The sequence below is a fragment of the Gordonia sp. NPDC003504 genome (assembly GCF_053587995.1).
The window spans coordinates 57,396-263,700 of record NZ_JBSFPC010000008.1 but is presented as its reverse complement, the minus strand read 5'-3'; the positions used below and the strand labels follow the sequence as shown (position 1 = coordinate 263,700).

General features: G+C 67.3%; 183 protein-coding genes, 5 tRNA genes, 1 other RNA gene and 2 pseudogenes. 115 read left to right on the top strand and 76 right to left on the bottom strand.

From position 1 onward, the window contains the following. Nucleotides 1-225 precede the first annotated feature (225 nt). Together ACWDPV_RS16585 and ACWDPV_RS16580 are read right to left on the bottom strand one after the other, a co-directional pair. The gene (locus ACWDPV_RS16585) at nucleotides 226-1,914 is read right to left on the bottom strand and encodes a serine/threonine protein kinase (protein WP_449743879.1); all 1,689 of its coding nucleotides are present in this window, start codon (nucleotides 1,912-1,914) and stop codon (nucleotides 226-228) included. Nucleotides 1,915-2,055: 141 nt separating this feature from the next. Beyond that, on the bottom strand, nucleotides 2,056-3,243 hold the full coding sequence (locus tag ACWDPV_RS16580) for a PQQ-dependent sugar dehydrogenase (RefSeq protein ID WP_449743878.1): 1,188 nt from the start codon (nucleotides 3,241-3,243) through the stop codon (nucleotides 2,056-2,058). A gap of 88 nt (nucleotides 3,244-3,331) precedes the next feature. Here ACWDPV_RS16580 and ACWDPV_RS16575 point away from each other — a divergent pair, with 88 nt between their 5' ends. Beyond that, complete coding sequence (locus ACWDPV_RS16575) at nucleotides 3,332-4,696, top strand: DoxX family membrane protein (RefSeq protein ID WP_449743877.1); 1,365 nt, start codon at nucleotides 3,332-3,334, stop codon at nucleotides 4,694-4,696. A gap of 131 nt (nucleotides 4,697-4,827) precedes the next feature. Here the strand turns inward: ACWDPV_RS16575 and ilvD are convergent, their stop codons facing one another. The 3 genes from ilvD to ACWDPV_RS16560 form a co-directional block, all read right to left on the bottom strand. Then, nucleotides 4,828-6,672 carry a dihydroxy-acid dehydratase gene (gene ilvD, locus ACWDPV_RS16570; protein ID WP_449743876.1) on the bottom strand — a complete coding sequence of 615 codons (1,845 nt, stop codon included), beginning with the start codon at nucleotides 6,670-6,672 and terminating at the stop codon, nucleotides 4,828-4,830. 252 nt (nucleotides 6,673-6,924) lie between these two features. Then, nucleotides 6,925-8,268 carry a magnesium transporter gene (mgtE, locus tag ACWDPV_RS16565; RefSeq protein ID WP_449743875.1) on the bottom strand — a complete coding sequence of 448 codons (1,344 nt, stop codon included), beginning with the start codon at nucleotides 8,266-8,268 and terminating at the stop codon, nucleotides 6,925-6,927. A 107-nt stretch (nucleotides 8,269-8,375) separates the two neighbouring features. Then, the gene (locus ACWDPV_RS16560; RefSeq protein ID WP_449743874.1) at nucleotides 8,376-8,870 is read right to left on the bottom strand and encodes a PH domain-containing protein; all 495 of its coding nucleotides are present in this window, start codon (nucleotides 8,868-8,870) and stop codon (nucleotides 8,376-8,378) included. A 295-nt stretch (nucleotides 8,871-9,165) separates the two neighbouring features. Here ACWDPV_RS16560 and ACWDPV_RS16555 point away from each other — a divergent pair, with 295 nt between their 5' ends. The 7 genes from ACWDPV_RS16555 to ACWDPV_RS16525 all read left to right on the top strand — a co-directional run bounded on the left by ACWDPV_RS16555 (nucleotide 9,166) and on the right by ACWDPV_RS16525 (nucleotide 15,718). Further along, nucleotides 9,166-11,097 carry an acetolactate synthase large subunit gene (locus ACWDPV_RS16555; RefSeq protein WP_449743873.1) on the top strand — a complete coding sequence of 644 codons (1,932 nt, stop codon included), beginning with the start codon at nucleotides 9,166-9,168 and terminating at the stop codon, nucleotides 11,095-11,097. Beyond that, nucleotides 11,094-11,594 (top strand): acetolactate synthase small subunit, encoded by a 501-nt coding sequence (gene ilvN / locus ACWDPV_RS16550; RefSeq protein WP_348806679.1) that lies wholly within the window; start codon nucleotides 11,094-11,096, stop codon nucleotides 11,592-11,594. Before ACWDPV_RS16555 ends, ilvN begins: the two co-directional genes overlap by 4 nt. A 78-nt stretch (nucleotides 11,595-11,672) precedes the next feature. Further along, entirely contained in the window at nucleotides 11,673-12,686 is a 1,014-nt protein-coding gene (ilvC, locus tag ACWDPV_RS16545; protein WP_449743872.1) for a ketol-acid reductoisomerase, read from the top strand. Nucleotides 12,687-12,873: 187 nt separating this feature from the next. Beyond that, nucleotides 12,874-13,170 carry a type VII secretion target gene (locus ACWDPV_RS16540; protein ID WP_449743871.1) on the top strand — a complete coding sequence of 99 codons (297 nt, stop codon included), beginning with the start codon at nucleotides 12,874-12,876 and terminating at the stop codon, nucleotides 13,168-13,170. Beyond that, entirely contained in the window at nucleotides 13,167-14,453 is a 1,287-nt protein-coding gene (locus ACWDPV_RS16535; protein WP_449743870.1) for a hypothetical protein, read from the top strand. The genes ACWDPV_RS16540 and ACWDPV_RS16535 overlap by 4 nt, the downstream gene beginning before the upstream one ends. Before the next feature lie 10 nt (nucleotides 14,454-14,463). Continuing rightward, the gene (locus tag ACWDPV_RS16530; RefSeq protein WP_449743869.1) at nucleotides 14,464-15,309 is read left to right on the top strand and encodes a PH domain-containing protein; all 846 of its coding nucleotides are present in this window, start codon (nucleotides 14,464-14,466) and stop codon (nucleotides 15,307-15,309) included. Further along, the gene (locus ACWDPV_RS16525) at nucleotides 15,299-15,718 is read left to right on the top strand and encodes a hypothetical protein (protein WP_449743868.1); all 420 of its coding nucleotides are present in this window, start codon (nucleotides 15,299-15,301) and stop codon (nucleotides 15,716-15,718) included. The genes ACWDPV_RS16530 and ACWDPV_RS16525 overlap by 11 nt, the downstream gene beginning before the upstream one ends. Nucleotides 15,719-15,797: 79 nt before the next feature. Here ACWDPV_RS16525 and ACWDPV_RS16520 read toward each other — a convergent pair whose 3' ends face one another. Continuing rightward, nucleotides 15,798-16,460, bottom strand: a complete 663-nt coding sequence (locus tag ACWDPV_RS16520) for a trypsin-like serine protease (protein WP_348806685.1) — start codon at nucleotides 16,458-16,460, stop codon at nucleotides 15,798-15,800. A gap of 328 nt (nucleotides 16,461-16,788) precedes the next feature. Between ACWDPV_RS16520 and serA the strand changes: the two genes are divergently transcribed. The 4 genes from serA to ACWDPV_RS16500 all read left to right on the top strand — a co-directional run bounded on the left by serA (nucleotide 16,789) and on the right by ACWDPV_RS16500 (nucleotide 20,864). Next, nucleotides 16,789-18,384, top strand: a complete 1,596-nt coding sequence (serA, locus tag ACWDPV_RS16515) for a phosphoglycerate dehydrogenase (RefSeq protein ID WP_348806686.1) — start codon at nucleotides 16,789-16,791, stop codon at nucleotides 18,382-18,384. Next, on the top strand, nucleotides 18,381-19,391 hold the full coding sequence (locus ACWDPV_RS16510) for a 3-isopropylmalate dehydrogenase (protein ID WP_348806687.1): 1,011 nt from the start codon (nucleotides 18,381-18,383) through the stop codon (nucleotides 19,389-19,391). The genes serA and ACWDPV_RS16510 overlap by 4 nt, the downstream gene beginning before the upstream one ends. 124 nt (nucleotides 19,392-19,515) lie before the next feature. After that, nucleotides 19,516-19,866, top strand: coding sequence for a GntR family transcriptional regulator (locus ACWDPV_RS16505; protein ID WP_348807903.1), 351 nt, complete (start codon nucleotides 19,516-19,518; stop codon nucleotides 19,864-19,866). After that, nucleotides 19,863-20,864 carry a DUF1648 domain-containing protein gene (locus ACWDPV_RS16500; RefSeq protein WP_449743867.1) on the top strand — a complete coding sequence of 334 codons (1,002 nt, stop codon included), beginning with the start codon at nucleotides 19,863-19,865 and terminating at the stop codon, nucleotides 20,862-20,864. Before ACWDPV_RS16505 ends, ACWDPV_RS16500 begins: the two co-directional genes overlap by 4 nt. A 10-nt stretch (nucleotides 20,865-20,874) precedes the next feature. On the opposite strand, the gene ACWDPV_RS16495 is transcribed toward ACWDPV_RS16500, so the two are convergent. Next, on the bottom strand, nucleotides 20,875-22,101 hold the full coding sequence (locus ACWDPV_RS16495) for an MFS transporter (RefSeq protein WP_449743866.1): 1,227 nt from the start codon (nucleotides 22,099-22,101) through the stop codon (nucleotides 20,875-20,877). A 128-nt stretch (nucleotides 22,102-22,229) separates the two neighbouring features. Between ACWDPV_RS16495 and ACWDPV_RS16490 the strand changes: the two genes are divergently transcribed. The 6 genes from ACWDPV_RS16490 to ACWDPV_RS16465 all read left to right on the top strand — a co-directional run bounded on the left by ACWDPV_RS16490 (nucleotide 22,230) and on the right by ACWDPV_RS16465 (nucleotide 26,055). Then, entirely contained in the window at nucleotides 22,230-23,003 is a 774-nt protein-coding gene (locus ACWDPV_RS16490) for a fumarylacetoacetate hydrolase family protein (RefSeq protein WP_449743865.1), read from the top strand. After that, nucleotides 23,000-23,824: an alpha/beta fold hydrolase gene (locus ACWDPV_RS16485; protein WP_449743864.1), complete on the top strand. Its 825-nt coding sequence runs from the start codon at nucleotides 23,000-23,002 to the stop codon at nucleotides 23,822-23,824. Before ACWDPV_RS16490 ends, ACWDPV_RS16485 begins: the two co-directional genes overlap by 4 nt. A gap of 34 nt (nucleotides 23,825-23,858) precedes the next feature. Then, the gene (gltX, locus tag ACWDPV_RS16480; protein ID WP_449743863.1) at nucleotides 23,859-25,352 is read left to right on the top strand and encodes a glutamate--tRNA ligase; all 1,494 of its coding nucleotides are present in this window, start codon (nucleotides 23,859-23,861) and stop codon (nucleotides 25,350-25,352) included. Between the two features lie 84 nt (nucleotides 25,353-25,436). Beyond that, nucleotides 25,437-25,508: transfer RNA gene (locus ACWDPV_RS16475), tRNA-Gln, on the top strand. 18 nt (nucleotides 25,509-25,526) lie between these two features. After that, nucleotides 25,527-25,599 (top strand) — tRNA-Glu (locus ACWDPV_RS16470). 321 nt (nucleotides 25,600-25,920) lie between these two features. Continuing rightward, nucleotides 25,921-26,055: a hypothetical protein gene (locus tag ACWDPV_RS16465; RefSeq protein WP_449743862.1), complete on the top strand. Its 135-nt coding sequence runs from the start codon at nucleotides 25,921-25,923 to the stop codon at nucleotides 26,053-26,055. A 143-nt stretch (nucleotides 26,056-26,198) separates the two neighbouring features. Here ACWDPV_RS16465 and ACWDPV_RS16460 read toward each other — a convergent pair whose 3' ends face one another. After that, entirely contained in the window at nucleotides 26,199-26,696 is a 498-nt protein-coding gene (locus tag ACWDPV_RS16460; RefSeq protein WP_449743861.1) for a PPOX class F420-dependent oxidoreductase, read from the bottom strand. A 63-nt stretch (nucleotides 26,697-26,759) separates the two neighbouring features. Continuing rightward, complete coding sequence (locus ACWDPV_RS16455) at nucleotides 26,760-27,491, bottom strand: IclR family transcriptional regulator (RefSeq protein ID WP_449743860.1); 732 nt, start codon at nucleotides 27,489-27,491, stop codon at nucleotides 26,760-26,762. A gap of 102 nt (nucleotides 27,492-27,593) precedes the next feature. On the opposite strand from ACWDPV_RS16455, the gene leuC reads away from it, so the two are divergent. From leuC to ACWDPV_RS16440, 3 genes are all read left to right on the top strand, one after another. Then, a complete protein-coding gene (gene leuC / locus ACWDPV_RS16450; RefSeq protein ID WP_449743889.1) occupies nucleotides 27,594-29,027 on the top strand; it encodes a 3-isopropylmalate dehydratase large subunit in 1,434 nt (477 codons plus the stop codon). 92 nt (nucleotides 29,028-29,119) lie between these two features. Further along, on the top strand, nucleotides 29,120-29,707 hold the full coding sequence (gene leuD, locus ACWDPV_RS16445) for a 3-isopropylmalate dehydratase small subunit (protein WP_449743859.1): 588 nt from the start codon (nucleotides 29,120-29,122) through the stop codon (nucleotides 29,705-29,707). 185 nt (nucleotides 29,708-29,892) lie between these two features. Continuing rightward, nucleotides 29,893-30,495, top strand: a complete 603-nt coding sequence (locus ACWDPV_RS16440) for an HU family DNA-binding protein (RefSeq protein WP_449743858.1) — start codon at nucleotides 29,893-29,895, stop codon at nucleotides 30,493-30,495. A 142-nt stretch (nucleotides 30,496-30,637) separates the two neighbouring features. Here ACWDPV_RS16440 and ACWDPV_RS16435 read toward each other — a convergent pair whose 3' ends face one another. The 3 genes from ACWDPV_RS16435 to cofC all read right to left on the bottom strand — a co-directional run bounded on the left by ACWDPV_RS16435 (nucleotide 30,638) and on the right by cofC (nucleotide 34,653). Next, nucleotides 30,638-31,597 carry an NUDIX domain-containing protein gene (locus ACWDPV_RS16435; protein WP_449743857.1) on the bottom strand — a complete coding sequence of 320 codons (960 nt, stop codon included), beginning with the start codon at nucleotides 31,595-31,597 and terminating at the stop codon, nucleotides 30,638-30,640. Nucleotides 31,598-31,672: 75 nt separating this feature from the next. Further along, nucleotides 31,673-33,856, bottom strand: a complete 2,184-nt coding sequence (locus ACWDPV_RS16430; RefSeq protein ID WP_449743856.1) for an RNA degradosome polyphosphate kinase — start codon at nucleotides 33,854-33,856, stop codon at nucleotides 31,673-31,675. A gap of 59 nt (nucleotides 33,857-33,915) precedes the next feature. Further along, nucleotides 33,916-34,653 carry a 2-phospho-L-lactate guanylyltransferase gene (cofC, locus tag ACWDPV_RS16425; RefSeq protein ID WP_449743855.1) on the bottom strand — a complete coding sequence of 246 codons (738 nt, stop codon included), beginning with the start codon at nucleotides 34,651-34,653 and terminating at the stop codon, nucleotides 33,916-33,918. A 155-nt stretch (nucleotides 34,654-34,808) separates the two neighbouring features. Between cofC and ACWDPV_RS16420 the strand changes: the two genes are divergently transcribed. Next, on the top strand, nucleotides 34,809-35,816 hold the full coding sequence (locus ACWDPV_RS16420; RefSeq protein ID WP_449743854.1) for an NAD(P)H-dependent glycerol-3-phosphate dehydrogenase: 1,008 nt from the start codon (nucleotides 34,809-34,811) through the stop codon (nucleotides 35,814-35,816). Between the two features lie 65 nt (nucleotides 35,817-35,881). Here the strand turns inward: ACWDPV_RS16420 and ACWDPV_RS16415 are convergent, their stop codons facing one another. Both ACWDPV_RS16415 and ACWDPV_RS16410 read right to left on the bottom strand, forming a co-directional pair. Beyond that, on the bottom strand, nucleotides 35,882-36,412 hold the full coding sequence (locus ACWDPV_RS16415; protein WP_449743853.1) for a DUF3515 domain-containing protein: 531 nt from the start codon (nucleotides 36,410-36,412) through the stop codon (nucleotides 35,882-35,884). Nucleotides 36,413-36,506: 94 nt separating this feature from the next. After that, nucleotides 36,507-36,752: an Lrp/AsnC ligand binding domain-containing protein gene (locus tag ACWDPV_RS16410; protein WP_348806738.1), complete on the bottom strand. Its 246-nt coding sequence runs from the start codon at nucleotides 36,750-36,752 to the stop codon at nucleotides 36,507-36,509. 161 nt (nucleotides 36,753-36,913) lie between these two features. Here ACWDPV_RS16410 and ACWDPV_RS16405 point away from each other — a divergent pair, with 161 nt between their 5' ends. The 3 genes from ACWDPV_RS16405 to ACWDPV_RS16395 are packed head-to-tail and all read left to right on the top strand — an operon-like array spanning nucleotide 36,914 to nucleotide 39,190. After that, nucleotides 36,914-37,933 (top strand): thiamine-phosphate kinase, encoded by a 1,020-nt coding sequence (locus tag ACWDPV_RS16405; RefSeq protein ID WP_449743852.1) that lies wholly within the window; start codon nucleotides 36,914-36,916, stop codon nucleotides 37,931-37,933. Nucleotides 37,934-37,988: 55 nt separating this feature from the next. Then, entirely contained in the window at nucleotides 37,989-38,510 is a 522-nt protein-coding gene (locus tag ACWDPV_RS16400; protein ID WP_449743851.1) for a gamma carbonic anhydrase family protein, read from the top strand. 2 nt (nucleotides 38,511-38,512) lie between these two features. Continuing rightward, nucleotides 38,513-39,190 (top strand): uracil-DNA glycosylase, encoded by a 678-nt coding sequence (locus tag ACWDPV_RS16395; protein ID WP_449743850.1) that lies wholly within the window; start codon nucleotides 38,513-38,515, stop codon nucleotides 39,188-39,190. A gap of 28 nt (nucleotides 39,191-39,218) precedes the next feature. Here ACWDPV_RS16395 and bluB read toward each other — a convergent pair whose 3' ends face one another. The 3 genes from bluB to rpmB form a co-directional block, all read right to left on the bottom strand. Continuing rightward, nucleotides 39,219-39,908, bottom strand: coding sequence for a 5,6-dimethylbenzimidazole synthase (bluB, locus tag ACWDPV_RS16390; RefSeq protein ID WP_449743849.1), 690 nt, complete (start codon nucleotides 39,906-39,908; stop codon nucleotides 39,219-39,221). Continuing rightward, nucleotides 39,856-40,716, bottom strand: coding sequence for an enoyl-CoA hydratase/isomerase family protein (locus tag ACWDPV_RS16385; RefSeq protein ID WP_449743848.1), 861 nt, complete (start codon nucleotides 40,714-40,716; stop codon nucleotides 39,856-39,858). The genes bluB and ACWDPV_RS16385 overlap by 53 nt, the downstream gene beginning before the upstream one ends. 107 nt (nucleotides 40,717-40,823) lie before the next feature. Further along, nucleotides 40,824-41,015 (bottom strand): 50S ribosomal protein L28, encoded by a 192-nt coding sequence (gene rpmB, locus ACWDPV_RS16380; protein ID WP_020792652.1) that lies wholly within the window; start codon nucleotides 41,013-41,015, stop codon nucleotides 40,824-40,826. A gap of 332 nt (nucleotides 41,016-41,347) precedes the next feature. Between rpmB and ACWDPV_RS16375 the strand changes: the two genes are divergently transcribed. From ACWDPV_RS16375 to ACWDPV_RS16360, 4 genes are all read left to right on the top strand, one after another. Next, on the top strand, nucleotides 41,348-42,979 hold the full coding sequence (locus ACWDPV_RS16375; protein ID WP_449743888.1) for a DAK2 domain-containing protein: 1,632 nt from the start codon (nucleotides 41,348-41,350) through the stop codon (nucleotides 42,977-42,979). Further along, entirely contained in the window at nucleotides 42,979-45,234 is a 2,256-nt protein-coding gene (recG, locus tag ACWDPV_RS16370; RefSeq protein WP_449743847.1) for an ATP-dependent DNA helicase RecG, read from the top strand. Before ACWDPV_RS16375 ends, recG begins: the two co-directional genes overlap by 1 nt. Nucleotides 45,235-45,238: 4 nt before the next feature. Further along, nucleotides 45,239-45,943 (top strand): HNH endonuclease family protein, encoded by a 705-nt coding sequence (locus ACWDPV_RS16365; protein ID WP_449743887.1) that lies wholly within the window; start codon nucleotides 45,239-45,241, stop codon nucleotides 45,941-45,943. Between the two features lie 72 nt (nucleotides 45,944-46,015). After that, entirely contained in the window at nucleotides 46,016-46,627 is a 612-nt protein-coding gene (locus ACWDPV_RS16360; RefSeq protein ID WP_449743846.1) for a GNAT family N-acetyltransferase, read from the top strand. A 54-nt stretch (nucleotides 46,628-46,681) separates the two neighbouring features. Here the strand turns inward: ACWDPV_RS16360 and ACWDPV_RS16355 are convergent, their stop codons facing one another. Beyond that, on the bottom strand, nucleotides 46,682-47,374 hold the full coding sequence (locus ACWDPV_RS16355) for a fasciclin domain-containing protein (protein ID WP_449743845.1): 693 nt from the start codon (nucleotides 47,372-47,374) through the stop codon (nucleotides 46,682-46,684). A 174-nt stretch (nucleotides 47,375-47,548) separates the two neighbouring features. Here ACWDPV_RS16355 and ACWDPV_RS16350 point away from each other — a divergent pair, with 174 nt between their 5' ends. The 12 genes from ACWDPV_RS16350 to holA all read left to right on the top strand — a co-directional run bounded on the left by ACWDPV_RS16350 (nucleotide 47,549) and on the right by holA (nucleotide 60,592). After that, entirely contained in the window at nucleotides 47,549-49,168 is a 1,620-nt protein-coding gene (locus tag ACWDPV_RS16350; protein ID WP_449743844.1) for a molybdopterin-dependent oxidoreductase, read from the top strand. A 129-nt stretch (nucleotides 49,169-49,297) separates the two neighbouring features. Further along, nucleotides 49,298-50,569 (top strand): glutamate-5-semialdehyde dehydrogenase, encoded by a 1,272-nt coding sequence (locus ACWDPV_RS16345; protein WP_449743843.1) that lies wholly within the window; start codon nucleotides 49,298-49,300, stop codon nucleotides 50,567-50,569. A 14-nt stretch (nucleotides 50,570-50,583) separates the two neighbouring features. Further along, a complete protein-coding gene (locus tag ACWDPV_RS16340) occupies nucleotides 50,584-51,495 on the top strand; it encodes an AAA family ATPase (protein WP_449743842.1) in 912 nt (303 codons plus the stop codon). Between the two features lie 22 nt (nucleotides 51,496-51,517). After that, the gene (locus ACWDPV_RS16335; protein ID WP_348806716.1) at nucleotides 51,518-52,945 is read left to right on the top strand and encodes a vWA domain-containing protein; all 1,428 of its coding nucleotides are present in this window, start codon (nucleotides 51,518-51,520) and stop codon (nucleotides 52,943-52,945) included. A gap of 49 nt (nucleotides 52,946-52,994) precedes the next feature. Continuing rightward, entirely contained in the window at nucleotides 52,995-53,801 is an 807-nt protein-coding gene (gene nadD, locus ACWDPV_RS16330; RefSeq protein WP_449743841.1) for a nicotinate-nucleotide adenylyltransferase, read from the top strand. Between the two features lie 67 nt (nucleotides 53,802-53,868). Further along, the gene (gene rsfS / locus ACWDPV_RS16325; RefSeq protein ID WP_449743840.1) at nucleotides 53,869-54,315 is read left to right on the top strand and encodes a ribosome silencing factor; all 447 of its coding nucleotides are present in this window, start codon (nucleotides 53,869-53,871) and stop codon (nucleotides 54,313-54,315) included. Further along, complete coding sequence (locus ACWDPV_RS16320; protein WP_449743839.1) at nucleotides 54,312-55,025, top strand: histidine phosphatase family protein; 714 nt, start codon at nucleotides 54,312-54,314, stop codon at nucleotides 55,023-55,025. Before rsfS ends, ACWDPV_RS16320 begins: the two co-directional genes overlap by 4 nt. Before the next feature lie 10 nt (nucleotides 55,026-55,035). Continuing rightward, nucleotides 55,036-55,794, top strand: a complete 759-nt coding sequence (gene octT, locus ACWDPV_RS16315; protein WP_449743838.1) for a diglucosylglycerate octanoyltransferase — start codon at nucleotides 55,036-55,038, stop codon at nucleotides 55,792-55,794. An 84-nt stretch (nucleotides 55,795-55,878) separates the two neighbouring features. Next, nucleotides 55,879-56,742 (top strand): DegV family protein, encoded by an 864-nt coding sequence (locus ACWDPV_RS16310; protein WP_449743837.1) that lies wholly within the window; start codon nucleotides 55,879-55,881, stop codon nucleotides 56,740-56,742. Nucleotides 56,743-57,203: 461 nt separating this feature from the next. After that, the gene (locus ACWDPV_RS16305) at nucleotides 57,204-58,088 is read left to right on the top strand and encodes a ComEA family DNA-binding protein (RefSeq protein WP_449743836.1); all 885 of its coding nucleotides are present in this window, start codon (nucleotides 57,204-57,206) and stop codon (nucleotides 58,086-58,088) included. Next, a complete protein-coding gene (locus tag ACWDPV_RS16300; protein WP_449743835.1) occupies nucleotides 58,089-59,627 on the top strand; it encodes a ComEC/Rec2 family competence protein in 1,539 nt (512 codons plus the stop codon). Beyond that, nucleotides 59,615-60,592: a DNA polymerase III subunit delta gene (gene holA, locus ACWDPV_RS16295; RefSeq protein ID WP_449743834.1), complete on the top strand. Its 978-nt coding sequence runs from the start codon at nucleotides 59,615-59,617 to the stop codon at nucleotides 60,590-60,592. The genes ACWDPV_RS16300 and holA overlap by 13 nt, the downstream gene beginning before the upstream one ends. A 192-nt stretch (nucleotides 60,593-60,784) precedes the next feature. On the opposite strand, the gene rpsT is transcribed toward holA, so the two are convergent. Next, entirely contained in the window at nucleotides 60,785-61,045 is a 261-nt protein-coding gene (gene rpsT, locus ACWDPV_RS16290) for a 30S ribosomal protein S20 (protein ID WP_348806724.1), read from the bottom strand. A gap of 264 nt (nucleotides 61,046-61,309) precedes the next feature. Between rpsT and ACWDPV_RS16285 the strand changes: the two genes are divergently transcribed. From ACWDPV_RS16285 to ACWDPV_RS16270, 4 genes are all read left to right on the top strand, one after another. Beyond that, nucleotides 61,310-62,473 (top strand): sulfotransferase family protein, encoded by a 1,164-nt coding sequence (locus ACWDPV_RS16285; RefSeq protein ID WP_348806725.1) that lies wholly within the window; start codon nucleotides 61,310-61,312, stop codon nucleotides 62,471-62,473. A gap of 71 nt (nucleotides 62,474-62,544) precedes the next feature. Next, nucleotides 62,545-64,350, top strand: a complete 1,806-nt coding sequence (locus ACWDPV_RS16280; protein ID WP_449743833.1) for a circularly permuted type 2 ATP-grasp protein — start codon at nucleotides 62,545-62,547, stop codon at nucleotides 64,348-64,350. After that, on the top strand, nucleotides 64,347-65,330 hold the full coding sequence (locus ACWDPV_RS16275) for an alpha-E domain-containing protein (RefSeq protein ID WP_449743832.1): 984 nt from the start codon (nucleotides 64,347-64,349) through the stop codon (nucleotides 65,328-65,330). The genes ACWDPV_RS16280 and ACWDPV_RS16275 overlap by 4 nt, the downstream gene beginning before the upstream one ends. After that, complete coding sequence (locus ACWDPV_RS16270) at nucleotides 65,327-66,175, top strand: transglutaminase family protein (RefSeq protein ID WP_348806728.1); 849 nt, start codon at nucleotides 65,327-65,329, stop codon at nucleotides 66,173-66,175. The genes ACWDPV_RS16275 and ACWDPV_RS16270 overlap by 4 nt, the downstream gene beginning before the upstream one ends. A gap of 27 nt (nucleotides 66,176-66,202) precedes the next feature. Here the strand turns inward: ACWDPV_RS16270 and ACWDPV_RS16265 are convergent, their stop codons facing one another. Both ACWDPV_RS16265 and ACWDPV_RS16260 read right to left on the bottom strand, forming a co-directional pair. Then, nucleotides 66,203-66,628, bottom strand: a complete 426-nt coding sequence (locus ACWDPV_RS16265; RefSeq protein WP_348807921.1) for a type II toxin-antitoxin system PemK/MazF family toxin — start codon at nucleotides 66,626-66,628, stop codon at nucleotides 66,203-66,205. Then, nucleotides 66,625-67,272, bottom strand: coding sequence for an alpha/beta hydrolase family protein (locus tag ACWDPV_RS16260; protein WP_449743831.1), 648 nt, complete (start codon nucleotides 67,270-67,272; stop codon nucleotides 66,625-66,627). The genes ACWDPV_RS16265 and ACWDPV_RS16260 overlap by 4 nt, the downstream gene beginning before the upstream one ends. Before the next feature lie 245 nt (nucleotides 67,273-67,517). Here ACWDPV_RS16260 and lepA point away from each other — a divergent pair, with 245 nt between their 5' ends. From lepA to ACWDPV_RS16245, 3 genes are all read left to right on the top strand, one after another. Further along, a complete protein-coding gene (gene lepA, locus ACWDPV_RS16255) occupies nucleotides 67,518-69,371 on the top strand; it encodes a translation elongation factor 4 (protein ID WP_348807923.1) in 1,854 nt (617 codons plus the stop codon). Continuing rightward, the gene (locus tag ACWDPV_RS16250; RefSeq protein WP_449743830.1) at nucleotides 69,371-71,458 is read left to right on the top strand and encodes a M3 family metallopeptidase; all 2,088 of its coding nucleotides are present in this window, start codon (nucleotides 69,371-69,373) and stop codon (nucleotides 71,456-71,458) included. The genes lepA and ACWDPV_RS16250 overlap by 1 nt, the downstream gene beginning before the upstream one ends. A gap of 650 nt (nucleotides 71,459-72,108) precedes the next feature. Beyond that, the gene (locus ACWDPV_RS16245) at nucleotides 72,109-73,725 is read left to right on the top strand and encodes an HNH endonuclease (RefSeq protein ID WP_449743829.1); all 1,617 of its coding nucleotides are present in this window, start codon (nucleotides 72,109-72,111) and stop codon (nucleotides 73,723-73,725) included. A 161-nt stretch (nucleotides 73,726-73,886) separates the two neighbouring features. On the opposite strand, the gene ACWDPV_RS16240 is transcribed toward ACWDPV_RS16245, so the two are convergent. Continuing rightward, nucleotides 73,887-75,827, bottom strand: coding sequence for a glycoside hydrolase family 15 protein (locus tag ACWDPV_RS16240; RefSeq protein WP_348808095.1), 1,941 nt, complete (start codon nucleotides 75,825-75,827; stop codon nucleotides 73,887-73,889). Between the two features lie 195 nt (nucleotides 75,828-76,022). Here ACWDPV_RS16240 and ACWDPV_RS16235 point away from each other — a divergent pair, with 195 nt between their 5' ends. The 5 genes from ACWDPV_RS16235 (at nucleotide 76,023) to ACWDPV_RS16215 (ending at nucleotide 80,367) form a co-directional block, all read left to right on the top strand. Then, complete coding sequence (locus tag ACWDPV_RS16235; protein ID WP_348807926.1) at nucleotides 76,023-76,223, top strand: hypothetical protein; 201 nt, start codon at nucleotides 76,023-76,025, stop codon at nucleotides 76,221-76,223. Nucleotides 76,224-76,396: 173 nt separating this feature from the next. Further along, nucleotides 76,397-77,554: a sulfate ABC transporter substrate-binding protein gene (locus tag ACWDPV_RS16230; RefSeq protein WP_449743828.1), complete on the top strand. Its 1,158-nt coding sequence runs from the start codon at nucleotides 76,397-76,399 to the stop codon at nucleotides 77,552-77,554. Next, nucleotides 77,551-78,426, top strand: a complete 876-nt coding sequence (cysT, locus tag ACWDPV_RS16225; RefSeq protein ID WP_348804246.1) for a sulfate ABC transporter permease subunit CysT — start codon at nucleotides 77,551-77,553, stop codon at nucleotides 78,424-78,426. Before ACWDPV_RS16230 ends, cysT begins: the two co-directional genes overlap by 4 nt. Continuing rightward, on the top strand, nucleotides 78,423-79,370 hold the full coding sequence (gene cysW, locus ACWDPV_RS16220; RefSeq protein ID WP_449743827.1) for a sulfate ABC transporter permease subunit CysW: 948 nt from the start codon (nucleotides 78,423-78,425) through the stop codon (nucleotides 79,368-79,370). The genes cysT and cysW overlap by 4 nt, the downstream gene beginning before the upstream one ends. A 1-nt stretch (nucleotide 79,371) precedes the next feature. Beyond that, nucleotides 79,372-80,367 (top strand): sulfate/molybdate ABC transporter ATP-binding protein, encoded by a 996-nt coding sequence (locus ACWDPV_RS16215; RefSeq protein ID WP_348804244.1) that lies wholly within the window; start codon nucleotides 79,372-79,374, stop codon nucleotides 80,365-80,367. A gap of 53 nt (nucleotides 80,368-80,420) precedes the next feature. Here the strand turns inward: ACWDPV_RS16215 and ACWDPV_RS16210 are convergent, their stop codons facing one another. From ACWDPV_RS16210 to ACWDPV_RS16190, 5 genes are read right to left on the bottom strand one after another with little or no spacing between them, the layout of a single operon-like run. Further along, a complete protein-coding gene (locus ACWDPV_RS16210; protein WP_449743826.1) occupies nucleotides 80,421-81,146 on the bottom strand; it encodes a sirohydrochlorin chelatase in 726 nt (241 codons plus the stop codon). Further along, entirely contained in the window at nucleotides 81,143-82,474 is a 1,332-nt protein-coding gene (locus tag ACWDPV_RS16205) for a sulfate adenylyltransferase subunit 1 (protein WP_449743825.1), read from the bottom strand. Before ACWDPV_RS16205 ends, ACWDPV_RS16210 begins: the two co-directional genes overlap by 4 nt. Beyond that, nucleotides 82,474-83,427 carry a sulfate adenylyltransferase subunit CysD gene (cysD, locus tag ACWDPV_RS16200; RefSeq protein ID WP_449743824.1) on the bottom strand — a complete coding sequence of 318 codons (954 nt, stop codon included), beginning with the start codon at nucleotides 83,425-83,427 and terminating at the stop codon, nucleotides 82,474-82,476. The genes ACWDPV_RS16205 and cysD overlap by 1 nt, the downstream gene beginning before the upstream one ends. Then, a complete protein-coding gene (locus tag ACWDPV_RS16195; RefSeq protein ID WP_449743823.1) occupies nucleotides 83,406-84,164 on the bottom strand; it encodes a phosphoadenylyl-sulfate reductase in 759 nt (252 codons plus the stop codon). The genes cysD and ACWDPV_RS16195 overlap by 22 nt, the downstream gene beginning before the upstream one ends. Further along, nucleotides 84,161-85,963, bottom strand: coding sequence for a nitrite/sulfite reductase (locus ACWDPV_RS16190; RefSeq protein WP_449743822.1), 1,803 nt, complete (start codon nucleotides 85,961-85,963; stop codon nucleotides 84,161-84,163). Before ACWDPV_RS16190 ends, ACWDPV_RS16195 begins: the two co-directional genes overlap by 4 nt. Nucleotides 85,964-86,372: 409 nt before the next feature. Here ACWDPV_RS16190 and hemW point away from each other — a divergent pair, with 409 nt between their 5' ends. After that, complete coding sequence (gene hemW / locus ACWDPV_RS16185; RefSeq protein WP_425476119.1) at nucleotides 86,373-87,575, top strand: radical SAM family heme chaperone HemW; 1,203 nt, start codon at nucleotides 86,373-86,375, stop codon at nucleotides 87,573-87,575. 19 nt (nucleotides 87,576-87,594) lie between these two features. Here the strand turns inward: hemW and ACWDPV_RS16180 are convergent, their stop codons facing one another. Next, entirely contained in the window at nucleotides 87,595-88,053 is a 459-nt protein-coding gene (locus tag ACWDPV_RS16180; RefSeq protein ID WP_348807932.1) for a type II toxin-antitoxin system VapB family antitoxin, read from the bottom strand. Nucleotides 88,054-88,199: 146 nt separating this feature from the next. On the opposite strand from ACWDPV_RS16180, the gene hrcA reads away from it, so the two are divergent. The 13 genes from hrcA to ACWDPV_RS16115 all read left to right on the top strand — a co-directional run bounded on the left by hrcA (nucleotide 88,200) and on the right by ACWDPV_RS16115 (nucleotide 101,100). Further along, nucleotides 88,200-89,234 (top strand): heat-inducible transcriptional repressor HrcA, encoded by a 1,035-nt coding sequence (gene hrcA, locus ACWDPV_RS16175; RefSeq protein WP_348807933.1) that lies wholly within the window; start codon nucleotides 88,200-88,202, stop codon nucleotides 89,232-89,234. A gap of 146 nt (nucleotides 89,235-89,380) precedes the next feature. Continuing rightward, on the top strand, nucleotides 89,381-90,538 hold the full coding sequence (gene dnaJ / locus ACWDPV_RS16170) for a molecular chaperone DnaJ (protein WP_348807934.1): 1,158 nt from the start codon (nucleotides 89,381-89,383) through the stop codon (nucleotides 90,536-90,538). A gap of 10 nt (nucleotides 90,539-90,548) precedes the next feature. Continuing rightward, the gene (locus tag ACWDPV_RS16165) at nucleotides 90,549-91,298 is read left to right on the top strand and encodes a 16S rRNA (uracil(1498)-N(3))-methyltransferase (RefSeq protein ID WP_449743821.1); all 750 of its coding nucleotides are present in this window, start codon (nucleotides 90,549-90,551) and stop codon (nucleotides 91,296-91,298) included. 17 nt (nucleotides 91,299-91,315) lie between these two features. Further along, nucleotides 91,316-92,086, top strand: a complete 771-nt coding sequence (locus tag ACWDPV_RS16160; protein ID WP_348808097.1) for an alpha/beta hydrolase family protein — start codon at nucleotides 91,316-91,318, stop codon at nucleotides 92,084-92,086. Between the two features lie 209 nt (nucleotides 92,087-92,295). Continuing rightward, nucleotides 92,296-94,203, top strand: a complete 1,908-nt coding sequence (locus tag ACWDPV_RS16155) for a PhoH family protein (protein WP_449743820.1) — start codon at nucleotides 92,296-92,298, stop codon at nucleotides 94,201-94,203. Next, nucleotides 94,200-94,784 (top strand): rRNA maturation RNase YbeY, encoded by a 585-nt coding sequence (gene ybeY / locus ACWDPV_RS16150; RefSeq protein WP_449743819.1) that lies wholly within the window; start codon nucleotides 94,200-94,202, stop codon nucleotides 94,782-94,784. The genes ACWDPV_RS16155 and ybeY overlap by 4 nt, the downstream gene beginning before the upstream one ends. Next, nucleotides 94,781-96,208, top strand: coding sequence for a hemolysin family protein (locus tag ACWDPV_RS16145; protein ID WP_449743818.1), 1,428 nt, complete (start codon nucleotides 94,781-94,783; stop codon nucleotides 96,206-96,208). Before ybeY ends, ACWDPV_RS16145 begins: the two co-directional genes overlap by 4 nt. After that, nucleotides 96,205-96,561, top strand: a complete 357-nt coding sequence (locus tag ACWDPV_RS16140; RefSeq protein WP_449743817.1) for a cytidine deaminase — start codon at nucleotides 96,205-96,207, stop codon at nucleotides 96,559-96,561. The genes ACWDPV_RS16145 and ACWDPV_RS16140 overlap by 4 nt, the downstream gene beginning before the upstream one ends. Beyond that, entirely contained in the window at nucleotides 96,558-97,469 is a 912-nt protein-coding gene (gene era / locus ACWDPV_RS16135; protein WP_449743816.1) for a GTPase Era, read from the top strand. Before ACWDPV_RS16140 ends, era begins: the two co-directional genes overlap by 4 nt. A gap of 62 nt (nucleotides 97,470-97,531) precedes the next feature. Next, entirely contained in the window at nucleotides 97,532-98,995 is a 1,464-nt protein-coding gene (locus tag ACWDPV_RS16130) for a DUF3533 domain-containing protein (RefSeq protein ID WP_449743815.1), read from the top strand. An 89-nt stretch (nucleotides 98,996-99,084) separates the two neighbouring features. Next, entirely contained in the window at nucleotides 99,085-99,876 is a 792-nt protein-coding gene (recO, locus tag ACWDPV_RS16125; RefSeq protein WP_449743814.1) for a DNA repair protein RecO, read from the top strand. Continuing rightward, nucleotides 99,857-100,675, top strand: a complete 819-nt coding sequence (locus ACWDPV_RS16120) for an isoprenyl transferase (protein WP_449743813.1) — start codon at nucleotides 99,857-99,859, stop codon at nucleotides 100,673-100,675. Before recO ends, ACWDPV_RS16120 begins: the two co-directional genes overlap by 20 nt. Beyond that, nucleotides 100,672-101,100, top strand: a complete 429-nt coding sequence (locus ACWDPV_RS16115; RefSeq protein ID WP_449743812.1) for a hypothetical protein — start codon at nucleotides 100,672-100,674, stop codon at nucleotides 101,098-101,100. The genes ACWDPV_RS16120 and ACWDPV_RS16115 overlap by 4 nt, the downstream gene beginning before the upstream one ends. Nucleotides 101,101-101,137: 37 nt before the next feature. Here the strand turns inward: ACWDPV_RS16115 and ACWDPV_RS16110 are convergent, their stop codons facing one another. From ACWDPV_RS16110 to ACWDPV_RS16095, 4 genes are all read right to left on the bottom strand, one after another. Beyond that, nucleotides 101,138-101,575 carry a Fur family transcriptional regulator gene (locus tag ACWDPV_RS16110; RefSeq protein WP_449743811.1) on the bottom strand — a complete coding sequence of 146 codons (438 nt, stop codon included), beginning with the start codon at nucleotides 101,573-101,575 and terminating at the stop codon, nucleotides 101,138-101,140. Then, nucleotides 101,572-101,937, bottom strand: coding sequence for an ArsR/SmtB family transcription factor (locus ACWDPV_RS16105; RefSeq protein WP_449743810.1), 366 nt, complete (start codon nucleotides 101,935-101,937; stop codon nucleotides 101,572-101,574). The genes ACWDPV_RS16110 and ACWDPV_RS16105 overlap by 4 nt, the downstream gene beginning before the upstream one ends. Nucleotides 101,938-101,979: 42 nt before the next feature. After that, on the bottom strand, nucleotides 101,980-102,321 hold the full coding sequence (locus ACWDPV_RS16100; RefSeq protein ID WP_449743809.1) for a hypothetical protein: 342 nt from the start codon (nucleotides 102,319-102,321) through the stop codon (nucleotides 101,980-101,982). Between the two features lie 107 nt (nucleotides 102,322-102,428). Continuing rightward, complete coding sequence (locus ACWDPV_RS16095; protein WP_449743808.1) at nucleotides 102,429-102,728, bottom strand: hypothetical protein; 300 nt, start codon at nucleotides 102,726-102,728, stop codon at nucleotides 102,429-102,431. A 5-nt stretch (nucleotides 102,729-102,733) separates the two neighbouring features. Between ACWDPV_RS16095 and ACWDPV_RS16090 the strand changes: the two genes are divergently transcribed. From ACWDPV_RS16090 to ACWDPV_RS16080, 3 genes are all read left to right on the top strand, one after another. Continuing rightward, on the top strand, nucleotides 102,734-104,134 hold the full coding sequence (locus ACWDPV_RS16090; protein WP_449743807.1) for a glycine--tRNA ligase: 1,401 nt from the start codon (nucleotides 102,734-102,736) through the stop codon (nucleotides 104,132-104,134). 130 nt (nucleotides 104,135-104,264) lie between these two features. Continuing rightward, nucleotides 104,265-104,750 carry a cold-shock protein gene (locus tag ACWDPV_RS16085; protein ID WP_449743806.1) on the top strand — a complete coding sequence of 162 codons (486 nt, stop codon included), beginning with the start codon at nucleotides 104,265-104,267 and terminating at the stop codon, nucleotides 104,748-104,750. Beyond that, the gene (locus ACWDPV_RS16080; protein WP_449743805.1) at nucleotides 104,743-106,050 is read left to right on the top strand and encodes a deoxyguanosinetriphosphate triphosphohydrolase; all 1,308 of its coding nucleotides are present in this window, start codon (nucleotides 104,743-104,745) and stop codon (nucleotides 106,048-106,050) included. The genes ACWDPV_RS16085 and ACWDPV_RS16080 overlap by 8 nt, the downstream gene beginning before the upstream one ends. Nucleotides 106,051-106,074: 24 nt before the next feature. Here the strand turns inward: ACWDPV_RS16080 and ACWDPV_RS16075 are convergent, their stop codons facing one another. Together ACWDPV_RS16075 and ACWDPV_RS16070 are read right to left on the bottom strand one after the other, a co-directional pair. Further along, nucleotides 106,075-107,361: a glycoside hydrolase family 3 C-terminal domain-containing protein gene (locus tag ACWDPV_RS16075; RefSeq protein ID WP_449743804.1), complete on the bottom strand. Its 1,287-nt coding sequence runs from the start codon at nucleotides 107,359-107,361 to the stop codon at nucleotides 106,075-106,077. A 163-nt stretch (nucleotides 107,362-107,524) separates the two neighbouring features. Further along, nucleotides 107,525-108,193, bottom strand: a pseudogene (locus tag ACWDPV_RS16070) (glycoside hydrolase family 3 N-terminal domain-containing protein); the annotation flags it as partial. Nucleotides 108,194-108,444: 251 nt separating this feature from the next. Here ACWDPV_RS16070 and dnaG point away from each other — a divergent pair. Beyond that, a complete protein-coding gene (gene dnaG / locus ACWDPV_RS16065) occupies nucleotides 108,445-110,364 on the top strand; it encodes a DNA primase (RefSeq protein ID WP_449743803.1) in 1,920 nt (639 codons plus the stop codon). 47 nt (nucleotides 110,365-110,411) lie between these two features. Here the strand turns inward: dnaG and ACWDPV_RS16060 are convergent, their stop codons facing one another. From ACWDPV_RS16060 to ACWDPV_RS16045, 4 genes are all read right to left on the bottom strand, one after another. Continuing rightward, nucleotides 110,412-110,576 (bottom strand): hypothetical protein, encoded by a 165-nt coding sequence (locus ACWDPV_RS16060; protein WP_449743802.1) that lies wholly within the window; start codon nucleotides 110,574-110,576, stop codon nucleotides 110,412-110,414. A 127-nt stretch (nucleotides 110,577-110,703) separates the two neighbouring features. After that, nucleotides 110,704-111,285 carry a zeta toxin family protein gene (locus ACWDPV_RS16055; protein ID WP_449743801.1) on the bottom strand — a complete coding sequence of 194 codons (582 nt, stop codon included), beginning with the start codon at nucleotides 111,283-111,285 and terminating at the stop codon, nucleotides 110,704-110,706. Then, nucleotides 111,282-111,662, bottom strand: coding sequence for a TA system antitoxin ParD family protein (locus tag ACWDPV_RS16050; RefSeq protein ID WP_449743800.1), 381 nt, complete (start codon nucleotides 111,660-111,662; stop codon nucleotides 111,282-111,284). Before ACWDPV_RS16050 ends, ACWDPV_RS16055 begins: the two co-directional genes overlap by 4 nt. Before the next feature lie 512 nt (nucleotides 111,663-112,174). Further along, nucleotides 112,175-112,251: transfer RNA gene (locus ACWDPV_RS16045), tRNA-Ile, on the bottom strand. Nucleotides 112,252-112,425: 174 nt separating this feature from the next. Here ACWDPV_RS16045 and ACWDPV_RS16040 point away from each other — a divergent pair. From ACWDPV_RS16040 to ACWDPV_RS16015, 6 genes are all read left to right on the top strand, one after another. Beyond that, nucleotides 112,426-113,121, top strand: coding sequence for a GntR family transcriptional regulator (locus ACWDPV_RS16040; RefSeq protein WP_449743799.1), 696 nt, complete (start codon nucleotides 112,426-112,428; stop codon nucleotides 113,119-113,121). A 97-nt stretch (nucleotides 113,122-113,218) separates the two neighbouring features. Then, on the top strand, nucleotides 113,219-114,646 hold the full coding sequence (locus ACWDPV_RS16035) for an allophanate hydrolase (protein ID WP_449743798.1): 1,428 nt from the start codon (nucleotides 113,219-113,221) through the stop codon (nucleotides 114,644-114,646). Between the two features lie 52 nt (nucleotides 114,647-114,698). Then, nucleotides 114,699-115,394, top strand: coding sequence for a cysteine hydrolase family protein (locus ACWDPV_RS16030; RefSeq protein WP_449743797.1), 696 nt, complete (start codon nucleotides 114,699-114,701; stop codon nucleotides 115,392-115,394). 102 nt (nucleotides 115,395-115,496) lie between these two features. Continuing rightward, nucleotides 115,497-117,089, top strand: a complete 1,593-nt coding sequence (locus ACWDPV_RS16025) for a regulator (RefSeq protein ID WP_449743796.1) — start codon at nucleotides 115,497-115,499, stop codon at nucleotides 117,087-117,089. Nucleotides 117,090-117,246: 157 nt separating this feature from the next. Continuing rightward, nucleotides 117,247-117,319, top strand: a tRNA-Asn gene (locus ACWDPV_RS16020). Between the two features lie 500 nt (nucleotides 117,320-117,819). Continuing rightward, nucleotides 117,820-117,969 (top strand): hypothetical protein, encoded by a 150-nt coding sequence (locus ACWDPV_RS16015; RefSeq protein WP_449743795.1) that lies wholly within the window; start codon nucleotides 117,820-117,822, stop codon nucleotides 117,967-117,969. A gap of 181 nt (nucleotides 117,970-118,150) precedes the next feature. Here the strand turns inward: ACWDPV_RS16015 and ACWDPV_RS16010 are convergent, their stop codons facing one another. Beyond that, complete coding sequence (locus ACWDPV_RS16010; protein WP_449743794.1) at nucleotides 118,151-118,495, bottom strand: rhodanese-like domain-containing protein; 345 nt, start codon at nucleotides 118,493-118,495, stop codon at nucleotides 118,151-118,153. Between the two features lie 520 nt (nucleotides 118,496-119,015). Here ACWDPV_RS16010 and ACWDPV_RS16005 point away from each other — a divergent pair. The 4 genes from ACWDPV_RS16005 (at nucleotide 119,016) to ACWDPV_RS15990 (ending at nucleotide 125,256) form a co-directional block, all read left to right on the top strand. After that, complete coding sequence (locus ACWDPV_RS16005; protein WP_449743793.1) at nucleotides 119,016-119,801, top strand: SDR family oxidoreductase; 786 nt, start codon at nucleotides 119,016-119,018, stop codon at nucleotides 119,799-119,801. A 1-nt stretch (nucleotide 119,802) separates the two neighbouring features. Continuing rightward, nucleotides 119,803-121,296 carry a flavin-containing monooxygenase gene (locus ACWDPV_RS16000; RefSeq protein WP_449743792.1) on the top strand — a complete coding sequence of 498 codons (1,494 nt, stop codon included), beginning with the start codon at nucleotides 119,803-119,805 and terminating at the stop codon, nucleotides 121,294-121,296. Nucleotides 121,297-121,327: 31 nt separating this feature from the next. Then, nucleotides 121,328-123,088, top strand: a complete 1,761-nt coding sequence (locus tag ACWDPV_RS15995; RefSeq protein WP_449743791.1) for a hydantoinase B/oxoprolinase family protein — start codon at nucleotides 121,328-121,330, stop codon at nucleotides 123,086-123,088. A gap of 68 nt (nucleotides 123,089-123,156) precedes the next feature. Continuing rightward, nucleotides 123,157-125,256 (top strand): hydantoinase/oxoprolinase family protein, encoded by a 2,100-nt coding sequence (locus tag ACWDPV_RS15990; protein WP_449743790.1) that lies wholly within the window; start codon nucleotides 123,157-123,159, stop codon nucleotides 125,254-125,256. A 190-nt stretch (nucleotides 125,257-125,446) separates the two neighbouring features. On the opposite strand, the gene ACWDPV_RS15985 is transcribed toward ACWDPV_RS15990, so the two are convergent. Continuing rightward, the gene (locus ACWDPV_RS15985; RefSeq protein ID WP_449743886.1) at nucleotides 125,447-126,355 is read right to left on the bottom strand and encodes an AraC family transcriptional regulator; all 909 of its coding nucleotides are present in this window, start codon (nucleotides 126,353-126,355) and stop codon (nucleotides 125,447-125,449) included. Between the two features lie 119 nt (nucleotides 126,356-126,474). Continuing rightward, nucleotides 126,475-127,659, bottom strand: a complete 1,185-nt coding sequence (locus ACWDPV_RS15980) for a M24 family metallopeptidase (RefSeq protein ID WP_449743789.1) — start codon at nucleotides 127,657-127,659, stop codon at nucleotides 126,475-126,477. Between the two features lie 211 nt (nucleotides 127,660-127,870). Here ACWDPV_RS15980 and ACWDPV_RS15975 point away from each other — a divergent pair, with 211 nt between their 5' ends. Beyond that, nucleotides 127,871-128,659 (top strand): IclR family transcriptional regulator, encoded by a 789-nt coding sequence (locus ACWDPV_RS15975; RefSeq protein WP_449743788.1) that lies wholly within the window; start codon nucleotides 127,871-127,873, stop codon nucleotides 128,657-128,659. 169 nt (nucleotides 128,660-128,828) lie between these two features. On the opposite strand, the gene ACWDPV_RS15970 is transcribed toward ACWDPV_RS15975, so the two are convergent. Next, nucleotides 128,829-129,722, bottom strand: a complete 894-nt coding sequence (locus ACWDPV_RS15970; protein ID WP_449743787.1) for a MurR/RpiR family transcriptional regulator — start codon at nucleotides 129,720-129,722, stop codon at nucleotides 128,829-128,831. Nucleotides 129,723-129,887: 165 nt separating this feature from the next. Between ACWDPV_RS15970 and ACWDPV_RS15965 the strand changes: the two genes are divergently transcribed. From ACWDPV_RS15965 to ACWDPV_RS15935, 7 genes are all read left to right on the top strand, one after another. Next, nucleotides 129,888-131,234: an aromatic ring-hydroxylating oxygenase subunit alpha gene (locus ACWDPV_RS15965; protein WP_449743786.1), complete on the top strand. Its 1,347-nt coding sequence runs from the start codon at nucleotides 129,888-129,890 to the stop codon at nucleotides 131,232-131,234. Next, nucleotides 131,234-131,833, top strand: a complete 600-nt coding sequence (locus ACWDPV_RS15960; RefSeq protein WP_449743785.1) for an aromatic-ring-hydroxylating dioxygenase subunit beta — start codon at nucleotides 131,234-131,236, stop codon at nucleotides 131,831-131,833. Before ACWDPV_RS15965 ends, ACWDPV_RS15960 begins: the two co-directional genes overlap by 1 nt. A 1-nt stretch (nucleotide 131,834) precedes the next feature. Beyond that, nucleotides 131,835-132,167, top strand: coding sequence for a hypothetical protein (locus ACWDPV_RS15955; RefSeq protein WP_449743784.1), 333 nt, complete (start codon nucleotides 131,835-131,837; stop codon nucleotides 132,165-132,167). Then, nucleotides 132,164-132,859 carry a type 1 glutamine amidotransferase gene (locus tag ACWDPV_RS15950; RefSeq protein ID WP_449743783.1) on the top strand — a complete coding sequence of 232 codons (696 nt, stop codon included), beginning with the start codon at nucleotides 132,164-132,166 and terminating at the stop codon, nucleotides 132,857-132,859. The genes ACWDPV_RS15955 and ACWDPV_RS15950 overlap by 4 nt, the downstream gene beginning before the upstream one ends. Nucleotides 132,860-132,930: 71 nt before the next feature. Beyond that, the gene (locus ACWDPV_RS15945; RefSeq protein ID WP_449743782.1) at nucleotides 132,931-134,421 is read left to right on the top strand and encodes a glutamine synthetase family protein; all 1,491 of its coding nucleotides are present in this window, start codon (nucleotides 132,931-132,933) and stop codon (nucleotides 134,419-134,421) included. A 33-nt stretch (nucleotides 134,422-134,454) separates the two neighbouring features. Next, a complete protein-coding gene (locus ACWDPV_RS15940) occupies nucleotides 134,455-134,775 on the top strand; it encodes a 2Fe-2S iron-sulfur cluster-binding protein (RefSeq protein WP_449743781.1) in 321 nt (106 codons plus the stop codon). Further along, nucleotides 134,772-136,007, top strand: coding sequence for an NAD(P)/FAD-dependent oxidoreductase (locus tag ACWDPV_RS15935; RefSeq protein WP_449743780.1), 1,236 nt, complete (start codon nucleotides 134,772-134,774; stop codon nucleotides 136,005-136,007). The genes ACWDPV_RS15940 and ACWDPV_RS15935 overlap by 4 nt, the downstream gene beginning before the upstream one ends. 138 nt (nucleotides 136,008-136,145) lie before the next feature. Here ACWDPV_RS15935 and ACWDPV_RS15930 read toward each other — a convergent pair whose 3' ends face one another. Together ACWDPV_RS15930 and ACWDPV_RS15925 are read right to left on the bottom strand one after the other, a co-directional pair. Continuing rightward, nucleotides 136,146-136,883 carry a GntR family transcriptional regulator gene (locus tag ACWDPV_RS15930; RefSeq protein ID WP_449743779.1) on the bottom strand — a complete coding sequence of 246 codons (738 nt, stop codon included), beginning with the start codon at nucleotides 136,881-136,883 and terminating at the stop codon, nucleotides 136,146-136,148. Continuing rightward, nucleotides 136,840-137,272 (bottom strand): annotated as a pseudogene (locus ACWDPV_RS15925) (acyl-CoA dehydrogenase family protein); the annotation flags it as partial. The pseudogene ACWDPV_RS15925 and the gene ACWDPV_RS15930, both read right to left, overlap by 44 nt. Before the next feature lie 105 nt (nucleotides 137,273-137,377). On the opposite strand from ACWDPV_RS15925, the gene ACWDPV_RS15920 reads away from it, so the two are divergent. Then, complete coding sequence (locus tag ACWDPV_RS15920) at nucleotides 137,378-138,382, top strand: hypothetical protein (protein WP_449743778.1); 1,005 nt, start codon at nucleotides 137,378-137,380, stop codon at nucleotides 138,380-138,382. Nucleotides 138,383-138,395: 13 nt separating this feature from the next. Here ACWDPV_RS15920 and ACWDPV_RS15915 read toward each other — a convergent pair whose 3' ends face one another. Next, entirely contained in the window at nucleotides 138,396-139,619 is a 1,224-nt protein-coding gene (locus tag ACWDPV_RS15915; protein WP_449743777.1) for a TetR/AcrR family transcriptional regulator, read from the bottom strand. A gap of 187 nt (nucleotides 139,620-139,806) precedes the next feature. Here ACWDPV_RS15915 and ACWDPV_RS15910 point away from each other — a divergent pair, with 187 nt between their 5' ends. The 5 genes from ACWDPV_RS15910 (at nucleotide 139,807) to ACWDPV_RS15890 (ending at nucleotide 145,217) form a co-directional block, all read left to right on the top strand. Continuing rightward, the gene (locus tag ACWDPV_RS15910) at nucleotides 139,807-140,616 is read left to right on the top strand and encodes an enoyl-CoA hydratase-related protein (RefSeq protein ID WP_449743885.1); all 810 of its coding nucleotides are present in this window, start codon (nucleotides 139,807-139,809) and stop codon (nucleotides 140,614-140,616) included. 96 nt (nucleotides 140,617-140,712) lie between these two features. Further along, nucleotides 140,713-142,317 (top strand): fatty-acid--CoA ligase FadD5, encoded by a 1,605-nt coding sequence (gene fadD5, locus ACWDPV_RS15905; protein ID WP_449743776.1) that lies wholly within the window; start codon nucleotides 140,713-140,715, stop codon nucleotides 142,315-142,317. A gap of 266 nt (nucleotides 142,318-142,583) precedes the next feature. Beyond that, on the top strand, nucleotides 142,584-143,714 hold the full coding sequence (locus ACWDPV_RS15900; RefSeq protein WP_449743775.1) for an NDMA-dependent alcohol dehydrogenase: 1,131 nt from the start codon (nucleotides 142,584-142,586) through the stop codon (nucleotides 143,712-143,714). 24 nt (nucleotides 143,715-143,738) lie between these two features. Then, the gene (locus tag ACWDPV_RS15895) at nucleotides 143,739-144,557 is read left to right on the top strand and encodes a serine hydrolase domain-containing protein (protein ID WP_449743774.1); all 819 of its coding nucleotides are present in this window, start codon (nucleotides 143,739-143,741) and stop codon (nucleotides 144,555-144,557) included. A 141-nt stretch (nucleotides 144,558-144,698) separates the two neighbouring features. Then, on the top strand, nucleotides 144,699-145,217 hold the full coding sequence (locus ACWDPV_RS15890; protein WP_348804196.1) for a DUF3145 domain-containing protein: 519 nt from the start codon (nucleotides 144,699-144,701) through the stop codon (nucleotides 145,215-145,217). A 96-nt stretch (nucleotides 145,218-145,313) separates the two neighbouring features. Here the strand turns inward: ACWDPV_RS15890 and ACWDPV_RS15885 are convergent, their stop codons facing one another. The 7 genes from ACWDPV_RS15885 to aceE form a co-directional block, all read right to left on the bottom strand. Further along, on the bottom strand, nucleotides 145,314-146,060 hold the full coding sequence (locus tag ACWDPV_RS15885; RefSeq protein ID WP_348808008.1) for a chymotrypsin family serine protease: 747 nt from the start codon (nucleotides 146,058-146,060) through the stop codon (nucleotides 145,314-145,316). A gap of 108 nt (nucleotides 146,061-146,168) precedes the next feature. Beyond that, on the bottom strand, nucleotides 146,169-147,620 hold the full coding sequence (locus ACWDPV_RS15880; protein ID WP_348808009.1) for an acyl-CoA carboxylase subunit beta: 1,452 nt from the start codon (nucleotides 147,618-147,620) through the stop codon (nucleotides 146,169-146,171). 31 nt (nucleotides 147,621-147,651) lie between these two features. After that, nucleotides 147,652-148,923: a KasA/KasB family beta-ketoacyl-ACP synthase gene (locus tag ACWDPV_RS15875; RefSeq protein ID WP_348804193.1), complete on the bottom strand. Its 1,272-nt coding sequence runs from the start codon at nucleotides 148,921-148,923 to the stop codon at nucleotides 147,652-147,654. Continuing rightward, nucleotides 148,920-149,225 carry a meromycolate extension acyl carrier protein AcpM gene (acpM, locus tag ACWDPV_RS15870; protein ID WP_348804192.1) on the bottom strand — a complete coding sequence of 102 codons (306 nt, stop codon included), beginning with the start codon at nucleotides 149,223-149,225 and terminating at the stop codon, nucleotides 148,920-148,922. Before acpM ends, ACWDPV_RS15875 begins: the two co-directional genes overlap by 4 nt. Nucleotides 149,226-149,356: 131 nt before the next feature. Continuing rightward, nucleotides 149,357-150,265 (bottom strand): ACP S-malonyltransferase, encoded by a 909-nt coding sequence (locus tag ACWDPV_RS15865; protein ID WP_449743773.1) that lies wholly within the window; start codon nucleotides 150,263-150,265, stop codon nucleotides 149,357-149,359. 195 nt (nucleotides 150,266-150,460) lie between these two features. Next, nucleotides 150,461-151,732 (bottom strand): PucR family transcriptional regulator, encoded by a 1,272-nt coding sequence (locus tag ACWDPV_RS15860; RefSeq protein WP_348804190.1) that lies wholly within the window; start codon nucleotides 151,730-151,732, stop codon nucleotides 150,461-150,463. Nucleotides 151,733-152,058: 326 nt separating this feature from the next. Further along, the gene (gene aceE / locus ACWDPV_RS15855; RefSeq protein ID WP_449743772.1) at nucleotides 152,059-155,010 is read right to left on the bottom strand and encodes a pyruvate dehydrogenase (acetyl-transferring), homodimeric type; all 2,952 of its coding nucleotides are present in this window, start codon (nucleotides 155,008-155,010) and stop codon (nucleotides 152,059-152,061) included. Nucleotides 155,011-155,115: 105 nt separating this feature from the next. Here aceE and ACWDPV_RS15850 point away from each other — a divergent pair, with 105 nt between their 5' ends. The 4 genes from ACWDPV_RS15850 to ACWDPV_RS15835 all read left to right on the top strand — a co-directional run bounded on the left by ACWDPV_RS15850 (nucleotide 155,116) and on the right by ACWDPV_RS15835 (nucleotide 157,817). Continuing rightward, nucleotides 155,116-155,712, top strand: a complete 597-nt coding sequence (locus tag ACWDPV_RS15850; protein ID WP_449743771.1) for a hypothetical protein — start codon at nucleotides 155,116-155,118, stop codon at nucleotides 155,710-155,712. A gap of 129 nt (nucleotides 155,713-155,841) precedes the next feature. Continuing rightward, entirely contained in the window at nucleotides 155,842-156,279 is a 438-nt protein-coding gene (locus ACWDPV_RS15845; RefSeq protein ID WP_348804187.1) for a DUF3052 domain-containing protein, read from the top strand. Next, on the top strand, nucleotides 156,276-156,806 hold the full coding sequence (locus ACWDPV_RS15840; RefSeq protein ID WP_449743770.1) for a peroxiredoxin: 531 nt from the start codon (nucleotides 156,276-156,278) through the stop codon (nucleotides 156,804-156,806). Before ACWDPV_RS15845 ends, ACWDPV_RS15840 begins: the two co-directional genes overlap by 4 nt. Nucleotides 156,807-156,926: 120 nt before the next feature. After that, nucleotides 156,927-157,817, top strand: a complete 891-nt coding sequence (locus ACWDPV_RS15835) for an SGNH/GDSL hydrolase family protein (RefSeq protein ID WP_449743884.1) — start codon at nucleotides 156,927-156,929, stop codon at nucleotides 157,815-157,817. A 30-nt stretch (nucleotides 157,818-157,847) separates the two neighbouring features. Here ACWDPV_RS15835 and ACWDPV_RS15830 read toward each other — a convergent pair whose 3' ends face one another. The 12 genes from ACWDPV_RS15830 to ACWDPV_RS15775 form a co-directional block, all read right to left on the bottom strand. Continuing rightward, nucleotides 157,848-160,757: an acyltransferase family protein gene (locus ACWDPV_RS15830; protein ID WP_449743769.1), complete on the bottom strand. Its 2,910-nt coding sequence runs from the start codon at nucleotides 160,755-160,757 to the stop codon at nucleotides 157,848-157,850. 182 nt (nucleotides 160,758-160,939) lie between these two features. After that, a complete protein-coding gene (locus ACWDPV_RS15825; RefSeq protein WP_449743768.1) occupies nucleotides 160,940-163,915 on the bottom strand; it encodes an acyltransferase family protein in 2,976 nt (991 codons plus the stop codon). 230 nt (nucleotides 163,916-164,145) lie between these two features. Next, the gene (locus ACWDPV_RS15820) at nucleotides 164,146-165,036 is read right to left on the bottom strand and encodes an SGNH/GDSL hydrolase family protein (RefSeq protein ID WP_449743767.1); all 891 of its coding nucleotides are present in this window, start codon (nucleotides 165,034-165,036) and stop codon (nucleotides 164,146-164,148) included. Nucleotides 165,037-165,117: 81 nt separating this feature from the next. After that, nucleotides 165,118-167,214, bottom strand: a complete 2,097-nt coding sequence (locus ACWDPV_RS15815; RefSeq protein WP_449743766.1) for a protein kinase domain-containing protein — start codon at nucleotides 167,212-167,214, stop codon at nucleotides 165,118-165,120. Between the two features lie 52 nt (nucleotides 167,215-167,266). Beyond that, the gene (locus ACWDPV_RS15810; protein WP_449743765.1) at nucleotides 167,267-169,786 is read right to left on the bottom strand and encodes a protein kinase domain-containing protein; all 2,520 of its coding nucleotides are present in this window, start codon (nucleotides 169,784-169,786) and stop codon (nucleotides 167,267-167,269) included. 142 nt (nucleotides 169,787-169,928) lie between these two features. Further along, the gene (locus ACWDPV_RS15805; protein WP_449743764.1) at nucleotides 169,929-170,843 is read right to left on the bottom strand and encodes a YfaP family protein; all 915 of its coding nucleotides are present in this window, start codon (nucleotides 170,841-170,843) and stop codon (nucleotides 169,929-169,931) included. 348 nt (nucleotides 170,844-171,191) lie between these two features. Further along, nucleotides 171,192-171,266, bottom strand: a tRNA-Val gene (locus ACWDPV_RS15800). Between the two features lie 93 nt (nucleotides 171,267-171,359). Then, nucleotides 171,360-172,061, bottom strand: a complete 702-nt coding sequence (locus tag ACWDPV_RS15795; protein ID WP_449743763.1) for a CPBP family glutamic-type intramembrane protease — start codon at nucleotides 172,059-172,061, stop codon at nucleotides 171,360-171,362. A gap of 4 nt (nucleotides 172,062-172,065) precedes the next feature. Beyond that, nucleotides 172,066-173,136, bottom strand: coding sequence for an NAD(P)H-binding protein (locus ACWDPV_RS15790; RefSeq protein WP_449743762.1), 1,071 nt, complete (start codon nucleotides 173,134-173,136; stop codon nucleotides 172,066-172,068). 95 nt (nucleotides 173,137-173,231) lie between these two features. After that, nucleotides 173,232-174,215, bottom strand: coding sequence for a helix-turn-helix transcriptional regulator (locus ACWDPV_RS15785; RefSeq protein ID WP_449743761.1), 984 nt, complete (start codon nucleotides 174,213-174,215; stop codon nucleotides 173,232-173,234). Between the two features lie 77 nt (nucleotides 174,216-174,292). Continuing rightward, a complete protein-coding gene (locus ACWDPV_RS15780) occupies nucleotides 174,293-176,146 on the bottom strand; it encodes a protein kinase domain-containing protein (protein WP_449743760.1) in 1,854 nt (617 codons plus the stop codon). A gap of 4 nt (nucleotides 176,147-176,150) precedes the next feature. After that, nucleotides 176,151-177,092, bottom strand: a complete 942-nt coding sequence (locus tag ACWDPV_RS15775) for an alpha/beta hydrolase family esterase (protein ID WP_449743759.1) — start codon at nucleotides 177,090-177,092, stop codon at nucleotides 176,151-176,153. A gap of 212 nt (nucleotides 177,093-177,304) precedes the next feature. On the opposite strand from ACWDPV_RS15775, the gene ACWDPV_RS15770 reads away from it, so the two are divergent. Then, nucleotides 177,305-178,126, top strand: coding sequence for a maleylpyruvate isomerase family mycothiol-dependent enzyme (locus ACWDPV_RS15770; RefSeq protein ID WP_449743883.1), 822 nt, complete (start codon nucleotides 177,305-177,307; stop codon nucleotides 178,124-178,126). 118 nt (nucleotides 178,127-178,244) lie between these two features. On the opposite strand, the gene ACWDPV_RS15765 is transcribed toward ACWDPV_RS15770, so the two are convergent. Next, complete coding sequence (locus tag ACWDPV_RS15765) at nucleotides 178,245-179,048, bottom strand: spermidine synthase (RefSeq protein ID WP_449743758.1); 804 nt, start codon at nucleotides 179,046-179,048, stop codon at nucleotides 178,245-178,247. A 42-nt stretch (nucleotides 179,049-179,090) separates the two neighbouring features. On the opposite strand from ACWDPV_RS15765, the gene ACWDPV_RS15760 reads away from it, so the two are divergent. Together ACWDPV_RS15760 and ACWDPV_RS15755 are read left to right on the top strand one after the other, a co-directional pair. After that, nucleotides 179,091-179,723 carry a Type 1 glutamine amidotransferase-like domain-containing protein gene (locus tag ACWDPV_RS15760; protein ID WP_449743757.1) on the top strand — a complete coding sequence of 211 codons (633 nt, stop codon included), beginning with the start codon at nucleotides 179,091-179,093 and terminating at the stop codon, nucleotides 179,721-179,723. Next, entirely contained in the window at nucleotides 179,723-180,685 is a 963-nt protein-coding gene (locus ACWDPV_RS15755; protein ID WP_449743756.1) for a cobalamin biosynthesis protein, read from the top strand. The genes ACWDPV_RS15760 and ACWDPV_RS15755 overlap by 1 nt, the downstream gene beginning before the upstream one ends. Here the strand turns inward: ACWDPV_RS15755 and ACWDPV_RS15750 are convergent. After that, nucleotides 180,663-181,700: an SURF1 family cytochrome oxidase biogenesis protein gene (locus tag ACWDPV_RS15750; RefSeq protein WP_449743755.1), complete on the bottom strand. Its 1,038-nt coding sequence runs from the start codon at nucleotides 181,698-181,700 to the stop codon at nucleotides 180,663-180,665. The genes ACWDPV_RS15755 and ACWDPV_RS15750 overlap by 23 nt on opposite strands. A gap of 72 nt (nucleotides 181,701-181,772) precedes the next feature. On the opposite strand from ACWDPV_RS15750, the gene ACWDPV_RS15745 reads away from it, so the two are divergent. After that, nucleotides 181,773-182,813, top strand: coding sequence for a zinc-binding metallopeptidase family protein (locus ACWDPV_RS15745; RefSeq protein ID WP_449743754.1), 1,041 nt, complete (start codon nucleotides 181,773-181,775; stop codon nucleotides 182,811-182,813). A 12-nt stretch (nucleotides 182,814-182,825) separates the two neighbouring features. On the opposite strand, the gene ACWDPV_RS15740 is transcribed toward ACWDPV_RS15745, so the two are convergent. After that, nucleotides 182,826-183,302, bottom strand: coding sequence for a low molecular weight protein-tyrosine-phosphatase (locus ACWDPV_RS15740; protein WP_449743753.1), 477 nt, complete (start codon nucleotides 183,300-183,302; stop codon nucleotides 182,826-182,828). Further along, nucleotides 183,295-184,080, bottom strand: coding sequence for an HAD hydrolase-like protein (locus ACWDPV_RS15735; RefSeq protein ID WP_348804162.1), 786 nt, complete (start codon nucleotides 184,078-184,080; stop codon nucleotides 183,295-183,297). Before ACWDPV_RS15735 ends, ACWDPV_RS15740 begins: the two co-directional genes overlap by 8 nt. A gap of 9 nt (nucleotides 184,081-184,089) precedes the next feature. On the opposite strand from ACWDPV_RS15735, the gene cobC reads away from it, so the two are divergent. The 4 genes from cobC (at nucleotide 184,090) to ACWDPV_RS15715 (ending at nucleotide 187,847) form a co-directional block, all read left to right on the top strand. Then, on the top strand, nucleotides 184,090-185,187 hold the full coding sequence (gene cobC, locus ACWDPV_RS15730) for an Rv2231c family pyridoxal phosphate-dependent protein CobC (protein ID WP_449743752.1): 1,098 nt from the start codon (nucleotides 184,090-184,092) through the stop codon (nucleotides 185,185-185,187). Continuing rightward, nucleotides 185,174-186,307: a Nif3-like dinuclear metal center hexameric protein gene (locus ACWDPV_RS15725; protein ID WP_449743751.1), complete on the top strand. Its 1,134-nt coding sequence runs from the start codon at nucleotides 185,174-185,176 to the stop codon at nucleotides 186,305-186,307. Before cobC ends, ACWDPV_RS15725 begins: the two co-directional genes overlap by 14 nt. Nucleotides 186,308-186,453: 146 nt before the next feature. Beyond that, on the top strand, nucleotides 186,454-187,191 hold the full coding sequence (locus ACWDPV_RS15720) for a zinc ribbon domain-containing protein (protein WP_449743750.1): 738 nt from the start codon (nucleotides 186,454-186,456) through the stop codon (nucleotides 187,189-187,191). A 38-nt stretch (nucleotides 187,192-187,229) separates the two neighbouring features. Further along, complete coding sequence (locus tag ACWDPV_RS15715) at nucleotides 187,230-187,847, top strand: histidine phosphatase family protein (RefSeq protein ID WP_449743882.1); 618 nt, start codon at nucleotides 187,230-187,232, stop codon at nucleotides 187,845-187,847. A gap of 123 nt (nucleotides 187,848-187,970) precedes the next feature. Here the strand turns inward: ACWDPV_RS15715 and rnpB are convergent. Further along, nucleotides 187,971-188,374, bottom strand: an RNA gene (rnpB, locus tag ACWDPV_RS15710) — RNase P RNA component class A. Nucleotides 188,375-188,528: 154 nt separating this feature from the next. Here rnpB and ACWDPV_RS15705 point away from each other — a divergent pair. Then, nucleotides 188,529-189,947, top strand: coding sequence for an RNB domain-containing ribonuclease (locus ACWDPV_RS15705; RefSeq protein ID WP_348804158.1), 1,419 nt, complete (start codon nucleotides 188,529-188,531; stop codon nucleotides 189,945-189,947). Nucleotides 189,948-189,962: 15 nt separating this feature from the next. On the opposite strand, the gene ACWDPV_RS15700 is transcribed toward ACWDPV_RS15705, so the two are convergent. Next, nucleotides 189,963-191,456, bottom strand: a complete 1,494-nt coding sequence (locus ACWDPV_RS15700) for a CYTH and CHAD domain-containing protein (protein ID WP_449743749.1) — start codon at nucleotides 191,454-191,456, stop codon at nucleotides 189,963-189,965. A gap of 68 nt (nucleotides 191,457-191,524) precedes the next feature. Beyond that, nucleotides 191,525-192,493, bottom strand: a complete 969-nt coding sequence (pip, locus tag ACWDPV_RS15695; protein WP_449743748.1) for a prolyl aminopeptidase — start codon at nucleotides 192,491-192,493, stop codon at nucleotides 191,525-191,527. 189 nt (nucleotides 192,494-192,682) lie between these two features. Between pip and ACWDPV_RS15690 the strand changes: the two genes are divergently transcribed. After that, nucleotides 192,683-193,300 carry a variant leucine-rich repeat-containing protein gene (locus ACWDPV_RS15690; protein WP_449743747.1) on the top strand — a complete coding sequence of 206 codons (618 nt, stop codon included), beginning with the start codon at nucleotides 192,683-192,685 and terminating at the stop codon, nucleotides 193,298-193,300. Between the two features lie 80 nt (nucleotides 193,301-193,380). On the opposite strand, the gene panB is transcribed toward ACWDPV_RS15690, so the two are convergent. Further along, nucleotides 193,381-194,247 carry a 3-methyl-2-oxobutanoate hydroxymethyltransferase gene (panB, locus tag ACWDPV_RS15685; RefSeq protein ID WP_449743746.1) on the bottom strand — a complete coding sequence of 289 codons (867 nt, stop codon included), beginning with the start codon at nucleotides 194,245-194,247 and terminating at the stop codon, nucleotides 193,381-193,383. Nucleotides 194,248-194,568: 321 nt separating this feature from the next. Between panB and glnA (ACWDPV_RS15680) the strand changes: the two genes are divergently transcribed. The 4 genes from glnA (ACWDPV_RS15680) (at nucleotide 194,569) to ACWDPV_RS15665 (ending at nucleotide 200,708) form a co-directional block, all read left to right on the top strand. Then, complete coding sequence (gene glnA / locus ACWDPV_RS15680) at nucleotides 194,569-195,909, top strand: type I glutamate--ammonia ligase (RefSeq protein WP_449743745.1); 1,341 nt, start codon at nucleotides 194,569-194,571, stop codon at nucleotides 195,907-195,909. Nucleotides 195,910-196,012: 103 nt separating this feature from the next. Continuing rightward, nucleotides 196,013-199,024, top strand: coding sequence for a bifunctional [glutamine synthetase] adenylyltransferase/[glutamine synthetase]-adenylyl-L-tyrosine phosphorylase (locus ACWDPV_RS15675; protein ID WP_449743744.1), 3,012 nt, complete (start codon nucleotides 196,013-196,015; stop codon nucleotides 199,022-199,024). 2 nt (nucleotides 199,025-199,026) lie between these two features. Next, a complete protein-coding gene (locus ACWDPV_RS15670; RefSeq protein ID WP_449743743.1) occupies nucleotides 199,027-199,968 on the top strand; it encodes an endonuclease/exonuclease/phosphatase family protein in 942 nt (313 codons plus the stop codon). Nucleotides 199,969-200,051: 83 nt separating this feature from the next. Next, a complete protein-coding gene (locus ACWDPV_RS15665) occupies nucleotides 200,052-200,708 on the top strand; it encodes a biliverdin-producing heme oxygenase (protein WP_449743742.1) in 657 nt (218 codons plus the stop codon). 16 nt (nucleotides 200,709-200,724) lie between these two features. Here ACWDPV_RS15665 and ACWDPV_RS15660 read toward each other — a convergent pair whose 3' ends face one another. Next, nucleotides 200,725-201,486, bottom strand: a complete 762-nt coding sequence (locus ACWDPV_RS15660) for a TetR/AcrR family transcriptional regulator (protein ID WP_449743741.1) — start codon at nucleotides 201,484-201,486, stop codon at nucleotides 200,725-200,727. A 99-nt stretch (nucleotides 201,487-201,585) separates the two neighbouring features. On the opposite strand from ACWDPV_RS15660, the gene ACWDPV_RS15655 reads away from it, so the two are divergent. Continuing rightward, complete coding sequence (locus ACWDPV_RS15655; RefSeq protein ID WP_449743740.1) at nucleotides 201,586-203,112, top strand: MFS transporter; 1,527 nt, start codon at nucleotides 201,586-201,588, stop codon at nucleotides 203,110-203,112. A gap of 7 nt (nucleotides 203,113-203,119) precedes the next feature. Here ACWDPV_RS15655 and ACWDPV_RS15650 read toward each other — a convergent pair whose 3' ends face one another. The 3 genes from ACWDPV_RS15650 to glnA (ACWDPV_RS15640) all read right to left on the bottom strand — a co-directional run bounded on the left by ACWDPV_RS15650 (nucleotide 203,120) and on the right by glnA (ACWDPV_RS15640) (nucleotide 205,421). Then, nucleotides 203,120-203,533: a hypothetical protein gene (locus ACWDPV_RS15650; protein ID WP_449743739.1), complete on the bottom strand. Its 414-nt coding sequence runs from the start codon at nucleotides 203,531-203,533 to the stop codon at nucleotides 203,120-203,122. A 79-nt stretch (nucleotides 203,534-203,612) separates the two neighbouring features. Then, nucleotides 203,613-203,798 (bottom strand): hypothetical protein, encoded by a 186-nt coding sequence (locus ACWDPV_RS15645; protein ID WP_348804146.1) that lies wholly within the window; start codon nucleotides 203,796-203,798, stop codon nucleotides 203,613-203,615. Between the two features lie 189 nt (nucleotides 203,799-203,987). Further along, entirely contained in the window at nucleotides 203,988-205,421 is a 1,434-nt protein-coding gene (gene glnA, locus ACWDPV_RS15640) for a type I glutamate--ammonia ligase (protein WP_348804145.1), read from the bottom strand. A gap of 374 nt (nucleotides 205,422-205,795) precedes the next feature. On the opposite strand from glnA (ACWDPV_RS15640), the gene ACWDPV_RS15635 reads away from it, so the two are divergent. Continuing rightward, nucleotides 205,796-206,293, top strand: coding sequence for an RDD family protein (locus ACWDPV_RS15635; protein WP_449743738.1), 498 nt, complete (start codon nucleotides 205,796-205,798; stop codon nucleotides 206,291-206,293). Nucleotides 206,294-206,305 lie beyond the last annotated feature (12 nt).

The window sequence follows — 206,305 nt, the reverse complement described above, 5'->3', positions numbered from 1 at the left end:
CCCGCTCCTTCAGCTCAACGCTGTACTTCCGTGGTGCTGCCATACTCTCCATCCTTCACAGATTCGAGAGCCTCCGACAAACCCGGGGCGATTCACACCCCGGTCGAAGCAGAGCAAGCGCACTACGCTCATCACCAGACCCCAGCACCCGCGGGAGTCTCACACTAGAAAGTCTCCGGACTCGCCGGGGCGATTCAGTGCCAGCTGTTGGGGGTGTTGGCTACGTTACCGGCGCCGGGCCACAATGTTGAATGTGATTGGCTCGGATTCGTTTTCGCCGACTTTGCCGATTGCCTGATACGACCCTGGTCCCACTGTGGTCCGTGGCCGCGTGCAACCCGGGCTGCTCGTGAACCCAGACCAGGTGATGGTGTCTTTGAATTGCTGTTGTGGTTGCAGCCTTTGGATGTTATGACTGCGGACCGGCGAGCAATCCTGTGCACTCCACAGTGTTCGGGAACCGTCGAGCGTTTTCACGGAGACGTTCTGTGCCGCCTTGCCGACATCCTGCCTACAGGCGGCTAGCCCGGCGTTCGTCGCGACGAGAGTGAAGATTGGTTGGCTGTTTGTCGTGTAAGTCGACTTGTCGGTGTACAGCACGACCGCGAGCGATTGACTTGGGCAGTTCCCATCGCCCTCGACAGACTCCATCGAAGTGGTTCTGTCGGTGGTTGATTCAGCGCCGGCAGTGCCCGCCGCGGGCGGCTGGACAACGACCTCACTACTCGCGGCCTCGGGTGAGGCATCCGTGCGGTCTCCTAGTATGGTCGCTGCGACGGCTGCCATGGAGATAGTCGCCGCGAGAACTGCTGCACTGACGAACCACCCTTTCCGACTTCCTCTCGTCTTCGGCTTCTGGGTGGTCGGTGGTGCTGACACCGGTGGGATAGCCGTTGGAGCCTGTGGATCCAGGCTGCGCGGAGGGGTCGGTTTTGCTGTGGGAGTGACTTCCGCCGGGGGGCGACGCATCGGCGACGAAATGTGGGTAGGCGTGGATGTGGAAGCGGTGGGAGTCGTATCCGAACCACGAATGCTTGTGTTGTCGATGGGAGTTCCGGCATATATCGGCAGATTGACGGAGGCCTGTGCGGCTTGCTCTGCACAACCATGGGACAGTGTCGTGACGAACTGTCGACAGTTGGCGAAACGTTGATGGGGATTCTTGGAGAGTGCTCGAGCCAGCGGGTCATCGAACTCTGCCAGTCGTGGTTCTTGTTCCGAGAGTGGCCTCACTGCCCGTGAGATATGCGCCATCATCAACGCCGAAGGCGTTGAATCGGTGAAAGGCATTGTGCCGCAGAATAGTTCGTAGATGGTGCAGCCGAGCGCATACTGATCCGACGCCGGCGATGCCGGATGGCCGTCGATGATCTCCGGCGCAGTGTAGGCGAGCGTTCCGATGAACGCGCTGCTCGCGGTCAAACCCGTGGCGTCGAGGAGTTTGGCGATACCGAAGTCGAGGACGACGGCGCGTTCGATGGCGCCATCGTCGTCGCGGAGCACAACGATGTTGGCGGGCTTGATGTCTCGGTGGACGACGTGGCGGCGGTGGGCGTAGTCGAGGGCTGCGGCGACGTGTCCGGCGACCTCGACGACCTCTTCTGTGGTCAGTGATTGGTGGGTGGGGTTGGCGCCGTCGAGATGCTCCATGGTGAACCACGGGGTCTCGTCCTCGACGCCGTAGTGATAGATGGTGACGATCGCGGGATGGCTCAGGGCGGCCGCGGTTTGGGCCTCCTGGGTGAAACGGCGTTGGAAGTCGGAGTCATGAGCGCCCGCCGCGGAGATGACCTTCAACGCCTCGCGGCGGCGCAGGTGCGGATTCTCGACGAGGTACACCTGACCCATGCCGCCGCGACCGAGGAGAGAGATGATCCGGTATCCCGCGAACTCGTCGCCCGGTTGGAGCGCCACCCATCACCTCCGCATTGATTGTGCATCGGCACATTACCGGCAAACCGGTGGTCGGGCCGCGAATGTAGTCCGGACGGATGGCTGACATCAGGCGTGTGACGAAGCTGTCTGCCGACCATCGAGCTGTGACGCGGCTCTGGACTACGTCCGACTCTCACCCGCCGGCGGAGCGATGAACCTTACGACACGATCATCGGTGCTGACCGGCTGGCCGTAGGCGCGGTTGACCGTCGCGAACTGGATGACGCCGTTCTCCAGCGCGGTCATTCTGCCGAGAGCCCCATACCGCTTGTCCAACACGACGGTCGGCGGATTGACGGTGGGGTTGTCACGTGTCGGGGCGGTGATCGCCTCAATCCGCTGCCCCCGTGTCTCACTGACGAAGACCTGACCGGTGGTGGCCGCGCATCCGGCGATCTGTGGCTTGTCCGGCCAGGTCCACAGCACGGTCGCGGTGCCCGACTCGTCGACCGACTGCAGGCGGTCCTCGGTCTGGCCCTGGTCGGCGATGTACAACGTGCCGGAACTGTTGGGGCACAGCGACACATTGGAGCCGAGCCCGGAGGTGAGAACCTTCGGGCGAGCATTGCCGCCGGAGGACAGATCGGTGATCGAGAGCAGCTTTCCGGCCAAGGAGGCCGGGTCGTTGGCCGCCGCCGGGTTACCCGCGTTTCCGGTCGCCACCACCAGTTCGGTGGGTGAGGCGAACAGCATGGCGCCCATGTTTCCGGTGGCGCCCTTCGGGATTCCTGTCAGGATCGGTTTGGGGACGTCGCCCGGCGCCAACCGCACCACCCGGTTGTCGCTGGGGGTGGTGATCAACGCATAGATCAGCTGATCCTGGTCGTAGGTGGGGGAGAATGCGAAGTCGATGAGACCACCGTCGCCGGAACCGTCGACCGGAAAGGTCGCGACGGTCCGCGGCGGTCCGTAGCGCTTGGTGGTGATGATCTTGCCGGTGGTGCGTTCGGCGACGATCGTCACCTCACCCTGGTCGTCGCCGGCACGCAGGCCGCCGGTGGAGGCGAGGCAGGTGGCGATGACCGCCGGGTCCGGGTCAACGCACGGCCCCGGCGGCGGAGGCGACGGACTGGTCCCCTCCTGCGGAGTCGACTGCGGCGGAGTCGATGGGAGATTGAAGTTCTCATCGTTCTCACTGAATTGTCCGGCTGCCTGATCGCGGTCCTGCTGGGAGAAATCACAGCCGGCCAGCGCGACGACGAGTCCAAAGATTCCCAAGAGGACCGCAACACGATTACGGACAGCGGCGATGCTCCGCCGGGACCGTGAATCCCGGCCTCGTCGGTGAATATGCCGCCCCTGTCGCATGCCCACCACAGTAGCGATCACCAATCGTTGCCCTCCGACCGCGCGGCGGTCGACCGCCTCCACCGTCGAAACCTCTAGCATCGGCCATGTGAGCGAGCGTGGACAGTCCGACGCCGGCGACGATAACTTTCAGCCGCCGAGCCCGTACGACGAACCGACGGGCTCGTTCCGGGTACCCGAGATCAGTGAAGCCGACCGCGACGCCTTCTACGAACGTCACCGCCGTCGCCCCGGCCAGGTCTCAAGGGTGGAATCCCTCGACGACATCGGGCCCGACGAAGTCGAGACCAGGCCGCTGCAGGTCCCGCCTTCGGCCAAACGGCGCAACCCGGTGCCCATGCCGCCGGTGACCCCGGTCGACCCGCCCACGTCGCGCACCGGCGATGGCCCCTCGGCGGCAGATACCGCGCCCACCGCCAAGATCGGCACTGCGCCGAAGTCGGCGACCCCGACCGGACGGCCGCAGGCGCCGTCAGCGGAGGATCGGGCGCCGTCAGCGGAAGAGGGGGCCGGCGCGTCGTCGGCACAAGGCGTGCCTGCGGCGGCCGCCGCGACGGAAAACACCACGACCGCGAAGACCGCCGCGCAGGAGACCGAGAAGATCGACGCCGGGGCAACCACACGGCAGCCTCCCACACCGATCCCGTCGGTCGAGGAAACCTTCCCGGAGCTTGCGAAGACGCGGCGCGAGGACGCCCAGTCCGACGGTCCTGCGCCCACCCGGGTACTGACCGATGAGGACTTCGACACCTCCGACGACGGGGATAGCCGAACCGCGGCCATGCCGGCCCCGGCGGCCCTCGCCGCCTACGACAGTGACGAACCGCACGAGCAGTCCGATCAGCCGGACCACGACGGCGACCGCGAACCCGTGACGGTGGCCGCGGTTCGGGAACCGCGCGGCACCCTCGATCTGGGCCTGCTGGTTCTGCGGCTCGGTCTCGGCGTCGCAGCGGTGGCGCACGGCCTGCAGCATCTGTTCGGGTGGTGGGGTGGACCCGGGATCTCGGGGTATCAGGACTTCCTCGCCAACGACGCCGATCCCGCGCTCGGGTTCCATCCCGACGCGGTGCACATCCTGGCGATTGCCGGCGGCGTGACCGAGGTCGTCGGTGGCGCACTCATCATCCTCGGACTGTTCACGCCGATCGGTGCCTGCGCGATCCTGTCCGTGATGCTGTTGGCCACGACGTTCCGGGTCACCCTTGCCGGCGGGTTCTCCTACTTCGCCTCTGCCGGTGGCGTCGAGTACGAGATCCTGCTGGCCGTCGCGGCCGCTGCGTTGATCCTCACCGGGCCCGGGCTGTATTCCCTGGACCGACCACGTAAGTGGGCGCGACGGCCGTTCATCGGGTCGGTGGTGTGGCTCGCGCTGGCGATCGCTGCGGCTGTCGTCGTGTGGATTTTCCTGAACGGCGCCAATCCGCTTGAGTCGCCCGGCAATTCGGGCTGAGTGGTTCCGGCCTCGGCATGCGAAGGTGACCTCGATACGCCCGCTCCTTCGTCGCGGGCTACTCGGCCGGCAGGCAAGTACCCACTCGGGCCCGGCGTGGTGCGGGCTACGCGGTCGACGGGGGAGCCGACTCAGTCGACCTTGCGGACGGCTCCCTTGTCGGCCGAGGTCGCCAGTTTCGCGTAGGCACGCAGCGCGGTGGTGACCGGACGCTGACGATCCTTGGGCTGCCACGGACGCTCCGAGGCCTCCATCTTGGCGCGACGTTCGGCGAGCACCTCGTCGTCGACGAGGACCTCGAGGCGTCGGGTCTTCACGTCGATCAGGATCGGGTCGCCGTCCTCGATGAGGCCGATGACGCCGCCTGCGGCGGCCTCGGGCGAGATGTGGCCGACCGACAGACCCGACGAACCGCCGGAGAACCGGCCGTCGGTGATCAGTCCGCACTTCTTGCCCATGCCGGTGCCTTTCATGAAGGCGGTCGGATGCAGCATCTCCTGCATGCCCGGACCGCCGGACGGGCCCTCGTAACGGACCACGAGGACCTCGCCGGCCTGGATGGTCTTGCTCAGGATGACCTGGACGGCCTCCTCCTGGCTTTCCACCACGCGGGCCGGGCCCTCGAAGTGCCACAGGTCCTCGCTGATGCCGGCGGTCTTGAGCACGGCACCGTCGTCAGCAAGGTTGCCCTTGAGGACGCACAGTCCGCCCTCGACGGTGTAGGCGTGATCGAAGTCGCGGATGCAGCCACCCTCGGCGTCGGTGTCCAGGGAACTCCAGCGGTTGGCCGTGGAGAACGGGGTGGTGGTGCGCACGCCTCCGGGTGCGGCGTGGAACAGCTCGAACGCCTCGTCGGTGGCGGTGCCGCTGCGGATGTCCCAGTCGTCGAGGGCCTTCGCGAGGGTCGGCGAATGGACGGTCGATGTGGTGTCGTCGATCAGGCCGGCGCGGCGCAACTCGCCGAGGATGGCCGGGATTCCGCCGGCTCGGTGCACGTCCTCCATGTGGTAGTCGGAGTTCGGCGAGACCTTCGACAGGCAGGGAACGTTGCGGCTGATCTGATCGATCACCGACAGGTCGAAGTCGGCGACCTCGCCCTCCTGCGCGGCGGCCAGAATGTGCAGCACGGTGTTGGTGGATCCGCCCATCGCGACGTCGAGGGCCATCGCGTTGCGAAACGCCGTGGCCGAGGCGATGCTGCGCGGCAGGACCGACGCGTCGTCGTCGCGGTACCAGCGGGTGGCGGCCTCCACGACCACCTGACCGGCACGTGAGAACAGGGCGCGGCGGGCCTCGTGGGTGGCCAGCGTCGAACCGTTGCCGGGCAACGCAAGTCCGAGGGCCTCGGTCAGGCAGTTCATCGAATTGGCGGTGAACATGCCCGAGCACGATCCACACGTCGGGCACGCGGAGCGCTCGACCTCGGTGAGGCCGTCGTCGTCGACACCGGAGTTGGCCGATGCGGAGATGGTGGTGATCAGGTCGGTCGGCGCCTGCGCGACACCCTCGACGACGACCGCCTTGCCGGCCTCCATCGGTCCGCCGGACACGAACACGGTGGGGATGTTCAGGCGCATCGCGGCATTGAGCATGCCCGGGGTGATCTTGTCGCAGTTGGAGATACACACCAACGCATCCGCGGTGTGCGCATTGACCATGTATTCGACGGAGTCGGCGATGATCTCGCGGCTCGGCAACGAGTAGAGCATCCCGCCGTGACCCATCGCGATGCCGTCGTCGACGGCGATCGTGTGGAATTCGCGGGGCACGCCACCGGCCGCACGCACCGCCTCCGCCACGATCTCACCGACGTCCTTGAGGTGCACATGCCCGGGCACGAACTGCGTGTAGGAGTTCGCGATCGCCACGATCGGCTTGCCGAAATCGTCGTCGGTCATTCCGGTGGCACGCCACAGGGAACGGGCTCCGGCGGCTTCACGTCCGACGGTGGTGGTGCGTGACCTCAAGGCTGGCATGGCTTTTCCTCGATCGGGTGGTTCTTCGCGCGTACGTGGGACGTGCGCGTGGACTGATGCGGGTCAACGCGTGTACCGCCGCGGATATTCGCGGGCGGAACCGATCGGGACGGGGTTGGGCGTGTCACCATCCGACCGGCGCTGACCACGATCGTCGGCGTTGTGCGTCGACGATCTCACCGAGCGTCCACGGTACTCCTGCCTGACGTGGGCAAACAAAACCGGCAGTCCACTCGTGACGGCACTGCCGTCTCAGATTCCGAGAACCACCTTGGCGATGGAGAAGTAGATGATCAACCCCGTCGCGTCGCAGAACGTCGAGATGAACGGTGTCGAGAACACCGCCGGGTCGACTCCGATGGACTGCGCGATCAGCGGCATCACCCCACCGACGGTGGCCGCCATCGTGCAGATGCACAGGATGGTCAGACCGATCACCGTGCCGATGTCCATGTCGTAGGCGAGTGACGCGACGCCGAATCCGACGAGGCCGAGCAGCACACCCAGCGTGAGGCCCACGCGCAGTTCCTTGCCGACCACGAGCGCCACCTCCCGCGGGGACACCTCGTCGACGGCCAGCGCGCGGGTGACGGTGACCGCGGCCTGCGAACCGGTGTTGCCGCCGATCCCCGTGAGCAGAGGGATGAACAGGGCCAACGCCACCATCTCGTCGAGTGTGGCCTCGAAGATCTCGAGCACGTTGACCGTCAGGATGGCCGACACGGCCAGCACGAACAACCAGACGATGCGCGAGCGGGTGATCGAGAGCACCGACGCCACCAGATACGGCTCGTCGAGGGGTTCGCTGGCACCGGCACGCGCCTGGTCCTCGTCGCGGGCCTGGTTCATCACCTCGACCGCATCATCGAGGGTGAACACGCCGATGACGTGGCGCTCGCTGTCGAGGACGGGGATCGCAAGGATGCCGCGCTCCACGCAGAGCAACGCCGTCTGCTCGGCATCGTCGCTCGCAGCGGCCGAGATCGGGGTGCGCATCAGGCTCGACAACAGGGTGTCGGGATCGGCGAGCAGCAGATTGCGCAGGCTCACCACCCCGGCCAGGACGTGGTCGCGATCGACGACGGGGACCATGTAGATGGTCTCCACCTGGTGGCCGACCTCGGTCACCCGGTCCAGCGCTGCCGCGGCCGAATCGTCGGTGTAGGCGTGCACGATCTCCGGACTCATCCGACGTCCCACCGAGCCCGCCGGAAACCCGAGAACCAGCCCGGTCGCCTCACGCTCGCTGCGTTCCAGGGATGCGACGAGGTCGTGTGCGACGGGTGCGGGCAGCTCGTCGAGGAGTTCCGCGCGATCGTCGGGATCGAGACTCCCGAAGAACTCGCCCACCTCGCTGGTACCCAGCTGTTCGATCAGCCGATACTGCACCTTGGGGCTGAGGTCCTCGAAGACCTGGAGCGCGACGTCCTTCGGGAGGAGCCGGAACGCGATGCTCGCCTGTCGACGCGGAAGCCGGTTGCCCACCGCCGCGATCTCGCCGGGCGGCATCGTGGCGATCAGATCCGTGAGTTCGGCGAGCTCGCCCCTGGCGATGAGCTCTTTGACCTGGTGCGGGCGGACCGCGTGTGTGACCACCCGAGAACGTTAACCAGCGGTGGCCGGAATCTGCATGCGGTGAAACCGATCGTTAAGGTGCCGGTAAACCCACGGTCGACGGGCGGCGCAATGTGGTCGCCGGCATGTCACGAATCGGCGATTGCCGCCGCCGCGAACGGGTCCGGGATGCGGCCCCGGCTGGCGGCCGACAGGCGTGGCAGGTCCTGGAAGGTGATCGCGGGCAACCGCACCGACGTCTCGTCGACGAGCACTGCGCGCACCGGCCCCCATCGGGTGAATCGGAGTCCGTCGATCTCGGCCCACGTCACGTCCCGGGCGCCAAACGTGCCCACCACATGCAGACCGTCCTCGGTCACCACCGTTCTGATCCGCCCGATCCACACCGCGAGCAGCACCGGCAGAACGAATGTCCAGCCGAGCCACGCCAGGCTCGTGCCGGCCAGGATCAGGGCGACCAGCAACGCCGCCGGAACGGCGAAGTAGGCGAGTTTGCTCAGCCGGAACACCTGCGGCAACGCCAGCTCGTCGGAGGCGGGTTCGGCATCGCCGGCCGCCGATGCCGAGCGACGGGACGCAGAACCCGAGGAGGACGATTGCGGTTCCGGGGCTGAAGCAGACACGCCACCATTCTGGCACTCTCGCGGGACCGCCCCTGCGTGAGGTGCCGCAGACCAGTGCATTCCCAGATCGTGGGATGACGACGACCGTGGTTTGACTCTTCAGTATCTGCAGTCCTACCGTGAGTGACGTGATGCATGACGAACTTCTCGTAGTAATCGGCCGGCGCGTCGTCGCCTGACCGGTCACTCACGAGACCCCAGCATCGACGCGCCACCCTCGAACAGCCTCGCTGTCGGGGGTTTTTTGTTGCCAGGATCCACCCACCCAATGATCACCAAGATGAAGGACCGTGCAGTGAGCGCACCAACAGCACGTACGGACACCAGCGGAAAAGCGTCCGCCCCACGCCAGGATTCCCCGGCGGGCGGCAGCCTCCGCGCGGTGCGGCAGAACACCGTCGCCCCCGAACGCGTCAGTGGCGCGAAGTCGGTGGTTCGATCGCTCGAGGAGCTCGGTGTCGAGGTCGTATTCGGTATCCCCGGCGGTGCGGTGCTCCCCGTCTACGATCCGCTGCTCGACTCCAAGAAGGTCCGGCACGTCCTGGTGCGCCACGAGCAGGGCGCCGGTCACGCGGCCACCGGCTACGCGCAGGTCACCGGCCGCGCCGGCGTCATGATGGCGACGTCGGGTCCCGGTGCCACCAACCTCGTCACGCCCCTGGCCGACGCGCAGATGGATTCGGTCCCGGTTGTCGCGATCACCGGGCAGGTCGGTCGCGCACTCATCGGCACCGACGCATTCCAGGAGGCCGACATCTCCGGCATCACCATGCCGGTCACCAAGCACAACTTCTTGGTGAGCAACGCCGCCGACATCCCGCAGGTCATCGCCGAGGCATTCCACATCGCCGAAAGTGGCCGTCCCGGAGCGGTTCTCGTCGACATCCCGAAGGACATCCTGCAGGCCCAGACCACCTTCTCGTGGCCGCCGCAGATCGATCTGCCGGGCTACCGTCCGGTGACCAAGCCCCACGGCAAGCAGGTCCGTGAGGCCGCCCGCCTGATCAACGCCGCCAAGAATCCCGTCCTCTACGTCGGTGGCGGCGTCATCAAGGCCAACGCGTCGGCCGAACTGCTCGAACTGGCCGAACTGACCGGTATCCCGGTGGTCACGACGCTGATGGCGCGGGGCGCGTTCCCCGATTCGCATCAGCAGCACCTCGGCATGCCGGGTATGCACGGCACCGTCGCCGCGGTGGCCGCACTGCAGCGCAGCGACCTGCTGATCACCCTCGGTGCCCGCTTCGACGACCGCGTCACCGGCCAGCTCGACTCGTTTGCGCCGGACGCCAAGGTCATCCACGCCGACATCGATCCCGCCGAGATCGGCAAGAATCGGCACGCCGACGTGCCGATCGTGGGCGACTGCAAGGCCGTCATCGTCGACCTGATCGAGACGCTGCGCGCCGAGCGGGCGACCACCGACGAGACCCCCGACCTGACCGCGTGGTGGCGGTATCTGGACGGCATCCGTCGCACCTACCCGCTGAGCTACGACCGGCCCGCCGACGGCTCGATGTCGCCGGAGTTCGTCATCTCCCAGGTCGGCAAGTTCGCCGGACCGGATGCGGTCTACTGCGCCGGCGTCGGCCAGCACCAGATGTGGGCGGCACAGTTCGTCTCCTACGAGAAGCCGCGCACCTGGCTCAACTCGGGCGGACTCGGCACGATGGGCTACGCGGTTCCGGCCGCGATGGGCGCCAAGATGGCCGCACCCGAGAAAGAGGTGTGGGCCATCGACGGTGACGGCTGCTTCCAGATGACCAATCAGGAGTTGGCGACCTGCGCCATCGAGGGCATCCCGATCAAGGTCGCGCTGATCAACAACGGCAACCTGGGCATGGTGCGTCAGTGGCAGACGCTGTTCTACGAGGAGCGGTACTCCAACACCGACCTCGCGACGCATTCGATGCGCATCCCGGACTTCGTGAAGCTCGCAGAAGCGTTGGGCTGCGCGGCCTTCCGCGTCGAGAACGAATCAGAGGTGGACGAGGTCATCGCCCAGGCACGCGCGATCAACGACCGCCCGGTCGTCATCGACTTCATCGTCGGCGCCGACGCCCAGGTGTGGCCGATGGTCGCCGCGGGCACCGGCAACGACCAGATCATGGCCGCGCGTGACATCCGGCCGCTGTTCGACGACGACGCGTCGGCGTCGGATCCGGCCGACATCCACGAGGTCGTCAACCAGAACACCAATCTCGGCCAGGAGGGTGAGAAGAAATGAGTACCCATACCCTCAGCGTCCTCGTCGAGGACCGTCCGGGCGTCCTCGCCCGCGTGTCCGGTTTGTTCTCCCGGCGCGGATTCAACATCGAATCCCTCGCCGTCGGACCGACCGAGCTCAAGGGCATCTCGCGGATGACCATCATGGTCTCGGTCGAGGACTTCCCGCTCGAACAGGTGACCAAGCAGCTCAACAAGCTGATCAACGTCATCAAGATCGTCGAGCAGGATCCGTCCAACTCGGTGTCCCGAGAGCTGATGATGGTCAAGGTCCGCGCCGACTCCACGGTGCGCACCGAGGTCATCGAGGTCGTGAACCTGTTCCGCGCCAAGGTCATCGACGTCTCGCCGGAGTCGCTGACCGTCGAGGCCACCGGCACCTCGGAGAAACTCGAGGCGCTGCTGCGGATGCTCGATCCGTACGGCATCCGTGAGATCGCCCAGTCGGGGGCGGTCACCCTGGGACGCGGACCCAAGAGCATGTCGGCCAACCGCTGACGTACGCACCACCAACGCGCCCCTCGCGTGCAGAACTGATTCGCCTGGGGCACACCACATATCGAAGGGAATCCAACTGTGGCGATCGAATTGTTCTACGACGACGATGCGGATCTGTCGATCATCCAGGGCCGCAAGGTCGCGGTCATCGGCTACGGCAGCCAGGGACATGCGCACTCGCTGAGTCTGCGTGACTCGGGCGTCGACGTGGCGATCGGTCTGCGCGAGGGCAGCAAGTCGCGGGAGAAGGCCGCCGAGCAGGGCCTGAAGGTGATGAGCAACGCCGAGGCGGCAGCCTGGGCCGACGTCATCATGATCCTGGCGCCCGACACCAGCCAGGCGAAGATCTTCACCGAAGACATCGAGCCGAACCTGAAGGACGGCGACGCCATCTTCTTCGGACACGGCCTCAACATCCACTTCGGTCTCATCAAGGCTCCGGCCAACGTGACCGTCGGAATGGTCGCCCCGAAGGGCCCCGGTCACCTGGTGCGTCGTCAGTTCGTCGACGGCAAGGGCGTGCCCTGCCTGATCGCCGTCGACCAGGATCCCAAGGGTGAAGGCCAAGCCCTGGCCCTGAGCTACGCGTCGGCCATCGGTGGTGGCCGCGCCGGCATCATCAAGACGACCTTCAAGGAAGAGACCGAGACCGACCTCTTCGGCGAGCAGGCCGTGCTCTGCGGTGGCACCGAGGAACTGGTCAAGACCGGCTTCGAGGTCATGGTCGAGGCCGGTTACGCCCCGGAGATGGCCTACTTCGAGGTGCTGCACGAGCTCAAGCTGATCGTCGACCTCATGTACGAGGGTGGCATCGCCCGGATGAACTACTCGGTGAGCGACACCGCGGAGTTCGGTGGCTACCTGTCGGGGCCGCGCGTCATCGACGCCGACACCAAGGAGCGCATGCGCGGCATCCTCAAGGACATCCAGGACGGCACCTTCGTCAAGCGACTCGTCGCCAACGTCGAGGGCGGGAACAAGGAACTCGAGGCGCTGCGCAAGAAGAATGCCGAGCACCCCATCGAGGTCACCGGCAAGAAGCTGCGCGACCTGATGAGCTGGGTGGATCGCCCTATCACCGAGACCGCCTGATCTCGTAGTTTTTTCGTGGCCCCGGCTCCTTTCGGAGTCGGGGCCACGGTCGTTGTTGGGTTCGTCTCCCGGTCGTCGGTGGGGAGGACTCGTGAGTGGGCTGCAGCGGCCTGTGGATGGTTGACCGCCGATTCGGCCCTGATGACCTATCGTGTCTGATCAGGCGACAATCACGAGGGGGTGTGGGGTGGACGTCAATCCCGAAGCGCTGCGACAGTTTTCGGTATCGGTGACCGGCCTGGCGGGCCGGATCCCGACGGCGCCGATGCCCGCCGATCTGGCGGCCGTGGCCGCCTGCCTCCCCGGATCGTCGACGCAGTATTCCGCCGCCACCGCCGCCGAGGCGATCGGTGGACCGTTGCGGGCGGTGGCGCGGTACTTCCAGGGCGTCGCGGACGCGGTGTACACCGCAGCGGGCGCCTACGAGGTGGCCGATGACGCCCTCGCCGCTCGATTCCGTTCTCTTGCAGGCGCATCCGAATGATCCCGAGCCGCACGGTCTTCGATGGATGGCGGCCCGAGGCGCTCCTCGCGGCGGGACAGACGCTGCGGGCCGACGCCGAGGGATTCGCCGACACCGTCGCCGATTCCTGGTACGGGGTGCTCGGACTCGCCCACGACGGGTTGTGGACCGGTCCGGCGCAGGTCGCCGCCGAAGGTGCCGTCGAGGTCGGTCGCGAAAGGGTGAACCAGATCGTCGCGATCGCCACCGGATCGGCCGTCGGGATCGGGCGCTTCGGGCCGCAGCTGGTGGAGGCCGCCACCGGCATCCGGCACCTGCTGGGTGTGATCGAGTCGGGTGATCTGTTCGTCGCCGACGACTGGGTGGTGCTGCCGCGGGTGAAACGCTATGCGCCGCAGGTGATCAAGGCACTCGCCCTGGCCGCCGCCGGTTTTCAGGATCAGATCGATCCGAAGCTGACCGCGCTGGGCTACGCCGACTACGACCTGGGCAACTTCATCCGCCACCAAGTGACCCGCAATGACCTCGGGATCGAGCTTCCCGAACTCCATCTGGACCCACGCGCACCCCAGGACTTCACCAAGGATCCCTACGCCGACACCACACGCGGGGAGAATCCCGAACTGGGACGCACCCATCAAACCCGTCGCCTGACCGAGCACCTGCTGGGCAGCGTGGTCGAATCGTCGACCACCACCCACGACGGCATCACCGAAACCACCGTCTCGATGCTCGACGGGAGTTCGCAGGTCTACATCTCGGGACCCGGTGGTGAACGCACCGAGTTCTTCGATCCCTCCGGCCGCCGAACTGCCATCCGCACACCCAATGCCGACGGTACGACGCGGATCGAATTGATGCGTGAGGGACGGTCCCCGGTGATCGTCACCGAACGCGCCGACGGCACCGCGGTCGCCGACATCGACGGATTCCAGGCGCCGATTCCCGGTTCCCAGGACATCACCGTGGCGTTGGCCGCCGGTGGGATGGCGGCAACGGAATCCCAGGTGACCCGAGGGCTGCCGTATCTGTCGGCGGTGCAGGCCCAGCAGCTGCAGGCCGGCGCCAAGGTGGCCGGTCCGGGCCTGACGATCCTGTCCACCGCGCTGAGCGTTGCCACCGCCGAGAACCAGTACGAGGTCTGCAAGGCGGGGGTCGCGGGCGGGGTATCGCTCGGCGTCGACTTGGTGGCGCTGGCCACGATGCCGGAGATGACGGCGGGCAAGGCATTTCTGGTCGGCACCGGCACCAGTCTCGGTGCGTCGACCCTGGGCAACGTGATCGGACAGCTGGTGTGCAAGTGAGGATTCCGGTGTGAACAAACAGATCTCGGCCGAATCGGCTGGCGTATACCCGGTCCCGTCGGCGTGGTTGGGCCGCTCGTGGCGCCTGAGCCTGTTCGGATACCTGCTGGCCGGTGCAGCCGTGCTGCTCGGCTGGGCGGCCGTGCACACCCTGGCCGGCGGCCATCCACTGACTGCGGCTGCCGCGGCATCCGGCAGTGCCGGGGTGGCGTTGTGGGCGTGGTCGTGGCGTCGCACCGGGCGGCGGCAGCGCAGCGGACGAATTGCCGTGGCGGGCGTTCGGACCCACCGGTATGCGCTGTGTCTCGGGGTCGACCCGGCGGCGCTGTGCTGCGACATCGCGTCGGCGTTGGGCATGGGTGCGGCGGGTGTCCTCGCGTTCGTGGCGGTGTGGCGCGGTGACCTCGACATGTCATGGATGCAGGACTCGCCGCGGCATCCGACCGCCTACACCTTTCTCGCCGTCGGTGTGGTCGGCGCCGCCGAGGGGCTGCTGGTGATTCGTCGTGGCACATCGGCGGTCACCGTGTCCCCGGACGGTGTCGACGTCGGTGCCCTCGCGGGCCGGCGTCGATTCCTCCCCTGGGGCGAGGTGGTCGCGGTGCGGGCGGTACCGACGTCGGCAAGCCGACGCGAGGGCGCCCGGATGACCACCACCGCGGACAAGGACGCGACGGCGATCCGCGCCCGCGAGATCCGGCTGGACCCGCTGCATCTGGGGGCGTCCGGGGCATTCTGGCTCATCGACTTCTATGCCCGCCATCCCGAGCTGCGCGACGAACTCGGCGACACCCGCGCGACGCGGCGTCTGCGCACGGGCTCGGTCGTCGAGGACGCCGGTCGCCATGTCCGATGATCCGGCCGACCGGGGAGCCGACTGCCCGATTCCCGCGGAATATCTTGCGGTGCTTCGTGATCTCGGAGCCGATCCACGGAACCGGGCGAAGATCGGCGATGTCGTCGGCGCACTGGGCGACCAGACGATCACCGACACCGTCTTCCCGATGCCCGCCCAATGGCGGTCCGACGACTACGCGCTGTTCCGCGCCGACGAGCGGGTGTGCGAGGCGGAGTACCGGCGTCGCCTCGCGGTCGCGATCGACGAGTGGATCGACACCGGCGGATGGTCGTGGCGCAGCGGGGGACTGGCGCCGGCGGATCTGAACCGGATCGGTGCGTGGGTACGCGCCCAGCTCGACGATGAGATCAACAACTGGGAGATCAACAACTGGGAGATCAACAGCGGGCGCAGTTCCCGTCTGTGACGGCGCCGGGGATGAGACGACGAGACCCGGGACGCACGCGCGCGTCCCGGGTCTCGTCGTCGACGGTGATCCGTCCCGATCAGATCGGTGTGAAGCCCTTGTAGTTGGTGGACTTCACGTAGTTGAGAATCGCGGCGGCGTTGGTGCCCTTCTCCGGTCCGACGCAGCCGAGCAGGTAGTACGCGTTGACCATGCCGACGAGGCGATTGCCGACGACCACCGGGCTGCCGGAGTCGCCTTCGATGACGCACATCTGGGTGAGGTGGACGTCGCCGTCGGAGAACCACGCCACGCCGCAGGTGTTGCCGGTGGTGCGTCCCTGTTTGCAGGCGATGGTCGGGAAGCCGATCGGTCGCGTGTCGATGCCGCTGATGGTGACACCCTGTACCGTGCGCAACGGAACGACGTTGCTGTTGAACTTGATGATCGCGATGTCTTCCTTGGGATCGGAATGCGTGATGACCCCTGCCACGCCGCGATCGGAGAAGCTCTCGGAGAGCACCTGCTGATTGGGCTGGCCGCAGTGTCCGGCGGTGATGCCGATCAACTCACCGGTCTTGGCGTGGCCAATGGTGGTCAGTGTGCACGCGGCCGCCGAGTTGCCGCCCTCGAGGACCAGGATTCCCGAGCCGCCACCGAGGTAGATCTTCGGTTGCGCAGCCGTGGCCGTGCCCGGAGCCCCCCAGCCGGCCAGTACCGTTGCCGCCAGAACAGCCAACAGTACTGTCAGCTTCTTCTTCATCCACACACTCCACTCTTGTTCTTGATCCACGGCGACCGGCGCGGGTGGTGGACCAATTCATAGCGATCGACACACGTGATCGACTGGGCGACGTCACCCCCCGAACAGCCACCGTACCGGCGCTGGAGAGGCATCGATCTCACGCAAGGATTCCGCTACCGCATTGGAATGCTTCCGTAATGCCGCTCACAATGTACACGTCGAACCTGAGCGTCGAGACCGAGTTGGCCGCCCGGTTGTCCGACGTCGATGCGGCGGCCTCTAAGCTGTGGGGCGGATGTCCCTACGACATCGCACCCGATCTCGCAACCGATTCTGGAGAACAAACGTGACCTCAGCAGGCCTGCCGGTCGTCCTCATCGCCGACAAATTGGCCCCATCCACCGTGGAAGCCCTCGGCGACGGCGTAGAGGTGCGCTGGGTGGACGGTCCGGACCGTCCCAAACTTCTCGAGGCCGTCGTCGACGCCGACGCGATCCTGGTTCGATCCGCCACCACCGTCGACGCCGAGGTGCTCGACGCCGGTAAGAAGCTGAAGATCATCGCACGTGCCGGCGTCGGACTCGACAACGTCGACGTGCCCGCCGCCACCGAACGTGGCGTGATGGTGGTCAACGCGCCCACCTCCAACATCCACACCGCGGCCGAGCATGCGATCGCCCTGCTGATGTCGGCGGCGCGACAGATCCCGGCCGCCGATGCGACGCTGCGCGAGCACACCTGGAAGCGCTCCTCGTTCAACGGTGTGGAGATCTTCGACAAGACCGTCGGCGTCGTCGGACTCGGCCGCATCGGGCAGCTCGTCGCCGCCCGGCTGGGGGCCTTCGAGACCCACGTGATCGCCTACGACCCGTACGTGTCGCCGGCGCGTGCCGCCCAACTCGGCATCGAACTGGTCTCCCTCGACGAACTCCTCGAGCGCGCCGACTTCGTCACCGTGCACCTGCCCAAGACGCCGGAGACCCTGGGACTCATCGGGGCCGAGCAGCTCGCCCGCACCAAGAAGGGGGTCGTCATCGTCAACGCCGCCCGCGGTGGCCTCGTCGACGAGCAGGCCCTGGCCGACGCGATCACCTCGGGACAGGTGCGCGCCGCCGGCCTGGACGTCTATGCCACCGAGCCGTGCACCGACTCCCCGCTGTTCGAGCTCCCGCAGGTCGTCGTGACTCCGCACCTGGGAGCCTCGACCAGTGAGGCACAGGACCGCGCCGGCACCGACGTCGCCAAGAGCGTGCGGCTGGCCCTGGCCGGACACTTCGTGCCCGACGCGGTCAACATCGTCGGCGGTGCCGTCGACGAAGAGGTCGCCCCGTGGCTGGAGATGGCCCGCAAGCTCGGTGTGCTCGTCGGCGCGATCAGCTCCGAACTGCCGAGCTCGATCGTCGTCGATGTCCGCGGTGAGTTGGCGTCGAGCAAGGTCGACGTGCTCGGTCTGTCGGCCCTGCGCGGTCTGTTCGAGGCGGCCCTCGAGGAGCCGGTGACCTTTGTCAACGCCCCCAAGGTGGCCGAGGATCGCGGTGTGACCAGCGAGGTCACCGTCGCCACCGAGAGCCCCAACCATCGCAGCGTGGTCGACGTCAAGGCGGTCTTCGCCGACGGTTCGGTGCACAACGTGGCCGGTTCACTCACCGAACCGCATCAGGTGGAGAAGATCGTCAACATCAACGGGCGCAATTTCGATCTGCGTGCCGAAGGCCTGAACCTGCTGGTCAGCTACGCCGATCAGCCGGGTTCGCTCGGCAAGATCGGCACCCTGCTCGGTGATGCCGGGGTCGACATCCTGGCCGCCGGCCTGTCGCAGGATGCCGAGGGCGGCGGCGCCACCATGGTGCTGCGCATCAGCCGCAAACTCGACGACTCGCTGGTCGACGCGATCTCGGCGGCGGTCGGCGCAACCCTCATCGAACAGGTGGATCTGTCATGAAACTCGCAGTAATAGCCGGCGACGGCATCGGACCCGAGGTCATCGGCGAGGCACTCGAGGTGCTGCGCGCGGTGGTTCCCGACGTCGACACCACCGACTACGACCTCGGTGCGCGTCGTTACCACCGCAACGGTGAACTGCTGACCGACGCCGACCTCGATTCGCTGCGTGAGCACGACGCGATCCTGCTGGGCGCGATCGGTGATCCGTCGGTGCCCTCGGGCATCCTCGAACGCGGTCTGCTTCTGAAGATGCGGTTCGCGCTCGATCATCACGTCAATCTGCGTCCGTCGCGGCGTCTGCCGGGGGTGACCTCACCGCTGGCCGGTGATCCCGACATCGACTTCATCGTGGTCCGGGAGGGCACCGAGGGTCCCTACACCGGCAACGGCGGTGCGATCCGGGTCGACACCCCGCACGAGGTGGCCACCGAGGTCAGCGTCAACACCCGATTCGGGGTGGAGCGTGTGGTGCGCGACGCCTTCGAACGGGCCACCCGCCGCCGTAAGCACCTCACCCTGGTCCACAAGACGAACGTGCTGACGTTCGCGGGATCGCTGTGGAGTCGCACGGTCGCCGAGGTGGGCAAGGAGTTCCCCGACGTCACCACCGATTACTGCCATGTGGACGCGGCCACCATCTACCTGGTGACCGATCCGGGGCGGTTCGACGTCATCGTCACCGACAACCTGTTCGGCGACATCATCACCGACATCGCGGCCGCGGTGTCCGGCGGTATCGGCCTGGCGGCGTCGGGCAACATCGACGCCACCCGCACCAACCCGTCGATGTTCGAGCCGGTGCACGGCAGCGCGCCCGACATCGCCGGGCAGGGCAAGGCCGATCCCACGGCGGCGATCCTGTCGGTGGCGTTGCTCCTCGACCACGTCGGCCGGTCCGATGACGCGCGCCGCGTCGAGAAGGCGGTCGCGGACGATCTCCTCGAGCGCGACGGCGCGCAGCTGTCGACGTCCGAGATCGGCAAGCGCATCCGAGAGCGGCTGTAGCGCAACCGCTTCGGCGTAGCTTTCGTTCATCAGACACCGATGGCCGGTCCCGAACAGGGGACCGGCCATCGGTGTTCGGTCGGCTCCACTTGTTCTAGTTGCACTAGAACTATAGGATCAGGGTGTGTTGATTCGCATCGATCCGACCGATCGGACGCCGATCTTCGCCCAGATCGCGTCATCGGTCCGCCGGTCGATCGCGGACGGAGAGGTGCATCCCGGAGAGCGACTGCCGGCGGCACGCGAGTTGGCCGCGTCCCTGGACGTCAACATGCACACGGTGTTGCGCGGCTACCAGATTCTGCGCGACGACGGACTGGTCGAGTTGCGACGGGGCCGCGGCGCGGTGGTCTCCGCGCACGCACCGGTTCGCGCCGAGATGGGTGATGCGCTCGACCGTCTGGTGGAGGTGGCGCGGCGGTTCGGCGTGAGCGCACCCGAACTGGCTGCGGAGATCACGAGGAGGATGACATGAACGACGTTCGACCGGCCCCGACGTCACGGTCGCTGTGCATTGTGGTGGCGATCGTGACCGTTCCGGCGGTGACGATGGCCCTCACCGGTGCCCTCGCCCTGACATCGTGGTGGCCCGACCTGCCCGATCCCGTTGCCTCCCATTGGGGTTCAAGTGGAGTCGACGGCACCAGCAGCCTGTTCGGCGTATGCGTCACCCTCGCCGCGGTAATCGTCGTCGGAGCCGTCGTCGGCGGCCTCGCGGTGGTCGGTGCGGCCACCGGCCGAGTGGCCGACTCGCGCGCACTGCGATGGATCCTGGCCCTGGCCAACGGTTTGTCCGTCTTCGTGACCGTGCTGCTGCTCGGTGCGATCGAGGCGCAGCGCGGCGTCACCGACATCCACCGGGTGTCGCCACCGGCCCTCGCGATCGTCGTCGCGGCGGTGTGTGGGCTGAGCGTCGCGGCACTGTCAGCGATCGCGGTACCGTCGTGGCCGTCGCCCCGACGTGATCCCGTCGGTGTGGTGCCCACCGCGCAACTCGGTGCGGCAGAACGCTTTCTGTGGCAGCGCCGGGTGGCGATGTCGACGATCCCGACGATCGTCGTGATCGCGTCACTCGGGACGGTGATCATCGTCGCGGCCGTGACCGGGCTGTGGTGGTTGCTCATTCTGGCGGCGGTACTCGCCACGCTGATGGCGGCATTCTGGTCGGTCCGGGTGACCGTCGACCGCAACCACCTCGCCGTGCAGAGCATGATCGGATGGCCGCGAATCCGCGTCCCGATGACCGACATCGTCCGCGCCGAGGTGGTGAGGGTGCACGCGCTGCGTGACTTCGGCGGCTACGGTCAGCGGATCGCCATACGCGGACCCCTCGCCGGCGCACAGGGATTCGTGATCCGGTCCGGAGACGCGTTGCTGGTCACCCGATCCGACGGGCGGCGTGACCTCGTCGTCGACGACGCCGCGGTGGCCGCGGGGCTCATCAATGCGACTGTGGCGCAGGAGAAGACGTAGAGGCGCTGTTTCATTGGCTGCCCTGCCTCACCGACTCCGGCCGGGGCGCCGGGTCATCGGGGACCAACGGTGCGGCGATGGCCGGGGCGATCGCCCCCGCGGCGAACGCGAGGGGAAATCCGACGGCGGTGATGACAGCCCCGAAGATCGGCGTCGTGACCGCGGTCGCGAGGTACTGGGCCGTGTTTTGCACGGCCAGACCGCGTCCACTCCAGCGCGGGCCGGCGAACTCGGCGATCGCGGTGAACGCCAGGCCGTTGTCGGCCACCGACGCGATCGACGCGATCACCATGAGCACCACCGACATCGAACTGTCGCGCCAATCGGTGAATGCCAACACGCCCATCGACAACCCGGCCGCCACCGCGATCACCCGGATCGGACGCATTCTCGACAACCACGCATCCGACCAGCGGCCGGCCGCGATCCGGCCGAATGCCCCGATGGTCTGGGTGATGGTGACCAGGATGCCCGCCGTGGCCGGCGACCAGTGCCGCGCCACGATCAGCCAGGTCGGCACGAACGTCCAGAGCATCGACTGCGGGATCACCAGCAGCACACTGACCGCGTGCACCCGGGCCAGGAACCAGCCCTGCCGGTAGGGGTTTCGGGTGGATTCCGGTGCGGTGCCGTCGGCTCGGCGGAGCGGTGGTGGATCGGCGATTCCCAGCAGGCATGCGAGCAGCCCGATGAGCGTGACGGCGACCGGAACCACCAGGGCCGCAGCGATTCCGTGCCGTTCGGCGAGTACCGGCATGGTCAGCGCACATACGGCGATGCCCAACGGCTGGGCCATCTGCCGCACGCCCATCGCCGTGCCGCGTTGCTGCGGTGGGAACCACCCGACCACGATCCGCCCGGATGCCCCGTTGGCCGCGCCCGACCCGAGTCCGCCCAGGAACAGGCAGGCCGCCAGTACCGAGAACGGTGCCGAGGTGGCGGCGGCGATCGCGGTGGCCACCGCGGCGAGAAGGGTGATCGACAGGGACACCGTCAGGATCAGCCGCTCGCCGTGGCGGTCCAGCAGCGCACCCCAGCCGAGGATCGCCAGCATCAGACCGACGGTCGGAATCGCCGCGAGGACCGATGCCTGCGAGACGGTCATACCCGACGCATGCAGTGCGGGAATGAGATAGGCGACGCCACTGACCACGCAGGTGGTCGTCATCGCGGCGACCAGCGAGCAGACGAGCATCACCCACCTCCGGGTGGTGCCGACGTTCTCGACAGTGCGCATCACACCTCCGCAGGATCGGCGAATCTCAAATATTGAGAATCAGTTTCCACATTCTAGAACCGGATCGTGTCGCGGGACCAACCGACGTCTCGAAGTGTGGACATCTGCGGTGCGATACCCTCGCATCTATGCGCCTAGGTCGAATCGCCAGTCCGGACGGTGTCGCGTTTGTCTCGCTCGACGATTCCCCGGAGGGGATCGTCGCCAAGGAGATCGCCGAGCATCCGTTCGGCACACCGACGTTCACCGGACGTTCGTGGCCGCTGGCCGACGTCCGACTGCTCGCGCCCATCCTGGCCACCAAGGTCATCTGCATCGGCAAGAATTACGCGGCACATGTGGCGGAGATGGGTGGGCAGGCACCCGCATCGCCGGTGATCTTCCTCAAGCCGAACACCTCCATCGTCGGTCCCGAGGTGCCGATCGTGCGGCCGCCGTCGTCGGAGCGGGTCGACTTCGAGGGGGAGTTGGCCGTCGTGATCGGACGGCCCTGCAAGGACGTCAAGGCCGCCGACGCCAAGAGTGCGATCCTGGGATACACGATCGCCAACGATGTCACCGCGCGTGATCAGCAGTCGATCGACGGTCAGTGGACCCGGGCCAAGGGTTATGACACCTTCTGCCCGCTCGGCCCGTGGATCGACACCGACTTCGATCCCGCCGACGCCCAGATCACCACCGAACTCGACGGTGAGGTCCGTCAGCGCAGCCGCACCTCACTGATGTTGCACGACGTGGGGGCGATCATCGAGTGGATCTCCCGGGTGATGACGCTGCTGCCCGGCGACGTCATCCTGACCGGCACACCCGACGGGGTCGGCCCGATGGTGGCCGGACAACGGGTGTCGGTCAGCGTCGAAGGCCTGGGCACCCTGACCAATCCGGTGGTGGACAAGCCGTGACCGCGCCCGCGCAGACCGTGCGCGTCAACGGGATCGACATCGCCTACGAGGTCGCGGGAACCGGTCCACTGGTCGTGATGGTGATGGGCACCGGAAGTCCGGGCCGGGTGTGGAAGGCCAATCAGGAACCGGCGCTGCGCAAGGCCGGCTATCGCGTGGCGCTCTTCGACAACCGGGGTATCGCGCCGTCGTCGGAGTGCGCCGACGGCTTCACCCTCGACGACATGGTCGCCGACACCGCGGCACTGATCGAGCATCTCGGCGGACCGGCGTTCGTCGTCGGGACGTCACTGGGTGCCCGGATCGCCCAGGAACTGGCCCTGGCTCGCCCCGACCTCGTCCGCGGTGCGGTCATGCTCGCCACCTACGGGCGCAATACTCCACTGCAGGAAGCGATTTCGGCGGGGGAGCGCGCGCTCTACGACCGGGGCATCACCCTGCCGCCGGACTACGCGGCCGCGATCACCGCGCACCTCAACCTCTCACCGCACACCCTCGACGACGACCGCGCCGCACGCGACTGGCTCGACATCATCGGGTTCTCCCCGCAGACGGTGACGCCGGGGGTGCGGGCGCAGCTCGAGTTGCACCACGGCGAGCTCAACCGGCTGGCCGCCTACCGCCAGATCTCCCGGCCTGCGCTGGTGGTCGGTTTCGCCGACGACCGCACCCTGCCGGCGAAACTGGCCCGCGAGGTCGCTGAGGCGATCCCCGGCGCCGAGTACGCCGAGGTCGCCCGGGCCGGCCACTTCGGCTATCTCGAGCAACCCACCGAGGTGAACAAGCTCATCGTCGACTTCTGCGACCGCCACCGGGACTGACCTCGGCATCGGCGCATTCGATACGCTGAGCGCCATGGCCAGTACCGATCCAGTCAGCACCGACGCCTTCCGGGTTCGTTTCTGCCCGTCGCCCACGGGTACGCCCCACGTCGGCATGGTGCGCACCGCGTTGTTCAACTTCGCCGCGGCGCGTCACCACAAGGGCACCTTCGTCTTTCGTATCGAGGACACCGACGCCGCACGTGACTCCCAGGAGTCTTACGACGCCATTCTGGAGTCGCTGCGGTGGCTCGGTCTGGACTGGGACGAGGGCCCCGAGGTCGGCGGCCCCTACGGTCCGTACCGCCAATCGCAGCGACGCGACATCCACCTCGACGTGGTGCGTCGCCTCCTGGAATCCGGTGCGGCCTACGAGGCGTACTCCAGCCCCGAGGAGGTCGAGGCCCGCCACCGTGCCGCCGGCCGTGACCCCAAGCTCGGCTACGACAACTTCGATCGGGAACTGACCGACGAGCAGCGCGCCGCCTACCGCGTCGAGGGCCGTAATCCCGTTGTGCGACTTCGCATGCCGGATCGCGACATCGCGTGGGACGATCTGGTGCGCGGCACCACCACCATCAAGGCCGGCACGGTGCCCGACTTCGCGCTCACCCGCGCCAACGGGGATCCGCTCTATACCCTGGTCAATCCCGTCGACGATGCGATGATGAAGATCACCCACGTCCTGCGCGGTGAGGATCTGCTCAGTTCCACGCCGCGTCAGATCGCGCTCTACGAGGCGTTGATGGGTATCGGTGTCGCCGAGCGTGTTCCCGAGTTCGGGCACCTGCCGTTCGTGATGGGGGAGGGCAACAAGAAGCTCTCCAAGCGGGATCCGCAATCCAGCCTGTTCCACCATCGCGATCGCGGCTTCCTGCCCGAGGGCCTGCTCAACTACCTGGCGCTGCTCGGCTGGGGATACTCGCACGAGACCGACGTCTTCACCCTTGAGCAGATGATCGGCGCGTTCGAGGTCGGCGACGTCAACTCCAACCCGGCCCGCTTCGACCAGAAGAAGGCCGACGCGATCAACGCCGAACACATCCGGATGCTCGAACTCGGCGACTTCACCGCACGCCTCAAGAGCTACCTGACCGAGCACGGGCACCTGCCGGCCCGCGTCGATGACGCGGCGTTCGCCGTCGCCGCGGAGCTGGTGCAGACCCGCATCCAGGTCCTCGGCGATGCGTGGGGACTGATCTCGTTCCTCTACGTCGACGAGGCGGACTTCACCATCGACGAGAAGGCCGCGGCCAAGAATCTCGGTGCCGACGCCGTCGAGGTACTCGACGCCACCATCGCGGCGACGGAGTCGTTGGACTCGTGGCAGACGACGGCGCTGCACGATGCCCTCAACGCCGCGCTGATCGACGATCTGGGGCTCAAGCCACGCAAAGCGTTCGGGCCGGTGCGGGTGGCGGTGACGGGCTCCGCGGTGAGTCCGCCGCTGTTCGAGTCGATGGAGTTGCTGGGCCGCGACGTCAGCCTGGCCAGACTGCGAGCGGCTCGCGAACTGGCCGCAAAATAGCCTCTGACCAGCCGATTTGTGGTTGCACGGTAGACCTCTGCTAATCTATCGCAGGTTCTTTTCCGAGAGGAAGAGAGAAAACCTTGGGGTATGGTGTAATTGGCAACACAGCTGATTCTGGTTCAGCCATTCTAGGTTCGAGTCCTGGTACCCCAGCGACCACACAAGGTCCATGGCCCCGTCGTCTAGCGGCCTAGGACGCCGCCCTCTCAAGGCGGTAGCGCGGGTTCGAATCCCGTCGGGGCTACAAGAAGGCCCCCTTCCCGGAACACCGGGGAGGGGGTCTTTTTCTTACGCGATCGCGCATGCGGCGCGCCGATCAGTGGGGACCTGTGGGGTACCGGTCACTGCTGATGTCCGAAGACCTGCCCCCTCGAGTTGCCCGAATGGTTCGTGCTCAAGTGGCGTGAGAAGTATCACTTCGGCCACGACCGTGACGGTCGGCCGGGCCGGCCCCTGGTAAGTCGGTCGGAGAAGAAGTTCTACGACGCCCCCGCGCGAAGAGATTCTCATCGATCTGCAGCGAATCGTCGCCGCCGAGAAGACCTGGCTGCATGGACTCGATCCGGTGCTCCTGCACGAGGACGGCCAGATCACCTGGATTCGGGTCACCGCCGACGAGGTGACCTTCGCCGAGTCATTGCTCTGGCGGCGCGTCGAAGAGATCATCCCCTTTTGCGGTCCCGGTTTCCTGGAGGAGTGAGCGCGGTGTGCTGTGCGAGCAACGCACGGTGAACGGGTTCGGACGCACGGTGAACGGGTTCGGACGCACACTCGACGGGTTCGGACGCACACTCGACGGGTTCGGACGCACACTCGACGGGTTCGGACGCACACTCGACGGGGTCAGAGGTATTCCGCGGTCGACCCCGACGCAGGCATGGCCGGGATACCCAACTTGCGGTGATCCCAGGACCGGGTCCGGTTCGGGATGAAGCGCACCGCCACCCGCTTGTTCATCATCTGCTCCACGAACGGTTTGGACTCCTCGGTGTAGGGCGCGGTGTAGCGCTCCCACACCGAGATCCCGACCTTCAGGCAGGAGTCCGGACCGTCGAGGATCTCCGCGGTGCCCTCGATCGCGATGCCGCGCAACGTGTCGTAAGTGTCGCCGTCCTCGATCATCACCGAGCACGCGGGAGTGCGGCGCAGGTTGACCGCCTTCTGCGACTTGGCCTTGGTCTCGAACCAGATCTCACCGTCGACGACGCCGTACCACATGGCGACCAGATGGATCTGGCCCTGCGGGCCGGTGGTGGCCAAGGTCGCGGTGCGACTGCGGGCGATGAAGTCGGTGATCTCGTCCTCGGACATGACGATCTGCTGTCTCTGATTGGTTCCCATGCCCGATGACGCTAGTGGGTTGAATCCGGGTGTGGTAACCCAGATCACGTTTCTGGCCCGAACTCAGCCCTGGGTGACGAGGCGTTTGTGGATCGCGTCGGCGGCCGCGAGAAGGTCGGCGGCCCACCGGGCGCCGGGTCGGCGGCCCATCCGGTCGATCGGACCCGACACCGAGATCGCCGCGATCACCTCGCCGTCGGCGTCGCGCACCGGGGCCGAGACGCTGGCCACGCCGGCGGCCCGTTCGCCCGCGCTCTGCGCCCACCCGCGCCGCCGGATCTCATGCAGCGCACGGTCGCTGAACACGCTGTCGGCCAACAGCGAACGCTGGGTATGCGGGTCGGCCCAGGCGAGCAAGACCTTCGCCGCCGACCCCGCGCTCATCGGGAACCGGGTACCCACCGGCACGGTGTCGCGCAGCCCGGTCGGCGGTTCCATCGCCGCGATGCAAACGCGTTCGGACCCCTCGCGGCGATAGACCTGCACCGACTCCCCGGTGATCTCGCGTAGGCGTGGCAGCACCATCAGGGATGCCTCGCGGACGAGATCGTGTGCGGAGGAGGCCAGTTCGTTGAGTGCGGGACCTGGGTACCAGCGTCCCGCCGCGTTGCGTGCGAGCAGCCGATGGGCCTCCAGTCCGACCGCGAGACGATGGGCGGTGGCCCGGGGCAGTGCGGTGCGGTCACACAACTCGGTGAGATTGCACGGTGTTTCGGCGATGGCGCGCAGCACGGTCACCGACTTGTCGAGGACTCCGATTCCGCTGGTCGGTTCCGATGCGCTATCCTTTCCCATAGGACGATACTAACTGTCCAAATAGTGAGATGCACGTCGATGGCCGATTCAGCCCGCTTCGGTCGCCGCCCCGACGTGACCGAGATGGATGTGAGTGCAGCCATGACGAACAGCCCGACCGGCGCCGTGCAGCACGGCGCACCGCGCACGCTTGCCGAAAAGGTGTGGGACGACCACGTTGTCGTTCGCGGGAACGGCGAGCAACCCGACCTCATCTACATCGACCTGCACCTCGTCCACGAGGTGACCAGTCCGCAGGCCTTCGACGGTCTGCGCCTCGCCGGGCGTCCGGTGCGGCGCCGCGACCTGACGATCGCCACCGAGGACCACAACGTCCCGACCATCAAGACCGACCTGATCGCCGATCCGGTCTCGCGCACCCAGGTGGAGACCCTTCGCCGCAACTGCGAGGAATTCGGCATCCGGCTGCATCCGATGGGCGATGCCGAGCAGGGGATCGTGCACGTGGTCGGCCCGCAACTGGGGCTGACGCAACCGGGAATGACGGTGGTGTGTGGCGATTCCCACACCTCCACGCACGGTGCGTTCGGGGCGCTGGCGATGGGCATCGGCACCTCCGAGGTCGAGCATGTGCTCGCCACGCAGACGCTGTCGCTGCGTCCGTTCCGGACGATGGCGATCACCGTCGACGGTGAGTTGCCCCCCGGCGTCACGAGCAAGGACCTGATCCTCGCGGTCATCGCCGAGATCGGAACCGGTGGCGGGCAGGGTTATGTGCTCGAGTACCGCGGCCCGGCCATCGAGAAGCTGTCGATGGAGGCCCGAATGACCATCTGCAACATGTCGATCGAGGCGGGTGCGCGCGCCGGCATGATCGCGCCCGACGCGATCACCTATGACTTCCTCAAGGGACGTCCGAACGCCCCGCAGGGCGACGACTGGGATGCCGCAGTGGCCTACTGGGATTCGCTGCGCACCGACGACGGGGCGCAGTTCGACGCCGAGGTGCACATCGACGCCACACGGTTGTCGCCCTTCGTCACCTGGGGCACCAACCCCGGGCAGGGCGCGCCGCTCGGCTCGGTGGTGCCCGATCCGGCCGACTTCGGCGACGAGAACGCCGCCACCGCCGCGGCGAAGGCCTTGCAGTACATGGATCTGGCACCCGGAACCCCGCTGCGCGAGGTTGCCGTCGACACCGTCTTCGTCGGATCGTGCACCAACGGCCGCATCGAGGACCTGCGTGCGGTCGCCGAGATCCTCAAGGGCCGCAAGATCGCCGACGGTATGCGGATGCTCGTCGTCCCGGGTTCGATGCGGGTGCGGGCGCAGGCCGACGACGAAGGGCTCGGCGACATCTTCACCGCGGCGGGAGCCGAATGGCGGCAGGCGGGATGCTCGATGTGCCTGGGAATGAACCCCGATCAGCTCGCTCCCGGTGAGCGCTGCGCCTCGACGTCGAACCGGAATTTCGAAGGCCGACAGGGCAAGGGCGGTCGGACGCACCTGGTCTCGCCGGCCGTGGCGGCCGCGACCGCCGTCCGCGGAACCCTGTCCTCCCCGGCCGACCTTTAGCGGGCCGAAGCTCCGGATTCGTTCAGGCGCTTCTCAACTCCAGATCAACCCTGCCTCAGGCATACCTCACCTCACAGAGCGGAGCCACCCTCATGGAACCCTTCATCTCCCACACCGGGATCGGGGTGCCGTTGCGCCGCAGCAACGTCGACACCGATCAGATCATCCCTGCCGTCTACCTCAAGCGGGTGACGCGAACGGGTTTCGAGGACGGACTCTTCGCCGGATGGCGTAGCGACCCGGACTTCATCCTCAACGCCGAGCCCTGGAGCCACGGCTCGGTTCTGGTGGCCGGACCGGACTTCGGAACCGGATCGTCGCGCGAGCATGCCGTCTGGGCACTGTCCGACTTCGGTTTTCGGGTCGTCATCTCGTCCCGGTTCGCCGACATCTTCCGCGGCAACGCCGGCAAGGCCGGCCTGGTCGCCGCGCAGGTCGAGCAACCCGACGTCGAGCTGCTGTGGAAGCGACTCGAGGAGCAGCCGGGCCTGGAATTGACGGTGAGCCTTCCGGAGCGGACCGTGACCGCCGGAGACCTCGTGGTGCCGTTGACAATTGACGACTACACCCGCTGGCGTCTGATGGAGGGTCTCGACGACATCGGACTGACATTGCGGCAGGTAGAAGCCATTTCCGAGTACGAAAGCGGCCGTCCGCCTTTCAAGCCGGTGACCATGTAGAGTTCACTGATCCGCCCGCGGCACAACCCCGCGACGCGATCGACGGAACGTGGTTGCGCACCTCACATTTTCGCAACACGGCCCGTCGATTGGCGTGGAAGATGGACGTTTTCGTCTTCGACGTTTACCGTGTGGGGTTAGCTGGCCTCAACCGATCGGTCAGAACAGCTTGCGGAGGTATTCCCATGAACAAGGCAGAGCTCATTGATGAGCTGACCAAGAAGCTCGACGCGGATCGCAAGACTGCGACCGAAGCCGTCGAGCTCGTCGTCGACACCATCGTCCGCGCGGTCAACCGCGGCGAGAGTGTCACCATCACCGGATTCGGTGTCTTCGAGAAGCGTCGCCGCGCACCGCGCGTCGCCCGTAACCCACGCACTGGCGAGACCGTGAAGGTGCGCGCCACTTCGGTTCCGGCGTTCCGCCCGGGCGCGCAGTTCAAGGCCGTCGTCGCCGGCAAGCAGAAGCTGTCGGCCTCGGGCCCCGCGGTGAAGCGTGGCGCCGGTGCCGCCGCCCCGGCCAAGAAGACCGCGGCGAAGAAGACCACCACGGCCGCCAAGAAGGCCCCGGCCAAGAAGGCCCCGGCGAAGAAGGCCCCGGCCAAGACCACCGCGGCCAAGAAGGCCCCGGCGAAGAAGGCTCCCGCCAAGACCACCGCGGCCAAGAAGGCCCCGGCGAAGAAGGCCCCGGCCAAGACCACCGCGGCCAAGAAGGCCCCGGCAAAGAAGGCTCCCGCCAAGAAGACTGCGGCCAAGAAGGCTCCCGCCAAGAAGACCACGCGCCGCTGACGTTCGCGTCGGCGACTCGACACACCGCACAACTCACCCCTGACGCCCTTCCCTCGTCAGGGGTGAGTTGCTGTGTGGAGACGGCACTTCCGGCGGCGGAGCGGCACGCGGGCGGTCGATGCCGGCCGATGCCCCGGACGACTCAGCCGGTCTGCAGTGGAAGCGGACTGTCGACGTGGTCGGCGGCCACCAGCCGACCGTCGTCGAAGGACAGCACCCACACGCTGCCCTTGCGGTTGCGCGCCGGCGGCAGTTCGACGTTGTCGAGCCCGGCCCACCACGCGAGGAGTGGCTCAATCACCTTGCCCTGACTGCACACTGCCCGCACCTGGCCCGGACCCGACGTGGTGGCGAGTTCGCGGAACCGACGGCGGGTCGATTCCGGATCGGCGGCGTAGGCCTCCTCGGACAGGGCCGGCTCGTCGACGATCGGCAGCCCGGTCGCGCTGCTCGTGGGTTCGAGGGTCTGCACGCACCGCACCCGGTCGGCGCTGTGGAGTTCGGTGACGCCGTATGCATTCAGCAGCGGCGCCAGTGCCGCGGCCTGCGCGCGGCCCAGTGTGTCCAGCGGGCGTAGCCGATCGTCTCCGCGGTACTTCGACCGGCGGCCTGCGCGGGCATGCCGGATGATCACGAAGGTCGTCAGATCCACCGGCAGGCGGACGAACTCGCGGAGCACCTTTCGGTCGAGTCGGTAGCTGAGCAGGTGATCCGCCTGATCCACCGGCAACCACTCGATGGCATCCACCTCGTGGTTGGGCTCGAATCGACCGCTTGTCGACTCCGCCGACCAGTAGCGGACGTGCTTGCGCCCGTTGGGGAGATCGTAGGACACCGTGGACAACAGGCGCCCCAACCGGGTGTGGTGACCGGTCTCTTCGGCGATCTCGCGCACCGCGGTGTCGATCAGGGTCTCGCCGTCATCCGTCTTGCCCTTGGGGAGCGTCCAGTCGTCGTAGCGCGGGCGGTGGACCAGCCCGATCTCCACGGACTCACCGCTGTGGCGCCACAACACACCGCCCGCCGCCCAGATCGTCTTGGCGCCCGGGGACGATCCGGACGTGCGTTCCCGGCCTGGGGATGATCCCTGTGACTTTGACATCGCCGCAGATACTAGTACGCGCGGGTTATCGGCAGGTGTCGGCAGGCGGCACGATGCGCCCGCACCCGGGCGTACTCACGCACCCTGATCCCGGCGGTGATTGCGCCGCATCATCTGTCGCTGGTGATCGCGGACCTCCTCGCCGGCCGCCGGCGACGCCACCCAGCTGCCGTCGGAGTGCAGCACCCAGCAGCGGGTTCGGGGATCGAGGGCAGAGGAGAAGATGTCGTTGAGTTCTCCGGTCAGCCGTTCGTCACGCACCTGCACCATCACCTCGATCCGTCGATCGAGGTTGCGGTGCATCATGTCTGCGCTGCCGATCCAGTACTCGTCGGCGGCACCGAAGTGCAGGATGCGGGAGTGCTCGAGGAACTGGCCCAGGATCGAGCGCACCGTGATGTTGTCGCTGACGCCCGGCATGGCGGGTCGCAACGCGCAGATCCCGCGGACCACGATCTCGACGGGCACCCCGTTCTGCGACGCCCGATACAGCGCGTCGATCACCTGCTCGTCGACAAGCGCGTTGGCCTTCAAACGAATTCGGGCACGCTCGTTGCCCTCGTGAAAGGCGGTGATCTCCCGGTTGATACGTTCGATGATGCCCGAGCGAATCCCGTTCGGGGCCACCAGGATGTTGCGGTACTCCTTCTTCCGCGAGTATCCGGTGAGCGTGTTGAACAGGTCGGTCAGGTCCGCGCCGATGTCCGGTGCGGCGGTGAGCAGACCCACATCTTCGTAGAGCCGCGCGGTCTTCGGGTTGTAGTTTCCGGTGCCGATGTGGCAGTACCGCTTGATCGTCGAGCCCTCGCGACGGACCACCAGACATGTCTTGCAGTGCGTCTTGAGGCCCACCAGGCCGTAGACCACGTGCACGCCGGCCTGTTCGAGTTGCCGGGCCCACTTGATGTTGGCCTGCTCGTCGAAACGCGCCTTGATCTCCACGAGGGTGACCACCTGCTTGCCGGCCTCGGCGGCGTCGATCAACGCGTTGACGATCGGCGAATCGCCGGAGGTGCGATACAGCGTCTGCTTGATCGCGAGGACCTGCGGGTCGGCGGCGGCCTGCTCGATGAACCGCTGCACGCTCGTGGAGAACGAGTCGTAGGGGTGATGGACGAGGACGTCACCCTCGCGCAGTGTGGAGAACACACTCTTGGGGGTTTCCCGTTCGCCGAAGGCCGGATGCGTTCCGGGGACGAAGGGCCGGTCCTTGAGGTGGGGTCGGTCGAGCGCATACACCTCGAACAATGCCGACAGATCCAACAATCCGGGTACCTGGATGACGTCGGCCGGGTTGACGTCGAGTTCACGCAGCAACAATTCGAGCATGTGCTCGCTCATGTCGTCGGCCACCTCGAGACGGACCGGTGACCCGAACCGTCGTCGGGCGAGTTCTCGTTCGAGTGCCTGCAGGAGGTCCTCGTCGCGATCCTCCTCCACCTCGAAATCGGCGTTGCGGGTGATCCGGAAGACGTGGTGATCGACGATCTGCATCTCGGGGAACAGATGCTTGAGGTTGGCCGCGATCAGGTTCTCCATCGGCAGGAGCACCGCGGGATGATGTCCGCGCCCGTCGGTCTCGGCCGAGCCCGGCGCGAGTTGGTCGACACGCACGAACCGATTGACGTTGTCGGGCACCTTGACTCGCGCGAAGTGCTCGCCGCCCTCGTGTGCATCCTTGACAGTGACCGCCAGGTTCAGCGACAACCCCGAGATGTAGGGGAAAGGGTGGGCGGGGTCGACGGCCAGCGGGGTCAGGACGGGGAACACCTGCTCGTGGAAGTATTCGACCATCCGCGTCTGCTGATCGTCATCGAGTTCGGCCCAGGTGACCACATGAATTCCGTTGGCCACCAAGGAGGGCCGCACGGAGTCGAGGAAGACGCGGGCATGCCGGTCGGCCAGCGTCTGGGTGCGGCCGGCGATGCGCAGCAGCTGCTCGCGCGGCGACAGGCCGTCGGCGGAGCGGACCGACAGGCCCGTCTCGTCACGCCGTTTGAGGCCGGCGACCCGCACCATGAAGAACTCGTCGAGGTTCGAGGCGAAGATTGCCAGGAACTTGGCCCGCTCGAGCAGGGGAAGGGAGGTGTCCTCGGCGAGTGCCAACACCCGCGAATTGAAGTCCAGCCAACTCAATTCCCGGTTCAGGTACCGGTCTTCGGGCAGATCGGCCGATTCTTCCGGCGTCAACGTCGCTGCGGGTGGGGCGCCGGGGATCGCCGTCACGGTCTGCGTCCCGGTGTCGTCTGCTGGGGTCACCGGTCAATAATGACCCATCATCGGATGGTTGCGCAGCCGCACCTGTCACCTACGGCGCTTCACCCGCGTCCGCCGGCATCGTGGGACGGGTCGATCCCCAGTGCCGCCCGCGTGTGCCGCCCGAGTCCCAGTGCCCAGGCGCGACGCAGATCCGCGGCGGTGTCGACGTCTGTGCGCAGGTCCGCCCAGCGGCTCCGGGTGGCGTCGAGATCGACGGCCCCGTCGGCGCGGTGCGCGGCCGCCGAGTCGATTCCGAAGCGCGGCAGCATGTTCAGTTCGACCGGGCGCAACAGCATCGCGGTGCCATCGCCGGCGGCGTCGGTGACCAGCGCCTGCGGCAGGGCATCGGCGGCGTCGATGACCTGCCGGATGCTGTGGGCGTCGGCCGCCGGCAGGTCCGCCTGCACCAACAGCACCCGTGGGCACTCGGGTCGGTGTCGGCGGATCCAGTCGATGCCCTCGGCGTAGGCGTGGTTGAGCGAGGGATCGGTGCGCGGAATCTCCCGGACCGCGTGGGCGCCGGCGGCGGTGACCTCGCCCAGCACCGCGGCATCCGGGCTCACCACCACGATCGGGTCCAGACCGGCGAGATGAACGGCGGTCATGGTGTCCAGGAGCATCGCCAGCACCAGGGCACGGTGATCCACCGGTCCTCGCCCGATGCCGGCGATCGGCAGCGACGCCGCGAGCCGGGTCTTGGCGGCGTCGAGGTTCTTGACCACCAACACCGCCCCGACCCCGCCGCCAAGGGCATGCGCGGGCGCACCGTCGCCACGCACCACACCATCGGGTCTCACGTCACCATGATGGACGACGGGCGACGAGCCCGACGATCGGGTGCGGGCAACCCCGGCCGGGGCCCGGATCGGGATTCGACGGAAAGTTCACGACGCGGCGGCGGCGGGACACTAGGGTGAGAGTGACGTTCGGTGAGCAGCGAAGGATGTGACACGTGCGCGCGGTGGTGATGGGTGCCGGTTCCTGGGGTACGGCGGCGGCGAAGGTCCTCGTCGACGCCGGCACCGAGACGACGATCTGGGCACGGCGGGCCGAACTGGCCGACACGATCAACGCCGAGCACACCAATCCCGATTACCTCCCCGGCATCTCCCTGCCCGAGCAACTGCGCGCGTCCAGCGTCATCGCCGAGGTGTTGCCCGACGCCGACATCGTCGTCTGCGCGGTGCCCTCACAGTCGCTGCGGGACAATCTGAGCGACTGGACCCCGCATCTGCGATCGGATGCCACCATGGTGTCTCTGGCGAAGGGTATCGAGACCCACACGTTGATGCGGATGAGCGAGGTCATCGCGGAGGTCACCGGATTCGGGCAGGCCCAGATCGCGGTGCTCACCGGGCCCAATCTGGCGCGGGAGATCGCCGAGGGGCAGCCGGCGGCGACGGTGATCGGGTGCGTCGACGAGGCGCGTGCCACCACCCTCCAATCCGCCTTCGCCACCGGGTATTTCCGTCCGTACACCAACACCGACGTCGTCGGCTGTGAGATCGGCGGGGCCGCCAAGAACGTCATCGCGTTGGCGTGCGGGATGGCCAGCGGTGTCGGTTTCGGTCAGAACACCCTGGCCACCATCATCACCCGCGGGCTGGCGGAGGTCATCCGGCTCGGTGCGGCGCTCGGTGCCGAGATCGAGACTCTCGCCGGGTTGGCCGGAATCGGTGACCTGGTGGCGACGTGCTCGTCGCCGTTGTCGCGCAACCGGACCTTCGGTGCCCGCCTCGGTGAGGGGGCGACGATGGAGGAGGCCCAGGAGGCCACCCACGGTCAGGTCGCCGAGGGCGTGAAGTCGTGTACGTCGGTGCGTGCCCTCGCCGAGAAGCATGGAGTGTCGATGCCGCTGACCGATGCGGTGCACGGGGTGTGTCACTCTGGGGTGTCGGTGGCCGACGCGGTGGCGTCACTGTTGGGGCGCACCACCAAACCCGAGGTGTATCGGGACTGACCCTCGTGCCACTGACCCCGTCAGTGCCCTGTCGGCGTCAGCCGAAATCGAGTGCCCTGTCGGCGTCAGCCGAAATCGAGTGGGCCCGACGGCAACACCTTGCCGATCGCCGCGGACACATCGGTGATCGAGGCGTTGCCGCCGGTGACCGGCACCCACAGGGCCACGTAGGGACGATGGTCGACACACACGTAGGCCTGCCCCCGTCCGTCGATGGTGTCGGTGATGAACCACTGGACGCCGTTGACCGTCTGCAGGCGGCTCGACGGGGCCAGTTCGCCGGGACGATCGACCCCGCAACGCACCGTCACCGGGTCACCGTCGTCGGTGCCGGACCAGGTCGCGGTGTCGCCGTCGACCGACTTCGATCCGAAGCCCTCGAAGGCGTTGGGCAGGGCGGCAAGCAGTTTCGCGCAATCAGCGCTCACCGCCGACTCGGCGGAGGCGTAGGAGGCGATGGGTGTGTCGCTCGACTGGGCCGACTTCATCGCCGCGAACGTGATGAATCCGACGATGACCATCACCGGGACGGCGACGAGGGTGGCGATCAGTGCCGGACTCAAGCGGGGACCGGACCCGGTGTCGGGAGAACTCACCAGCCCACCCTAGGTCATGTCCCCGTACACGCTGTTCGGTCCGGATCGACCGGGATCTGCGTCGCGCCGCCGGGGTTGCTGGGCCTCGTGGCGCTCAGTGGCCGGTGGTCACCACCGGGCAGGTCAGGGTTCGGGTGATGCCGTCGACCTTCTGGATCTGGGGGACCACGTCGTTGCTCAGGTGCGCGGCGTCGGCAGCATCCACACGGACGATCACGTCGTAAGGTCCGCTGACCTCCTCGGACGAGGCGACCCCCGAGATCTCTGCGATGGTCGCTGCGGCCAGTGCCGCCCGTCCGACCTCGGTCTGGATCAGTATGTATGCCTGAACCACGGCCATCCTCTCGATGTCTGCCACGTCGCGGGAATCGGGCTGATGACCCCGCCGCGGTGCGGTGGCGATCGGGGGAGACAGACCCGCGGACCACTACACTGCTGGCACACATTGTCGCTGACAACCTCGCGGGAGGCGAGTCGGCAGCAGAATCGAAGGGGCTCATCGTGCCGTCCGACGCCGTCCGCGACCCCGATGGGTCCGGACCCGACCGCACCAAGACGCTGGCTGAGGTCGGTGAGCGCGCGATCATCGCGATGTTCACCACAGCGGCCGCCGACGGTGGACCGGACATCGTGATCGGTTCGGGCGACGACGCCGCCGTCCTCGATGTGGGACCGACTGTGATCAGCACCGACACGGTGGTGCAGGGGCGCCATTTTCGGCTCGAGTGGTCCACTCCGGCCCAGATCGGCGCGCGCGCGGTGGTGCAGAGTGCCGCCGACATTGCCGCAATGGGTGGTCGCACCGTCGGCGTCGTCGTCTCGCTGGCCTGTCCGGCGGATACCGGGGTGGGGTGGTTACTCGATCTCAACGGCGGGATCGTCGACGCCGCCCACGCGCTCGGCGCGCGTGTGCTGGGCGGTGATCTGGTCGGCGCCGACGAGATCGTGGTGGGTATCACGTCGGTGGGGGCACTCGACGGACTGGCGCCGGTCACGCTGTCGGGGGCCCGCGCCGGGGATGTGCTGGCCGTCAGTGGGCCGTTGGGTGCAGCAGCCGCGGGTCTGGCGGTGATCGGTCGGTCCGGGGTGGCCCCGATGGCCCGCTGGCGCCGTGACGCCGATGCCCGGGCCGCGGTTGTCGAGGCATTCCTGGTTCCCGCGCCCGATCTCGGTGAAGGAGTCCGTGCGGCGCGGGCCGGTGCGCACGCGATGACCGACATCTCTGACGGCCTCGTCGAAGAACTGGTGACGATGTCGGTGTCGTCGGGGGTGGCTCTCGCGATCCGCAGTGAACTCATTCCGCGGCTGCCGGAGGTGACCGACGTGGCCGCGCTGCTCGGCGCCGACGCCGACGAGTGGGTGCTCACCGGAGGGGAGGACCACCAGTTGCTGGCGGCGCTGCCGCCCGCGGCGGTGCCGTCCGGGTGGGTGGTGATCGGCGAGGTGGCGCCGGGGCCCGCGTCGGTCACCGTCGACGGTCGACGGGCCGACACGATGCACGGCTGGCAGGCGTTTCGCTGACCTCACCCCGGGTGGGTGGGCCAGGTCCCGATCGCCGGGTGATTAGATCCTCGGTATGGCGATTTACGCACTCGATGACCGAGTACCCGATCTGGGTGAAGATGTCTACGTCCACCCCGACGCGACCGTCATCGGTGCGGTGACATTGGCCGACGGGGTGTCGGTGTGGCCGGGCGCGGTGCTGCGCGGCGACTACGGCACGATCACCATCGGGCGGCGCACCAACATCCAGGACGGCACCGTCATCCATTGCACACCGGTCGACCCGACGGTGATCGGTGCGGGATGTGTGGTCGGCCACAATGCGCATATCGAGGGCGCCACGATCGGTGATCACTGCCTGATCGCGTCGGGATCGGTGGTGCTCAACGGATCCCGTATCGGGGAGGGTTCCATCGTCGGCGCCGGAGCGGTGGTGCCGTTCAACGCCGAGATCGGCGAACACTGCATGGCACTGGGTGTTCCGGCGCGGGTGCGGGAGGGATACCGGGTTCCGGTCGGGCACATCGACCTGAACGTGGACATGTACTTCCACAACGCGACGCATTACCGGACCGCGCTGCGGAGGATCGACTGACGATGGCGCCCAAGTCCCTTGCCGAACTGATCGACCCGGGTTGGGCCCGGGCGCTGGAACCGGTGGCAGATGTGATCACCGCGATGGGACAGTTCCTGCGCGACGAGAATGCGGCGGGCCGTGGCTATCTGCCCGCCGGGCAGAATGTGTTGCGCGCCTTCACCCAGCCCTTCGACGAGGTCAAGGTTCTCATCGTCGGGCAGGATCCGTACCCCACACCCGGACATGCGGTGGGGTTGAGTTTCTCTGTGGCGCCTGATGTTTCGCCGATTCCGCGGTCACTGGCCAACATCTACACCGAGTACTGCGAGGACCTCGGGTACCCGCGTCCGGCTACCGGCGACCTCACACCGTGGTCCCGGGCGGGAGTGTTGCTGCTCAATCGCGTCCTCACCGTCGCCCCTGGGCAGCCGGCATCGCATCGGCGCAAGGGCTGGGAGGCGGTCACCGAATGCGCGATCAAGGCGCTGGTGGATCGTGACGAGCCCCTCGTCGCGATTCTGTGGGGTCGCGATGCGGCCGATCTGGCGCAGTGGATGCCGGACGTCCCCACGATCATCTCCGCGCACCCGTCGCCGCTGTCGGCGAGCCGCGGATTCTTCGGATCACGGCCGTTCAGCCGCGCCAACGACGAACTCGCCGACCTCGGCGGCGAACCCGTCGACTGGCGGCTGCCCTAACCGGCGTCGTCCGCCCGGGGCCGGTGGTTCAGCGGATGAATCTGCGCGTGTTCGGATCGGTACGGGCCTGCCATCCGACGCGTTCGAGTTCGGGTACCTCGCCGGTGGTTTCGGGATATCCGAGGCAGAGGTAGGCGGTGAATCGCCACGAGTCGGGCACCTCCAACGTCGCGGTCGCGGCGTCGGCGTCGAGGATCGACACCCAGCCCAGGCCGATCCCACGGGCCCGCGCGGCGAGCCATAGTGTCTGGATCGCCGCGACGGAGGAGTAGGCGAGTGTCTCCGGCATCGTGGCGCGGCCGAGACCATGCCCCTGAAGGCAGGTCTCGTCGGTGAACACCGCGAGGTGCACGGGCGCCTCGTCGAGCCCGGCGAGTTTGAGGTCGGCGTAGGAGCGGGCCCGGTCCCCGTGGTAGCCGGCGAGGGCGTCGGCGTTGGCCGCGACGAAGTTCGCGCGGATCTGCGCACGGGCCGACGCCGAGGAGACCTCGACCCATCGCCAGGGTTGCGAATTGCCCACCGACGGAGCGAGTTCGGCGCGCTCGAGAATCGACTCGACCAGTTGTGGGTCGAGTGGGTCGATCCGGAAACGACGGACGTCGCGACGCAACCGGAGCAGCACGTCGAGCTCGGCGAGGAAGTCGGGTCCGAAGCCGGTCTCGGCGTCAGTGTCCGCGTGCGGCACCGAAATCCGGACGTCGCTTCCCGAGGAAGGCATCGACACCCTCGGTGCCCTCCGGTTCGCCGCTGCGCGCCGAGATCGACGCCGCCTCGGCCGCAAGATGTTCGGCGAGGGAATCGGTCGTCGACGCGGTCAGCAGTCGACGGGTGGCCGACAGTGCGGAGCGGGGGCCGGCGGCGAGTTTCTCGGCGACGGCCGCGGCCTCGGCGGCCACCTCGGTGTCGTCGACGATGCGGGAGAGGATCCCGATCGCGAGGGCTTCCTCGGCGTCGATCACGCGGTCGCTCAGGATGATGTCGCGTGCGCGCGCCAGACCGACGACGCGGGGCAGCATCCACGACATCCCACCGTCCGGGGTCAGCCCGATACCCGGATAGGCCGGCCGGAGTTTGGTGCCGGCACCGCCGATGGCGATGTCGGCATGCAGGACGATGCTCATACCCGCGCCGGCCGCCCAGCCGCTGACCGCGGCGACCACCGGGCGGTCGGCGGCGGCGAGCGCCAGGACGAAGGCGTGGAAATTGTCGGCGAGATCCCGCAGGTAGGTCGGGCGGTGCGCGGCCGCGGCGAAGGCACGGACATTACCGCCGGCACAGAAGTTCGCGCCGGTTCCGCGCAACAGGATCGCACCGACCTCACGTTCGCCGCGGGCCACCTCGTGCAGGGCGGCGGTGCCGTCGGCCAGGGCACGGTCATCGAGGGAGGTTCCGGCGGCCGGACTCGACATGGCGATCGTCAGGACCGATCCCGTCTGGGTCACGGGTGAGGTGGTCGGGGTGTCGACGGAAGGGGTGTCGACGGAGGGGGTGTCGACGGTTGCTGCGGTATCGGTGATCCCTGTCATACGGTCACCTTATCCTCGGCATGCAAAAGACCCGACCCCGGGCCGAGCGTTTGCTCGGTGGGTCGGGTCTGCTCGACGACATCAGCTGGTCCGAGGACCACCGATGATCAGACGAGGGTGGTCTTTCCGGCCTTCAGGCAGGAGGTGCACACGTTCTTGCGCTTCCGGTTGCCCGGGGCGACCTCGACGCGGACCGACTGAATGTTCGGGTTCCAGCGACGGTTGGTGCGGCGGTGCGAGTGCGAAACGGACTTGCCGAAGCCCGGACCCTTGCCGCAGACGTCACAGACGGCAGCCATATCGAACTCCTCGAGGGTAAATGGATGGTGTTCTCTTCTCGGCCCGCCGTCGGAATGGGAAGCGATCGGCGCGTGCCCGAAGGGCATCAACCGAAACGACCACCACGACTCGCGGCAAGGCAACCCTGCAAGGATAGCGGGAGGGCGGCGCCCCGACCAAATCCGGCCCGCGCAGCGCGAGGTGATCGGGCGGCCGTCGCGGGGTCGTCGGAGTCCACGAGTAATCTTGACCACAGTTCTTCGGACGTGGCGGCGGGTGGGGAGGTCCGCCTCATCTGCAGGGTATCGAGGAGGTGGATGTGGCGGCGTTCGACGGTGGTCTGACGCACACGATGAGTCCGCAGTTGTTGCGTGACTGGGCACAGGCCTGCGCCGACGGCCTCGAGGCCGTGCGCGGCGAGATCAACGACCTCAACGTGTTTCCCATCCCGGACTCCGACACCGGCAGCAACATGGCCTTCACCATGGCCGCCGCGGCTGCGGCCGTCGCCGACCTTCCCGCCGATGCCGCCCTCTCGGTGGTCGCGCGGTCCCTCGCCGACGCGGCGGTCGCCGCTGCGCGAGGCAACTCGGGAATCATTCTCTCCCAGGTCCTCGTCGGTGTGGCCGACGCTGTCGAACTCGCCGCGCCCGGTGAGTTGAGCCTGTCGTACCTTGCGAGCGCGGGCCTGCGGCTGGCCGGTCTGGCCGCACGTCGTGCGGTCAGCGAACCCCGCGAGGGCACCGTCCTGACCGTCATCCGGGTGGCGGCGGAGACCGCGAGCCGCCATGCCGACGACGCGCCTGCCGACCTCGTACGCGCGGTCGCCGACGAGTGCGCCCTGGCCCTCGACGAGACCACCGCCCAGCTTCCCGAGTTGGCCTCGGCCGGCGTCGTCGACGCCGGTGCCCGCGGCTTCCTCGTCATCCTCGACGCGATGGTGCTCGTGGTCACCGGGGTGGCGGCACGCCGACGGCGGTACCGCGGCTCTCTGATGGGTGGCGGCCTGCCCGGCCACCCGGATCAGGACACGTGCACCGGAGCCTCGGAGATGGATTTCGAGGTGATGTACCTGCTCGACCGCGCGGCGAGCGAGTCCATCGGGGTGCTGCGCGCCGAACTCGACGAGATCGGTGACGCGGTGGTCATCGTCGGCGACAGTTCCGGCGGCGACGGGGAACGGTTCTCGGTGCACGTGCACACCTGCGAACCGGGGCGCGCGGTGGAGGCTGGGCTCGCCGCGGGCGCCCTGTCGGAGATCCGGATCAGTTGTTTCGCGCTCGACGCCATCCGCTCCCAGATCGACACCGCCGAACCGCCGCCGCGGCACAAGCGGGCCATCGTGACCATCGTCAAGGGCGAGGGCGCGGCGTCGTTGTTCGCCGACGCCGGCGCCGCGGTGATCCGCGCCGACGACGGCGTCACCGCCGAGGAATTGACCCGCGCCATCCGCGCCACCGACGCCGCACACGTGGTGGTGATGGCCAACGGGTCGATGACCAGTCAGGACCTGGTGTCGGTGGCCGCCGAGGTCCGATCGAGCCAGCGTTCGGTGGTGTCGCTGCCGACCTCGTCGATGGCGCAGTGCCTGGCGGCGCTGGCCGTCCACGACCCGAGCGAATCGGCCGACGCCGACGCCTACGCGATGGCCGAGGCCGCCGCGGGAGCCCGTTGGGGTTCGCTGCGTCGCGCCGAGGTCAGGATGATGACGTTGGCCGGCACCTGTGAGGTCGGGGATGTCCTGGGACTCATCGGTTCCGACGTGCTGGTGATCGCAGCCGATCAGACCGGGGCGGCGACGGCCCTGATCGATCTGATGCTCGCCACCGGTGGTGAGCTGGTCACCGCCCTCGTCGGTGCCGACGTCGATCCGGGCGTCGTCGAGGCGCTCGATGCGCACCTCCGGCGTAACTTTGCCGGCGTCGAACTCGCCACCTACGACACCGGTCAATCCGACGATCTCATCCAGATCGGGATCGAATAGTGCTGGATCTGTCGGATCCGCTCGACGGCATCTTCGGGCCCACGACGCTGGCCGGCCTCGAGTCCATCGGGGTGACCACCGTCGGGGCGCTGGTGCGGTACGCCCCGCGCCGGTGGGTGCGGCGCGGGCAGGTGTCCCAAGCGCAGGATATCGAAGCGGGGGAATGGCTCTCGATCGTCGGGGAGGTCGTCAGTTCCGCCACGAAGCGGATGACGACCCGTCGCGGCAGCTTCCTGAAGGTGGTCGTGAAGGACGACCGGCAGGTGTACGAGGCCACGTTCTTCAACGCTGCGGCCATCGGTCGCATCATGGTTCCCGGAACCCGGGTGATGCTCGCCGGAACCGTGAAGTTCTTTCGCGGGCAACCACAGTTGACACATCCGCAGTGGCTGTTGCTACCCGCGGACGACGATCCCGACGGCAAGGTCAGGGGCTCGGCGATGCTGACCGAGTTGTGGGACTTCGAGCGGGACCGTCTCGGCGACGATGGCGGGGCACCCAACCCGGCGACGATCTTCGAGCGGCCGATCATGCCGATGTACCCGGCCACCAGCAAGATCCAGAGCTGGGAGATCTGGACGGCGGTGCGGCAGGTGCTGGATATGCTGGGGCCGCTGCCGGAGGCCCTCGACGAGAGCGAGCGGCGCCGGCGTGACCTGATGACGACCGACGAGGCGATCCGCACGGTGCATCTGCCCGATCGGATGTCGGAGGTCGACGCGGCGCAGGACCGACTCAAGTTCGACGAGGCCCTGGCGATCCAGCTGGTGCTCGCGCAGCGTCGGCTGGTGGGCCGCGACGCCGCGGCGCCGGCCTGCCCGCATGTCGACGGCGGTCTCGAAGATCGCCTGCGGCAACGGCTTCCGTTCACCCTGACGCGTGGTCAGGTGACGGTGTCGGAGGACATCGACGTCGACATCGCGCGTACCGAACCGATGAACCGCCTGCTCCAGGGGGAGGTCGGATCGGGTAAGACGCTGGTGGCGCTGCTCGCGATGCTGCGGGTGATCGATTCGGGCCATCAGTGCGTGCTGATGGCTCCCACCGAAGTCCTTGCCGGACAGCACTTTCGGTCGATCACCGCGATGCTCGGCGATCTCGGATACGGGGAGCGGATCGATGCGGCCGAGGGTGCCACCGCCGTGGCGCTGGTCACCGGGTCGATGAAGACCAAGGAGAAACGGCAGACGCTGCTCGATGTGGTGACCGGGAAGGTCGGCATCATCATCGGCACACACGCACTACTCGAGGAGAACGTCACCTTCTTCGATCTCGGACTGGTCATCGTCGACGAGCAGCATCGTTTCGGTGTCGAACAACGGGATACGTTGCGCGGCAGGGGTCGTGACGGTGCTGTTCCGCATCTGCTGGTGATGACCGCGACACCGATTCCCCGGACCGTCGCGATGACCGCGTTCGGTGATCTCGACACCTCGGTGCTCGCCGAGTTGCCGGCCGGTAGGCAACCGATCACCAGCACCGTGGTACCCGCGGACAAACCGGCATGGGTGGCCCGGGCATGGGAGCGGGTCGGCGAGGAGGTCGCCGCCGGGCGCCAGGTGTATGTGGTGTGTTCGCGGATCGGTGAGGATCCCGACGCGCCGGCCGCACCGAAGAAGAAGGCCGCCGCGGCCCCGGACGACGACACCATCTCGGTTGTCGAACAGTACGAGGAACTCCTCGCCGGGCCCCTCGGCACACACCGTATCGGGCTGCTGCACGGACGGATGGCGTCGGAGGACAAGGCCGCCGTCATGGATGCGTTCTCGCGCGGCGAGATCGACATCCTGGTGTCGACGACGGTGATCGAGGTCGGCGTCGACGTCCCGAACGCGACGACGATTGTCATCATGGACGCCGAGCGGTTCGGCGTCAGCCAGCTACATCAACTCCGTGGCCGCGTCGGCCGCGGGGGACTACCGGGCCTGTGCCTGTTGATGACCGGGATTCATCCCCAATCGCCGACCATGCAACGGTTACAGGCCGTCGCCGCGACCAATGATGGATTCGAACTGGCCAAGATCGACCTGATGCATCGAAAGGAGGGTGATGTCCTTGGCTCGCTGCAGTCCGGCGCCAAGACGTCACTGCACTTCCTGTCGCTGCTGGAGGACGGCGACGTCCTCGCCGACGCACGTGCCCTCGCGCAGCAGGTGGTCGCGGAGGATCTCACGCTGCGTCACCACCGCGAGATGGCTGCGCTGGTCAGTTCGATCCTGGTGGCGGACAAGATCGACTACCTGGACAAGTCGTAGTGGGCTGAGCACCCCGCAGATCAGCTGGCCGATTCGGCGCTGGGCCGTTCTGATCGCGGTGGTGGGCACCACGGTCGCCGTCGCGGTGACGGTGAACCTCGACCGACCACCCGCCGACGACGGACTCCGCGCGGCCGCCCACCACGCGCTCACCGTCCTTGCCGGTGTGCCGATTCTTGCGCAGCGACCCTCCCGCGACGACTATCAACGCACCGCCTTCGGGACCGCGTGGAGTGATGCGGTGTCGGTGACCGGCGGCGGCAACGGTTGCGACACACGAAACGACATCCTGTCGCGGGACCTGGCCGAGCAGACCACCGGCGCGGTGCGCAGCTGCCCGACGGCGGTGCTCGCCGGCGAGTTCCGTAGCCCCTACACCGGCGATCACGTCACCTTCCGGCGCGACCGCGCCGCCGGCGCGGTGCAGATCGATCACATTGTCCCGCTGGCATATTCCTGGGACATGGGGGCGTGGTCATGGCCGGCGCGACGCCGCGCGGACTTCGCCAACGACCCGGCGAACCTGGTGGCGGTGGATGCCGCATCCAACCAGGACAAGAGCGATTCCGAACCCGCCCGCTGGATGCCCGAGCTCTCGGGATTCCGGTGTCGGTACTCGGTCCAGTTCGTCGAGGTGTCCGCCGGATACGGGTTGTCGCTGGATGCGGGCTCGGTGCGGGTGCTGCGCGATGCACTCGAGGACTGCTGAGAACCCATCGGCTGAGCACCCATCGGCGCAAAACGTCGTCGCCGACGGCGATGATCTGGTCCCATCGAGATCATGGGATGGAACCTCTCCACGGGATGGACCTTCCGCCGTCTGACCCGAGCCGACTTCGTCCTGCTCGGCGAATGGCTGGCCGATCCCGAGGTGGCGCGCTGGTGGTGCCACGACAGTGATCCCGCGGCCGTCGAACGTGACTTCGGTGCCGGCGTCGACGGTGACGAACCCGGCGAGAATCTTATCGCCGAGATCGACGGGCGGGCAGCGGGTCTCGTGCAACGCAGTCGTGTCGGCGACTATTCGGAGGACGAGGCGCATTTCCGTCGGTTGCTCCCCGACCTCCCGGTGGGCGCTCGCACCCTCGACTATCTCGTCGGTGCGCCGGCCGACCGCGGTCACGGCGTCGGTGCTGCGATGATCGATGCCGCCGCCTGTGACGCCTTCGACAGATACCCGGACACACCGTGCGTCGTCGTCGCCGTCGTGGCCGCGAATCGTCGGTCGTGGCGGGCCTGTGAGCGGGCCGGGTTCCGGATCGTCGCGACCGGAGACATCCCGCCGGACAACCCGATCGACGATCCGCGTCACCACATCCTGCGGCGCGATCGCGGCGATCACGCCGAGCCGGACTCCTGTTTCAGGAATCCCGTTGAGCCACACACATGTTGACCTCGAGCCATGGCCGGCGCGGCCACCTCGGTGCGCCGGCCACGACGGGGGCTGTCAGTTCGGGGGCATCAGCACGGTGTCGACCAGATACACCGTGGCATTCGCGGTCTTCACCCCACCACACACGACCGAGGAGGAGTCGTTGACCTTGATGTCGTCACCCGAACCGGTGACGGTGACCTCCTGACCCTCCAGGGTCTTGTGGGTACCGTCGATCTCCGACGGCGGAACCTGGCCGGACACAACGTGATACGTCAGGATCTTGGTCAACATCGCCGAGTCCGTCTTGAGGCTGTCGACCGTGGCGGCGGGCAGCTTGGCGAACGCGTCATCGGTCGGCGCGAAGACCGTGTACTGCCCGTTGTTGAGGGTGTCGACCAGGTTGACCTGAGGATTCAACTCGCCGGAGATGGCCTGTGTCAGGGTTTTCAGCATCGGATTGGCGGCTGCCGCGGTCGCCAGCGGGGCCGTCGCCATCCCGTCCACCGACGCCGGACCGGTCGGGTTGGCAGCCGCGTAAGCGGCACAACCACTTCCGACAAGATCCGCAGCGGGTGCGGCGCTGCTCATCGCCGAGCCCGACATCGGCATCGATGACATGGGCATCGACGACATCCCCGTCATCGATGACATGTCGCCGGTCGACGACGATGAATCGGAATCGCTGGAACAGCCTGCGACGAGCCCGGCGCCGAGCACGAGAGTCGCTGCGGCCATGGTGATCCGGGTGGATGGTGTGAAACGCATGGGGAATTCCCGTCTGTGGACGTGAGGGTCGGCCTGTTGGCCGGTCTCACAGGGTGATTCGGGCGGCGGCGTCGGGCGGATGGGTCACCGACGAGAATCGCCCGAAATCGACGCCCGGGTCGCCGGCCCGGCGCCCGACCCATCCGAGCCGTGTCGGCAGTCGAATGCCCGGGCATGACCCGACAAGTCGATGTGCACGGCACGCAGCACGACCGGCCGCCGGCCGGACAGGTGAGCCGGCCACGCGCCGCGGTGGCCGGTGTCCTGGCGGTGGGCGCGGGGCTGGCGGTCGGGGATCTGCTCGCGGCCCTGGTCGCGCCGCGGGCCGCACCGATCAGCGTGGTGGGGGCGCTGCTGGTCGACCACGCACCCGCGTTCGCCCGCGAGTGGGCCATCGACACGTTCGGGGTGCACGACAAGATCGCGCTGCTGATCGGTGTCGGTGCGGCCGTCGTCGTGCTGTCCGCCGTCGCCGGTCTGGTGTACCCCCGCGCTCCGGTCGTGGCGGTGGGGTTGGTGGTGGCCTTCACCGCGGTCGGAGTGACCGCCGGAGTACTGCGTCCCGCCGGCACCTGGCTTTATGTGCTGCCGCCGCTGATCTCGGGGGTGGTCTGTGCGGTGGTCCTGGTGCTGTTCGGCCGGTCGGCGATCCGGTCTGCGCGGGGTGCGGCCGGGCACGACACCGGTGATGACACCTGTGGCGGGCATCCGAGGATTGCCGCCGGATGGTCGCGGCGCCGATTCCTCGGCGTGGCGGTGGTACTGGCCGGGGCCATCGCGGCAACCGAGTATGCGGTGCGCGCGATCTCGGCTGCCGGTGGCGCGATGGCCGAACGGATGAGACTACGACTGCCCGGCGCAGCCGACCCGGCGCCGCCGATCGGAGACGGCGTCGACATCGGTGTGCCGGGCACCACCCCTTTCCTCACATCGGCCGCGGACTTCTACCGCATCGACACCGCGCTCGCGGTGCCGTCGCTGACCACCGACGAGTGGTCGCTGCGGATTCACGGCATGGTCGACGAGGAGGTGACACTGACGTGGGAGGACCTCACCGCACTACCGGCGATGGAGCGAATCGTGACCCTGACGTGTGTCTCCAACGAGGTCGGCGGAGACCTGGCGGGTAACGGTCGCTGGCTGGGGTACGCGATGCGGCCGCTGCTGGAGCGGGCCGGGATCCACCCGGACGCCGACATGCTGTTGTCGACGAGCGTGGACGGGTGGACGGGCGGCACCCCGCTGTCGGCGGTCCGTGACGGTCGTGACGCGATGCTGGCGATCGGACTCAACGGTGAGCCGTTGCCGTTGGAACACGGCTATCCGGTGCGGCAGGTGATTCCCGGCCTCTACGGCTATGTCTCGGCATGCAAGTGGGTGGTCGACTGGGAGATCACGCGCTTCGATCAGGCGCAGGCCTACTGGACGCGACGCGGGTGGGGCGTGCGGGCGCCGATCAAGACCGCCTCCCGCATCGACCGGCCGGCCCCGCTGGCGGTCCTGCCGCCCGGCCCGGTGGTTGTCGCCGGTACCGCGTGGGCACAGCATCGCGGGGTGCGTCGGGTCGAGGTCCGCGTCGACGGCGGACCGTGGCAGACGGCGACGCTCGCCCGCGAGTACTCCACCGACACGTGGCGGCAATGGTCCTGGGAGTGGGACGCCGCACCGGGACTGCACACCGTCGAATGCCGGGCCACCGACGCCACCGGTGCCACTCAACCGGAGGATCGGGTGCCGCCCATCCCCGACGGCGCCACCGGATGGCACAGCCGGGTCTTCCGGGTGCAGGACTGACCCGATCGCGTCGGTGTGGACACCGGAATGTGGGAGTCGGGGTCGTCGTTGGGTGAGGGGCACACCGCACGTAGTCTGGTGGTCGACATAGTCCGCGCCCGACCGTGCGAGATCCCCCGGGAGGAACCGATGAGCGCACCCGCCGTGAGCCCCGCCGACACCGACGTCGAGCAGGAGGTCACCGCGCTGGCCAAGGCCGCCAAGTCCGCGTCACGATCGCTGGGCCGGCTGACCACGATCGCCAAGAACGAGGCGTTGATCGCCGCTGCCGATGCGATCGAGGCGGCCACCGAGTCGATCGTCGCCGCCAACGCCGACGATCTCGAGCGCGGGCAGGAATCCGGTATGGAGGACAGTCTCCTGGACCGGCTGCGCCTGACGCCCGAACGCGTCGCGGGCATCGCCGGTGGACTGCGGCAGGTGGCGGCTCTACCGGATCCGATCGGTGAGGTGATCGCCGGCAAGACCCTTCCCAACGGGCTGCGGTTGCGTCAGGAACGCGTGCCGCTCGGTGTGGTCGGCATCGTCTACGAAGCGCGGCCCAACGTCACCGTCGACGCCTTCGGCATTGCCTTCAAATCCGGCAACGCGGTGCTGCTGCGCGGATCGTCGTCGGCGGCGTCGTCGAACGCCGAACTGGTGCGCATCCTGCGGGAGGTGTTGCGCGACAACGGGGTGACCCCGGATGCGGTGGCGTTGCTGCCCAGCGAGGATCGGTCCAGCGTCACCGCACTGATCCGCGCCCGCGGGCTCGTCGACGTGGTGATCCCGCGCGGCGGTGCGGGCCTGATCCAGGCGGTGGTGGCGGGTGCCACGGTGCCCACGATCGAGACCGGCACCGGCAACTGCCACGTATACGTTCACGCCCTCGCCGACGTCGACGTCGCGACACGCATCGTCCTCAACGCCAAGACGCGGCGGCCGAGTGTCTGCAATGCCGCCGAGACCGTGCTCATCGACAAGACGATCGCGGCCGAGGCGATGCCGAAGATCACCCAGGCCCTGCGGTCGCAGGGGGTGGTGATCCACGGCGACGAGTCGGACATGGAACCCGCCGACGACACCGACTGGGCGGAGGAGTACCTGTCCCTGGATATCGCGATGAAGGTCGTCGACGACATCGACGCCGCGATCAGTCACATCGACACCTACGGCACCGGACACACCGAGGCGATCATCACCACGGATCTGGCTGCGGCACAAGAGTTCACCGACCGGGTGGATGCGGCTGCGGTGATGGTCAACGCGTCGACCGCGTTCACCGACGGTGAGCAGTTCGGCTTCGGCGCCGAGATCGGGATCTCTACGCAGAAGCTGCATGCCCGGGGTCCGATGGGTCTGCCGGAACTGACCTCCACCAAGTGGGTCGTGTGGGGCGACGGCCACATCCGGCCGGCGTGAGGGGAGTCGACGTCATGACTGCCACCGAATCGTCTGTGCAGCCGTCGTTTTCCGGTGTGCCCGATGTGGCCGCCCGGCTGCGCGACACCGGCTATCTCGCCGACGACGCGACGGCCACCGCCACCTTCCTGGCCGACCGGCTGGGCAAGCCGCTGCTGGTGGAGGGGCCTGCCGGCGTCGGCAAGACCGAACTCGCCCGCGCCATCGCGGCGGCGACCGACGCCGAGTTGGTGCGCCTGCAGTGCTACGAGGGCATCGACGAGGCCCGCGCGCTCTACGAGTGGAATCACGCCAAGCAGATCCTGCACATCCAGGCCACCGGCACCCGTGACTGGGCCGAGGCGAAGACCGACATCTTCTCCGAGGAGTTCCTGTTGCCGCGGCCGTTGCTGACCGCGATCTCGCGGCCGGGGGCGACGGTGCTGTTGATCGACGAGATCGACAAGGCCGACGTGGACATGGAGGGTCTGCTGCTGGAGGTGCTGAGCGATTTCGCCGTCACGATCCCGGAGATGGGGACGGTGGTCGCGGCGCGACGTCCGGTGGTGTTGCTGACCTCCAATGCCACCCGTGAGTTGTCGGAGGCGCTCAAACGTCGCTGCCTGTATCTCTACATCGATTTCCCGGATGCCAAGCGGGAGAAGGAAATTCTCGCGTCCCGGGTGCCCGCGCTGTCGGATTCGCTGGCGGCGGAACTGGTGCGCGTCGTCGGCGTGCTGCGCACCCTCGACATCCGCAAGAAGCCGTCGGTCGCCGAGACCATCGATTGGGCGAACACGCTGCTGGCCCTCGGTGTCGGTGACGGCGTCGAGGGCGCCCCGTCCGTGCGGGGTCTGGACAATGGACTGATCGCGCGGACCCTGGGCGTGGTGCTCAAGCATCGGCCGGATCTGACGACGGCGATCAAAGAACTCAAACTGGGGTGACACCTCGGGATCGGAGGCGGTGATGGGTTCCGAGGTGCAGACCGCGCCGTTCATCGCGCATCTGACGGGCTTCGTGGACGAGTTGCGTCGCCGCGGGATGGTGGTGGGTCCGTCGAATCTGATCGATGCGGCGCGCGCGGTGGAGGTGCTCGATTTGCTCGACCGCACCAGTCTGCGCGAGGGCCTGGCCGCCACCCTGCTCGACGATCATCTGCATCGTCCGGCCTTCGATCGGCTCTTCGATCTGTGGTTCCCCGCCGCTCCGGGTGCGCGGACCGTCGTCGACGAGTTACCGACCACCGAGGAGGGTGAGGTCGACATCGCGGCCACGCGGGACGCGTTGGCGGCGTTGCTCGCCGATCCGGAGGCCGACTCAGACGGCCGTCTCGATGCGATGGTCGCCGAGATCGTCGAGCAGCTCGGGCGGTACGAATCGGTTCGGGGCCAAGCATATTCGGCCTATCAGGCGTTGTCGTCCATCGATCCGCAGACCCTGATCGCGCGGATCGCGGCGGCCATGGCCGGTGGGGCCCCGGCCGATCTCGAGGTCGGTACCGAACCGATGTTCCGTCGCGCCGCGCGGGACCGGGCGGCTGCGGTGCGGGCGGCGATCGAGCGGGAGACGCAGCGTCGGATGGCCGGCCGCAACGGCCGCGAGCGGGTCGGGCAGTACGCGGTGCCGTCGTTGCCGGAGAACATCACCTTCCTCACCGCGGGTGCCAAGGAGCAGGCGCAGTTGCGTCGGACGATCGATCCGCTGGCGCGGTTGTTGGCGTCTCGTCTGGAGATCCGCCGCCGACGCGCCCATCGGGGTGCGGTGGATGTGCGGTCGACGTTGCGTGCGTCGATGTCGACCGGGGGCGTGCCGATCGACCTGCGGCACCGTAAACCGCGTCCCGGTAAGCCCGAACTGATCGTGATCTGTGACGTATCGGGGTCAGTGGCGGGGTTCTCGCAGTTCACCCTCAACCTCGTGTATGCGCTGCGTCAGCAGTTCTCCAAGGTGCGGGTGTTCGCCTTCATCGACACCGTCGACGAGGTGACCGATCTCTTCGACCCGCGCAACGACGCCGATGTCGGCTTCGGTGGTGACGCGAAGGCGGCGATGCACCGGATGATCTCGACCGCCCGGTTGATCACCCGCGACGGCCACTCCGACTACGGGAACATGCTGCGCGGGTTCGTCGAGGAGTACGCGGATTCGTTGACCCATCGTGGCGCGTTGCTGATCCTCGGTGACGCCCGCACCAACTTCGGGTTCGCGCGGGTGGAGTTGCTGGCACAGTTGGTGGAGCGGGCCCGGCATGCGTACTGGCTCAACCCGGAGGAGGGTCGGGACTGGGGTACCGGTGACTCCGCCGCCGATGAGTATTCCGAGGTCATCGACATGTTCGAGTGCCGCAACGCCATGCAGTTGGCGAAGGTGATCGGCGAGTTGCTGCCGGTATGAGCGCCGTGATCGGCGGCTCGAACCGCCCGACCGGCTAGACTGACCCTTCATGTCCTCCGACCGCCCGCAGGTGCGCCGTCGTATCGGTGTGATGGGTGGGACGTTCGATCCCATCCACAACGGTCACCTGGTGGCCGCGAGCGAGGTGGCGCACCGGTTCTCGCTGCATGAGGTGATCTTCGTGCCGACGGGGCGGCCGTGGCAGAAGTTGGCCGACGCCGGGAGCGGAGCGAGCGGGTCGAGTGAGGCCGACGCCGGGAGCGGAGCGAGCGGGTCGAGTGTGGCCGACGCCGGGAGCGGAGCGAGCGGGGCCGATGGGTCTGATGGCGCTGCGACGGCGTCCGGCGAGGATGATCACAGCCGGTCGGTGAGTCCGGCCGAGGATCGGTATCTCATGACGGTGATCGCCACGGCGTCGAATCCGCGGTTCTCGGTGAGTCGTGTGGACATCGATCGTGAGGGTTTCACCTACACGGTCGACACGTTGCGTGATCTGCGGGCGATTCTCCCCGATGCCGAGTTGTACTTCATCACCGGTGCGGATGCGTTGGAGTCGATTCTGGGCTGGCAGAACTGGGAAGAATTGTTCGAGCTCGCGAACTTCGTGGGTGTGTCCCGCCCCGGATATGAGCTCAACGCCAGCCATCTGGCCCAGCATCTGCAGAAGTTGCCGCCGGATACCCTGCAGATGCTGGAGATCCCGGCCCTGGCCATCTCGTCGACGGAGTGCCGTGAGCGGGCGGCGCAAGGCCGCCCGGTGTGGTACCTGGTGCCCGATGGTGTGGTGCAATACATCGCGAAACGTCGGTTGTACCGTCCGCTCCGGAATAACTCGCCGAGAGTGTCGGCGCCGTGACGGAAGTATCGGTCGTCGGGTGTTCGGCGCCGACGGCAGTGGAGTGCAACGCAGTGAAAGGACTTGTGTGACTGCATCACCGGAGGCACTGGCGATGGCGCGGGTGGCCGCGTTGGCCGCCGAGGACAAACTCGGCCATGACGTGTCGGTCATCGATGTGTCCGAGCAACTCGTCATCACCGATCTGTTCGTGATCGCATCCGCCGACAATGAGCGGCAGGTCAATGCGATCACCGATGAGGTCGAGGACAAGATGCGCGAGGCCGGGTATCAACCGGTGCGCCGCGAGGGTACCCGCGAAGGTCGTTGGGCGCTTTTGGATTACATCGATGTGGTGGTCCACATCCAGCACAGCGACGAGCGTGCGTTCTATGCGCTCGAGGCGTTGTGGAAGGACTGTCCGACGGTCGAGATCACCGCTGAGTCCGATCCCGAGGTGTCCGAAACCGAGGCGTCCGATACCGAGGCGTCCGAAACCGAGGCGTCCGAAACCGAGATCGGTTCCGGGCAGTGAGCGGCGATCCCGACCAGGGGGATACCTCGGTCGAACGGCTCACGCCGGTGGTGCGTCGGTTGATTCTGTTGCGGCACGGTCAGACCGGGTACAACGCGACGAGCCGGATGCAGGGACAGTTGGACACCGATTTGTCCGAACTCGGTGTGCAGCAGGCGAAAACGGTCGCCTCGGCTCTGGCCGAGAAGAATCCGATTAGCATCCGGTCGTCGGATCTGCGTCGTGCCCGTGACACGGCGGAGGCGTTGGCGCGGGCGACCGGGCTGGACGTGAGCACCGACGAGCGGTTGCGGGAAACCCATCTCGGTGACTGGCAGGGCATGACGCATCTGGAGGTCGATGCGGCGATGCCGGGTGCGCGTGCGGTGTGGCGTGATGATGCGACGTGGCGTCCGCCGGGTGGTGAGAGTCGTGTCGACGTGGCGGCCAGGTCGGTGCCGGTGGTGACCGAACTGGTTGCGGAGGCACAGGATTGGGGTACCGGCGAGTCGGGTGAGGGTCCGGTGGTGCTGGTCGCCCACGGTGGGATCATCGCGGCGTTGACGGCGGCGCTGCTGGATCTGCCGGTGGCGCGGTGGCCGGTGCTCGGCGGCCTCGCCAACACGAGCTGGGTGCAGCTGTCGGGTCACGGGCCGGCGGGTGAACCGCCGAAGTGGCGTCTGGACGTCTGGAATGCCTCGGCCGAGGTGGCCGATTCGGCGATCCAGTGACGGCGATTCAGTGACATCGGCGTCGACGGGGGAGCGGCGAACGGATCCGGTCGCGGAGCCCGGGCTGCTGGTGCTGTCAGATTCCTTGGCGTACTACGGTCCCCGGGGTGGGTTGCCCGCCGACGACGAGCGTATCTGGCCGTCGATCGTGGGACGAGAGCTCCACTTGCACACTCGCCTGTTCGGGCGGGTCGGCTGGACCAGTCGTGACATCTGGTGGGCTTTGACGCAGGACCCGAACATCTGGGCGGCGGTCCCGAGCGCCCGTCTGGTGATCCTGGCCGTGGGTGGCATGGACAGTCTGCCGTCGCCGCTGCCGACTGCGCTGCGTGAGCAGATCCGCTATGTGCGCCCGGCACGTTTGCGGCAGGTGGTGCGTGACGGCTATCAGTGGGTGCAACCGCGGGCGTCGCGCGCGGGGTGGCCGATGGCGTTGCCGCCGCGGGTCACCGTCGAGTACCTCGAGAAGACGCGCGCGGCACTGTCCCACCTGCGGCCCGACCTGCCCATCGTCGTATGTCTGCCGTCGACGCATCACAGTCCGTACTACGGGCATGTGCATTCCGGTCGCATCCCGACGACCGCGGCGATGCGACGGTGGGCTCGTGAGCATGCCCTGCCGATCGTCGATCTCCATCCGATCACCCGTGATGCCTTCGCCGATCCGGCGGCCGAGATGAATCCGGACGGCATCCATTGGGGGTTCGACTGTCATCGTCAGATCGCCGACGCCGTCGCCGCGGTCGCGGAGGCCGCCCTCCGCCGGTGAGGCGGTTTGGCGTCCTGACCCGGGGCGCCGCCGGTGATCTGCACCGTCGTCGGCGGGTGTGGATGCACCGGCTAACGTAGACGAGTGCCTGTCGTTGTCGTCACAGATTCCTCGTCGCGGATCCCGCAAGCGGTGGCCGATCACTACCGGATCTCGGTGGTGCCGTTGCATCTGGCGCTCGACGGCGACGATTTCCGGGAGGGCGTCGACGACATCCCCGACGACCTGATCACCCGTGCCGGGGTGACCACCTCGGGTGCCAATCCGCAGGAGTTGACCGAGGCTTTCGGCCGGGCGGTGGACGCCGGCGCAGGTGACGGTGTGGTGGCGGTGATGATGTCGCGGCGCTTGTCCGGCACCTGGAGCGCGGCGCGGTTGGCGGCCGAGGAGTATCCCGGGCAGATCCGGGTGGTGGATTCACGTGCGGTCGGGCTGGGACTGGGTTTCGCCGCCATCGGGGCCGCCCAGGGGGCTGCGGCCGGTGACGATCGCGACCGGGTGTACGAGGCCGCGATCCGGCAGGCGTCGGTGACGGAGTCGATGATCTGTGTGCAGAATCTCGACAATCTGCGCAACAGCGGACGGATCAGCGCGGCCAGCAAACTGCTGGGGTCGGCCCTGTCGATCAAACCGATCCTGGCGATCGACGACGGCTTGCTGGTCCTGCGGGAGAGGCAGCGTACCTTCTCGAAGGCGATGTCGCGGATGGTCGACGCCGCCGTCGAGTTCGCCGACGGCCGCCCGATGACCCTCGGTATCCAGCACTGTCAGGCCCCCGACCTCGCGGCCGAGGTCGCCGAGACGCTGCGCGGTCGACTCCGCGGGGTGACATCTCAGCTGACCGTCGATCTGGGACCGATCCTCGGCAGCCACATCGGGCCGGGCGCGGTCGGGGTGGTGCTGACCAGCCATCTCGACCCGATCGTGGGCGCCGACGACCTGTCCTGACACCGACGGCACCGCGTTGCGCGACGAGCGACTGTCCACAATCGGGCCTGCGTCCACAGGATCGGGCGGGCCGGGCGGAATCCGCACGATCGGGGCGAGGGTGATCTCCTACCGTCGTCGCCATGAGCGATTCGGCACAGATCCCTCGATCGGGCGGCGATGGCGGTCACCGCAACCCTCGACGCCGATCCGCGCTGGATCGATTGGCCGCGGTCCCCGCCCGGCAGGTGGTCGGCCGCGCAGCGGCGGGAGGTGACGGCCCTGATCCGGGCGATGCGGATTCCCCCGTGCCGGACTATCGTGCACCGGACCACGGCGAGCCCGACCATGTGCCTCCAGAGTACGTGCCTCCAGAGTATGTTCCTCCAGAATATGTTGCGCCCGAACATGATTCCACCGAGGAAGATGTGGATGGTGACGCGGGGCCTGGCCCGGGCGGTGATGGCGACGGGTGGCCCGTGGTGGCGACGCCGGCCTGGCTGACCCCGGCCGGCGGATCGCCTCGTTCGTCGTCGCCGTTGTCGTCGTCGCCCGGTCCGACCGGTTTCGGGATCGGTGACCTCGATGATCCCGACGGGCGGGACGACGATGACGAGCCGGACGGCGATCCGCCGGCGCGGCGGTTCGCGGTGGCGCCCCCGGCGGCCATCGCCATCATTCTGATCGGCATCATCGCCTGTGCCGCAGCAGGATTCGGACTTCTTCGGACATCGGAAGCGGCCCCGGCCGTGGACTTCCCGGCACCGGGGGCGAGTTCACCGCCGGCACCGGCGCCGGCGTCACCGGGCGCCTCGGCATCCTCGGAGGTGGTGGCACCGCCGACGCCGACGGCCACCCTGGTGGTCAGCGTCGTCGGGCTCGTCCACCGTCCGGGACTGGTGACGCTGCGCTCCTCGGCCCGGGTGGCCGATGCGATCGCGGCCGCGGGCGGTGCGCGCGCGGGTGCCGACACCGTGTCGCTCAATCTGGCGCAGGTGCTGCGGGACGGCGATCAGGTGCTGGTCGGGTATGCCGGGCCGGAAGGTCGGATGACGATGCGCAGTGCTGTCGTGTCGGGCGCGGGAACCGCTTCGAGCGCAACGGATTCCGGGACCGCATCAAGCGGGGCACCGGGCTCCGGCGCGGGTGGGTCGGGTGCGACGGCGTCCGGTGGTGGGCTGGTCAATCTGAACACGGCGTCGGAAACCGAATTGGATGCGTTGCCGGGTGTCGGGCCGGTGACCGCCAAGGCGATCATCGAGTGGCGCAGCCGCAGTGGGGGATTCTCTTCGGTGGATCAGCTCGGCGAGGTCGACGGAATCGGTCCGGCCCGCCTGGCCAAGCTGCGCGATCTGGTCACCGTGTGAATGCGGGACGCGGATGCGCGGTTGGTGGGGCCCGCGGTGGTGGTCTGGGCGGTGACGGCGCTCTGCCTGTCGTGTTCGCCGGCCGGAGCGATGACGGTGGCCGTGATCGCCGCGGTCGGCGGGGTCGTGATGGCCGGGCTGTGGTGGTCCGGGACCCTGCGGTGGGATCTCGTCGGCCCCGTGGTGATCTGTGCGGGACTGGCGGTGAGCGCCGCGACTGCCATCGCGTTGCGGTTGGAAGTGTCCGATCGTCACCCCGTCACCGACGTGCACGGCAAGACGACGATGGTGATCACGCTGCGTGAGGATCCGACCGCGTTCGGTCCGGCGGCGGCGGGACGGATCCGGGCCCGGGTCGAGATCGAGACCCTGGCCCGTCGGCCGGTCCGGCGGGCGAGTGCCGAACTCACCGGACGAACCGAGGACTGGGTGGGGCTGGTGCCCGGACAGCGGTTGCAGGTGGTGGTCTCGGTGCGTCCACCCCGCCCCGCCACCCTGTCGGTGGCCCGACTTGACGCGGTCGGAGCGCCCCACCTCCTCGGCCGTCCGCCGCCGCTGCAGCGGGCCGCTTCCCACATCAGGAACCGTCTGCAGCAGAGCGCGTCCCGTGCGTTGGCCCCCGACGCGTCGGGACTGTTTCCCGGGCTCGTCCTCGGAGACGAGAGCGCGGTGTCCGAGGATCTGCGGGAGGACTTCCGCGCCGCCGGACTGCTCCATCTCACGGCCGTCTCCGGCGCCAACTTCTCGCTGGTGGTGGGTGTGGTGATCGTGGCCGTGCGGCTCGCGGGTGGTTCGCCCCGGGTGGTCGCCGTCGCGGGGGCGGTGACGATCCTCGGATTCGTGATTCTGGTGCGGCCGTCGCCGAGCGTGCTGCGTGCCGCGATCATGGGCGCCGTCGGCCTGCTGGCGGTGCTGTCGGCGCGGCGCGCGCAGGCGTTGCCGGCGCTCGGTGCCGCGGTGATCGGTGCGGTGTTGTGGTGGCCGGAGTTGTCCAGGGAACCGGGATTCGTGCTGTCGGTGGTGGCGACCGCGGGACTGGTTGTGCTGGCGCCGGGATTGCGCGACGGACTGCGGCGAATTCGGGTTCCGGCCGGGGTGGCGGAGCTGGCGGCGATGGCCATCGCCGCGCAACTCGTGTCCGCGCCGATGATCGCGTATCTGACGGGGACCGTGAGTGTGGTGTCGGTGGTGGCCAATGTGGCGGTGGCGCCGGTGGTGGCGGTGATCGGGCTGGTGGGCACGTCGGCGGCGGTCGTCGGTGCCTTCGGCGTCGACGACGGGCTGCCGATCATGTTCTCGGAGTTCCTGATTCGCACGATGGCACCGGAGATGTGGTGGCTGATCGGCTGCGCGCGTCACCTCGGTGGGCTGCGGTGGGCGGTGTTCGAGGTGCCCGACGGTGCGATGGGCGCGCTGTGGGTCGGGGTGGCCACGGTGGTGGCGGCGGTCCTCATCCGGTTCGGTGCACCGCATGGCGTTGCGGTGGGGCGAGGAGCCCTCGCCCGGTGTCGGCGCGGTCTGGCACGATGGGCGCCGTGACCGAACGTCTGCATCTGCTCACCGGCGACGACGATTTCCTGACCGGCCGCGTCGTCGACGCCGTCGCCGCCGAACGCTCGGCGGCGAGTGGGGTCGACGTGCCCGTGACCCGGGTGCGGGCCGGTGATGTCACCGGTCCCGAGCTGGCCGAACTGCTCAGTCCGTCGTTGTTCGCCGACGAGCGGATCGTGGTGATCGAGTCCGCCGCCGAGGCGGGGAAACAACCGGCCGCGCTGATCGCCGAGACGGCACGCGCTCTGCCCGACGGCATCACCCTGCTGGTGATCCACACCGGCGGCGGCCGGGCCAAAGCGTTGGCCGGCGATCTGCGCAAGGCCGGTGCCGTCGAACACGAATGTGTCGCGCCCCGGTGGCCGTCGGAGCGGATTGCCTTCGTACGCAACGAGTTCCGCACCCTGGGGGTGCGGGTGTCCAACGACGTCGTGGAATTGATCGTCGAGTCGGTGGGGGCTCAGCTTCGAGAACTGGCCGCGGCGTGCAGTCAGTTGGTGGCCGACACCGGCGGCAAGGTCGACGAGGACTCGGTGCGTCTGTACTACCAGGGCCGGCCGGAGGTGACGGGATTCGAGGTGGCCGACAAGGCCGTGGCGGGGGATCGGTCGGGAGCGCTGGAGTCGTTGGCCTGGGCGATGCATCACGGTGTCCCCCGCGTGCTCCTCGCCGATGCGCTCGCCGAGGCCGTGCACGCCATCGCCCGGGTCCGGGCCCTGGGCAACGTCGACGCCTTCGCGGCCGCCGAACTCGGCATGTCACCGAAACGCGTGAAGAACGCCCAGGCGCAGGGCCGGGCGTGGGATTCGGAGTCGATCGCCGCGGCGGTGGTCGTGGTGGCCGGCCTCAACGGGGATGTGAAGGGTCAGGCTGCCGACGCGGACTTCGCACTGACGGACGCCGTGGCGCGGGTGGCCTCGCTGCGTCCGGGTGGCCGGCGCCGCGCCGGCTGAGCGAGGCGAATTCCGGCGCATCGTCGCCCGACCTGCTCCAGTACTCGGCGTCGCGTCGACATGTCGTGGCGCCACCACGCACTCCACCCCGGTGACCGCGTGGGAGTCACCGGGGTGGAAGGTGCGTGTCAACGTCCCGGCGCTGCCGCTCGGTTGGGGCGCGCTGCGGGCCGTTGTCGGCTCAGTCGAGGATCAGAGCTTGTTGAGAGCCAGCGCCATCGCCGACTTCTTGTTGGCGGCCTGGTTGGCGTGGATGACGCCCTTGCCGGCAGCCTTGTCCAGCTTGCGGCTGGTGCTGGCGAGGAGCTCGCCGGCCTTGTCCTTGTCGCCGGCGTCGACGGCCTCGCGGAATCCGCGGATGGCGGTACGCAGCGACGAGCGCACCGACTGGTTGCGCTGACGGCGGACCTCGTTGGTCCGGTTACGCTTGATCTGCGACTTGATGTTTGCCACGCGTGTCTACCTCGTCTGTTCGTTCGGTGTTGTTGGTCGTTCGGTGTCTGGTCTTCGTCGGCGGGTTCCGGAGTTGCGCTCGCGCGCCGCGTCCGGGTCCAGCCCCGAGCAGGTCGGATACGGTGGCCAGGGACGGTCCGGATCGACACTGCGACAGCGATCGAGTTTACCAGCCGGAAACCGGCGCACCCAAATCGTCGCGGGAGCACCTCCGGGGCGGTGCACAGTGAACGTAGGGGAATCACCGCTACGGTGACTCCCATCATGTCAGTTGTATACATCCATGTAGGACTTCCCAAGACCGGCACCACCCATGTGCAGAACCGGCTCTGGCGTAACCGTGACCTCGCGCTGCGGGAGTCCGGACTGCTGTATCCGGGCAACTCGATGGCTGATCACTTCCACGCCGCCGTTCATCTGCAGCCCGAGCGGTATCTGGACTGGGTCGATCCGGCGTTCGCCGACGTCTGGCCGACGATGGTCGCTCAGATGAAGGCGTGGCCGGGGTCGTCGTTGATCTCTCACGAGTTGTTTTCGACGGCCAACGAGGCACAGATCGCGACCCTGCTCGACGACGTGTCCTTCGCCGACGAGGTGCACGTGATCGCCACCGTTCGTGACCTCGCCCGCCAGCTTCCGTCGTCGTGGCAGGAGAATGTGAAGAATCAGCGCCGGGCCTCGTTCACCGAGTTCGTCGAGTCGGTGCGTGCGCATTCGCGGCCGGGGCCGGGGCAACCCGCTCCCGCCGACCTGCCCGCCGGTGTGGCGGTCGAGGAGGAACCCTTCTGGGAATTCCAGGACTACGTCGCGATCCTGGCGCGATGGGCCGCGCAGGTCGGCGGCGATCGGGTCCACGTGGTGACGGTGCCACGCACCCGCGGGGTGGCAGGTGACGGCCTGTGGGAGCGATTCCTGGGTGTCCTCGGCGTCGATCCCGACCCGTTGACCGTTGAGGTGGCCGAGCTGAACCTGTCGTTGTCGGCCGCGCAGGCGGATTGCGTCCGCGCGCTCAACCTGCGGCTGCAGCCCGAGGACATCGAGTGGCAGCGCTACGAGAACATCGTCAAGAAGATCGTCGTCGCGCAGATCATGGGCGCTCAACCCCGGGGGCCGGCGCAGGGACTCTCGGCATCGCACCGGGTGTGGGCGGCCAGTCAGGCCCAGGCGATGACCGCGGCGATCACCTCGGCGGGATATCGGGTGGTCGGCAGCATCACCGATCTCGGGGTGAGCCGTGACGTCGACTCGGCGACGCTCGAACCGTCCACCGACGAGGTCCTCGATGTGGCACTGGACACGTTGGCCGAGGTGATCAAGGTCATGCCGATCCCGGTCGAGGCGCGGCGTCTGCGCACGCGGGCGAAGGATGTCGTGCGGCGCTCCCGACGACGCCTGCTCGGCCTGCGTCGGGTTTCGCGGGACGCGTGATGGTGGTGGTGGCCGCGACGCGCGGCCCGACCACCATGCCGAGTCGGGCGATCTGAGGCAACATGTCACCCATGAGCCCTACATCGACTGATTCGTCGGCCAAGAAGGCGCGCAAGACTGCCGCCGGAAAGGCCTCCACCCCGAAGTCCGCGGATGCCAAGTCGGCGTCGAATGGGCGGGGTGGCCGGTCGAAATCGGTCAAGGTATCCGAAAAGCCCACGGCAACAGGGATTTTCGCGGGATATGAGAATGCCAAGTCGTTCGGCCGGGCCTTTGACGAGATGTTCGACGCCGACGGCGAGGTCCGCCCGGCCTACCGCGGCATCTTCAAGGTCATGGCGCAATCCGAACGCGCCGACATCGACGCGCGTATCGACGCGCTCGGACGCGCCTTCATCGATCAGGGTGTCACCTTCTCGCTGTCGGGAAAGGAACGTCCCTTCCCGTTGGACGTTGTGCCACGCGTGATTTCGGCATCGGAGTGGTCCAAACTCGAGGCCGGGATCACCCAGCGGGTGCAGGCACTGGAACTGTTCCTCGACGACATCTACGGAGAGCAGGAGATCCTGCGTGACGGTGTGCTGCCCAAACGTCTGGTGCACTCGTGTGAACATTTCCATCGGCAGGCCGCAAACATCCGTCCGCCCAACGGGGTTCGTATCCACGTCGCCGGCATCGACCTGATCCGCGATGCCAACGGCGACTTCCGGGTGCTGGAGGACAACCTGCGATCGCCCTCGGGCGTGTCCTACGTCATGGAGAACCGGCGCACCATGGCACGGGTTTTCCCCGACCTGTTCTCCTCCCACCGGGTCCGGGCCGTGGCCGACTACCCAGGCCACCTGCTGCGCGCCCTGCGCGCATCGGCGGCCTTCAACGAGGCCGACCCCAACATCGTCGTGCTCACCCCGGGTGTGGCCAACTCCGCCTACTTCGAGCATTCGCTGCTCGCCCGGCTCATGGGCGTCGAGCTCGTCGAAGGCCGAGACCTGTTCTGTCGCGACAACGTGGTCTACATGCGCACCACCGAGGGTGAGCAACGCGTCGACGTCATCTACCGACGCATCGACGACGACTTCCTCGACCCGATGCAGTTCCGTCCGGATTCGATGCTCGGCGTGGCGGGCCTGCTCAACGCCGCACGGGCGGGCAACGTGGTGATCTCCTCGGCGGTCGGCAACGGCGTCGGTGACGACAAACTGATCTACACCTATGTGCCCGAGATCATCGACTACTACCTCGGTGAGAAACCGATCATCTCCAACGTCGACACCCTGCGATGCTGGTTGCCCGAGGAATGCGAGGAGGTCCTCGATCGCATCGACGAACTCGTCGTCAAGCCGGTGGAGGGTTCCGGTGGATACGGGATCGTCTTCGGTCCCGACGCCACCAAGGCCGAACTCGACACCCTGGCGCGCAAGGTCCGCAGCGATCCGCGCGGCTGGATCGCGCAGCCGGTGGTGCAGTTGTCGACGGTGCCGACGAAGGCCGGCGATCAGCTCAGCCCGCGGCACGTGGATCTGCGGCCCTTCGCGGTCAACGACGGCGAGTCGGTGTGGGTGCTGCCCGGCGGGTTGACCCGAGTCGCCCTGCCGGAGGGGTCGCTGGTGGTCAACTCCAGCCAGGGCGGTGGATCGAAGGACACCTGGGTGCTGGCCTCGCGCAGCTCCGAGGGGGAGCGTGAACTCGCCGGGGTGAAGGTGGTCAACAAGAGCGGGGTGGCCGCGGCACGCCCGGCCGAGAGTGCCCCGGATCCGCTGCTCCAGCAGACGCAGCAACAACAGCAGTCGGGGCAGGGTCACCCGCAATCCCAGTCGCAGTCCCAATCCCAATCCCAGTCGCAGAAGCGTTCCCGACAAGGCGGTGATCTCCGATGATGCTCGCGCGTAACGCCGAGTCGCTCTACTGGATCGGACGGTACGTCGAACGAGCCGACGACATGGCCCGCATCCTCGACGTGGCGATTCATCAGCTGCTCGAGGACACCACGGCCGATGTCGACGAACACGTGCGCCGGGTGATCCAGGTCCTCGGTCTCGAGGTTCCCGACATCGACGACGAACTCGACGTGTGGGCGCTGACCGAGCGGGTCGCCTACAACAAGGATGCCGTCGGATCGATCGTCGATCTGATCCGGTCGGCCCGCGAGAATGCCCGCGGCGCCCGGGAGGTCACCTCCAGCGAGATGTGGGAGTGCCTCAACACGACGTACAACGGCCTCGCCGACTCCGAGCGCCGGGCCCGGCGCCTCGGTCCGCACGAGTTCCTCAGCTACGTCAAGAATCGTGCCGCGATGTTCGCCGGCCTGGCGGACGCCACCCTCAGCCACGACGACGGCTACCGATACCTGCTGCTGGGGCGGTCGGTGGAACGGGTCGACATGACGATCCGCATGCTGCTGGCCCGTGCCGGTGACCGGGCCGGTTCGCCCGCGTGGGTCAACGTGCTGGTGTCGGCGGGGGCCCACGACACCTTCCTGCGCACCTACCGAGGCGTGCTCAACGCCGAGAACATCGTCGAGTTCATGTTGCTCGATCGCCTGTTCCCGCGGTCGGTGTTCCATGCCCTGTCGGTCGCCGAACACAACCTCGCCGACCTGGAGAAGGGCCCCAGCCGCACCGGCGCCCAGGCCGAGGCGGTGCTCCTGCTGGGTCGGGCACGTAGCTCGCTGGAATTCCTGGAGCCGGGCGATCTGCTCGACGGCCTGCAGGACCGCCTACTCGACCTGCAGGACACCTGCCGAGCGGTCAACGAGGCCGTCACCAACCAGTACTTCCATGTGTCGCCATATGTGTCGTGGGCCGATGCCCGGGTGAGCGACGGCGAAGAGCACGTCATCGAGGAGAGTGAACTGTGAGCTGGCGACTGAGGGTCGTGCATTCGACGGGCTTCGCCTACAAGAGCCCGGTGACCTCGTCGTACAACGAGGCCCGGTTGACTCCGCGCAGCGACAACCGGCAGAACGTCATCGTCAACCGCGTCGAGACGGTGCCCGCCACCCGCTCCTACCGATACACCGACTACTGGGGGTCGGCGGTCACCGCCTTCGACCTGCACGCCCCGCACGAGGAACTCGAGGTGTCGGGGATGTCGGTGGTGGAGACCGAGGCCGGCGAACGCCCCGACGACGACCGCAAACGCGATTGGGAGGGCATCCGCAACGCGGAGGTCGAGGACCGCTACGACGAGATGCTGTCCAACACCGCCTATGTGCCACGCAACCGGTCGTTGGTGGCTACCGCCCGGCGCCTGACCAAGGGGCTGGATCCGGAGGAGGCGGTGGAGACGATCTGCCGGTACGTCCATCAGGAGATGGAGTACGTTCCGGGCACCACCGGCGTGCACACCACCGCGGTCGACGCGTGGAACGAACGCAAGGGTGTGTGCCAGGACTACGCCCACCTGACCCTGCTGATGCTGCGTGGCCTGGGCATCCCGTCGCGATACGTCTCGGGCTACCTGCATCCGAAGCCGAATGCGGCGATCAACAAGACCGTCGAGGGGCAGAGTCACGCGTGGATCGAGGCGTGGACCGGTGGTTGGTGGGGGTACGACCCGACCAACGACACCCCGATCAGCGAACAGCATGTCTCGGTGGGGGTCGGACGCGACTACTCCGACGTGTCGCCGCTCAAGGGCATCTACACCGGTGGACAGGCCACCGATCTCGACGTCGTCGTGGAGATCACCCGACTGGCCTGAGCCGCGGGCCCTCAGGGCCGGCCGTGCTCAGGCCCAGCCGTATTCGCTGCGCAGCCGGGCGGCGATGCGATCGAAGCGCGCGCGCTCGAGGATCGCGCCCTCGCGACGGATGCCGGTTTCGGCGACGAGGATGATGCGGTCGAGGCGGACGAAACTGTCGCGGCCCTCGGCATCCCATGTGCCGCTGCCGAGTTCCATCCAGTTCTCGTCGTCGCGCCGGCGGTCCCGGCTCGACAACATCAGCCCGAGCAGCATGTCGTCGGCGTCGGCGTCGGCGCGGGCGGTGCGGCCCATCACCAGGACCGGCCGGTCCTTGCCCTGATGCGGGTCGTCCTCGTACACCACCCACGTCCACACGATTTCGCCCGGGTCGGCTGCGCCGTCGATGTCAGGGGCGTAGACGACGTGGCGCGCGAGGTCGGCAGTGGGCCGGTATTGCGGCGTCGGGGTCATCGGGTTCCTCCGGTGAGCAGGTCGGCGACCGCGTCGGCGGCCAGGGGAGCGGTGGGCTTGCGGTCGGGTTTGAGGTCGTGCCCGGCCTTGTCGATCTCGACGAGTCGGTGCGGCGCACCGATCAGTGCGATGGCGGCGGTGATCTCGTCGGTGGTGGCGAACGGGTCGGTCGAGCCGTGCACGATCACCGTCGGGACGCTGATGTCGGGCAGGTGCTCGGTACGGGCCCGTTCGGGTTTGCCGGGCGGATGCAACGGGTAGCTGCTGAGGAGCAACAGGTCCGCGCCGCCGCCGTCCTCGGCGATCACCATCGACGCCTGGCGTCCGCCGTAGGAGTGCCCACCGACGACGAGCGGCCCGGACGCCTCGTCGCGCAGCAGTGTGATCGCCGCGCGGATGCCGTCGCGGTCGGCGGCGGCCGTCGACGGACTCGGTGGGCCCTTGGGTCGTCGTTGCCGATACGGCAGGTCGATTCGCGCCACCGCATAGCCGCGGCGGCAGAACTCGTCGGCGTAGGCGTGCAGGATCTTCGCGTCACGATTGCCGCCGGCGCCGTGGGCGAGGATCACGACGCCGATCGGTTCGGTGTCGGGTCGGTGCACATCGGCGACGACGCCGTCGGCGGAGCGGGACTCGGTGATCATGCCAGCCAACTTAATTCAGTGGGTCGAGGGAATTGTCCGCGGTCGTCGAAGTCGATCCGCTCGTCGTCGTCATGGCGGACCTCACGCCACCCGACGGGGCGTGAACCGTACCGCCACCGCTGCGTTCTCGGTGTACGCCTGTCAAGGCTGAGGGGCAGTGAGTGGCGTCGAGTTCGCTGGGACGGGTGGCGGCGTGAGAAACTCAGAGGTGATATGTGCCGGTGTCCCGGCCCGCCGTCCAAGGAGTGAGTGACATCCCCAGTTTCGCCGACACCACCTTCACCAATCCCGCGCAGATCCGGAACTTCTGCATCATCGCCCACATCGACCATGGCAAGTCGACGCTGGCCGACCGCATGCTGCAGTTGACCGGCGTCGTCGAGGAACGTGAGATGCGTGCCCAGTACCTCGACCGGATGGACATCGAGCGGGAACGCGGCATCACCATCAAGGCGCAGAACGTCCGGCTGCCCTGGAAGGTCGGCGACGACGACTACGTCCTGCACCTAATAGACACCCCCGGCCACGTCGACTTCACCTACGAGGTGTCGCGGGCGCTCGAGGCATGCGAGGGTGCGGTGCTGCTCGTCGACGCGGCCCAGGGGATCGAGGCGCAGACCCTGGCCAATCTGTACCTGGCGATGGAGAACGACCTCACCATCATCCCGGTGCTCAACAAGATCGACCTGCCCGCCGCCGACCCCGACCGGTACGCCGGCGAGATCGCGCACATCATCGGATGCGAACCCGACGAGGTGCTGCGGGTGTCCGGCAAGACCGGTGCGGGTGTCCCGGAGTTGCTCGACGAGGTGATCCGGCAGGTACCGGCGCCGCAGGGTGATCCCGACGCCCCGGCCCGCGCGATGATCTTCGACTCCGTCTACGACACCTACCGGGGCGTGGTCACCTACGTGCGTGTGGTCGACGGCAAGATCGTGCCCCGCGAGAAGATCGCGATGATGTCGACCGGCGCCACCCACGAACTGCTCGAGGTGGGCATCGTCTCGCCGGAGCCGAAACCGTCCAAGGGACTCGGCGTCGGCGAGGTCGGTTACCTCATCACCGGCGTGAAGGACGTGCGTCAGTCCAAGGTCGGTGACACGGTGACCACCGCCCGGCACGGCGCCACCGAGCCGCTGACCGGCTACCGGGAACCGCGTCCGATGGTCTACTCGGGTCTGTACCCGGTGGACGGATCGGACTATCCGGTGCTTCGCGACGCCTTGGACAAGCTGCAACTCAATGACGCCGCACTCACCTACGAGCCAGAGACCTCCGTGGCGCTGGGGTTCGGATTCCGTTGCGGTTTCCTGGGTTTGCTGCACATGGAGATCACCCGGGAACGCCTCGAGCGTGAGTTCGACCTGAACCTGATCTCCACTGCCCCCAACGTCGTTTATCGGGTGGTCATGGAGGACGGCGAAGAGCACGTCGTGACCAATCCGTCGGACTGGCCGGACGGCAAGGCCCGCAACATCTTCGAGCCCATCGTCAAGACCACCATCATCGCACCGAGTGAGTTCATCGGCGCGATCATGGAACTGTGTCAGTCGCGGCGTGGTGAACTGGGCGGGATGGATTACCTGTCGGAAACCCGCGTCGAGATGCGGTACACGATGCCGATGGCCGAGATCATCTTCGACTTCTTCGACTCGCTGAAATCGCGGACACGCGGTTATGCCAGCCTCGACTACGAGGAGGCCGGTGAGCAGGAGGCCGACCTGGTGAAGGTCGACATCCTGCTGCAGGGTGAGGCGGTCGACGCATTCAGTGCCATCGTGCACCGCGACGCGGCGTTCACTTACGGCAACAAGATGGCCACCAAACTCAAGGAACTCATCCCGCGGCAGCAGTTCGAGGTGCCGGTGCAGGCCGCCATCGGCTCGAAGATCATTGCGCGCGAGAATATCCGGGCAATCCGCAAGGACGTGCTCGCCAAGTGTTACGGCGGCGACATCAGCCGCAAGCGCAAGCTGCTCGAGAAGCAGAAGGAAGGCAAGAAGCGCATGAAGACCATCGGTCGCGTGGATGTGCCGCAGGAGGCGTTCGTTGCGGCGTTGTCGACCGACTCGATGGGTGACAAACCGAAGGGGAAGTGATGACCTCAGCCGGACCTGCAGTCAACCCTGTTCTCGCCCATAGCGATCTGCCGCACGGATTACCGGACTTCGCGTCGATCACCGACGACGATTTTCTGCCGGCGTTCGGTGAGGCGATGGCCACGCATCTCGACGAGATCGCCGAGATTGCCGGCAACCCGGTGGCGCCCACCTTCGCCAACACCATCGAGGCGCTGGAGTTCTCCGGCCGCGACCTGGCGCGGGCCTCGGGAATCTTCTTCAATCTCGTCGGCCCGGATACGAATCCGAAGCGCAACGAGATCTCGCAGGAGCTCTCGACCCGGCTGACCGATCATGCGAACTCCATCGCGATGAATCCGGAACTGTTCAAACGGATCTCATCTCTGCACGAGAAGGCCGACGATCTCGGCCTGACCGAGGCGCAGCGGCGGCTGCTCGATACTCGTTACCGCGACGCGGTGCGGGCGGGAGCCGGACTCAACGGGACCGAGCAGGATGAGATGCGTCAGATCTCGTCGCGTCTGGCGTATCTGAGCACCACGTTCTCGCAGAAGATCCTTGACGACACCAACGATTCGGCGGTCCTCGTCACCGACGTCGCGGAACTCGCGGGGATGACGAAGGGAGCGATCGCCTCGGCCCGCCGTGCCGCGGCGGACGCCGGCCACGAATCGGGTTACCTTCTGACGTTGGAACTCCCGACCAGTCAGTCGGTGCTGACCGAGTTGGGTGATGCCGGCACGCGGCAGCGGGTGTTCGACGCATCGGTCGGTCGGTGTTCGCGTGGCAATGACTTCGATACGCGCGAGACCGTTCTGGAGATCGTGCGCCTGCGGGCGCGGCGTGCCGAGTTGCTCGGGTACCGCGATCATGCGGGGTACGTCATCGCCGAACAGACGGCACCGAATCCGGCGGCCGTCGATGATCTTCTCGGCGAACTGATCACGGCTGCGATGCGTGCCGGTGGTGCCGAACTCACCACCCTGACCGAGTTCGCGCGTTCGGTCGACCCCAATGCGAAGATCGGGGCCGCCGACGTCACGTATTGGCTTGCACGACAGCGGCGGTCGTCGTCGGAGATCGACCTCGATGCCTTCGCCGACTACTGCGAACTCGACACCGTGATCACCCGCGGGGTGTTCTACGCGGCGGGCAAGCTCTACGGACTGAGCTTCACCGAACGACCCGATCTGCACGCCTACCATCCCGACGTCCGCGTGTGGGAGGTCTTCGACGAGCACGGCACGAGCATCGGGTTATTCCTCGGTGACTACTTCGCGCGGCCGTCCAAGCGGGGCGGGGCATGGATGAGCAACATCGTCGATCAGTCGACGATCCTGGCAACCCAGCCGATCATCGTCAACGTGCTCAATGTGCCCAAGCCGGACGGGGATTCACCGGCACTACTGAGTATCGATCAGCTCACCACCCTGTTCCACGAATTCGGCCACGCACTGCACGGGCTGCTGTCGGCGGTGGACTATCCCTCGCAGTCGGGAACGTCGGTGCCCAGGGACTTTGTCGAATTCCCGTCGCAGGTCAACGAGATGTGGGCATTGCATCCCGACGTCCTGGCGAACTATGCACGCCACTACGAGACCGGAGAATCCATCCCGACAGAACTCGCGGACGCGGCGCGCGCGAACGCGGGCGCCGACACCGCGCACGGCACCATCGAATACCTGGCTGCCTCTGCCCTCGACCTGGCCTGGCATCGGCTTTCCGTCGAGCAGGCCGCGGCCGTCGACGATGTGGAGGTGTTCGAGGCCACCGCATTACGTGAGGCCGGTGTGGGTACCGAGTTGATCCCACCGCGGTACCGCAGCGCCTACTTCAACCACATCTTCGGTGGCGGCTACTCGGCCGGTTACTACTCCTACATCTGGTCCGAGGTTCTCGACGCCGAGACCGAACAGTGGTTCCTCGCCGAGGGCGGCTTGCTACGCAACAACGGCAAACGCTTCGCCGACTCGACGTTGTCGCGCGGCGACAGCGTGGATCCACTTGTGGCGCATGAGCATCTGATCGGTCATACGCCGCAGATCGGTCCGTTGATGCGTCGGCGCGGGTTGGTGGCGGCCGGTTCGGAGTCGGGCGGGGCGTGACCCTTCTCGAGCGGTATCGGGCGGGGGTCGCCTTGCGGTGTGGCACGAACTTCGTCAGCTCGGCGGCTCCGTCCGTCACCCAGACGTTCTCGAAGACGCCCAGAGTGTCTGCGACGAGATGGCCGGTCGAGCGGTTCGTAGCGGCTCCCGATCGGCTCCACAAGGCCAGTATCAGTGGCGGCGCTCCCTAAGGTTTCTTCCTGCCCGATCGATCGGCCAGAGGACCCTGGTCGCCGACGACTTTCAGATGCCGTTCGTCGGTACTTGAACAGGGTCTTTGCGAGTGGGGATTCCCAGATCCTGCAGACCCGTCTGGTCCTGGCATGCGGATTTGTAGGCAGCTTTCCGAAGGCATGCTCAAGCTCTGAGGATGAGCGGGCCGATCCACCTGTCCCGCCGGCCGAGCCGGCCTTTCCGTCGGTCGAGTCGGTCCGGAGCGATAGCCGCCGCGTTGAGCTCCGTCGAAACGGAGGATCGTGTCGAGAATCCGCAGCCCGACAGCGAAACCATCCTGCCGCCAACCGAACACAGATCTGCTGACGCGGACAGCGTTCACCCCCAAACGCTTCCGCGCCGAAGAAACTTGTCGGTGGTCGTCGCTACACTTGAGTCAGTTCAGTTGGAGCGACCGAGCAGAGGGGGTGAACATCATGGCCGACACCACAATTCGCACGACTACCGCGCCGGAACTGTCGATGACCGCCGACGACGCGGCCTTGATCGATCACCTTCCTGTCGAGCAGGCCACCGCTCTGGCCCGATCGTTGCAACGCCAGGAACGGCAGGTGATCGCCCGGAAGGTGCTGTCGGCGGCGCGGGTCGGGTACGCCGTGTACGACGAGATGCTGCTGTCGGGTCATCAGACCAACGTGCACACCACCGGTGGCGTCGACAAGGCTGCGACCGGCAAGGTGTCGGCCGCGCTGGGTGTGTCGGTGCCGCAGGCCACCGCGTGGATGAGGTTGAGTTTCTTGCTGTCGACGCTTCCGACGGTGACCGCGGCGTTCTTGGCCGGTGACCAGTCGTTGGAACGTATCCGCATCATCGCCGACGAGATCGTCGTGCTGTCCGATGACGATGTGCGTGCGTTCGCCGAAACCCGTGCACTGCAACTGGCCGGACGTAATCAGGCGGATACGACGTTGCGGGATCAGGTTGTCGAGATGGTGATCGCGCTGGATCCCGACGGTGCCGCCGACCGCCGCGAGGAAGCCGCCGCACGCGATCAGAATGTGCGGGTCCGTCGGGACACCAACGCGCACTGCAGCATCTCCGTCTACGCCCCCGGCGAGATGGGTGCGCATCTGGCAGCGCGGATCGCACAGATGATCAGTCAGCGGATCTGCCCACGTGATCCACGCCGCCGCGGACAGGTGCAGGTCGCGGCCTTCGCCGAAATCCAAGGACTACCCGGCGCGTACCTGTCGTGTGAATGCGGGCGGGGTGACTGCTCGCGCGCGATCCCGCTGCCGGAAGAACCCAGTAGCCTGACCGACCTCGACATCGACCCCGACGCGACTGATCTGTCTGGCGATGTCGACGCCGAGCGCGGTGAGGCTGACGAGACCACCGAACCCGAGACGACCGACGATCCCGAGATGATCACCGACGACGACGCTGGTTGTGACGACGCTGATTGTGCGGCAACAGATACCGTCGAGGCGCACCCCGACACCGAACCCGACAGTGATTTGCAGTTGTCGCTGTCGTTGATCACCGATCCGTCCGGGCAGCGGGAAGCCCGGCTGGAATACTTCGGCGTGATTGACGAAGCTCACGCCCGAACGCTGATCAATTCGGGACAGCTGGTGACCGTCACCGAGTTTCCCACCCTGGACATACCCACCATCAGCACCGCCACCTCGCTGGAACGGATACCGGCGGCCTGGCGTCGCCTCGACGACCCGTTCCCCACAACCCCGATCGACCCGACCGGACACGGCGGCTATCTCCTCCCACCACCGGGTGCGTTGACATATCGGATCCCGGCCTGGTTGCGGGAGAAGATCATCGAATTGGATGGCACCTGCCGGTATCCGCAGTGCGGGCGGCCGGCCAGTGACTGCCAGATCGATCACCTGGTGAAGTTCGTGCACCGCGATCCGATCACCGGTGGCTGGACGGTGGAATTCAACCTGATGCCGCTGTGTACCCCGGACCACCAACGAAAACACATGGGCTTGCTGATCCCCACCATGCTCGCCGATCGGGCGGTCATCTGGCGCGACCCCGTCACCGGGGAAACCATCACCACCTACCCGCGGTAGGCGGCTGCCGTCGGTCTACCGTCGGGTGGTGCTGCGCTGCAATCGGTTTCCGGCATCAGGTTGCGAAAGTGGCCTCGACCTCGACAAGCTCGGCCCGGCGGACACGCCACGGGCTCGCAAGCTCGCACGAGCGTTGCACTGAGACCAGCGGGCGCACCGACTCAGTGATTGGCCGGCTGGAACTGCCCATGGCTGGCGGCCTCCTCAGCGCGGATGACGTGCATGACCGCGTTGATCAACGCCAGGTGGGTGAAGGCCTGCGGGAAGTTTCCCAGGTGCTGACCGGTCTTGGCGTCGATCTCCTCGGCGTACAACTTCAGTGGACTCGAGTACGACAACAGCCTCTCGCACAAGGTCTTTGCGCGTTCCAACTCGCCAATCTCGACCAACGCCGACACCAGCCAGAAGGAGCAGATGGTGAAGGTGCCCTCCTCGCCGGACAGGCCGTCGTCGGTCTCCTCGACCTTGTAGCGCAGGACGAGGCCGTTATCGGTGAGTTCCTCGGCAATGGCCAGGACGGTGTTGCGGACGCGGTAGTCGTCCGATGGCAGGAATCGCAGAAGCGGAACCAGGAGCAGCGAGGCGTCCAGAGCGTCGTCGCCGTAGCGTTGGGTGAACACGCCGCGGTCGTTGACGCCGAACGCGAGGATGTCCTCCCGGATCTCATCGGCGATCTCCGCCCACTCCCGGGCGTACTCCTTCTCCTCGTGCAACGCCGCGAGTCGGGCGCCGCGGTCGAGGGCCACCCAGCACATCACCTTCGACGAGGTGAAGTGCTGCGGTTCACCGCGGACCTCCCAGATGCCGCGATCGGGCTTGCGCCAGTTGCGAACCGCCTCGTCGACCTGCGCCTTGAGCACCGGCCACAGCGTCTCTGGCACCGACTCGCTGGACTTGGTGTTGAGGTACACGGAGTCGAGCATCGTGCCCCAGATGTCATGCTGCGCCTGGTTGTACGCGCCGTTGCCGATCCGCACCGGTCGGGCGCCGTCGTAGCCGGTCAGGTGCCCGAGTTCCTCCTCCTCCAGGGTGCGTTCGCCACCCACCCCGTACATCACCTGCAGCGGATGCTGTTCGCCGCTGGTCACGCCGGAGACGTCGGCGATGAAGGAGAAGAAGTCGTCGGCCTCGCGGTCGAGGCCCAGGGTGTAGAGCCCCCACAGTGCGAAGGTCGAATCACGCACCCAGGCGTACCGATAGTCCCAATTGCGTTCGCCGTGAGGTGTTTCCGGCAGTGATGTGGTGGCCGCGGCCAACAGTGCGCCGGTCGGGGAGTAGGTCAGCCCCTTGAGCGTCAACGCGGAACGCTGCAGATGTGTACGCCACGGATGGTCGGGGAAGGACCCGATGTTGATCCACTGCCGCCAGCATTCGGAGGTGGCCCACATCTTCTGCGCGGCCTCGGTGAAGTTCTGCGGGGCGGGCTGTTTGGACCAACTCAGGGCGACGAACCGGTCGTCACCCTCGACCAGCCGGGTCCGCGCCCGAGCCTCGCGACCCTCGAGGCCGAGCCGCAGATCGGTGGTCAACTTCAGTGTCGGACAGGTGGCGTCGGTGTTGATGGCCGTGGCGATCGCCTCGCCGTACGCGGGACCCGAGTACTCCCACTTCGTGCGGGCACGGTGATAGTCGAAGGCCGGTTCGCAACTCATCGCCAACTCGACGGTGCCCGACACGCAGCGCACGGTGCGGAGCAGGATGTGCTCGGCGTCCCAATCGGTCGGTGTACGGCGATGAGTGGTCGAGCGGCGCTCGTTGTCATGCCAGGGGCCCATCACCAGCGCGTCACGCACGACGATCCACCCGGTGTCGGTCTGCCAGGTGGTCTCCACCATCAGGCTGCCCGGCAGATACCGACGATCGACGGGAACGTTCACGCCGTACGGCGCAAGACGGAAGTGGCCCGCGCTGCGATCGAGGATCGCCCCGAACACACTCGGCGAGTCGGGTCGTGGTGCGCACATCCATTCCACTGACCCGTTGCGGGCGATGAGACAGTTCGTCTCGGTGTCGGAGAGGAACGCGTAGTCGCCGATCGGCGGGAAGGAGGTGACGGTATGCGTCGCCGGGGAGAAGGCTGCGGCCTCCGGCTCGACCGGCATGGGCGGTACATCCGGCTCGGCCACCGCCGCATCGGTGATATCCGAGTCGAGGGCGGAGTCGTCTGTGGCCGTCATGGATATATCATTGCGACCGGTCCGCAATGCCGCTACTTGAGTGGCGACGGCCGGATCGGAGAGTTCGAATCAGGCTGAATGAAAGTCCACAGCCGAGCGGGGACTGACGAGGTGATGGGTGTGAACGGGGTACTCGCCTGGTGGGACGGTGTCGAGGAATGGCTGACCGGTCTGGCCTTCGTTCCCCAACTCCTGGTCACCCTGGTGGTCCTGGTTCCCTGCGCCATCGCCGCCGCGATCGCGCTGAATGCGCTGGTCGACGGCGTGATGTCGGTGATTGATCGTCGCCGGTTCGCCGACGACGACCAGAAAGGTTTGTAGGTGGTGTTCCGCTCGCGTGTGACCTGGGCGCTCGTCGCGCTCATCGTTCTCGTTCTCTTGGCCTGGCTCCTCACTCGATAGCACCTTCCGCCGGCGAGGGCCAGAAGGTTGCTCGCAGGTTTCGGTGAGCCCCACGAGGGTTGTTAGCGTAATTCGTCCGCTGGTCGCGGCCCATGTCGACCGGCGTCGAAATCACATCCTCGGAGGAGCCTGTAGTGAACGCTGCATCCATCCCGCGACGCAGGACGCCGATACTGGTGTGTCTGCTGGCCCTGGCGATGGTCGCGGTGGCCGGTTGTGGCGGCGGATCGACCGACGAACCCGGTGGCGTCGACATCTCCAGCGGCTCCCGCCACCTGGACCTCGTCGCCTACGCGACGCCCAAGCTCGGATTCGACCACATCATCCCGGCCTTCCGTGCCACCCCCGAAGGCCACGACATCGGGTTCTCGGCCTCCTACGGGGCCTCCGGAGACCAATCCCGCAAGGTGGCCCGCCACGTCCCCGCCGACGTCGTCAACTTCTCCGTCGAACCCGACATCACCCGACTGGTGAAAGCGGGTCTGGTCGACAAGGACTGGAAGACCCAGGCGCCCTACAACAGCACCCCGTTCGGGTCGGTCGTGGCGTTGGTCGTGCGCAAGGGCAATCCCAAGAACATCCACGACTGGAACGATCTGCTGCGTCCCGGCGTGCAGGTGGTGACACCCAACCCGGGCAGCTCGGGATCGGCGAAATGGAATCTGCTGGCGCCTTACGCGGCGATGAGTAGTGGGGGTCAGAACTCGCAGGCCGGCCTCGACTACGTGGCCGAACTGGTCCGCGACCACGTGCGCGTGGTGCCCAAGTCGGGCCGCGAGGCGACAACCGCCTTCGAGCAGGGACAGGGCGATGTGCTGATCAGCTACGAGAACGAGGCGATCATGCTCGACCGGGCGAATGCCTCGGCGGCGCCGTCCGCGCAGGTGGAGTACGTCATTCCGCCACAGACGTTCAAGATCGAGAACCCGGTCGCGGTGGTCAACACCTCCGATGACCTGCCCGCCGCGCGCGCCTTCGTCAACTACCTGTTCACCGATGAGGCCCAGTACATCTGGGCGCGACAGGGCTTCCGGCCGGTGGTGCCGGCGGTCGCCGCGGCCACCGCGAACCTCTTCCCGGGTGACATCGAGAAGTTGTGGACGATCAAGGAACTCGGCAAGGTCCTCGGCCAGGGCACCGCCGCGGACAACGACGGCGTGGACCTCACGGGATGGAAGGCCGTCGACAGCGCACTCTTCGGCACCAAGGGCGCCATCACCAAGATCTACGACGCAGGGGGTGTCCAGTGACCTCGGAAACCGTACCGGCCCCGCGACCGGAGGCGGTGGGTTCGCAGCCGCCGGGCGGATTCCTCGGACGTTCGCGGACCTTCGCCGGCGTCAGTCCGATCACCATCGGGGTGGCGTGGCTGTGGCTGAGCCTCATCGTGCTGCTGCCGCTGGCGGCGATCACTGTGCAGTCCTTCGACGACGGGTGGAGTGGATTCTGGGATGCGGTGACCGCTCCCGCGGCACTCGACACCCTCTGGATCACGGTGCTCGTCTCTCTCGTCGCCGCACTGATCAATGTCGTCTTCGGCACGCTGATCGCCTGGGTGCTCGTTCGGGATGACTTCCCCGGCAAAGGATTCGTCAACGCGATCATCGACCTGCCGTTCGCCTTGCCGACCATCGTCGCCAGCCTGGTGTTGCTGAGTCTGTACGGGCCGAACAGTCCGATCGACATCCATCTCAACGCCACCAAACCGGCGTTGATCATCGCGTTGACCTTCGTGACGTTGCCGTTCGTGGTGCGTCAGGTGCAGCCGGTGTTGATCGAACTCGACGTCGACGTCGAAGAGGCCGCGGCGGTGCTCGGCGCGCGCAACTGGACGACCTTCCGCAAGATCATCCTGCCGGCGCTGCTGCCGTCCATCCTGACCGGCGCCGGACTGGCATTCACCCGCGCGATCGGTGAGTTCGGTTCGGTCGTCCTGATCGGCGGCAACATCCCCGGCGATACGCAGGTCGCCTCGCAGTACATCCAGCAGCAGATCGAGATCGACAACCCGGTCGGTGCCGCGGCGATCTCGGTGGTGTTGCTGCTCATCGCCTTCGTCACCCTGCTGATCCTGCGTATCGCCGGCCGGTGGCAGTCCAAGCGGGAGGATGCCGACCGATGAAAGTCTCGCCACTGACCCGGTACGGGCTGCGCACGATCGCACTGGTGTACCTGTTCATCCTGCTGGTCGTGCCGGTCGGCACGATCTTCTACCGCGCCTTCGAGCACGGCATCGTGCAGTTCTGGGAGTGGATCACCACCCCGGCGGCGATCTCGGCGCTGCAATTGAGCTTGCTGATCGTGGTGATCGTGGTGCCCCTCAACGTCATCTTCGGGGTGCTGATCGCCCTGGCCCTGGCGCGTGGCCGCTTCCCCGGCAAGGGGGTGCTGCAGGCCGTCGTCGACCTGCCGTTCGCGGTGTCCCCGGTCGTCGCCGGTGTCGCGCTGATCCTGCTGTGGGGCTACGGCGGCTGGTTCGGTGGCATCGAAAGCCTCGGCTTCCGTGTCATCTTCGGCTTCCCCGGACTGGTGCTGGCCACCCTCTTCGTCACCCTGCCGTTCGTGGCACGCGAGGTCGAACCCGTCCTGCGCGAGATCGGCACCGAGCAGGAAGAGGCCGCGGCCACCTTGGGCGCCAACGCCTGGCAGGTGTTCTGGCGGATCACCCTGCCGGCGATCCGATGGGGCCTGACCTACGGCATCGTGCTGACCGTCGCCCGCGCTCTCGGCGAGTTCGGCGCGGTGACGATGGTGTCGTCGAACTATCCGGGTATCTCGCAGACGTTGACGCTGCTCGTCAACTCCCGCTACACCGACGACTACAACGAATTCGGCGCCTACGCGGCCGCAACACTGCTGATGATGGTCGCGATCCTGGTGCTGGTGCTGATGTCGCTGATCGAACGACGGGCCAAATCGCGTCTGGCCGATGCCAGTACGTCCGTCACCGGCGAGGTGGACACCGTCGAACCGGAACTGACGGTCCCGCACGGCCCCGAATCGCTCGACGCCGAGCAGGTCGTCCACACCCACTCCCACTCCGCCGCAGGCAAGAAAGGCGTCTGACATGTCCATCTCGGTGATCGGTGCCAACAAACGGTACGGCGATTTCGCCGCCCTCGATGACGTCTCGATCGAGATCGCCGACGGTCAGTTGACCTCGCTGCTCGGGCCGTCCGGGTCGGGGAAGTCGACGTTGCTGCGGGCCATCGCAGGGCTGGACACCCTCGATTCCGGCACGGTCGTCATCAACGGCAACGACGTGTCCGGCAAGGCACCACAGAAGCGGGACATCGGTTTCGTGTTCCAGCACTATGCGGCGTTCAAACACCTCACGGTGCGCGACAACATCGCGTTCGGCCTCAAGATCCGCAAGCGACCGAAGGCCGAGGTCGACGCGAAGGTCGACGAACTGCTCGAGGTGGTCGGTCTGACGGTGTTCCAGAAGCGCTTTCCCTCACAGCTTTCCGGCGGCCAGCGGCAGCGGATGGCGTTGGCACGCGCGCTCGCCGTCGACCCGAAGGTGCTGCTCCTCGACGAACCCTTCGGTGCCCTCGATGCCAAGGTGCGTGACGACCTGCGCCGCTGGCTGCGTCGCCTGCATGACGAGGTCCACGTGACCACCGTGCTGGTCACCCACGACCAGCAGGAAGCGCTCGACGTCAGTGACCGGATCGCGGTACTGAACAAGGGCCGCATCGAGCAGGTCGGCACGCCCGACGATCTCTACGACCGACCGACCAACGAATTCGTCGCATCCTTCCTCGGATCGACGGTGCGCCTCAACGGAGAACTGGTGCGGCCCCACGACATCCGCATCGGACGCAAACCCGAACTGGCACTGCCCGCCGCGGACCCGAGCCTGGACACCGGGGTCATCAAGGCGACGGTGAACCGGGTGGTGAACCTCGGATTCGAGACCCGCGTCGAGTTGACGTCGGCGGCCACCGGCGAGGAATTCGCGGCCCAGATCACCCGCGGCGACCAGAACGCGTTGAACCTCAACGCCGGTGAGACCGTATACGCGCGAGCCACCAAGGTGGCGGCTCTCTCGGAGATCTGAGCGTCGAGGGCGCTGACAGTGCTGAGGTGAGCGCTGTCAGCGCTGAAGCGCCGTCAGTGGACGGAGATACCTGTCCAGGCTTGCCGACGGTAGGCGGTGGTCACCGCATCGACGAGTGCCGGGTGGGCACCGATCGGACCGGCCACCAGGCAATCCGGGGTGAGACGGTCCAGGGCGGTCTCGACGCGTTCGGTCAACAGGCCGGCCGACAGGAAGTAGGGACTCACCGCGATCCGCGCGGCGCCGGCCTTCTTCAGGCGGCGAATGGCGTTGCGCAGGTACCGGTCTCCGCCGCCGAGTCGGGTGGCGAAGACGACGTCGACGGGGCGGTGCAGCCGGGTGGACAGTTCGACGGCGCGGCGTCGAACGAGTAACTCGGCCGCCGGATTCGTGGAGCCGACCGCGGTCAGGATGATCCCGTCGTCAGGCCGCGGGCCCGCCTCGTGCAAGCGGTCGCTCAGTGCGTCGGTCAGCGAAGTGCGACCGACGACATCGGTGATCGTCACCGAAGCGGCGGCGTCGGCCTCGGCGACGATCCCGGGCAGGTCGACCTCACTGTGGTAACCGGGCGCAAGCAGCAACGGCACGACGATGATCTCACGGTCGTCGCCGAGTCCGGTGAGGCACTCGGAAACCGTCGGGCTGTCGAGATCCAGGAACGACAACACCACCTCGGCGTGCGGAAGCTGCTGGGCGACAGCCGCTCTCACACGCCGAGCGGTGTCGCCGAAACGTGGGTCCCGGCTCCCGTGGGCGACCAGCAGAAGGGTCGGACTCACACCAGCTCTTTGAGGTGCAACGAGGCCAGTGCGTCGCCGACGAGCCCCGCCGCGAGGGTGTTACCGCCCTGCGGATCGATCAGCAGGAAGCTGCCCGACTCGCGGTTGACCTGATAGTCGTCGGCCGGGATCGGCTCGGCGGTCTGGATCGAGATACGCCCGATCTGGTTGAGCTCCACGGTGTCCGGTGTCTCGGACACCGACAGGTTCTGCTCGTCGAAAAGGGCGTCGAGGGCGCCGACGATAGCCTGGGTGGTGCGAGTGCCGTGCTTGAGCAGCACCCGCGCACCCGGCCGCAACGGCTTGTCCGCCAGCCAGCACACCGTCGCGGTGAACTGCTGGGCGGGTTCGGGAGCATCGGCGACCGCAGCGATGAGATCACCGCGGGAGATGTCGACGTCGTCGGCGAGCAACAGCGTGACGCTGCGACCGGTGTGTGCGGTCGCCAGCTGGCCGTCGGCGGTGTCGATCTGGGTGACGGTGGTGCGCACCCCCGACGGCAGCACGACGACCTCGTCGCCCACCGACACGCGGCCCGCGGCGATCTGACCCGCGTAGCCGCGGTAATCCGGGAATTCCGCTGTGCGCGGCCGGATCACGTACTGCACGGGGAAGCGCAGTCCGACCTGCTTGCGGTCGGTGACGTTCGGCACGGTCTCCAGATGCTCGATGAGCGTCGGGCCGTCGTAGTACGGGGTCTTGTCCGATCGGGTGGCGACGTTGTCGCCGTGCAGCGCCGAGACCGGGATGGCCTGCACCTGTTCGGGCGACCAGCCCAGCGTATGGGTCAGCTCGGCGAACTCCGCGGAGATCTCGGCGAAAACGGATGCCGCGTCTCTGTCATTCGACCCGCTCGCTCCGCTCCCGGCGTCGTCGACGAGGTCGATCTTGTTGACCGCCAGCACCAATTGCGGCACGCCGAGCAGCGCCATCACCGCGGCGTGGCGGCGGGTCTGGGCGACGACACCGTTGCGGGCGTCGACGAGCAACATCACCAGTTGCGCGGTCGACGCGCCGGACACCGTGTTGCGGGTGTACTGCACGTGGCCGGGGGTATCAGCGAGCACGAATGACCGTGCGGGCGTGGCGAAGTAGCGGTAGGCCACGTCGATGGTGATGCCCTGCTCACGCTCGGCCCGCAGTCCGTCGACGAGCAGCGACAGGTCCGGGCCCTGCAGGCCACGGTCCACCGAGGCGCGGGTGACCGCGTCGATCTGGTCGGCGAGAACGGATTTGGTGTCGTAGAGCAGCCGGCCCACCAGGGTGGACTTACCGTCGTCGACGCTGCCCGCGGTGGCGATGCGGAGGAGGTCGGGGGAGTGGGTCATCAGAAGTATCCTTCGCGCTTGCGGTCTTCCATGGCGGCCTCGGAGACGCGGTCGTCGCCGCGGGTGGCGCCGCGTTCGGTCAGCCGGGACGCGGCGACCTCGGCGAGCACGGCCTCGTTGGTGGTGGCATCCGAGAGCACCGCGCCGGTCGACGAGCCGTCGCCGACGGTGCGATATCGCACCGAAAGTCGTTGCACCGCTTCGCCATCACGCGGTCCGCCCCACACCCCGGCGGTCATCCACATGCCATCACGCTGGTAGACCTCGCGCTCGTGCGCGTAGTAGATCGACGGCAACAGCACCTGCTCGCGGGCGATGTAGCGCCACACGTCGAGTTCGGTGAAGTTGCTCAGCGGGAACACGCGGACGTGCTCGCCGGGCGCATGCCTGCCGTTGTAGAGGTTCCACAACTCGGGGCGCTGACGCTTCGGATCCCACTGGCCGAAGGCGTTGCGCAGCGAGAAGATCCGCTCCTTGGCGCGGGAGCGTTCCTCGTCGCGGCGGCCGCCGCCGAAGACCGCGTCGAAGCGGTTCTCGGTGATGGCATCGAGCAGCGGGATGGTCTGCAGCGGGTTGCGCACACCGTCGGGACGTTCGGTGAGCCGACCGTCGGCGAGGTAGTCCTCCACCTTGGCGACGTGCAGACGCAGGCCGTGTCGTTCGACGACCTGATCGCGGAACTCGAGCACCTCGGGCAGGTTGTGCCCGGTGTCGACGTGTAGCAGCGAGAACGGCAGCGGCGCAGGCCAGAACGCCTTGAGTGCGAGGTGCAGCAGGACGGTGGAGTCCTTGCCGCCGGAGAACAGGATCACCGGACGCTCGAACTCGCCGGCGACCTCGCGGAAGATGTGGATGGCCTCGGACTCGAGCGTGTCGAGGGTACTGAAGTCGTCGGCCTCGAGAGATTCGATGCCGGTGGTCTCGGTGATGGTCATGATGCGTGCAGCCCACATTCTGTCTTGGCGCGGCCGGCCCAGCGGCCGCTGCGGGGATCGGATCCGGGTTCGGGTTTGGCGGTGCAGGGGGCGCAACCGATCGACGGATAGCCTTCGTCGACCAGCGGATTGACCAGCACCCCGTTGGCGTCGATGTAGTCCTGCATCTCGTCGTCGGACCACGGTGCGATCGGGTTGATCTTCACCAGGCCGAAACCCTCGTCGAACGAGATGAGCGGCGCGTTGGCGCGGGTGGGCGCCTCGACGCGGCGGATGCCGGTCACCCATGCGTCGTAGCCGGACAGCCCGGCCTTCAGCGGAACCACCTTGCGCAGTCGGCAGCATTCGCCCGGATCGCGGGCGAACAGGTTGCGGCCCAACAGTTCATCCTGTTCGGCGACACTGTGCTCGGGGGTGAGGTTGACCATCTCGACGCCGTAGACCTGCTCGACGGCGTCGCGGGTGCCGATGGTCTCGGCGAAGTGATAGCCGGTGTCGAGGAACAGGACCTTCACCGGGTCACCGTCGATCAGGTCGCGGTCGACGTGCTTGACCGCGAGGTCGACCAGTGCGGCGTCCTGCATGTTGGAGGCGACGACGAAGTTGGTGCCGAAGGTGCGTGCGGTCCAGGCGAACAGCTCTTCCGGGGTGGCGTCGGGTCCGAGTTCGGCGGCACCGCGTTCGGCGAGTGTCCGCAGTTCGTCCTCGCTGAACCGGCGCCCGTTGGTGGCGCGGGTGGTGGTGCCGGTGGTCATCGCAGTGCCTCCTCGTCGGCGCGAACCGCCCACTGCGCGAACCGCTCCGCGGGCTCACGCTGGGCGACGAAGTTGCGCGTCACGCGGTCGATGTAGTCGCCGATCTCGGAGGAGGCGACCTTGTGCTGACGCAGCTTGCGGCCGAATCCGGCGTCCTGGCCGAGGCTTCCGCCGAGATGGACCTGGAAGCCCTCGGCCTGTCCGCCCTCGCCGTCCTCGATCAGTTGACCCTTGAAGCCGATGTCGGCGATCTGGGACCGCGCACACGAGTTGGGGCAGCCGTTGATGTTGACGGTGATCGGCACGTCGAGGTCGGCGTTGATGTCGGCCAGCCGCTCCTCGAGTTCGGGGACGAGGACCTGTGAACGCTTACGGGTCTCGGTGAAGGACAGCTTGCAGAACTCGATTCCGCTGCAGGCCATCAGGTTTCGACGCCAGTTCGACGCCCGCGCCTGCAGGCCCAGCTTCGCGAGGTCGCCGATGAGTTCCTCGACCTTGTCGTCGGGGACGTCGAGAACGACCAGCTTCTGGTACGGGGTGAACCGGATGCGGTCCGAACCCGCCCGCTCCGCGGCGTCGGCCACCGCGGTCAGTTTGGTGCCGGTCACGCGGCCGGCGATGGCGGCGAAACCGACCGAGTTGAGGCCGTTCTTGAGTTTCTGCACACCGACGTGGTCGCGGGGTTGCGTCAACGGTTCCGGGGCCGGCCCGTCGATCAGCTTGCGTCCCAGGTACTCGTCCTCGAGGACCTGACGGAACTTTTCGATGCCCCAGTCCTTGATCAGGAACTTCAGGCGTGCCTTGGTGCGCAGGCGACGGTAGCCGTAGTCGCGGAAGATCGAGACCACGGCCTCCCACACGTCGGGGACCTCGTCGAGCGGAATCCAGGCGCCGACCCGTTGGGCCAGCATCGGATTCGTCGACAGCCCACCGCCCACCCACAGGTCCAGACCGGGGCCGTGTTCGGGGTGGTTCACGCCGATGAAGGCGATGTCGTTGGTCTCGTGCGACACGTCCTGCAGACCCGAGATGGCGGTCTTGAACTTGCGGGGCAGGTTCGAGTACTGCGGGTCACCGATGTAGCGGCGGACGATCTCGTCGATCGCCGGGGTCGGGTCGAGGACCTCGTCGACGGCCTCGCCGGCCAGCGGGGACCCCAGGATGATGCGCGGGCAGTCACCGCAGGCCTCGGTGGTCTTGAGTCCGACGCCCTCGATCCGCTCCCAGATGGTGGGTACGTCCTCGATCCGGATCCAGTGATACTGCACGTTCTCGCGGTCGGAGAGATCGGCGGTGTCGCGGGCGAATTCGGTGGAGATCTGACCGAGGGTGCGCAGCTGCTTCACGTTGAGGGCGCCCGCGTCGCAGCGGATGCGCATCATGAAGTGGCTGTCCTCGAGGATGTCGATGTTCTCGTCGCCGGTCCAGGTGCCGTCGTAACCCTCGGCGCGCTGGGTGTAGAGACCCCACCAGCGCATCCGGCCTCGCAGATCCTGCTTGTCGATCGAGTCGAAGCCCTGCTTGGAGTAGATGTTCTCGATACGCGCGCGGACGTTGAGCGGGTTGTCGTCCTTCTTGACCTGCTCATTGGGATTGAGGGGTTCGCGGTAGCCGAGCTTCCACTGGCCTTCCGCGCGACGCTTGGCCGGGCGGGCCTTCTTGCGTGCGGGGCGTTCGCCTGCTGTAGCCGCCGAGTCGGTGGCGGCACGAGCCCGGGCGGTGGGAGCGGCCCGCGGCGGCGTGGGCTTCTCGGATGAGCCGTAATCCCCGGTCGCGGTGATGTCTGTGGTGGACGTCATGAATTCTCCTGGGCCGGCACACGCATGCACCGGCTATCGCACGGTCTTGGGCTGTGACGTGGCGGCACCCCGCGTACAGAATGCGGGGACTCTCCGGGGCCGGACGTCGTCTAAGGACGACAGGTAGCGCTGCAGACGCGCTTGAGATCGACGTGGCGCCGAGCGGCGAGCCACACCCCGGGGAAATTCACGCGGTCCATAGTGCCACGTCCATCCGCCTTGCGTCTACTTGGGAATACTTTTGACCACGATGAGGCAAACTCGCCCCGCAGCGACATCGCCACCGGTGATCCGGCCGAGCCGGCACGGGTCGCCATCACAGCGATATGAGGGGCAAGGCGGCCCGCGCCGCCGGTATTCCCCGCGTCGCGATTGGGTCGCCGACGGTCCGGGCGCGCATCATGGAGGCGTGACGAGCACTTCCGTCCCGGCGATCCCGGCCGAGGTCCACGCGGCCTGTGAGGCCGTCGACCCGGCCGCGCCGCTGGGTCTGTACCTGCACGTCCCGTTCTGCGCCTCGCGCTGCGGCTACTGCGACTTCAACACCTACACCGCCGGTGAGCTGGGCAGTTCGGCGTCGCCGGAGTCCTGGTTCACCGCCGTTGAACGCGAACTGGCCCTCGCGGCGGCCACGATGCGGCCGTCGCGCCCGGTGTCGACGATCTTCGTCGGCGGGGGCACCCCGTCGCTGCTGGGCGCCGACGGACTGACCCGGCTTCTCGATGCGGTGCGCCGCCACTTCGATCTCACCGACGGTGCCGAGATCACCACCGAAGCCAACCCGGAATCGACGTCGCCGGAGTTCTTCGACGGGTTGCTGCGTGCCGGGTTCACGCGCATCTCGCTGGGTATGCAGTCGGCGGCGCCGCACGTGCTGGCCACCCTGGATCGCACACATACCCCGGGCCGTGCGGTGGCCGCGGCGCGGGAGGCGGCGTCGGCGGGTTTCGTCCACGTCAATCTCGACCTCATCTACGGCACGCCCGGCGAGACCGACGCCGATCTCGACCTCAGCCTCGACGCTGTCCTGTCGACACCGGTCGATCACGTGTCGGCGTATGCGCTGATCGTCGAGGACGGCACGGCGCTGGCCCGCCGAGTACGGCGCGGGGAACTCCCGGCACCCGACGACGATGTCCTCGCCGACCGGTATCTGCGTCTGGACCGGCGACTGCGCGACGCCGGTTTCGACTGGTACGAGGTGTCGAACTGGTCCCGCGGCGACGGTGCGGAGTGCCGGCACAATCAGGCCTATTGGCACAGCCACGACTGGTGGGGTGTCGGACCGGGCGCGCATTCGCACGTCAACGGTGTCCGGTGGTGGAACCTCAAGCATCCGGCGCGCTACGCCCAGAGCCTCGATGCGGGGCGGTTCCCGGCCGACGATCATGAGGTTCTCGCTGCCGATGACAAGCATGTCGAAGCGGTGATGCTGCGACTGCGTTGTCGCGAGGGATTGTCTGCCGATGATGATCTCGGCGCCGACGAACTGCGACGGGCGCACCGGGCACGGGTCGAGGGCCACCTCGCGACCGACACCGACCGGGTTCGGCTGACCGATGCCGGACGACTGGTCGCCGACCGGGTGGTGCGTCAGATCCTCTGGGGCTGAAGCGGATTCGGGTGTTCGGTCACCAGCGCTGCGGCGGTGTCCACCCGGTGCTGCGCGTCGCCCGACGATGCGAACCACCACCCGAGATGTCTCTCAGTGGGGGTGTGGTGTCGCGGGTGGGCGGCAACTCGTCGGTGACCGCGAGCTGTTCATCGATCGACGGCGCGCCGGGCCGCATGTCCAGTGCGTCGAGGTCGAGCATGCGGGCGTGGATGATGGTGCGATTGCGCAACGCCGACCGCACGGCGCGGTGCAGACCGTCCTCGAGATAGAGGTCCCCGTTCCAGCGCACCACATGCGAGAACAGATCGCCGTAGAAGGTGGAATCCTCGCTGAGCAGTTTGTCGAGCGCCAACACGGTGGTCACGGTGATCAGTTCGTCGAGGCGGAACTGGCGGGGCGGGATCGTCGCCCAGCCGCGATGGGACACCCCATGGTCGGGATAGGGCTTGCCCTCCCGGACCCCCTTGAAGATCATCGCGACTCTTCCTGCCTGCCGTCGGTGTCGGGCGACGCGCCGGGGTGAACCGCCGAGATTCGCCCGCACCGGACTTCGTGCTGCGGTTTCGTAGAATGGAACTCACTCACTGTAGGCCAGCAGCGGGTTCGAGAGGAGGTCCAGCCGTGTCGACCACCGATGACCGGCGGTTCGAGATCCTGCGGGCGATCGTCACCGACTTCGTGTCGACGCAGGAACCGATCGGCTCGAAGGCGCTCGTGGAGCGGCACGCGCTCGGGGTGTCCAGCGCGACGGTACGCAACGATATGGCTGTCCTCGAGGCGGAGGGATACATCGCTCAGCCGCACACCAGTTCCGGTCGGGTGCCCACCGACAAGGGCTATCGGATGTTCGTCGACCGCATCAGCGAGGTCAAGCCGCTCTCGGCGGCCGAACGCCGCGCCATCCTGTCGGTCCTGGACTCCGGAGTCGACCTCGACGACGTGCTGCGCCGATCGGTGCGCCTGCTCGCCCAACTGACCCGGCAGGTCGCGGTCATCCAGTACCCGCTGCTGTCCACCGCGACGGTCCGTCACCTCGAGGTCATCACGGTGTCGCCGTCGCGGCTGCTGCTGATCGTCATCACCGACACCGGCCGGGTCGAACAACGCATGGTTGCCCTCGCGCAGGACCTCGATGAGTCCGACATCGTGCGGCTGCGTGACATGTTCTCCACCGCGCTGCACGGCAAGCGGCTGGAGGAGGCCTCGGTGTCGGTCGCGGAACTGGCCAATTCCGCCCCGGCCGATATCCGCGACGCCACGGTCAACGTCGCGACGGTGCTCGTGGAGACGCTCGTCGAACGCGGCGAAGACCGCGTGGTGCTCTCGGGGACCTCGAACCTGGCCCGGGCGGCGGCCGACTTCGCGCCGGTGAACGGCGGAATGGATTCCGTCCTCGAAGCGCTGGAAGAGCAGGTGGTGGTGCTCAAACTGCTCGCCACCAGCCAACGTATGGGTCGGGTGACCGTGCAGATCGGCGAGGAGACCCAGACCGAGAACCTGCGTGGAACGTCGGTGGTGTCGACGGGGTACGGTGCTTCGGGCACCGTGTTCGGCGGTGTGGGTGTCGTCGGACCCACCCGCATGGACTATCCGGGAACCATCGCGTCGGTGGCCGCCGTTGCAAAGTACGTGGGCGAGGTACTCGCCGAGCGGTGAGCGGCCTCCCGGTGGGACCCACCCGGTGCGACCGAGCCGGTGTGACCACAGGGGCCGTATACCCCGGGCCGCCGCGCAGGGACGCGCGTGCGAGGCCGGCCGGTGAAACAAACGTGAGTGTGTGAGGACGAAGGACCGAGACGACCGTGGCAACTGATTACTACGGAATCCTGGGCGTGGCCCAGGGGGCGACCGACCAGGAGATCAAGCGCGCCTATCGCAAGAAGGCCCGCGAGCTGCATCCCGACGTGAATCCGAACGAGGAGGAGCGTTTCAAGGAGGTCACCACCGCATACGAGGTGCTCAGCGACCCGGACAAGCGTCGCATCGTCGATGCCGGCGGTGATCCGCTGGCCGGTCCGGGAGCAGGTGGCTTCGGCGGAAATTTCGGCGGCGGCGGCCTCGGCGACGTGTTCGAGGCGTTCTTCGGGTCCGGCGGTGGGTTCGGAAGCGGTTTCGGTGGTAACCGTGGTCCGCGTTCGCGGGTGCAGCCCGGCGAACCGGCGCTGGTCACCGTCGAACTCGACCTCGAGGAATGTGCGTCCGGGGTCAACAAGGAGATCACCGTCGACACCGCCATCCTCTGCGATGTGTGCCACGGCGCCGGCACCAACGGTGATTCCAAGGCCGTCACCTGCGACACCTGCCGCGGCGCGGGTGAGATCCAGGCGGTGCAGCGGTCGCTGCTCGGCCAGGTGATGACCGTCCGCGAATGCCCGACCTGCCACGGCACCGGTGAGATCATCCCGGATCCCTGCCACAAGTGTGGTGGGGATGGGCGCGTGCGGTCGCGCCGCACCATGACCGTCCGCATCCCGGCGGGCATCGAGAGCGGCATGCGCGTGCGACTGGCCGGACAGGGCGAGATCGGCCTCGGCGGCGGTCCCGCCGGCGACCTCTACGTCGAGATCAGCGAACGCCCGCACGAGGTGTTCATCCGCGACAAGGACGACCTGCACGCCACCCTTCGGGTACCCATCGCCGAGGCCGCGCTCGGCGGCAGCTTCGACATCCCGACGATTCTCGGCGACACCACCACGGTGACCATCGAACCCGGCACACAGCCCGGCCAGGTCGTGAAGCTGCGTGGCCAGGGCATGCCGCACGTGAACACCGGTGTGCGCGGCACCCTGCACATCCACCTCGACGTGACCGTGCCGACCAAACTCAGCCAAGCACAGTCGGAGGCCCTCGCCGCGTTGCGTGAGGCGTCCGACGACTCCATCGATCTGGTGACGACGTCGGCGGCGGCCGCCCCCGGTGGGCTGTTCTCGCGTCTGCGCAACGCCTTCGCCGGACGCTGATCGGGCTCGCGTGAGTCCGCCGCTGTTCTGGATCGACGAGGTTCCGCCCGCCGGCTCGACCGCCACATTGACCGGCCCGGAGGGTCGCCACGCGGTCACGGTCGCTCGCGTCAACCCCGGAGAGGTCATCGCGCTCGGCGACGGGGCCGGCTCCGTGGGGACCTGCGAGGTATCCGAGGTGCACGGCAAGGACACGCTGACCGCGGTGGTCCGCCGCTTCGACTTCACCGACCGTCCGCGACCGGTGGTCACCGTGGTACAGGCCTTACCGAAGTCGGAACGTTCCGAGCTCGCCGTCGACCTCGCCACCGAGGCCGGCGTCGATCGGATCGTGCCGTGGCAATCGGTGCGCTGCGTGTCGCGCTGGGCGGGGAAGGCCGACAAGGGTGTCGCCAAGTGGCGGGCGGCGGCGTCGGCGGCGGCCAAACAAAGCCGACGCGCCTGGATTCCCGAGGTCACCGACCTCGCGACGACCACCGACATCCGGGCACGTGCCGCCGACATCATCGCGGCCGGCGGATCGGTGGCCGTGCTGCACGAGGATGCGACGACTTCGCTGCGCGACGCGATCGGCGCCGACGCCCCCGAGATCATGTTGGTGGTCGGGCCGGAGGGCGGGCTCGACGACGCCGAGATCGCCGACCTCACCGCGCTCGGCGGACAATCGGTGCTGCTGGGGCCCGAGGTCCTGCGGACCTCCACCGCGGCGGCGGTGGCGCTCGGCGCGATCGGCGTGCTCACCCACCGGTGGGCGCGGTGAGCGTGCGGCGTTGCGCGGTGCATCGCACGCGCGTTGCCTACGGCGAGCATCCGTCGCAGTTCGGGCACATCTATCACCCTCTCGAGGAGGCCGACCTCCCCGCGGTGATGCGTCCGGTCGTGCTGATCCACGGTGGTTACTGGACGACGGAATTCGGTCTGACCATCGAGTCGGCGATCGCCCGGCAGTACGCCGAACGCGGCGCGCTGGTCTGGAACATCGAATACCGCCGCGTCGGCGAGGACGGTGGCGGCTGGCCCAACACCGGCCGTGACGTCGTCGCCGCGATCCGGGCGTTCGACGACGCGGTCCGCGATCGGCTCCCAGAAGCGGTGGCGCATCGGGTGGATTGGAATTCGGTTGCGGTGGTGGGACATTCGGCCGGTGGGCAACTCGCGATCTGGGCCACGGTCCAGCTGCGGGCGCACACGCAGAAGGCTCGGATCACCACCGTCGTCGCCCAGGGTGCCGCGCTCGATCTGGTGGCGGCCGGGCAGGTCGGCCGCGAATCGGTGTGCGCATTGATGGGACGACCCTTCGATCAGGCCCCGGACCGCTACCGGGCGGCGTCGCCCATGCATCAGGAGCCGTTCGACGCCCACGTCGTGGTGATCCACGGCGACAAGGACACCGCCATCCCCGTCGAGTTGGCCCGCGAGTACGTCCGCGCCGTCGGGGAGCGTGGTCAGTCGGTGGAACTGGTGGTGGTCGCCGATGAAGGCCACGACGCCTTCGTCGATCCGCGCAGCGTGTGCAATCGCCAGACGATCCGTGCTCTCGGGCTCTGACCGTCCCCGACAGCGCTCGGCTGCACGTTGACAGCGCCTCCCACGTCACTGACGGCGCTCGCCACTCCGTTGACGGCGCTCATGTCCTCATCGAGCGTCCGCGATCGGAATAATGGGTCGCTGATCAGCGGTTGACGCGGGATACACTAGGGCATTGCCGCATGGCAGAACCGACATCGCAGACCCGACAGCCAGGAGTGATCTGATACGTGAGTGACGACAACCCCGACGTGAGCGCGACGACGCGTGGCAACGAAACGGGCAGACCTGTGGTCACCTCCAACATCGACGTCCCCTCCGAGGTGGTGTTCGGGCTTCTCGGCACCAGCGATGTGAACCTGCGGACGCTGGAGCAACTCCTGCCCGCCGACATCCACGTGCGCGGTAATCAGGTGACACTGCGCGGTACCTCCGCCGATGTCGCGGTCTCCGAGAGGGTCCTGGCCGAGTTGGTCGATCTCGTCGGTCGTGGCACGCCGCTGACCCCGGATCTGGTCCGCCACAGTGTCTCGATGATGTCGCAGGGATCGGGAGAGTCTCCCGCGGACGTGTTGTCGCTGGATATCTTGTCGCGGCGCGGCAAGACGATTCGGCCCAAGACGCTCAACCAGAAACGCTACGTCGACGCCATCGACAACAACACCATCGTGTTCGGCCTCGGCCCGGCCGGTACCGGCAAGACCTATCTCGCGATGGCCAAGGCCGTCCAGGCTTTGCAGTCCAAGAGCGTCAACCGGATCATCCTCACCCGGCCGGCGGTCGAGGCGGGCGAACGACTCGGCTTCCTGCCCGGCACGCTCAGCGAGAAGATCGATCCGTATCTGCGGCCCTTGTACGACGCGCTGCACGACATGATGGATCCCGAGTCGATCCCGAAGCTGATGGCTGCGGGGGTCATCGAGGTGGCACCGCTGGCATATATGCGTGGTCGCGCACAACCGTTGACCACCAAGGTTGCGACCCCGCACGGTTTCCGCGCCATCGGCGAGTTGGTGGTGGGCGACCAGGTGATCGGCTCGAACGGCACACCCACCGAGGTCCTCGGTGTGTACCCGCAGGGATTCAAGGACATCGTCCGCGTGACGACTCAGGACGGATCGTCGACACTGTGCTCCACCGATCACCTCTGGTCGGTGTACACACGATCGGATCGACGCCGCGGCAAGGGCCCCCGGGTTCTGGAGACCAAGGAGATGATCGGCAATCTCCATGCGGCGCACGGTCATCGATACGAGCTGCCGGTACTCGATGCCCCGGTCGAATTCGATGCGCGGCCGGTCATGACCGATCCCTATCAGCTCGGCCTGGCGCCGGGCGAGCGCGGCATTCCCGACGAGTATCTCCTCAACAGCCCCGCCGTCAGGTTGGGCGTGCTGCAGGGAATGCTCGACCGTGACGGGTCGGTGGAGGCGTCGGCGGACTCGGTCGTGGTGCGGTATCGCGGCCGGTCGGCACAACGGCTCGATCACATGGCATTCCTGGTCCGGTCCCTCGGCGGAGTCGTCGATCGACATACCCGTGACCTCGACGGGGTCAAGGGTGACGTTCTTGACATCGGGTTGCCCGAGCAACTTGCGCCATTCCGTTCGCCGGACAGGGCAGCGGAGTACGCACGTGCCGGCCATAAACAGCCGAGGCGCTACATCGAGAGCATCGAGCCCGCAGGTACCGAGGAGGCCGTCTGTATCCGTGTCGCCGCCGAGGATTCGCTATATGTCACCGAAGACTTCCTGCTCACGCACAACACCCTCAATGATGCCTTCATCATCCTCGACGAGGCGCAGAACACCACCGGCGAACAGATGAAGATGTTCCTGACGCGCTTGGGTTTTGGTTCCAAGGTGGTCGTCACCGGTGATACCACCCAGGTCGATCTGCCCGGCGGTGCGCGCAGCGGCCTGGTGGCCGCGTCGCAGATCCTCGACGGTATCGACGACATCCACTTCGCCACCCTCACCAGCGCCGACGTGGTGCGCCACCGGCTCGTCGCCGACATCGTCGACGCCTACGGCCGCGCCGAGGAGGCCGAACGCGGTGGCAGACTTCGTGATTCCGACCGGATCGGAGGCGGTAACCGGGCCGCCCGACGGGCGGCCAACCAGGGGCGGCGGTCATGACCATCGAATTCGCCAACGAGTCGGGCGTCGACGTTCCCGCCGAATTGGTCCTTGCCGCAGCACGTTTCGCCGTGGAGGCAATGGATGTGCATCCCGGTGCGGAACTGTCGGTGCTATGCGTCGACGAGGCGACCATGGCCGACATGCATGTGCAGTGGATGGATCTGCCCGGACCGACCGATGTGATGAGCTTCCCGATGGACGAGCTCGTGCCGGGCGGTCGTCCCGACGCCGCCGACCCCGGCCCGGCGATCCTCGGTGACATCGTGCTGTGCCCGGAGTTCGCGGCCAAGCAGGCCCGCGAGGCCCGACGGTCACTCGATCACGAACTGGCGATGCTGACCATCCACGGTGTCTTGCATCTCCTCGGCTACGACCATGCCGAACCCAAGGAGGAGAAGGAGATGTTCGGGCTGCAGAACCAACTGCTCGAGCGCTTCTACGACGAGCGGCACCGTCAGGCGCAGCAGCAGCGGCAATCCGACCGCGACACCCGACTCCTGACCAACATCGGCTTCACCGACGCGGGAGGTGACGAGGGTTCGGTGCGCGGACCGCACACGGGCCCGGACAAGCAGTGACCGCCTCGCAATACACCTGGTTCGTCATCGGCGCGGTCGTCCTCGTCGGCATCAGTGGTCTGTTCGCCGCCGTCGACACGGCGGTGTCGACGGTGTCGATCGCCCGTGTCGAGGACATGGTCAAGGAACGACGCGCCGGTGCGGTACGGCTGATGCGGGTGCTGTCATCACGCGCCACCTACGTGGGGCTCGCGGTGCTGCTGCGGGTGGTGTGCGAGACCGCGGCGGTCGCGTTGATCGCCGTCGTCCTCGTCGAGGAACTCGGCGTCGGCTGGGGCTTGGTGGCCACCATCGTCGGCATGGCGGTGGTCTCCTATGTCGCTGCCGGGGTCGGCCCGCGCACCCTGGGCCGTCAGCACGCGTACACAATCGCGCTGGCCGCCGCGCCACTGTTGCAAATCGTCGGTGTGCTGCTGCGGCCGGTCACCCGGCTACTGATCCTGATCGGAAACGCACTGACCCCCGGCAAGGGATTCCGCAACGGGCCGTTCGCCACCGAGGTCGAGCTCCGCGAGGTCGTCGATCTCGCCGAGGCGAGCGGAGTGGTGGCCGCCGACGAACGTCGGATGATCCAGTCCGTTTTCGAACTCGGCGACACCAACGCCCGCGAGGTGATGGTGCCGCGCCCGGAGATGGTGTGGATCGAACGGGACAAGAGTGCGATGCAGGCGACGAGTCTCGCGGTGCGCAGCGGACATTCGCGAATACCCGTCATCGGGGAGAACCCCGACGACGTGCTCGGCGTGGTCTACCTCAAGGATCTCGTGGAGCGATCACTAGCCGGTGACGACGCGCGGGCGGTTTCGGTCGCCGATGTGATGCGCCCGGCCGAATTCATCCCGGACTCCAAACCGCTCGACCGGGTGCTGGAGGACATGCGCCGCACCCACAATCACATGGCGCTGCTGGTCGATGAGTACGGCGGGATCGCCGGCCTGGTCACCATCGAGGACGTGCTCGAGGAGATCGTCGGGGAGATCACCGACGAGTACGACTCCGGTGAGGTCGCCCCCATCGAGGATCTCGGTGACGGAACCTACCGGGTGTCGGCGCGACTGCCCGTCGACGACCTCGGCGAGCTCTTCGACATCGACATCGACGACGACGAACTGGATGTGGAAACCGTCGGCGGGCTCGTCGGCCTGGAGTTGGGCCGGGTACCGCTGCCCGGGGCGCGCGTGAGTTCACACGGATTGGACCTGGTGGCCGAGGGAGGGCCCAACCGGCAAGGGCGTCAACGCATCACGACGGTGCTGGCGACCCGATCCGAGGAGGACGCCGGGGCCACCGATGATGACGAGGCAAGAGCCGAGGAGCATGAGGCCCCCGGAACGGGCCGGGCGGAGCGGTCGCGGTCGGGTGGCAACGGCCACCGTCGTGACGAATACGCCGGGTCGTCGAGACAACGCAAGGAGGCGATGTGACCGAAGCGCGCACCCACGAACCACTGAGCGACGAGGACCAGAAGCTGGTCGTGCTCGCCCGCGGAGCCCGCGGCCGGGCGCAATCGGCCACCGGCGCGGCGGTTCGGGACGGCGACGGTCGCACCTATGCCGGGGCGGACATCGCGGCGACGACGCTGTCGCTGTCGGCGTTGCAGGTCGCCGTGGCCACCGCACTGTCCAGTGGCGCCGAGTCGTTCGAGGCGGCCGTCGTGATCGGTGGCGATCCCGACGATCCGGGCCGGGCGACGCTCGCCGAGATCAGCCCGTCGGCGGATCTCATCATCACCGACGCCGCCGGCGGCGTGCAGGACCGGCTGGGTGCCGGCCGATGACCGAATTCCGTTCCGGCTTCGTTTGTTTCGTGGGACGACCCAACACCGGCAAGTCGACGCTCACCAACGCGCTGGTCGGTGAGAAGGTCGCGATCACCTCCAATCGGCCGCAGACCACCCGCCACACCATCCGGGGCATCGTCAATCGTCCCGATGCACAACTGATCCTCGTCGACACCCCGGGCCTGCATCGTCCGCGCACACTGCTCGGACAACGGCTCAACGACCTCGTTCGCGACACCTACTCCGAGGTCGACGTGATCGGCATCTGCGTACCCGCCGACGAGAAGATCGGACCGGGGGACCGGTGGATCATCACGCAGGTCCGGGAGATGGCGCCGCGCACCACCGTGATCGGCATCGTCACCAAGATCGACCGGGTGGGACGAGAGCAGGTCGCCACCCAACTGATGGCGCTCTCGGAACTGCTGGGACCGGAATCCGAGGTGGTCCCGGTCTCGGCGAAGTCGGGAAAGCAGATCGACGTGCTCACCGACGTGCTGGTGTCGCTGATGGAGCCGGGGCCCGCGTTCTATCCGGAGGGCGAGCTCACCGACGAGCCCGAGCAGGTGCTGATGGCGGAATTCATCCGCGAGGCCGCGCTCGAGGGAGTCCACGACGAACTGCCGCATTCGCTGGCGGTGGTCATCGAGGAGATCATCCCGCGCGACGATCGGGGCCCCGATCAGCCGGAGATGGTTGACGTCCATGCCATTCTGTACGTCGAACGTGACAGTCAGAAGGGCATCATCATCGGACGCAAGGGTGCGCGACTCAAGGAGGTCGGCACCGTGGCGCGTCGGCAGATCGAGGCACTGTTGGGGGTGAAGGTCTACCTCGACCTGCATGTGAAGGTGGCCAAGGACTGGCAACGCGACCCGAAACAGTTGGGCCGCATGGGCTTCTGAGAGCTCCTCGGGCCGGCGCACAGGGGTTCCACCGGGCATGGATTCTACAGGGAGGGCGGTCGATGGGCAGGCACGAATCAGTCGAGGCCGATGACACGGCGGACCTCGGTGAGCACGCCGGGGTCGAACGGGACGCGTCGGTGGCCACCACCATCGCCGAGGTACTGGGATCGCCGCGCTTCTGGCTCCTACCGCTCCTGCTGGTGGTGGTCATCATGTCGTTCATGGCGGCGCTGTACATGGGCGCCATCGCCGATCCCGAGAAGAACCTGCACGATTTCCCGATCGCGATGGTCGACGAGGACAGCGGCGGCACACTCGACAACGGTGACGGCACCTCCACGAAGGTCAACTACGGCGACCAGGTGGCCGACGGCATCGTGACCAGTGCCGCCGAGAGTGGGATCTCGGTCCATCGGACCGACCGCACCTCCGCGCTGAACGAGCTCAACAGCGGGCGGGTGTACGGCGTGGTCTTCATCGGGCCCAACTTCACCAACTCGACCATCGCGCTCGGCAAAGCCGCCGTGCTGCAGGCCCGGCCGGAACCGGTGGCCATCGACGTCTTCATCAACCGCGGCTCGGGCACCTTCGCCTCGGCGGTCACCACGACCTTCGCCGAGCGGGTGTCGACGGCGGTCAACGAGCAGATGGGCGGGCAACTCACCGACACCGTGCGGGAACAACTGGCCAAGGCCGACGTGGCCTTCTCCGGTGCGGCACAACTCGCCCTGTGGCAACCGGTCGAGGTGTCGGTCATCGAACCGTCGCCGCTGCCGTCCGGGTCGGCCAACGGGTTGTCCGCGTTCTACTTCACCCTGTTGCTCGTCCTGGCCGGATTCACCGGAGCGATGATGGTGAGCATCGTCGTCGACGCCATCCTGGGCCAGACGCCCATCGAGTTCGGGCCGTTCTACCAACTGCGCGTACGGCTGGCGATCTCGCGGTGGGGCACACTGGCCGCCAAGTGGGTCGTCATGGCGCTCATCGCGTTCGTGCAGTCGGCGCTGTTCATCGGGGTGTGCACGCTCGTCGGCACATCGTTGCCCAATGCCTTCAGCCTGTGGGCGTTCTCGGTCCTGGCGATCTTCGCGGTGGGCGTGTCGGCGAGTGCGATGATGGCCGTGTTCGGCAATCCCGGCCTCATCCTCAACCTCATCTTCTTCGTCATCCTGGGGCTGCCCTCCTCGGGTGGCACGGTGCCGCTCGAGGCCAGTCCACGCGTGTTCACCTGGATCGCCGCGGTCGAACCGATGCACCTGATCTACCTCGGGGTACGCGCCATCCTCTATTTCGACGCCGACTGGTCGGCGGGGCTCGGCCGGTCGATCATCCAGATCTTCATCGGACTGGCGATCGGTGCGCTGCTGGGCTGGGCCGGCACCCGGTTGTACGACCGGAAGGGCTGGCACCGCTTTCCGGGCGGGATGACCCTGCCGACGCGGCTCGCCGCACAATTGGACAAGACCGGTACACCGACCGTCACCTCACCCGCGCCGTATCACTCGCCGGTCGAACGGACCTGAGGCGGAACCTGGGCGGGTCGTCTTCGGGTATGCCGACTTCGGGTGTGTCACCGTGGGTGCCTGTCGTCGGTCGGTGACAGAATGTCGCGGTGAGGTTCTACCGGGATGAGGGTGTGGTGCTCCGCCAGCACAAGCTGGGCGAGGCCGACCGCATCATCACCCTGCTCACCGCCGAACACGGTCTGGTGCGGGCAGTGGCCAAGGGCGTGCGGCGGACCCGGTCGAAGTTCGGCGCCAGGCTGGAGCCGTTCGCCCACGTCGACGTCCACCTCTACCCGGGTCGCAACCTGGACGTCATCACCCAGGTGCACAGTCTGCACGCCTTCACCGACGCGATCGTCGCCGACTACGGCCGCTACACCACCGCCTGCGCGGTGCTCGAGACCGCCGAACGGCTGGCCGGCGAGGAACGCGCACCCGCCCCCCAACTGCAGCGCCTGACCGTCGGCGCGTTGGAGGCATTGGCCGACGACCGACGTCCCGGGCAACTCATTCTCGATGCCTTCCTGTTGCGGGCCATGCACTGCGCCGGGTGGATGCCGGCGTTGGAGGTGTGCGCGCGATGCGCCCAGCCTGGCCCGCATCGTGCCTTCCACGTCGCCGCCGGCGGCGCGGTGTGCCTGCACTGCCGCCCGCCCGGCGCCGCCACCCCGTCGCCGGGGGTGCTCGATCTGATGGATTCCTTGTTCCGTGGGCAGTGGGAACACACCGTCGAGACCAGTGATTCGTTGCGGCGACAGGCCAGTGGCCTCACCGCCGCCCATCTGCAGTGGCATCTGGAACGTCAGCTGCGCACCCTGCCGCTCATCGAACGCACCGCTCCCCATAGGCTGGTGGAATCGGGTGTGAGAGGAGTCGACGATGGCGCTGCGGCCGGGTAGCTCCGCCAAACGGCAGACCGCCGAGGCGCGGACACAGGTACGACCACCGGACCCGCATCCCAGCGGAGCCACTCCACCGGCGATCCCGGCCGAATTCGTCCCCAATCATGTCGCCCTGGTGATGGACGGCAACGGTCGCTGGGCCACCGATCGCGGGCTGCCACGCACCGAGGGACACAAACGCGGTGAGGCCGTGCTGATGGACTCGGTGTGCGGGTGCATCGAGATCGGCGTGAAATGGCTGTCGGCATATGCCTTTTCCACCGAGAACTGGTCGCGCAGCCCCGACGAGGTCCGCTTCCTGATGGGATTCAACCGTGATGTGATCCGCCGTCGCCGCGACGAGATGAACGAGATGGGCGTTCGGGTGCGGTGGGCCGGACGCCGACCCCGCCTGTGGCGCAGCGTCATCAAAGAACTCGAGGTGGCCGAGGAACTCACCAAGGACAACGACGTGATGACCCTGACGATGTGCGTCAATTACGGTGGCCGTGCCGAAATCGCGGACGCCGCAAAGGAAATCGCTCGTCGTGCGGCGGCAGGCGAGATCGATCCGGAACGCATCACCGAGCAGTCGTTCGCGCGCTATCTCGACGAGCCGGACATGCCCGACGTCGATCTCTTCTTGCGTCCCTCCGGGGAGCGGCGCATCTCCAATTTTCTGCTCTGGCAATCGGCCTATGCCGAGATGGTGTACCAGGAGAAGCTGTTTCCCGATTTCGACCGGCGTGATCTGTGGGATGCCTGCCTCGAATACGCTTCGCGTGATCGCCGTTTCGGCGGAGTGAAACCCCGGTGAGCCACGACGATTCGACGTCGGCGGGCGCCGCCGGTGGCACCTCGATCGGGCGTATCTCCGCCCTGCTGGCCGAGGTGGGTGACGTCGCCGAGGTGGACGCGGACTCGGTGGTGGTGCAGGTGGGGCTGACGCGTGCCTCGATCCGGGTGGTCGAACTCGGTGAGCATCTCGAGGTCCTCAGCGTCACCCAGCTCGTCGCGGTGAATCTCCCGAACACCTCGGATCTCCGCGATGACGTCGAAAATCACGACGCCACACTGAGTTTCGGGAGCCTGCGCCGTTCGGATCCCACCGGCGTGACCACCGATGTGCTGCTGTACTACACCTTCCCGATCGGCGGGATCTCCGACGTCGCGCTGCTCACCGTGCTGCATGTGGTGCTGGTGACCGGTGCCGACATCGCCGGGGCGCTCGTCGGTACGTGACTCGGTGCGCGGCACCGGCCTGTTCTGGCAGGCGCGTCTATTCCTGGGCCGCCAAGGCGTGACACCGCTCGCACACGCCGAAGACCTCCACGGTGTGGTGGATGTCGGTGAATCCGTGTTTCTTAGCGATGGCGGCGGCCCACCGCTCGACGGTATCGGCCTGCAGTTCCACGGTGGTCCCGCATTCGCGGCACACCAGGTGATGGTGGTGTCCATTGGAGCAGTGTCGATAGCGGGTCTCGCCGGAGCCGTCCCACAGGGAATCGATCTGGCCGGCCTGCGAGAGTGCCTGCAGATTGCGATAGACGGTCGTGAGGCCGATGGACTCGCCACGCGCCTTGAGCTTTTCGTGGAGTTCTTGCGCGGATTGGAAGTCGTCGCTGGCCGCCAGCGCGTCGGCGATCGCGGCGCGCTGCCGGGTGGATCGCACGCCGGTGACCGGGCGTGACGGCGCCGTGGAACTGTCGGCGCTCATGAGGCGGCCTCGACATCGGGATCGGCAGACGCCACGTGTGTCTCCGTCGCATGGACCAGGGCGTCGGTGACGATGTGGACGAGGTGGTCGTCGAGGAGTTCGTACATGATCTCCCGACCGTTGCGGTGCCCGCGGACCACCCCGGCATCCTTGAGGACGCGGAGGTGCTGGCTCACCAGTGGCTGGCTCAATTGCAGGCTGCCGACAAGCTCGTGAACACACTTGCTGCCTTGTTGCAGCGACAGCACGATGGCGATGCGGGTGGGGGAGGCCAGGGCGCGAAGGAGTTCGCTGGCGGCCTCGCGGGCCGCGGTGTCCTGGCGATCCGCCGCGGAATCGCATGACCGGGGAATGTGCTCCATGCAGTCCATGCTAAAGGAAGTCGTTGTCGTTTGGCGTGAGGGTCATGTGAATGATCCCGGGCGTCGGCGAGGTGGGGACACCCGTGACTTCTTCGGAGCCTTCTCACTCCGCGCCAGGATCATCGTGCCGATGTCGAGCAAGGTCCCGTCGGTCAGGTCGGCCGACAGGACGGCGTCGAGGAGCACCGGCCGCGCGTTGGCGTGAACCAGCGGAATCAGCTGGGACACCAGGGACTCGTGCCCCGGTGACGTCGTAGCCCCGAAACGGCAGCCGCGGAGCACGAAGGCCAAGGGCTTCTGTGAGGTCGCCGACTCCGTCCCGGACAGGGCGTTCAGCGCTGCGGTGATCACCTCGTCGCGATCGAGACGACCGTCGGCGACCAAGGTGGCGATGGCGTCGCCGAGCCGTTCACCGGACTACTCATGTGTCCACCGGCAGTTGCGGACTGCGTCGTCGACGGACTCGGACAGGCCGATCGCCAACCCCATCCCTATCGCCTGTGAACGGCCAAGCGTGCGGTCTTGCGTCCGACCGCGCGATACCAGCGTCGCGCGTCGATCGTGGTGGTGTGGTCGAGGGTGTGCAGCCAGCCCAGCACGGTGTCGGTGTCGCCGCCCCGCACCGCCTCGAGGACCTCGGGATAGGCCTGCCCCGCCGGTGTCCGCCCCATGCCGAGGTGGTAACCGGACGACGATTCTGCCGCCGCAACCCCGGCGGCTACCCTGTAAGGGTTGCCGATCGCCGGTGGGTACCCGCCGACGAACCCGGCCGTGACCTGTCCCAACGTCACCTGGAGTGCGATTCATCGTGGCCGCCGCCCCGTCCAAAGTCGAAGCCGTCGTCAACCTCGCCAAGCGGCGCGGTCTGGTCTACCCCAGTGGTGAGATCTACGGCGGAACCCGGTCGGCGTGGGATTACGGTCCGCTCGGTGTGGAGCTCAAGGAGAACATCAAGCGGCAGTGGTGGCGCACCATGGTCACCTCCCGCGAGGATGTCGTCGGCTTGGACTCGTCGGTGATCCTGCCCCGTCAGGTGTGGGAGGCCTCCGGACACGTCGAAGTGTTCACCGACCCGCTGGTGGAATCGCTCTACACCCACAAGCGCTACCGCGCCGATCACCTGCTCGAGGCGTACGAGATCAAGCACGGTCACCCGCCGGAGAACGGTCTCGCCGACATCAATGACCCGGATACCGGGCAGCCCGGCAAGTGGACCGAACCCAAGGCGTTCTCCGGACTGATGAAGACCTTCCTCGGTCCGGTCGACGACGAAGAGGGCCTGCACTACCTGCGTCCGGAGACCGCGCAGGGCATCTTCGTGAACTTCAAGAACGTGATGACCACCGCGCGTAAGAAGCCGCCGTTCGGTATCGCCCAGATCGGCAAGAGCTTCCGCAACGAGATCACCCCGGGCAACTTCATCTTCCGCACCCGCGAGTTCGAACAGATGGAGATGGAGTTCTTCGTCAAGCCCGGCGAGGACGAGCAGTGGCATCAGTACTGGATTGATCAGCGGTTCAACTGGTACGTCGGTCTCGGTATCGATCCGGAGAACCTGCGACTCTACGAGCACGCCCAGGAGAAGCTGTCGCACTACTCCAAGCGCACCGTCGACGTGGAGTACAAGTTCGGGTTCTCCGGCAACCCGTGGGGTGAACTCGAAGGCGTGGCCAACCGCACCGACTTCGACCTGTCGACTCACTCGAAGGCCTCCGGCGAGGACCTGTCCTTCTTCGACCAGGCCACCGGTGAGCGCTACACCCCGTACGTCATCGAACCCGCCGCCGGCCTGACGCGCTCGGTGATGGCCTTCCTGTGCGACGCGCTGACCGAGGAGGAGGTGCCGAATGCCAAGGGCGGCACCGACACCCGCACCGTGCTGCGCCTGGACCGGCGACTCGCGCCGGTCAAGGTGGCGGTGCTGCCGCTCTCACGCAACGAGAGACTCTCGCCCAAGGCCAAGGACCTCGCCGCCGAACTCCGCAAGAACTGGAACGTGGAGTTCGACGACGCGCAAGGCATCGGCAAGCGGTATCGCCGTCAGGACGAGATCGGTACACCGTTCTGCGTGACCGTCGACTTCGACACCCTCGACGACCATGCCGTCACCGTTCGCGAACGCGACACCATGAGCCAGGAACGCGTCGGCATCGATCGCGTGGCGGAGTACCTCGGCGGCAAGCTGCTCGGCGCCTGACCGGGGCCCGGACCGGGCATGGATTTCCCGACTGGGCCTGACCTGCGGCTGTCTGTCACAATTGGAGTCCATACCGCCGCACGGGCAAGGGGTCCGTGGTGCGCGGAGTGAGAGAGTGAGTGGGAGAGTCGTGGCAGTCAGTGGCAAGGTCGTTCATTACGACGCGAATCGGGGATTCGGATTCCTGGCACCGGAATCCGGTGGGGCCGATGTGTTCTTGCACATCAACGACATCGACATCGACGAGAACGAGTTGAAGCCGGGCGCCAAGGTGTCCTTCGACGTGGAGGAGACCGACCGCGGCGCGAAGGCGATCAACGTCGCCGTCACCGAGGCCGCACCGGCCGACGACGCGCCCGCCGGTGCGCGCCCGCATCGTCGCGACGACCACCACGGTGGACGTTCGCACAATGATCGCCATGGCGGTGACCGGCAGGGCAACGAACGTCCGCGTCGTCCTCGCGCCGGTAGCGGCTCCCTCGATGCGGCGGCATTCACCGAGGAGCTCACCGAACTGCTGCTCGACTCCGCCGACGACCTGACCGCAGCGCAGATCGTCGCCATCCGTCGTCGCATCACCGATTTCGCCGTCGGCCGGGGCTGGGTGCTTGACTAGTACCCCCATCGCGGGGCGGTCCGGCATACCGCCCACCGCGTTCTACGGCGATGAGGCCACCGAACGGATGGTGCCCGAGGGTGCCAAGGTGGCGAGTCTTCCGGGAACGCGGACCGATCACCGCAGTGAGTACGCGCGCGACCGTGCGCGCGTACTGCATTCGGCTGCGCTTCGTCGGCTCGCCGACAAGACGCAGGTGGTCGGGCCGCGTGAGGGTGATACGCCGCGAACCCGGCTGACACACTCGCTGGAGGTCGGCCAGATCGGCCGCGGCGTGGGTATCGGGTTGGGATGTGAACCCGATCTGGTCGAGCTCGCCGGGCTGGCCCACGACATCGGGCACCCGCCGTACGGTCACAACGGCGAACGTGCGCTCAACGACTTCGCCTCCGACATCGGCGGATTCGAGGGCAACGCGCAGAATCTGCGCATCCTGACCCGGCTCGAACCGAAGCTCCTCGACGATCAGGGTCGTAGCGCCGGACTCAACCTGACCCGCGCATCGCTCGACGCGACGCTGAAGTATCCGTGGACGCGGCGGCCACCGAAGGTGAAGTTCGGTGCCTACGCCGACGACGCCGCCGCGCTGGACTGGATTCGACGTGGCGCGCCAGGGGACCGCAAATGCATCGAGGCGCAGGTGATGGACTGGGCCGACGACGTCGCCTACTCCGTGCACGACCTCGAGGACGGTGTGATCGCCAACCGCATCGATCTGCGGACCCTGGCCGACCCGGATGATCAGCGCACCCTCGCCGAGATCGGTGTGAAGGAGTTTCCCGAACTCGAACCCGAGCCGTTGATCGATGCGGCCCAACGCCTTTCCCGGATGGATATCGTGGCGGCGGTGGGCGTGTTCGACGGTAGCCTGGATGCCTCGGTGAAACTCAAGCGTCTCACCAGTGAGCTCATCGGACGATTCGCCTCGGCCGCGATCACCGGGACCCGTGAGGTGGTCGGTGATCGGTCGATCTCCCGGTACGACGCGGACCTGCAGGTACCCCCGTTGATTGCGGCAGAGGTCGCGATCTTGAAAACCCTTGCGCTGCGCTTCATCTTCTCCAACGCGCGGCACAAGGCGCATCAGGCGCGGCAACGGGAGCGCATTCACCGGGTGGGGGAGTGGCTGACCGCCGCAGCCCCCGGGGGCCTCGACCCGGTCTTTGTGCCGAGTTGGGAGCAGGCCGCCGACGACGTGGCCCGCAAGCGGGTCATCGTCGATCAGATTGCGTCGATGACCGAGGGCCGTCTGGAACGGATGGACAAGCAGAACTCCGGGGCGCAAGCGCACCTCGGGTAGTCGCCGGGCGGGTCGGTACGCCGCTCAGTGAGCCGCGTTGGCCCGATCGAGGATGTCGCGCAACACCTCTGGTGGCAGCAGGCCGCCCGAGAAGTCGACGATGCGACCCACCGGCACCGATCCCATGATCGTCACCAGATCCATGCCCTCACCGGAATCGGCGCCGTCGAACATGGCGCCGACGATCGGTGCCATGCCCTCGGCGGCCACCGGGTCGGCGAGGACCTCGGCCACGCTGGATTCCATGGTCAGTGGGATGCGGGGTTGATCGCCGACGATGTCCACCGTGGCGGTCACCCGGATGTCGCGGCTCGACGCTCCCACCGAAATGGTGTGGGGTGCGGATTCCACCACGAATCGGTGGGCGCGAATATCCCAGTACGCCAGCTCATCCGGCTCCACGGTGATGGTCACGTCGCCGCTCTGGCCGGGGTCGAGGACGATGTCGGCGAATCCCCGCAGCTCTCGGATCGGTCGGCTCACCGCCGATCCGGGCACACCGACGTAGAGCTGCACGACCTCGCGGCCGCGCCTCGGACCGGTGTTGGTTACGGTCACGGTGGCCTCGATCGTCGCCTCCGCGTCGACCGACACGCGCAGGTCGGCGTAGTCAAAACTGGTGTAGGTCAACCCGTGTCCGAAGGGGAAGGCGACGTCCAGGTCGCGGGCGTCGTACCAGCGGTATCCGATGAACAGTCCTTCGCCGTAGTGGACGTGCCCGGATTCGCCGGGGAAGTTCAGGAAGTCGGCGGTGTCCTCGATCCGCATCGGAATGGTTTCGGCGAGTCGCCCCGAGGGATTCACCTCGCCGAACACAACGTCGGCGATCGCGGAACCGGCCGCCTGGCCGAGCAGTGCACCGTCGAGAATGGCCGGTGCCTCCAGCGGGGACACCGCCAGCACACCACCGTGGGCGAGCACGATCACCGTGCGCGGATTGGCGGCCGTCACCGCGGCGGCGAGGGCGATCTGATCGGTGGGCAGGTCGATGTCGGTGCGGTCGAAACCTTCCGACTCCTGACGGTCGGCCAGGCCGAGGAACAGCAGCACCGTGTCGACCGACCGCGCCAGTGTCACCGCCTCCTCGGCGAGACCGGAATCGTCGGTGTCGTCGAGTCGGTAGCCCGCGGCGAATGGCACGTCCCCGTCGGCGCGGTGACCGACCTCGTCGAGCGGCACATCGACGCGGGTGGCGTTGACATGCGACGAGCCGCCACCCTGATACCGGGGCTGCGCCGCCAGGGCGCCGATGACGCCGATGCGTTCGGAGGTCGACAGCGGCAGCAGCGCATCGTCGTTGCGCAGCAACACGATCGACGCGGCGGCGGCCTCCCGGGCGAGAGCATGATGGGCATCGAGGTCGACGGGGTCGGTCGGGGCATCGGTGGCTCGACTCGGTGGCCCGGCCGACCAACGCGACCACGCGACGCGCGGCGGCTCGCAGCGCGCCGGCGTCCAGGGTGCCCTCGGCGACGGCTGCGGCGACCCGCTCGTCGGAGCGTGGCCCGGGGAAGGGCATGGTCAGATCGAGGCCGGCGGCGATCGAACGCACACGCTCGGCCACCGCACCCCAGTCGCTGACCACCACTCCGTCGAAACCCCAACTCTCACGCAGGATCTCGGTCAGCAGTTCACGGTTGTGGGCGGCGTGCACGCCGTTGATGCGGTTGTAGGAACACATCACCGTCCACGGTTGCTCGTCGATGACGATCTGGCGAAACGCCCGCAGATACAGTTCGTGCAGGGACCGTTCGTCGACGTCGGCGCTGATCCGCATCCGATCGGTTTCCTGATTGTTGACCGCGAAGTGCTTCAGCGATGCCCCGATCCCGCGACTCTGCAGCCCGTGCACCCAGGAACCGCCGAGCGCGGCGGTCAGGTGGGGATCCTCGGAGTAGTACTCGAAGTTGCGTCCACCGCGCGGTGAGCGTTTCAGATTTACGCCGGGTCCGAGCACGATACTGACGCCCTGCGCGCGGGCCTCGTCGGCGATGGCAGCACCGACCCGCCGCGCCAGCGTCCGATCCCACGACTGCGCCAACCCGGCCGCGGGCGGGAAACACGTCGCCGGTTCGCTGCCAGAGATCCCGAGGTTGTCGGTGGCCCCGGACTGACGACGCAGACCGTGCGGGCCGTCGGTCATCAGGATCGACGGCAACGACCCCTCGGGCTTGGTCGTCCAGAAGTCGTGTCCGCTGGTCAGGCGGGCCTGCGCGTCGACGGGCAGGTCATCGGTCGGTGACAGCGATGTCATGGTGCTCCTTGTCGATCGGCGACCAGGATGGTCGGTCGCTCCGCATCCGACGGTAGCGGCGATCCCGGGTCGCCCCGTCCCATTCGGCCGCAGTGCACACCGTGCCGACGCCCGCGACGGCGGTCACTACACTGGTCAAAGTGGCAGGCCGAATCCCCGATCGCGACATCACGGCAGTCCGTGAGCAGACCCGCATCGAGGACGTCATCGGCGAGTACGTGGCGTTGCGGCAGGCCGGTCCGGATCGGCTCAAGGGACTGTGTCCCTTCCACGACGAGAAGACCCCGTCGTTTCATGTCCGCCCGCATCATGGGCACTTTCACTGCTTCGGGTGCGGTGAGGGTGGCGACGTCTACAGCTTCCTGCAGAAGCAGGAGCACATCGGCTTCGTCGAGGCCGTCGAGCAACTTGCCGACCGGCTCGGATACCAGATCCACTATGAGGGCGGCGGCACCAGCGTCCAACGTGATCGGGGGACGCGGGCCCGGCTGGCCGCGGCCAATGCCGCGGCGCATGCGTTCTACGTCGAACAGCTGAAGTCACCCGAGGCGCAGACGGCCCGTGACTACCTGACCGACCGCAATTTCGATGCGGCCGCGGCGGCCCAGTTCGGATGTGGCTACGCCCCCGGCGGGTGGGACACGATGACCAAGCACCTGCTGTCGCAGGGATTCGAGTTCTCCGAGCTCGAGGCGGCCGGGTTGTCGAAGCAGGGGCGTAAGGGGCCGATCGATCGATTCCATCGACGCCTGCTGTGGCCCATCCGCAACCTCGGCGGCGACATCATCGGATTCGGGGCTCGCAAACTCTTCGACGACGACAACCTCGGCAAGTACATGAACACGCCGGAAACCATGCTGTACAAGAAGTCTCAGGTGCTCTTCGGCCTGGACCTGGCGAAGAAGAACATCGCCAAGGGGCATCAGGTGGTGATCGTCGAGGGCTACACCGACGTCATGGCGATGCATCTGTCCGGTGTCACCACCGCGGTGGCGTCCTGCGGGACAGCCTTCGGTGAGGACCACCTTGCATTGGTGCGGCGGCTGATGATGGACGACACGTACTTCCGCGGCGAGGTCATCTACACCTTCGACGGCGACGACGCCGGAAAGGCGGCCGCGCTCAAGGCCTTCGAGGGTGAACAGTCGATCGCCGGACAGACCTTCGTGGCCATCGCGCCCGACGGGATGGACCCGTGCGAACTGCGCCAGGGGCGCGGTGACGCCGCCGTCCGCGACCTCATCGCCCGCCGGGTACCGATGTTCGAGTTCGCGATCAAGACGTTGATCGCGGCCTATGATCTCGACACCGCCGAAGGCCGGGTGCACGCACTCCGTGAGGCGGTGCCCGTCGTCGCACGCATCAAAGACGTTGCGCTGCGCGACGAATACGCCCGGCAGCTGGCCGGCTGGGTGGGCTGGGAAGAGGTACCGCAGGTGCTCGCACGGGTTCGTGAAGAGGGGGCCCGGCATGCCCGCGCCAGCGGACGGACGCCGCCCACGGGCATCCGGACGAATCGTCGTGAGCGACCCGAGGCCGCCAAGCCGCCCGAACCGGGCAAGCCCCGCGCCGACGACCCGCGACTGTGGCCGGAGCGCGAGGCGCTCAAGGCGGCGTTGCAGTATCCGGCGATCGCCGGCACCGTGTTCGACTCACTGCCCGGCGAATGCTTCACCGATCCCGCGTACGCGCGTATGCGCCAGGTGATGGCCGATCTCGGCGGCACGTCGTCGGGGATGGGTGGCGCCCAATGGGTGGACGCGGTCAATCACGAGGTCGATGATCCGGTGCTCTCGCCGTTGGTCACCGAACTCGCGGTCGAGCCGATGCCGGTGGTGGAAGAGAACATTCCGCGCTACATCAACAGCGTGCTGGCCCGGCTGCAGGAAGTGTGGGTCGGCGCGCAGATCGCCGACATCAAGTCGCGGCTACGTCGCATGTCGCCCAGCGAGGATCCCGACGCCTATAACGCGGTCTTCGGGGATCTCGTGGCCCTCGAGGCCTACCGCCGCAGTCTGTTGGAGCAGGCCGTCGACCCGGGTGCCGCCGACGCCGGCTGACCTCGCGATCATTGGGGCTCGCCGTGGACGCGGCGTCCCGGAACCCTTCAGGCGGCGTCGTCGAGACGACTACCCGGGCGTAGTTCCGGCGGATACAGGGGTCGGTGCGGGTCGTCGGCGTTGTAGGTGCATCCGCCGGCGTAGGTGTGGATGATGCCGCAGCGATCGGGGATCGGCGCGGGCCGTCCCCAGATGTGATCGATACTCCGCATGAGTGTCCTCGCCCCCTGATCGCCTGTCGGCGCTGCTCCTTCTCGATTGCCAGAAAGTATGGGGTGTGACCTGTCCGGATGGGCAGTGAGCGCAGCGTTTCACTCGTCGTGACCGGTGTGGGGTATATCACTCGGTAGATGACGGGGCTGGTAGGAGAGCATGTGGCGTCCACTCGGGCCAGTCCTGCGAGCCCACCGGGGTGCCGTCGACGAAGCGCGCCACGATGCGAGGTCGCGACATGCTGTTGTCGTAGACGGTGACCTGGTCGGCGCGGCGCACGGCCTCGGCCGCCAGCGGCCAGACACGGGCGTAGCGAGCGCGGATCTTGTCCTCGGGGACGGTATGGCCGCCGCTGGTCACGCGCAGTCGAACGCGGTGGACGGCGAGTTCCTCGGGAACCATGACGACGTGCAGCATCACGCGGAACCCGTGCTCGTGGGCGGCGTCGATGACGTCGAGTTTCGACGGGTGGGAGAAGACGGTCTCGGCGATGAACGATTTGTGCAGCCCGATGAGCGTCGTGCGGGTGCGGGCGGCGACCTGCGCCGCCTCGTAGGAGTGTTCGGCGGGTGCGGTGGGCCAGCGCAGGCGTGCGATCTCGTCGGCATTGACGAACGGCGTGTGCAGCAGCGGCATCAGGTGTTGTTGCGCCAGAGTCGATTTGCCCGCGCCATTGCACCCGATGACCAGATCGAGGCGAGGGCTCACTCCAGGATGACCGTCGACCCGTCCGGCCGGTACTCGACCATCCGGCCGAGCTCATCGAGTGCCACCGACGAAAATCCCTGTGCGGCACGATCGGTCACCACGTCGGTGCGGGCGAGTCGTTCTTCGAGATGCGCGTCGATCTCGGCGTCGAAGACGACCGACTCCTCCGGGGTGAGTTCGCCGATCGGGAGGCTGCCGGCCAATGCGGCCTCGACTCGTCGTCGCGCGGAGCTGGTGCGCAGCGACACTCCACGGCCGACGCGGGCCCAGTGCTCGAGTTGCTGACGCGCCGAGCGGTGTTCGCGGGCTCCCTCGGTGCCGGCCTCCTCGACCAGGGCGGCCGAGAAACGGGTGACCTTGTCTGCCGTATCGGCCATCGCGGACTCCCACTGTCGGTGTTGCATTCTGCTACATGCGCCACTGTAGCAGAATGCAACGGGGGAGCGGCGGTCAGAATTGCGACGGCTGCGCGGTCGGCGACTACACGAGCCCGCGCCCCGATGACCTCATCGGGCGCGGGCTCGTTGTGTCGGCGTCAGTCTTTGTTGCCCGGGATTCCGATTGCGAATCCGATCCCGATGATCACACACGACACGAGGGCCACTGCCGGCATCACCCACATTGCGTTCATGGCGGCGACGCTACGCCCGGGCACGCAGCGCCGGGAGCGCTTTCGGCGAGGTCGGGACCTCCGATGGCGGAATGGGGTCTTTGGTCTCGCCGGTGACGGCGATCGTCCACATCCGGGTGGTGGAGGGCCTAACCGTGAATGTGCTTGGGCCGGAAGATGTCCCGGCCCGTTCGCATGATGTTTGGCGTCGTCGCGTGCCTGCAACGGCTGGATTGCCGACGGGACGACGACGCGCTTGGAAGCCGGTTGCGGCCTCGATGGTGGGGCGGGCGGGGCTCGAACCCGCGACCTACGGATTATGAGTCCGCGGCTCTAACCGACTGAGCTACCGCCCCGTGGGGCGTGAAACATGCCCGGGCAGCGAGATTACCGCACCGCGCATACCGCTCGGCGGATGCCTGCGGCGTCGTGGTCGCTGGGCGCGATCGCCCATGACTAGACTCGACGGGAGTTTGCACGAGAGCGCCGACGAATCCGACGGGCGCCGACACCAGGGAGCGGTTTCGACGATGGCGGGGCACGACGGGGCAGAGAGGGCGCGCGGGCTTCCGGAGAGCCTCGTCGACGTCGCCGCCCGCCGTATCCGCGACGCGATCCTGTCCGGCGAACTCCAACCCGGTGAGAAGGTCGTCGAGGAGAACCTGTGCGCCGATCTCGGGTTCAGCCGTGCCCCGGTCCGTGAGGCGCTTCGTCTCCTCGCGCAGCAGGGACTGGTCGAACACCTACCGCGGCGGGGTGTGCGGGTGGCGGAATGGTCGCCGCGTGACATCCTGCAACTGTTCGAGCTCCGGGCGCTGCTCGAGCGGTTCGCGATCGAGTCGGCGTTGCCGTTGCGCGACCCCGACACCCAGCTCGCCGCCGTCCGAGAGGCCTACGAACAGTTGCGGCGGGCGTCGGACGACCTGGAACGCGACGATGCGCACCGCCGGTTCCACGCGGCGGTGATGGCGCTGGCCGACAATCGGCAACTCGACATCGCCCTGGCGCCGATCCTGCTGAAACTGCAACTGCCGATGGCGGTCAACCTTCGGTCCGAGGCCGACGACCACGGGTCCGACGACGGACTGCGCAGGCATCGGACCATTCTCGAGGCGTTGGAATCCAATGATCCCGACGCTGTGGTCGCGGCGATGCATGATCACGGGCACCTCCGATATCTGGATCTCGTTGCGGCGACCGGCGACGACGCCGATGTGTCCGCCTGAGAGCCACCTGATCGGTGCGTGACGCGGCGGACAGTCGCTAACACAAACGACACATAACCGTTCCCCAGGCGCCATGATTCTGTCGACAATCGACGTTATGAGATTTTCAACGACGGGCCAGGGTCCCCAATCGGGACCATCCGTGGCCGAGATCATCGACAGTCACATCAGTGGAAGTGGGTCGCCGACACGAACGGCCGGTCGGGTGGCCGACGCCATCGAGGCGCGCGGCGACGACGGGGTCTGGCTCTCCACCGTTCCGCGCGATCAATTGCTCTCGGCGGCAGCAGAATTGGAGTCGCGTCTGGGGGCTCGTGGGCTACCGCTGTACGGCGTGCCGTTCGGGGTCAAGGACAGCATCGACGTGGCGGGGGTGCCGACCACGTTGTCGTGCCCGGACTTCGCCTATGTCGCCGAGAAGACCGCGCCCGCGGTGCAGCGCCTCCTCGACGCCGGAGCGCTGTATGTCGGCAAGACCAACCTCGATCAGTTCGCGACCGGCCTCAACGGAACCCGCACCCCGTACACCATTCCCCGCAGTGTGTACGGGAACGAAATGATCTCCGGCGGTTCGAGTTCCGGATCAGCGCTGGCGGTGGCGCTGGGGCAGGTGCCGTTCGCTGTGGCCACCGACACCGCCGGATCGGGCCGGGTGCCCGCCGCCCTCAACGGCGTCGTCGGGTACAAACCGTCGCGCGGTCTCATCAGTGCGGTCGGACTGGTGCCGGCGTGTAAGTCGTTGGACTGCATCACCCTGATGGCCGGGTGCGTGGATGATGTCGATCGCGTGATGGCGGTGCTGGCCGCCGTCGACGACGCCGATCCCTGGTCGCGTCCGGCCGGTGCGGCCTGGGAAGGGGATCGGCTGCGGGTCGGATTGCCCCCGGTCGACGAGCTGGAGTTCTTCGGCGACGAGCAGATGCGCGAGGCGCACCTGGCGTTCCGGAACCGGTTGTCGCACATGGAGATGCCGACCCCCATAGACATCGTCGACGTCTCCTTGGGGCCGTTTCTCGCGGCGGGGGAGTTGCTCTACGCCGGACCGTGGGTGGCCGAACGGCTGGTGGTGTTCGGGGAGTTCCTGGCCGAACATCCCGACTCCATCCATCCGGTCGTCCGCGACATCCTGCGCAGCGGCCTCGACTACACCGCCGTCGACGCCTTCACCGCGATGCAACGGCTGCAGGAACTCAAAGGTGTTGCCGCGCAGTTATGGCGGGGGATCGACGTGCTCGTGGTCCCGACCATCGGCCGCACCTTCACCGTTGAGGAGGTGCTCGCCGAGCCGCTTGCAGCGAACACCGCACTCGGCCACTACACCCATTTCGGCAACCTCCTGGATCTGATGGGAGTGGCGGTGCCACAAGGTCATACCGCCGACGGCCGGCCGCACAGCGCGATGCTTCTCGGCAACGCGCTCACCGACGATGCCGCCCTGGGTCTGGCGGCGGCGCTACTCGATGAGCCCCGGCCGCACGCGGCCGTCGGCGCCGAGACCGCGGCCGGTGCGCCCATCTCGTCCTGACCCGTCGGCCCCCGATCTCCCGTTCGTTGTACCCCGCCCCGAGAGGATTCTCATGGTGTCCATCACCGCACAACCCGCCCCCATCGAGCTCGATCTCGACCACACCGCGCTGGTGATCATCGATATGCAGCGAGACTTCCTGTTGCCCGGGGGTTTTGGTGAAACCCTGGGTAACGATGTCGGTCAACTGCAGAAGGTGGTGCCGCCCCTGGTGGAGTTGCTGGCAGCCGCCCGGGCGGCCGGCATGGTCATCGTCCACACCCGGGAGGGTCACCTACCCGATCTGTCGGATTGTCCACCGGCCAAACTCCACCGCGGTGCGCCGAGCAAACGCATCGGTGATCCCGGCGCGTTCGGACGCATCCTCATTCGCGGGGAGTACGGCCACGACATCATCGACGAACTCGCCCCGATGGAGGGGGAGTACGTCGTCGACAAACCCGGTAAAGGCGCGTTCTATGCCACCGATTTCGGAAAGATCTTGTCCGACAACGGGATCACGCAACTACTGGTGACCGGGGTGACCACCGAGGTGTGCGTACACACCACCACCCGCGAGGCCAACGACCGCGGATACGAGTGCGTCGTGGTCGCCGATTGCGTCGGTTCGTACTTCCCCGAGTTCCAGCGCGTCGGCCTGGACATGATCGCCGCACAGGGCGGCATCTTCGGCTGGACCGCCGCGAGCGCCGACATCATCGCCGCCCTCACCGGCAGCGAGCGCCCCGGCATCGTCGCCGCCTCCTGACCCGACAACCCTCTTCACCATCCCCGACACCCTCCGACGATCCGTACCCAACCCTCGCCACACCTGTCTCGCCACATCTGTTCTGCCGAAAGGATTTCCGTCATGAGTGCCACCGCCGAAACCGCGCCGCCAGCACCGCAGACGCCCGCGCCCACCACCGTTCCGTGGTGGACCCGGGGCGACACCAACGCCTTCGTCGGGCTCGGATTCAACATCCTCGTCAACGTCCTCACGCTGACCGGGTTGATGATCGCCGTCGTCAAGATCCCCGCCGCCGACGTCCTGGGGACGGTCCTGCCGGCTCTCGGTGTGGCGCTGGTGCTGGGCAACGTGTATTACACGTTCCTGGCGCGGCGACTGGCACAACGCGAGGGGCGTACCGATGTGACGGCGCTGCCGTACGGGCCGAGCGTCCCGCACATGTTCATCGTCGTCTTCGTGGTGATGTTGCCGGTCTATCTGAAGACCGATGACGCGATGCAGGCGTGGCAGGCCGGTGTGGCGTGGGCGTTCATGATCGGTGTCATCGTGATGATCGGCGCCTTCATCGGGCCCTACGTCCGCAAGCTCACACCGCGTGCGGCGATGCTGGGCACCCTGGCCGGTATCTCCATCACGTTCATCGCCATGCGGCCGGCCGGGCAGATGTGGGATGCGGCATGGATCGGCCTGCCGGTGCTGGCGATCATCCTCATCGGCTTCTTCACCGACGTGAAGCTGCCGGGCAACATCCCCGTAGGCCTGGCCGCCCTGCTGGTGGGTACCGCGATCGGCTGGATCGGTGGGTTCATGTCGGTGCCCGATCTGTCGCAGGCGGTGTCCGACATCGCGGTCGGTATCCCGGATCAGCGCTTCGACATGCTCTTCTCCGGTCTCGGCGATCTCGCGCCGCTGCTCGGTACCGCGATCCCGCTGGGCGTCTACAACTTCACCGAGGCGATGAGCAACGTCGAGAGCGCCGCGGCGGCCGGTGACAACTACAACCTCCGCAGCGTCCTGCTCGCCGACGGTGCCGGTGCCTGCATCGGTGCGGCCTTCGGGTCGCCGTTCCCGCCCGCGGTGTACATCGGCCACCCCGGATGGAAGGACGCCGGCGGACGATCAAGCTACTCGCTGGCCAGTGGCGTCGCGGTTGGCGTGCTGTGTTTCGCCGGGCTGTTCGGTGTCCTCGAGGCACTACTGCCGGTGCCCGCGATCGTGCCGATCCTGCTCTACATCGGCCTGCTGATCGGTGCACAGGCCTTCCAGGCGGTGCCGCGCCTGCATGCGGTGGCCGTCGTCGCCGCGATCCTGCCCAACCTCGCCCAATGGGGGTCGGGTCTGATCGACAATGCGCTGGCGGCGGCCAACACCACCGCCGCCGACGTCGGGGGTGAGGCCCTGACCAACGCCGGTCTTGTCTACAGCGGCCTGACCACCCTGGGTCAGGGGGCCGTGCTGGTCGGACTGGTGCTCGGCGCGATTGTCACGTTCATCCTGGACAAGAAGTTCCACTTCGCGGCGATCGCGTGCGCCGTCGGAGCGGTGCTGTCGTTCATCGGATTGATCCACGCGCCGGAGGTGGCGTGGGCGGCGAACCCGGAAGTGGCTCTGGGCTACCTGTTCTTCGGCATCGTCTGCTTCGGGTACTGGTTCCTGCCCAACGCCCGCACACCGGTCACCGTGGACGAGGCCGACGTGGTGGCAGGTCACTAACCGGGGGAGGTGGTTTCGGCGGCGTCGGCGCTCAGCTGAGTGTCGACGCCGCCGAGGCTGTGAGCTGGCGTTTTGTCGTTTGCTCGCCCCATGCGCTAGAGTCAGCGTTCGGTTCTGAAGGACCCCGAACGAGGGCCGGACGGACCGAAACGAGCAATCCCCCATAGCTCAATTGGCAGAGCATTCGACTGTTAATCGAACGGTTACTGGTTCGAGTCCAGTTGGGGGAGCAGAGTTTTCGCAGGTCAGGCCCGGTTTTCAACCGGGTCTTTCTTGTTTGGTCCTCACGTGGTCGATCGAGGGGACATAGCGAAGCTCATGACGATACTGAACGAGCTCCAGCTCATCGGTGTCAATCAGACAGCCGAACAGGCCGTCAAGCTCACCTATACCGCCCTCGTCCGCAAGGTCGTGGGATCGGGCAGCACCAAGAGAGTTGGTGAAGGCGAGCAACGACGCGTATCAAGTGCCGCTCCAGGAGTTCACAAATGCAGTCCGCGCCCATGCGGGCTTGCCGGAACAAACTGTGTCGATGAGCATCGAGGGCTCCGAGGTTCTGAAGTCGCTCGACTCAGATGAGCTGATGCCAAGAAGTCGAAACCGCGCCGAGGCTGGACCGCTGAGCGTCCCGAGGAGCCTGCCGGCGAATCCTCGTCGGCCGCGTCCAATGAATCTGTATGCGGCGCTCCTACGCCTTGGCGCGCGCACCGAACAGGCTTGGTGATCCCGAGTGCGCAGATCGGGCACAGCAACGCCGGGAGCGATCTCGCCGGCGATGCTGGCCGCCGGCACCGCGTACGCCCGCCGGTCCACGCATGCCCGTGCCGGAAGTCAGGACGAGATCGGCTCCGAGCCGTCGGAGGTCGGCCCGTTGCGTTGAACATGCCACGCGACCGAGACGGAACCTTCACGCCCCGTCCGGTACCAAACGGGGCGAACCCCAATCTTCACAAGCTTTCGGCGGGGTTGTCGTGGGCGGCAACGACATCCCCGCCCCCGCCGAGTGAACCCGCCAGATCCGGCTGGTGAGCCCTCCCAACCCGCCGAGTGAACCTGCCGTGTCAGGTCATCGGCGCATCCGGGTCCAATGCCCGCTCGTTCAAGGAGTCGTCGTAGACCCGCACATCCTGGTGAATCTGGTTGACAAGGCCGAATGCGTCGAGACTCGCCGCGATTCCGCCGCCGCAATAGACCGCAACGGGTCCGTCATGGGGGTTCAGTTGACCGAATGCGCCATCGAACCGGAAGTGGCCAGAGTTCTTGTCGATGAGGGTCACTGCCGGGACATTCACCGAGCCGGGTATTCGGCCCGCGCGGCCCGGGAAGCCCAGATCGGATGTGGGGTCCGCCGGTGGCAGTGCGCAGAGGAGCACGCCAGGAGACCGTCCGTCGACGATGGCGCGCACCCGTGTTCGGTGCCGTCGGGGTCGGTGTGGCGGACCTGATATCGGCCCCTCGGCAGTCTGCGGACGTCGCCGAATCCGCGCGTGCTCGGCGTCCTCACTGTGCAGATTGCATGCCAGAGCAGCAGTTCATCGGCGTCCGTGACATTGCACGCCATTCGGGGTGTACCGGTGGCGTTGACTGCGAGTCAGAACGTCTGGATCACAGGTCGGTCACACACTTCCGCACAGCCAGGTTGCTGCTTCGATTCCAGACAGGGGAGAAGCCCTGGCCGCAGATCTGTCACGAATGACGTTGCTCCGCAGCGATGTGTGCATCGGGGAACATCGTTCATCACTACGCAGAACTGCGTCTGGGTATACGTTTCCATCCCGTTACCGGCTCATCTCGCGCACAACGGATGTTGCCTGCGCATTCTGCATTGTCGCAGATCAGGGCGGCACCTAACGTTCCGTGCACTGTTGGACGCACTACTGCGCGACAGCCATTCACGTCACAGGACTCAGCCCCCTGGGAGGAACAATGCCCAATCTGTCCGGGCGCACCGCGATCGTCACCGGTGGCGCCACACTCATCGGCCACGGGGTGGTGGCCGAACTCGCCGCGGCCGGTGCCGCCGTCGTGGTGGTCGACGTCGACGTCGTCGGCGGCGAGAAGGCCGCAGCCCAGGCCCCCGGTATCGACTTCATCGAGACCGACATCACCGACGACGACGCACTGGCCCGGATGGTTTCGAGCGTCGTCGATCGCCACGGCGGCATCGACATCGTCGTGAACCTCGCCGCGGTCTACGTCGACGACGGGTTCGACACATCGCGGGCCGACTGGCTCACCGCGCTGAACGTCAATGTGGTCTCGATGGTCGAAGTCGTCCGGCACGCATTCGACCATCTCGAACGGAGCGAGCACGCCTCGGTCATCAACTTCACCAGCACCTCGGCCAAGGTCGCACAGACCGGCCGATGGGCCTACCCGGCGAGCAAGGCTGCCGTCGCCCAGCTCACCCGATCGATGGCGATGGACCTTGTGCCTCATGGCATTCGCGTCAACAGTGTGAACCCGGGGTGGACCTGGTCGAAGGTCATGGACGAACTCTCCAACGGCGACCGGACCAAGACCGACGCCGTCGCGGCGCCATTCCATCTGACCCGTCGTGTCGCCGATCCGTCCGAGATCGGCCGCGTCGTCGCATTCCTCGCCTCGGATGACGCCTCCGTCGTCGTCGGCGCCGACTGGGCCGTCGACGGTGGTTACTCCGCCATGGGCCCGGAGTCGTTTGTTCCCGCAATCCCGAAACTGACGGAGTGACATGAAAATCGGAATCATCGGCGCGGGCTTCGCCGGCCTCTCCAGCGCAAAGGTCCTCACTGAACTCGGCCACGACGTCGTCGTCTACGACGCGGCTCCCGACGTCGGTGGGGTATGGAGTTCCATCCGCCGCTACCCGGGTCTGACCACCCAGAACAACAAGCAGACCTATCACATGTCCGATCACCCGATGCCGCGGTCATATCCGCAGTGGCTGGGTGGTGAGCAGGTGCAGGAGTACCTGGAGACCTACGTCGAGAAGTACGGTCTCGCACCGTATCTCCGTCTGGGCACCACCGTCGTCAACGCTGCTCCGAACGACGACGAAACGGGCTGGCTGGTCGTATCGGCCTGCTCTCAACAGCCCGGCAGTACCGTCACCGATCACTATGATCATCTCGTCGTCGCAAACGGCATCTTCTCCACGCCGGTGCTCCCCGACTACGAGGGCGTCGCCGAACTCGAGGCGGCCGGTGGTCGACTCATCACGACCGGCGATCTGCGCTCACTCGACGAGGTGGCCGGACGCAACGTGGTCATGGTCGGGTATGGAAAGTCGTCCTGCGATGTCGCAGCGGTCGTGGCACCGGTGGCCGCCAGCACCACCGTGATCGCACGTGGCCTGCTGTGGAAGGTGCCTCGCAAGATCCTGGGCGTCCTCAACTACAAGTACCTGCTGCTCACCCGGATGGGTGAAGCACTGTTCCGCTACCAGAATGTCTCCGGCATGGAGAAAGTGTTACACGCCAACGACTCTGCCATCGCCCGTGGACTGACGGACTCGGTGGAGAAGGTGGTTGTCCGTCAACTCGGGCTCGACAAGGCCGACCTCGTCCCCGACGAGCCGTTCCACACCATCGCCAAGGCATCGGTCAGTTTGGCGTCGGAGGGATTCTACGAAGGCGTCCACGACGGAAGTATCACCGTCCGTCGGGATCGGACCGTCGCCCGGTTCCTGGAGAAGGACTCCAAGCCATTCGCGGAACTGTCCGATGGCACCGTGATCCCGGCAGATGTGGTGATCTGCGGTACCGGCTTCCGTCAGGAGGTGCCGTTCTTCGACGACGACGTCCAGGCTCGTCTCACCGATGACGCCGGCAACTTCCAGCTCTATCGCCACATCCTGCCGATCGACGTGCCGAATCTCAGTTTCGCCGGCTACAACTCGTCGTTCTTCTCGCCGCTGTCGGCCGAGATGGCCGCGGTATGGACGGGGTCGTATCTGGCAGGCCAGCACACCGTGCCGTCGAAGGACGAAATGAGGGCATTCGTCGCCGAGCGTGTGGCCTGGATGGAGCAACGGACCGACGGTCACCATGCGCGCGGCACCAACGTGGTGCCGTTCTCGCTGCACAACATCGACGAACTGCTCGACGAGGCGGACCTCAATCTGGGCGCGGTCACCAGGGCAATGCAGTGGTTGCTGCCGGTGCGGCCGTCGTCGTACCGAAAGGTCACCCGAAAACTTGGCAAACGCATTGCTGCACAACGCTGATTAGTCCACACATCAATCACCGGAGAACCCCATGACAACTGACAACAATCCGACCACCACGGTCGATCCGATCACCGCCTCGGTACTGCAGCGCCGGGTGGATTCGATCACCAAGGAGATGGCGACGATGCTGATGCGTTCGTCCCGCTCGCCGATCTTCAACGAGATCGGCGACCTGGTGACCGTCATCTTCGATCGCGAAGGAAACACGTTGGCGCAGGCCGAATTCGCGGCCATCATCGCCTTCGGTGCGCATCCGTCTCTCGAATACATCATCAACTACTTCGGTGACGACATCCACGAGGGAGACGTCATCATCCACAACGACGTCTACCACGGTGGAAACCAGAACGCGGACACCGGGATCTACATGCCGGTGTTCGCCGACGGTGAGTTGATCGGCTGGACGGCGGCCAAAGGTCATCTCGCCGACATCGGCGGCATGACAGCCGGTGGATATAACCCGAACGCTCGCGATATCTGGCAGGAAGCCCTGCGGATCCCGCCGGTGAAGGTCATCGATCGCGGCGTTCTACGAAAGGACGTGTGGGATTTCATCGCCGCCAACATCCGGTTCGGATTCGTGATGGAAGACATCCGGGCGATGATCGGGTGCTGCACGGTGGGTGGCCGACGCCTCGTCGAGGTGATGAGCCGTTACGGGCTGGCGGCCTACGAATCGCATTGGGCCTACGTCATCGATAGCTCGCGCAAGCAGGTCGAGGCAGAGATCGGCCGGTGGCCCGACGGGCACTACCACGGCGAGAGCTTCATGACGTCGGACGGATTCGACACGAAAAAGAAGTACAAGATCGCCGTCGACATCGAAATCGTCAAGGAGAAAATCGTTTTCGACTTTACCGACAGCGACGACCAGTCACCCGGAATCACCAATATGCCGGCTGCCGCCGCCAAGGGTGCGGTGCGCATCGCCTTCCTGATGCTGATGGCGGCAGGTGGAATCCGAATCCCCACCAATCAGGGGCTGTTCGAGCCGATCGTGACGAAGTTCCGCAAGGGCTCGATCATCGACCCTGAGTTTCCCGCGGCCACCATCTACGGTAATCAGCTCTGCGACGAGGTGGTCGAGGCGATCATGCTGGCTCTCGCCGATGCGCTCCCGGACCGTGTGACCGCGGGCTGGAACAAATTCATGTGCACCGCGACCAACGGCATCGATCCCCGCACGGGAGAGCCATTTGGCACCTTCACGGTTTTCCAGCGCACCGGACCGGGTGGCGTTTCCGGGCAAGATGGTTGGGATGCACTCGGTTTCACGGGAACAGCCGGACAGATGCGTGCACCGGATCCGGAAATGCTCGAACTGACGACTCCGCTGTTCCTCGAATACCACGAGTACCTGCCGGATTCGGCGGGCGCCGGGGAATTCCGCGGCGGACTCGGAACGCGCTCGGCGTGGCAGTCATACGGGGAGGGGCAGATCGGTGTCACCCTGGCCGACAACATGGCCGCCGAAGGGGCATTCCCGGCGCGTGGCATGTTCGGTGGTCACGACTCCGGACTGAACTCGCTGACCATCGAATACCCGGACGGCACCGTTGCCGACTGGGGGTCGAAGGAGATCGTCGACCTTCCGCCGGGCACGCGCATCGTCTCCCGGGCCGGTGGCGGCGCCGGGTACGGCGATCCCAGGCTGCGACCGGCAGCCAAGGTGCGCGCCGAGGTGATCGCCGGGATCTTGTCGGCCGCGCGTGCGCGTTCGGATTACGGCGTTGCGATCACCGATGCCGGCGAGATCGACGAGACCCTGACCGCCACGCTGCGCTCCTGATCCGCAACCCTTGTGACCCCGGCCGGGTCACCCATCACCGAACAACTCTTCGACATAGGTAGGAAACCGTGAGTATTCGAATCGGAATCGACGTTGGTGGCACCTTCACCGATTTCCTCGTCATCTATCCCGACGGCCGTCGCCGTATCCACAAGACCAGTTCGGTTCCGTCCGACCCGCCCCAGGCTGTGCTCAACGGCCTGACCGAACTCGCCGCGATCGAGCAGACCTCGCTCCCGGAGTTCGTCGCACAGATCGGCCTGATCGTGCACGGCACCACCGTCACCACCAACGCTCTGCTGACCCGACGCGGCCCCACCACCGCCATGCTGGTGACCGAGGGGTTCCGTGATGTGCTGCCGATGCGGCACGGGACGCGGGAGGAGCCCTACGACAACCGCCTGGCCCAACCGGAGCCGTTGACGCCGCGGGCGCTGCGCCTTCCGGTCGGCGGGCGGATCAACTACGAGGGTAAGGAACTCACCCCCCTCAACGAGGGCGACGTCCGCGCCGCTGCCCGCTTGCTCCGGGAGGAGGGAGTGGAATCGGTGGCGGTGTCGTTCATGCACTCGCACGCCAACAACGCGCACGAGAACCGTGCAGCCGAACTGCTCCGCGAAGAAGTCGGTGACATCTATGTCACCGAATCGGCCGAACTCCTCGGGCAAGCCCGCTACTACGAGCGGTCCAGTGCTGCGGTGCTCAATTCCTATGCGGGACCGATCATCAGCACCTACCTGACCACGCTCGCCGGCATTCTGGACTCGGTCGACTTCGCCGGGCTGCTGCTGATGATGCAATCCAACGGCGGCGTCGCCACACCCGACGAGCTCGCCAAGCGGGCGGCGCTGTCTCTGCTGTCGGGACCGGCGTCCGGACCCACCGCGGGGCTCCTCGTCGTCGGCGAACATGGGTGGGATTCGTGCCTCACCGTCGACATGGGTGGCACGAGCTTTGACGCCGCGGTCGTCAAGGGCGGCAAGCCCCTCATCATGACCGACGGTGAGATCGACCGCTGGTCGATCGCGCTGCCCGCGGTCGACATTCACACCATCGGTGCCGGCGGTGGCTCCATCGCGTCGGTCGACGAGGGCGGAATGCTCAGCGTCGGGCCGCAAAGTGCAGGTGCCGCACCAGGTCCCGCGTGCTATGGGCGTGGGGGAGTCCGCGCCACCACCACCGATGCCGACGTGGTGCTCGGTTATCTCGATCCGGAAAGCTTCCTCAACGGGCAGATGTCGCTCGACCGTGCGGCAGCCGAAGAGGCCATCCGCCGCGATGTGGCCGAGCCGCTGGGACTATCGGTGATCGATGCCGCGGCGGGCATCTACGAGATGGTCAACGTGTCGATGGCCACTGGCGTCCGCGACATCACCGTCCGGCGCGGTCTCGATCCCCGCGACTTCCCGATCGTCGTCGCCGGTGGTGCCGGACCGGTGCACGCCGCGGCCATTGCGCACGAACTCGAGATCCCCGTGCTCGTGACCCCGCGTGACTCCTCCATTTTCTGCGCAGCGGGAATGCTGGTGTGCGACTTCAAGCATGACTACGTGCAGAGTGCGCACGACCGCCTGGACACGCTCGACCCGGCGGCGCTGGCCGCGATATGGCAGCGTATGGCCAGTGAGGGCCGGGAAACACTGCACGTCGAGGGCGTCACCGACGACGCGATCAGTTACGAACCGTCGATGGATATGCGCTACAAGGGTCAGTGGTATGAGCTGACGATCTCGGTGGACCCCGGGGCGGTGGGCGCCTCGCCCGACCTTGGCGCGATCGCGCAGGCGTTCCACGAGGAGCATGCGGTGCTGTTCGGCTACAACAACCTCGAGATGTCCATCGAGATCCTCAACATTCGACTCTCGGTGGTCGGGAAGACCTCCGACGAGCGAATCAGCCTCAGTTCCGAAGTGGCAGTGGACATGCCGTTCGGCGCGGGACGCCGGGAGATTTACTCGCCCCTGCGTCGGGAGATGGTCGAGGCCGAGGTCTACCGAGGGACGGCGATGGGGCCGGGCACGCAGATCTCCGGTCCCGCGGTCATCGAGTTGGGTACCACCACAATCATCGTTCTGGATCAATACGATTGCGTTGTCGATCGTTCCGGGTCGTTCGTGATGTATCTGCGCGATCGCGCCGACGAGGTCATCGCCAAGCTCAAGCTCTGATGCACGGACGAAAGCGGGGGACGAATGATCGTCCCCCGCTTTCATATTGGGCGATTGTGTTGGGCCGCGCGGATGTCATGTGTCGTGCCCCGTGCGCACGACCCTGCCACGGCGTGCGAATCAGGGCCGATCATGCCGTGAGCGGATCACCTCGTCCGCGATGCGTCGGCGGCGATATACCACCGCACGCTCAACGCGCCAACGTCTCCGACGGGAGCTCGGAGAATGTGGCGCGGTAGGCGTCGGCGAATCGGCCGGCGTGGAAGAATCCCCATCGCGCGGCGACATCGGTGACCGAGGTGTCGGCAGGTGAGGACTCGACCAGTTGCTGCCGGGCCCGTTCGAGCCGAGTGCTGCGGAGTCGATGCAGTGGTGTGGTGTTGAGCTCACGAGCAAACAGATCCTGCAGCGATCTGGTCGAGACGCCCACTTCGGACGCCAGGTCTGTCACGCGCCACGGATGTTCGGGCCGATCCTCGATGAGCGCGATGGCGGCGCGAACCGCACGCGACACGGGTGTCCGCGTCGGCATCTCCGTGTGTGCGTCGTTGGCCTGAATCGACAGCAACCCCGAGATCAGGGTCTGCTCGAAGTTGGTGGTCACCAGCGGGGAGTCGAAGAGACCGGTCGCAGGGCTGCTGAGCGAGTCGACGGCGAAGTGCACCAACCTGGTCCACGCTTGCGTCGCCGGTGCTGTCAGATCCAGCCGTGCGTCGAAGATGACTGGGGCACCACCTGTGTCGGCGGCGGCTTCGAGCGCCCCGCGGCGGATGTAGATCACCAGCTTCTCGCACCCGTTCGACCAGATCATGTCGATGGGTTCGGTGGGGGAGGTGACCGAACCGGTCTGGCGATCACAATGCAATTCGCGAGCACCGATCCGAAGGCGGGCATTGCCCGCCACCGGGACCTGGACGAGATAGAAATCCTCGAGGCGTCCTGGTGTGATGTGCACTTCACCGCCGTAGCGCATGTAGTTCAGCGTCACGTCTGCGCCGATAGGGGCAGAGTTGTGTACCAGATCGAGGCGGCTGTTGACGCCCAGGGTCAGGCGGTGCGGGCAGTAGCGGCGCGCTACGGACTCGCGTGCCTGGTCCAGGTCGGTCGTTGCGCAGGCACGATAGCGGGTGAGTAGGTCGGTGGTGATCTCGAAACCCCTGTCGAACTCGGTGGGATTGCCGCCATGATAGTCGTGCCATCGACCGATGGCACGACTGATCAGGATTCGTCGACGCTGACCTCACCGCGCCCGATCCGGTAGAGACCGGTCGGATGCTCGGAGAGCTTGCGGCTACCGTCGCGGGCCACCACGAAGGTATCGGCCATGTAGCCGCTGGCGACGTCGGTGCGGTCGGCGACCATCGGGTGCAACGTGATCACCATGTTCGCCTCAATCGTGTCCTGGATCGACTGTTCGCCATCTTCGACGACGTCGAGTCCGATCATCGGCTGCTCGAGAACGTCGAGCCCCAGGGAATGCCCGGTCCAGTACGACGACTTCGCACCCTGCGCATGCACTCCGTCGAGCACCCGCCGTTGGATGTCGCCGGGAAGGACACCCGAGCGCATCACCTTCGCGCCGCCGGCGATGCCATCGGCGGCTGCTCGTGCCATCCTCTGCGTCGTCTCGTCCGGGTGGGCGAAGGTGACCATCCGGGCCAGTTCGGTCCAGTAGCCGGCCGGCCCGACGATCTCGAAGGAGAACGTGTGCACGTCGTGGGCGCTGAGGACGCGGTCCCTGGGCGTGTCGAAGGTGGAGTGGGAGTGTGCATTGTCCAGGTCGGTGTGCATCGAGAGGAACAGCGGGTCCTCGCCACCGAGCCGGCAACCCACCCGGTACATCTCGGCGGCCACCTCGCGTTCGGTGATCCCGGGCCGCACGATCTCGACCAGTCGCGCAAAGCATTGGTCGAGGATGTAGGCCGATTCCTCGGCGCCCCGGAGCTCGGCGTCGCTCTTGACCGCGCGAATCCGCTCGAACTCGGCAGAGAAGTCGACGAAGTCCACGCCGGGATAGGCTTCGGTAAGCGCCAGGTATTCGCTCACCTTCATCACCTGGTTGAGTCCGACGATCCCGACCCGATGGAACTTGGGACGCAACGCGAACGCTTCGACGAGGCCCTCGGCGATCGTGCCGGGGAATCGGTAGTCCTGCACCCAGCCGGACTTCGGCTTGCGCGCACCGATCAGGTTGCCGGACAGCACGAGGAAGGGCTCCTCCTCACGAAACATGACCGCGTTTCCCGAACGGTGACACAGGTTGTAGTCCGCCACGTAGCGCAGCGAGCCCTTGTGGCCGCGGTAATCGTTGGCCGCGAACACCAGCGCGTCGAGCCCGTGATCGGCCATCGCCTTGTTCAGCACCGCCCAGCGTCGATCCCGTTCGGTCAGTGATGTCGTCATCGTCAAGTGTCCTCTCTCCTACGCGTCCCCGCGTGGATATACGTATCCACTGACGAAAAGGCATGTGCCAGTGCGGTGTTGTGTGGTGGTGACAGACCAGGCTCGGACGGAGCGCAGGGCCGGGAACGGCTTGCACCCGTGATCGTCTCGGTGTGGCGAGACTATGTCGTTTCGATTGGCGCGGACAACGGAGCGCGCTAGTTTTTTCGGTGTGGAGAATTCACACCCTGGTGCGAGGGATGCGGTAGGTGCGCACCCGCCGATCGAATCGGTGCATCGCGGACTGGTCCTGCTCAAGGCGTTGCGGGACGGGCAGACGCTGGGTGTCACCGACGCTGCCGAACTCCTCGAGGTCGCGCCGTCGACCGCGCATCGTTTATTGAATGCCCTGTGCTTCGACGGTTTCGCTGTGCAAGATCGGGAGCGCCGTTACCGCCTCGGACCCGAATTCCGGCCCGACGAGTCGCGTCCGATCAAGATCGGTGACCTACGGGCCGCGGTTCGGCCGGCGATCGAGGATCTCGGACACTCCATGGGCGAGACCGTGCACGTCTGGATTCGGCAGGGACCCCTCCTGCGCTGGGTCGACGGTGTGGAAGGGGCCGCACCCGCCCACGTCAGTCCGGATGGGTGGGATCGGGTACCCGCCTATGCATCTGCCGCAGGAAAGGCGCTGCTCTCAGAGCTCACCAACCGGCAACTCGAAGAGGTGTTCGCCGCTGGGCTACCGCCGGCCAGGTCGTCGCGGATCAGCAGTCTGCGCTCCCTGAAACGTCATCTCGGCTCTGTGCGTAGCCGTGGCTACGCCATCAGCATCGAGGAGTCCGCGCAGGGTGTCGACGGAGTCGCGGTGAGCGCCAAAGACGGTTATGGCCGGCCGGTTTTCGCGATCTCCCTGGCGATTCCCAGCTCTCGGTTCGACCGATCGGCATTGCCGGAGTATGTCGACGCCCTGCGTATCGCGGTCGAGCGCACCGAATCGGCGTTGAGCGCCGACTGAGACGTCTCCGATTCCCCAGAAGAGAATCGCGCCCCAAAGATCTGGTGAGATCGGGCGACCCGACTCTACGGTCCATGACACCGGTGACGACACCGGTGGATGATCGCAGGGAGGTGGACGGTCGGTGGGTGGACGAGGTGCAATGCTCACAGCGCGGCAGATCCTGGAATCACCTGCGACGCCTTCGGTTTGGAGGCTGTTCCAACGCCAGTGCCATCTCCTCGAACTCCGCGAGGCGGTCTCTGGCCGGCTCCCCGAGTTCGGTGATGAGCATGGCGACGAGGAGTTCGACGAGCATGAAGCCGTGGGCCATCGAGTCAAAGGGACCCGGTCCTGCGTGGCTCACGGTGAGCACCGACGTTGCCCGCGACGCCAGAGGCGAGAGGTAGACGTCCGTCACGAGCACCAGGGACGCGCCTCGGTCGGCAGCGGATTCGCCCCACTCGATGGTGGTCTGCTGATAGCGCCGGTGGTCGAACACCACCGCGACAGTGTTCTCGTCGACGTCGATCAGCGACGCCAGATGGTCTGCCGAGGTCGGCATGACCATGCGCACTGCGGGTCGGAGCATGCGCAGGTACTGGTGCAGTTGGGTGGCGAGCACCGTGGTGAACCGGCCGCCGACGATCATGATCGTCCGATCGGTATCGGCCAGTGCGCGCACCGCGTCGTCGAGGTCGTCCGATGCCAGGTTCTCGATGGTGGACCGCAGACCCTCGGAGTAGATCCGCGCGGCCGTCGACAGGTCGGACTCCTCGGACTCTGTGGTCGCCTCGCCGGTCGGGTATACCGCGACGGGGGAGAACAGTCGGGTCTGCACCTCGTCGCGCAGCGCTTCCTGAAATGCCCCGTAGCCGGCGAATCCGAGCTTGCTCACCAGCCGAAGGGCGGTAGGGGCACTGACGTCGGCATCGGCCGCGAGTTGCGCGATGGGCACAAGCCCGGCAGTGGGGTAGGCGTCCGTGAGAGCGGCGACGACGCGCAGTTCTCCCGGGGCAAGACTGTGGCGGACTTGTCGTATGCGTTGTGCGACAGTCCCCTCGATGCGGTCGGCGTCGGTCATGAGCGCCAAGTCTACGGCGAGGGTGCAACCCGGTCCCGCCGATGCGCGTTCCATATTCTTCATCTCTCAGATCTGCCGTAACAAACGTTTAACGCGTTACGCCGTGACACTGCGACGTAATGAAAGTAACGTCAAACGTACGCTCCCAGCCCGAAGGATTCCGCGATGACCCTGCACGACAATCCCGTTCGCACCGCGCTGCGCGGCGGCCCGAGTGATGCCTCGGACCTACACGACACGTGGGGCGATCTCATCGAGACCGACCGCGTCCACCGCACGCTCTACACCGAACCCGCAGTCTTCGATGAGGAGATGGTCAAGGTGTTCGGTGGCGAGTCCTGGGTGTACCTCGCACACGAATCGCAACTGCCCGAGCAGAATTCGTTCCTTTCGGTGCGGATGGGGTTGCGGCCGGTCATCGTCACACGCGACCGTCAGGGTGAGCTGCACGCGATCTTCAACCGCTGCGCACACCGTGCGGCGACGATCTGCCGGGAAGAAGCCGGCACAGCCAAGAGTTTTCAGTGCCCCTATCACGGATGGACCTTCCGCAACACGGGCGAACTCGTCGGTGCGCCGTGGCCGCAGGGGTACGGACCCGACTTCGACAAGACGAGATTCGGGCTCGGCGTCGTGACCCGGGTGGAGAGCTACCGCGGATTCATCTTCGGCACCATGAACGCCGACGCGCCATCGGTCGAGGACTGGCTCGGGCACGCCACACCGTGGCTGGACTATTGGATCGACCGTGCTCCGACCGGAGAGGTGATCGTCGGAGCGGGTGCCCACCGGATGGGATTCCGCGGCAACTGGAAATTGGCCTTCGACAATGCGGGCGACGGCTACCACCCGTCGTTCTCGCACCGCTCGCTCCTGGAGATGGCCTCACGCATGGGTGAGACCAAAGATATGTCGTACTTCGGCAAGACCCCCGACGACGGACCCATGAAGGTGTACGCACTCGGCAACGGGCACAGCGTGATCGATCAGCGCCCGGCGCATTCGGGTGGTCCGGGCACGTTCTGGAAGAACCAGCGGCCGCAGCCGGGGCGTGAACGTTTCGAGGAGGATGTTCGAGCCGCGTACGGCGATGACGCCGACCGGCTGCTCGACCTCACCATCGGAGCCCAGATCAACCTCAGCATCTTTCCCAATCTGTTGATCATCGGCAATCAGATCCAGGTGATCGAGCCGCTGTCTGTCGACCGCACCCAGCTGACCTGGAATGCCACCACGATCGCCGGGGTGCCGGATGCGATCAACACCATGCGCATGCGCAGTCAGGAAGACTTCCCGGCGTTCGGCGAGCCCGACGACCAAGCGAATTTCGAAGAGGCCCAACGTGGCCTGGCCGTCCCCGAGGCGGAATGGATCTACATGAACCGCGGACTCGACGTCACCGATTGGCAATCGATCGGCGAGGACGGGGTGATCGTCACCGCGGTCACCGACGAACTGCACATGCGCGGCTACTACGAGGAATGGCAGCGCCGGATGCGAGGACAGATCTGATGACCATCGAACAACTACCCGATGCCTACGCCGACACCTCGTCGTTCTCCTATCACGTCGACGCGAACTGGTATGACGAACTTGACCGATTCCGTGGCATCTTCGACGATGACTGGCCGGTCGCTGACCTGGCGGACTCGCATGCCGCGACGTCATTCCTCTCGCGCGAGGCGCGCCTCATCGACGAGGGTCGCTTCAACGATTGGCTCGACCTGTTTGCCGGCGACTGCCTGTACTGGGTGCCCGTCACCGCAGGCGGCGGCGATCCGCGGCGTGAGGTATCGCACGCCTTCGACGATCACCGCCGACTCACCGACCGCGTCTACTGGTTGCGCACCGGCCTTGCCTACAGCCAGCTTCCGCCGTCCCGCACCCGACGGATCATCTCCAATGTCGAGACCATCGACGACGCCGGCGGGCAACGACTGATCCGGTCGAATTTCGTGATCCACGAATACCGTGCGGGCGTTGCGAAGAGCTACGTCGGTTGGTATGGACATGTGTTGCGACGCAACGGAGATGACTGGCAGGTCCGGCTGAAGTCGGCACACCTGATCGATTCCGAGCAGTACCACGAGAATCTGACCCTGGTGTTCTGACATGATTGAATTCAGCGCCTCCGACCTCCAGGAGGTCGGAAATGCGACCACCACCGTGGAAGGCCTCGCCGCCGAGGTCGACACGCTCCGCCGTGAGGTCACCTTGCTGCGCGCGCATCTGAGGCGCGTGGACAAAGACCTCAAGGCCACCGGTCCGCTCGTCGAAGTCGTTCGGGGACTAACGATCTGGGACTACACCCCCTACCGGGTGAATCCCGGATCGGACTGGGTCGCGATCGACCGCACCCAGGCCGAGGAGTTGCTCGCCACGCTGGCAGCGATCGATCACTGGACACCGTGGCGGACCCGACTGGAGCCGAGACCGCAACCATGACCGTTTCCCCTGCCGCCAGAAGTCTTTCGGTGATCGCCCACGTCGACGATCCGTCGATCGGTGTGCTGTCGGACAGCGCCGCCGCAGCCGGCTGGACCATCGACATCGTCCGGCCGTTTCGCGGGGAGGTGCCGCCCGCGGTCGACGAACTCACCGCCTTGGTCGTGCTCGGCGGCCCGCAGAGCGCCTATGACACCCGCGCTCATCCGTTCCTTGCGGGCGAGATCGACTATCTGGCAAAAGTTCACGAGCACGGCGTCCCGCTCCTGGCCCTGTGTCTTGGCTCGCATCTGCTGGCCGACGCGCTGGGTGGACGGAGTGAACCGGGCGCGTCGGGACTGGAATGCGGTTTCATCGATGTGACTGCGACGACCGGCACGCTGCCGGTGGCGGGCCGATACTTCTCCTTCCATTCCGACACCGCCGTCGCGCCGGGAGGCGCGGCGTTGCTCGCCACCTCCGGCCGCTACGTGCAGGCGTGGCGGCTGGATCGCTCCGTCGCCATTCAATTCCATCCGGAACTCGACGCGGAAGGCGTCGATGCCCTCCTTGCACTCGAAGGTCCCAAACTCGCTGACTTCGGCATCGACGCCGAGGCCATCCGGGGTTCGGTGGGTGCCGAGCTCACGCCGCCGCTACCCGGGCGGCGTCTGCTCGACGCCTGGTTCGCCGAATTCGTCAATCGCACATAACAATCCATCCGAACATCCCTACACCAGCCAAAGCCGACCGTCCGGTCCGGCGACCGCAAGAGGAGACAGCCATGTCCACCGCCAAGTTCGTCGAACGGTACAACCTGTACCGGCCCGAGGATCATCGCGCTGCCGAGCGCGCCATCGAGACCATCAACCGCGAGGGCATCGAACTCGTTCGCGTTGTCTGGCCCGACCAACACGGACTTCTGCGTGGTAAGGCGCTCACGGTGCCGGCCTTCCTCGCCGCGCTCGAATCCGGCAACGAGATCACCATGGCGCCCTTCTTCTTCGACACCGCCAACGCGATCGTGTTCAACCCGTTCTCCCCGGACGGTGGATTCACCATCGAGGGGCTCGGCGGCAGCCCCAACGTCAAGATGGTTCCCGACCCGTCGACCTTTGTGGTCCTGCCCTGGGCCCCCAAGACCGCGCTGGTCTTCTGTGACCTGTACATGACGGACGGCACACCGTTCCCGCTGGCGCCGCGCACCATCCTCAAGCAGGCCCTCGCGGCGATGGCCGACAGCGGTTGTCAGCTCATCGCAGGTGTCGAAATGGAGTGGTACCTCACCCGTCTGGTCAACGACGGCCTCGGCACGGCGTCACTGGGTGCGCCCGGCTCGCCGGCAGACCCGCCGACCGTCGCACCGGTGTCCCGGGGTTACAACTATCTGCTCGTCGACCATCTCGACGAGGTCGACGACATCCTGCGCCCGATTCGAAGCGCATTGACGCAGATGGGTCTCCCGTTGCGATCCTTCGACGACGAGTGGGCACCGAGCCAGATGGAGACCACCTTCGATATCCTCGACGGCCTGGCGGCTGCCGATTCGGCGGCACTGTTCCGGACGGCCACCAAGCAGATCGCCAAGCGCAACGGCTATCTCGCCTCCTTCATGTGCACCCCGGCCATCGAGGGCTTCTATGCGAATGGCTGGCACCTGCACACCTCCATCGCCGACGTCAACAGTGGTAAGAACCTGATGACCCCCACCGACGGCGCGGCGCTGTCGGATGTCGGATTGCACTACATCGGCGGCACCCTGGCGCACGGCGCGGCGGCGTCGGTGTTCACCACGCCCACCATCAACGGCTACCGTCGTCGTCGTCCCTATTCGCTGGCTCCCGACCGCCTGACCTGGGGTCGCGACAATCGCGCGGCCATGATGCGTGTCATCAGTGCTCCGAACGATCCGGCCTCGCACGTGGAGAACCGGGTGGGCGATTCGGCCGCCAACCCGTATCTCTACATCGCGGCACAGGCCGCCGCCGGTCTCGACGGCATCCTCAACAGGACCGACCCGGGTGCACCGAGCGACGACCCGTACAGTGCCGACGTTGTCCAGCTGCCCGCCACCTTGAGTGCGGCGATCGATGAGCTGGCGTCGGATGCCTTCTACCGCAAGACCTTCGGTGACGGATTCATCGACTATCTCGTCACGATGAAGCGCAGTGAGGTGACCCGATACGAGGCCTGGCTCGCGGAGAATCCGGACGAGTCGACCTACGTCAACGGTGTGACCGACTGGGAGCATCGCGAGTACTTCGAGCTCTTCTGAGTTTCTGCCCGGGCACGCCTGAGAGGAGATCTGATGCCCACCATCACGTTTATCAGTCCCGACGGAACCTCACACGATGTGGAGGCGAAACTCGGTGCGTCGGCGATGGAGGCCGCGGTCAAATTCGGCGTGCCCGGCATCGTCGGCGAATGCGGTGGCGGCCTGTCGTGTGCCACCTGCCACGTGTTCGTCGACGCCGTCCAGCTCGAACGTACCGGTCCCGCTGAGGATTTCGAGGAAGAGATGCTCGAAGACGCCGCCACGCCGGCCACCGGTTGCAGCCGGCTGTCCTGCCAGATCCGCATGACCGACGAACTCGACGGACTCGTCCTGACGATCGCGCCCGAGCAATGACCGAGCGCATCCTGATCGTCGGTGGTGGCGAGGCAGGTCTGAGTGTGGCGGTTACACTGCGGCAGTTGGGTTTTGCCGGCGAGGTGGTCATCGTCGGGGACGAGGCGCGGCCGCCCTATCAGCGGCCGCCGCTGTCGAAGGAATTTCTGAAGACCGACGCCGATCCGGCCGGCCTCGAATTGCGCTCGCCGGAGTTCTTCGCCGAGCAGCGCATCGACCTGGTGGCCGGACGACGCGTCTGTCGGATCGCTCTCGAGGAGGCCGGAGGTGTTGCCGTTCTGGACGACGGCAGCGACATCGTCTTCAGTGGACTCGCGCTGACGACCGGCTCGGTGCCGCGACAGCTCCCGGTACCCGGCAGTGATCTGGGGGGGGTGTACAACCTGCGCACGCTCGACGACGCCCAGGCGTTGCGGGTCGGCCTGGGGACCGCGCGCGATGTGGTCGTGGTCGGGGGTGGTTTCATCGGCCTGGAGGTGGCCGCGACCGCTCGGGCGGGAGGCGCCGACGTCACCGTGGTGGAGGCGGCAGATCGCATCATGGCGAGGGTGGTCGCCGGGCCGGTGTCCACCTTCGTCGCCGATCATCACCGCGCGCAGGGCATCACCGTCCTCCTGGAAACCGGGGTGAGCGAGGTGCGCGGCGACGCCGGCCGGGTCCGCGAGGTGGTGCTGGCGGACGGCCGGGTTCTGCCCGCCGATCTCGTGGTGGTCGGGGTCGGTGCGATCCCGACCATCGGAATCGCGCAGGACCTGAGGTTGACGTGCGACGGTGGCATCGTTGTTGATGCGTGGGCGCGCACCAGCCACCCGGGCGTCGTGGCGGCCGGGGACTGCGCGGTGGGACCGCACCCGTACGACGCCGACCGGGTGCTGGGGGTGGAGTCGGTGAACAATGCGGTGGTTCAAGGCAAGGCCGCGGCGCGCAGCCTCCTCGGCCTACCCCCGGAACCGGCGGGCGTGCCGTGGTTCTGGTCGAATCAGGGTGAGCTGAAGATACAGATCGCCGGGATCTCCGACGGGTATGACCAGCTTGTGGTTCGTCGTGCCGAGGATCGCATGACCGTGCTCTACTACCGAGACGGTGCCCTGATCGCCGCGGACACGGTGAACAACCCGCGTGAGCACATGGCGGCCAAACGCGCACTCGGGAACGGGCACACCATCGACCCGATCGGGGCGGCGAGCCCCGACGTGGCGCTGAAGGGTCTGGTGATCCCGATCCCGGTCTGATCGCCATCGTGTCCTCGGTCGCGGCGAATGCGGGCCCTGGTGGGAAGGAGTTCTTCAGAGCAGGAGTTCTTCAGAGCACCGAGCTTTCCGAATCGCCGAGTTCTCCCATACCCGCCCACATCCGCGGCTGAAGCGTAATCAGTTCCAGATGCCGGTCTGCTCAAGGTGTTTGACGAGACGCGCCGCACCGTCGATGAACTGACGGCGGGTCTGGGTGATGATCTCGTCGTGGTCGCCCGATCGGTAGGCAGTCAGAAGTCGGTCGTGGCTGTCGACGGCGACCTCACCCCATTCGTGATCGGAGGCGTAAAGCTGGGTCGGGGTGTACCGCGTCGCCGACAACAGGAACCAGGCGAGTTTCTTGCCGGCCGCGATCAGGTTGTGGGTGCGGTGGAACTCGAACTCGGCGTCGGTGACCGCTGCGGTGTCGCCGGCGTCGACGGCCTCGCGGAGAGTGCGGTTGCACCACTCGAGTTCGGCGAGTTGTTCCTCGGTGATCACCTCGGCGGTGCGTAGGGCGAGTTTGACGGCGATCTCGCCCTGCAGCCAGAACAGGTCGTCGACGTCGATGCGGCCGAGATCGGACACCCGGTAGCCTCGGTGCGGTTCGAGGCTGACCATCCCTTCGCCGCGGAGGGTGAGCAGTGCCTCGCGGACCGGGGTGACGCTGACGCCGAGCCGTTCGGCGGTCTCGTCCAGACGGATGAACTCGCCGGGTCGGAAGTCGGCGGTCATGATCAGATGACGGAGATGGGCCGCCACCTCTTCGGACAACTGTGGTCGGCGCCGCAGGCGGGACCGGTCGGTCCTGCCTGCGGCTGCCTTCGGACGCTCAGGGTCCGAAGGTCTTGCCGATGATGTCGCGCTGGAGTTCATTGGTGTCACCGTAGACCGTCGAGATGATTGCGCCACGCACGAGGTGTTCCGCGGCGAACTCTGTTGCGTAGCCGTAACCGCCCATCATCTGCGCGGCTTCGATGGTCATACGCTACGTCTCGGTGACCTTCAAACTCGGCCATCGGCGCCTCGCGGGGCAGCGGGCGATCAGCAGGATCGATGTGGCGAAGTGGGCGTTGGTACACCAGCTCTTCTGGCCGTTGATGATCCAGCCGCCGTCGACCGTCTCGGCGCCGCACGTCAGGTTGGCGTGTCCGAGTCGGGGTTCCGACACCGAGATCGACAGAGAATCCCCGTCGCGCCCGCGCTGAGCACTCCTTCTTGAGCTGCTCGTCGGCGAACTTCTGATGGGCGGTCGCGGTGATCAGGGGGGTGTGGGACACCGCGTCACGCCGGATCTCCCATCGCATCACATACATGTGATATCACTAGTGGTGATCGGCGCCACAGCCGCAGTCGCTACATTGGTGGCCATGCCCAAGTCCGCGCCTGCGCCCCGACGGCCGAGCCCCGCCGGTGACCCTGACGCACTGAATGACGCGATCGCCCCCGATGCCATCGACCCAGCCGCCATTGACCCAGCCGCCATCGACCCAGCCGCCATTGACCCAGCCGCCATCGACCCCGACGCGCAGCCGTCGGAAACAGAGTCCCGCGACACCGAAGGGCGAGCGTCGGCCACCGATACCGCCGACGACGATGTGACCCCGCTGGACGGTCAGAGTTTCCTTGACGCCAATCGGCGCAACCGGGAACAGATCCGTGCCGACGCCGAGCGCAAGGCCGACAAGCGACGAGGACGCACCGTCGACCTGAAGAATACTGACGCGACGGACGAGACCGGCGGCGACGCGTCCGCCGAGGCGTCGTCCCAGGTCACCGATCCTGATCGGATTCCCCGCAAGATGGACGGCTCGTTGTCATCCGGCCCGCGGCGTCGCCGACGGAAGCTGCAGGTCGCGGGCAGCCGGCGGCTGTTCGCGCTGGTGGCAGCTCTGGTTGCGGTGGTGATCGCGTTGGCCGTGGCCACGGGTGTCCTGGCCTATCAACTCGCCGACGCGAAACAGGCGGCCGCCGCGGGACCGTCGAACGCCGACCGCGTCGCCGTCATCGACGCGGCCAAGCGGTACGCGGCGTCGCTGAGTACCTACGACGCTGCCGATTACAACGATCTCGATCGCCGGATCCGGGAGGTGTCGACGCCCGCATTCGCCAAGAATTTCATCGCGTCGTCACAGGATGCCCGTGCCGGCAATGCCAACGCCAAGGCCGCGTCGACGGGCACCGTCGACCATGCCGGGATCGAGTCGATGAGCGATACGCATGCGGTGGTGCTGGTCTCGATCGATCAGAAGGTGACCTCACCCGAGGTGGCCAGTCAGGTGCCCGACGGGATCACCTATCAGTCACGGGCATTGGTCACCCTCACCCGTGAGGACGGTCGTTGGCTGCTCGACGGCTTCGAGGTCGACAACTAGCATCGCCACCAGTTCAGTTCTTCCCCAACAGGATTCGTACTCCGACCGCGGTGATCCGGTCGGCATCGGGCGCGGCGTTGTCGCGCACCAGGTCGGCGATGGCGGCCAGTTCCGCATGCACCAGGAAACGGGCGGCGGTGGCCGAGATGTCCGGACGCTCGCGGGTCACCCACGTCGCCCATTCCTCGACATTGAGGCGCTGGTGATGGCGCAGCGTGGTGCGGGTCGCGGTGCCGAGATGACCCACCTCCGTCTCGTATACGGCGATGAGTTGTGGATTGTTGCAACACAAATCGACGTATCGGCGCACCAGTTCGGTGATCGCCTCGCGGGGGGTGCGCGAGGCGGCGAGGGCGTCGGCGATGATGGCGGCCGTCCGGTCCTGTGCCCGTAGGAACGTTGCCTCGAGGATCGCGACCTTGCTCGGGAAGTAGCGATACACACCGGACGCGCCGACACCGGACGCCTGGCCGATGTCCTCGATGGTCACATCGTGAAAACCGTTCGCCGCGAACAGGTTGATCGATTGGGAGAGGATCGTCTCGCGGCGGGCGCTCGGCGCGAGGCCGGTCGGTTGACCGGCGCTCTTCGCCGGGCGGGGCAGATCCAGATCGACCAGACTCATCGCCGCGTCGCGCAGGAGCGACGCAACCTCGCGGGCCGGCAGCGACGCGCGGTGGGTGGCGGGGCTCGCCACCACACTGGTCATCGCCGCGGTCAACAGGTCGGCATCGTGGCGGTCGAGGTCGGCGCGCACGCCGACGAGGGCGCAGCGCAGGCGGCGGTGCTGGTTGATGACCACGCTGCGGACGTACTCGCGGTCCGCGCCGAGGAGATATCGCGACTCCCAGCGGTAGAGGCCACCGGTTCGGCGATTGTCGACGGCGGTCGCCGCGATGGCGGCGAGCAACCGTGCCAGTTCGGTCGGCGGATCGTCGGTGTTCACGTCGATGCCGTCAATCGCATCGGCCAGACGCTGCGCCAACGTCGACGTCGCCTCGGCGAACAGGGCGTACTTGTTCGGGAAGTGTCGATAGAGTGCGGGCGCCGAGACGCCCGCGGCCTCGGCGATGTCGTCGAGGCGTACCGCGTGATAGCCCCCCTCGCTGAATCGGCGCGCGGCGACCTCGATCAGGTGACGTCGACGATCGGCGGGTCGGCGTACCCGCTCCCGGCGCTGCGCCGACTCGGCCCGGCGCGGGTCGTCGGGGGAGTCAACAGAGCTGCGGACGGTCACACGGGTCAGCGTAGCCGGAGACCCGCTTCACCATCGTAATGACGGGCAAAGTTGCAAAAACTGCAGGCAAACGGGCCCTAGCAATCATATATGTTAACCAATATTCTCGTGATTCAGATCTCACCATGGTGTACGGTGAGCGCTGTGTGACCCGTGTTGACGCGGGTTGGGAAACGACGTCAGGGGAGTGGTGGGCGACAACATCAACGATGGTGAGGCGACCGGTGTCGTGGTCACGCTGGACGACGACGGCGTCGGCAGACTGACGATCTCGCGCCCCGAGCGGATGAATGCACTCGACACCGCGGCGAGCACCACGATCATCGACACGTTGCACCGCTGGGCCACCGACGACGCGGTGCGCGTCGTCGTGCTCGACGGTGCCGGCGGCAGTTTCTCCACCGGTGCCGACGTGACGTCGATGGCCGAGGGCGGGGCGATCGACGGATTCAGCAAGGCTCAGGCGCGCGGCATCATCTCCAACGGTTCTGACCTGGCCCGCGCCGTGCGAGCGGTTCCGGTGCCGGTGGTGGCCGCGGTGGACGGTGCGGCCGCCGGTATCGGTGCCTCGTTGGCGCTCTCGGCCGACCTGATCTATGCCACCGCGCGCTCGTATTTCCTGCTCGCCTTCATCAACATCGGACTCATGCCCGATGGCGGGGCGTCGATGCTGGTATCCGCCGCGGTGGGGCGGGCACGGGCCAATGCCATGGCCTTGCTCGGCGAAAAGCTGCGTGCGCCTGCGGCATTCGACGCGGGACTGATCACCGATGTGGTGGCCGACCGGGACGTGCTGGACGAGACCGTCGGCGCCGTGGTCGCCAAACTCGCTGCCGCCTCGCCGACCGCCCTGCGGCTGACCAAGGCGGCGCTCGACGCACATACGATGGCCGGATTCGAAGCGGCACTCGCCCGCGAACTGGACGGCCAGGCCACCTTGCTCCAATCTCCCGAATTCTCCGCGGCGCTCGCGGCATTCGCCGCCGCGCGTCACTGACTCCCGGTTGGACGCCCACGGCGTCTGACCCCGACACGCCCCGTTCGATCGACAACCGAGCCCCGTTGCTCGCCAAGCATGAAGGAGCCATCGCCGATGACTGCCACCCTCGACAACGACCAGGACCTGACCACCGAGCCGCTGCGGTCACGTCGCAATCACTGGAACAACCAGGTCAAGCGCCATGCCGCGATGAACCCGGACGGGGCCGCGCTGAAGTTCCTCGGCCAGGTCACCACCTGGAAGCAACTCGACGAGCGCTCCCGTTCCTTCGCGGCGGCGTTGAGCCGCCGCGGCGTCGGCTTCGGCGACCGCATCCTGCTGGTGCTGCTCAACCGCACCGAGTACGTCGAGGCCGTGATGGGCGCCAACCTCATCGGGGCCATCCCGGTGCCGGTCAACGTGCGGATGAGCCCGGCCGAGATCTCCTTCCTCGTCAGTGACAGCGGCGCGAAGGTCATCGTCACCGAGTCGCTGCTCGCGCCGCTGGCCGACGCCGTCGGTGCCGCGACCGGGGCCATCGAGCAGATCATCGTCGTCGGCGACACCGCCAACGACGCGCATCTGTCGTTCGAGGCGCTGGCGAACGAGGATTCCGCCGATCTCCCGGAGATCGACGTCCCCGAAGAGACCATCGCGCTCATCATGTACACCTCCGGCACCACCGGAAAGCCCAAGGGCGCCATGCTGACCCACCAGAACCTGCAGGCGCAGGCGGTGACCTGTCTGCAGGCGCTGCACACCCGGACCGACGACATCGGCTCGTGTGTGGCACCGATGTTCCACATCGCCGGTCTCGGTGCGATGGCACCGCTGATCTACATGGGTGCGCTGTCGGTCATCCACCCGCTCGGTGCGTTCGACCCCAACGACATGCTCGACACCTTGGAGAAGGAGGGCACCACCTCCATCTTCCTGGTGCCCGCGCAGTGGCAGGCCGTCTGCGCCGCGCAGCAGGCACGTCCGCGTGACCTCAAGCTGCGCGTGATCAGCTGGGGTGCCGCACCCGCGTCGGACTCGGTCCTGAACGCGATGAACGAGACCTTCCCCGAGGCGCTCAACGTCGCGGTGTTCGGTCAGACCGAGATGTCGCCGATCACCTGCGTGCTCGAGGGTCGTGACGCGTTGCGCAAGCTGGGATCGATCGGCAAGGTGGTCCCGGCGGTGACCGCGCGCGTCGTCGATCCGGAGATGAACGACGTCGCCCCCGGCGAGGTCGGCGAGATCGTCTACCGCGGACCCAACATGATGAAGGGCTACTGGCAGAACCCGCAGGGCACCGCCGACGCGTTCCACGGTGGCTGGTTCCACTCCGGCGACCTGGTCCGTCAGGACGAGGAGGGCTTCCTCTACGTCGTCGACCGCGCCAAGGACATGATCATCTCCGGCGGCGAGAACATCTACTGCGCCGAGGTCGAGAACGCGCTGTTCGGCCACGACAAGATCGCCGAGGCCGCGATCATCGGTCGGGCACACGAGAAGTGGGGCGAGGTCCCGGTGGCCGTCGTGGTGCTCGCCGAAGGCGTCGACGACCTCACGCTGACCGATCTCGAGCCGTACCTGAACGAGAACCTGGCCCGGTTCAAGCATCCCAAGGACCTGGTCATCGTCGACGAGCTGCCCCGCAACGCCGGTGGCAAGGTCATCAAGCCGACCCTGCGGTCGAGCTACGGCAGCAAGGACGCCGGACTCTCCGACTGATCCGGATCGACATCGGCGACGACAGCCGCGGCACCGCGTTCCCTCCTGGTCGGGAGGGGTGTGCCGCGGCTGTCGGCGTCGGTGGACGCGGTGCGCACGGAGAAAAACTGCAACACGTTACACACCAAAACTGAAACACGTTACAATTCTGACCGGAGGCGTGACACGGGTCACGCTGCCTGGTTCTGCTGGTGAGGAATCCGCCCCGGTCGCGTCTGACGTGGCCGGCAGTGGCGTTCCGGGCCGGTCACGAGTGGAGGTTCACGTTGAAGACCAAGGGCGCGCTGCTGCGCGAACTCAACAAGCCGTGGGGGATCGAAGAGATCGAGATCGGCGATCCGAAGGCACACGAGATCAAGATCCGGATGGAAGCGGCCGGAATGTGCCACTCCGATCATCACCTGATGACCGGCGGAATCCCGATGGCGGGTTTCCCGATCCTCGGCGGCCACGAGGGCTCCGGTGTCGTCGAGGAGATCGGTGAGGGCGTCACCGACTTCGAGGTCGGCGACCACGTCGTTCTGTCGTTCATCCCGTCCTGCGGCAAATGCCCGTCCTGTAAGTCGGGGATGGCCAACCTGTGCGATATGGGTGCCATGCTCCTACAGGGAGAAGCTGTCTCCGACAACACCTTCCGCATCCACACGGCCCAGGGTGAGAACGTCTACCCGATGACGCTGCTGGGGACGTTTGCGCCGTACATGGTGGTTCACGAGGCATCGGCGGTCAAGATCGACAAGTCGATCCCCTTCGAGGTCGCCGCGCTCGTCGGGTGCGGTATCCCGACCGGCTACGGCTCGTCGACCCGCAGTGGCGATGTGCGTCCCGGCGAGGACGTCGCCATCGTCGGCGTCGGCGGCGTCGGAACCGCGGCGTTGCAGGGTGCGGTCATCTCCGGCGCGCGCAACGTCTTCGCGATTGACCCGGTCGAGTGGAAGCGCGAACAGGCGATGAAGTTCGGTGCCACAAAGACATTCGCCTCGGTCGAGGAGGCCGCCCCGGCGATCGCCGAGATCACCTACGGCCACATGGCACACAAGGTGATCGTCACCGTCGGCGAGGTGCACGGCAAGGATGTGGACTCGTGGATGGGGATCACCGCCAAGGGTGGTACCTGCGTCCTGACCGGCATGGGCAACATGCTCGAATCCGACGTGACCCTCAACCTCGCGATGCTGACCCTGTTGCAGAAGAACCTGCAGGGCACCATCTTCGGTGGCGCGAACCCGAAGCTCGACATCCCGCAGCTGTTGTCGATGTACCGGCTGGGCAAGCTCAACATCGAGGACATGATCACCCGGCAGTACCGTCTGGATCAGATCAACCAGGGCTATCAGGACATGCTGGACGGCAAGAACATTCGTGGCGTCATCCGCTACACCGACGAGGATCGGTGAGTCGATCCGCGTACGCTGCGTGATGTGTCAGCACTCGATGCCCTCGCGCAGTGGCCGGTCGACCACGTGTCGGCGGCCTGTGTCAGCGGAAACCGGATAGTCGCCGAGTACGGCGACACGCACCGCGTCTACGAACTCGCCTCGGTCACCAAACTCCTGGTGGCCGAGGCGGTTCTCGTCGCGGTCGAAGAGGGCGCCGTCGAACTCGACGACGCCGCCGGACCACCCGGCGCCACCGTCGCACACCTGCTCGCCCACGCCTCGGGGCTGGCGTTCGACGGTCGCGAGGTGCAGGCGCCGGTGGGCACCGCCCGGATCTACTCCAGCGCCGGCTTCGAGGTGCTCGCCGAGACCGTCGAACAGGCGACCGACATCGCGTTCGCCGACTACCTCGCCGACGCGGTGTGCGCGCCGTTGGGCTTGTCGGCGACCGCGCTGGTGGGTCCGGCCGGCCACGGGGCAACCTCGACGGCGGCCGACCTCGGCGTGTTCGCCGCCGACCTGCTGTCGCCGCGACTGATCTCGACGGAGTTGTCGGCGTCGGCGACGTCGGTGTGGTTCCCCGGTCTCGACGGCTTCGTCCCGGGATACGGAAAGCACCGGCCCAACGACTGGGGACTCGGGTTCGAGATCCGGTCCCACAAGTCGCCGCACTGGACCGGGACGACCAACTCGCCGTCCACGTTCGGTCATTTCGGTCAGTCGGGAACCTTCCTGTGGGTCGATCCCGACCTCGATGCGGCGTGCGTTGTGCTCACCGACCGGCCGTTCGGCACCTGGGCGAAACCGCTGTGGAGCGAGTTCAACGACGCCGTCGTCGCCGAACTACGGGCGTCTCGTTGACCACATTGAACGCACGAATTATCACCAGGAACTAGCGCAACACGTGCATCGTCAGGCACAATTGAACGCAGAACTGTGATATCCGGTGTTGCGAGGTGTGTTGGGGAAGACGTTCCTCGTCGACAACCGGAGGTGAACAAGGTGCGCAATCTGAATCAGTTTGCGGACATGACGACAGGAGTGGTGTACATCCACTCGGCGCCGGTGGCGCTGTGCCCGCATGTGGAGTGGGCTCTGTCGTCGACCCTGAATGCACGCGCGAACCTGAAGTGGTCGGCACAGGACGCCGAGCCCGGTCTGCAGCGTGCCACTGTCGACTGGGCGGGCCCGGTCGGTACCGGCGCGCGTCTGGTGACCGCGCTGCGCGAGTGGTCGGCGCTGCGCTTCGAGGTGACCGAGAACGCCAGTGAGGGCGTCGACGGCGAACGCTTCTGCTACGTGCCCGGATTGGGTCTGTGGCGCGGTTCGATGAGCGCCAACGGTGACGTGATCATCGGTGAGACCCAACTGCGCGCCATGATCGAGTCGCAACCCGACAGCGCCGGCCTGGCCGGCGAGATCGAGTCGGCGCTCGGCACCGCGTGGGACAACGCCCTGGAAAACTACCGGATGGGCGGCTACGGCGCCGAGGTCACCTGGCTGGCGCAGCGGGTGGGCTGAGCTTCGAACGGCTGATCTTCGAACACCGACGAGGACACCATGTTTCGGTCCCGGGATGGATTGCCCGGGGCCGAAATGTGTTGGTGGGTGCCGTGACTACGCCCGCGGCGTGAACTGGCCGACGAGGGCGCCACTGGTGCGGGCATGGCGGACCGCGGCGTCGATACGGGTCACCGTCGTGGTGGAGAGCATCGGTACCGACCACGGACGCGAGAGAATGCCGATCAGGGTGTGCGAAGGGTTGTACACCGGGCTGCCGGAGTCGCCGTAGATCGCGAAGGCGAAGGTGTCGAACTCGACCGCGCTGACCCGATCGATCACCCCACACCGTTCACCCGGGAAGATCACTCCGGGACCGTATTTGCAGGCGATCTCGCCGAGGTGTGGTGCACCGATCCGGGTGGGATGGATCGGTGAACCGGGGACCGGGCCCACGCGCACACCCGGATGCAGGCGGATCAGGGCGTAGTCGAGTTGATCGATCTCGGTGACCTGCGTACCGGGAACCCGCCGTGCGATCACGGTGCCGAGCTCCGCGGTCTGGTCGATGGCGCGGACGGTCGACCCCAGGCCGGCGCAGTGGCCCGCGGTGAATGCGAGTTGTTGCCCGGTGCTGTCGTGTCCGGCGCCGGCGAGGACGCAATAGACCACCTGGTCGGGCTCCGGGGTGCCGGCGATGATGAGACCGGCACCCACCAGCGGGGGAGTGGGCGAGGTGGCGTGAGCCTGCGGAGCCGGGGACAACGCGACGAGTGCCGCCGACAGGCACGCCACGATCGCCGTCAGGGTGCGAATACGGGCGGGTGTCGTCGTTGACATGTTGTTGCCTCGGGTGGTGCTCATCTGGGTCCAGTGTAGGCCCAGCGGAATCGGACGCGCGTGAAATCGGCGCCATCGCAGCGTTTTTGGGTACTTGGACCTATCTGCGTGGACCCATCTGTGTGCCGGGCGCTACAGCGGAATGTTCTTGTGCCGCCCGCGTCGTGCCGGCGCGGCCGCGAGAGCATCGGCGATGATGCTGCGGGTGCGGGCGGGGTCGATCACCTCGTCGACGACGCCGATGGACTGCGCTCGGCCGACGCCGCCGGCGAGTGCCTCGTGTTCGGTGGCGAGACGATCGTGCAGGGCGTCACGTTCGTGATCGGGTGCGGCAGCGAGGGCCTTCTTGTGCAGGATGCCGACGGCGGCCTTCGCGCCCATCACGGCGACCTCGGAGCCCGGCCAGGCGAACACCGCGGTGGCGCCGAGGGCGCGGGAGTTCATCGCGATGTAGGCGCCGCCGTAGATCTTGCGGGTCACCAGCGTGACGCGCGGGACGGTGCATTCGGCGAAGGCGTGCAACAGTTTTGCGCCGCGGCGGACCACGCCGTTCCACTCCTGCCCGACGCCGGGGAGGTAGCCGGGGACGTCGGTGATGACCACCAGCGGGACGCCGAAGGCGTCACAGAGGCGGACGAAGCGGGACGCCTTCTCGGCGCTTTCGGAGTTGAGACAGCCGCCCATGCGCAGCGGATTGTTGGCGACGACGCCGACGCTGCGCCCGGCCAGCCGGCCGAATCCGATCACGATGTTGGGTGCCCATTTGGCCTGCAGCTCTTCGAAACTCGAGATCTCGGTGCGGCCGTCGGCGGCGAGCCCGCCGTCGAGGAGTGCCTCGATGACCGGATGCACGTCGTAGGCACGCCGATTCGATTCGGGCAGAAGGGCTTTGAGGTCGGTGTCGCGGGCTTGTGCGTGGGCGGGGTCGATGCTGCCCTGGGCGGCGAAGGTGTCCACCAGGCGCCGCGCCCGCCAGTAGGCGTCGGATTCGGAGTCGGCGGTGATGTGGCTGACACCGGAGCGTTTGCCGTGAGTCAGTGGGCCGCCGAGGGTTTCCATGTCGACGTCCTCGCCGGTGACGCTGCGCACCACGTCGGGACCGGTGACGAAGACGCGGCCCTCGGGGGCCATGATGACGACATCGGTCAGCGCCGGACCATAGGCCGCACCACCCGCGGCGAAACCGACGACGACGGAGATCTGCGGGACGTATCCGGACGCGCGCACCATCGCCTCGAACACCCCGCCGACGGCGTGCAGTGCCTCGACGCCCTCGGCGAGCCGGGCGCCGCCGGAATGCCAGATGCCCACCACCGGAGCCTGTTCGGTGATCGCGGTGTCGATGGCGCCGACGATGTGGGCACATCCGACCACACCCATGGCACCGCCCATCACGGTGCCATCGGTGCAGAAGGAGACGGTGCGTACGCCGTGGACCAGACCGATGGCGGCCTGCACACCCGACTTGTCGCGGGGATGCAGCAGCGACATCGAACCCTCATCGAAGAAGGTGGTCAGCCGCAACACGGGGTCGCGGGGATCGGCAGATCCCGATTGGCCGTCGATGGGGGCCAATATGGTCAACGCGTCGTCTCCTGTCGGACAGAGGTGGGCGTCAGTATCGCCCGAAGGCGATGGCCACGTTGTGTCCACCGAACCCGAACGAGTTGTTCAACGCGTAATCGATCTGACCCTTGCGGGCCTCACCGTGTACGACGTCGATCTCGCATTCGGGGTCCTGATTCTCCAGGTTGAGCGTCGGCGGGATGATGCCCTCCTCGACGCTCTTGATCGTCAGCACCGACTCCAGTGCACCGACGGCGCCGATGGAGTGGCCCAGTGCCGACTTCGGGGCGTACACCGCGGCGTGATCGCCGATGGCCGCCTTGATGCCGACCGCTTCGGCGGTGTCGCCGATCGGGGTCGAGGTGGCGTGCGCATTGACGTGGGCGATGTCGCTCTTGGTCAACCCGGCGGTCTGGATGGCGCGTGCCATCGCCCGTGCGTTGCCCTGACCACTGGGATCGGGGGCGACGAGATGGAAACCGTCGGAGGTGATCCCGGCACCGAGGACGCGTGCGTGGATGTGCGCACCGCGCGCCTTGGCGTGCTCTTCGCGCTCGAGGACCAGCATCGCGGCGGCCTCGCCGAAGACGAAGCCGTCCCGGTCCTTATCGAATGGACGTGAGGCCGCGGCCGGGTCGTCGTTGCGGGTGCTCATCGCGCGCATCATGGAGAACGCGGCGATCGGGATCGCATCGATGTGACCTTCCACGCCACCGGTGACCACCATGTCGGCGTCACCCATGACGATGTGGCGCCACGCGTGCGCGATGGCCTCGGCACCCGACGAGCAGGCGGAGACGGGCGTGATCACGCCGGCGCGGGCACCGACGTTGAGTCCGACGACGGCAGCAGGTCCGTTGGGCATGGCCATCGAGACGGCCAGCGGGGAGACCTTGCGGTAATTGCCGGATTCCTCGATGGCCTTGACCGCGTCGACCATGGCGTCACCGCCACCCTGACCGGTGCCGAGCACGACGGCCAGGCGTTCCGGATCGACCTCGGGTTCACCGGCGTGCGCCCACAGGCGCTTGCTCATGACGTGTGCGATGCGCTCGACGTAGGCCATGCGGCGTGCCTCGACGCGGGTGACCTCCTCGGCGGGATCGGCCAGCAGCCGTCCACCGACGCGGCAGGGGAGTTCGCCGTACTTCGTGACGAAGTCGTCGGTCAGCTCCCGGATGCCGGTCTTGCCGTCGAGGAGACCCTGCCAGGTCGAGTCGAGGTCGACGCCGAGGGAGGTGGTGGCCACCATCGAGGTGACCACCACACTCGGGAAGTTCCCGCCCAGCGTGGAGTACTCGCGGAGGGAAGGCGAGCTCACGAGTTCTGTTCTGCCTCGATCTGGGCCTGGATGGCAGCAGCGGCTTCGGGGTTCTCGGCCTCGAGCTTCTGGATGTAGCCGACGGCGTCGCCGACGGTGCGCAGGCCCGCGAGGTCCTCATCGGGGATCTTCACGCCGTACTTGTCCTCGGTCTGCACGGCGATCTCGACCATCGACAGCGAGTCGATGTCCAGGTCATCGACGAACGACTTGTCCATCGTCACCTCGGACGGCTCGATGCCGGTCACTTCCTCGATGATTTCGGCGATGCCGGCGATGAGTTGTTCCTGGGTGGCAGCCACGTGGGTGGATCCCTTCTGAATTCGAAAGTGATGTGTAACTCCGGAGCACCATGCGTGCACGACGCACTCACACGTTGCTTGGACATCCGGCACGAAGCCGGATTTCCGGGGGTCGCGGTCAGCCGCGACCGCTATCCAAGTTCGATGACCTTTTCGATGTCCTCGGGTGCCTTCCACGCGACGGTGGGAGTGCCCTTCAGTTCACGCTTGGCGATGCCGGCGAGCGCGCCGGCGGGCGGCAGTTCCACGAGAGCGGACACGCCGTTCTCGCGCAGATACGCCGAGCACAGATCCCACCGCACCGGGCGGGTGACCTGGGCGACCAGCTTGGCCAGGGCGTCGGCGCCGTCGGTGACCGGGCGGCCGTCGGAGTTCGACAGCAGGGTCCGGTCGGGGTCGGCGGGGGTGATGGCGGCGGCGGCCTCGGCCACCGCGTCCTGGGCGGGTGCCATGAAGTGTGTGTGGAAGGCGCCGGCGACCGCGAGCTTGCGGGTACGGGCCTTCTCCGGCGGGGCGGCGATCAACTCGTCGATCGCGGCGGCCCGGCCGGCGGCGACGATCTGCCCGGCCGCATTCCGGTTGGCCGGGACCAGCGAGAGCTCGTCGAGGCGGGCGAGCACCTCCTGCTCGTCACCACCGAGCACCGCGGCCATGGTGGTGTCCTCGAGTGCGCATGCCTTGGCCATCTCGCCGCCGCGGATGGCGGCCAGCTTCACGGCCTCGTCGGGGCTGATGACACCGGTGATGGCCGCGGCGGCCAGTTCACCGACCGAGTGGCCGGCGATCACGGCGTCGGCGGGGAGTTCGCCGCGCTTGCAGTACTCCTCGTAGGCGAGCAGCGCCGCGGTGACCACCAGCGGCTGCGTCACCGCGGTGTCGGTGATCTCCTCCGCGGTGGCCGTGGTGCCGAGGCGGAGCAGGTCCAGACGGATCAGCTTCGACCAGGTGGCGAGCTGGTCTCGCACACCGGGAAGCTCGACCCAAGGAGTCAACATGCCGGGAGTCTGAGAGCCCTGACCGGGCGCAAGCATCGTGAGCACGTGACCAGAGAACACTGTTTGACCGCCCGATGGCGGTGTAGAGGTTTATGAACCTCAGAACAAGGATTTGTAGGGTTCCCACAAAGGTGACCGGTGCGCCACCCGCATCGTCATCACTCTGAGATTCGTTACACGAACGTGTCCTTTGGGCGTCTGCCAGCAGAAATGTGGAAACAGGGGTGTGGCAAATGTTTCTCAAGTGGCTGCAGACGATGATTCGTTCCTGAAGTGTGTCAAACGACCCACCGTTGCGGCGACACGTAAGACGTACCCGTCGCGAGGGTTAGTTGGATCACGTCCTGTGACTTCTGCAATTTTCTTCAGTCGGTACCGGACAGTATTTGGATGGATGTACAGTTCGCGCGCGCAGGCCTCGACCGAACCCCCGGAGTCGAGGTACGCCTCGAGGGTGGTGTTGAGGACGGCGCCGCCGTGGGCGAGCGGGCGAACCAGGGTGTCGATGAGCGTGGCAGTGGCCGACGCGTCGCCGTTGAGGGCCCGCTCGGGAAGCAATTCGAGACTGTGCACCGGTCGCGGGGCGCCCGGCCATCCGACGACTGCGGCGATGCCGGCCATCGCCTCGGTGGCGCTGGTGTGGGCCGTTCCGAGATTGGGCATGGTGGGACCGATGACGACGGGACTGTCGGCGAAATGCCCGAGCAGAGCGGTCGTGAACGGGTCCGTCGGCCGGATCGCGCCGCTCACGATGGTCACCAGGGTACTGCCCTGAACCACCGAAAGTGCCGCTCGCTCATGGGCTTTGGCGGTGTTGTGAATGGCCAGCGGCACCGAGACGTTCTGTTCGGGTGGCGGCGCGCCGATGATCACCGTCGCCGGCGCGTCCGAATCCCAGTTGAGTGCCGCGGCCCGCGACATCAACTGTGGACCGGTGTCGCCGCGGATCACCGCGTCGACGACGAGGGCCTCGAGGCGAGAATCCCAGGCACCGCGTGACTCGGCCGCCGAGGCGTAGATGGCGGCCGCGGCGAAGCCGATCTCGCGCCCGTAGCGCAACACCGACTCGGTCAGGGCGCGCAGCTGGGCGTCGTTGCGGGCCAGCAACGGGAGCCATTTCTCGAAGAACTCCATCGCCACACGGACCATCTCGACGGTCTGCAGCAGCGTGATCCGGCGGGCGAGGTCCTGCGGGACCACCTGAAAGGCCTGCACGGTGAACTTGACGTTGCCCTCGGGATCTTGAATCCACTCGACGAAGTTGACCACCGCGGTCTGCACCACGAGCTGCACGCTGGCGCGTTGTGCGGCGTCGAGATCGGCGAAATACGGGAGCTGATCCTGCATCGAGTGCACGGCCTCGGTCGCGAGGCGACCGCTGTACTGCTTGACCCGACGCAGCAGGGTGTCGGGCAGTGCGTCGTGCACGGTCGCCGGTGCCGGAACGTGGGCGCCACGCTCACCGAAGACGTCGGTGGGTGGGGGCGTCTGGTTGGCGCGCGCGTCGGACATCTCTCCAATGTAGGCGGTGCCATACGTCCGACCGACCAGTCGCGGTGATCGTCATACTCGTCACCCGCCGTGAGCATCGACATCGACATGCATTCGGCCGGGAGTTCACCGCCGAGACCATGATCGCCGAACGACTCGACTACCTCGGCGAGGACCCCGACGATCTGGACGATCTCGACCCGATCACGCAGCGGATGATCGACGAGCTCACCACCGCCTTCGCGGCGAACCCACCGCTACCTGACCACCTGACGACGACCGCGGTGAGGGCGGTCATGACTGCCCTCACCGCGACGCATCGGCCTGCCGAGAACTCGGAGTGGCAGCTACGCGCTGCCGGTGTCGGCGAAGGACACCTGCGCGGCGGTCACGTCGGTGATCTTGTACTTCTCCGCGGCCTGCGCGGCCACCGAGGTGTCGATGTGGCCGTCGCGGGCCAACGCGACCAGCACGCCGACCACGATCGACTCGGCGTCGACGTTGAACACCCGCCGGGCGGCCGGACGGGTGTCGGAGAAGCCGAAGCCGTCGGTGCCCAGCGTCAGATAGGTGCCCGGCACGTAGGCGCGGATCTGGTCCTGGACGCCCCGCATGTAGTCGCTGACCGCGACGAACGGACCGTCGGACTGCCCGAGGACCTTGGTGACGTAGGCCTGGCCGGGGTCGTCGGCGGGGTTGCGGACCGCGGCCTTGTCGACCTCGACACCGTCGCGGGCGAGTTCGGACCACGACGTCACCGAGTACACCGCGGCGCCGACGTTCCAGTCCTCGGCGAGCATCCCCTGCGCCTTGAGGGCGTCGGGCATCGTCACGCCGGAGACCAGGATGTTGGCCGGGTACTGCTTGCCCTCCGGTGCCGGGGCGAACTTGTAGATGCCCTTGAGGACGCCCTCGACGTCGAGATCCTCGGGTTCGGCCGGCTGACTGATCGGCTCGTTGTAGACGGTGATGTAGTAGAAGATGTTCTCCGGCTGCTCGCCGTACATCCGCTTCAGACCGTCGGCGATGATGTGGCCGAGTTCGAACGCGAACGCCGGATCGTAGGCGACGACCGCCGGGTTGGTGGCCGCCAGCAGCGGCGAATGGCCGTCGGCGTGCTGCAGTCCCTCACCGGTCAGGGTGGTCCGCCCCGCGGTGGCACCGATGACGAAACCGCGGGCCATCTGATCCCCGGCCGCCCAGAAGCTGTCGCCGGTCCGCTGGAACCCGAACATCGAATAGAAGATGTAGAGCGGGATCATCGGCTCGTCGTGGGTGGCATACGACGTGCCGACCGCGGTGAACGATCCGGCCGATCCGGCCTCGTTGATGCCCTCGTGCAGGATCTGACCCTCCGAGCTCTCCTTGTAGGCGAGCATCAGTTCGGCGTCGACCGAGGTGTAGAGCTGGCCGTTGCGGTTGTAGATCTTGAGCGTCGGGAACCAGGAGTCCATCCCGAAGGTGCGGGCCTCGTCGGGGATGATCGGTACGATCCGCTTGCCGATCTCCTTGTCGCGCAATAACTCCTTGAAGATGCGGACCAGTGCCATGGTCGTCGCCACCTGCTGCTTGCCCGAACCCTTGCCCGCGGTCTTCAGTGCGCCGCTGACGTCGGGTTTCAGCGCGTTGGCCTTGGTGCGGCGCACCGGCAGGAAACCGCCGAGCTGCTTGCGTCGGTCGAGCATGTACTCGATCTCCGGGGCGTCCATCCCGGGGTGGTAGTACGGCGGCAGGTAGGGATCTTTTTCGAGCTCGGCGTCGCTGATCGGGATGCGGGTCGAGTCGCGGAAGGCCTTGAGGTCGTCGAGGGTCAGCTTCTTCATCTGGTGGGTCGCGTTGCGGCCCTCGAAGTGCTTGCCGAGCGTGTAGCCCTTGATGGTGTGGGCCAGGATCACCGTCGGCTGCCCCTTGTGGGCCATCGCCGCGGCGTAGGCGGCGTGGATCTTGCGGTAGTCGTGACCGCCGCGCTTGAGCTTCCAGATGTCGGCGTCGCTCATGTTCTTGACGAGTTCCTTCGTGCGCGGATCGCGGTTGAAGAAATGCTCACGGACGAACGCGCCGTCGTTGGCCTTGTAGCCCTGGAAGTCGCCGTCGGGGGTGGTGTTCATCAAGTTGACCAGGGCGCCGTCGCGGTCGGCGTGCAGCAGCGCGTCCCACTCGCGACCCCAGATGACCTTGATGACGTTCCAGCCGGCGCCACGGAAGAAGGACTCGAGTTCCTGGATGATCTTGCCGTTGCCGCGGACCGGTCCGTCCAGGCGCTGCAGGTTGCAGTTGATGACGAAGGTGAGGTTGTCCAGGCCCTCGGTGGCCGCGAAGCTGGCGAAGCCGCGCGATTCGGTCTCGTCCATCTCGCCGTCGCCGAGGAACGCCCAGACATGCTGGTCGGCGGTGTCCTTGATGCCGCGGTCGTGCAGGTAGTGGTTGAAGCGCGCCTGGTAGATCGCGTTCATCGGGCCCAGGCCCATCGAGACCGTCGGGAACTGCCAGAAGTCGGGCATCAGCCGGGGGTGTGGATACGACGGCAGTCCGCCGCCCTCGCCGGCGTGGCTGTGCTCCTGGCGGAAACCGTCCATCCGCTCGGGGCCGATGCGGCCCTCGAGGAAGGCCCGCGCGTAGATGCCGGGGGAGGCGTGTCCCTGGATGAAGATCTGATCGCCACCGCCGGCGTGATCGATCCCGCGGAAGAAGTGGTTGAAACCGACCTCGTAGAGGGCGGCCGACGACGCGTACGTCGAGATGTGGCCGCCGACGCCGACACCCGGACGCTGGGCGCGATGGACCATGATCGCGGCGTTCCAGCGCAGGAAATTGCGGAAGCTGCGTTCCACCTGCTCGTCGCCGGGGAACCACGGCTCGCTCTCGGTCGGGATGGAGTTGACGTAGTCGGTGGAGGTCAGCGACGGGATCGCCACACGGCTCTCGCCGGCGCGCTCGAGGAGGCGCAGCATCAGATAGCGGGCGCGGGCCGGGCCCTGTTCTTCGACGAGCTTGTCGAAGGACTCCAGCCACTCACTGGTCTCGTCGGGGTCGATGTCGGGCAGATACGAGGCGACGCCCTCGCGGATGACGCGCACGCGGGGTCCCTGCGGCCTTCCGGAGGCCGCCACGCCATCGGTCGCACTGACGTCCGTGGTCGCCTGCTCGGTCGTCGCTGCACGCTCGGTCGTCTCTGCCTGTTCGGTCACGGTGATGCCTACTCCTCGATCGGGGCCGGGACGGGGTGGTGCCCGGCAGTCGATGACACGCGGGCTCCGCGCGGCGAATGGTTGTCGACGCTGACGGAATCCGTTTCCCATCGTGCCCCATGACGGTGCGGTTGGCACCGGCTGCGTCGGTTTCGGCATGAACCCACTGACCTGCGGTAGCGTTCGACTTCGATTACCGACGAGTAAGGAGAGGCTGTGCGCCATCAACGGGTTTACCCGGGTGCGTCGCGGCGGGTGCGTCTGTTCGTGGCGTGCGTTTGCTCGGGTGCTCTGCTGATGGTGGGTGCCTGTGCGACGACGGTCCCGGGCTCGCCGGGCGCCGACTCCGACGAGGTCTCCCTGTATTCGTCGGAGCAGTCCGCATCGGCGGTGGCCGCGCAACGCGAGTCGACGGTGGCGCTGTGCCGTCAGGCGATGTCGTCGATGGTGGTGATGGTGCGCGGCTACAACACCTTCGTCGACAAGCTCAATGACGTGCAGTCCTACGATCGTGTCGGCGACCTCGACGACCGGGCGCGGGCCAGTCTCATCGCCGGTGCCGATCAGATCCGGGCCGAGGTCGCGGCGTCGATTCCGGCGACGGTAACCGACCCCGTCAACGCCTTCCTCGCCAGTTCGGATCGACTCGGCCAGGCGATCGCCCGTCGAGAGTTGGTGGGCCTCAACCCGATTGCCGATACGTGGACGCGTGACAAGCAGTCCGTGCTGACGGTGTGCGCCCAGTATCTGCCCACGCCGCCGGGCTTGTCCGGCGTGTCGAGCGCCGCCGCGACGCCGACGCCGACCCGCTGACCCGGTGTGTGACGGGCATGAGGAAATCGCCGTGTCCGCGAATTCATCTCGGTGAACCACCCCTTGGTGCACTACGCTGATTCCAAACAGCCGACAGGCACACACTCACACCTCAGGAGGTCTCGCGCGGTGGTAGCCGCCTCAGGGAGCACTGGCTCCGACGGCAGCAGTGCACAGAAGCTGGGGTTCGACCCCGGCATGGTGGTCCAGGAATTGGGTTGGGACACCGACACCGACGACGACCTGCGGGCCGACATCGAGGACGCAATCGACGCCGAGATGCTCGATGAGGACGCCGATGACGTCATCGACGTGGTGGTGTTGTGGTGGCGTGACGATGACGGTGACCTGGTGGACCGGTTGATGGATGCCATCACCCCACTCGCCGACGACGGGTACGTCTGGGTGTTCTCGCCGAAGACCGGCAATACCGGTTACGTCGACCCGAGCGAGATCGCCGAGGCGGCGCCGACCGCCGGACTGACGCAGACCAACGTGGTGAGTTTGGGGGACTGGTCGGGTTCTCGTCTGGTACAGCCGAAGTCGCGAGCCGGCAAGCGGCAATGAGCGATCCGGCCGTCCACGACGCCGACAGCCTGGCCTCCGACGTCGCGGTCGGGGACCGGCGTGCCCCCCTGGAGGTCGGTGATCTCGCACCGGACTTCGAACTGCGTGATCAGAACAATCAGCGGGTATCCCTCTCGCGACTGCTCGGTGAGGGTCGCTCGGTGCTGATCGTGTTCTTCCCGTTGGCGTTCACCGGGACCTGCCAGGGCGAACTCGGCTACATCCGCGACCATCTCCCGCAGTTCAGCAACGATGACCTCACCACCGTCGCCGTGTCGGTCGGGCCGCCACCGACACATAAGGTGTGGTCGTCCACGCAGGGGTTTCTCTTCCCGATCCTCTCGGACTTCTGGCCGCACGGTGCCGTCGCGCGGGCCTACGGGGTGTTCAGCGTCGAGCGTGGCTACGCCGATCGCGGCACCTTCGTGGTCGACGCGGACGGACGGATTCTGTTCGCCGACGTCGTCGGGCCGGGGGAGGCGCGAACCGAGGCGGTCTGGGACAGCGCCCTCGCGACGCTGGGCTGATCCCGGGCCCGGGCGCGTTCCCGGTTCCGTACGGTCCGGATCTCATCGGTTCTTGACCAACTCGTAGCCCGCCAGATGTTGCGACAGAAGTGACTGGTGTAGTTCAGTGTGACTGTTGTGATGAAATTTCTCCGTTCTCAGTTCAGTCGTCACCGGATCATCGCCAGGGGTGGTCTCGGTGCGATCAGTGCCGGCGTCGCGCTGGCCGTGCTCGGCACCGGACCTGCCGGCGCCGCACCGTTCGATGACCTCTCCGGGATTCTCACCCAGCTGCCGAGCGGGTCGTCGACGACGGATCTGCCGGGTCTGCAGGATCTGCCGGGTGTGGTCGACGGGCTCCTCGGGACCCTGAAGGGAACCACACAGGAGGGAACCACACAGCGGGGCGACGGCACCTCACGGTGTACGACGGTGATCCAGATCGGTGACTCGACATCGGTGGCCGCCGACAATGCGGCGATGCTGCCCACCGCCGGGGACACCGCGACCGCGCAGTACCGCCGGATCGGTGCCACCAAGGTCACGGTCGACGCGGTGAGTGGCCGGGCCGTCGTGGGCGGACCGTCACCCGACGCCGAACACGCCGTCGCATCGCGTCTCGCCGCCGGTGAGCGCGGATGCTGGGTCATCGCGATGGGTGTCAACGATGCCGGTGCCATCGCCGGTGGCGGGATCGGGGCCGCCGAACGGATCGACCGCATCATGACGCAACTGCAGGGCCAGCCCGTGCTGTGGCCGACGGTGACCTCATCCCACCCGAGCAACCAGGCCTTCGGGGCGGCCGCGATGGCCACCTTCAACACCGCGTTGCGTGATGCGACCACCCGATACGGCAATCTCGCCGTCTACGACTGGGCCGGACACGCCGGTGCCGACGAGTTCGGTGGCGACGGTATCCACTACACCGCAGCCGGAACCGCCGACCGCAACCGCGGGTTCGCCGATGCCTTGTCGGTCGCTTATCCGCCCGGTGTGGGCGCCACCCCGTCGACCCGGTGGGTGACCGGCTGATCGGTCGGCGGGTCCGGGCGTCGACCGCCCTCAGATCGGGCAGGAGATCGAGCGATCCCGGTGCCCGGTGACCGCCTGCCGTAGACCGGCGGTCACGGCGTCGGCATACATCCAGGTGCCCGGCCCGATCGGGTGGACGTCGTCGGGCCCGAGATTCTCCGGGTGTGCGGCGGCCGCCTGGCACCACGGCGCGAGGAAGACGTCGGCGTGTCGCGGCGCGTAGCGCAGGACCTGCTGTGCCGCCTGCGGGATGCCGTCGACGGGACCGAACGGAACCAGCAGGATGATCTTGTGGCCGGGCCCGATCTCTTTCAGGATGCGGTCGAGTTGACCGTCGAAGGCCTGCCCGTTGGTGCCGAATCCGAGGACCACGTACTTGCGTAGCGCTCGGGTGGCGGCGAGATTCTGGATGACGCCCTCGCCGCCGGAATAGTGGCGGGAGACCTGCGCGTCGATGTAGATCCCGGGGAATCGGGCGATCAGGGCCTGCGACGAGGCGAGCATCACCGAGTCGCCGATGCCGGTGATGTCCCGACCGGCCGGCAGGGTCGGGGCGACAGGCGTCGGACGCGGTGGAGGTTGTTGCTGTGCAACAAGATTCGCTTGTTGCTGGAGTCGGGCGAGCTCTTCGAGTTGGGTCTCCAACTGCGACTTGGCCGGGCTGGTCCCCAGGGACACGCCGGCGAAGAGCACCACGGCCATCGACGCGGCCATCGCGGCGGCGAGGGACGGAACGCGTTCCGACGAACCGAGGCCGGCAAGCACGCCACGGAAACCGCGGCGTCGGAACGGTGTCTCGATCCAGCGGTAGGACATCTCGGACAGGACCAGGGTGACCACGCCGGCGAGGATGCCGATCGCCCAGTCGGGCCACGCCTCGTGGGCGCGGGCGTTGCCGCCGTCGAGCCATTGCCGCAGGAACACCACGACCGGCCAATGCCACAGGTACAGGCTGAACGACCGCTCGCCCAGCCACCGCAGGACCCGGATGCGCAGCAACGCCGCCACCGGTCCGGTGTCGCGGATGGCGTTGTGGACGACACAGGCGGTGAGGATGCTCGCCGCCACCAGGCCGCCGCGATAGGTGATCGGCGCCGTGTCGGGAAGCGTGAACAACAGGACGACGAGTCCGACAAAGGCCAACGGTGCGAGGGTCCACCCGATCACGGTCGCCGCACGGGCACCGACCCGTCGCGGCCACGAGTCGTGGGCGTCGGCGTCGGGTGTGGTGACCAGCAACGCCAGCACCACGCCGATGAGCAGCCCGAAGGAGTGGGTGTCGCTGCCGAAGTAGACGCGGCTCGGGTCGGTACTCGGGTCGTAGAGCAGCACCATCGCCGCCACCGACGCCGACGCGAGGCCGGCCGCGACCACCGCCATGGTGCGCAGCCGTGTCCGCAGTCGAGCGCGCCGGAGCAGCCACAGCATCGCGATGAACGCCAACGGCCAGACGAGGTAGAACTGCTCCTCGATTGCCAGCGACCAATAGTGCATGAAGATCTGCGGTGTGGTGTCGGCGAAGTAGCTGTGCGACTGGGCGATCTGTACCCAGTTGTTGACGAAGAACGCCGACCCGAGGAACTGATTGACCAGTGCGACGGCGACGTCACCGCTCATCAGGCCGGCGACCGCCGTGCAGATCACCAGGACGGTGATCGCCGCGGGCAGGATGCGTCGCGCTCGCCGTTGCCAGAACCGCGACAGGGAGGTGGCGTGGGTGGCGCCGCGCTCGCGCACCAACAGCGAGGTGATGAGGAACCCGGACAGGACGAAGAAGATGTCGACGCCGAGATATCCACCGGGCATCGCGGGTCCGTAGAAGTGATACACGGCCACCGACAGCACCGCGATACCCCGCAGACCGTCGAGGGCGAGCGCATGCCGGATGCGACCGGGCGCCGCGGGGGTGGGCGGGGCCGGCTCGGTCTCGGCGGCGACGGCCGCGGCGGGTGTGGCCGGCTCGTCGACGTGGACGGGGAAGGGTTCGGTGGCGGCGTCGGCTTCCACGGCGGTGGCGGCGAGCGGCGAGTCCGGGACGGGCGTGTCCGGTCGGGCACCGAGGGGCGGCATCAACTCTCGGCGTCGCTGTCGCATCATCGGGATCGGCGCCGGGATCGGGGCCAGGTCGTCGGCTGGTTCGGCGACGTTTCCGACCCGGGAATCCGAGGCGTCGACCTCGGCCTCGTCGGCGGCCTCGTCGGCCTCGTCGGCGGTGATGTCGTCGGTGATGTGGTCGGCGGTGATGTGGTCGTCGTCGGTGGCCTCGGCGGCGACTGCGAGCATCGGGACTTCCACCCGAGCATCCGTCTCGGGGCCGGTGTCGTCGGCCGGGGTTTCATCCGAGTCGGCGTCGGCGTCGGCGTCGGCGTCGGTGTGAGTGTCGGCGTGGTCGTCGGCGACGTCGCTCCCGGGCGTGGACAGCTCGCCCTGAGAATCATCGTGGGCGCAACGATCGGCCGGATCACTCGCAGGCGTTGCCGCGTCCGGATCGCCTACCGACGGCGCTGTGTCGGGGACCCCGATGGCGTCGTCGCGTTCGAGCGTCGGTGCTGATTCCGCGTCGGTGGTGGGCGACGCGGTGGTGTCCGGCTCGGTGGTGTCAGGTTCGGTGGCGTCCGGCTCGGTGGTGGGCGCCGGATCGTCGGCAGTCGTGAAATCGACTGCCGGGTCCGACTCATCGTCGTCGACGAGCGACGTCGATGGGACCGGCGGCGGGGGATATCCGCTGATGGCGGGTCCGACACCGGCTCCGACGAGCTCATGGGCCTGTTCGGCGGCGGGAGCGGTGACGACCGGCTCCGAGGTGCCGGTGACCGTGGCGGCCTCGGTGCGCCGGGCCAGATGACGTGCCTGTACGCCGGTCAACCAGGACACGAGACGATTGACCACGGTGAGCAGGGCGAGCAGGAAATCGTTGATGGGTGTGGCCCCCGGGGACACGTCGGCGTTGGGTGGTTCGAGACGAGGGTTGGTTCGCGGCAGCGGCCGGTCAAAGTGTAGACCGCTGCGACCTTCGCGACATCATCGGCTTCCGGCCCTGTCGATCACGCGGGGGACAGGCCCCGTTCATGGGTGATCCTAATGGGGGACAGTGGGTTTCGCTCGCGACGCAACCCGGTGGGTCAGCCCTGGCGGGGCGGCGTTGCGGTCTGCGGGCTGGTCGGTGCGGGACGCGGTGTCGGCGACGGCGGGATCGTCTGCACGCCCGACGACTCGAGTAGGCATCCCTGAGGCGGTGCGTCGGTGGCCGGGAACACCGACGCCAAGGCGATCGAAAATCGGTAGGCGCGCTGGATGTAGCCGGCCGGGGTGTAGTGGATGCCGTCGCTGAACCAGTCGGGACGCGCCTCGGCGGCCCAGTTGTACAGACGCAGGTTCGGGTAGCGCTTGCAGGCGCGGAGCAGCGCCTTGTTGAACCGCTGCATGGCGGCATTGTTGTACGCCGGATTCTGGTTCAACGGGCTGGTGATCACCGTCGGCCAGAGCACCTGCTCGTCTTTCAGGGGGCCGAGCAGCCGGTCGATGCGCATGTCGACCGGTCCCTGGCCGCCGACCTCCACATTGGCGGTGTCGTTGATTCCCATCGCCATCACCCAGCAGCCACGTTCGCCGCGCGCCAGGTGACCCTGGATCGCGGTCACCGCGTTCGGCTCGCCGTTGACCAGTTCGAGGCTCGACCGGGCGCCCTGGATGTCGGTGATGACGTTCTTCGCACCGACTGCCCGGTACCGTCCGGCGATCCGGTCGGCGGGGTTGGGCAGGTTGTCGGGGTCGTTCATACCGATCGATGTCGAGTCACCGATGTGGATCACCGTCGTGCAGCTGGTGCGGCGTTGGGTGACCGGCAGCAGTGGCCCGGCCGGTCGGGTCGACGGCGTCGTCGGGAGATCCTCGGCCAGGGACGCATTGTCCAGCGAATCCGGGGTGTCGGCATGCAGTCCGCCGAGCGCGACGAGTCCGCCGACCGCCAGCGCGGCGACCACGACGATCGAGATGATCAGATGCGACTGCCGGCGACGTCGCCGCAGACTCGGTGTCGACGGAGCCGGGCCGTGCGGACCATGCGGCGGCTGACCGGGTCGGGGTGGCGCGACCGGGATGCGGGCGGTCTCGGCGTCGGCCGGGGAGGCCGGGCTTTCGTGAACCGGGCTCTCGTGAACCGGGCTTTCGAGAACGGGGGCGTCGTTCACCGGCTGCTCGTTCGCCACGAAATCGGTGGCGTCCAGCGCGGCCTCCACGTCGATGGCGACCGGGATCTGGACCGTGTCGGCGTCGGTCGGTCCGACCGCGGGTGTCGGTTCGGAACCGCCGAGGGTTTCGCCGGTGTCAGACGGGGCGTGATCGGCCGCGCTGCTCGGCTCACTGCTCATCGAGTCCGGGGTGTCGACAACCCGCATGATGGGAATCTCGATCGTGGCATCGTTATCGACGGCTGCGTCATCGACGGTCGCGGTCTCCTCGAGGTCCGCATCGGCGGCGGCGCGGGCCACCGGAATCTCGGCGGTGGCGTCGTCGTCCGTTGGTGCTTCGTCTGCCGGTGCGTCGGGTTCGGCCTTGGTGAGCGAGACGGCCGGGGTTTCGACGGTCTCGGTGGCCGAGAGGTAGCCCTCGTCGAGTGCGGCTTCGACGTCGATGGGCATGTCCGCGGACGAGAGCGTTTCGACCTCCATCGGATCGGGTGCCTCGGCCGGTGTGGGGTCTCCGGTGGGTGAGTTCTCGCCGGTGCTGACGTCGGCCGGTTCGGGCGCGGTGTCGCCGGGCACGCCGAGTTGCCAGCCCGACGTCGCCGGGACCGTCTCCGGTGCGGTCGACGACGTGGCCTGCGCGAGGGGACCGGCGGTGTCCGGGGTCAGGGTGTCCGGGGTCACGATCTCCGGTGTCGCGGTCTGCGCCGCGCGGGCTTCGACGCGCTGCTGGAGGGCGTCCAGCCATCCGGTGAAGCGGGTGGTGAGGGCGATCAACCAGGCCAGGAAGTGGTTCATGAGTGTGTCTTCTGGATCGCGGGGAGTGGTGAAGGCCTTGCGGAAACCCTGACGTCGGATCGGGTCCTCGACGTACCGCCAGGACAGTGACGACAGGATCAGCGTCGTGACGACGACGATGATGCCGGTGGTCACGGGTTTCTCGGACCGGAAGGTCGCCGGCATGAACGCGATGATCGGCATGTGCCAGAGGTAGATGCCGTAGGAGCGTTCACCGATCCATCGCAGTGGTGGGATCGCCAGCACCGTCGCGACCAGCGATTCCGGTACCACCGTGGCGATGAGGACCGCGACCGTTGCGATCGACAGGAGCGCGATGACGTTCTGATACAGCGACAGCGATCCGTCGGGGGTGGTCGCGATCAGGTAGACCATCAGACCCAGTCCGGCCAGTGCGAACACGTCGATGGTGCAGCGCTGATTGTGGCTGACCGTCCGGGCGCGGGCCGGCCACCAGAACGCCAACGCCGCTCCGAGGAGGAGTCCGCCGGCGCGGGTGTCGGTGCCCTCGTAGGCGCGGGTGTTGTCGAAGCCGGCGTGCGCCACGCCGTTGAGCAGCAGGAACGAGACCAGCGCCAGGGCGAGGATCACCAGGGTGACCCAGATCCGCTTCTTGAAGACCAGCAGGAGCAGCCCCAGGAGCAGCGGCCAGAACAGGTAGAACTGCTCCTCGATCGACAGCGACCAGAGGTGATCGAACGGGCCCGGTCCGCTGAACCTGTCGAAGTAGGAGTCCGACGATCCGATGTTGTACCAGTTGTTGACGTAGAACAGGGCCGAGAGCGCCTGCCAGGAGAACTTCGCGAGTTTGTCGGGCATCGCGATCGCGGCCGCGATCAGCGAGGTGCCCAGGACGAGCAACACCGCCGGGATGAGTCGGCGCGCACGTGCGAGCCAGAAACGTTTGAGTTCGAAGCCGCCGGTGCGTGCCCGCGTCGCCAGCAACAGCGACGTGATCAGGAATCCACTGAGGGTGAAGAACACCCCGACGCCCAGCAGTCCGCTGGAGAATCCCGGGACGTGGAGGTGGTAGAGCACGACGAAGCCGACCGCGAGCGCGCGGAGGCCGTCGAGTGCGGGGAGGTACGTGGACCCCTTGTGGGTGGGACGTGGCATACGGGCAGACTGCGGCTTCGTTCTGGAGGCGGGCGGGGGTGACAACTGTGTCCAGGTGCGCCGAAAGGGTGCACCAGCCGATCAGTGTAGCCATGTCCGCCGACAATTCCACAGCGCCGTCACGGGACTGTCGTCCGGACGGGTGAAGGTCTGTCCGATTCGCGAAATCAGAGTGTGTCACAAAGGTTTTCGATGCGGAGGTCCTTTGCATCCGCAAGGGTCTCGAGGACTCAGCCCGCGACCCATTTCACCGTCGGTGTGGCACCTGTTCCGGGAGGGAAAGCGGTGGCCAGCGCGTCGGCGAAGCGACGGTTGCGTTCGGCGGTACCGGCGGCGGTGTAGTGGATGCCGTCGGCGAACCAGCCCGGCTGGGCGACCGCCGCCCAGTCGTAGACGGCCAGGTTCGCATACCGCACCGACGCCCGACGCAACGCATTGTTGAACGACGTCATCGCCGCGGCGTCGTAGGCCTGATTGCTCGGGTCGGAGGTGGCGACCGTCGGCCACAGCACCGGCCGGCCCTGGAGCTGACCCATGATGCGGTCGATTCGTGCATCGGCGTCCACCGAACTGCCGACCGCGATGTTGGCGGCGTCATTGACACCCATCGCGATCACCCAGCAGCCCTGCTGTCCCTTGGCCAGATGGGCGGCCACGGCGTCGTCGGCGTTCGGGCGTCCGTTGAGCTTCTCCACGATCGAGCGGCCACCGTCGGCGTCGAGCTCGACCGTCGTCGCACCCACGCGCTTGTACTGTGCCGAGAGGGTGTCGGCGGCGGTGGGGACGTGGGAGGTGTCATCGACGCCGACCGAGGTGGAGTCACCGATCTGGATGACCGAGGTGCAACGTGTGGTTCCGGGTGCGCCGTCGGGGCGCAGCAGATCGCCCAGCCCGGGGATCGCGGGGAGCAGATCCTGAAGCCCACCGAGCTCCGACGACGAGTTGGGCAGTTGCCCGGCGATCGCGCCGGCGATGTCGTCGATCGGGTCGGCCGAGGCCGTTCCCGCTCCGAGGAAGGCGATGGCCGCCGACGCGCCGAGCGCGGCCACGCCCGCACGGCGCAGGGTCCGGCGGCGACGGCGTCCGGTGGTTCCGGGTCTGGTACCAAAGAATTGAGTCACAATAGTCCCACTGAACTACATCAGTAACTCCTGTTGCAATTCGAGGCGGGCTACAGGTTGATCACGAATGGATGATCCGTGTCAGGAGAAAGTGACCTTTGTCGGCGTTCGAACGGAGTCGGTGGTTCCGTTGCCGATCTCGCCGTAGCTGTTGAGTCCCCAGCAGTAGATGTCGTCGTCGGCGATGGCACATGTGGTTCCGCTGGCGATCGAGACCGCTGTCACATTCTTCAGACCCGCGACGTCGGCCGGGGTCAGTTGATCGTCGAAGCCGCGCGGCCCGCGGGAGTCTCCCCAGCACTTGAGGGTTCGTGTGGTGGTGATCGCGCAGGTTGACCCGTAGCCGGTCACGACCGCCAAGGTGTCGGGCAGCACCGTCACCGGGGTGAGTCGAGTGGTCGTCGTACCGTCGCCGATGGCCCCGGACGTGTTGTCCCCCCAGCAATACGCGGCATCGTCGGATCGGCGCGCACAGGTCGTCCCGTCGTCGAAGGTGTCGCCGGACGATATCGCCGCCGGATAGGTGAAATCCTTCACCTGGGTCGGGGTGAGCCTGTTGACGCGCGTACCGTCGCCGATCTGTCCTTGTTCGTTGTGGCCGAAGCAGTACGCGTCGCTGTCGGCGATGGCGCACGTTGTCTCGTCGCCCACGGACACGTCGGTAACCGATTGCAGTGACTCGACCTTGGCGGGTGCGGTGCGCTCGGTCGTGGTGCCGTCACCGAGTTGTCCCTCGGAGTTGGTGCCCCAGCAGTACAGGAAGCTGCCGGCGATGGCGCAGAAGCTCGACCCGTTGGTGGAGATGTCGGTGACGTCGCTGATGCCCGGGACTTTGGTGGGGGTCAGGATGTTGTCCAGCGTTCCCCAGCAGTACGCGTCACCGGAGGCCACCGCGCAGACGCTGCTGCCGCTGGCCGAGATGTCGGTGACATCGGTGATGCCGACCACCTTGGTGGGAGTCGTCCGGTTGCTGTTGGTGCCGTCACCCAGTTGACCGTGATCGTTCTGGCCCCAGCAGTAGGCCTCCCGGTCCCGGATGGCGCAGGACACGAAGACCCCGATGGAGATGTCGGTGAACGACGGAGCGGCCACCGCGTCCACCGGCGACGAATCGGACCGGTGCGTCGCCCACACGGTGGCGGTCACGGCGAGGGCGGCCACCAGGATCAGGGCGGCCGCCGCCAGGAGCAGGTGGCGTCGACGATGCGGTGACCGGTCACGCGATTCGAGGGTCGGGGCGTTGCCGTCGATCAGACCGGCTGCGGGCGCATCGGGGACGGGCGACGCGACCGCAGATGCCCCGAAGCTGCCCGAGGTGAGTGGGACGGAGTCGGCGGCCGGACCGTGGCCGGACGAGACGGCCAGCACGGCGGCGAGTTCGCCGGCGAGCGCGGCGCAGTCGGGGTAACGCTGCGCGGGGTCCTTGGCCAGGGCCCGCCCGAAGATGGGATCGAGAGCGGCGAGGTCCGGTCGCAGCGTCGAGATCGGCGGCGCCGGTTTCGCCAGCAGGGCGGCCATCATCGCCGACGGGGTGGGTGCCTCGAAAGGTGCTTGGCCGGTGAGGAGTTCGTAGATGGTGCAGGCCAGTGAGTACTGATCGGACGCTGGTCCGGCAGGTTGGCCGTCGATGATCTCGGGCGCGGCATAGGCGAGGGTGCCGATGAACGCGTGGGTGGCGGTCATCCGGGTCGAATCGGCGAGTTTGGCGATGCCGAAGTCGAGCAGGACGACCTGGTCGATGGAGTCGTCGGGTTCGCGGGTGCAGATGATGTTGGCGGGTTTGATGTCGCGATGGATGACCTGGTGCCGGTGGGCGTAATCGAGCGCGGTGGCGGCGCGGGTGGCGACGGTGGCGACATCGGTGTCGGGGAGACCGCCGTGGGTCAGGTCGGTGCCGTCGACGTAGGTCATGGTGAACCACGGAGCGTCGTCGGTGACGCCGTAGTGGTGGATGGCGACGATGCCGGGATGGTTCAGCATCGCTACCGTGCGGGCCTCGTTGACGAAGCGCTGATGGAATTCGGTGTCGTCGCTGACGGACAGGGAGATGATCTTGAGGGCTTCGCGGCGCAGCAGATGCGGGTGCTCGACGAGATACACCGCCCCCATGCCGCCGGAACCCAGTTTGTCCAGGACGTGGTAGCCCGCGAAGGAGCTGCCGATCTCCAGTTGTGCCATCTCTACCGGATCCCCTCAGTCCGCACCAGCGAGGGCAGCGTGTCGGCCCGCATCAGAACGCGACCTCGGTCGGCGACTCGATGTAGTCGGCGGTACCGATACCGGCCTCACCGTCCTGGTTGTAGCCCCAGCAGTACACCGACTGGTCGGTGGCGGCGCAGGTCGTCGCGGCCGCCGTCGTCACCGCTGTCGCCGTTCCGGTGATGCCGGTGACCTTGGTCGGTGTCAGCAGGTACCCGCGCGGGTCCTTCACCGCCGCGTTGCTGTTGTTGTTGCCCCAGCAATACGGTGCGTCGTCGGTGGTGGCGCAGATGGTCTGGCCTCCCAGCGCGACGCTGCGGACATTCGATACCCCGGCCACCTGTGTCGGCACGCGCGTGAGTCGTCGTGTCCCCTCGCCGATCTGGCCGTAGGTGTTGTTGCCCCAGCACCACAGGGTGGACTCGCTGACCGCGCACGTGGTGCCGACCGACGTCGTGAGGTCGGTGACCGACGCGATGTTCGGAATGCGGACCGGGGAGCGCTGGTCGGTCATCGTGCCGTCGCCCAGTTGGCCTTGCCGATTGTCGCCCCAGCAGTACACATCCCCCGAGCGGGTCAACGCGCAGGTCTGGGCAGAGTCGGTGGTCATTGCGGTGACGTCGGTGACGCCCCGGACCTTGGTCGGGGTGGTGCTCGGGTCGGTGGTGCCGTTGCCGATTTGACCGTGGGTGTTGGCTCCCCAGCAGTAGGCACCGCCGTCGGCGACCGCGCAGGTCGTCGACGCGGAGCGAACGTCGTTGCCGGACAGGTACACATCCGAGCCGACCGCCACCGATGTCACGTGGGTCAACGAGCCGACCTTGACGGGCGTCGGGTGGTCGGTGGTGGTGCCGTCGCCGAGTTGGCCGTCGGCGTTGCCGCCCCAGCAGTAGAGCGAACCGCCCGCCACCGCGCACGCCGAGGTCCAGCCCACCGAGATGGCGGTGACATTGCTCAGTCCCTCGACCTTCACCGGCGTCATCGCGGGCGTGGTGGCACCGGTCGCGAGTTTGCCGTCGGCGGAATCGCCCCAGCAGAAGGCCTGTTTGTCGCGGATCGTGCACGTGGTGCCGTGTCCGGTCGACAGCGTCGTGGCCGTCACTTGGGTCAGTTCACCGGACCCGTCGCCGACGACCAGCAGGGTGGCGCCCACGGCAACCGCCGCGACGATCACCGCGGCCAGGACGCCGAGGCCGATCGCCAGAGCGCGTCGCGGCCGACGGCGCGGCGTGGGTGTGGCGGCGTCGGGGTTCGGTGCCGTCGGGGCTGCGCTGCCGGGGTAGGTGTGGCCGACACGCTCCGGGCCGGGTGAGCGGTCGGCCGTTGGGGGTAGCGCGTCGGGCGAGGTCGTCCCCGATGGTGTCGCCGAAGGAGTGAGGAGGGCTTGCGACGAGGTGGAGGTCTGCGGCGGTCCGCTCACCGGCGGCGCAGCCGCGGGCGGGCGCGGAGGTTCGGTGAACGCCGACGGAACCGGTGGCGGAGGCGTCGTGTCGGTGGGCACCAGGGTGGGCGCCGATGCCGAGGGAGCGGCCGGTGGAGCGGCGAGTGCACCGGCCGACGGGGTACCTGTTGTCCCGGAGTCGGACTCCGGCGGTGTGGTGGCCGGCGCCGTGGTGTGTCTCGGTGCGGGCGCGGATGGCGGTGGAACGGGTGCCGCCTCGGGCGCGGGCGTGGATGACTGGCCGCGTCCACGCAGAGACGGTGCCGCCTCGGGTGCAACCGAAGGCGCTGCCGCGCCGGAACCGCCGAGTACCGCAGCGACACTGGCGACGAACGACCGGCAGTCCGGATAGCGACGGGTGGGCGCCTTGTCGAGGGCGTGTCCGAACACCCGGTCGGCGGCTGCGAGATCGGGGCGGCGGGCGCTCAGCGGCGGTGCCGGCCGATGGAGGTGCCCGTCGATCACCTCCGAATCCGATGATCCGATGAAAGGTGCTGTACCCGTGAGCAATTGGTAGAGGATGCACGCGAGTGAGTACTGGTCGGAGGCCGGGCCGGCGGTCTGCCCGCCGATGACCTCCGGTGCCGTGTAGATCGCGGTGCCCGCCAGCGGATCGAGTGTGGGGCGTCCGGTGAGGCCGATGACGCCGAGGTCGAGCAGGACGGCGCTGCCGGGCGCCCCGGCCGCGACGTCGGAGGCGAGCAGGATCTGATTCGGCGCGAGGTCCCCGTGGACCAGGTGACGACGGTGGGCATGATCGAGGGCGTCGGCGATCAGGTCTGCGATCGCGAGCGCCTGCGCGTCGGGCCGTCGGTCGCCGGTGAGGAGATGGCCGTCGACGTAACGGCTGGTCAGCCACTCCCGGCCGGCGTCGACGCCGAACTGCAGGACTCCGGCCAGGCCCGGATGGATGACACCCTGCATCGCTCGTGCCCGGTGGGCGAACTGCGACGGGGCCTCCGGCGTGCGGGTGTCGAGGGTGAGAATCCGCAAGACCTCACGCCGCGGCGGTGCGGAGTGGTCGGCGATGAACATCTGGCCGAGGGCGTCGGCGCGGATGGGCGCGACGAGTCGGTAGCCGCCGACAGTCCCGCCCGTGCTCGCGTTCAACCAGACCCCCTTTGGTGCGCCATCCGCGATGTCGACGTCACGATACCCAACCGATGTCGCGGATTTCCCGGGTGGTCATTCGATCGCACTGTCGCAGACGGCACGTTCGCGCGTCGACGCGGCGTGCGGGACGGAGTGTGGTTCAGCCGACCTGGAAGGTGGTGACTTCGTGGATCTCGGAGGTGTCGGCAGTCCGGTTCGGGGTCGAGAGATTGCCCGTATAGGTCTGTGGTGCCTGCCCACCCACACTGACCGTCACCACATAGTTCGTCGAGGACGTGCCGCACGACGCGTACAGGTTGACATACACCGTGTAGGTGCCCGAAGCGGCCTGCGGGTAGGTGATGTTCTCGTTGCGCTTGCCGTCGATATCGCAGTCGGCGTTGGAGTCGAGATCGAGTTCACCGCCGCTCGACGAGGTCTTCTCGTTGAAGTAGATCTTGCTGCCCGACGGCTCCACGAGGATCAGGTCCAGGTCACTGTCGACGTCCCAGGACGCGGTCACCTGCACGGCACCGGTGCCCACCTTGATGGCCTTGACCTCCTGGCGTACCAACGGTCCCTGATTGCCGGATGCGTCGACGCCGGCGAAGTAGAAGGCGAAGTCCTCCGACGGCAAGGTCTGTGCCAAGGTCATCACTACCGACGCGTTGGAGGTGGCCGACCCCAGTTTCACCTCGGTGTATCCCGGTGCCGGCGCTCCGGTGGGCTGCCCGTTGCGCTTGGCCTCCAAGGCGATGCGCATCGACTGGATCGGGGCTGTCGAGGTGGTGTCCTGCAGCAACGAGCCACCGTTGACGGCGGTGACGTTGTCGCGGAGCGTCAGCTTGGGGCCCGCGTCGTCGCCGCCGCTCAGAGTGCCGCTGACCGTCGACGAACTCGCCCCGGAATCGTTGATCGCGGTGACGCCGGTGACGAAGCCGTCGATGGCGGGCCCGGCCGCGACGGGCGTACCGCTCACCGAGCATGCGGTCGTCAGACCGACGATGACGGAAAGAACTGCGACGACGATCCTGGCGTGGCGACCCCGGCCACGACGTGTCTGTGCGGACTCCATGCAGATAATTAAAGACACCTGAGACCGATTTCGCGAGGGTAATGGTCCGACGTGGCGTGTTTGCCGTGGCTTCGGGGTCGCGTCGGTTCATTCGGGCGGGGGACGTGGGGATCGCCGGACTTATGGGGTGTCGGCCGACTGTCCTTCATCTTCAGAACCGCGATCGCGGTGTGGCCGCAACCGACGACGAGCTGAACCGTGCCCGCCGCGCCGCGGGTGGCCTTGTTGAATTCCGGACCGTGTTGCGGTGTCCGAGGAGGGGGCGTGACGTCACGCCGGCCCTCGATGATCCGAAACGGATGCTGTCGGGATCGCTCGGCATGCAGAAGGCCGGACATGCGTCGATCGTGGTGCGCGCAAAGGGATTCGAACCCCTGACCGCTGGTGTGTAAGACCAGAGCTCTACCGCTGAGCTATACGCGCGGGTCGGTTGGTGAGTGCCGTACCAACACATGAATGTAGCGGTTTGGGTGTGTGACACCCAAACCCAGATCATCCCGAGATCCCGTGGCGGGCTCACCCGACGATCGGCGGCAGCGCGAACAGCACGATCGTCGACCACACGACGTGTGTGCACACGGGGGCGAGAACGCCACCGGTGGCGCGTCGCAGGACCGCGCACACGGTGCCCAGGATGATGGCGGCGAACCCTAGCATCACGTTGCCGCTGGCCAACGTGGCCGCCACGTAGATCACCGTCGAGGTGATGAGCGGGCGATGGGGGACGGCGGCGGTGAAGACCGCGCCCCGGAAGAACAGTTCTTCTGCGACCCCGTTGCCGAGGGTGATGACCGCGACGAGGGCGAGGTTGCCGCTGTCGGCGAAGGCCAGCACCTGACCGATCAGGTCGTTGAGCGAGGGGATGAGGCGGGTGAGGAAGGCGCCGACGACGAAGCACACGCCGACCGCGACACCGACCACGACGCCGAGACCGGCAGCGGTGCGTACGTCGGCGGTTCCGGTGACGGCGAATCGGCCGGCTCGTAGGGGGCCGCCGAGGACACCACCGATCACCCACACCACGCCCAACGCAATGGTCAGTGGGTAGAACGAGGCGTCGCCAGGCGTCGCCGACAGCGAGAACCCCAGCAGCACGGCGCCGACCACGAGCACACCGGTGACGATCTGGCGTCGTCGGCGTTGATGTGTCGGTGCGGTCGTCTCGCCGTCGGCGGTGAGCGCGCGGTAGGCGGCGGTGAGTCGGGCGTGTGAGTCCACGTCGTCAGACTGGCAGCAGAGTGCGTCCGAGTCGACCCGCGGTGCCGGCGGCAGAGATGATCGCCCCGGCGATGCGTCGACGCAACCGGGGCACGTCGCCGCCGGCCCAGGACGGGTCGGTGGTGGCCAGATGGTGCGGATCGCGCAGGGCGCACACCGATCGCGGGGCCGGCGACGAGACCGCCGCACGCACGGCGTCGCGCATCGGTGTCAGGCCACCGGCGGGATCGGGTACCAGGTCGCGAATGCGATGTTCGGCGGCACGCATCGGGTGATCGAGCGAGGTGATCAGTTCCTCGGTGAGCGACGACGGGATGGGCACCAGGACACCGGCCACCTTCCCGACGAGTCGGGTGCCCACGAACGGTACCGAGAAGCGCACGCGCGGCATCCGGATGGAGTCGAGGTAGGCGTCGAGCACCGACCGGTACTGGCAGGAGTCGGGCCCGGCGATGTCGTAGTCGCCGGGTGGCAGGCCCGGATCGCAGGCCGCCGACAGGTAGTGCAGCACATCGCGAATCGAGATGGGGTCCATGGGGTTTCGGGTCCACGAGGGTTCCGGGATGACCGCCAGACGATCGCCGACGTACCGGATGATCTCGAACGACGTGGAACCCGCGCCGACGATGACCGCGGCCCGTAACCAGACGAGGTCGGCGCCACCGTCGACGCGCAGCGCCTCGCCGGCGTCGGCGCGGCTGCGCAGGTGCGCCGAGAGCTTCTCGTCGTCGGGGACGAAACCGCCCAGATAGATGATGCGCCGCACGCCCGCGTCCCGGGCGGCCGCGGCGACGTGGGAGGCCGCCCGGCGGTCGGCGTCGGCGAAGTCGGAGCGACCGATCCCGTGCACCAGGTAGTAGATCGCGTCGAGGTCACCTGCCCTGCTCAGGGCACGCGACACCGAGTCGGCGTCGTCGGCGTCCATCGACACCGCGGTGACGTCGTCGAACCAGTCGAATCGCGCCAGCCGATCAATGTTCCGGGAGGTCACGATGACGTCGTGCCCGGCTGCGAGCAGCGTGCACACGAGTCGTGATCCGACGTAACCGGTTGCGCCGGTGACCAAGAGCTTCATGAGGACAACGTAGGTGCGATGTGCGCGCTGCGGAATCGGCCCACGCGACTCGTGGCGTAGTCGCAACGGGTCCGCCGGCATCGGTCACGAAAAGGTCACGACGACCCTCCGCACGCGCGACGGTATCGTGCCGCCAACGTCTCGTGATGGTCGGCGACGGCGCCCAACTCGACCCGCAGCGCATCGGGCTCGATCACCGAGAAGTCCGCGTCGAAGGCATGCATCCAGCGTGCGATGGAGGCCAGTGACGTGGAGAAGACCCGGAGTTCGCACGTCGTCTCGTCGGCGGACTCGAGGGTGCCCCACGAATCCGAGATCATTGGTGCCACCACGGCGAGCGGGGCGTGGATGCGGACCCGGGCCGAGGCCTTCCGGTACACCGACCCGATACTGCGTTCCAAGAACTCCGCGGCCCCGCCGTCGGGGAGTTCTCGAGGCGAGAACCGGGGTCCGGTTGGGGTTTTCGGTTTCATCCGATCCACCCGGAAGGACCGCCAGTCGTCGCGGTCGGGATCGAAGGCCACCAGATACCAGCGCATCCCGTTGCGTACCAACCGGTAGGGTTCCACATCGCGCCGTGACTCGGTGCCGTCGCCGCGGCGATAATCGAAGCGCAGCCGCTCGCGCCGGTGGCAGGTGGTGGCGATGTCGGTCAGTGTCTCGGCCGATACCGCGCCCGGACCGGGTTGGCGCGGAACGGCTTCCAACGACAACGCGTCGAGTCGGTGGCGCAGGCGCGACGGCATCACCTGCCGGAGTTTGCTCAACGCGCCCGCCGAGGCCTCGGCCATGTCGGCCACCGGTCCGGTGGTCACCGCGTCGAGACCGAGCGCGACGGCGAGCACCTCCTGATCGTCGAGTAGCAGCGGTGGCATCTCCGCCCCGGCGCCCAGCCGGTAGCCGCCGCCGACGCCAACCGTCGCATCGACCGGATAGCCGAGCTCACGGAGTTTGTCGACGTCGCGGCGGACGGTGCGGGTGGTGATGTCGAGGCGGTCGGCGAGCTCCTGCCCCGACCATTCCTGCCGCATCTGCAGCAGGGACAGCAGGTGCAGCAGCCGGGCCGAGGTTTCCAACATGGAACCCATGGTGCCCCAGAATGCGGACGATCACTGTCCGCATTCGGGGTCTGCGATCACCGTCGAGGGCCGACCCGTCAGCCGCCGCACTGGGCGGCGGGGATGTTGGTGGTCGGGTCGGTGGTGTTGTCGAGCCACTTGCCGTAGGACTGTCCGCCGAGCTGATTGCGCAGTCGGCAGATGTCGTCGATCGTCCGGCCGGCCACCTGATATACGGCGTAGATGACATTGCCGTTGTCGTCGCGACGACGCAACGACGAGCACGACTGGTCGGTGCGCAGGTAACTCGAGCCGGGATATGCGTTCAGGTAACCCTGCACCTCGCTCGCCCACGTCGCCTCGTTGACGGCGTTGCCGACGACGACGATGCCGGTGCCGTCGCAGGCGGGGATGCTGATCGGCGTCGACAACCCGAGGTCGAAGGCAGCCCGTCCGGTGGGGGCCGCAGTCGTGGGGGTGGCGGTCGTGGGGGTGGCGATGGTGGGAGCGATCGTCGTCGGCGCGGTGGTCGCGGCCGGCGTCGTGGGTGCCACGGTGGGGATTACCGGTTGTGTCGTCGTCCCGGCCGCGCCGGGCACCTGGGTGTCGGCGCCGCCCCCGGAATTCGATCCGCGTACCAGCGCCCACGCGCCGATCCCGATCCCGGCGACGAGCAGCAGCGCGATGATGATCAGGATGATCAGCACCGGTGAGGTGCGGCGTGGTGGGGCCGCCGGCGCCGGATAGGTGTAGTGCCCGGTCGGCGCGTATGGAGCCGATTGGGTGGCGAAGTGTCCGCTCGGCGTCGGCTGTGGTTGCGGCGCAAACGGTTGCGACGGGAAGGGTTGGGATGGGGCGGGTTGCGGTGGGGCGGTCGGGGGTGCCGACGTATAGCCCCCTGCGACGGGTGTGCTCGGTTTGTTGAGTCGAACCGGGCCGGGCGCTTGGCCGCCCTGGGCGGGACGCCCGGCCGGTGACGGTGCCGGAGAGCGGGTCGACGGTGCCGAGCGGCCCGATGGGGTCTTTCCCGGCGAGTCTGATCCGGGCGGGGTCATGCCGGTGCCGCCGCCGACGACGGGACCGGCGGGCAGGATCGTCGGTGGGGAGATCCGGTGATGCCCGGTGGCACCCTCGTAGGCGGCGCGCGCGGCATCGATCAGCGCGCCCGCGGTCGGAAAGCGGGCACCCGGTTGCTTGGCCATGCCACGCGCGATGACCGGGTCGATCGGTGATCCCAACTGTGGTGGGTCCTGGTTCAGGTGTGCGGCGATGAGCTGTTCGAAGGTGGTGGCCGACACGAAAGGCTGTGAGCCGGAGAGTGTTTCGTAGAGGACGCAGGCCAGGGCGTACACATCGCCGGCGGCGCCGACCTCGCCCGGGCCGAACCGTTCGGGTGCCATGTAGGCGAACGACCCGATCGCGGCGCCGGCCGTTGTCAGTCGGGTGTCGGTATCGGCTTGTGCCAGACCGAAATCGGCGAGGTAGGCGAAGTCGCGGGTGTCGACGAGGATATTGTCGGGTTTGACGTCACGATGCACGAGGCCGTCGGCGTGGGCGGCATCGAGGGCCTCGGCGGCCTGGGCGAGGATGGCCACCGCGCGGGTCGGTGGCAGTGCCCCTTCACGATTGAGGATGCCGCGCAGATCGGTTCCGTTGACCAATCGCATGTCGATGTAGAGCAGTCCGTCGATCTCACCCCAGTCGTGGATGGGGACGACATGCGGATCGTTGAGTTTGGCCGCGATGCGGGACTCGCGTTCGAATCGGTCGCGAAAGGTGTCGTTGTCGACGAGATCTGGATTGAGAAGTTTGAGGGCGACGACCCGGCCCTTGCGGTTGTCGGTGGCCCGATATACCTGTCCCATGCCGCCGCGCCCGAGCAGTTCCCCGATGGAGTAGGGCCCCAGGGTGGTCCCGGATCGATCCGAGATCGATCGGTCGTCGGTACTCATCGGTTCATACCGTCCGCGGGTGCCGGCCAAAGAACTGCCAGATCAGCTGGGTGGCAGCGACTTTCGTTCCCGGTCCGGTGGCGGTGGCCAGTCGTGCGCCGGGCCAGCCGTGGCCGGCCCCGGTGATCCGGTAGTGCACGATCTCGTGGCCGAGGGCGGCGCAGAGCGGGTAGTCGACGATGGTGGTGGTCGCACTGATGGGGGCCTGCACCGGAGCCGGTAGACACGCGTTTCGCCGAGACCATGCGGTGAGGACGTCGGGGATCGGCGTGTAGCGCTCACCGAAGCGGACGCCACCGTCGTAGTGGATGATCGGGTCGGAGGTCCCGTGAAAGTCGATGACCGACAACGGAGGTGCGCCGGCGCCGGTGCGTCCACCCGGGCAGGCCCGCCAGGTCTGGTCGTAGTAGGCGCCGTTGACAATCGCGTAGGCGGCGAAATCCCCGGACAGTCGGCACGTCAGCATGGACACCAGTCCACCGCCGTTGGACCGCCCGACCGCGAAGGTTCGGTTGCGGTCGACGCAGAAGGCCGCGCGGATCTCGCGCAGCATCGTCGAGGTGAAGGCCACGTCGTCGGCCTTCGGCGAGGAGTACGGGGCACCCTGCCACGACGTGGTGGAGCCGGTGCCGATGGTGGCGTCCGGATAGACGACGATCGCGGGCAAGTCCGAAAGCCCGGTGTAACGCTCGAACTTCGGTGACTTCTCGCCGTGACCGTAGAAGGCGAGGACCAACGGGAAGGAACTGCGTCCGGTGTATCCGCGGGGCACATGCACCCGATAGGTCCGCGTCACGCCACCCACCCGGGTGGTGTGTGTGGTGTCCGCGCTGGGGACGCGGTTGCCGCCACATCCGGGCGTCACCGCGGATGCCGGTGAGGCGACACCGAGCAGTCCGAGCACGACACCGAGAATGAGCGCGACGGCGGTGAGGGCACGCAGCATGGCTACTCGCGGCAACCCTCGGTGACTCCCGTACACGCGTCTCAGACTAGGGCATGAGCGGCGGTCGGACCGCGAGTAGTCCCAGGTCACCCGAATGGTGGACAGGCTGCGGGACCGGGTGATCCGCGCGACCGCCTGCATCGGCAACGTCGTGGGGCGTAGCGTCACATCGTCAGCCCGACGTTCCCACCAGCCCCATGAGCGGAGACATGATGCCCACCACCACACTGTCGGCCACCGACCTCGTCCCGGCGCTGATCGGTGAGTGGGCGGCACTGCGAGCACTCGCGGCCGACCTCGACGACGCGCAGTGGTCGGCGCCGTCGATTCTTCCGGGCTGGACCAACGCCGACATCATCGCCCACATCGTCGGCACCGAGAGGATGCTCGACGGCCGCGATGTGACCGCGCCGGACGGACTCGCCGGCCGCGATCACGTTCGCAATCCGATCGGCGAACTGAACGAGAAGTGGGTCGAGTACTTCCGCACGCAGTCACGTGCGGAAGTACTCGAGGCATTCGACGAGGTGATCGCCGCCCGCACCGCGGCGCTGAGGGCGATGACCCAGGCGGAGTTCGACGCCGATGCGTTCACCCCGGCAGGCCCCGACACCTACGGCCGATTCATGCGCATCCGGGTGTTCGACTGCTGGATTCACGAGGTGGACCTGCGCGACGCGACGATCGGTGGGGCGCCCGACGAGGCGGCGACGGCCTGGGTGCTCGACGAGATCTCCGCGTCGCTGCCCTTCGTCGTCGGCAAGCGTGCCGGTGCACCCGACGGTACGACGGTGGTCTTCGACATCAGCGGGCCGGCCGCGCGGACGATCCGAATCGCGGTGAACGGGCGTGCGAGGCTGGTGGATTCGTTCGACGGTGGTGACGATTCCGCCGACGTCACGCTGCGCCTGGAGGCCGCGGATCTGGCGCGCCTGGCCGGGGGACGCACCTCGGCTAGGCGGGAACGGGTCACCGTGATCGGCGATCAGGACCTCGGGACGGCGATCCTCGACCGTATGGACTATGTGATCTGAGCCCAGTCGACGGTTAATGGGGCCCACTCGACGGGAAAGGGCGCCCACTCGACGGGAAAGGGCGCCCACTCGACGGGAAAGGGCGCCCACTCGACGGGAAAGGGCGCCCACTCGACGGTTACGGGTCGTGTCGGGCGCCGCGGCCGAACGCGCGGGCCTCCTCGCCCGCGATCACCCGGGCCGGCAGCGGATCGCTGAGTAGCCGGCGAACCAGGGGCGCCGACGGCTCCACCGGGGTTCGGGAGCCGACCACCACGACGTTGCCGGTGCGTCGGCCCTTGAGCATGGCGGAGTCGCCGACGAGCATCACATGGCCGAACACCTCCGCGACCGCCGCGACGTCGGCGCGGACGAGCGTCAGGTCACGACCGTCACCGCAATTGGCCAGGTAGAGCCCATCCGGAGTGAGGACATCGGCGACCGCTGCCACGAACTCGACGGTGGTCAGATGGGCCGGGGTGCGGTCGCCGGCAAAGGCGTCGCGGACGACGACGTCGCGAGTCCGCGGCTGCAGCGACTCGGTGACCGCACGGGCGTCACCGACCCGGATACGCAGCCGCGGCGCCCTCGGCAGCTCGAACCATTCGCGGACCAGCCGGGCCAGTTGGGCGTCGACCTCCACGGCGACGTGCCGTGACTCCGGATACCGGTCGGCGAGGTAACGCGCCAGGGCGCACGCCGCGCCACCGAGATGAAGCACGCGCACGCGGTCCCCGGTGTCGAACCGATCGTCGATGACCGCGGCCATCTGCCGCAGATACTCGAAGTCGAGCACCGTCGGATCGTCGGGATCGATGTGTGAGGAGTGCGCGCCGTTGATCTGCAACAGCCATCCACCGGAAATCGGGTCCGGCGCCAACTCCGCGGTGCCGGTGTCGATCGGGTAGGTGCCGGCGATCGGGACCGGACGTGTGTGTGCCATGAGAATCCGAAGTGTATCCGCCGGCGTAGTAGCGTGGCGCAGGTGAATCTGCTGCTGCTGTCCTGGGGCTTCGGTGCGGTCCCCGGGTTTCTTGCCGACACGACGGGAAAGTCTCTGTCGCAGTTGACGATCGGCTACATCGACGACGCCAAGATCCCCTACGCTGACCCGTCCTGGGCGAAACCGGAACGCGACCGACTCGTCCGGCTGGGCGCGACCGTCGTCGATCTGTCCGGGGCGAGGCAGGAACGTGCGGAGTTCGCCACGACGATCGAGCGGACCGACGCGGTGTATGTGGCCGGCGGCAACACCTTCGCGCTGCTGTGGGCGCTGCGGCGGGCGGGTGCCGAACAGATCCTGGACGGCCGTGTGCGCGAGGGACTTCCGTACATCGGCTGCAGCGCGGGATCGGTGATCGCGGGACCCGACATCTCCCCGGTGGAGCGGATGGACGATCCGGGCGAGTCGCCGGGACCGGTGGACCCGCACGCGTTGGGGTGGATCGACACCGTCCCCATTCCGCACGCCGACGGGCAGATACCGATCTATCCGCCGTCGATGATCGAGTCCGTGCGGCGCGATTACGGAACCGACCGCGAGCTGACCATGATCGCCGACAACGAGGCGTTGCTGGTGCGCGGAACCGTGCGCACACTCGTCGCGTCCGCCGACTGATGCGGGCGTTCCGGCCCTCGCCGAGCGGCCTGGTCCTCGGTTATCTCCTCGATCGTGCCGTCGGCGATCCCCGTCGGTTCCATCCCGTCGCCGGGCTCGGCGGCCTGGCGGCCTCCCTGGAGGCGGTGACCTACGCCGACACCCGCACCGCCGGGGTGGTGCACTGTGCACTGTGCGTCGGCGCGGCCGTGGCGGTCGGCGCCGGTACGGGTGCGCTGGCGGCCGACCGCCCGGCGATGCGGGTCGCGTTCACCGCGGCGGCCACCTGGGCGGCGCTGGGCGGAACCACCCTGACACGTGTCGGCACGCAGGTGGCCGACGCGCTCGACGACGACGACCTCGCCGGTGCCCGCGGTCTGGTCCCGAGTCTGTGTGCGCGCGATCCCGACGCGCTCGACGCGGCCGGGATCTGCCGGGCCGCCACCGAATCGGTCGCCGAGAACACCTCGGATGCGACGGTCGGCCCGTTGGTGTGGGGAGCGCTCGCCGGTGTTCCGGGCATCGTCGGGTACCGCACCGCGAACACCCTCGACGCAATGGTCGGCTACCGCAACGATCGATACCGGCGGTTCGGGTGGTGTTCGGCCCGCGTCGACGATGCGCTGAACCTGCTACCGGCGCGCGTGTCGGGGATGCTCGTCGCGCTCCTCGGTCCCGATCGTGCGGGCGCGGTGCGAACCTGGCGGCGTGACGCGTCGGCGCATCCGAGTCCCAATGCGGGGGTGGTGGAGGCGGCGTTCGCGGGGGCGCTGGGTCTGCGGCTCGGTGGGCGTACCGTCTACCCGCACCGCGTCGAGCAGCGGCCGGTGCTCGGCGACGGACACCCGCCGACGACCGCCGATCTGGCTGCGGCGGTGCGGCTGTCGCGTCGGGTGCAGGTGGGTGCGGTGGTCGTCGCCGCGGCGCTCGCGTGGACCCGGGTGCGAGCAGCAGAGTCGCTCAGCCGCCGTAGCGTTCGGTGAGTTTGTCGCGGATGGTCCCGGTGGCGTGTTCGGTGTCGGGTCCGGCGCCGATACCGACCGGAGCGGTGTCGTCGACGGGTGCGGGGTCCGCTGCCGGTGCGCCTGCGGCGGAACGCAACTCGGCGCGCAACTGTTTGCGACGTTCGGAGCGCGACAGGGGTGGCGGCGTGAGCGGTGCAGCCGGCTGCGGCCGATCGCCGAGTGGTGTCGGCGTCGCGTCGGGACGGTCGGGGTCGGGGCCCGCTGCCGGCGTCTGGGCGGCAGCCGCATGCGCCGCCGCGGCCCGGCGCCGCTGCCGGATCTCGGAGAAGATGAAGTAGCCGGCGCCCAGCGGTGCCATGATTCCGAACGCCAGCCACTGCAGGCCGTAGGAGAGGTACGGACCCGAATCGAGCTGCGGCAGTCCGATATCACCGAGCGCGCCCGGCTGACCGGGCGACAACATCAGATAGAACGGGTCCATGGCGGTCCCGGTCGCCGCCGACAGCTGCGCCGGATCGATCGTGTACACCGTCAGCGCGCCGCCCTCGACCCGGGCGCCCCGCCCGTCGGAGGTGCCCTCGGCGGCGCGGATACGCGCTGTGATCGTCGTCTCGCCGGCCGGCGGTGGCGGGATGACCGGGGTGGAACTCTGGTCGGGTCGGACATATCCGCGGTCGACGACGAGGACACGATCACTCCCGGCGACGCGGAAGGGTGTCAGCACCTCGATGGCCGGCCGCTCCTCCACCGACCGCAGCCGGACCAGTGCCTGCTTGTCGGTCAGAAATGACCCGGTGACGGTGACTTCGCGCCACTCGGTCTTCGGGGCGAACGGCGCACCGGGCGGGGCGAGCTCGCTGATCGGCACCGGATCGATGGCCACCGCGGACTTGATCAGGTCATTGCGTTCCGAGGTCGCCGTGTTCTTGCCGAGCTGCCAGGGTGCCAGCAGCATGAAACAGGCCGCCGCAAACGCCACCACGACGATCGACAGGGCGATCCACCCCGGCCGAATGCTTCGTAGTGCGCGCATGGTTCAACGGTACCGAGAAGCGGTCCGCGCGTTGTGCCCGGATTCGTGCGACGCCGCTACTAAGCTGTTCCGATGCGTGACTTTCTCTGCCGGCGGTGCGGCCAGCGCCTGACGTTCGAGAACAGTCTGTGTCTGCACTGCGGGAGCGCGCTGGGATTCTGGCCGGCCGCCGGCACGATGGTGCTGCTCGATGGTTCCGGGCACGCCGTCATCGCTGGGACGAGTGTTCGTCGATGCGCCAACAGTGTTCGTGCGCAATGCAATTGGTTGGTGCCGAAGGATCAGCGCAGCGCCTTGTGCGCGTCCTGTCGGCTCACCCGGACCCGCCCCCGCGACGAGGACGTCCGCGCGGTGGCAGTCTTCGGGCAGGTCGAAACCGCCAAGCGCCGAGTCATCTGGGAATTGTCCGAACTGGGCCTGCCGATCGTCGCGCGCGCCGACGATCCGCGTTCCGGACTCGCCTTCGACCTCCTGTCGAGCCGAGATGTGTCGGTGATCACCGGGCACTGCGCCGGTGTGATCACCCTCGATCTGGCCGAAGGGTATCCGGTGCATCGGGAACGTCAGCGCGTCGAACTGGCCGAGCGCTACCGCACGGTGATCGGACACTTTCGCCACGAGCTGGGGCACTACTACCAGATGGTGCTCGTCGACGAGGCCCCCGATCCGGCCCGGGCGGCCGAGTTCCGGCGGCTGTTCGGTGATCCCGATGCCGACTACGACGCCGCGCTGCGTCGTCACCACTCCCGAGGTGCTCCGCGCGACTGGTCGGCGAGTCACGTGTCCGGGTACGCGACGATGCATCCGCGGGAGGATTTCGCCGAGACATTCGCGCATTACCTGCACATCCGCGACACCCTCGACACCGCGGCGCGCTTCGCGATGGCGCCGTCGGAGGCAGCACTCGACGAGACGCCCGCCGACGTCGCGGATTTCGACCGGCTCATCGCATGCTGGTTACCGACGATCTGGGCGTTCAACCAGATCAATCGATCGATGGGGCACAGTGGCCTGTATCCGTTCGTGCTGGCCGAACCGGTCGTCGAGAAGATGCGGTTCGTGCACGACCTCACCCTCTCGGAACGGGTCGCCGAGCACGCGCGAACGGCCTGATCGCCGGGCGTCTCAGTCGCCCAGGCGGTCCCGGACCCAGTCGAGGAGTCCGGGCATCGCCGCCTCGATCTGGCTGCGGGTGACCGCGAAATCCTCCGGTGTGCCGTAGTACGGATCGGACAGATCGAGATCGTCGGCGGGTGCCGCCGGGTCGAAACTTCGCAGCAGTCGGGTCCGATCGCCGAGCCGTTTACGTTCGAGTTCCTTCACGTGCCCGGCGTCGGCGGCGACGAACAGGTCCGCATCGATGTGCTCCGGGCCCAGCTGGGCGGCGACGTGACCGTCGGGGTAGCCGTGGGCGAGCAGTTCGGTCCGGGCACGGTTGTCGGCGGCCTCGCCGACATGCCAGCCGCTGGTTCCGCAGCTGCTCACCTCGACGCGGTCGGACAGGCCGGCGTCGAGTAGCGACTGGGCGAAAATACTCTGTCCCATCGGGGAACGGCAGATGTTGCCGGTACAGACGAAACAGACGTGGAGTAGGTCAGACACCGAGTACCTCGCGCAGATCTTCCATCGACTCGACGCTCCAAGAGGCAGCGTCGCGCTCGCCGGGCAGGGCATACCCCCAGCCCACGATGACGGTCGGGATGCCGAATCCGGCAGCACCTTCCACATCGTGGGATCTGTCGCCGATCATCACCGCCGGTTGCTGCGGTCGGTGTGTCTGCGGGTCGAGCGGTATGCCCAATTGTGCCAGCGCATGGGCGATCACGTCGGACTTGTGACGCCGGGTGCCGTCATCGCTGGCACCGGCGATCACCCGGAAGTTGGCGGAGAGCCCGAAGTGATCCAAGATGGCCCGCGCGGTGTTCTGGTTCTTCGACGTCGCGACGGCCAGTGTGCGTCCGGCGGCGTACAGGTCGGCCAACAGTTGCGCCATACCGTCGAAGACCGCATTCTCCAGCCAGCCGACGTCGGTGTAGCGCGCACGATAGGCGCGCATCGCCGCATCGGCGGTCTCCTCGTCGAGACCGAGCGCCATCAGTGTGTCGATCATCGGGGGGCCGGCCACGCCGGCGACCACACTCTCGGGTGGCGGTGGCGCACCGACCTCGGCGAGTGCGTGTCGGAAACTGTTGGCGATCCCGGTGAAACTGTCGGTGATCGTGCCGTCGAGGTCGACGAGCAGGACGGTACCCGGGTCGGCAGGGTTCGGTGACCCCGCAGCGCTCGGAGACCCTGCAGCGCTCGGTGGTTCTGCGGCATGGCAGGGCTCGGTGGTCGTGGGTCGCTCGGTGGTGGACGACTCTGGGTCTGGCCGGGACATCACCCGTCCATGGTGCACGTAGTCTCTGACGGTATGACATCGGGGCTGCACGCACTCGACCGCCACGGCGATCAGGAGGCCGGCGACGGCATGCTCGACTTCGCCGTCAACGTCCGCGGCCCGGCGCCGTCGTTCGTGCGGTCGGCGATCGGGGTCACCCTCGATGACCTGGCCCGATACCCGTCGCACGCGGCGAGCGCGCGGACCTGCGCGGCGATCGCGAATGTGCACGGACGTGCCACCGACGAGGTGATGCTGCTGGCCGGTGCCGCCGACGGCTTCGAGTTGTTGCCGAAACTCGGCGTGCGCCACGCCGCACTCCTGCAGCCGTCGTTCACCGAACCCGAATTGGTGCTGCGTGCCGCGGGGATCGCGGTGACGCAGGTCGTGATCGACCCGGCGCAACCGATCGATGTCGACGTCGCGTCCCGCATTCCCCCCGATGCGGACCTGGTGGTCGTCGGCAATCCGACCAACCCGACGTCGATGCTGCACGACGCCGACGGGCTGGCGGGGCTGCGTCGTCCGGGTCGGGTGCTCGTCGTCGACGAGGCCTTCGCCGACCTGACCATCGACCCGATCAGCGGGCGCACCGAACCCCAGTCCCTGGCGCATCGTCGGTTCGATGACGTGATCGTCGTCCGCAGTGTCACCAAGACCTTCGGGCTGGCGGGGCTGCGGGCCGGTTATCTGCTGGGTGCGCCGGACCTGCTGGCCCGCCTGCAATCGGGGCGGCGGGCCTGGCCGTTGTCATCGCCGGCGCTGGCCGCGTTGGCCGCGTGTGTGTCCGAGCAGGGGGTGCGGTTCTGCGCCGAGCAGGCCATCGCGGTTCGCGCCGAGCGTGACCATCTGGTGCGGCGGCTCGACGAGATCGGGGTGTCGGTGAGTGCCCCGCCGTCGGCGCCCTTCGTCCTGATCGAGCTACCGCACGCATTCGCCATCCGGGAGTCGTTGCGCAACAACGGTATTGCGGTGCGAAGCGCTGCGAATTTCGTCGGTCTCGGCGACGACCATGTGCGGTTGGCGGTGCGGCCGGCCGACCAGGTCGACCGTCTCGTCACGGCGTTGGAGCGGGCGCGAGAGGAGATCTCCGTTGGCCATTCATGAGGATGTGCCGGTGACGGTCGGTGCGGTCGTCGAGGTGCTCGAGGCGGCCTATCCACCACATCTGGCCGAGACATGGGACGCCGTCGGTCTGGTGTGCGGGGACCGCGCCGAATCAGCGGGTCGGATCCTGGTATGCGTCGACGTCACCGACGACGTCGTCGATGCGGCGGTCGCCGGCGGATACGACATGATCCTCGCGCACCATCCGCTGCTGCTGCGCGGCGTCGAATCGGTGGCTGCCGACACCGCCAAGGGCCGCATCGTGCACCGCCTGATCCGAGCCGGGATCGCGCTGTTCACCGCCCACACCAACGCCGACAAGGCTCGCCCCGGTGTCTCCGACGCGCTCGCCGACGCCCTGGGTCTCCTCGACACCCGGCCCGTCGACGCCGAACCCGTTGCTCGCCTCGACAAGTGGGTGGTGATGGTGCCCGAGGGCAATGCCGAACAGGTCAGCGAGGCGATGTTCGCCGCCGGCGCCGGACAGATCGGCGATTACCGCGACTGCGCGTGGACGGTGGTCGGCGTCGGGCAGTTCGAGGCGCGCGACGGGGCGAATCCGACGATCGGTGAGATCGGGGTGCGCGAGCGTGTCGACGAGGCACGGGTGGAGATGGTGGCGCGCCGGGGTCTGCGGGCCGCGGTGCTCACCGCCCTGCGTGCGGCGCACCCGTACGAGGAACCCGCCTTCGACGTCATCGAAATGGCGTCACTGCCTTCTGAACTCGGACTCGGACGGATCGGGCGACTACCGAAGCCGACGACGGTCGGGGAGTTCGCCGCCGACGCCGCCCGGGTGTTGGGCACGCCGTGGGGTGTGCGGGCCACCGGTGACCCCGACCGCCGGATCGAGACCGTCGCGGTGTGCGGTGGCGCCGGCGACTCCTTGCTCGACGCGGTGCGCCGCGCGGGCGTCGATGCGTATCTCACCGGCGATCTCCGGCACCATCCTGTCGACGAGTCGCTGCGCGCCGGTGGGCCGGTGCTCATCGACGCAGGACACTGGGCCACCGAATTCCCGTGGTGTGCTCAGGCCGCCACACTGATCGCCGCGGCCACCGGATCGGCGGTCGAGGTGTACACCACTCCCACGGATCCGTTCACCGTTTGCGCACCGTGACGTCGCGGCGCGTAGCGTGAACGTTCACCCAGACAGACGAGGGCGGCCCGGGAGGCTGCCACGTCCATGACACGCCGCATCCATGACACACCGCATCCATGACACAACGTCCATGACACAACTTCCATGACACAAGGAGACACCCGATGAAGGTCGATGCCGCCCGGCAACGACTCCTGCTCGAGTTGGCCGATGTCGACGCCGGACTGGCGAGGCTCGACCACCGCGCCCGCAATCTGCCCGAGGATGCCGAGATCGCCGAGGCGACGCGCGGCATCGACGCCGCCCGCGACGATCTGGTGCGCGCGGAGATCTCCGCCGAGGACCTCGATCGGGACTATCGCAAGATGGACAGCGAGATCACCGGTATGCGGGATCGGGAGCAGAAGGATTCGGCGTTGTTGACCGCCGGAGGCCTCGCCCCCAAGGCGCTCTCGGAGTTGCAACACGAGCTGACCGGACTCGGACGTCGCCGGCAGGTGCTCGAGGACGATCTGCTGGAGCTGATGGAACGGCAGGAGGCCGTGGTCGCGGAGCAGGAGCGCGCCTCGGCGACCGTGGCGCATCTCGAGACCGAGCTCGCGGCCCTGCAGGGTCGGCGCGAGGAGGCGCTCGCCACGGTGACCGCCGATCGGGAGGCCCTCGACGCCCGGCGCGCCGACATCGGTGCCGAGGTGCCCGCCGAACTGATGCCGATCTATGACCGCCAGCGGGCCGCGGGCAAGGTCGGTGCCGGTCTGCTGCGGGCGCGGCGCTGTGGTGCCTGTCGGATGGAGCTCGACCGCGGCACGTTGTCGGCGATCGGTGCCGCCGATCCCGACGAGGTGATCCGGTGTGAGGAGTGCGGTGCGATCCTCATCCGTACCCACGAATCCGGTCTGTGAGCACCCGGCCGGTGAGCGCTCCCTCCTGGCAGGGACAGATGGCCGCACCCACCCGCCTGGTGCTGGTGCGGCATGGACAGACGCCGTTGTCGGTTGAGCGCCGCTACTCGGGGCGGGGTAATCCGGCACTGACCGGGCTGGGCGTCGCCCAGGCCGCCGGTGCCGCCGAACGCATCGCGCTGGAATCCGAGGTGGCCGCTGTCATCAGTTCGCCGCTGGAGCGGACGCGGGCGACCGCGCAGGCCATCGTCGATCGCGTCGGCGGTGAGGTCATCGTCGACGAGGGCTTCGTCGAGAACGACTTCGGCACGTGGGAGGGCCTGACGTTCTCCGAGGCCAAGGCCCGTGACCCGGAGATCCACGCGCGGTGGCTCGGCGATCCGTCGGTGCCCGCACCGGGGGGCGAGAGTTTCACCCAGACCGCCGAGCGTGTCATCGCCGCCAAAGAACGGCTACTCGGACAGTTCCCCGGTCAGACCGTGGTGGTGGTGTCGCACGTGACGCCGATCAAGTCACTGCTGCGGCATGCGCTCGACGTCGGCCCACAGTTGCTCTTCCGATTGCACCTCGACCTCGCGTCGGTGTCGGTGACGGAGTTCTTCCCGGACGGTGGTGCGGTTGTGCGGTCGGTCAACGAGACCGCCCATCTGCGCTGACGGCGCTCGGTTCTGCACTCACGGCGCTCGGTTCTGCACTGACGGCGCTCGCCATGTTGTCGACGGCGCTCGCCATGTCGTTGACGGCGCCCAGAATCGGCGCAGCGGCGGCTCGGGGAAGGGCGAACGAGTCGGCGTGTAAGCCGGATCCTGTTCCGACCATAGGTCGGCGGCGACCATCCATCTGGGCACTCCGTCGCCGGGTACCTCAAGCGGCCCACCCGCGGGCTGGGGCGAGCAGCCCTCGTAACACCCGCGCACACGCACCCTGCGGTCCGTGCTTCGGCCTTGCTCCGGGTGGGGTTTACCGAGCCGACGCGGTCACCCGCATCGCTGGTGCGCTCTTACCGCACCGTTTCACCCTTACCGACCTCGCGGTCGGCGGTCTGTTCTCTGTGGCACTGTCCCGCGGGTCACCCCGGGTTGCCGTTGACAACCACCCTGCTCTGTGGAGTCCGGACTTTCCTCGGCGCCTGGCGTTTCCAGTGACTGGTCGTCCCATGCGCCGCGGCCGCCCGGCCGACTCGTTCGCCCGTACAGGATACGCCGGGCGCAATCGGGGACTGATAGGTGCTGTCGCCGAACACGAGAGCGCCGGCAACGAGGGAGGCAGCGTCGTCAACGAGATGGCGTACGCCGGATTCCGTGGAACCGGCGCGGCGCCGCGGTTAGGGTCGGGGAGTGCAACGCAGATTCTCCGCGCCGGATATCGATTTCGACGCGATCCGCGGCGAACTGGGTGTCTCCGAGGATTACGGCGAGGCCGCACTCGACGAGGCGGAGAACGCGGTCGACCGGCACGCCGACGAACGCACCGACGACACGCATATCCCCTTCGTCACGATCGATCCTCCCGGCTCGATGGATCTCGATCAGGCGGTCCACATCGAGGCCGTCGGTGACGGCTTCGTCGTCCGCTACGCGATCGCCGACGTCGCGGCCCTGATCGAGCCGGAGGGGGCGCTCGATCAGGAAAGCCGCCGCCGCGGCTCCACGATCTACTTTCCGGACCGATCGGTGCCGCTGCACCCACGGGTGTTGTCGGAGGGCAGTGGTTCGCTGCTGCCGGAGGTGACGCGGCCGGCAGTGCTGTGGACCATCGCGGTGGCCGGAGCGGGTGAGGTCACCGATGTCGACGTCCGACGCGCGACCGTGCGGTCGGTGGCCCGACTCGACTACGAGCAGGTCACCGCCGACGCCGCCGCAGGGGCGCTGCATCCCTCCATCGTCGACCTGCCGCGATTCGGCGAGCTGCGCCGTCGGGTTGCGTTGTCGCGCGGTGCGATCGAACTCGACCTGCCCGATCAGGAAGTGGTGCGCGACGCCGCCGGGTGGAGTCTGCGGCTCGCTCCGCACACCGCGGCGGACATGTGGAACTCACAGGTCTCACTGTTGACGGGGATGAGCGCCGGACAGATCATGGCCGCCCACGGCGTGGGATTGCTGCGCACCCTGCCGCCCGCACCGGCCGAATCGGTCACCGACCTTCGTGCCACCGCCGCGGCCCTGCGTGTTCCGTGGCCGTCGGAGGCGACTCCGGGCGAATTCCTGGCGTCGCTGCCGCCCGACGAGCCGACGACCCTCGCGCTCATGTCCCACGCGGGCGGACTCATGCGCGGGTCGGGATACCTCGCCCTGACCGGATCCGAAACGACCGACGCGGCCCCGGAGTCCATGGTGCACGCGGCGATCGGCGGGGTCTACGCACACGTCACCGCTCCGCTCCGCCGCCTCGGGGACCGGTTTGCGACCGAGGTGTGCCTGGCGGTCACCGCCGGAAAACCGGTGCCCGACTGGGTGATCCGCGCGCTCCCCGCCCTGCCCAAGGTGCTGCGGTCGGCCGACGCCCTCGGCTCGGCCGCCGACCGGGAGAGCATCGACCTGGCCGAGGCGATGGTGCTCGCCGACCGCGTCGGTGACCGATTCGATGCGGTCGTGCTGTCCGCCGCGGAAGCGAAGAAGCCTGCGCGCATCTTCATCGACGACCCGGCCGTGATGGCGCGCTGCGACGGTACGCCGCCGCAGGCCACGCGCATCACGGTGCGGCTCACCACCGCCGATCCGACGCGCCGCACCGTCGGGTTCGCGCCGGTCGTCTGACGCGGAGTCGTTGCGCTACAGCGCTTTCGCGGCCGTGCGATACGCGGCCAGGGCACGTTCGCCCGCGGCCTCCTGGAGCGTGTCGATCCGGCCCAGGAGGAACATGTCCCGCCCGCTGAGCGTGGTGGTGGTGTCGACGATCTCGCTCAGCCGGGCGCGGTTGATGCGGGTGTCGTTGTAATCGCCGAGTGCCGACTGGATCTTCTTCGCGACAGCGGCAACCTTTTGATACTTCTTGATCTGCAGCGGTTCTCCGGCATCGGTGGCATAGCGCAGCTTCTTGGCCCGCTTGCGGATCACGTGCAGTTGCTCCTCCCATTCGTGCGAACCCTCGGTGAGCGAGGCCAACTCGGCCTGCGCCTTCCGAATCTTCTTGCGGTTCTTGGCAATCGCGGCACCGACTGCCGACGATGCGGGTATGTCGGCGTCCGGGCCGGCCGGCGGGTCGGTGATCAGGGCGTCGATGTCGTCGAGGAGTGTGAAGTACCGCTGGGAGTTCATCGCGGCGTGGGCGGCCCGGATCGCCCGATCGTGGATGGCCGATTCGGTATCGGTGAGTGCGGCCGCCAGGGTTTCGGACGGTTCGAGCCCACGCAGCAGGTTCGTGTCGATCTCCAGTTGGACCTCAGAGTCCCGGGCCTCGCCCAGAATGCGTGCGAGCAGCTGCAATTCGTCGTTGAGATGGCCGGTGCGGTCCGGGTCGAGCACGGTGGGGAATCCGCTGAGGATGCTGCGGATGCGGCGGGTGGCCACCCGCATCTGGTGGACCGCGTCGGAGGCGTCGACACGCACCTCGGGATCGTAGGCGATCAACGCGTTGCGATGAATCGCGAGGTCGGTGACGACCAGTTCCAGTGCGGTGGGGCGCTTTCCGAGCCGCGGCTCGGAGTGGACCGGGGTGGAGCCGATCGCCCGCGCGAGTTTCGACGCACTCGACGGCTCGTGTGCACCCGCCGCGCGGAGGTGCTTGTGGGCGGCCTTCAGTAGTCGTGGGGTGCCGCCGGCGAGGAGTTCGAACTCCCACTCCGACCACTGCTGGATGTCGCCGCCGGGCAGCAGTGACCGGGCGGTGACGTGATCCTCGGCGAACTCCGCGAGTTCGACGTCGTCGACGCCGAGCAGCGTGGTGATGGTGCGGGTGGTCGAGATGACCGCGACCGGGATGAGGCTGCGGTGGCGGGTGAGGGCGAGCACCGGGAGCATCAGTGCGTCGGGGATGTCACCGTCGGCGGGGGCCTCGTCGAATCCGATCCGCAGTTCCTTGCGGGCACCGGGAATGTCGGTGGGCCGCTTGAGATGCCACCCACTGTCGTGCCCGCCGGTGCGGCGGCGCATGGTGATCCGGTTGCCCGCCAGATCGAGGTTGTCGGTGTCGAAGTAGGTGGCGTCGAGGGTGAAGGTCTCGGGTGTGCGTGCACTCACCACTCCCGGCAGAGCCCGCAGATCCGGGGCGACGATGCCGGCCTCGACATCGAACTTCAGCTCAACTTCGACCTGCTCAGCGGCCACGGGTCCTCCTGTCGAGAAAACAGATATATCCGAAGTCTATGCGGTGGATCGTGGTGGCCGTCGCAGGCTCAGCGATCGGCGAAGCCGTCCGTCGCCTCGATCAGATGATGACGAATCCCCGGTTCAAAGGAGGCATGTCCGGCGTCGTCGACGATGTGCAGCGTCGCCGACGGCCACGCCCGGTGTAGATCCCACGCACTGCGCATGGGGCACACCACGTCGTAACGACCCTGCACGATCACGGCCGGGATGTCGGCGATGCGATCGATGTCGCGCAGCAGTTGTCCGTCGTCGAGGAAACCGTGGTGCACAAAGTAGTGGTTCTCGATGGCGGCGAAGGCGATGTCGAACCGCGGGCCGGCGTCCTCTTTGGCCGCGGCCGCCTCCGCCGGCTTGGGTACCAGGTAACTCGTCGCCTGTTCCCATCCGGTCCAGGCCCGCGCGGCGGTCGCCGCGATGCTCCGATCCTCGGAGGCGAGCAGTCGGTGATATGCGGCGACGAGATCGCCGTCGCGTTCGGTCTCCGGGATCGGGGCGAGGTAGGACTCCCACTCGTCGGGGTAGATGTGGGCGGCGCCGCCGTTGTAGTACCAGTCGATCTCGCTGCGGCGCAGCAGGAAGATGCCACGCAGGACGAGTTCGGTGACGCGATCGGGATGGGTTTGGGCGTAGGCCAGGCCCAGTGTGGAGCCCCACGAGCCGCCGAAGACCTGCCAGCGGTCGATGCCCAGGTGCTCGCGCAACGCCTCCATGTCGGCGATGAGTCCGGGGGTGGTGTTGACGGCGAGGTCGGCACCGTCGGCGATGTGGGGTCGCGACTTTCCGCATCCGCGCTGATCGAACAGCACGATCCGGTACCTGGCCGGGTCGAAGAACCGGCGTTGATCCGGCGCGGTCCCGCCACCCGGACCACCGTGGACGAACACCACCGGCTTGCCGTCCGGGTTACCGGAGGTCTCCCAATAGATTTGCTGACCGTCCGTGGTGCCCAGATGTCCCGACGCATAGGGCTCGATCTCCGGATAGAACTCGCGCATGTCTCGACCCTAGGGCATCGATGTGCGACCCATCGCGCGCCGACCGACGTCCTGGTCGTACATCACGGTGCGATGTGAGTTCGTCCGACCGGATGAAACCGGGCGGACGAACCGGGTGTGGGCGTCGGACTGCCGTAACGTGCGATGCGCGAAAGCGAACCGAGGCGCGGAAAGGACCACCAGTCGCCGATGATCGAACACATGCATCTGGCCGGACCGGCAGCGGTCGACGTCCTGGCCCGCCGCCGCGGCGGAAGCTACTCCATCTCCGGGAGCATCGGTTACATCATTGGCATCATCGTCCTGATCGCGGCAATCGCGGCGGGGAAGTGGCTGTGGCAGAACCGGGAGATGGTGGCCCGCCGACTTCGGCAGCTGCAAGCACTCGGAAACCAGAACTCGATGCCGCCCAACGGGATGTCACCGAATGCGATGCCGCCCGGCTCGATGCAGCCGGGGATGATGCCGCCGGTGTCTCCGTACGGTCAGATGCCGCCCGCCCCGGCGCCGACGGCGGGGCCGCCCATCGGAGCCGCGCCGCCACCGCCGCCGCCCCCGCCTCCCGCGTCGCCCCCGCCTCCCGCGTCGCCAGGTGCACCGCGCCCGGCTCCTGCTCCGGTCCCGCATGCGACGCCGGCACCGTCGGCTCCGGCCGCGTTGCCGGGCGATGTCCGGATGGCACGTGACCCGCAGACCCCTCGACACGTGCTGGTCCACATGGCCAACAACGCGCCGCAACTGCATCCGCATCTACTGGAGAATCCTGCGCTCGAACCCGGCCTGCGTCAGTGGTTGTCCACCCGCTGAGAAATCCCCGAAGATCACCGAACGCGACATGACGATGCCCGCCGATCACGGCGGGCATCGTCATGGTGGTATCGGGGAACTCAGTAGCTGTGCTCGGGGCCGGGGAAGACTCCGCGGCGCACCTCGTCGGCGTATTCGGCTGCGGCCGAACGGAGTTCACCGCCGACGTCGGCGAAGCGCTTGACGAACCTGGCGGTGCGGCCGTGGGTGAACCCGGCCATGTCCTGCCAGACGAGGACCTGTGCGTCGGTCTCGTTGCCCGCGCCGATACCCACGGTGGGGATGGTGAGCTTGCGGGTGATCTGGCCGGCGAGATCGGCCGGGACCATCTCCATGACGACGGCGAAGGCTCCGGCCTCCTGTACTGCGATGGCGTCGGCGATGGTCTGATCGGCGGCGTCGCCGCGGCCCTGGACGCGGAAACCGCCGAGTCCGTTGACGCTCTGCGGGGTGAACCCGATGTGGGCCATCACCGGGATGCCGGCGGCGGTCAGTGTGGCGATCTGATCCGCGACGCGTTCGCCGCCCTCGAGTTTGACTGCGTGGCAGCCGGTCTCCTTGAAGAAGCGCACCGCGGTCTCGAGGGCTTGCTGCGGGCCGGCCTCGTAGCTGCCGAAGGGGAGGTCGGCGACGACGAGGGCATGCGGTGCGCCACGGACCACGGCGCGCGCCAGCGGGATGAGTTCGTCGGTGCTGACCGGGATCGTGGTGTCGTAACCGAGGACGACGTTGGCCGCCGAGTCGCCGACGAGCAGGACCGGGATCTCGGCGTCGTCGAAGATTCGCGCGGTGGAGTAGTCGTAGGCGGTGAGCATCGACCATTTCTCGCCCTCGGCCTTCATCTGGGCGAGGTGATGAACGCGGGTGACTCGACGGCGCGCGGGTGCGGCGCCGGAATCTGCGGGAGTGGCCGGTGCGGACGCACCGTAGATGGAAACGTCGGACATCGTTGTCTCTTTTCTTCCTCGAGTCCTGCGTCGGCAGGTACCCGGGCGGGTGGGACAACCCATTGTCCCACCCGACGTTCACCCACAGGATGCCGTCGACTATGGGTTTGGTCACATCGGCGCCTCGGCGATCGGCGCGAATCACGAGCTGGTCGGCCGGGCGGGTCGCTTCCGGCCGTGGTCCATGACGCCCAGGGCCATGTTCCACGATGAGAGAACAGTCGTCCGAATCGCGAGACGAGATGTCGAAAGTTGCAGGATGTTGCGTTCGACTTGTGAACGTAACACGGATTTAACAGGGCATCCCTAATGTCGGCGGTCATGGATCGCCAAAAGGAATTCGTGCTCCGGACCCTCGAAGAGCGCGACATCCGATTCGTGAGGCTATGGTTCACCGACGTTCTGGGATATCTCAAGTCCGTCGCGATCGCGCCGGCAGAGCTCGAGGGAGCGTTCTCCGAAGGGATCGGGTTCGACGGCTCGGCCATCGAAGGGTTCTCGCGGGTGTCGGAGGCCGACACCATCGCCAAGCCGGATCCGTCGACCTTCCAGATCCTGCCCTGGACCACCTCGGCCGGCCGTCATCACTCCGCACGCATGTTCTGTGACATCGCGATGCCCGACGGCACCCCGAGCTGGGCGGATTCCCGGCACGTGCTGCGCCGGCAGTTGAACAAGGCCGCCGATCTCGGATTCAGTTGCTACGTCCACCCCGAGATCGAGTTCTTCCTCCTCAAGGACGCGCCGCTGGACGGCAGCGTGCCCACCCCGGCGGATTCGGGCGGTTACTTCGATCAGGCCGTCCACGACGCGGCGCCCAACTTCCGTCGACATGCCATCGAGGCGCTCGAATCGATGGGCATCTCGGTGGAGTTCTCCCACCACGAGGGTGCACCCGGGCAGCAGGAGATCGATCTGCGCTACGCCGACGCGCTCTCGATGGCCGACAACGTGATGACCTTCCGCTACGTCATCAAAGAGGTCGCCATCGACGAGGGCACCTGGGCGACGTTCATGCCCAAGCCGTTCAGCGATCACCCGGGCTCGGCGATGCACACCCATATGAGCCTGTTCGAGGGCGAGACCAACGCGTTCCACAACCCCGACGATCCGATGCAGCTCTCCGACACCGGCAAGAAGTTCATCGCCGGCATCCTGCATCACGCCGCCGAGATCAGCGCGGTCACCAATCAGTGGGTGAACAGCTACAAGCGCCTCATCCACGGCGGTGAGGCCCCCACCGCGGCCACCTGGGGCGGCGCCAACCGGTCGGCGCTCATCCGCCTGCCGCTTTACACCCCCAACAAGGCGTCCTCGCGGCGCGTCGAGGTGCGCAGCCCCGACTCGGCCTGCAACCCCTACCTCACCTTTGCGGTCCTGCTCGCCGCCGGACTCAAGGGCATCGCCGAGGATTACGAACTCCCCGACGAGGCCGAGGACGACGTCTGGGCGCTGACCCCGGCGGAGCGTCGCGCCATGGGATACAAGGAACTGCCCGGCAGCCTCGCCGACGCGCTGCAGGCGATGGAGTCCTCCGAACTCGTTGCCGAAGCCCTCGGCGAGCACGTCTTCGAGTACTTCCTGCGCAACAAGTGGACCGAATGGACCAACTACCGCAGCCTGGTCACACCGTTCGAACTGAGGAATTACCTGCCGCTGTGACGCCGGTGCGCCCGGCACATCGGGCAACCGGCGCGCAGTTCGGCAGACACGCTGAAGGGGGACCGGCGTCGGTGTCCGGCGTGCGGGGCGTTATTTTCGTGGGGTGACATCGCTCCACGGTCGAGGTGCCGTCCCCAGCGCCGGGCGGTTGGGTCTGCTCAACTCGTCCGCGCCCGCCGACCTGGCCGAGTTGGGGTGGGATTCGGAGACGTCGATCGATCTGCTGTGGGCGCTGTCGCGGGCGCCCGACGCCGATCTGGCCCTGCGCGCGCTGACCCGGCTCCGTGCCGCCGCCGCGCCGGGCGACTGGGATGAGATCGATACCTTGCTGCGGGCGGACAAGGGGTTTCGAGGGCGGCTCTTCGGGATTCTCGGTTCCTCCGACGCCCTCGGCGATCACCTCGTCGCCGAGTCGTCGTCGTGGCGCACGCTCATCTCCGACACGCTCCCGAGCCTCGACGAGATCTACTCCTCGATGCTGGCGTCGGTCGACGCGGTGGCCGAACCCGGTGAACTGGAGAAGGGCAACAAGGTCTTTCGGGCCGGGTTCAGTGGGCCCAAGGCGGTTGTGGCGATGCGGCTGGCTTACCGTGACCTGATCCTGCAGCTCGCCGCGCACGACGTCGCCTCCACCGTCGAGGACGAGCAGGTGATGTGGTTCCCCGAGGTCGGGGCGTTCCTGGCCGATCTCGCCGACGCGGCATTGACCACCGCACTGGCGGTGGCCATCCGAGAGGTGTGCGGTGACGCGCCGTTGACCGTTCGGCTCGGAGTCATTGCGATGGGCAAATGCGGTGCGCGCGAACTGAATTACGTCAGCGACGTCGACGTGGTGTTCGTCAGCGAACCCGCCGACGGCCGCTCGGCCCGCATCGCCGGTGAGCTGATGCGGGTCGGATCGCTCGCGTTCTTCGAGGTCGACGCGGCGCTGCGCCCGGAGGGCAAGGCCGGGGCACTGACCCGCACGCTCGAATCACACATCGCCTATTACGACCGGTGGGCCAAGACCTGGGAGTTCCAGGCCCAGCTCAAGGCCCGGCCGATGACCGGCGACCTGGAACTGGCCAACGCGTACTACGAGGCGATCAACCCGCTCGTCTGGCAGGCGGCCGAACGCGAGGACTTCGTGCACGAGGTGCAGGCGATGCGTCGCCGCGTGGAGGAACTCGTCCCCGAGGACGAACGAGAACGCAACCTGAAGCTGGGCAGCGGCAGCCTGCGTGACGTCGAATTCGCCGTGCAACTGCTGCAGATGGTGCACGGCCGGGTCAACGAGAACCTCCGCGTCCGCGCCACCGTCGACGCGCTCGAGGCGCTGACCGCCGGTGGCTACGTGGGACGCGACGACGGGGCCAACCTCATCGCGTCGTACCAGTTCCTGCGGCTCCTCGAACATCGACTCCAGCTGCAGAAGATGACGCGGACCCATCTGCTGCCCGAGTTCGACGACGACGAGAGCATGCGGTGGCTCGCGCGCGCGGCCCACATCCGACGCGAAGGCGACCTGGACGCCACGGCGGTGTTGCGTCGCCAGATCAAACACCAGGCGCTGCGGGTGCGTCGGCTGCACCAGAAACTCTTCTACCGGCCGCTGTTGGAGGCCGCGACCCGCTTCAACCCCGAGGAACTGACGCTCAGCGACAACTCCGCCGAGCGGCGTCTGGCCGCGCTGGGCTACGCCCAGCCCGAGCGGGCGCTCAGCCACATCCGGGCCCTCGCATCGGCGCCGGGGCGACGCGGTCAGGTGCAGTTGCTGATCCTGCCGCAGCTCCTCGAGCACATCGGCGACACCCCGGACCCGGACGCCGGACTGCTCAATTACCGCCGGCTCTGTGAGGAGATGGACAACGACTGGTTCCTGCGGCTGCTCCGCGACGACGGTGTGGTCGCCGAACGCCTGATGAAGGTGTTGGGGACCTCCGAGTTCATCGCGAATCTGCTGATGCGCTCGCCGGAGGTCATCCACCTCTACTCCGACGGGGCCAACGGGCCCAAACTCTGCGAGGCCCGCCCCGAGGACGTGGCCAAGGGCCTCGTCGCCTCCGCGGTGCGCCAGACCGATCTGCAGCGGGCTGTCGCCGTGGCGCGGTCGCACCGCCGTGCCGAACTGGCCCGCATCGCCTCGGCCGACGTCCTGGGAATGATGGATGTGCCGCAGGTCTGCCATGCCTTGTCGAGCATCTGGGCCGCGGTCCTCAACGCGGCGCTCACCGTTGCCACCAACGCCTCCGAAGCGGAACGGGGCGCGGCGGCGCCGGCGCTCATCGCGGTCATCGGTATGGGGCGTCTGGGCGGACTGGAGCTGGGCTACGGCTCCGACGCCGACGTGCTGTTTGTCTGCCAGCCCAAACCCGGCGCCGACGAGCAGGTCGCGGTGCGCTGGGCGCAGGGCATTGCCGAACGGGTCCGGTCGATGCTGGGTTCGCCCAGTCAGGATCCGCCCCTGGTGGTCGACACCGGTCTGCGTCCCGAGGGGCGCAACGGGCCGGTGGTGCGCACCCTGGCGGCGTACGAGGCGTACTACGAGCAGTGGGCCCAGCCGTGGGAGATCCAGGCATTGCTGCGGGCCCATCAGGTGGCCGGCGACAATCAACTCGGCATCGACTTCCTGCACATGGCCGACCGAATCCGGTACCCGGCCGGCGGGGTGTCGTCGGCGGCGGTGCGTGAGATCCGGCGGATCAAGGCCCGCGTCGACTCCGAACGGCTGCCGCGAGGCGCCGACCCGGCCACCCACACCAAACTGGGACGCGGGGGACTCGCCGACGTCGAGTGGACCGTGCAGCTCATGCAGCTGCGCTACGCCCACCGATACGCGTCCCTGCACAACACCTCGACCCTGCAGACCCTCGACGCGATCGGTTCTGCGGAACTGCTGGGGGAGAACGACGTCGCGACCCTCAAACAGGCATGGCTGACCGCGACCAAGGCCCGCAACGCGCTGGTCCTGGTGCGTGGTAAACCGGTCGATCAACTGCCGGCGCCCGGAAAGCAGTTGCGGCAGATCGCTTTTGCGGCCGGATGGCCGGAGGATCAGGCGGCGGAGTTCCTGGAGAACTACCTGCGGGTGACCCGCCGGGCAAAGAACGTGGTGCGCAAGGTCTTCGGGGCCTAGCAGTGCGCAGACTGCTTGCCTTCGTCGCGATCACCATCGGATGGATCCTGCTCGCGGCCACCGGCGTCGCCGACTTTCTACACTTCTTCACCTCCCGTGGCACCTATGCGATCTACGCCACCGCACTGGTCCCGCTGACGATCGTGACCGGCGTGGCGGCGTTCGTGTTCTTCCTCGTGCTTCGGCGGTGGGTGGCGCTGGCGCTGACGGTCGTCGCGATCGCGGTGTTGTGCTTCACGCAAGGACCGCTCTGGGTGTCCCAGACCGCCCCCGCCGGTGACCGTTTCACCGTGGTCACCGCCAATCTTCAGTTCGGCGGTGGCAACGTCGACGACGTCGCGGCGGCCGCTGCGGACGCCGACCTCGTCTCCTTGCAGGAGGTCACCCCGGAGGCACTCGCCCGGGTCCGCGAAAGTGCGCTGGCACAACGACTTCGGTATGAGTACGCGATTCCGGGACCGCAGGCCGCAGGCACCGTCCTGCTCAGCAGTCGGCCACTCACCGACGAGCAGCGTATCCCCAACATGGTGCTCAACAATCTCTCCGCACGTACCCCGGTCCCGGGCGCGCGGTCGACGAGAGTGCTGGCGGTGCACACGCCGGCGCCGTTGAGCGGGCATGCCGGCGACTGGGCGCAGGACATGGGCCTGCTCAAAGCGCAACTCCAGGCTTTACCCGACGGCCCGGTGATCGTGGCCGGCGACGTCAACGCGACCTGGGATCACGTGCAGTACCGAGACCTCTTGACCGACGGATTCGCCGACACCACCTCCCAGGCCGGGGCCGGATGGCGCCCGACCTTCCCGACCGATCGATTCGGTGACCGACCTCTCGCGGCGATCGATCACGTGATCGTGCGCGGGTTCATTGCGACCTCGGTGCGGACGTTCTCGGTGTCGGGGTCGGACCATCGGGGTGTGGTGGTCACCCTGGTGGCCGCCTGACCGTCCGCGCCGGGGGCTGGTGGTGTGATCAGGTTTGCCACACCTTTCCTCCGTCGTGCCCAGGGTGGTATCAAAGGTGCATCATGACGTCGATTTCCGATCCCCCCGCCACGGTCCCCCCGGCCACGGTGTCCGCGCGGCTGCGTGCGGCCACCGCGGTGGCACATGAGCAGGCCGAGAGTTCCCCGTTTATCGACGACCTGATGTCGGGCCGACTCGATGTCGATGCGTACGCCGGGCTGGCGCAGCAACTGCTGTTCGTCTATCGCGCTCTGGAAGATGTCGGGGATCGGCTCGCCGGTGACCCGGTGGCCGACGCGGTCCGTGACGAGAGGCTACGGCGGGTCCCGCGGCTGACGGCCGATCTCACCGCCCTGGGTGTGGACGTCGATGCCCTCACTCCTTCGCCGGCGGTGGTGGGCTATGTTTCGGCGATCGAGGCCACCGCGGTCGACCCGGCTCGCTACGTCGCCCACCACTACACGCGGTACCTCGGCGACCTCAGCGGGGGACAGGTCGTCGCGCACCGGATGCGTCAGCATTACGGCGTCGACGACGCCGCGCTGACCTTCTACGCCTTCGACATCGACAAGCTCAAGCGCTACAAGGATTCCTACCGGGACAGCCTCGACGCGCTGCCCCTCGATGCCGAGGGCGTCGACCGTCTCGTCGACGAGGCGATCGGGGCGTTCGGCCACAATCAGGCGCTCTTCGCCGACCTGGCGGCCGATCGCGACTGATCGTTTGGTGGATGGCTCACGCGCGCTCGATCGTGTGCGCCAGTCCGTCGAGAATCACCTCGAGCCCGAATTCGAGTTGCTCGGTCACGAAGTCGTCGTTGTCGTCGGTCAGCCGGGCGTCGCCCACCGCACCGAGCAGCGCGGGATAGTGGGTGTCGTCGATGAGGTGGACGACCATCTCCTCATAGCTCATCGCCGACGGGGATTCCGGGCGGGCGCTGCCGAGCAGGCCCATCTGCGTCGCCTGCCGGAGGGTCTGACGGACGAAACCGTCGACGAGCAGGAGTGCGTTCATCTTGTGCTGACCCGAGAGCGCTGTGCCGTCGAAGCAGCGGATGCCGGCCTCGGTCCAGGACAGGACGTTGGGGCCCACCGGCGGCCGCGACATCGGGATCTCGGTGAGCCAGGGCCGTCGTCGTAGGTCCGCCGCAGCCGTCATGGCCCACTCGCCGATGCGCTCGCGCCAGGTTCCGCGAGTGCCCAGCGCGTCGTCGGCGGGGCCGTATGCCTCGTCGACGAGCAGGTCGATGATGTCGGCCTTGCTGTCGACGTAGCGATACAACGCCATGGTGCTCAGCCCGACGGCGTCGGCGATGGCCTTCATCGACACCGCCTCCCACCCCCGTTCGTCGGCGACCGACACCGCGGCGCGGGCGATGTCTCGGACGGTCAGCGCCGGTCTCGGGCCGCGTTTGGTCGTCGGAACCGAACGACCCCACAACGCTGCGATCGATCTCGGGAGGGATGCGGCGACGTCCGCGTCGTCGGATGAGGGCATGCCTCCATCGTACTAATTGCTTGTGCTGTACGCAGATAACTCCTATCATCTGGATATGACATAAACAGTATGTGTCATACGCAGAAAGGAGTTGTTCTCATGACCTCTCGTTCCCCGTGGCTGTCGGTGGTGATCCTCTGCCTACCGATGCTGATCGTCTCGATGGATGTCTCGGTGCTGTTCTTCGCCGTGCCCTACATCGCGGCCGACCTCAATCCTTCTCCCGTGCAACAACTCTGGATCTTCGATGTCTACGGCTTCGTTCTCGCCGGGCTCCTGCTGACCATGGGGTCGGTGGCCGATCGGGTCGGGCACCGACGGCTGTTGATGTGGGGCGCAGCGGGATTCGGCGCCGCCTCCGTCCTCGCGGCGACAGCCTCTTCGCCGGCGATGCTCATCGGTGCGCGCGCCGTCCTGGCGATGTCGGGTGCCACGCTCATGCCCACCACGCTGGCCCTCATCAAGTACGTCTTCGACGGTGACGACGCGCGCCGGGCCAAGGCCATCGCGACCTGGAATGCCGTGCTGGCGGGCGGAGTGGCCGTCGGCCCCATCATCTCCGGACTACTCCTCGAGCACTTCTGGTGGGGATCGGTTTTCCTGATCAACCTGCCGGTGATGGCGCTGCTGCTGATCGTGGCGCCGTTCGTGCTTCCCGGGGCGACGGCGGTGGCCGGGCGGCACGTCGACCTGCCCAGCGCGGTGCTGGCGCTGGCCGGTGTGCTGCCGACGGTGTACGCGCTCAAGGAGTTGGCCGCGAACGGCTGGTCACCACAGCGTGGCCTGATGCTGGTCGTCGGTGTGGTGGCATTGTGTGCCTTCGTTGTTCGCCAGCAGCGTCTGACGGTACCGATGCTCGATCTCGGGCTTCTGGCACAACGGCGGTTCGCGGTGTCGGTCACGACGAATCTGGTGTGCATGTTCGCGCTGCTCGGCAACTCGGTGATCGTCACCCAGTATCTGCAGTCGGTGCTCGGCTACAGTCCGCTGCGGGCCGCGGTGTGGAGTGTGCTGCCGACGGTGGCGGTTGCCGTCGCCGCGCCGGTCGCGGTGAGCGCCGCCGCACGCATGGGAAGGCCCGTGGTGATGATCAGCGGGCTACTCGTGGGGGTCGGGGGATATGTGGTGCTCGCGTTCTCCGGAACACACACCTTGATCACGGCGCTCGTCGGATCGGCACTGCTCGCGTCGGGGATCGTCGCGACGACGTCGGTGGTGGCCGATCATGTCGTCGGTCTCGCCCCGACGGAACGCGCAGGTGCCACGGCCGGACTCTTGGAGACCACCAGCGAACTCGGCGGCGCGCTCGGTATCGCGGTGCTCGGTAGTGTCGTGAGCGTGGTGTATCGGTCGGCGTTCCCCTCCGCGGCAGGATCGGGGGCGGCGGCGGACAGTCTCGCCGGTGCCGTCGCCCAGTCTCATTCGCTGCCGCCCGGCGACGCCGCAACAGTGGTGGACGCGGCACGTGCCGCGTATGTGAGCGGGATGTCGGCGGCGGCGTGGACCGGCGCCGCGGTGCTCCTCGCCTGCGCGGCACTGGTCGCATGGGCAACCTGGATGCCCCGTCGACGGCTTCGGCGCGTCGAACCACTGGGGATCGTTGCGCCGATCGGAGGCCGCGGGTGAGTGGTGGTCAGTTCTTGGCGTCGGACGCGTTCTCGCGGGCTTCGCGGATGCCGGCCTTGGCGAGCAAGAAGGGAACGACGAGAGTCGCGAGCGCGGTCACCAGCCACACGATGACGGTGGCGGCGATCCAGGTGGGGATGCCGGTGATCGAGATGCCGTCACCGACGGGGAGCAACTGCGTCAGCAGCAGGGCGACGAAGGTGGACACCAGCCCGACTCCACCGAGCAGCGCCTCGGCGTTCTTGGCGACGAACTTGGTGATGAACGGTCCCAGAATCAGTTGTGCCGCAGAAAAAATCACCAGCGCGAGCAGAAATCCGGCCCAGTGGATCGTCATATCGTCGAGCACCGCGGTGGCGACCAACAATCCGATGGCCGCCGAGATCAGATACACGAGCGTGCGGATGAGTATGCGGATCATGGCCTCACCCTAAGACGGTCTCGTCATGTTCTGTGGTTCTGTGGGAGAACTCGGCGTGTGCGAAACGCCGGCGAATTCGTCAGAGAACTTCGACTTTTGAGCCGGTCTTGAGAACGAATTGCTCGCGATCATCGGAGCTGTGGACGAGTTCGACGAGGCGCTCGTCGGTTCCATGCGGGACCTGCTTGCGCACGACAGCGGTAACGCCGTCCACGCTGATGCGATCACCGGGAGCCAAATCTTCAACAAAAAGCATACGGGACATGTGGGAAAGGTTACGGCCTGCGCTGTGATTGCGTGAGAGGAAAAGGTCCCGCGTGGGATCCTTCACACACAGTTGACGTAACGGCCGGGATTTTGACGATTCTCTCGCATCCGGATGCCGAATGGCCCACCGGCAATGCCGGTGGGCCATTGGATTCCGTGCATGCGGCCGGGTCACCGACCGTCCGCGTCAGCAGTCGTAGTAGAGCGCGAACTCATACGGATGCGGACGGATCTGCACCGGCTCGATCTCGTTCTCGCGCTTGAGCGCGATCCAGGTCTCGATGAGGTCCTCGGTGAACACGCCACCGGCGGTGAGGTATTCGTGATCCTCTTCGAGCTTGTCGATGACCGCCGACAGCGAGGTCGGGGCCTGCGGGATGCCCTTGGCCTCCTCCGGCGGGAGCTCGTAGAGGTCCTTGTCGACGGGCTCGTGCGGCTCGATCTTGTTCTTGATGCCGTCGAGACCGGCCATCATCATCGCCGCGAAGGCCAGGTACGGGTTACCCGAGCTGTCCGGGCAACGGAACTCGAGGCGCTTGGCCTTCGGGTTGTTGCCGGTGATCGGGATACGCACGCACGCGCTGCGGTTTCGCTGGCTGTAGACCAGGTTGATCGGGGCCTCGTAGCCGGGCACCAGACGCTTGTAGGAGTTCACCGTCGGGTTGGTAAAGGCCAGCAGCGACGGGGCGTGGTGCAGGATGCCGCCGATGTAGTAACGCGCCAGGTCCGACAGGCCCGCGTAGCCTGCCTCGTCGTGGAACAGCGGCTTGCCGTCCTTCCACAGCGACTGGTGGGCGTGCATGCCCGAGCCGTTGTCACCGAAGAGCGGCTTCGGCATGAAGGTGACCGTCTTGCCGTTGGCGTATGCGGTGTTCTTGATGATGTACTTGAACAGCAGAACGTCGTCGGCCGCATGCAGCAACGTGTTGAACTTGTAGTTGATCTCGGCCTGGCCACCGGTGCCGACCTCGTGGTGACCGCGCTCGAGCTCGAAACCCGCGTTGGTCAGGTTGGTCGACATCTCGTCGCGCAGGTCGACGTAGTGGTCGTAGGGGGCCACCGGGAAGTACCCGCCCTTGGGGCGGACCTTGTAGCCGAGGTTCGGGCTGCCGTCCGGGTCGGTCGGCGAACCGGAGTTCCACCAGCCCGATTCGGACTCGACCTCGTAGAAGGTGCCGTTCATCTGCGAGTCGAAGGCGACCGAGTCGAAGATGTAGAACTCGGCCTCGGCGCCGAAGAAGCAGGTGTCGGCGATGCCGGTGGAGGCGAGGTAGTCCTCGGCCTTGCGGGCGACGTTGCGCGGGTCGCGGCTGTAGGCCTCGCGGGTGAACGGGTCGTGGACGAAGAAGCTGACGTTCATCGTCTTGGCCTTGCGGAACGGGTCGATCCGCGCGGTGGCCGGGTCGGGCAGCAGCATCATGTCCGACTCGTCGATCGACTGGAAGCCGCGGACCGACGATCCGTCGAACGCCAGACCGTCCTCGAACACCGACTCGTCGAACGCCGAGGCGGGAATCGAGAAGTGCTGCATCACACCGGGCAGGTCGCAGAAGCGGATGTCGACGTACTCGACACCCGACGACTTGATGCCCTCGAGAAGTTCTTCGTTGCTGCTGTACACCGTGCGGTGACTCCTTCATGTTGTCGGGGTCAGGCCGCGTGAGCGTGACCTGACACGCCTGGTCCGCTTTCGAGAGGCGACAGCGGATCTCAGACTGAACCGTATGGACGTGACGTTGCCCGTACGTCAAAGCCATGTTTCTCGTGTGTTACGCGGATCTGGCGGTCGGGGCGTCGTACCCAGTGCAACTATTCCGTATCGACCACGCGGGGGGAAAGGGATCCCCCTCATTGCCCTCGTGGACCAACCCCGGGCGGGATCGGGCGCGGCGGCCGGGCCCACAATCAGGCCTCTACCATGGGACTCATGCACGATCCGGAGTTCTGTTCCCGTCCTATCGCCACGTCGACGTCACCGGCGGAGGTGATCTGCTGATGGGACGCGCCACCGGATCGTGGTTGTCGGGTCCACAGTCCAGCCGGCCCGTCGATCTCGAGTACCGCGGTGCCGATCTCGGGCTGCCCGAGTGCGGGCCGGGTTCCCTGGTCGGGGGCTGGCCGCGCACCCTCGCACTGCTCATCGACTGGCTGATCGGCGGCGGGTTGGCCCTGCTGTTCGTGAGCTTCGGTTCACCCAACCTCGGCCTGGCGGTCCTCGCGGTCTGGTTCGTCATCGGCGTGGTCTCGGTGACGCTCTTCGGATTCACGCCCGGCCAGTTCGCCGTGGGGATCCGGGTGGCCCGCGTCGATCACGGACCCGACCGGATGGCCGACGAGGTGGCCGGCGCCGTGCCGATCGCGTCGGTCGGGCCGATCCGGGCTCTGGCGCGTCAGGTGCTGATCGTGTTCCTGGTGCCCGCACTCATGAACGATTACAACGGCCGCGCCCTGCACGACCGCGCCACCGGCACGGCGATGGTGCACACGCGCTGACGCGGGAGTTGC

Bases quoted from the DNA above. Each gene is read 5' to 3' on its own strand.
- ACWDPV_RS15790 (WP_449743762.1), bottom strand. From the start codon at position 173,136: ATGAAGCTCTTGGTCACCGGCGCAACCGGTTACGTCGGATCACGACTC.
- ACWDPV_RS15835 (WP_449743884.1), top strand. From the start codon at position 156,927: ATGAAATTTCTCCGTTCTCAGTTCAGTCGTCACCGGATCATCGCCAGG.
- ACWDPV_RS15935 (WP_449743780.1), top strand. From the start codon at position 134,772: ATGACCGAGCGCATCCTGATCGTCGGTGGTGGCGAGGCAGGTCTGAGT.
- ACWDPV_RS16230 (WP_449743828.1), top strand. From the start codon at position 76,397: ATGTCGACCGGCGTCGAAATCACATCCTCGGAGGAGCCTGTAGTGAAC.
- ACWDPV_RS16205 (WP_449743825.1), bottom strand. From the start codon at position 82,474: ATGACCCACTCCCCCGACCTCCTCCGCATCGCCACCGCGGGCAGCGTC.
- holA (WP_449743834.1), top strand. From the start codon at position 59,615: ATGGGCGCCGTGACCGAACGTCTGCATCTGCTCACCGGCGACGACGAT.
- ACWDPV_RS16040 (WP_449743799.1), top strand. From the start codon at position 112,426: ATGGCGGGGCACGACGGGGCAGAGAGGGCGCGCGGGCTTCCGGAGAGC.
- ybeY (WP_449743819.1), top strand. From the start codon at position 94,200: ATGACCATCGAATTCGCCAACGAGTCGGGCGTCGACGTTCCCGCCGAA.
- ACWDPV_RS16440 (WP_449743858.1), top strand. From the start codon at position 29,893: ATGAACAAGGCAGAGCTCATTGATGAGCTGACCAAGAAGCTCGACGCG.
- gltX (WP_449743863.1), top strand. From the start codon at position 23,859: ATGGCCAGTACCGATCCAGTCAGCACCGACGCCTTCCGGGTTCGTTTC.
- cysW (WP_449743827.1), top strand. From the start codon at position 78,423: ATGAAAGTCTCGCCACTGACCCGGTACGGGCTGCGCACGATCGCACTG.
- ACWDPV_RS16375 (WP_449743888.1), top strand. From the start codon at position 41,348: ATGAGTCCGCAGTTGTTGCGTGACTGGGCACAGGCCTGCGCCGACGGC.
- ilvN (WP_348806679.1), top strand. From the start codon at position 11,094: ATGAGTACCCATACCCTCAGCGTCCTCGTCGAGGACCGTCCGGGCGTC.
- ACWDPV_RS16395 (WP_449743850.1), top strand. From the start codon at position 38,513: ATGGCGCCCAAGTCCCTTGCCGAACTGATCGACCCGGGTTGGGCCCGG.
- ACWDPV_RS15655 (WP_449743740.1), top strand. From the start codon at position 201,586: ATGACCTCTCGTTCCCCGTGGCTGTCGGTGGTGATCCTCTGCCTACCG.
- ACWDPV_RS15840 (WP_449743770.1), top strand. From the start codon at position 156,276: ATGAGCGATCCGGCCGTCCACGACGCCGACAGCCTGGCCTCCGACGTC.
- ACWDPV_RS16355 (WP_449743845.1), bottom strand. From the start codon at position 47,374: ATGCGTTTCACACCATCCACCCGGATCACCATGGCCGCAGCGACTCTC.
- ACWDPV_RS16490 (WP_449743865.1), top strand. From the start codon at position 22,230: ATGCGCCTAGGTCGAATCGCCAGTCCGGACGGTGTCGCGTTTGTCTCG.
- ACWDPV_RS15785 (WP_449743761.1), bottom strand. From the start codon at position 174,215: ATGTTGGAAACCTCGGCCCGGCTGCTGCACCTGCTGTCCCTGCTGCAG.
- ACWDPV_RS16180 (WP_348807932.1), bottom strand. From the start codon at position 88,053: ATGATCTTCAAGGGGGTCCGGGAGGGCAAGCCCTATCCCGACCATGGG.
- ACWDPV_RS15720 (WP_449743750.1), top strand. From the start codon at position 186,454: ATGAAGGTCGATGCCGCCCGGCAACGACTCCTGCTCGAGTTGGCCGAT.
- ACWDPV_RS16335 (WP_348806716.1), top strand. From the start codon at position 51,518: ATGGGTTCCGAGGTGCAGACCGCGCCGTTCATCGCGCATCTGACGGGC.
- ACWDPV_RS15645 (WP_348804146.1), bottom strand. From the start codon at position 203,798: ATGTCCCGTATGCTTTTTGTTGAAGATTTGGCTCCCGGTGATCGCATC.
- ACWDPV_RS16000 (WP_449743792.1), top strand. From the start codon at position 119,803: ATGAAAATCGGAATCATCGGCGCGGGCTTCGCCGGCCTCTCCAGCGCA.
- aceE (WP_449743772.1), bottom strand. From the start codon at position 155,010: ATGGGAAACGGATTCCGTCAGCGTCGACAACCATTCGCCGCGCGGAGC.
- ACWDPV_RS16035 (WP_449743798.1), top strand. From the start codon at position 113,219: ATGAGATTTTCAACGACGGGCCAGGGTCCCCAATCGGGACCATCCGTG.
- ACWDPV_RS16410 (WP_348806738.1), bottom strand. From the start codon at position 36,752: ATGGCCGTGGTTCAGGCATACATACTGATCCAGACCGAGGTCGGACGG.
- ACWDPV_RS15745 (WP_449743754.1), top strand. From the start codon at position 181,773: ATGCGTGACTTTCTCTGCCGGCGGTGCGGCCAGCGCCTGACGTTCGAG.
- ACWDPV_RS16120 (WP_449743813.1), top strand. From the start codon at position 99,857: ATGGCGCTGCGGCCGGGTAGCTCCGCCAAACGGCAGACCGCCGAGGCG.
- rpmB (WP_020792652.1), bottom strand. From the start codon at position 41,015: ATGGCTGCCGTCTGTGACGTCTGCGGCAAGGGTCCGGGCTTCGGCAAG.
- ACWDPV_RS15765 (WP_449743758.1), bottom strand. From the start codon at position 179,048: ATGGCACACACACGTCCGGTCCCGATCGCCGGCACCTACCCGATCGAC.
- leuD (WP_449743859.1), top strand. From the start codon at position 29,120: ATGGAACCCTTCATCTCCCACACCGGGATCGGGGTGCCGTTGCGCCGC.
- bluB (WP_449743849.1), bottom strand. From the start codon at position 39,908: ATGCCTTCCTCGGGAAGCGACGTCCGGATTTCGGTGCCGCACGCGGAC.
- ACWDPV_RS16265 (WP_348807921.1), bottom strand. From the start codon at position 66,628: ATGACCCCGACGCCGCAATACCGGCCCACTGCCGACCTCGCGCGCCAC.
- ACWDPV_RS16060 (WP_449743802.1), bottom strand. From the start codon at position 110,576: ATGCGGAGTATCGATCACATCTGGGGACGGCCCGCGCCGATCCCCGAT.
- ACWDPV_RS16340 (WP_449743842.1), top strand. From the start codon at position 50,584: ATGACTGCCACCGAATCGTCTGTGCAGCCGTCGTTTTCCGGTGTGCCC.
- ACWDPV_RS16435 (WP_449743857.1), bottom strand. From the start codon at position 31,597: ATGTCAAAGTCACAGGGATCATCCCCAGGCCGGGAACGCACGTCCGGA.
- ACWDPV_RS15950 (WP_449743783.1), top strand. From the start codon at position 132,164: ATGACCGTTTCCCCTGCCGCCAGAAGTCTTTCGGTGATCGCCCACGTC.
- ACWDPV_RS15735 (WP_348804162.1), bottom strand. From the start codon at position 184,080: ATGTCCCGGCCAGACCCAGAGTCGTCCACCACCGAGCGACCCACGACC.
- ACWDPV_RS15825 (WP_449743768.1), bottom strand. From the start codon at position 163,915: ATGCCACGTCCCACCCACAAGGGGTCCACGTACCTCCCCGCACTCGAC.
- ACWDPV_RS16285 (WP_348806725.1), top strand. From the start codon at position 61,310: ATGTCAGTTGTATACATCCATGTAGGACTTCCCAAGACCGGCACCACC.
- ACWDPV_RS15885 (WP_348808008.1), bottom strand. From the start codon at position 146,060: ATGAGCACCACCCGAGGCAACAACATGTCAACGACGACACCCGCCCGT.
- ACWDPV_RS16130 (WP_449743815.1), top strand. From the start codon at position 97,532: ATGGGCAGGCACGAATCAGTCGAGGCCGATGACACGGCGGACCTCGGT.
- ACWDPV_RS15980 (WP_449743789.1), bottom strand. From the start codon at position 127,659: ATGACGACATCACTGACCGAACGGGATCGACGCTGGGCGGTGCTGAAC.
- ACWDPV_RS15995 (WP_449743791.1), top strand. From the start codon at position 121,328: ATGACAACTGACAACAATCCGACCACCACGGTCGATCCGATCACCGCC.
- ACWDPV_RS15930 (WP_449743779.1), bottom strand. From the start codon at position 136,883: ATGAACTCCAGCGCGACATCATCGGCAAGACCTTCGGACCCTGAGCGT.
- ACWDPV_RS16240 (WP_348808095.1), bottom strand. From the start codon at position 75,827: ATGCCGGTCGAGCCGGAGGCCGCAGCCTTCTCCCCGGCGACGCATACC.
- fadD5 (WP_449743776.1), top strand. From the start codon at position 140,713: ATGACTGCCACCCTCGACAACGACCAGGACCTGACCACCGAGCCGCTG.
- cobC (WP_449743752.1), top strand. From the start codon at position 184,090: ATGGTGCACGTAGTCTCTGACGGTATGACATCGGGGCTGCACGCACTC.
- ACWDPV_RS15690 (WP_449743747.1), top strand. From the start codon at position 192,683: ATGATCGAACACATGCATCTGGCCGGACCGGCAGCGGTCGACGTCCTG.
- ACWDPV_RS15805 (WP_449743764.1), bottom strand. From the start codon at position 170,843: ATGGAGTCCGCACAGACACGTCGTGGCCGGGGTCGCCACGCCAGGATC.
- ACWDPV_RS16260 (WP_449743831.1), bottom strand. From the start codon at position 67,272: ATGATCACCGAGTCCCGCTCCGCCGACGGCGTCGTCGCCGATGTGCAC.
- ACWDPV_RS16385 (WP_449743848.1), bottom strand. From the start codon at position 40,716: ATGACAGGGATCACCGATACCGCAGCAACCGTCGACACCCCCTCCGTC.
- ACWDPV_RS15750 (WP_449743755.1), bottom strand. From the start codon at position 181,700: ATGCGCGCACTACGAAGCATTCGGCCGGGGTGGATCGCCCTGTCGATC.
- ACWDPV_RS15970 (WP_449743787.1), bottom strand. From the start codon at position 129,722: ATGACCGACGCCGACCGCATCGAGGGGACTGTCGCACAACGCATACGA.
- ACWDPV_RS15780 (WP_449743760.1), bottom strand. From the start codon at position 176,146: ATGAGTACCGACGACCGATCGATCTCGGATCGATCCGGGACCACCCTG.
- ACWDPV_RS15955 (WP_449743784.1), top strand. From the start codon at position 131,835: ATGATTGAATTCAGCGCCTCCGACCTCCAGGAGGTCGGAAATGCGACC.
- ACWDPV_RS15945 (WP_449743782.1), top strand. From the start codon at position 132,931: ATGTCCACCGCCAAGTTCGTCGAACGGTACAACCTGTACCGGCCCGAG.
- nadD (WP_449743841.1), top strand. From the start codon at position 52,995: ATGTCCTCCGACCGCCCGCAGGTGCGCCGTCGTATCGGTGTGATGGGT.
- ACWDPV_RS16535 (WP_449743870.1), top strand. From the start codon at position 13,167: ATGATCCCGAGCCGCACGGTCTTCGATGGATGGCGGCCCGAGGCGCTC.
- ACWDPV_RS15965 (WP_449743786.1), top strand. From the start codon at position 129,888: ATGACCCTGCACGACAATCCCGTTCGCACCGCGCTGCGCGGCGGCCCG.
- ACWDPV_RS16345 (WP_449743843.1), top strand. From the start codon at position 49,298: ATGAGCGCACCCGCCGTGAGCCCCGCCGACACCGACGTCGAGCAGGAG.
- ACWDPV_RS16510 (WP_348806687.1), top strand. From the start codon at position 18,381: ATGAAACTCGCAGTAATAGCCGGCGACGGCATCGGACCCGAGGTCATC.
- ACWDPV_RS16400 (WP_449743851.1), top strand. From the start codon at position 37,989: ATGGCGATTTACGCACTCGATGACCGAGTACCCGATCTGGGTGAAGAT.
- ACWDPV_RS16050 (WP_449743800.1), bottom strand. From the start codon at position 111,662: ATGGCCGATACGGCAGACAAGGTCACCCGTTTCTCGGCCGCCCTGGTC.
- era (WP_449743816.1), top strand. From the start codon at position 96,558: ATGACCGAATTCCGTTCCGGCTTCGTTTGTTTCGTGGGACGACCCAAC.
- ACWDPV_RS15920 (WP_449743778.1), top strand. From the start codon at position 137,378: ATGCCCAAGTCCGCGCCTGCGCCCCGACGGCCGAGCCCCGCCGGTGAC.
- ACWDPV_RS16005 (WP_449743793.1), top strand. From the start codon at position 119,016: ATGCCCAATCTGTCCGGGCGCACCGCGATCGTCACCGGTGGCGCCACA.
- ACWDPV_RS16495 (WP_449743866.1), bottom strand. From the start codon at position 22,101: ATGCGCACTGTCGAGAACGTCGGCACCACCCGGAGGTGGGTGATGCTC.
- ACWDPV_RS16215 (WP_348804244.1), top strand. From the start codon at position 79,372: ATGTCCATCTCGGTGATCGGTGCCAACAAACGGTACGGCGATTTCGCC.
- ACWDPV_RS15775 (WP_449743759.1), bottom strand. From the start codon at position 177,092: ATGCTGCGTGCCCTCACCGCCGTCGCGCTCATTCTCGGTGTCGTGCTC.
- ACWDPV_RS16250 (WP_449743830.1), top strand. From the start codon at position 69,371: ATGACCTCAGCCGGACCTGCAGTCAACCCTGTTCTCGCCCATAGCGAT.
- ACWDPV_RS16580 (WP_449743878.1), bottom strand. From the start codon at position 3,243: ATGCGACAGGGGCGGCATATTCACCGACGAGGCCGGGATTCACGGTCC.
- ACWDPV_RS16500 (WP_449743867.1), top strand. From the start codon at position 19,863: ATGAACGACGTTCGACCGGCCCCGACGTCACGGTCGCTGTGCATTGTG.
- ACWDPV_RS16190 (WP_449743822.1), bottom strand. From the start codon at position 85,963: ATGACGTCCACCACAGACATCACCGCGACCGGGGATTACGGCTCATCC.
- ACWDPV_RS16245 (WP_449743829.1), top strand. From the start codon at position 72,109: ATGGCCGACACCACAATTCGCACGACTACCGCGCCGGAACTGTCGATG.
- ACWDPV_RS16275 (WP_449743832.1), top strand. From the start codon at position 64,347: ATGATGCTCGCGCGTAACGCCGAGTCGCTCTACTGGATCGGACGGTAC.
- ACWDPV_RS15755 (WP_449743756.1), top strand. From the start codon at position 179,723: ATGCGGGCGTTCCGGCCCTCGCCGAGCGGCCTGGTCCTCGGTTATCTC.
- ACWDPV_RS16110 (WP_449743811.1), bottom strand. From the start codon at position 101,575: ATGAGCGCCGACAGTTCCACGGCGCCGTCACGCCCGGTCACCGGCGTG.
- leuC (WP_449743889.1), top strand. From the start codon at position 27,594: ATGACGAACAGCCCGACCGGCGCCGTGCAGCACGGCGCACCGCGCACG.
- ACWDPV_RS15860 (WP_348804190.1), bottom strand. From the start codon at position 151,732: ATGTCCGACGCGCGCGCCAACCAGACGCCCCCACCCACCGACGTCTTC.
- ACWDPV_RS15650 (WP_449743739.1), bottom strand. From the start codon at position 203,533: ATGATCCGCATACTCATCCGCACGCTCGTGTATCTGATCTCGGCGGCC.
- ACWDPV_RS16360 (WP_449743846.1), top strand. From the start codon at position 46,016: ATGGGATGGAACCTCTCCACGGGATGGACCTTCCGCCGTCTGACCCGA.
- ACWDPV_RS16300 (WP_449743835.1), top strand. From the start codon at position 58,089: ATGCGGGACGCGGATGCGCGGTTGGTGGGGCCCGCGGTGGTGGTCTGG.
- ACWDPV_RS16460 (WP_449743861.1), bottom strand. From the start codon at position 26,696: ATGGGAACCAATCAGAGACAGCAGATCGTCATGTCCGAGGACGAGATC.
- ACWDPV_RS16520 (WP_348806685.1), bottom strand. From the start codon at position 16,460: ATGAAGAAGAAGCTGACAGTACTGTTGGCTGTTCTGGCGGCAACGGTA.
- ilvD (WP_449743876.1), bottom strand. From the start codon at position 6,672: ATGCCAGCCTTGAGGTCACGCACCACCACCGTCGGACGTGAAGCCGCC.
- ACWDPV_RS16030 (WP_449743797.1), top strand. From the start codon at position 114,699: ATGGTGTCCATCACCGCACAACCCGCCCCCATCGAGCTCGATCTCGAC.
- ACWDPV_RS15660 (WP_449743741.1), bottom strand. From the start codon at position 201,486: ATGCCCTCATCCGACGACGCGGACGTCGCCGCATCCCTCCCGAGATCG.
- panB (WP_449743746.1), bottom strand. From the start codon at position 194,247: ATGTCCGACGTTTCCATCTACGGTGCGTCCGCACCGGCCACTCCCGCA.
- ACWDPV_RS16350 (WP_449743844.1), top strand. From the start codon at position 47,549: ATGACCCGACAAGTCGATGTGCACGGCACGCAGCACGACCGGCCGCCG.
- pip (WP_449743748.1), bottom strand. From the start codon at position 192,493: ATGCGCGAGTTCTATCCGGAGATCGAGCCCTATGCGTCGGGACATCTG.
- ACWDPV_RS16280 (WP_449743833.1), top strand. From the start codon at position 62,545: ATGAGCCCTACATCGACTGATTCGTCGGCCAAGAAGGCGCGCAAGACT.
- ACWDPV_RS15940 (WP_449743781.1), top strand. From the start codon at position 134,455: ATGCCCACCATCACGTTTATCAGTCCCGACGGAACCTCACACGATGTG.
- ACWDPV_RS15635 (WP_449743738.1), top strand. From the start codon at position 205,796: ATGGGACGCGCCACCGGATCGTGGTTGTCGGGTCCACAGTCCAGCCGG.
- cysD (WP_449743824.1), bottom strand. From the start codon at position 83,427: ATGTGGGCTGCACGCATCATGACCATCACCGAGACCACCGGCATCGAA.
- ACWDPV_RS15715 (WP_449743882.1), top strand. From the start codon at position 187,230: ATGGCCGCACCCACCCGCCTGGTGCTGGTGCGGCATGGACAGACGCCG.
- ACWDPV_RS15665 (WP_449743742.1), top strand. From the start codon at position 200,052: ATGACGTCGATTTCCGATCCCCCCGCCACGGTCCCCCCGGCCACGGTG.
- ACWDPV_RS16525 (WP_449743868.1), top strand. From the start codon at position 15,299: ATGTCCGATGATCCGGCCGACCGGGGAGCCGACTGCCCGATTCCCGCG.
- ACWDPV_RS15960 (WP_449743785.1), top strand. From the start codon at position 131,234: ATGACCATCGAACAACTACCCGATGCCTACGCCGACACCTCGTCGTTC.
- ACWDPV_RS16025 (WP_449743796.1), top strand. From the start codon at position 115,497: ATGAGTGCCACCGCCGAAACCGCGCCGCCAGCACCGCAGACGCCCGCG.
- ACWDPV_RS15815 (WP_449743766.1), bottom strand. From the start codon at position 167,214: ATGGCACAACTGGAGATCGGCAGCTCCTTCGCGGGCTACCACGTCCTG.
- glnA (WP_449743745.1), top strand. From the start codon at position 194,569: ATGGATCGCCAAAAGGAATTCGTGCTCCGGACCCTCGAAGAGCGCGAC.
- ACWDPV_RS15770 (WP_449743883.1), top strand. From the start codon at position 177,305: ATGCCCACCACCACACTGTCGGCCACCGACCTCGTCCCGGCGCTGATC.
- ACWDPV_RS16105 (WP_449743810.1), bottom strand. From the start codon at position 101,937: ATGGAGCACATTCCCCGGTCATGCGATTCCGCGGCGGATCGCCAGGAC.
- ACWDPV_RS16195 (WP_449743823.1), bottom strand. From the start codon at position 84,164: ATGACCACCGGCACCACCACCCGCGCCACCAACGGGCGCCGGTTCAGC.
- ACWDPV_RS16455 (WP_449743860.1), bottom strand. From the start codon at position 27,491: ATGGGAAAGGATAGCGCATCGGAACCGACCAGCGGAATCGGAGTCCTC.